At 62.8% G+C, this 220,904-nt stretch carries 227 protein-coding genes, 2 tRNA genes and 6 pseudogenes (1 of these 235 cut by a window edge); 113 read left to right on the plus strand and 122 right to left on the minus strand.

The features are described from left to right. From dnaK to N8A98_RS09355, 7 genes and pseudogenes are all read left to right on the plus strand, one after another. A protein-coding gene (gene dnaK, locus N8A98_RS09325) for a molecular chaperone DnaK (RefSeq protein ID WP_262170868.1) crosses the window boundary here: on the plus strand, window positions 1-1,242 show its 3' portion. Its footprint begins 672 nt before the window's first position; only the last 1,242 of its 1,914 coding nucleotides appear in the window; the start codon falls outside the window, past its left edge; it ends in the stop codon at window positions 1,240-1,242. 350 nt (window positions 1,243-1,592) lie between these two features. Then, window positions 1,593-2,660 (plus strand): alpha/beta hydrolase, encoded by a 1,068-nt coding sequence (locus tag N8A98_RS09330; RefSeq protein ID WP_262170869.1) that lies wholly within the window; start codon window positions 1,593-1,595, stop codon window positions 2,658-2,660. A 192-nt stretch (window positions 2,661-2,852) separates the two neighbouring features. After that, window positions 2,853-3,991, plus strand: a pseudogene (gene dnaJ, locus N8A98_RS09335) (molecular chaperone DnaJ). 479 nt (window positions 3,992-4,470) lie between these two features. Then, window positions 4,471-5,016 (plus strand): NADPH-dependent FMN reductase, encoded by a 546-nt coding sequence (locus N8A98_RS09340; protein ID WP_262170871.1) that lies wholly within the window; start codon window positions 4,471-4,473, stop codon window positions 5,014-5,016. A gap of 4 nt (window positions 5,017-5,020) precedes the next feature. Beyond that, window positions 5,021-5,629, plus strand: coding sequence for a histidine phosphatase family protein (locus N8A98_RS09345; protein WP_262170872.1), 609 nt, complete (start codon window positions 5,021-5,023; stop codon window positions 5,627-5,629). Window positions 5,630-5,692: 63 nt separating this feature from the next. After that, window positions 5,693-6,391 (plus strand): orotidine-5'-phosphate decarboxylase, encoded by a 699-nt coding sequence (pyrF, locus tag N8A98_RS09350; RefSeq protein WP_262170874.1) that lies wholly within the window; start codon window positions 5,693-5,695, stop codon window positions 6,389-6,391. Beyond that, window positions 6,388-7,158: a TIM barrel protein gene (locus tag N8A98_RS09355; RefSeq protein WP_262170875.1), complete on the plus strand. Its 771-nt coding sequence runs from the start codon at window positions 6,388-6,390 to the stop codon at window positions 7,156-7,158. Before pyrF ends, N8A98_RS09355 begins: the two co-directional genes overlap by 4 nt. On the opposite strand, the gene N8A98_RS09360 is transcribed toward N8A98_RS09355, so the two are convergent. Together N8A98_RS09360 and N8A98_RS09365 are read right to left on the minus strand one after the other, a co-directional pair. Then, a complete protein-coding gene (locus tag N8A98_RS09360) occupies window positions 7,159-8,163 on the minus strand; it encodes an adenosine kinase (protein WP_113120558.1) in 1,005 nt (334 codons plus the stop codon). A gap of 212 nt (window positions 8,164-8,375) precedes the next feature. Beyond that, a complete protein-coding gene (locus tag N8A98_RS09365; protein ID WP_262170877.1) occupies window positions 8,376-8,936 on the minus strand; it encodes a TetR/AcrR family transcriptional regulator in 561 nt (186 codons plus the stop codon). Between the two features lie 60 nt (window positions 8,937-8,996). Here N8A98_RS09365 and N8A98_RS09370 point away from each other — a divergent pair, with 60 nt between their 5' ends. After that, complete coding sequence (locus N8A98_RS09370) at window positions 8,997-9,452, plus strand: DUF2214 family protein (protein WP_262170879.1); 456 nt, start codon at window positions 8,997-8,999, stop codon at window positions 9,450-9,452. Here the strand turns inward: N8A98_RS09370 and nth are convergent. Beyond that, window positions 9,449-10,123 (minus strand): endonuclease III, encoded by a 675-nt coding sequence (nth, locus tag N8A98_RS09375; RefSeq protein WP_262170881.1) that lies wholly within the window; start codon window positions 10,121-10,123, stop codon window positions 9,449-9,451. The genes N8A98_RS09370 and nth overlap by 4 nt on opposite strands. Before the next feature lie 46 nt (window positions 10,124-10,169). On the opposite strand from nth, the gene N8A98_RS09380 reads away from it, so the two are divergent. Then, on the plus strand, window positions 10,170-10,652 hold the full coding sequence (locus N8A98_RS09380) for a DUF2244 domain-containing protein (protein ID WP_262170882.1): 483 nt from the start codon (window positions 10,170-10,172) through the stop codon (window positions 10,650-10,652). Window positions 10,653-10,730: 78 nt separating this feature from the next. Continuing rightward, a complete protein-coding gene (locus tag N8A98_RS09385; protein WP_262170884.1) occupies window positions 10,731-11,600 on the plus strand; it encodes a methylated-DNA--[protein]-cysteine S-methyltransferase in 870 nt (289 codons plus the stop codon). A gap of 147 nt (window positions 11,601-11,747) precedes the next feature. Here N8A98_RS09385 and N8A98_RS09390 read toward each other — a convergent pair whose 3' ends face one another. Both N8A98_RS09390 and dapB read right to left on the minus strand, forming a co-directional pair. Next, a complete protein-coding gene (locus N8A98_RS09390) occupies window positions 11,748-12,362 on the minus strand; it encodes a 2,3-bisphosphoglycerate-dependent phosphoglycerate mutase (RefSeq protein ID WP_113120564.1) in 615 nt (204 codons plus the stop codon). Window positions 12,363-12,379: 17 nt separating this feature from the next. Further along, a complete protein-coding gene (gene dapB / locus N8A98_RS09395) occupies window positions 12,380-13,183 on the minus strand; it encodes a 4-hydroxy-tetrahydrodipicolinate reductase (protein WP_262171939.1) in 804 nt (267 codons plus the stop codon). A 128-nt stretch (window positions 13,184-13,311) separates the two neighbouring features. On the opposite strand from dapB, the gene N8A98_RS09400 reads away from it, so the two are divergent. Next, the gene (locus N8A98_RS09400; RefSeq protein ID WP_113120565.1) at window positions 13,312-13,662 is read left to right on the plus strand and encodes a VOC family protein; all 351 of its coding nucleotides are present in this window, start codon (window positions 13,312-13,314) and stop codon (window positions 13,660-13,662) included. Window positions 13,663-13,865: 203 nt separating this feature from the next. On the opposite strand, the gene coaA is transcribed toward N8A98_RS09400, so the two are convergent. The 8 genes from coaA to hisB form a co-directional block, all read right to left on the minus strand. After that, on the minus strand, window positions 13,866-14,813 hold the full coding sequence (coaA, locus tag N8A98_RS09405; protein ID WP_262170887.1) for a type I pantothenate kinase: 948 nt from the start codon (window positions 14,811-14,813) through the stop codon (window positions 13,866-13,868). After that, window positions 14,814-15,137 (minus strand): phosphoribosyl-ATP diphosphatase, encoded by a 324-nt coding sequence (locus tag N8A98_RS09410; protein WP_262170889.1) that lies wholly within the window; start codon window positions 15,135-15,137, stop codon window positions 14,814-14,816. Between the two features lie 21 nt (window positions 15,138-15,158). Beyond that, window positions 15,159-15,956: an imidazole glycerol phosphate synthase subunit HisF gene (gene hisF, locus N8A98_RS09415; protein WP_262170890.1), complete on the minus strand. Its 798-nt coding sequence runs from the start codon at window positions 15,954-15,956 to the stop codon at window positions 15,159-15,161. Next, complete coding sequence (locus N8A98_RS09420) at window positions 15,953-16,279, minus strand: hypothetical protein (protein ID WP_262170892.1); 327 nt, start codon at window positions 16,277-16,279, stop codon at window positions 15,953-15,955. The genes hisF and N8A98_RS09420 overlap by 4 nt, the downstream gene beginning before the upstream one ends. Next, entirely contained in the window at window positions 16,276-17,031 is a 756-nt protein-coding gene (gene hisA, locus N8A98_RS09425; RefSeq protein ID WP_262170893.1) for a 1-(5-phosphoribosyl)-5-[(5-phosphoribosylamino)methylideneamino]imidazole-4-carboxamide isomerase, read from the minus strand. Before hisA ends, N8A98_RS09420 begins: the two co-directional genes overlap by 4 nt. Beyond that, the gene (gene hisH / locus N8A98_RS09430; protein WP_262170895.1) at window positions 17,028-17,681 is read right to left on the minus strand and encodes an imidazole glycerol phosphate synthase subunit HisH; all 654 of its coding nucleotides are present in this window, start codon (window positions 17,679-17,681) and stop codon (window positions 17,028-17,030) included. Before hisH ends, hisA begins: the two co-directional genes overlap by 4 nt. Continuing rightward, window positions 17,678-18,034 (minus strand): DUF2628 domain-containing protein, encoded by a 357-nt coding sequence (locus tag N8A98_RS09435; protein WP_262170897.1) that lies wholly within the window; start codon window positions 18,032-18,034, stop codon window positions 17,678-17,680. Before N8A98_RS09435 ends, hisH begins: the two co-directional genes overlap by 4 nt. A gap of 136 nt (window positions 18,035-18,170) precedes the next feature. Next, window positions 18,171-18,758, minus strand: coding sequence for an imidazoleglycerol-phosphate dehydratase HisB (gene hisB / locus N8A98_RS09440; RefSeq protein WP_262170898.1), 588 nt, complete (start codon window positions 18,756-18,758; stop codon window positions 18,171-18,173). Window positions 18,759-19,456: 698 nt separating this feature from the next. Between hisB and hslV the strand changes: the two genes are divergently transcribed. The 3 genes from hslV to hslU are packed head-to-tail and all read left to right on the plus strand — an operon-like array spanning window position 19,457 to window position 21,839. After that, window positions 19,457-20,017, plus strand: coding sequence for an ATP-dependent protease subunit HslV (gene hslV / locus N8A98_RS09445; protein ID WP_113123320.1), 561 nt, complete (start codon window positions 19,457-19,459; stop codon window positions 20,015-20,017). Continuing rightward, the gene (locus N8A98_RS09450) at window positions 20,014-20,532 is read left to right on the plus strand and encodes a GNAT family N-acetyltransferase (protein ID WP_262170900.1); all 519 of its coding nucleotides are present in this window, start codon (window positions 20,014-20,016) and stop codon (window positions 20,530-20,532) included. Before hslV ends, N8A98_RS09450 begins: the two co-directional genes overlap by 4 nt. Beyond that, a complete protein-coding gene (gene hslU, locus N8A98_RS09455) occupies window positions 20,529-21,839 on the plus strand; it encodes an ATP-dependent protease ATPase subunit HslU (protein ID WP_262170901.1) in 1,311 nt (436 codons plus the stop codon). Before N8A98_RS09450 ends, hslU begins: the two co-directional genes overlap by 4 nt. Window positions 21,840-21,859: 20 nt before the next feature. Here hslU and N8A98_RS09460 read toward each other — a convergent pair whose 3' ends face one another. From N8A98_RS09460 to N8A98_RS09470, 3 genes are read right to left on the minus strand one after another with little or no spacing between them, the layout of a single operon-like run. Continuing rightward, the gene (locus N8A98_RS09460) at window positions 21,860-22,225 is read right to left on the minus strand and encodes a helix-turn-helix domain-containing protein (RefSeq protein WP_262170903.1); all 366 of its coding nucleotides are present in this window, start codon (window positions 22,223-22,225) and stop codon (window positions 21,860-21,862) included. Continuing rightward, window positions 22,222-22,806, minus strand: a complete 585-nt coding sequence (locus N8A98_RS09465; RefSeq protein ID WP_262170904.1) for a Smr/MutS family protein — start codon at window positions 22,804-22,806, stop codon at window positions 22,222-22,224. The genes N8A98_RS09460 and N8A98_RS09465 overlap by 4 nt, the downstream gene beginning before the upstream one ends. Before the next feature lie 28 nt (window positions 22,807-22,834). Further along, on the minus strand, window positions 22,835-23,551 hold the full coding sequence (locus tag N8A98_RS09470; protein WP_113123325.1) for a Tim44/TimA family putative adaptor protein: 717 nt from the start codon (window positions 23,549-23,551) through the stop codon (window positions 22,835-22,837). Window positions 23,552-23,719: 168 nt separating this feature from the next. On the opposite strand from N8A98_RS09470, the gene N8A98_RS09475 reads away from it, so the two are divergent. Together N8A98_RS09475 and secB are read left to right on the plus strand one after the other, a co-directional pair. Then, entirely contained in the window at window positions 23,720-24,175 is a 456-nt protein-coding gene (locus N8A98_RS09475; RefSeq protein ID WP_262170906.1) for an FxsA family protein, read from the plus strand. Window positions 24,176-24,258: 83 nt separating this feature from the next. Continuing rightward, the gene (gene secB / locus N8A98_RS09480; RefSeq protein WP_262170908.1) at window positions 24,259-24,780 is read left to right on the plus strand and encodes a protein-export chaperone SecB; all 522 of its coding nucleotides are present in this window, start codon (window positions 24,259-24,261) and stop codon (window positions 24,778-24,780) included. 57 nt (window positions 24,781-24,837) lie between these two features. Here the strand turns inward: secB and dnaQ are convergent, their stop codons facing one another. Genes dnaQ through N8A98_RS09500 form a run of 4 tightly spaced genes read right to left on the minus strand, consistent with a single transcriptional unit; the run spans window position 24,838 to window position 27,579 of the window. Further along, window positions 24,838-25,551, minus strand: coding sequence for a DNA polymerase III subunit epsilon (gene dnaQ / locus N8A98_RS09485; protein ID WP_262170909.1), 714 nt, complete (start codon window positions 25,549-25,551; stop codon window positions 24,838-24,840). After that, window positions 25,548-26,144, minus strand: coding sequence for a dephospho-CoA kinase (coaE, locus tag N8A98_RS09490; protein ID WP_262170911.1), 597 nt, complete (start codon window positions 26,142-26,144; stop codon window positions 25,548-25,550). The genes dnaQ and coaE overlap by 4 nt, the downstream gene beginning before the upstream one ends. A gap of 2 nt (window positions 26,145-26,146) precedes the next feature. Next, a complete protein-coding gene (locus N8A98_RS09495) occupies window positions 26,147-26,974 on the minus strand; it encodes a shikimate dehydrogenase (RefSeq protein WP_262170913.1) in 828 nt (275 codons plus the stop codon). Continuing rightward, entirely contained in the window at window positions 26,971-27,579 is a 609-nt protein-coding gene (locus N8A98_RS09500) for a Maf family protein (protein WP_262170915.1), read from the minus strand. The genes N8A98_RS09495 and N8A98_RS09500 overlap by 4 nt, the downstream gene beginning before the upstream one ends. A 440-nt stretch (window positions 27,580-28,019) precedes the next feature. Between N8A98_RS09500 and hemE the strand changes: the two genes are divergently transcribed. The 8 genes from hemE (at window position 28,020) to N8A98_RS09540 (ending at window position 36,614) form a co-directional block, all read left to right on the plus strand. Continuing rightward, on the plus strand, window positions 28,020-29,054 hold the full coding sequence (hemE, locus tag N8A98_RS09505; protein WP_262170917.1) for a uroporphyrinogen decarboxylase: 1,035 nt from the start codon (window positions 28,020-28,022) through the stop codon (window positions 29,052-29,054). A gap of 38 nt (window positions 29,055-29,092) precedes the next feature. Beyond that, on the plus strand, window positions 29,093-29,515 hold the full coding sequence (gene hemJ / locus N8A98_RS09510; protein WP_262170919.1) for a protoporphyrinogen oxidase HemJ: 423 nt from the start codon (window positions 29,093-29,095) through the stop codon (window positions 29,513-29,515). A 186-nt stretch (window positions 29,516-29,701) separates the two neighbouring features. Next, a complete protein-coding gene (rho, locus tag N8A98_RS09515; RefSeq protein ID WP_035099144.1) occupies window positions 29,702-30,967 on the plus strand; it encodes a transcription termination factor Rho in 1,266 nt (421 codons plus the stop codon). A 51-nt stretch (window positions 30,968-31,018) separates the two neighbouring features. After that, entirely contained in the window at window positions 31,019-32,314 is a 1,296-nt protein-coding gene (mnmE, locus tag N8A98_RS09520) for a tRNA uridine-5-carboxymethylaminomethyl(34) synthesis GTPase MnmE (protein WP_262170921.1), read from the plus strand. Between the two features lie 82 nt (window positions 32,315-32,396). After that, window positions 32,397-34,259 (plus strand): tRNA uridine-5-carboxymethylaminomethyl(34) synthesis enzyme MnmG, encoded by a 1,863-nt coding sequence (mnmG, locus tag N8A98_RS09525; protein ID WP_262170923.1) that lies wholly within the window; start codon window positions 32,397-32,399, stop codon window positions 34,257-34,259. Next, the gene (rsmG, locus tag N8A98_RS09530) at window positions 34,259-34,906 is read left to right on the plus strand and encodes a 16S rRNA (guanine(527)-N(7))-methyltransferase RsmG (RefSeq protein WP_262170925.1); all 648 of its coding nucleotides are present in this window, start codon (window positions 34,259-34,261) and stop codon (window positions 34,904-34,906) included. The genes mnmG and rsmG overlap by 1 nt, the downstream gene beginning before the upstream one ends. A gap of 22 nt (window positions 34,907-34,928) precedes the next feature. Then, on the plus strand, window positions 34,929-35,729 hold the full coding sequence (locus N8A98_RS09535) for a ParA family protein (protein WP_262170927.1): 801 nt from the start codon (window positions 34,929-34,931) through the stop codon (window positions 35,727-35,729). Between the two features lie 9 nt (window positions 35,730-35,738). After that, window positions 35,739-36,614 (plus strand): ParB/RepB/Spo0J family partition protein, encoded by an 876-nt coding sequence (locus tag N8A98_RS09540; protein WP_262170929.1) that lies wholly within the window; start codon window positions 35,739-35,741, stop codon window positions 36,612-36,614. Between the two features lie 48 nt (window positions 36,615-36,662). On the opposite strand, the gene holA is transcribed toward N8A98_RS09540, so the two are convergent. The 3 genes from holA to leuS are packed head-to-tail and all read right to left on the minus strand — an operon-like array spanning window position 36,663 to window position 40,787. Further along, window positions 36,663-37,685, minus strand: coding sequence for a DNA polymerase III subunit delta (holA, locus tag N8A98_RS09545; RefSeq protein WP_262170931.1), 1,023 nt, complete (start codon window positions 37,683-37,685; stop codon window positions 36,663-36,665). Further along, window positions 37,685-38,191, minus strand: a complete 507-nt coding sequence (locus tag N8A98_RS09550) for a hypothetical protein (RefSeq protein ID WP_262170933.1) — start codon at window positions 38,189-38,191, stop codon at window positions 37,685-37,687. Before N8A98_RS09550 ends, holA begins: the two co-directional genes overlap by 1 nt. Then, window positions 38,178-40,787, minus strand: a complete 2,610-nt coding sequence (leuS, locus tag N8A98_RS09555; RefSeq protein ID WP_262170935.1) for a leucine--tRNA ligase — start codon at window positions 40,785-40,787, stop codon at window positions 38,178-38,180. The genes N8A98_RS09550 and leuS overlap by 14 nt, the downstream gene beginning before the upstream one ends. A 131-nt stretch (window positions 40,788-40,918) precedes the next feature. Between leuS and N8A98_RS09560 the strand changes: the two genes are divergently transcribed. The 3 genes from N8A98_RS09560 (at window position 40,919) to N8A98_RS09570 (ending at window position 43,008) form a co-directional block, all read left to right on the plus strand. Then, window positions 40,919-41,611: a YggS family pyridoxal phosphate-dependent enzyme gene (locus tag N8A98_RS09560; protein ID WP_262170937.1), complete on the plus strand. Its 693-nt coding sequence runs from the start codon at window positions 40,919-40,921 to the stop codon at window positions 41,609-41,611. 159 nt (window positions 41,612-41,770) lie between these two features. Continuing rightward, the gene (locus tag N8A98_RS09565; protein WP_262170938.1) at window positions 41,771-42,454 is read left to right on the plus strand and encodes a response regulator transcription factor; all 684 of its coding nucleotides are present in this window, start codon (window positions 41,771-41,773) and stop codon (window positions 42,452-42,454) included. 95 nt (window positions 42,455-42,549) lie between these two features. Then, complete coding sequence (locus N8A98_RS09570) at window positions 42,550-43,008, plus strand: Crp/Fnr family transcriptional regulator (RefSeq protein WP_162740429.1); 459 nt, start codon at window positions 42,550-42,552, stop codon at window positions 43,006-43,008. A gap of 42 nt (window positions 43,009-43,050) precedes the next feature. On the opposite strand, the gene N8A98_RS09575 is transcribed toward N8A98_RS09570, so the two are convergent. The 4 genes from N8A98_RS09575 to rimM form a co-directional block, all read right to left on the minus strand. Next, window positions 43,051-43,863, minus strand: coding sequence for an exodeoxyribonuclease III (locus N8A98_RS09575; protein ID WP_262170940.1), 813 nt, complete (start codon window positions 43,861-43,863; stop codon window positions 43,051-43,053). Window positions 43,864-44,027: 164 nt separating this feature from the next. Continuing rightward, window positions 44,028-44,579 (minus strand): 50S ribosomal protein L19, encoded by a 552-nt coding sequence (rplS, locus tag N8A98_RS09580; protein ID WP_262170941.1) that lies wholly within the window; start codon window positions 44,577-44,579, stop codon window positions 44,028-44,030. 197 nt (window positions 44,580-44,776) lie between these two features. Continuing rightward, the gene (gene trmD, locus N8A98_RS09585) at window positions 44,777-45,469 is read right to left on the minus strand and encodes a tRNA (guanosine(37)-N1)-methyltransferase TrmD (RefSeq protein ID WP_262170942.1); all 693 of its coding nucleotides are present in this window, start codon (window positions 45,467-45,469) and stop codon (window positions 44,777-44,779) included. After that, window positions 45,466-46,002 carry a ribosome maturation factor RimM gene (rimM, locus tag N8A98_RS09590; protein ID WP_262170943.1) on the minus strand — a complete coding sequence of 179 codons (537 nt, stop codon included), beginning with the start codon at window positions 46,000-46,002 and terminating at the stop codon, window positions 45,466-45,468. The genes trmD and rimM overlap by 4 nt, the downstream gene beginning before the upstream one ends. A gap of 122 nt (window positions 46,003-46,124) precedes the next feature. Here rimM and N8A98_RS09595 point away from each other — a divergent pair, with 122 nt between their 5' ends. Continuing rightward, a complete protein-coding gene (locus N8A98_RS09595; protein WP_113123349.1) occupies window positions 46,125-46,505 on the plus strand; it encodes a hypothetical protein in 381 nt (126 codons plus the stop codon). Here the strand turns inward: N8A98_RS09595 and N8A98_RS09600 are convergent. The 7 genes from N8A98_RS09600 to htpX all read right to left on the minus strand — a co-directional run bounded on the left by N8A98_RS09600 (window position 46,502) and on the right by htpX (window position 55,816). Next, window positions 46,502-46,930 (minus strand): metallopeptidase family protein, encoded by a 429-nt coding sequence (locus N8A98_RS09600; RefSeq protein ID WP_262170945.1) that lies wholly within the window; start codon window positions 46,928-46,930, stop codon window positions 46,502-46,504. The genes N8A98_RS09595 and N8A98_RS09600 overlap by 4 nt on opposite strands. Further along, window positions 46,921-48,327 carry a 3-isopropylmalate dehydratase large subunit gene (gene leuC / locus N8A98_RS09605; protein ID WP_262170947.1) on the minus strand — a complete coding sequence of 469 codons (1,407 nt, stop codon included), beginning with the start codon at window positions 48,325-48,327 and terminating at the stop codon, window positions 46,921-46,923. The genes N8A98_RS09600 and leuC overlap by 10 nt, the downstream gene beginning before the upstream one ends. A gap of 93 nt (window positions 48,328-48,420) precedes the next feature. After that, a complete protein-coding gene (locus tag N8A98_RS09610) occupies window positions 48,421-49,659 on the minus strand; it encodes a carboxylate--amine ligase (RefSeq protein WP_262170949.1) in 1,239 nt (412 codons plus the stop codon). 476 nt (window positions 49,660-50,135) lie between these two features. Then, window positions 50,136-51,722 carry a bifunctional phosphoribosylaminoimidazolecarboxamide formyltransferase/IMP cyclohydrolase gene (gene purH / locus N8A98_RS09615; protein WP_262170951.1) on the minus strand — a complete coding sequence of 529 codons (1,587 nt, stop codon included), beginning with the start codon at window positions 51,720-51,722 and terminating at the stop codon, window positions 50,136-50,138. Window positions 51,723-51,796: 74 nt separating this feature from the next. Then, window positions 51,797-53,389, minus strand: a complete 1,593-nt coding sequence (locus tag N8A98_RS09620; RefSeq protein WP_262170953.1) for a heparinase II/III family protein — start codon at window positions 53,387-53,389, stop codon at window positions 51,797-51,799. Between the two features lie 120 nt (window positions 53,390-53,509). Further along, window positions 53,510-54,811: an RsmB/NOP family class I SAM-dependent RNA methyltransferase gene (locus tag N8A98_RS09625; RefSeq protein WP_262170955.1), complete on the minus strand. Its 1,302-nt coding sequence runs from the start codon at window positions 54,809-54,811 to the stop codon at window positions 53,510-53,512. 9 nt (window positions 54,812-54,820) lie between these two features. Beyond that, window positions 54,821-55,816 carry a zinc metalloprotease HtpX gene (gene htpX / locus N8A98_RS09630; protein WP_262170957.1) on the minus strand — a complete coding sequence of 332 codons (996 nt, stop codon included), beginning with the start codon at window positions 55,814-55,816 and terminating at the stop codon, window positions 54,821-54,823. Between the two features lie 95 nt (window positions 55,817-55,911). Between htpX and N8A98_RS09635 the strand changes: the two genes are divergently transcribed. Next, entirely contained in the window at window positions 55,912-56,121 is a 210-nt protein-coding gene (locus N8A98_RS09635) for a DUF1674 domain-containing protein (protein WP_262170959.1), read from the plus strand. 14 nt (window positions 56,122-56,135) lie between these two features. Here N8A98_RS09635 and N8A98_RS09640 read toward each other — a convergent pair whose 3' ends face one another. The 6 genes from N8A98_RS09640 to ccmA are packed head-to-tail and all read right to left on the minus strand — an operon-like array spanning window position 56,136 to window position 59,541. After that, window positions 56,136-56,726: an ankyrin repeat domain-containing protein gene (locus N8A98_RS09640; RefSeq protein WP_262170960.1), complete on the minus strand. Its 591-nt coding sequence runs from the start codon at window positions 56,724-56,726 to the stop codon at window positions 56,136-56,138. A gap of 55 nt (window positions 56,727-56,781) precedes the next feature. Next, entirely contained in the window at window positions 56,782-57,315 is a 534-nt protein-coding gene (locus tag N8A98_RS09645; RefSeq protein WP_262170961.1) for a DsbE family thiol:disulfide interchange protein, read from the minus strand. Further along, complete coding sequence (gene ccmD, locus N8A98_RS09650) at window positions 57,315-57,485, minus strand: heme exporter protein CcmD (protein ID WP_315974543.1); 171 nt, start codon at window positions 57,483-57,485, stop codon at window positions 57,315-57,317. The genes N8A98_RS09645 and ccmD overlap by 1 nt, the downstream gene beginning before the upstream one ends. Further along, on the minus strand, window positions 57,482-58,243 hold the full coding sequence (locus tag N8A98_RS09655; protein WP_262170963.1) for a heme ABC transporter permease: 762 nt from the start codon (window positions 58,241-58,243) through the stop codon (window positions 57,482-57,484). The genes ccmD and N8A98_RS09655 overlap by 4 nt, the downstream gene beginning before the upstream one ends. Before the next feature lie 12 nt (window positions 58,244-58,255). After that, window positions 58,256-58,909 (minus strand): heme exporter protein CcmB, encoded by a 654-nt coding sequence (gene ccmB, locus N8A98_RS09660; protein WP_262170965.1) that lies wholly within the window; start codon window positions 58,907-58,909, stop codon window positions 58,256-58,258. Beyond that, the gene (gene ccmA / locus N8A98_RS09665) at window positions 58,906-59,541 is read right to left on the minus strand and encodes a heme ABC exporter ATP-binding protein CcmA (protein WP_262170967.1); all 636 of its coding nucleotides are present in this window, start codon (window positions 59,539-59,541) and stop codon (window positions 58,906-58,908) included. The genes ccmB and ccmA overlap by 4 nt, the downstream gene beginning before the upstream one ends. Window positions 59,542-59,714: 173 nt before the next feature. Here ccmA and acnA point away from each other — a divergent pair, with 173 nt between their 5' ends. The 4 genes from acnA (at window position 59,715) to N8A98_RS09685 (ending at window position 64,515) form a co-directional block, all read left to right on the plus strand. Continuing rightward, window positions 59,715-62,468 carry an aconitate hydratase AcnA gene (acnA, locus tag N8A98_RS09670; RefSeq protein WP_262170969.1) on the plus strand — a complete coding sequence of 918 codons (2,754 nt, stop codon included), beginning with the start codon at window positions 59,715-59,717 and terminating at the stop codon, window positions 62,466-62,468. 151 nt (window positions 62,469-62,619) lie between these two features. Next, complete coding sequence (locus tag N8A98_RS09675) at window positions 62,620-63,354, plus strand: DUF1223 domain-containing protein (RefSeq protein ID WP_262170971.1); 735 nt, start codon at window positions 62,620-62,622, stop codon at window positions 63,352-63,354. A 304-nt stretch (window positions 63,355-63,658) separates the two neighbouring features. Then, on the plus strand, window positions 63,659-64,048 hold the full coding sequence (locus N8A98_RS09680; protein WP_390888819.1) for a DUF2794 domain-containing protein: 390 nt from the start codon (window positions 63,659-63,661) through the stop codon (window positions 64,046-64,048). Next, on the plus strand, window positions 64,045-64,515 hold the full coding sequence (locus tag N8A98_RS09685; protein WP_262170973.1) for a GNAT family N-acetyltransferase: 471 nt from the start codon (window positions 64,045-64,047) through the stop codon (window positions 64,513-64,515). Before N8A98_RS09680 ends, N8A98_RS09685 begins: the two co-directional genes overlap by 4 nt. 21 nt (window positions 64,516-64,536) lie before the next feature. On the opposite strand, the gene N8A98_RS09690 is transcribed toward N8A98_RS09685, so the two are convergent. The 4 genes from N8A98_RS09690 to N8A98_RS09705 form a co-directional block, all read right to left on the minus strand. Then, a complete protein-coding gene (locus N8A98_RS09690; protein WP_262170975.1) occupies window positions 64,537-65,142 on the minus strand; it encodes a nucleotidyltransferase domain-containing protein in 606 nt (201 codons plus the stop codon). A gap of 111 nt (window positions 65,143-65,253) precedes the next feature. After that, entirely contained in the window at window positions 65,254-65,742 is a 489-nt protein-coding gene (locus N8A98_RS09695; protein WP_262170977.1) for a P-loop nucleotide/nucleoside kinase family protein, read from the minus strand. 3 nt (window positions 65,743-65,745) lie between these two features. Beyond that, window positions 65,746-66,243: a GNAT family N-acetyltransferase gene (locus N8A98_RS09700; RefSeq protein WP_262170979.1), complete on the minus strand. Its 498-nt coding sequence runs from the start codon at window positions 66,241-66,243 to the stop codon at window positions 65,746-65,748. Between the two features lie 103 nt (window positions 66,244-66,346). Next, window positions 66,347-67,117: a Bax inhibitor-1/YccA family protein gene (locus N8A98_RS09705; RefSeq protein WP_113123370.1), complete on the minus strand. Its 771-nt coding sequence runs from the start codon at window positions 67,115-67,117 to the stop codon at window positions 66,347-66,349. A gap of 204 nt (window positions 67,118-67,321) precedes the next feature. Between N8A98_RS09705 and thpR the strand changes: the two genes are divergently transcribed. The 5 genes from thpR to N8A98_RS09730 all read left to right on the plus strand — a co-directional run bounded on the left by thpR (window position 67,322) and on the right by N8A98_RS09730 (window position 71,057). After that, window positions 67,322-67,861, plus strand: coding sequence for an RNA 2',3'-cyclic phosphodiesterase (thpR, locus tag N8A98_RS09710; protein ID WP_113123371.1), 540 nt, complete (start codon window positions 67,322-67,324; stop codon window positions 67,859-67,861). A 210-nt stretch (window positions 67,862-68,071) separates the two neighbouring features. Further along, entirely contained in the window at window positions 68,072-68,593 is a 522-nt protein-coding gene (locus N8A98_RS09715; RefSeq protein WP_113123372.1) for an invasion associated locus B family protein, read from the plus strand. A 98-nt stretch (window positions 68,594-68,691) separates the two neighbouring features. Further along, the gene (locus N8A98_RS09720) at window positions 68,692-69,192 is read left to right on the plus strand and encodes an invasion associated locus B family protein (protein WP_262170984.1); all 501 of its coding nucleotides are present in this window, start codon (window positions 68,692-68,694) and stop codon (window positions 69,190-69,192) included. Between the two features lie 233 nt (window positions 69,193-69,425). Next, the gene (gene rlmN / locus N8A98_RS09725) at window positions 69,426-70,634 is read left to right on the plus strand and encodes a dual-specificity RNA methyltransferase RlmN (RefSeq protein WP_113123374.1); all 1,209 of its coding nucleotides are present in this window, start codon (window positions 69,426-69,428) and stop codon (window positions 70,632-70,634) included. Window positions 70,635-70,637: 3 nt separating this feature from the next. Further along, window positions 70,638-71,057, plus strand: a complete 420-nt coding sequence (locus N8A98_RS09730) for a GNAT family N-acetyltransferase (RefSeq protein WP_262170985.1) — start codon at window positions 70,638-70,640, stop codon at window positions 71,055-71,057. 189 nt (window positions 71,058-71,246) lie between these two features. Here N8A98_RS09730 and N8A98_RS09735 read toward each other — a convergent pair whose 3' ends face one another. From N8A98_RS09735 to N8A98_RS09745, 3 genes are all read right to left on the minus strand, one after another. Continuing rightward, complete coding sequence (locus tag N8A98_RS09735) at window positions 71,247-72,095, minus strand: 23S rRNA (adenine(2030)-N(6))-methyltransferase RlmJ (RefSeq protein ID WP_262170986.1); 849 nt, start codon at window positions 72,093-72,095, stop codon at window positions 71,247-71,249. Between the two features lie 58 nt (window positions 72,096-72,153). Next, on the minus strand, window positions 72,154-72,801 hold the full coding sequence (locus tag N8A98_RS09740) for a LysE family translocator (protein ID WP_262170987.1): 648 nt from the start codon (window positions 72,799-72,801) through the stop codon (window positions 72,154-72,156). 69 nt (window positions 72,802-72,870) lie between these two features. Next, window positions 72,871-73,338: an Lrp/AsnC family transcriptional regulator gene (locus N8A98_RS09745; RefSeq protein ID WP_113123378.1), complete on the minus strand. Its 468-nt coding sequence runs from the start codon at window positions 73,336-73,338 to the stop codon at window positions 72,871-72,873. A gap of 126 nt (window positions 73,339-73,464) precedes the next feature. Here N8A98_RS09745 and N8A98_RS09750 point away from each other — a divergent pair, with 126 nt between their 5' ends. The 11 genes from N8A98_RS09750 (at window position 73,465) to N8A98_RS09800 (ending at window position 86,034) form a co-directional block, all read left to right on the plus strand. Next, window positions 73,465-74,688, plus strand: a complete 1,224-nt coding sequence (locus N8A98_RS09750) for an argininosuccinate synthase (protein ID WP_262170989.1) — start codon at window positions 73,465-73,467, stop codon at window positions 74,686-74,688. Window positions 74,689-74,806: 118 nt separating this feature from the next. Continuing rightward, the gene (locus tag N8A98_RS09755; RefSeq protein WP_262170991.1) at window positions 74,807-76,948 is read left to right on the plus strand and encodes a putative bifunctional diguanylate cyclase/phosphodiesterase; all 2,142 of its coding nucleotides are present in this window, start codon (window positions 74,807-74,809) and stop codon (window positions 76,946-76,948) included. Window positions 76,949-77,061: 113 nt separating this feature from the next. Then, a complete protein-coding gene (locus tag N8A98_RS09760) occupies window positions 77,062-77,652 on the plus strand; it encodes an RNA polymerase sigma factor (protein ID WP_262170992.1) in 591 nt (196 codons plus the stop codon). Between the two features lie 115 nt (window positions 77,653-77,767). Further along, window positions 77,768-78,076 carry a VOC family protein gene (locus tag N8A98_RS09765; protein ID WP_262170994.1) on the plus strand — a complete coding sequence of 103 codons (309 nt, stop codon included), beginning with the start codon at window positions 77,768-77,770 and terminating at the stop codon, window positions 78,074-78,076. A 214-nt stretch (window positions 78,077-78,290) separates the two neighbouring features. Then, window positions 78,291-80,105, plus strand: a complete 1,815-nt coding sequence (gene typA, locus N8A98_RS09770) for a translational GTPase TypA (RefSeq protein ID WP_262170995.1) — start codon at window positions 78,291-78,293, stop codon at window positions 80,103-80,105. Between the two features lie 118 nt (window positions 80,106-80,223). Continuing rightward, a complete protein-coding gene (locus N8A98_RS09775; RefSeq protein ID WP_262170997.1) occupies window positions 80,224-80,841 on the plus strand; it encodes a DedA family protein in 618 nt (205 codons plus the stop codon). A gap of 299 nt (window positions 80,842-81,140) precedes the next feature. After that, entirely contained in the window at window positions 81,141-81,431 is a 291-nt protein-coding gene (locus N8A98_RS09780) for a YggT family protein (RefSeq protein ID WP_113124100.1), read from the plus strand. 5 nt (window positions 81,432-81,436) lie between these two features. Further along, a complete protein-coding gene (locus N8A98_RS09785; RefSeq protein ID WP_262170999.1) occupies window positions 81,437-81,754 on the plus strand; it encodes a DUF167 family protein in 318 nt (105 codons plus the stop codon). A gap of 170 nt (window positions 81,755-81,924) precedes the next feature. Beyond that, complete coding sequence (locus tag N8A98_RS09790; protein ID WP_262171001.1) at window positions 81,925-84,066, plus strand: sodium-translocating pyrophosphatase; 2,142 nt, start codon at window positions 81,925-81,927, stop codon at window positions 84,064-84,066. A 268-nt stretch (window positions 84,067-84,334) separates the two neighbouring features. Beyond that, window positions 84,335-84,622 carry a GIY-YIG nuclease family protein gene (locus N8A98_RS09795; protein WP_262171002.1) on the plus strand — a complete coding sequence of 96 codons (288 nt, stop codon included), beginning with the start codon at window positions 84,335-84,337 and terminating at the stop codon, window positions 84,620-84,622. Between the two features lie 863 nt (window positions 84,623-85,485). After that, the gene (locus N8A98_RS09800) at window positions 85,486-86,034 is read left to right on the plus strand and encodes a dihydrofolate reductase family protein (RefSeq protein ID WP_262171004.1); all 549 of its coding nucleotides are present in this window, start codon (window positions 85,486-85,488) and stop codon (window positions 86,032-86,034) included. Here the strand turns inward: N8A98_RS09800 and N8A98_RS09805 are convergent. The 4 genes from N8A98_RS09805 to ppa form a co-directional block, all read right to left on the minus strand. Further along, window positions 86,016-86,246, minus strand: coding sequence for a hypothetical protein (locus tag N8A98_RS09805; RefSeq protein WP_262171006.1), 231 nt, complete (start codon window positions 86,244-86,246; stop codon window positions 86,016-86,018). The two genes, N8A98_RS09800 and N8A98_RS09805, sit on opposite strands and share 19 nt — an antisense overlap. A 72-nt stretch (window positions 86,247-86,318) precedes the next feature. Then, window positions 86,319-86,924, minus strand: a complete 606-nt coding sequence (locus N8A98_RS09810; RefSeq protein WP_262171007.1) for a chloramphenicol phosphotransferase CPT family protein — start codon at window positions 86,922-86,924, stop codon at window positions 86,319-86,321. Then, complete coding sequence (locus tag N8A98_RS09815) at window positions 86,921-88,285, minus strand: serine hydrolase (protein WP_262171009.1); 1,365 nt, start codon at window positions 88,283-88,285, stop codon at window positions 86,921-86,923. Before N8A98_RS09815 ends, N8A98_RS09810 begins: the two co-directional genes overlap by 4 nt. Window positions 88,286-88,375: 90 nt before the next feature. Beyond that, window positions 88,376-88,909: an inorganic diphosphatase gene (gene ppa / locus N8A98_RS09820; protein ID WP_113123443.1), complete on the minus strand. Its 534-nt coding sequence runs from the start codon at window positions 88,907-88,909 to the stop codon at window positions 88,376-88,378. A 142-nt stretch (window positions 88,910-89,051) separates the two neighbouring features. On the opposite strand from ppa, the gene N8A98_RS09825 reads away from it, so the two are divergent. Continuing rightward, a complete protein-coding gene (locus tag N8A98_RS09825; protein WP_262171011.1) occupies window positions 89,052-89,597 on the plus strand; it encodes a hypothetical protein in 546 nt (181 codons plus the stop codon). A gap of 1 nt (window position 89,598) precedes the next feature. On the opposite strand, the gene N8A98_RS09830 is transcribed toward N8A98_RS09825, so the two are convergent. Next, window positions 89,599-90,039: a tellurite resistance TerB family protein gene (locus N8A98_RS09830; RefSeq protein WP_262171013.1), complete on the minus strand. Its 441-nt coding sequence runs from the start codon at window positions 90,037-90,039 to the stop codon at window positions 89,599-89,601. A 231-nt stretch (window positions 90,040-90,270) separates the two neighbouring features. On the opposite strand from N8A98_RS09830, the gene N8A98_RS09835 reads away from it, so the two are divergent. The 3 genes from N8A98_RS09835 to N8A98_RS09845 are packed head-to-tail and all read left to right on the plus strand — an operon-like array spanning window position 90,271 to window position 96,060. Beyond that, the gene (locus N8A98_RS09835; RefSeq protein WP_262171015.1) at window positions 90,271-91,080 is read left to right on the plus strand and encodes an ImuA family protein; all 810 of its coding nucleotides are present in this window, start codon (window positions 90,271-90,273) and stop codon (window positions 91,078-91,080) included. Beyond that, window positions 90,965-92,620 carry a Y-family DNA polymerase gene (locus N8A98_RS09840; protein WP_262171016.1) on the plus strand — a complete coding sequence of 552 codons (1,656 nt, stop codon included), beginning with the start codon at window positions 90,965-90,967 and terminating at the stop codon, window positions 92,618-92,620. The genes N8A98_RS09835 and N8A98_RS09840 overlap by 116 nt, the downstream gene beginning before the upstream one ends. Next, on the plus strand, window positions 92,617-96,060 hold the full coding sequence (locus N8A98_RS09845) for an error-prone DNA polymerase (protein ID WP_262171018.1): 3,444 nt from the start codon (window positions 92,617-92,619) through the stop codon (window positions 96,058-96,060). The genes N8A98_RS09840 and N8A98_RS09845 overlap by 4 nt, the downstream gene beginning before the upstream one ends. 109 nt (window positions 96,061-96,169) lie before the next feature. Here N8A98_RS09845 and N8A98_RS09850 read toward each other — a convergent pair whose 3' ends face one another. Beyond that, entirely contained in the window at window positions 96,170-96,460 is a 291-nt protein-coding gene (locus N8A98_RS09850; protein ID WP_262171019.1) for a 4a-hydroxytetrahydrobiopterin dehydratase, read from the minus strand. Window positions 96,461-96,686: 226 nt separating this feature from the next. Here N8A98_RS09850 and N8A98_RS09855 point away from each other — a divergent pair, with 226 nt between their 5' ends. After that, window positions 96,687-98,966, plus strand: coding sequence for a putative bifunctional diguanylate cyclase/phosphodiesterase (locus N8A98_RS09855; protein WP_262171020.1), 2,280 nt, complete (start codon window positions 96,687-96,689; stop codon window positions 98,964-98,966). 13 nt (window positions 98,967-98,979) lie between these two features. Here N8A98_RS09855 and N8A98_RS09860 read toward each other — a convergent pair whose 3' ends face one another. The 6 genes from N8A98_RS09860 to hemC form a co-directional block, all read right to left on the minus strand. Beyond that, window positions 98,980-99,234: a hypothetical protein gene (locus N8A98_RS09860; protein ID WP_113123436.1), complete on the minus strand. Its 255-nt coding sequence runs from the start codon at window positions 99,232-99,234 to the stop codon at window positions 98,980-98,982. A gap of 82 nt (window positions 99,235-99,316) precedes the next feature. Then, window positions 99,317-99,392: transfer RNA gene (locus N8A98_RS09865), tRNA-Thr, on the minus strand. 29 nt (window positions 99,393-99,421) lie between these two features. Next, on the minus strand, window positions 99,422-100,798 hold the full coding sequence (locus tag N8A98_RS09870) for a heme biosynthesis protein HemY (protein ID WP_262171023.1): 1,377 nt from the start codon (window positions 100,796-100,798) through the stop codon (window positions 99,422-99,424). Next, complete coding sequence (locus tag N8A98_RS09875) at window positions 100,795-102,054, minus strand: COG4223 family protein (protein WP_262171024.1); 1,260 nt, start codon at window positions 102,052-102,054, stop codon at window positions 100,795-100,797. The genes N8A98_RS09870 and N8A98_RS09875 overlap by 4 nt, the downstream gene beginning before the upstream one ends. A gap of 28 nt (window positions 102,055-102,082) precedes the next feature. Beyond that, entirely contained in the window at window positions 102,083-102,838 is a 756-nt protein-coding gene (locus N8A98_RS09880) for a uroporphyrinogen-III synthase (RefSeq protein ID WP_262171026.1), read from the minus strand. Continuing rightward, window positions 102,811-103,752 (minus strand): hydroxymethylbilane synthase, encoded by a 942-nt coding sequence (gene hemC / locus N8A98_RS09885; RefSeq protein ID WP_262171027.1) that lies wholly within the window; start codon window positions 103,750-103,752, stop codon window positions 102,811-102,813. The genes N8A98_RS09880 and hemC overlap by 28 nt, the downstream gene beginning before the upstream one ends. A gap of 121 nt (window positions 103,753-103,873) precedes the next feature. On the opposite strand from hemC, the gene tsaD reads away from it, so the two are divergent. From tsaD to N8A98_RS09905, 4 genes are read left to right on the plus strand one after another with little or no spacing between them, the layout of a single operon-like run. Beyond that, window positions 103,874-104,929 carry a tRNA (adenosine(37)-N6)-threonylcarbamoyltransferase complex transferase subunit TsaD gene (gene tsaD / locus N8A98_RS09890; protein ID WP_262171943.1) on the plus strand — a complete coding sequence of 352 codons (1,056 nt, stop codon included), beginning with the start codon at window positions 103,874-103,876 and terminating at the stop codon, window positions 104,927-104,929. Next, window positions 104,919-105,905, plus strand: coding sequence for an NAD(P)H-dependent glycerol-3-phosphate dehydrogenase (locus N8A98_RS09895; protein WP_262171029.1), 987 nt, complete (start codon window positions 104,919-104,921; stop codon window positions 105,903-105,905). The genes tsaD and N8A98_RS09895 overlap by 11 nt, the downstream gene beginning before the upstream one ends. Window positions 105,906-105,908: 3 nt before the next feature. After that, window positions 105,909-106,202, plus strand: coding sequence for a YciI family protein (locus N8A98_RS09900; RefSeq protein WP_262171030.1), 294 nt, complete (start codon window positions 105,909-105,911; stop codon window positions 106,200-106,202). Between the two features lie 4 nt (window positions 106,203-106,206). After that, window positions 106,207-106,641: an EVE domain-containing protein gene (locus tag N8A98_RS09905; protein ID WP_262171032.1), complete on the plus strand. Its 435-nt coding sequence runs from the start codon at window positions 106,207-106,209 to the stop codon at window positions 106,639-106,641. A 111-nt stretch (window positions 106,642-106,752) separates the two neighbouring features. Here N8A98_RS09905 and N8A98_RS09910 read toward each other — a convergent pair whose 3' ends face one another. The 4 genes from N8A98_RS09910 to dapF form a co-directional block, all read right to left on the minus strand. Beyond that, window positions 106,753-107,403 carry a septation protein A gene (locus tag N8A98_RS09910; RefSeq protein WP_262171034.1) on the minus strand — a complete coding sequence of 217 codons (651 nt, stop codon included), beginning with the start codon at window positions 107,401-107,403 and terminating at the stop codon, window positions 106,753-106,755. Between the two features lie 106 nt (window positions 107,404-107,509). Then, on the minus strand, window positions 107,510-108,754 hold the full coding sequence (gene ftsY, locus N8A98_RS09915; protein WP_262171035.1) for a signal recognition particle-docking protein FtsY: 1,245 nt from the start codon (window positions 108,752-108,754) through the stop codon (window positions 107,510-107,512). Window positions 108,755-108,788: 34 nt separating this feature from the next. Beyond that, window positions 108,789-110,054 (minus strand): tRNA (N(6)-L-threonylcarbamoyladenosine(37)-C(2))-methylthiotransferase MtaB, encoded by a 1,266-nt coding sequence (gene mtaB / locus N8A98_RS09920; RefSeq protein WP_262171037.1) that lies wholly within the window; start codon window positions 110,052-110,054, stop codon window positions 108,789-108,791. After that, complete coding sequence (gene dapF, locus N8A98_RS09925; protein ID WP_262171039.1) at window positions 110,054-110,944, minus strand: diaminopimelate epimerase; 891 nt, start codon at window positions 110,942-110,944, stop codon at window positions 110,054-110,056. Before dapF ends, mtaB begins: the two co-directional genes overlap by 1 nt. Before the next feature lie 96 nt (window positions 110,945-111,040). Between dapF and N8A98_RS09930 the strand changes: the two genes are divergently transcribed. From N8A98_RS09930 to N8A98_RS09945, 4 genes are all read left to right on the plus strand, one after another. Continuing rightward, on the plus strand, window positions 111,041-111,586 hold the full coding sequence (locus tag N8A98_RS09930) for a class I SAM-dependent methyltransferase (protein ID WP_262171040.1): 546 nt from the start codon (window positions 111,041-111,043) through the stop codon (window positions 111,584-111,586). Window positions 111,587-111,858: 272 nt separating this feature from the next. After that, window positions 111,859-113,445 (plus strand): signal recognition particle protein, encoded by a 1,587-nt coding sequence (gene ffh / locus N8A98_RS09935; RefSeq protein ID WP_262171042.1) that lies wholly within the window; start codon window positions 111,859-111,861, stop codon window positions 113,443-113,445. Between the two features lie 32 nt (window positions 113,446-113,477). Continuing rightward, entirely contained in the window at window positions 113,478-113,879 is a 402-nt protein-coding gene (rpsP, locus tag N8A98_RS09940; RefSeq protein ID WP_035099051.1) for a 30S ribosomal protein S16, read from the plus strand. Between the two features lie 114 nt (window positions 113,880-113,993). Next, window positions 113,994-114,371 (plus strand): VOC family protein, encoded by a 378-nt coding sequence (locus N8A98_RS09945; protein ID WP_262171045.1) that lies wholly within the window; start codon window positions 113,994-113,996, stop codon window positions 114,369-114,371. A gap of 3 nt (window positions 114,372-114,374) precedes the next feature. On the opposite strand, the gene leuB is transcribed toward N8A98_RS09945, so the two are convergent. Continuing rightward, window positions 114,375-115,475: a 3-isopropylmalate dehydrogenase gene (gene leuB, locus N8A98_RS09950; RefSeq protein ID WP_262171046.1), complete on the minus strand. Its 1,101-nt coding sequence runs from the start codon at window positions 115,473-115,475 to the stop codon at window positions 114,375-114,377. A gap of 154 nt (window positions 115,476-115,629) precedes the next feature. Continuing rightward, window positions 115,630-116,895, minus strand: coding sequence for a Glu/Leu/Phe/Val family dehydrogenase (locus N8A98_RS09955; RefSeq protein WP_262171048.1), 1,266 nt, complete (start codon window positions 116,893-116,895; stop codon window positions 115,630-115,632). A 152-nt stretch (window positions 116,896-117,047) separates the two neighbouring features. Between N8A98_RS09955 and N8A98_RS09960 the strand changes: the two genes are divergently transcribed. Continuing rightward, the gene (locus N8A98_RS09960) at window positions 117,048-117,467 is read left to right on the plus strand and encodes a GreA/GreB family elongation factor (RefSeq protein WP_262171050.1); all 420 of its coding nucleotides are present in this window, start codon (window positions 117,048-117,050) and stop codon (window positions 117,465-117,467) included. Here the strand turns inward: N8A98_RS09960 and N8A98_RS09965 are convergent, their stop codons facing one another. From N8A98_RS09965 to argC, 4 genes are all read right to left on the minus strand, one after another. Continuing rightward, window positions 117,468-118,154 (minus strand): CPBP family intramembrane glutamic endopeptidase, encoded by a 687-nt coding sequence (locus tag N8A98_RS09965; protein ID WP_262171051.1) that lies wholly within the window; start codon window positions 118,152-118,154, stop codon window positions 117,468-117,470. It lies immediately after the preceding gene. 15 nt (window positions 118,155-118,169) lie between these two features. Beyond that, entirely contained in the window at window positions 118,170-118,556 is a 387-nt protein-coding gene (locus N8A98_RS09970; protein WP_113123419.1) for a RidA family protein, read from the minus strand. Window positions 118,557-118,615: 59 nt separating this feature from the next. Then, window positions 118,616-119,221 (minus strand): 3-isopropylmalate dehydratase small subunit, encoded by a 606-nt coding sequence (gene leuD / locus N8A98_RS09975; protein ID WP_262171052.1) that lies wholly within the window; start codon window positions 119,219-119,221, stop codon window positions 118,616-118,618. A gap of 138 nt (window positions 119,222-119,359) precedes the next feature. Then, window positions 119,360-120,313, minus strand: coding sequence for an N-acetyl-gamma-glutamyl-phosphate reductase (gene argC, locus N8A98_RS09980; RefSeq protein ID WP_262171054.1), 954 nt, complete (start codon window positions 120,311-120,313; stop codon window positions 119,360-119,362). A 130-nt stretch (window positions 120,314-120,443) separates the two neighbouring features. Here argC and deoD point away from each other — a divergent pair, with 130 nt between their 5' ends. The 5 genes from deoD to N8A98_RS10005 all read left to right on the plus strand — a co-directional run bounded on the left by deoD (window position 120,444) and on the right by N8A98_RS10005 (window position 124,411). Then, window positions 120,444-121,154: a purine-nucleoside phosphorylase gene (deoD, locus tag N8A98_RS09985; RefSeq protein ID WP_262171056.1), complete on the plus strand. Its 711-nt coding sequence runs from the start codon at window positions 120,444-120,446 to the stop codon at window positions 121,152-121,154. Between the two features lie 2 nt (window positions 121,155-121,156). Beyond that, window positions 121,157-121,780 (plus strand): hypothetical protein, encoded by a 624-nt coding sequence (locus N8A98_RS09990; RefSeq protein ID WP_262171057.1) that lies wholly within the window; start codon window positions 121,157-121,159, stop codon window positions 121,778-121,780. 112 nt (window positions 121,781-121,892) lie between these two features. Next, on the plus strand, window positions 121,893-123,245 hold the full coding sequence (locus N8A98_RS09995; protein ID WP_262171059.1) for a hypothetical protein: 1,353 nt from the start codon (window positions 121,893-121,895) through the stop codon (window positions 123,243-123,245). Continuing rightward, window positions 123,242-124,048 (plus strand): COG3904 family protein, encoded by an 807-nt coding sequence (locus tag N8A98_RS10000; RefSeq protein WP_262171060.1) that lies wholly within the window; start codon window positions 123,242-123,244, stop codon window positions 124,046-124,048. Before N8A98_RS09995 ends, N8A98_RS10000 begins: the two co-directional genes overlap by 4 nt. A 78-nt stretch (window positions 124,049-124,126) precedes the next feature. Further along, window positions 124,127-124,411: a hypothetical protein gene (locus tag N8A98_RS10005; RefSeq protein ID WP_113124152.1), complete on the plus strand. Its 285-nt coding sequence runs from the start codon at window positions 124,127-124,129 to the stop codon at window positions 124,409-124,411. Window positions 124,412-124,423: 12 nt separating this feature from the next. Here the strand turns inward: N8A98_RS10005 and N8A98_RS10010 are convergent, their stop codons facing one another. Together N8A98_RS10010 and N8A98_RS10015 are read right to left on the minus strand one after the other, a co-directional pair. After that, window positions 124,424-125,626 (minus strand): GGDEF domain-containing protein, encoded by a 1,203-nt coding sequence (locus tag N8A98_RS10010; protein WP_262171062.1) that lies wholly within the window; start codon window positions 125,624-125,626, stop codon window positions 124,424-124,426. A 138-nt stretch (window positions 125,627-125,764) separates the two neighbouring features. Continuing rightward, on the minus strand, window positions 125,765-126,772 hold the full coding sequence (locus N8A98_RS10015) for an LLM class flavin-dependent oxidoreductase (RefSeq protein WP_262171063.1): 1,008 nt from the start codon (window positions 126,770-126,772) through the stop codon (window positions 125,765-125,767). A 174-nt stretch (window positions 126,773-126,946) separates the two neighbouring features. Between N8A98_RS10015 and N8A98_RS10020 the strand changes: the two genes are divergently transcribed. The 4 genes from N8A98_RS10020 to N8A98_RS10035 all read left to right on the plus strand — a co-directional run bounded on the left by N8A98_RS10020 (window position 126,947) and on the right by N8A98_RS10035 (window position 129,489). Beyond that, window positions 126,947-127,501, plus strand: coding sequence for a fasciclin domain-containing protein (locus N8A98_RS10020; RefSeq protein WP_113120018.1), 555 nt, complete (start codon window positions 126,947-126,949; stop codon window positions 127,499-127,501). 173 nt (window positions 127,502-127,674) lie between these two features. Continuing rightward, the gene (locus tag N8A98_RS10025) at window positions 127,675-128,268 is read left to right on the plus strand and encodes an acyloxyacyl hydrolase (protein ID WP_262171066.1); all 594 of its coding nucleotides are present in this window, start codon (window positions 127,675-127,677) and stop codon (window positions 128,266-128,268) included. A gap of 287 nt (window positions 128,269-128,555) precedes the next feature. Continuing rightward, a complete protein-coding gene (locus N8A98_RS10030) occupies window positions 128,556-129,113 on the plus strand; it encodes an acyloxyacyl hydrolase (protein ID WP_262171067.1) in 558 nt (185 codons plus the stop codon). Further along, the gene (locus tag N8A98_RS10035; RefSeq protein ID WP_390888820.1) at window positions 129,082-129,489 is read left to right on the plus strand and encodes a glyoxalase superfamily protein; all 408 of its coding nucleotides are present in this window, start codon (window positions 129,082-129,084) and stop codon (window positions 129,487-129,489) included. The genes N8A98_RS10030 and N8A98_RS10035 overlap by 32 nt, the downstream gene beginning before the upstream one ends. Before the next feature lie 151 nt (window positions 129,490-129,640). Here N8A98_RS10035 and N8A98_RS10040 read toward each other — a convergent pair whose 3' ends face one another. After that, the gene (locus N8A98_RS10040; protein ID WP_262171070.1) at window positions 129,641-130,828 is read right to left on the minus strand and encodes a BaiN/RdsA family NAD(P)/FAD-dependent oxidoreductase; all 1,188 of its coding nucleotides are present in this window, start codon (window positions 130,826-130,828) and stop codon (window positions 129,641-129,643) included. Between the two features lie 375 nt (window positions 130,829-131,203). Here N8A98_RS10040 and N8A98_RS10045 point away from each other — a divergent pair, with 375 nt between their 5' ends. From N8A98_RS10045 to N8A98_RS10055, 3 genes are all read left to right on the plus strand, one after another. Then, window positions 131,204-132,244, plus strand: a complete 1,041-nt coding sequence (locus N8A98_RS10045) for an aspartate-semialdehyde dehydrogenase (RefSeq protein WP_262171072.1) — start codon at window positions 131,204-131,206, stop codon at window positions 132,242-132,244. A gap of 158 nt (window positions 132,245-132,402) precedes the next feature. Then, window positions 132,403-133,287, plus strand: a complete 885-nt coding sequence (locus tag N8A98_RS10050) for an EamA family transporter (RefSeq protein ID WP_262171073.1) — start codon at window positions 132,403-132,405, stop codon at window positions 133,285-133,287. Then, window positions 133,287-134,168 (plus strand): EamA family transporter, encoded by an 882-nt coding sequence (locus N8A98_RS10055; RefSeq protein WP_262171075.1) that lies wholly within the window; start codon window positions 133,287-133,289, stop codon window positions 134,166-134,168. Before N8A98_RS10050 ends, N8A98_RS10055 begins: the two co-directional genes overlap by 1 nt. Before the next feature lie 37 nt (window positions 134,169-134,205). Here N8A98_RS10055 and N8A98_RS10060 read toward each other — a convergent pair whose 3' ends face one another. From N8A98_RS10060 to N8A98_RS10070, 3 genes are all read right to left on the minus strand, one after another. After that, window positions 134,206-134,517: an EF-hand domain-containing protein gene (locus N8A98_RS10060; protein WP_262171077.1), complete on the minus strand. Its 312-nt coding sequence runs from the start codon at window positions 134,515-134,517 to the stop codon at window positions 134,206-134,208. Window positions 134,518-134,608: 91 nt separating this feature from the next. After that, window positions 134,609-134,869 (minus strand): EF-hand domain-containing protein, encoded by a 261-nt coding sequence (locus N8A98_RS10065; protein WP_113120010.1) that lies wholly within the window; start codon window positions 134,867-134,869, stop codon window positions 134,609-134,611. A gap of 387 nt (window positions 134,870-135,256) precedes the next feature. Then, entirely contained in the window at window positions 135,257-135,895 is a 639-nt protein-coding gene (locus N8A98_RS10070) for a carbonic anhydrase (RefSeq protein WP_262171078.1), read from the minus strand. On the opposite strand from N8A98_RS10070, the gene N8A98_RS10075 reads away from it, so the two are divergent. Continuing rightward, window positions 135,894-136,175 carry a DUF1737 domain-containing protein gene (locus N8A98_RS10075; protein WP_390888821.1) on the plus strand — a complete coding sequence of 94 codons (282 nt, stop codon included), beginning with the start codon at window positions 135,894-135,896 and terminating at the stop codon, window positions 136,173-136,175. The two genes, N8A98_RS10070 and N8A98_RS10075, sit on opposite strands and share 2 nt — an antisense overlap. A 186-nt stretch (window positions 136,176-136,361) precedes the next feature. On the opposite strand, the gene N8A98_RS10080 is transcribed toward N8A98_RS10075, so the two are convergent. Together N8A98_RS10080 and N8A98_RS10085 are read right to left on the minus strand one after the other, a co-directional pair. After that, window positions 136,362-136,946: an NUDIX domain-containing protein gene (locus N8A98_RS10080; protein WP_262171080.1), complete on the minus strand. Its 585-nt coding sequence runs from the start codon at window positions 136,944-136,946 to the stop codon at window positions 136,362-136,364. Window positions 136,947-137,213: 267 nt separating this feature from the next. Further along, window positions 137,214-137,639 carry a winged helix-turn-helix transcriptional regulator gene (locus N8A98_RS10085; protein WP_262171081.1) on the minus strand — a complete coding sequence of 142 codons (426 nt, stop codon included), beginning with the start codon at window positions 137,637-137,639 and terminating at the stop codon, window positions 137,214-137,216. 69 nt (window positions 137,640-137,708) lie between these two features. Here N8A98_RS10085 and N8A98_RS10090 point away from each other — a divergent pair, with 69 nt between their 5' ends. Next, window positions 137,709-138,374 (plus strand): alpha/beta fold hydrolase, encoded by a 666-nt coding sequence (locus N8A98_RS10090; protein ID WP_262171083.1) that lies wholly within the window; start codon window positions 137,709-137,711, stop codon window positions 138,372-138,374. A 60-nt stretch (window positions 138,375-138,434) separates the two neighbouring features. On the opposite strand, the gene N8A98_RS10095 is transcribed toward N8A98_RS10090, so the two are convergent. Beyond that, window positions 138,435-139,127: a DUF899 domain-containing protein gene (locus N8A98_RS10095; RefSeq protein WP_262171084.1), complete on the minus strand. Its 693-nt coding sequence runs from the start codon at window positions 139,125-139,127 to the stop codon at window positions 138,435-138,437. 2 nt (window positions 139,128-139,129) lie between these two features. After that, complete coding sequence (locus tag N8A98_RS10100) at window positions 139,130-139,402, minus strand: hypothetical protein (RefSeq protein ID WP_262171086.1); 273 nt, start codon at window positions 139,400-139,402, stop codon at window positions 139,130-139,132. Window positions 139,403-139,746: 344 nt separating this feature from the next. On the opposite strand from N8A98_RS10100, the gene sdhC reads away from it, so the two are divergent. The 5 genes from sdhC to N8A98_RS10125 are packed head-to-tail and all read left to right on the plus strand — an operon-like array spanning window position 139,747 to window position 143,475. After that, window positions 139,747-140,133, plus strand: coding sequence for a succinate dehydrogenase, cytochrome b556 subunit (gene sdhC / locus N8A98_RS10105; protein ID WP_262171088.1), 387 nt, complete (start codon window positions 139,747-139,749; stop codon window positions 140,131-140,133). Next, entirely contained in the window at window positions 140,133-140,525 is a 393-nt protein-coding gene (gene sdhD, locus N8A98_RS10110) for a succinate dehydrogenase, hydrophobic membrane anchor protein (RefSeq protein WP_262171090.1), read from the plus strand. The genes sdhC and sdhD overlap by 1 nt, the downstream gene beginning before the upstream one ends. Window positions 140,526-140,531: 6 nt before the next feature. Further along, window positions 140,532-142,346, plus strand: a complete 1,815-nt coding sequence (gene sdhA, locus N8A98_RS10115; protein ID WP_262171091.1) for a succinate dehydrogenase flavoprotein subunit — start codon at window positions 140,532-140,534, stop codon at window positions 142,344-142,346. Next, on the plus strand, window positions 142,346-142,636 hold the full coding sequence (locus N8A98_RS10120; RefSeq protein WP_262171092.1) for a hypothetical protein: 291 nt from the start codon (window positions 142,346-142,348) through the stop codon (window positions 142,634-142,636). Before sdhA ends, N8A98_RS10120 begins: the two co-directional genes overlap by 1 nt. Before the next feature lie 53 nt (window positions 142,637-142,689). Further along, on the plus strand, window positions 142,690-143,475 hold the full coding sequence (locus N8A98_RS10125; RefSeq protein WP_262171094.1) for a succinate dehydrogenase iron-sulfur subunit: 786 nt from the start codon (window positions 142,690-142,692) through the stop codon (window positions 143,473-143,475). A gap of 426 nt (window positions 143,476-143,901) precedes the next feature. On the opposite strand, the gene N8A98_RS10130 is transcribed toward N8A98_RS10125, so the two are convergent. From N8A98_RS10130 to N8A98_RS10145, 4 genes are all read right to left on the minus strand, one after another. Further along, complete coding sequence (locus tag N8A98_RS10130; protein WP_262171096.1) at window positions 143,902-145,299, minus strand: hypothetical protein; 1,398 nt, start codon at window positions 145,297-145,299, stop codon at window positions 143,902-143,904. Window positions 145,300-145,374: 75 nt separating this feature from the next. Next, the gene (locus N8A98_RS10135; RefSeq protein ID WP_113119998.1) at window positions 145,375-146,319 is read right to left on the minus strand and encodes a DMT family transporter; all 945 of its coding nucleotides are present in this window, start codon (window positions 146,317-146,319) and stop codon (window positions 145,375-145,377) included. A gap of 253 nt (window positions 146,320-146,572) precedes the next feature. After that, the gene (locus N8A98_RS10140) at window positions 146,573-147,502 is read right to left on the minus strand and encodes a tyrosine recombinase XerC (protein WP_315974544.1); all 930 of its coding nucleotides are present in this window, start codon (window positions 147,500-147,502) and stop codon (window positions 146,573-146,575) included. Window positions 147,503-147,614: 112 nt separating this feature from the next. Then, the gene (locus N8A98_RS10145; protein WP_262171098.1) at window positions 147,615-147,806 is read right to left on the minus strand and encodes a hypothetical protein; all 192 of its coding nucleotides are present in this window, start codon (window positions 147,804-147,806) and stop codon (window positions 147,615-147,617) included. A gap of 103 nt (window positions 147,807-147,909) precedes the next feature. Between N8A98_RS10145 and N8A98_RS10150 the strand changes: the two are divergent. The 9 genes and pseudogenes from N8A98_RS10150 to N8A98_RS10190 all read left to right on the plus strand — a co-directional run bounded on the left by N8A98_RS10150 (window position 147,910) and on the right by N8A98_RS10190 (window position 158,391). Further along, window positions 147,910-150,100: pseudogene (locus N8A98_RS10150) on the plus strand (primosomal protein N'). A 58-nt stretch (window positions 150,101-150,158) separates the two neighbouring features. After that, window positions 150,159-150,425 (plus strand): BrnT family toxin, encoded by a 267-nt coding sequence (locus N8A98_RS10155; protein ID WP_262171100.1) that lies wholly within the window; start codon window positions 150,159-150,161, stop codon window positions 150,423-150,425. Further along, window positions 150,415-150,720 carry a BrnA antitoxin family protein gene (locus N8A98_RS10160; protein ID WP_262171101.1) on the plus strand — a complete coding sequence of 102 codons (306 nt, stop codon included), beginning with the start codon at window positions 150,415-150,417 and terminating at the stop codon, window positions 150,718-150,720. The genes N8A98_RS10155 and N8A98_RS10160 overlap by 11 nt, the downstream gene beginning before the upstream one ends. A gap of 244 nt (window positions 150,721-150,964) precedes the next feature. Beyond that, on the plus strand, window positions 150,965-151,525 hold the full coding sequence (locus N8A98_RS10165; protein WP_262171103.1) for a F0F1 ATP synthase subunit delta: 561 nt from the start codon (window positions 150,965-150,967) through the stop codon (window positions 151,523-151,525). Next, window positions 151,526-153,061 carry a F0F1 ATP synthase subunit alpha gene (atpA, locus tag N8A98_RS10170; protein WP_035097095.1) on the plus strand — a complete coding sequence of 512 codons (1,536 nt, stop codon included), beginning with the start codon at window positions 151,526-151,528 and terminating at the stop codon, window positions 153,059-153,061. Between the two features lie 65 nt (window positions 153,062-153,126). Continuing rightward, complete coding sequence (locus N8A98_RS10175) at window positions 153,127-154,014, plus strand: F0F1 ATP synthase subunit gamma (RefSeq protein ID WP_113119991.1); 888 nt, start codon at window positions 153,127-153,129, stop codon at window positions 154,012-154,014. Window positions 154,015-154,038: 24 nt separating this feature from the next. Further along, window positions 154,039-155,478 (plus strand): F0F1 ATP synthase subunit beta, encoded by a 1,440-nt coding sequence (gene atpD / locus N8A98_RS10180; protein WP_113119990.1) that lies wholly within the window; start codon window positions 154,039-154,041, stop codon window positions 155,476-155,478. 84 nt (window positions 155,479-155,562) lie between these two features. Beyond that, a complete protein-coding gene (locus tag N8A98_RS10185) occupies window positions 155,563-155,988 on the plus strand; it encodes a F0F1 ATP synthase subunit epsilon (protein WP_262171107.1) in 426 nt (141 codons plus the stop codon). A 249-nt stretch (window positions 155,989-156,237) separates the two neighbouring features. Then, window positions 156,238-158,391, plus strand: coding sequence for a methyl-accepting chemotaxis protein (locus tag N8A98_RS10190; RefSeq protein WP_262171109.1), 2,154 nt, complete (start codon window positions 156,238-156,240; stop codon window positions 158,389-158,391). On the opposite strand, the gene N8A98_RS10195 is transcribed toward N8A98_RS10190, so the two are convergent. From N8A98_RS10195 to N8A98_RS10295, 21 genes and pseudogenes are all read right to left on the minus strand, one after another. Next, on the minus strand, window positions 158,388-159,074 hold the full coding sequence (locus N8A98_RS10195; protein WP_262171110.1) for an aspartate/glutamate racemase family protein: 687 nt from the start codon (window positions 159,072-159,074) through the stop codon (window positions 158,388-158,390). The two genes, N8A98_RS10190 and N8A98_RS10195, sit on opposite strands and share 4 nt — an antisense overlap. Window positions 159,075-159,083: 9 nt before the next feature. After that, entirely contained in the window at window positions 159,084-159,620 is a 537-nt protein-coding gene (locus N8A98_RS10200; RefSeq protein WP_262171111.1) for an RNA pyrophosphohydrolase, read from the minus strand. Window positions 159,621-159,626: 6 nt separating this feature from the next. Then, window positions 159,627-160,748, minus strand: a complete 1,122-nt coding sequence (locus N8A98_RS10205) for a divergent polysaccharide deacetylase family protein (protein WP_262171113.1) — start codon at window positions 160,746-160,748, stop codon at window positions 159,627-159,629. Window positions 160,749-160,832: 84 nt separating this feature from the next. After that, on the minus strand, window positions 160,833-162,281 hold the full coding sequence (locus tag N8A98_RS10210) for a S41 family peptidase (RefSeq protein WP_113119984.1): 1,449 nt from the start codon (window positions 162,279-162,281) through the stop codon (window positions 160,833-160,835). Window positions 162,282-162,288: 7 nt separating this feature from the next. After that, window positions 162,289-163,683: a murein hydrolase activator EnvC family protein gene (locus N8A98_RS10215; RefSeq protein WP_262171115.1), complete on the minus strand. Its 1,395-nt coding sequence runs from the start codon at window positions 163,681-163,683 to the stop codon at window positions 162,289-162,291. Window positions 163,684-163,794: 111 nt separating this feature from the next. Continuing rightward, entirely contained in the window at window positions 163,795-164,178 is a 384-nt protein-coding gene (locus N8A98_RS10220) for a type II toxin-antitoxin system VapC family toxin (protein WP_262171116.1), read from the minus strand. After that, a complete protein-coding gene (locus N8A98_RS10225; RefSeq protein ID WP_262171117.1) occupies window positions 164,175-164,435 on the minus strand; it encodes a type II toxin-antitoxin system Phd/YefM family antitoxin in 261 nt (86 codons plus the stop codon). The genes N8A98_RS10220 and N8A98_RS10225 overlap by 4 nt, the downstream gene beginning before the upstream one ends. A gap of 42 nt (window positions 164,436-164,477) precedes the next feature. Continuing rightward, window positions 164,478-164,959, minus strand: a pseudogene (gene rlmH, locus N8A98_RS10230) (23S rRNA (pseudouridine(1915)-N(3))-methyltransferase RlmH). Window positions 164,960-164,968: 9 nt separating this feature from the next. Further along, on the minus strand, window positions 164,969-165,361 hold the full coding sequence (gene rsfS, locus N8A98_RS10235; RefSeq protein ID WP_262171118.1) for a ribosome silencing factor: 393 nt from the start codon (window positions 165,359-165,361) through the stop codon (window positions 164,969-164,971). Window positions 165,362-165,539: 178 nt separating this feature from the next. Continuing rightward, on the minus strand, window positions 165,540-166,181 hold the full coding sequence (locus tag N8A98_RS10240; protein ID WP_262171120.1) for a nicotinate-nucleotide adenylyltransferase: 642 nt from the start codon (window positions 166,179-166,181) through the stop codon (window positions 165,540-165,542). Window positions 166,182-166,187: 6 nt separating this feature from the next. After that, window positions 166,188-167,429 carry a glutamate-5-semialdehyde dehydrogenase gene (locus tag N8A98_RS10245; RefSeq protein ID WP_262171946.1) on the minus strand — a complete coding sequence of 414 codons (1,242 nt, stop codon included), beginning with the start codon at window positions 167,427-167,429 and terminating at the stop codon, window positions 166,188-166,190. A gap of 25 nt (window positions 167,430-167,454) precedes the next feature. Next, window positions 167,455-168,597: a glutamate 5-kinase gene (gene proB / locus N8A98_RS10250; protein ID WP_262171123.1), complete on the minus strand. Its 1,143-nt coding sequence runs from the start codon at window positions 168,595-168,597 to the stop codon at window positions 167,455-167,457. A gap of 147 nt (window positions 168,598-168,744) precedes the next feature. After that, the gene (gene obgE, locus N8A98_RS10255; RefSeq protein WP_113119977.1) at window positions 168,745-169,788 is read right to left on the minus strand and encodes a GTPase ObgE; all 1,044 of its coding nucleotides are present in this window, start codon (window positions 169,786-169,788) and stop codon (window positions 168,745-168,747) included. Beyond that, on the minus strand, window positions 169,785-170,321 hold the full coding sequence (locus N8A98_RS10260) for a GNAT family N-acetyltransferase (protein WP_113119976.1): 537 nt from the start codon (window positions 170,319-170,321) through the stop codon (window positions 169,785-169,787). The genes obgE and N8A98_RS10260 overlap by 4 nt, the downstream gene beginning before the upstream one ends. Continuing rightward, entirely contained in the window at window positions 170,318-170,845 is a 528-nt protein-coding gene (locus tag N8A98_RS10265; protein WP_262171126.1) for a GNAT family N-acetyltransferase, read from the minus strand. The genes N8A98_RS10260 and N8A98_RS10265 overlap by 4 nt, the downstream gene beginning before the upstream one ends. After that, a complete protein-coding gene (locus N8A98_RS10270; protein ID WP_262171128.1) occupies window positions 170,842-171,375 on the minus strand; it encodes a GNAT family N-acetyltransferase in 534 nt (177 codons plus the stop codon). The genes N8A98_RS10265 and N8A98_RS10270 overlap by 4 nt, the downstream gene beginning before the upstream one ends. After that, window positions 171,372-171,887, minus strand: a complete 516-nt coding sequence (locus N8A98_RS10275) for a GNAT family N-acetyltransferase (RefSeq protein ID WP_113119973.1) — start codon at window positions 171,885-171,887, stop codon at window positions 171,372-171,374. The genes N8A98_RS10270 and N8A98_RS10275 overlap by 4 nt, the downstream gene beginning before the upstream one ends. A gap of 213 nt (window positions 171,888-172,100) precedes the next feature. After that, window positions 172,101-172,367, minus strand: coding sequence for a 50S ribosomal protein L27 (gene rpmA, locus N8A98_RS10280; protein ID WP_113119972.1), 267 nt, complete (start codon window positions 172,365-172,367; stop codon window positions 172,101-172,103). A 12-nt stretch (window positions 172,368-172,379) separates the two neighbouring features. Further along, window positions 172,380-173,120 (minus strand): 50S ribosomal protein L21, encoded by a 741-nt coding sequence (locus N8A98_RS10285; RefSeq protein WP_262171131.1) that lies wholly within the window; start codon window positions 173,118-173,120, stop codon window positions 172,380-172,382. Window positions 173,121-173,333: 213 nt separating this feature from the next. Beyond that, entirely contained in the window at window positions 173,334-174,104 is a 771-nt protein-coding gene (locus N8A98_RS10290; RefSeq protein ID WP_262171133.1) for an MBL fold metallo-hydrolase, read from the minus strand. Between the two features lie 77 nt (window positions 174,105-174,181). Beyond that, the gene (locus N8A98_RS10295; protein WP_262171947.1) at window positions 174,182-174,634 is read right to left on the minus strand and encodes a gamma-glutamylcyclotransferase family protein; all 453 of its coding nucleotides are present in this window, start codon (window positions 174,632-174,634) and stop codon (window positions 174,182-174,184) included. Between the two features lie 117 nt (window positions 174,635-174,751). On the opposite strand from N8A98_RS10295, the gene N8A98_RS10300 reads away from it, so the two are divergent. From N8A98_RS10300 to N8A98_RS10310, 3 genes are all read left to right on the plus strand, one after another. After that, window positions 174,752-174,841: transfer RNA gene (locus N8A98_RS10300), tRNA-Ser, on the plus strand. Window positions 174,842-175,074: 233 nt separating this feature from the next. After that, window positions 175,075-175,719 carry an outer membrane protein gene (locus N8A98_RS10305; RefSeq protein WP_262171135.1) on the plus strand — a complete coding sequence of 215 codons (645 nt, stop codon included), beginning with the start codon at window positions 175,075-175,077 and terminating at the stop codon, window positions 175,717-175,719. A gap of 162 nt (window positions 175,720-175,881) precedes the next feature. After that, window positions 175,882-177,939: a DUF4139 domain-containing protein gene (locus N8A98_RS10310; RefSeq protein ID WP_262171137.1), complete on the plus strand. Its 2,058-nt coding sequence runs from the start codon at window positions 175,882-175,884 to the stop codon at window positions 177,937-177,939. A 140-nt stretch (window positions 177,940-178,079) separates the two neighbouring features. Here the strand turns inward: N8A98_RS10310 and N8A98_RS10315 are convergent, their stop codons facing one another. Then, on the minus strand, window positions 178,080-179,219 hold the full coding sequence (locus N8A98_RS10315) for a lipid II:glycine glycyltransferase FemX (protein WP_262171139.1): 1,140 nt from the start codon (window positions 179,217-179,219) through the stop codon (window positions 178,080-178,082). 265 nt (window positions 179,220-179,484) lie between these two features. On the opposite strand from N8A98_RS10315, the gene N8A98_RS10320 reads away from it, so the two are divergent. Beyond that, the gene (locus N8A98_RS10320; protein ID WP_262171141.1) at window positions 179,485-180,852 is read left to right on the plus strand and encodes a lipopolysaccharide biosynthesis protein; all 1,368 of its coding nucleotides are present in this window, start codon (window positions 179,485-179,487) and stop codon (window positions 180,850-180,852) included. 14 nt (window positions 180,853-180,866) lie between these two features. Here the strand turns inward: N8A98_RS10320 and N8A98_RS10325 are convergent, their stop codons facing one another. The 8 genes and pseudogenes from N8A98_RS10325 to N8A98_RS10365 form a co-directional block, all read right to left on the minus strand. Further along, window positions 180,867-181,745 (minus strand): DMT family transporter, encoded by an 879-nt coding sequence (locus N8A98_RS10325; protein ID WP_262171143.1) that lies wholly within the window; start codon window positions 181,743-181,745, stop codon window positions 180,867-180,869. Window positions 181,746-181,763: 18 nt separating this feature from the next. Further along, a complete protein-coding gene (locus N8A98_RS10330) occupies window positions 181,764-182,774 on the minus strand; it encodes an ABC transporter ATP-binding protein (RefSeq protein ID WP_262171145.1) in 1,011 nt (336 codons plus the stop codon). Further along, a pseudogene (locus N8A98_RS10335) lies at window positions 182,771-183,795 on the minus strand (ABC transporter ATP-binding protein). The gene N8A98_RS10330 and the pseudogene N8A98_RS10335 overlap by 4 nt, the downstream one beginning before the upstream one ends. A 1-nt stretch (window position 183,796) precedes the next feature. After that, the gene (locus N8A98_RS10345; protein WP_262171150.1) at window positions 183,797-184,702 is read right to left on the minus strand and encodes an ABC transporter permease; all 906 of its coding nucleotides are present in this window, start codon (window positions 184,700-184,702) and stop codon (window positions 183,797-183,799) included. Between the two features lie 4 nt (window positions 184,703-184,706). Next, on the minus strand, window positions 184,707-185,723 hold the full coding sequence (locus N8A98_RS10350; protein ID WP_262171152.1) for an ABC transporter permease: 1,017 nt from the start codon (window positions 185,721-185,723) through the stop codon (window positions 184,707-184,709). A gap of 12 nt (window positions 185,724-185,735) precedes the next feature. Further along, window positions 185,736-187,346 (minus strand): ABC transporter substrate-binding protein, encoded by a 1,611-nt coding sequence (locus N8A98_RS10355; RefSeq protein ID WP_262171154.1) that lies wholly within the window; start codon window positions 187,344-187,346, stop codon window positions 185,736-185,738. 29 nt (window positions 187,347-187,375) lie between these two features. Then, window positions 187,376-188,656 carry an aminotransferase class III-fold pyridoxal phosphate-dependent enzyme gene (locus N8A98_RS10360; RefSeq protein WP_262171156.1) on the minus strand — a complete coding sequence of 427 codons (1,281 nt, stop codon included), beginning with the start codon at window positions 188,654-188,656 and terminating at the stop codon, window positions 187,376-187,378. 268 nt (window positions 188,657-188,924) lie between these two features. Next, the gene (locus N8A98_RS10365) at window positions 188,925-189,620 is read right to left on the minus strand and encodes a TetR/AcrR family transcriptional regulator (protein ID WP_262171158.1); all 696 of its coding nucleotides are present in this window, start codon (window positions 189,618-189,620) and stop codon (window positions 188,925-188,927) included. Between the two features lie 261 nt (window positions 189,621-189,881). On the opposite strand from N8A98_RS10365, the gene N8A98_RS10370 reads away from it, so the two are divergent. After that, window positions 189,882-191,207: an erythromycin esterase family protein gene (locus N8A98_RS10370; protein ID WP_262171160.1), complete on the plus strand. Its 1,326-nt coding sequence runs from the start codon at window positions 189,882-189,884 to the stop codon at window positions 191,205-191,207. A 43-nt stretch (window positions 191,208-191,250) separates the two neighbouring features. Continuing rightward, window positions 191,251-191,922, plus strand: coding sequence for a phosphoribosyltransferase (locus N8A98_RS10375; protein ID WP_262171162.1), 672 nt, complete (start codon window positions 191,251-191,253; stop codon window positions 191,920-191,922). A gap of 32 nt (window positions 191,923-191,954) precedes the next feature. On the opposite strand, the gene N8A98_RS10380 is transcribed toward N8A98_RS10375, so the two are convergent. After that, on the minus strand, window positions 191,955-192,896 hold the full coding sequence (locus N8A98_RS10380) for a GlxA family transcriptional regulator (protein ID WP_262171164.1): 942 nt from the start codon (window positions 192,894-192,896) through the stop codon (window positions 191,955-191,957). A gap of 89 nt (window positions 192,897-192,985) precedes the next feature. On the opposite strand from N8A98_RS10380, the gene N8A98_RS10385 reads away from it, so the two are divergent. Beyond that, window positions 192,986-194,137, plus strand: coding sequence for a DJ-1/PfpI family protein (locus tag N8A98_RS10385; protein WP_262171166.1), 1,152 nt, complete (start codon window positions 192,986-192,988; stop codon window positions 194,135-194,137). Between the two features lie 68 nt (window positions 194,138-194,205). On the opposite strand, the gene N8A98_RS10390 is transcribed toward N8A98_RS10385, so the two are convergent. Then, window positions 194,206-194,718 carry a cupin domain-containing protein gene (locus tag N8A98_RS10390; protein WP_262171168.1) on the minus strand — a complete coding sequence of 171 codons (513 nt, stop codon included), beginning with the start codon at window positions 194,716-194,718 and terminating at the stop codon, window positions 194,206-194,208. A gap of 165 nt (window positions 194,719-194,883) precedes the next feature. Here N8A98_RS10390 and N8A98_RS10395 point away from each other — a divergent pair, with 165 nt between their 5' ends. The 7 genes from N8A98_RS10395 (at window position 194,884) to N8A98_RS10425 (ending at window position 204,830) form a co-directional block, all read left to right on the plus strand. Beyond that, complete coding sequence (locus tag N8A98_RS10395; RefSeq protein WP_262171170.1) at window positions 194,884-196,548, plus strand: ABC transporter ATP-binding protein; 1,665 nt, start codon at window positions 194,884-194,886, stop codon at window positions 196,546-196,548. An 85-nt stretch (window positions 196,549-196,633) separates the two neighbouring features. After that, window positions 196,634-197,614 carry an SDR family oxidoreductase gene (locus N8A98_RS10400; RefSeq protein WP_262171949.1) on the plus strand — a complete coding sequence of 327 codons (981 nt, stop codon included), beginning with the start codon at window positions 196,634-196,636 and terminating at the stop codon, window positions 197,612-197,614. A 205-nt stretch (window positions 197,615-197,819) separates the two neighbouring features. Beyond that, window positions 197,820-198,389: a TetR/AcrR family transcriptional regulator gene (locus N8A98_RS10405; protein ID WP_262171172.1), complete on the plus strand. Its 570-nt coding sequence runs from the start codon at window positions 197,820-197,822 to the stop codon at window positions 198,387-198,389. A gap of 101 nt (window positions 198,390-198,490) precedes the next feature. Further along, window positions 198,491-199,687, plus strand: a complete 1,197-nt coding sequence (locus N8A98_RS10410) for an efflux RND transporter periplasmic adaptor subunit (protein ID WP_262171174.1) — start codon at window positions 198,491-198,493, stop codon at window positions 199,685-199,687. Between the two features lie 11 nt (window positions 199,688-199,698). After that, window positions 199,699-202,845, plus strand: coding sequence for a multidrug efflux RND transporter permease subunit (locus N8A98_RS10415; RefSeq protein ID WP_262171176.1), 3,147 nt, complete (start codon window positions 199,699-199,701; stop codon window positions 202,843-202,845). A gap of 78 nt (window positions 202,846-202,923) precedes the next feature. Next, complete coding sequence (locus N8A98_RS10420) at window positions 202,924-203,493, plus strand: PadR family transcriptional regulator (RefSeq protein WP_262171178.1); 570 nt, start codon at window positions 202,924-202,926, stop codon at window positions 203,491-203,493. Window positions 203,494-203,603: 110 nt separating this feature from the next. After that, a complete protein-coding gene (locus tag N8A98_RS10425) occupies window positions 203,604-204,830 on the plus strand; it encodes an MFS transporter (protein ID WP_262171180.1) in 1,227 nt (408 codons plus the stop codon). Window positions 204,831-204,840: 10 nt separating this feature from the next. Here the strand turns inward: N8A98_RS10425 and N8A98_RS10430 are convergent, their stop codons facing one another. Further along, window positions 204,841-205,668, minus strand: a complete 828-nt coding sequence (locus N8A98_RS10430) for a metallophosphoesterase family protein (protein ID WP_262171182.1) — start codon at window positions 205,666-205,668, stop codon at window positions 204,841-204,843. Then, window positions 205,665-206,612 carry a diacylglycerol/lipid kinase family protein gene (locus tag N8A98_RS10435; RefSeq protein WP_262171183.1) on the minus strand — a complete coding sequence of 316 codons (948 nt, stop codon included), beginning with the start codon at window positions 206,610-206,612 and terminating at the stop codon, window positions 205,665-205,667. The genes N8A98_RS10430 and N8A98_RS10435 overlap by 4 nt, the downstream gene beginning before the upstream one ends. A gap of 138 nt (window positions 206,613-206,750) precedes the next feature. Between N8A98_RS10435 and N8A98_RS10440 the strand changes: the two genes are divergently transcribed. Further along, window positions 206,751-207,488, plus strand: a complete 738-nt coding sequence (locus tag N8A98_RS10440) for a phosphatase PAP2 family protein (RefSeq protein WP_262171184.1) — start codon at window positions 206,751-206,753, stop codon at window positions 207,486-207,488. On the opposite strand, the gene N8A98_RS10445 is transcribed toward N8A98_RS10440, so the two are convergent. Beyond that, complete coding sequence (locus tag N8A98_RS10445; RefSeq protein WP_262171186.1) at window positions 207,479-208,732, minus strand: D-amino acid dehydrogenase; 1,254 nt, start codon at window positions 208,730-208,732, stop codon at window positions 207,479-207,481. The two genes, N8A98_RS10440 and N8A98_RS10445, sit on opposite strands and share 10 nt — an antisense overlap. A 187-nt stretch (window positions 208,733-208,919) precedes the next feature. Between N8A98_RS10445 and N8A98_RS10450 the strand changes: the two are divergent. Then, window positions 208,920-211,194 (plus strand): annotated as a pseudogene (locus tag N8A98_RS10450) (NADP-dependent malic enzyme). 155 nt (window positions 211,195-211,349) lie between these two features. Here the strand turns inward: N8A98_RS10450 and N8A98_RS10455 are convergent. Beyond that, window positions 211,350-211,748 (minus strand): VOC family protein, encoded by a 399-nt coding sequence (locus tag N8A98_RS10455; protein ID WP_262171187.1) that lies wholly within the window; start codon window positions 211,746-211,748, stop codon window positions 211,350-211,352. A gap of 81 nt (window positions 211,749-211,829) precedes the next feature. Then, window positions 211,830-212,204: a YciI family protein gene (locus tag N8A98_RS10460; RefSeq protein ID WP_262171188.1), complete on the minus strand. Its 375-nt coding sequence runs from the start codon at window positions 212,202-212,204 to the stop codon at window positions 211,830-211,832. A 152-nt stretch (window positions 212,205-212,356) separates the two neighbouring features. On the opposite strand from N8A98_RS10460, the gene N8A98_RS10465 reads away from it, so the two are divergent. From N8A98_RS10465 to N8A98_RS10480, 4 genes are read left to right on the plus strand one after another with little or no spacing between them, the layout of a single operon-like run. After that, window positions 212,357-213,418, plus strand: coding sequence for an aldo/keto reductase (locus tag N8A98_RS10465; RefSeq protein WP_262171189.1), 1,062 nt, complete (start codon window positions 212,357-212,359; stop codon window positions 213,416-213,418). After that, on the plus strand, window positions 213,411-214,094 hold the full coding sequence (locus N8A98_RS10470) for a fumarylacetoacetate hydrolase family protein (protein WP_262171191.1): 684 nt from the start codon (window positions 213,411-213,413) through the stop codon (window positions 214,092-214,094). Before N8A98_RS10465 ends, N8A98_RS10470 begins: the two co-directional genes overlap by 8 nt. Then, window positions 214,094-215,182 (plus strand): ATP-dependent DNA helicase, encoded by a 1,089-nt coding sequence (locus tag N8A98_RS10475; protein WP_262171192.1) that lies wholly within the window; start codon window positions 214,094-214,096, stop codon window positions 215,180-215,182. The genes N8A98_RS10470 and N8A98_RS10475 overlap by 1 nt, the downstream gene beginning before the upstream one ends. Continuing rightward, window positions 215,179-216,069, plus strand: coding sequence for a transglutaminase family protein (locus tag N8A98_RS10480; protein ID WP_262171194.1), 891 nt, complete (start codon window positions 215,179-215,181; stop codon window positions 216,067-216,069). The genes N8A98_RS10475 and N8A98_RS10480 overlap by 4 nt, the downstream gene beginning before the upstream one ends. Before the next feature lie 189 nt (window positions 216,070-216,258). Here the strand turns inward: N8A98_RS10480 and N8A98_RS10485 are convergent, their stop codons facing one another. Further along, window positions 216,259-217,092 carry a transglutaminase-like domain-containing protein gene (locus N8A98_RS10485; RefSeq protein ID WP_262171196.1) on the minus strand — a complete coding sequence of 278 codons (834 nt, stop codon included), beginning with the start codon at window positions 217,090-217,092 and terminating at the stop codon, window positions 216,259-216,261. A gap of 67 nt (window positions 217,093-217,159) precedes the next feature. Then, the gene (locus tag N8A98_RS10490; RefSeq protein ID WP_113119946.1) at window positions 217,160-217,492 is read right to left on the minus strand and encodes a nuclear transport factor 2-like protein; all 333 of its coding nucleotides are present in this window, start codon (window positions 217,490-217,492) and stop codon (window positions 217,160-217,162) included. Between the two features lie 197 nt (window positions 217,493-217,689). Here N8A98_RS10490 and N8A98_RS10495 point away from each other — a divergent pair. Together N8A98_RS10495 and N8A98_RS10500 are read left to right on the plus strand one after the other, a co-directional pair. After that, window positions 217,690-219,474, plus strand: a pseudogene (locus N8A98_RS10495) (cation:proton antiporter domain-containing protein); the annotation flags it as partial. 761 nt (window positions 219,475-220,235) lie between these two features. Continuing rightward, a complete protein-coding gene (locus N8A98_RS10500) occupies window positions 220,236-220,664 on the plus strand; it encodes an RrF2 family transcriptional regulator (protein WP_035097167.1) in 429 nt (142 codons plus the stop codon). The last annotated feature ends 240 nt before the right edge of the window (window positions 220,665-220,904 follow it).

Consider the following 220,904-nt stretch of genomic DNA (forward strand, 5'->3'; position numbering starts at 1 on the left):
GAAGACTTCGACATGCGTCTGGTCGATTACTTTGCCGACGAGTTCAAGAAAGAGCAGGGCATCGACCTGCGCAATGACAAGCTCGCTCTGCAGCGCCTCAAGGAAGCTGCCGAAAAGGCCAAGATCGAACTCTCCAGCTCGACCCAGACCGAAATCAACCTGCCCTTCATCACGGCAGACGCTTCGGGCCCCAAGCATTTGACGCTCAAACTGAGCCGTTCCAAGTTCGAATCGCTGGTCGATGACCTGATCCAGAAGACCGTCGAGCCCTGCAAGCAGGCGCTCAAGGATGCCGGCCTCACCGCGGCCCAGATCGACGAAGTCGTGCTGGTCGGTGGCATGAGCCGCATGCCCAAGGTGCAGGAAGTCGTCAAGCAACTGTTCGGCAAGGAACCCCATAAGGGCGTCAATCCGGACGAAGTCGTAGCGCTCGGCGCCGCCATTCAGGCCGGCGTGCTGCAGGGCGACGTCAAGGACGTGCTGCTGCTCGACGTGACGCCATTGTCGCTCGGTATCGAAACGCTGGGTGGCGTGTTCACCCGCCTGATCGATCGCAACACGACCATCCCGACCAAAAAGAGCCAGACCTTCTCGACCGCCGAGGACAGCCAGAGCGCCGTGACCATCCGCGTGTTCCAGGGCGAACGCGAAATGGCCGCCAACAACAAGCTGTTGGGCAATTTCGACCTGACCGGCATTCCGCCCGCACCGCGCGGCGTGCCGCAGATCGAAGTGACCTTCGACATCGATGCCAACGGCATCGTGCAGGTTTCGGCCAAGGACAAGGGCACCGGCAAGGAGCAGCAGATCCGCATCCAGGCTTCGGGTGGCCTCAGCGACGCCGACATCGAAAAGATGGTCAAGGAAGCCGAGCAGAATGCCGAGGCCGACAAGGCCAAGCGCGAAGCTGTGGAAGCCAAGAACCAGGGCGAAAGCCTGATCCACTCGACCGAAAAGTCGCTCAAGGAATATGGCGACAAGGTCTCGGCTGAGGACAAGACCGCCATCGAAACCGCGATCACCGACCTCAAGGGCGTGATCGACGGCGAAGACGGCGAAGCGATCAAGGAAAAGACCGCGGCTTTGGCCGAAGCCTCGATGAAGCTGGGCGAAGCCATGTACAAGGCCAGCCAGGCGGAAGCCGAAGCCAAGGCCAATGGCACTGCCGATGAGGACGAAGACGATGTCGTCGACGCCGACTTCGAAGAGGTCAAGGACGACGACGATAAGAAGTCGGCTTAAGTCTTAAGCCAAAGTTATGAAAGGGTCCGGCACAAGCCGGGCCTTTTTTGTTTTTGAGCCGGACGTTCTCACCTTCTCCCCTTGAGGGAGAAGGTGCCCGAAGGGCGGATGAGGGGTCTCTTTCTGCGCTTCTGGCATGAGATGACGCAGAACCCCTCACCCTGTCATTTCTGCTGAACGCAGAAATGCCGTCCCTCTCCCTCAAGGGGAGAGGTAGGGTTGTGACCACATTGCACCAATGCCAGCCATTCCGTTTCACGTGAATCACCCGCCGCAAAAACAGCACGATTGGGCCTAAATCCCGGCCGAATGGGGGGATCAAACAGAGGCACCAAGAACGAGGTGGCTCGATGAGCGATTCCAGCGCGACTATTCCTGAGCCGGCCCACCAGGCCGATACGATCGGGCGCATTGCCGAATTGATCGGTGGCGATCCGATGAGCCGGCTCGATACCGATATGAAGCATGTGCTCGACGCCCTGGCCGAACTCGGCGCGCGGCCGCTGGAGCAGGCGACGCCCGCCTCGGCCCGGCGCCAGCCCAAAGCCGCCGACGCCATTGCCGGTATTCTGGCGCTGCAGACCCGTGAGGCCGCTGACGATGGCGTGAGTGCCGAGGATATTGCCGTCGAGACCGGCGAGGACACGAGCCTGCCTGCGCGCCTCTATCGCCCCTTAGGCCTGCTCAGCCGACTCAATCCGATGATCCTCTATTTCCACGGCGGCGGCTTTGTCACCGGCGACCTCGATACCCATGACGCCTCGGCCCGTGCCCTGGCGCGGCGCACCGGCGCCATCGTGGTCTCGGTCGCCTATCGTCTCGCCCCCGAGCACAAATTTCCCGCCGCCCATGACGATGCCTGGGCCTCCTGGCGCTGGCTGATTGCCAAGGCGCGCGAGCTGGGCGGTGACCCGCGCCGGCTGGCGATTGCCGGGGAAGATGCCGGAGCAAACCTCGCCGCCAATGTGGCATTGCGCGCCCGCAAGGAACGCATCACCCAGCCACTGCATCAATTGCTGATCCACCCCATTGCAGGGAGTGACCTGACCACCCCCTCCTATGGCGCGACCCTAAGGGTCCGCCCGATCGGGCTGGCCGCCATGCGCTGGCGCTTCCGGCACCTGTTCGAGGATGCCGAGCAGATCAAGGACACGCGGATTGATCTGGTCGCCCGCGACGACTGGCGCGGCGTGGCCCCGGCCACCATCGTGCTGGCCGAGATCGATCCACTGCGTTCGGAAGGCGAGGCCTTGGCCGAAGCGCTGGAAGCCGCGCATGTGCCGGTCAATTGCTGGGTTTATGACGGGGTAACGCAGGGCTTTTTCGGGCTGGGCGTCCTGGTCACCAAGGCGCTGTTCGCCCAGGGCGACGCCGCCGATGCGCTGAGCAAGGCCTTCATGTCCGACCGGCGCGGGTGATCGCCGCAAAATCTGCCGAATCAGCAATGTTGAACCGACCGCCGTCGCTTGCTAAGAGCGGCGGCGATGGTTTTGCCCGTTAAGCGACCCCAGCCCCTTGCGGGGAGCGGGGTCGATTGCCATCTAGGGCGAGACGTGGGGCTGGTTTGATCAGGGGCGTATGCGCCCCCAAAATGCATTCGGAGTTGTTTCTTGGCCAAACGGGATTTCTATGAGGTGCTTGGCGTGGCCAAGGGCGCCGACGATGCAGCGCTGAAAAGTGCCTATCGCAAGCTCGCCATGCAACACCACCCCGATCGCAATCCCGGCAATGCCGACGCCGAGGCCAAGTTCAAGGAAATCAACGAAGCCTACGACACGCTCAAGGACGGCCAGAAGCGCGCCGCCTATGACCGGTTCGGCCATGCCGCCTTCGAAAACGGCGGCGGGCGTGGTCCCGGTCCCGGTTTCGGCAGCGACTTCAATTCCTCCATGTCCGATATTTTCGAGGACATCTTTGGCGACTTCATGGGCGGCGGCCGCCGCGGCGGGGGCGGGGTGGCGCCGCCAAGCTGCGGGGCGCCGACCTGCGCTACAATCTTGAAATCAGCCTCGAAGAAAGCTTTGCCGGCCGCACCGTCGAAATCGACGTGCCCACTTTGGTGGGCTGCACCACCTGCGACGGCTCGGGCGCCAAGCCGGGCACTGGCACTCACACCTGTCGCCAGTGCAATGGCCATGGCAAGGTGCGCGCGGCCCAGGGCTTTTTCACCATTGAACGCACCTGCCCGGTCTGCCAGGGCCGCGGCCAGATGATGGACCAGCCCTGCACCGATTGCGGGGGCCAGGGCCGCCGCCAGGAAAACCGCAAACTTTCGGTCGATATCCCCAAAGGCATCGAGGACGGCACCCGCATTCGCCTCGCCAATGAGGGCGAGGCTGGCCTGCGCGGTGGCCCGCCGGGCGATCTCTACATTTTCATCTCGATCCGCCCGCATGAGCTGTTCCAGCGCGACGGGGCCGATCTTTATGCCCGCGTCCCCATCGCCATGACCACAGCCGCCCTGGGTGGGGAATTTGAAGTGCCCACGCTCGACGCCACCCGCGCCAAGGTCAAGGTCGCCGCCGGCACCCAGCCGGGCCAGCGCGTCCGCCTCAAGGGCAAGGGCATGCCGGTGCTGCGCAGCAAGGATGTCGGCGATCTCTATGTGCAGCTCGATATCGAAACGCCCCAAGCCCTGAGCCGCAAGCAGCGCGAACTGCTCGAAGAATTCGCCCGGCTCGAGACCGAAGAAAACAGCCCGACCTCAGGCGGCTTCTTCGACAAGCTCAAGAAGATGTTTGAGGCTTAGGGGAACACGCGGCGCTACCCACAAACTCGGTGTCACCCCGGCGCAGGCCGGGGCCCATCTCGAGATCGTGGAACACGCCGCCAGACCGCCTGTTGAGGCTTGCCGGGGCTAACACACACACCTTGCGGCCGATATGGCACCTCAAGATGGGCCCCGGCCTGCGCCGGGGTGACATCGTGGTGGGGGCAGCCTCACACCTCACCCCTGCACACAGCTAGAGCACGAAGATCGGGAGCCACGGTCTTCCCTTCTCCCCTTGAGGGAGAAGGTGCCCGAAGGGCGGATGAGGGGTTTCTTTCTGCACTTCTGGCATAGGCGAACGCAGCACCCCTCACCCTGTCATTTCTGCTGAACGCAGAAATGCCGTCCCTCTCCCTCAAGGGGAGAGGGGAAGAGTGATCACGGCTCAAGTCCGGCCCCTTGCCGAATATGGGGCACGCAGGCACAGTCACTGCACCGCAGCAGGAACTCCCCCGACCATGCCGACCGCCCTTACCCTTTCCGGCTCCATCCGCACCGGATCGTATAATCGCCTGTTGCAGGCTCATATCGGCCGCAAGCTCGAAGCCGCCGGCGTCACTGTCACCGCGCTCGATCTCGCCGATTTCGACATGCCGATCTTCAATGAGGATCTGGAACCCGACAATGTGCCCGAAGCCGCGGTGCGCCTGGCCGAGCTGTGGCGCAGCCATGACATCATCTTCATCGCCAGCCCCGAATATAATGGCGGCGCCTCCCCGCTGATCATCAACACGCTGGCCTGGGTCAGCCGGCAGCGGCCCAGCCCGTTTCAGCACGCCATATTTGGCATTGGCGGGGTCAGCTCGGGCAAATATGGCACCATCTGGGGCCTCAGCCATTTGCGCGAATCGCTGACCAAGGTGGGCGCATTGGTGGTGCCGACGCTGTTGGGCATCGGGCCGGCCAGCGAAGCCTTTGACGAGACCGGTGCGCCTATCGAGCCCGCCATCATCCGCAAGGTCGACAGCATGGTCAAAGAGCTGACCCACTTCTCACGGGGCTGAAACCATGCTGGCGCTCTATGTGACCCATCCCCAAGTCAGGATGGACCCCAATGTGCCGGTGCCGCTCTGGGGGCTGTCCGAGGAGGGCGGGCGCCGTGCTGAGGCCTTTGCCGCCCGTGGTGTGATCCCGTCCGGCGCGCCGATCTTTTCCAGCAGTGAGCGCAAGGCGGTGGAACTGGCCGAGATCATCGCCGCTGTCACCGGCAGCGTCATCGTCTGTGAACACGCCATGGGCGAGAATGATCGCAGCGCCACCGGCTTCCTGCCGCCCGAGCTGTTCGAGGCCACCGCCGACCGCTTCTTTGGTGCGCCAGACACCAGCGTGGATGGCTGGGAGCGGGCGATCGATGCCCAGGCCCGTATCGTAGACGCGGTCGAGACCGCATTGGCCGGCGTGTCCGGCGATGGGCCGGTGGTGCTTTGCGGCCATGGCGCGGTGGGCACATTGCTCAAATGCCATGTTGCTGGCCGCACCATCAGCCGCGCCGAAGACCAGGGCCGGACGGGCGGCCCGGGTGGGGGCAATGGCTTCGTGTTCGACTTTGCCGCAAGCCAATTGCACAGCGAATGGACCCGCATCGAGGACATTGCTGCCGGCTGGCATCAGCGCTGAGGCTTGCGGCGCAGCCGGATTTGCGTTAACGCCACAGCAATAGCGACATCGGAGGGAAACACCATGACTGGCCAGTTAATCGTGGGCCTCGACGTTTCGTCACGCGCGCGCGCCGAGGAAATCGTCTCCCTGCTGGGCGATAGCGTGGATTTCTACAAGATCGGCTATCAGTGTTTTTACGGCGCCGATGGCTATGCGCTGGGCCGCGACCTGCTCAAGGCCGGCAAGAAAGTGTTCTTCGATCTCAAGCTGCTCGACATCGACAACACGGTCGAAAAGGGCGTCGCCGCCATTGCCGAAACCGGCGCGACCATGCTCACCGTGCACGCCTACCCCAAGACCATGCAGGCCGCCGCCAAGGCCGCCAAGGGCTCGGATCTCTGCGTGCTCGGCGTCACCGTGCTGACCTCGATGGACGATGCCGATGTCAAAGATGCCGGCTATGCCCGCGATGCGGCGGGGTTGGTGGCCCTGCGGGCGCAGCAGGCGCGCGATGCGGGCATTGGCGGGGTGGTGACCTCCCCGCACGAGGCAGAAATGGTGCGCACAATTCTGGGGCACAAGATGTTCATCGTCACCCCGGGCATTCGTCCGGCCGGTACGGCCCTGGGCGATCAGAAGCGCGTCATGGCTCCCGGCGAGGCGCTGGCCCTGGGGGCGACGCATCTGGTAGTCGGCCGTCCGATCATCACGGCGCCCGATCCCAAGGCTGCAGCCTTGGGCATTCTCAACGAAATGAACAGCGGCACGCGGCTGGCATGAAGGGCTATTCGGCCTGCATCGACATGCTCTTCGTGCCGGAAACGGCCGATGTGGCGCAGCGCATTCACCTCGCCAAGGCGGCCGGGATGGATGCGGTGGAATTCTGGCTCTGGTCCAACAAGGACCTCAACGCCATTGAAGACGCGCTGGGCCAGACCGGGCTGGCATTGGCGGGGATCGTTGCCGAACCCTTTGCCGAACTGACCCGTACCAGCGACCACAACCGCTTCCTCGACGGGCTGGCGCAAAGCCTTGCCGTCGCCCAGCGCTTGGGCACCAAGGTGATGATCGCCCAGGCCGGCCCGCTCCTAGATGGAGTATCCCGCGAGAGCCAGCATGATGCGCTGGTGGAAGCCATGGCGCGCTCCGCCGATGTGCTCAAGGGCTCGGGCGTGCAGTTGGCGCTGGAGCCGCTCAATACGCTGGTCGACCACGCCGGCTACTTTTTGCATTCGACGGCTGAAGGTCTCGACATCGTGGAAGCCGTCAATCGCCCCGAAATCGCACTGCTCTACGATCTCTACCATTCCATGGTGATGGGCGAAGTCCCCCAGGACGTGCTGGCGGGCCGGGTCGAGCGCATCGCCCATATCCACGTCGCCGACCACCCCGGCCGCAACCAGCCCGGCACCGGCGGCTTGCCGCTGGCCCCGACCCTCGATTGGCTCGCCGCCAATGGCTATGCCGGCTATATCGGCCTGGAATTCAAGCCGACCGGCGAGACGGCCGTGGCGCTGGATGAGACGCGGGCAGAACTGGGGCGGTAACTACCCCGCCAGCCCGTGCGCCTCGGCCAGCCCGGTCAAGTCCACCAGCGGCCGGGCGCCGATATGGCTGATTACTTCCGATGCCGCGAGGCACCCGGTCTTGAGGGCTGATTCCATGGTCTGCCCGCGCGCCATGCCCAGCAGGAACCCCGAGGCAAACAAATCGCCCGCGCCGGTGGCATCGACCACCTTGTCGACCGGGAAAGCCGGCACCGAGGTGATCTCACCATTATAGATCGCCATGGCCCCATCGGCGCCCATGGTGATGGCGGCAAGCTCGGCATCCTTGGCGATTTCGCGCACGGCTTCGCCCAGATCGTCGGTCTGGTACAGCGATTTGAGCTCATGCACATTGGCAAAGACATAGTCGATGGTCTTGGAACGGATCAGGTCCAGGAATTCGGCGCGGTAACGATCGACGCAGAACGGGTCGCTCAGCGTAAAGGCCGCGGCGCGTTCATTCTTGTGCGCGTAATGGGCCGCCAGCACGAAGGCCTTCTTGGCTTCGACCGGATCCCACAAGAAGCCTTCCATATAAGTGATGGCGGCGGCGCCGATCTCGTCGGGGCGGATATCGGCCTCGGTCAATTGGTGGCAAGCGCCGAGATAAGTGTTCATAGTGCGCTCGCCATCTTCGCTGAGGAAGATCATCGAGCGAGCCGTCAGCGCGCCATTCTTGAGCCGGCTGGTGCTGTAATGCACGCCGATGGCGTCCAGATCGCTTTCAAACACATCGCCCAACGGATCATCGGCCACCTTGCCGACAAAGGCGGCGCGGCCACCCAAGGAGGCGACGCCGGCCGCGGTATTGGCGGCGCTGCCGCCCGAAATCTGCTGCCGGGTGAGCGGCATCTTGCCGTAAAGGTCCTCGGCCCGATCGGTATCGATCAGGTGCATGATGCCCTCGCTCATGCCTTCGCGTTCGATAAACCCGGCCTCGACCGGCGCGATGATGTCGACAATCGCATTGCCGATGGTGAGGACGTCAAAACGGGAATGGGACATGAAGGGGGTCCGCCGGTGAGGAAATTTTCCGACGCCCGGTTTAGACGGGCAGCGGCGCCGGGGCAAGTCTTAGGACCAATCGCCATTCATCTCAGGCTGAGCCGAAAATGGTGGTTTTCGAGAACCGGAGCGGAGCGTACATAAGTACGTGAGCACCGGAAGCGCAGAAAACTGCCATTTGCAGGCCAGCATCAGATGAATGCCGGTTGGTCCTAGAGGTGCTCCACGATCTCGGCGATTAGCGCTTCGGTATCTTCGCCAGCCCGTATCGCGATCTGGCCATCGAGCAGCAGCACCGCCAGGCCGTGCACCCTTGCCCAGGCGGCTAGTGCGGCAATACGGCCGGTTTTGGCGTCGCCGCCGCTGATATGGCGCAGCGTGTCGAAGGCCGCGTCGGCGGCCATGCGCAGGCCGGGGCGGCCATCCTTTTTGAGCTGGGGCGAGAACATCAGCCGGAAGAGATTGGCGTTGTCGAGCGCGAACAGCACATAGGTCTTGCCCATCGCCGCCATCAGATCGGGCGGATTGGTCGGGGGTATGGCCTCCATCGCCGCGGTGAAACGCTGGAAGCCGGTGACCGCCAAAGCCTCGAGCAAAGCCGCCCGGCTGTCGAAATGCCGATAAGGCGCCGCCGCCGAGACGCCCACGGCGCGGGCCAGGTCGCGCAGCCCTAGCCCCGCCTCGCCATCGCGCTCGAGAATAATCAGCGCCGCTTCGAGCAGAGCCTGGCGCAGATTGCCGTGATGATAGGGCGCATTTGATGATGTTGACATTGATCACATGAAGGAGCAGATATGTGAGCATTGATAACATAGAGCGTTGAGGGCTCGCAAATGGATATCGGACTGATCCTGGCCATCGCGCACCATCTGGCGGTGTTCACCCTCGTCGGCATCATCGCCGCCGAATTTGCCCTGCTGCGACCAGGCATTGCCGGCACCCGCCTCAGCCAGCTGGCCAAGATTGACGGCGCCTATGGCGGCGTGGCCACGCTGGTGATCATTGTCGGCTTCACCCGCGTCTTCTTCGGCGGCGTGGAGGCAAGCTATTACCTGACCAATTTCGCCTTCTGGGCCAAGATGGCGGCCTTTGTCGTCGTGGGTCTGCTCTCGATCCAGCCGACCCTGTCGCTGCTGCGCTGGCGCAAGCGCCTGGCCAGCGAACCGGATTTCACGCCACCTGCCGGCGAAATCGCCGCAAGTCGCAAGTTCCTGCATGGCGAAGTGGCCATCCTGGTGCTGATCCCGATTTTCGCGGCGGCCATGGCGCGGGGCTATGGCGTGGCCTAGTTGCCCCGCGGCAGCGGCGTCTTCGGCTCGAACCGGCACCATTCGGCGATAGCGCAGCGCCAGCATTCGGGCTTGCGCGCCTTGCAGACATAGCGCCCGTGCAGGATCAGCCAATGGTGCGCATGCAACAGATATTGCGGCGGGATCACTTGGAGCAGCGCCTGTTCCACCGCCAGTGGCGTCGCGCCCGGCGCCAGTCCCGTGCGGTTGCCGACGCGGAACAGGTGGGTATCCACCGCAATGGTGGGCTGCTTGAACCAGATATTGAGCACCACATTGGCCGTCTTGCGGCCGACCCCGGGCAGGGCCTCCAGCGCCTCGCGGTCTTCCGGCACTTCGCCATTGTGCCGCTCCAGCAGCAATTGGCTCAGCGCAAAGACATTCTTGGCCTTGGTGCGAAACAGGCCGATGGTCTTGATCTCAGCTTCGATTTGCTCCTGGCCCAAAGCCACCATGGCCGCCGGGGAGGGCGCCAGTTCGAACAGGCGCTTGGTCGCCTTGTTCACCCCGGCGTCGGTGGCCTGAGCCGACAGCACCACGGCCACCAAAAGGGTAAAAGCGTTGATATAATCGAGCTCGCCCTTGGGCTCTGGCTCGATCTCGTGGAACCGGGCGAAGATGGCTTCGACATCGGCTTTGGGCAGGCTCTTCACTTTTTTCGCCACAGCCATTCTCTCGACACTGATTCTGCGCCTATAGTCTTTCCCAGAGACAGCCATGCCGATGCAAGCCACAACCACTTCGCCGCTGTTTGCCGCCGAGCTGACCCCCCATCGTACGCTGGGACGGGGGGGAATGCAGCTTGTCGTCGCCCTGGTGATTCTGCTGATCCTGTCGCCGCTGCTGCTGGCCCTCTCGGCCGGTGTCGGACCGCTGCTCGGCTTTATCGTGCTCGACATGATCGCCATTGGCGCGACCCTGCTGCTCTCCTCGCGCCAGGGCAAGAAGCGCGAGATCGTCCGGCTATGGTCCGATCAGCTCGAAGTGGTGAGCGTCGATGCCAAGGGCGATCGGGTGCTGCGCCGGTTCAATCCCAATGCCGTGCGGCTGGTGCTCGATCGCGACGTCAATGAAAAGACCCTGGCGCTGCGCCTGCGCGCCAATCGGGACGAAATGGAAATCGGCGCCTTTCTCAACAGTGATGACAAGGCCAGTTTTGCCAAGGCGTTCGGCACGGCCCTGCGCAAGGCGCGGGCGTGAGGCGTCAAAATCGGGTCGCTTTGGCTGATCCAAATGCCTAGATCAAGCCATGACAAAAAACCGATCATGGGTGTCCCGATGAACCAGATCATGCCCCTTACGCCCGATAGTGATTACGAAACCATCCAGGCCGCCATCCGCTATCTCAGCGAGAATGGTCCGGACGTCGCCGACCTGCCCCGCTTTGCCCGCACACTGGGGCTGACCGAGCGGCAGCTGACCGACCTGTTCCGCCGCTGGTGCGGCCTCTCGCCCAAAAGCTTTGCGCAGGCCGTGGCGCTCGATCATGCCAAGAGCCTGCTGCGCGCCAGGGAAAGCGTGCTCGACACCACTTATGAAGTGGGTCTCAGCTCGACCTCGCGGCTGCATGATCTGTTCGTCGCCTATGAAGCCATGCCGCCGGGGATTTTCCGCGCCGGTGGAGCCGGGCTGGACATGGTCTGGGGCGTCGGCCCGTCGCCCTTTGGCCTCGCCGTAGTGACCGCCACCGAATATGGCATGTCGGGCCTGGGCTTTGCCGATGCGAATACTACAGTGGAACAGGCTTTCGAAGACCTGGCCAATCGCTGGCCCAATGCTCGCTTTACCCGCAATGACCCCAAGGTCGCCCCGATGATCGCCCAGGCCTTCGATCCGGCCCGCTGGTCGGCCGACCGCCCGGTCCGGGTGGTGCTGATCGGCACCGATTTCGAGGTCAAGGTCTGGGAGACGCTGCTCAAGATTCCAGTGGGCCAGGCCACGACCTATTCGGCGGTGGCCAACCATATCGGCCGCCCCACCGCATCGCGCGCCGTGGGCGCGGCAGTGGGCAAGAACCCGATCAGCTTTGTCGTGCCCTGCCATCGCGTGGTGGGCACGTCAGGCGCGCTGACTGGTTACCACTGGGGCGTGCCACGCAAGCGGGCGATCCTCGGCTGGGAAGCCGGCGTGATTTCCGCCGCGCATTAGTTTCACGTGAATCCACGGGATCGGAGTACCCCCTCCTAGCCTCCCCCTGATAGGGGGAGGGACCGGCCGGTGGTTGGGACTCTATCGTGTTGCAAGAGTGGAGAGATCCCTCCCCCTATCAGGGGGAGGTTAGGTGGGGGTATCCCCCTAAATCTCGATCCGCGCTTCGAGCTGACCTTCGGTCCCGATATTATAAACCGTCGGCTGCCCCGTCGCGATTTCGCGCTTCAGGATCTGTTCGGGCGTCAGCCCCTCTATCGCCATCACCAGCGCCCGCAGCGAATTGCCGTGAGCAGCGATCAGGATGGTCTTGCCGGCCTTCAGCAGCGGCAGGATTTCAGCCTCGTAATAGGGCAGGGTGCGGGCAGCCGTATCCTTGAGGCTCTCACCACCCGGCGGGGGCACGTCGAACGAGCGGCGCCAGATCAGCACCTGTTCCTCGCCCCATTTCTCGCGCGCATCATCCTTGTTGAGCCCCGACAGGTCGCCATAATCGCGCTCGTTCAGCGCAATATTACGGGTGATGGTGACGTTGAGAATGTCCATCTCTTCCAGCATCAGGTCCAGCGTGTGCTGAGCGCGGCGCAGGGCGGAGGTGTAATAGAGATCGGGCACGATGCCCTTGGCCTTGAGCGCCTTGCCGGTGGCGCGGGCTTCACCAATACCTTTTTCGGTTAGGTCCGGATTGCGCCAGCCGGTAAACAGGTTCTTGAGGTTCCACTCGCTTTCGCCGTGGCGCACGAGGATCAGGGTGCCGGTCATGTCAGAATTGTCCTTGTTCAGTCGGTAAGGCCGAGCACGTCGACCATGGAATAAAGGCCCGGCTTCTGCCCATAGGCCCAGAGCACGGCGCGGGCGGCGCCATTGGCATAGATGGTGCGGTCTTCGGCCTTGTGGTTCAGCTCGATCCGCTCGGAGGGGCCGGCCAGGATCACCATATGATCGCCGATCACGGTGCCACCGCGCAAAGCCGTGAAGCCAATGGTGCCGGGCTCACGCGCGCCGGTATGGCCATCGCGGCCGCTGACCTTCTTGTCCTTGAGCGACACATTGCGGCCCAGGGCTGCCGCCTCGCCCAGCATGAGTGCAGTGCCCGAAGGCGCATCGACCTTTTTGGCGTGGTGCATTTCAAAGATTTCGACATCGTAATCGGCCAGGGCCGCCGCCGCCTGGCGCACCAGATTGGCCAGCACCACCATGCCCATGGAGAAATTGCCGGACTTGACGATGCGCGCACCGGCGGCACCAGCGGCAGCAATCGCCGCATCATCGGCTTCCGAACAGCCGGTCGTGCCGATGATATGAACGAGGCCGCGTGCCGCCGCCTTTTGCGCCAGGGCAACGCTGGCGCCGGGCGCCGTGAAATCGATGATCGCATCGGCGCCATCGAGAACGGCGTCGATATCGTCGGTGATGGCGACACCCAGCGCGTCGCCACCCACGAACGAGCCGGCATCCTTGCCGATGACAGCAGAGCCCGGGCGGCCGATGGCAGCATGCAGCAGCAGATCGGGGTGATTGGCGATGGCTTTGATATTGGCCACGCCCATGCGCCCGCCAGCACCCGCCACGATCACCTTCAGCTGCGTCATCGTCCATCTCCAAACAGTCACGTCGGCTATAGCAGCGGCGGATGCAAACGCCAACACCGCTACCGGAACACAATGAGCGTGTTAGTGTTGGCAAAACGCAGACCAAATCAGGACGCGACATGACCATCACCAACGCCCTGGCCGGCATTGCCGTGGAAGACATTGGCGAGGCGATCGACTTTTACGAGCGCCTGTTCGGCCGCATGCCGGACGCCAGACCGATCAATGATGTGGCCGAATGGAAGACGCCCGGCGGCGGCTGGATCCAGGTGTTCACCGACGCCGACCGCGCCGGCGCCTCGGCCCTGACCCTGGTGGTCGACGACATTGCCGAGGAATTGGGCCGGCTGAGCTTGCACGGCATCGTGCCGGTCGCCAAGGCCATCGGCGACTTCTTCAAGACCGCCAAGTTCCGCGATCCCGATGGCAACCAGATCGTGCTGAGCCAACCCCAGCACGGGACCTATTGAGAGCTTTTTTTCCCCTCGCCCCTTGAGGGAGAGGGACAGATCATTCTTCGTTCAGAAGAATGATCAGGGTGAGGGGTGCTGCGTTCGCCCATGCCAGAAATGCAGCAGTAAGAGACCCCTCATCCCAACCGAAATTCGCCTTCGCGAATTCGGTGTCCCTCCGGGCACCTTCTCCCTCAAGGGGAGAAGGGGGAAGGTGGGACCTAAACCCGGCGCAACTGCACATCCTCGATCAGATGATCCCGGCCCTTCTTGAGCACGAGATCAGCTCGCCCGCGGGTCGGCAGCACGTTCTCAAGCAGGTTGGGCAGATTGATCGTCCGCCAGATCATGCGGCCAAACGTTTCCGCCTCGGCCTCGCTCATTTCCGCGATGCGGCGGAAATAGGAGGTCGGGTCCTTGAAAGCGGTCTCGCGCAGGCGGAAGAAGCGCTCGAGATACCAGCCTTCCAGATCATCGGTATCGGCGTCGATATAGACCGAGAAATCCAGATAATCGGAGGCAAAGACGATGGGCTTGCCATTCCTGGGGAGCTCGCCGGGCTGCAAAATGTTCAGCCCCTCGACGATCAGGATATCGGGCCGGTCGACCACGACTTCCCCGCCCGGCACCACGTCATAGACCAGGTGGGAATAGACCGGCACTTTGACATTACCCTTGCCTGATTTGATGTCAGACAGGAAGGCCACGAACCGCCCGCGATCATAGCTTTCGGGAAAGCCTTTGCGCTCCATGATGCCGCGCTCGGTCAGCACAGCATTGGGATACAAAAACCCGTCCGTGGTAACCAGATCGACCTTGGGGCTCGAGGGCCAGCGCTGCAGCAGCGCTTGCAGGATACGCGCCGTCGTGGATTTGCCCACCGCCACCGAACCGGCCACGCCGATGATGAAGGGCACTTTCTGGTCGGGGGTTTCGAGGAACCGCGCCGATACATTATGCAGGCCCTGAATGGCCTCGACATAGAATGACAGCAGGCGCGTCAGCGGCAGATAGACTTCCTCGGCCTCTTCCAGCGAGATCGGATCGGACAGCGTGCGCAGCCGGGCGACATCCTCGCGGGTCAGCGTCATCGGCTCGTCGGCCCGCAAGGCGGACCACTCCGTCTTGGTGAAGTGATGGTAAGGGGCGGGCGCCTTGCGCTTGCTCATTCAGTTGGAATCCTTGCGGCCGGCCTTTTCGGCGAGGCCCGATTGGGCGGTGCGGGCATCGAGTTCGGCCATGACATCGTCCAGCGCCACGCCCGAAGCGCGGAGCAGCACCAGCAGGTGGTAGAGCAAATCGGCGGCTTCCTTGGTCAATTCGGGCTTGTCGCGCGAGACGGCGGCGATCACCGCTTCGGTGGCCTCCTCGCCCAGCTTTTGCGCGCATTTCTCGATGCCGCGGGCAATCAGCTTGGCCGTATAGCTTTCATCGGGCGAAGCCGCAGCGCGCAAAGCCAGGCGCTGGTCGAGAGTTTCAAGAGTCATGGGCATGAATGCCTCCAATGCCGTCAATCAGGCCGCGCGGTCCATCCGCACATCCACGCCATGCTCGCGCAGATAGTGCTTGGCCTGGGGAATGGTGAAGGTGCCGAAGTGGAAGATCGACGCGGCCAGCACGGCGCTGGCATGGCCTTGCTTCACCCCATCGACCAGGTCCTGCAGGCTGCCGACCCCGCCCGAAGCGATGACCGGCACTTCCACCGCATCGGCAATGGCCCGGGTCAGCGCCAGGTCGAAACCGGACTTGGTGCCGTCGCGGTCCATCGAGGTCACCAACAGTTCGCCCGCGCCGCGTTCGACCATGCGCATAGCAAATTCCACCGCGTCGAGGCCCGATGCCTTGCGCCCGCCATGGGTGAAAATTTCCCATTCACTGCGATTGTCGCCACCGACGCGCTGGTCAAGCCGCTGCTTGGCGTCGACCGACACCACGATGCACTGGTTGCCGAACTTGTCGGCCGCCCGTTCGATGAAATCGGGATCGTTCACCGCCGCCGAATTGATCGCAACCTTGTCGGCCCCGGCCAGCAGAAGCTTGCGGATATCCTCGATCGAGCGCACCCCGCCCCCCACCGTTACCGGCATAAAGCAATGTTCGGCCGTGCGCGCCACCACGTCGAAAATCGTGTCGCGGCCCTCGTGGCTGGCGGTGATGTCGAGAAAGGTCAGCTCGTCGGCGCCCGCCGCATCATAGGCAATGGCGGCCGCCACCGGGTCACCGGCATCGATCAGGTCGACAAATTGCACGCCCTTGACCACGCGGCCGCCCATCACGTCGAGGCAGGGGATCAGGCGGGTCTTGAGACTCATGATTTAGATTCCTTGGCGGCGCGGCCCCAGGCGAGGCGGTGGATGATCAATAGCACGAGCCAGACGATAAAGGCGCCGCCGCCCAGAGGCAGGCTTGCGATCATCAGCCAGCCCATCAGCGCCATGCCATAGAGCGTGGTGCCCCAGTCCGAGCCCCAGACGATGCAGGGATGGACATCGCCTTCATCGAGCCGGCAGCCATGCGCGTCGGCAATGGCAGCAGCCAGCAGCACCGACAGCAGCGGCAGGATGGTCAGGAACAGGATCACCGCCCAGACGATCCAATAGGCGGCCCAGGGAAAGCGCCGGGCAGCCTCCCTCATGCGGCGCTTCCTTGATTGGCGGGCGACGCCTGCCGCAACAAAGCCAATGCTTCACGTGAATCAATCCGCCCGTCATAGAGCGCGCGGCCGGAAATGGCGCCTTCGAGCACCGCGTAGTCCGGCTGGGTCATCCGCTCGATATCGGCCATCGAAGCCAGGCCCCCCGAGGCGATCACCGGAATTGAGGTGGCGCGGGCCAGCTCGAGCGTGGACTCCCAATTGATCCCGGCCAGCACGCCATCGCGGTCGATATCGGTATAGATGATGGCCGCGACCCCGGCGCCTTCAAAGCGCTTGGCCAGCTCGACCACGCTGAGTTCGGACGTCTCCGCCCAACCCTCGACCGCCACCATGCCCCCCCGCGCATCGATGCCGACAGCGACCTGACCGGGCCACTTAGTGGCTGCTTCTTTCACCAAAGCCGGATCGCGCACCGCGACCGTGCCCAGGATGACGCGAGCCAGGCCCTTGTCGAGCCAGCTTTCGATATGGCCGAGATTGCGGATGCCGCCGCCCAGCTGGACGGGGAACTTTACCGTTTTGAGGATGGCTTCGACGGCCGCGCCATTGACGCTCTCGCCGGCAAAGGCGCCGTTGAGATCGACGACATGCAGATACTCGAACCCCTGGTCCTCAAAGCTCTTGGCCTGCGCCGCCGGATCGTCATTGAACACGGTGGCCTGGTTCATGTCGCCCAGCTTGAGGCGCACGCATTGGCCGTCCTTGAGGTCGATGGCTGGAAACAGGATCATGGCGCCCACCGCAAAAAGTTCTCGATCAGTTTGAGGCCCAGTGCCTGGCTTTTTTCCGGGTGGAACTGGGTGCCGAAAATATTGTCGCGCGCCACGCAGGCGGTGACCGGGCCACCATAACCCGCGGTGGCGACCAGCGTCTCCGCCCGGTCCGTCACCAGGTGATAGGAGTGCACGAAATAGGCGTGCAGCCCATCGGGCCCGGTGGGAATGCCCGCGAGCAATGCATGGGGGCGCAGCACCGAAATGGTGTTCCAGCCCATATGCGGAATCTTGAGGCTGGGATCGGATGGCGTGAGCTTTTCGACCGCGCCGGCAATCCAGCCGAGGCCGGGCGTGATCACCTTCTCGCGGCCTTCACTGGCCAGCAATTGCATGCCGACGCAGACGCCCAGGAACGGCACGCCACCGGCAATGACCCGCTCCTGCAAAACCTCGACCATGCCCGGCACGGCATCGAGCCCCGCCTTGCATTCGGCAAAGGCGCCGACGCCGGGCAGCATGATGCGATCGGCCTGCCGCACGCGGTCCGGATCGGACGTGACTTCCACAATCGGGCGGTCGTCCAGCTCCGCTGCCATGCGCTCGAACGCCTTGGCGGCCGAGTGCAGATTGCCCGCGCCGTAATCGATAATGGTGACGAGACTCATGAACGGCTCTCCAGCGCGCCCAGCCGCGCCAGGTCAGCATCGCCCGCCACCCGGTCGCCGCGATGGCGCCAGCCGCGCGAGGCGAGGTTATGCCGGCGCAGGCCGGGCGCGGCAAAACCGATGGCCGCGGCGAAAACAATATAGAGCCAGATGGTCGCGTCGGCACCCAACCAGGGCGCCGCAAAGCTCAGCGCCACCAGCGTCACGACAAAGCCGATCAGCTCGAGCCAAAGCCCATGCACCAGCGCAAACACCGGCGGCAAGAGAGCCGCAAACCAGGAGAATTTCTCCGGGATAGCGGCCGGGGCAGCGGACAGACCGGGCTTGGGATCGAAAATGGCGAAGAGGGTCACTGAACGCTCCAAAAACTCGATGTCATCCCGGACTTGATCCGGGATCCATCTTGAGATCTCAGGATGGGCCCCGGCCTGCGCCGGGGTGACACCGTGGTTTTTGCTGACTTAGTGCAAAAGGCCGGAAAACAAAAGCCTACAGCACACCCTTGGTGCTCGGCACGCGATCGGCAGCGCGCGGATCGATCTCGACGGCATCGCGCAGGGCGCGGGCCACCGCCTTGAACATCGACTCGGCCAGATGGTGGTTATTGTCGGTGTAGAAGTTTTCGATATGCAGCGTGATGCCGGCATTCATGGCAAAGGCCTGGAAAAATTCCCGAAACAGTTCGGTATCCATCTCGCCCACCTTGTCCCGGCTGAATTCGGCGCGGAACACGAGGAACGGGCGGCCGGACACATCGAGCGCCGCGCGGGTCAGCGTGCCGTCCATGGGCAGGTCGCAGGAGGCGTAGCGGCGAATGCCCTTCTTGTCGCCCAGCGCCTGGGCGATCGCCTGGCCGATAGCGATGCCCACATCTTCCGCCGTGTGGTGGAAATCGATGTGCAGATCGCCCGTGCAGGACACATCCATGTCGATCAGCGAGTGGCGGGAAAGCTGGTCGAGCATGTGATCGAAAAAGCCGATGCCGGTCGCCATCTTGTGCGCGCCGGTGCCATCGAGATTGATCGAGACGGATATCTCGGTCTCGTTGGTCTTGCGGGCAATTGTTGCGGTGCGCATTGGCGTGTCTCCGAAGGTCGGGGCTCTCTAGCAGATAAGCGCAGAGGCATAAAGATTGCGTTGCGGGCGGCCGGGGGCGGTGATTGCACCATCCCTCCTCCCCACCGCTCTCCCTCGGGCTCGACCCGAGGGCCACTCGCCGCTTGTGCCGGACCAGGTAGGCCCTCGGGTCAAGCCCGAGGGAGACGCGGTGATATTGGGAGTGGTGGTGACATGCACCAATTCGCCCCCACCACGGTGTCATTCCCGCGAAAGCGGGAACCTCCGTTTCGGGGATGTTGAAGAAGCAAAACAGGGTCCGCGCTTTCGCGGGGATGACACCACGGTTGGGGACAGCAAAGAGCTCACTTATCCCCCTTATCCCCGCCCCCAAAACCCGTGCCATCATACCCCCATCCCGCCAGTCACCGGTCCCCACGCAGGGCCGGGCGGGGTGGCCGTGGGAGAGGGGCGCTTCTCCAGTGGGGTTGGAAACTCGGCAGCCGGACCTGCAAGAATGGTACCGCCTGAACCGGACCCTGCACAAAAGCGGATCGTGACGGGCGGCCTTTGGCTCCCCTAGACTACACTGGCATGAGTCAAAGGCCGCCCGTTACCGTGTCTCCGCAGGCGCCCCGCGCCGTGCGGCGCTTTTGCACGCATTGCATTCGCGTTCATGTCACCTAAATATCACTCAACAGTTCTGGAGTACCTTCCCAATGAGTGACAGTAATTTCCCCGGGTGGCACGGGACGACGATCGTTTCCGTGCGCAAGGGCAACAAGGTCGTGGTGGCTGGCGATGGCCAGGTTTCCATGGGCCAGACGGTGATGAAGCACACCGCCAAGAAAGTCCGGCGCCTGGCCGGCGGCAAGGTGATCGGCGGCTTTGCCGGCTCCACCGCCGATGCCTTCACGCTGTTTGAGCGGCTGGAAGCCAAGCTCGAGCAATATCCCGACCAATTGATGCGCGCCGCGGTCGAATTGGCCAAGGATTGGCGCACCGATCGCTATCTGCGCAAGCTCGAAGCCATGATGATCGTGGCCGACAAGACCGATACCTTGGTGCTGACCGGCACGGGCGACGTGCTCACCCCCGATCACGGCGTCATCGCCATTGGCTCGGGCGGCAATTACGCCCATTCGGCGGCTCTGGCCCTGCATCAGGCGACCGAACTCGATGCCGAAGACATTGCCCGCCGCGCCATGAAGATCGCCGAAGAAATCTGCGTCTACACCAATGGCAATGTGACGCTGGAAACCATCGAGCTCAACGCGTGAGCTATTCCATCCGCCAGCTGACCGGTGACGATGTCGAGGCCTATCGCGAATTGCGGCTGGAAAGCCTGCAACAGCATCCCGAGGCCTTTGCCGCCACCTATGAAAGTGCGGCGGCGCGGCCGGCCAGCCAATGGGTCGAGACGCTGATCCAGCTGACCTTGTTTGGTGCCTTTGCCGAAGGCGGCCGGCCGGTGGGGCTGGTGGCCTTCGATCAGAGCGGTGGCGACAAGGACCGCCATCGTGGCTGGCTGCTGCAAATGTATGTGCGCCCGGAGATGCGCGGCACCGGCTGTGCGCAGGCATTGGTCGAAACCCTGCTCGATCATGCCCGGGGCAAGGTGTTGCAGGTGCATCTGGGCGTTTGGGCCGAAAACCGGCCCGCTATCCGTCTCTATGAAAAGACGGGATTTGTGACCTACGGCAACGATCCGCGGGCCTTTTATGTCAACGGTCGATTTATCGATGACCATTTGATGGTGCGCTTCCTGGATAAGGCACCTGGAGACCAACAATGAGTGAAACCAATTTTTCCCCGCGCGAGATCGTCAGCGAACTCGACCGCAATATCGTCGGTCAGAAGGATGCCAAGCGCGCCGTGGCCGTGGCCCTGCGCAATCGCTGGCGCCGCCAGCAGCTGCCGCCCGAATTGCGGCGCGAGGTCAGCCCCAAGAATATCCTGATGATCGGGCCGACCGGCGTCGGCAAGACCGAGATTTCCCGCCGCCTAGCGCGCCTTGCCCAAGCCCCCTTCATCAAGGTTGAAGCCACCAAGTTCACCGAAGTGGGCTATGTCGGGCGCGATGTGGAACAGATCATCCGCGATCTGGTGGAAGCCGGCATTGCCGTATTGCGCGACAAGCGCCGCGCCGATGTGCAGGCCCAGGCCCATCACAATGCCGAAGAACGCGTGCTCGATGCGCTGGTGGGTGGTTCGGCCGCGCCGTCAACCCGCGATAGCTTCCGCAAAAAGCTGCGTGACAATGAGCTCGATGACAAGGAAATCGAGATCGAGATGACGCCCGCGGCCAATACCGGCGGGTTTGAAATCCCCGGCATGCCCAATGGCGGCATCGGCATGATCAACCTTTCCGACATGTTCAAGCAGGCCATGGGCGGGCGCGGCGTCAAGCGCAAGATCAAAGTCAAGGACGCCTATGAGCCGCTGATCGCCGAAGAGGCCGACAAGCTCCTCGATCAGGAACAGCTCAAGGCCGAGGCCATCGAGCTGGTGGAAAACCATGGCATCGTCTTCATCGACGAGATCGACAAGGTCGCCGCCCGCGAGGGTGGCGTCTCCGGCGGTCCGTCGCGCGAAGGCGTGCAGCGCGATCTGCTGCCGCTGATCGAAGGCACGACCGTATCGACCAAATATGGCCCGGTCAGCACCGACCACATCCTGTTCATCGCTTCAGGCGCCTTCCATGTGAGTAAGCCCAGCGACCTCTTGCCCGAATTGCAGGGACGCCTGCCGATCCGGGTCGAGCTCAAGGCGTTGACGCGGGAGGATTTCATCCAGATCCTCTCCAGCACCGATGCGAGCCTGATCAAGCAATATGTGGCGCTGATGGGCACGGAAGGGGTGACGCTCGACTTCACCCAGGACGCCATCGAGGCGATTGCCGATGCGGCCGTCAAGGTCAACAACTCGGTCGAAAATATCGGCGCCCGGCGCCTCCAGACCGTGATGGAACGGCTGGTCGAGGACATCTCCTTCGACGCGCCGGACAAGCAGGGCCAGACCATCAAGATCGACGCCGCGTTCGTCGCGGACAAGGTCGGCGTGCTGGCAGCAGATACGGATCTGAGCAAGTTCGTGCTGTAGGCGATTAAGGGGAAGAAGGCCTACTTCTTCCCCGACCGCCGCATGACCTCATTGGTCAAAAACCGCAAATCCTCGGGATCGAGCTTGCCGATATCCTTGGCCAGCCGATTGGTCAGCTCGGTCGCCTCGGGCACCAGACCGCCGGTGTCGATGGTGATCTTGGGGTCGCTCAGCTCAGCCAGGCGCTGCAGCTCCTCGGCCTCGTCCCAGATCACGTTGAAAAACGTGATCATGCGATGCAGCAGGAAGCCGGTGGGCTTGCCGCGCCTTCCATGCTCAAGCGCCGACAGATAGGCACTCGACACATTGAGCGCCGCAGCCATCTCCTTGAGCGAGATGCCGCGTTCTTCGCGCAGCGCCCGGATTTTTGCACCCAGCGGGGTCATGAGCGGCGCAGGCGCACATACCACGCCCCCTCTCCACCATGACCACGCGCCGCAATGCTCCAGCCGGAGACCAGCGGCGCCAGGCTCGGTTCATTGAGCCAGAGCGGCAACATGGTGCGCAACACACCGCGCTCGCTCATCGCCGCGATATAGTCATTATCGGTTTTGAGGCCCTTTCCGGTGATCACCAGAATAGTACGGTCACCTCGGGCAAAGCGGGCCTGGATGAAGCGGTACAAAGCGCCGCGCGCCTCGTTCTGGGTCATGCCATGCAGGTCGATCGTGCCATCGATCTCGATCCGGCCGCGCACCACTTTCTTGCGCACCGAGGGCTCCACTGCCTTATCGGGCAGCGGACTATTGGCCATGGGCGCCTGATAGGGCGGCAGGAACGCCTTGCGCGGTGGTTTGCGCGCCGGCGGTGGCTTGGGCAGTTCAGGCTGGGGCTCGCCAACCGGCAGGGGCAGCGGGCCGGTGGCCATTTTCAGCAGGCCCTTGCGGCGCAGCGGATCGACTGTAGCGGCAACAGCCGTCCACAGGTGAAAATCGTGCGGCAGGCGTTTGGAATCACGCTTGGACATGCAAGGTCACGCCTGCCGGACACTGAGATCAATCGAGCTGGCTGGTGGAAGTGACTTTCCAATTGGGATCGCGCGATTTGGGATTACGCGCAAAGGTCCATTCGTCGGCCACGGTCTGCACCTGATCGGCATTGCCCTCGATCAGATTGGCATCCTTGTCGCGGGTAGCCGACACCACTTCGGCATGGAACCGTACCGTGATCAGGATATTCTTCTTGTCGTATTCGGCTTCCGAGATTTCCACCTTGGGCAGGCCGACAAAGGTGAAATCGACGGTCTGGCCGGCCGCTTCACGATCGGCAATGACGCGCTGGAAGCCGTCGAACACGTCCTTTTCGAGCAGGTTCTTGAGTGTGGTGCGATCGCCCGAGGCAAAGGCGGTGACGATCATCTCATAGGCCTGCTTGGCGCCATCGAGGAAGGATTTGGGCGAGAAAGTCGGGTCGGCCTCGACCACCTGGCGCAGTCCGGTGGCGAGATCCGCATCGCCATGGGAGAGCTGTTCGATCTCCGCCTCGGTCTTGCGAGCGCGGCGCTCGTCGTCCAGATCCGGGGCCGCGGCCGTGGGCCGGGGACGCATCGGCACGACGGTATCATCAGTCGCCGGGGCGTCGGCAGGTTTGCGCCGCTCGACCGGCGGGCGTTCATTTCCCGTGCGGGTGCCCAGCACGGAGCGCAATCTGAACAGGACGAACACCGCGACAGCGATGACGATGAGGGTCGGAAGATCTAGAAATTCGGCCATCAATGGGTACCTTGCGCAAGACGCATCGGAAAATCGACACGGGTGACGCTCGCTGAGCGCGGAGATTGGCCTATATATAGGCAAAGCCTCACCTCAAAACCAGTTCACGTTGGGGCGAGTTGCAATTTGCCGCGGCGTGACGCGGATTTACCGGAAGGATGTCCGCCTTTGGCTCGTTTTTTCGCCCTGGGTCTGCTGTTGCTGCCGATTGTGGAAATCGCCCTGTTCATCAAGGTGGGGCAGACCATCGGCCTGTTCCCCACTCTGGCGCTGGTGATAGCGGCGGCCGTGTTCGGCGCTATGCTGCTGCGTCAGCAGGGCTTGAGCGTGGTCAACCAATTGCGCGGCAATATCAGTGCCGGCCAATTGCCGGCCCGCACCATTGCCGACACGATGATGATCGGGCTGGCCGGGCTGATGCTGATCCTGCCGGGCTTTCTCACCGATATCCTGGCTTTGGCGCTCTTGCTGCCGCCGGTGCGTGGCTGGATTTATGGCGCCCTGGCCAGTCGCGTCACCGTGGTCGAGACGGCCAGTTATCGGAGCCAACGCGATCCCGGGGATGGCCGCATTCATGGGCCGGGCACCATTGATCTGGATGAAGACGACTATCGCCCGAAATGACGCCAGGGCGGGCGCTGCGCTTGTGGCACAAGGCCAAAGATGCTAGCCACCCCGGCAACGATATTGCCGCAAAGGACTAGAGAATGGCTGACGAGAACCAGGGCGCCGCAGCACCCCAGGCCAGCAATTTGCCCTCCATGAACTTGGTGGGTCAGTATATTCGCGACCTCTCCTTCGAAAATCCCGGTGCGCCCGGCTCGATCATGGCCGGTGGCGGCAATCCGGCCTTCAACGTCTCGATCTCGGTCGGCGTCAAAAAGCAGGCCGATGACATTTATGCGGTCGAGCTGACGCTGAACGCCAAGGCCAATCGCGAAACCACCATTCTGTTCAATGTCGAGCTGGTCTACGGCGGCGTGTTCCGCCTCAAGAATGTGCCCGAAGCCCAGCTCAGCCAGCTTTTGATGATCGAATGCCCGCGCCTGATCTTCCCGTTTGCCCGTCAGGTCCTCGCCAGCGTCACCCAGCAGGGCGGTTTCCCGCCGCTGATGATGGAACCGGTCGATTTCGCCGCCATCTATCGCCAGAACCTGGCCCAGCTCGCCGCCAAGCAGGGCGCAGCTCCGCTGACCGCCGCCAATGCCGAGACCGACAAGCCAAATTGATTTTGGCCGTTTTAGTTCTGTGATGAAGCAAACCCCGGATCCATGGTCCGGGTTTTTCTATTCGGCGGCGGCCACTTCGCTGTCGTATTGCGCCCAGAGCGAATCGGGGCCCAGCTTGGCCACCATGGCGGCATGCGCGGCACGCTCGGCCTCGCTAATCTTGCGCACCAGCGGCACCGGCCGCGGCGCCACATCGGCGCGGGCGGCAATGGCGTCGGCGCCCGAGACACGGTTTTCCGCGATCAGCGCCAGGCTGACCTGCTTGCCGCCGATCAGCTCGAGATAGACCTCAGCCAGGATCTCGCTATCGAGCAGGGCGCCATGCAGCGTGCGGCGGGAATTGTCGATGCCGTAGAGCTTGCACAAGGCATCCAGGCTCACCCGCGAGCCGGGATGCTTGGCCCGCGCCACCATGACCGTATCGATCACTTCATTGGCCAGGATCGGCCGGCCGGCCTTTTTCAGCTCGGCATTGAGAAAGCCGATATCGAAGGCCGCATTGTGGATGATCAGCTTGGCATCGCCGATGAAATCGAGAAAGTCGCCGGCCACCGCCGAAAAGAGCGGCTTATCGGACAGGAATTCTTCCGACAGGCCATGCACTCGGAAGGCCTCTTCGGGCATGGAGCGCTGCGGATTGATATAGACGTGATAGTGCCGGCCCGAGGGGATGTGGTTGATCAGCTCGACGCAGCCGATTTCCACCAGCCGATCGCCATCGGCGGGCGACAGGCCCGTGGTTTCGGTATCGAGCACGATCTCGCGGTTCATTTTTCTGGCCCTTTGGCGCGGATAGCGGCGACCAGCGCGGCGACCTCTTTTTGGGTCTGGGCGACGGAGCTGCCGGTATCGAAGAGATAGGTGGCGCGTCTCTTCTTTTCGGCCTGGGGAGTCTGGCGGGCAAGGATGGTGTTGAGCTTTTCCACGGACATCCCCGACCGCGCCAGCGCCCGCTCGCGCTGGATGGCCTCATCGACAAAGGTCACGGCGATGGCGTCAAAGCCATAATCATGGCCGCTTTCGAACAGAAGCGGGACTTCCACCACCGCCAGCGCATGGCCCTGGGTCTCGGCCGTGTCGAGAAATTGCGCGATGCGGGCACGGACCAAAGGGTGCACCACGGCTTCGAGCCGCTTGAAGCCGGCGGGGTCTTCACCCAGTTTCTTAGAGAGCAGAGCACGGTCGATGCGGCCGTCATGGGTGACGCCGGGAAAGAGAGCCTCGACCGCCGCTACGGCCTCGCCCTCATAGAGTTCGGCCACGGCGGTATCGGCGGAAAAAACCGGCACGCCCAGGTCGGCAAAAGCCTTGAGCACCGTCGATTTTCCGGTGGCAATCGATCCGGTAATGCCGATGCGCCACATGCTCAATGCTCCAGCGTGGCTTGGATCCTGGTGCGCAAATCTTTGGTCACAAGAGGTCGAATGCCGAACCAGGCCTCGAATCCCGGCACAGCCTGATGCAGCAGCATGCCCAGCCCATCGACGATCCGCAAGCCACGCGCCCTGGCATCGGCCAGGAGCGGCGTCACGAGGGGCGCATAGACGATATCGGTCACCAAGGCGTCCGATGGGAGCAGATCAAGATTAAAGCCATCAAAGCGGCTGCCATGCATGCCAATGGAAGTGGTGTTGACCACAAGCCCCGCCGACGGCGCAGCGGCATCGAAGTCAGCCAATTCGCCAGCACGGACATCGCCGCCAATTTCCGCCGCCAAGTGATCAGCATTAGACCTTGTGCGATTGAGCAAAATCACAGGAACGCCACGGCTTTTAAGCGCCACCAGAATAGCCCGTGCCGCCCCGCCGGCACCCAGCACGATGGCGGGCTTTTTGCCCGAGGACCAATCGGGTGCCCCCACGTCGAGATTGCCCAGAAAACCGAGATAGTCGGTATTGGTGCCATGCACCTTGCCGTCACGCGCCACCAAAGTGTTAACGGCACCAATGGTCCTGGCCAGCGGATCGACACTGTCACAGAGGGCAAACACCGCTTCCTTGTGTGGAATGGTAACATTGCCGCCGGCAAATTCACCCGCCCGAAGCCGCTCGAAAAAGCCGGGCAGTTCGGCCGGCGCGACGTCGATGGCCTCATAGCTGCCGTCGATGCCGTGTTCGGCGATCCAGGTGCCATGAATCAAGGGCGAGCGCGAATGGGCGATGGGATGCCCGATAACAAAGGCTTTGATGGTCACGCTGACGGCTTTCCGGCCAGAAGTTCGGGCGCAATGGCGCGCAAAGCCGCCAGGAGCGGCAAAAGCGGCAGGCCCAGAATGGTGAAATAATCGCCGGTCACGGTTTCGAACAGCCGGATGGACGGGCCTTCGAGCCGATAGCCGCCCACCGAATTGAGCGCCGCGGGACCTTCGCGGTCCAGAATATCCTCGCGCTCCTCGGCGGAGAAATCGCGCATGGTGAGTTCTGCTGTCTGTAGATCAGACCACAAAACCTGACCATCGCGCACCAACGTCACCCCGGCATGGAGGCGATGGGTCTTGGCCTTGAGGTGATCGAGCTGGGCAGCGGCGGCGGCACGATCGGCCGGCTTGTGCAAAAGCTCGGTGCCCAGCGCCAGGGTCTGATCGGCCCCGATCACAAAAGCGCCCGCGTTAGCATTTGAGACCGCTTCGGCCTTCTTTTGCGCCAGCAGCAAAGCCACGTCGCGGGCATCGGCGCCATTGGCCAAAGCCGCGGTTTCAATGGCCCGTTCGTCAATGGCGGCGGGTTGGGTCGAAAACCGCAAACCGGCTTGTTGCAGCAGGGTTTTTCGCGTCTGGCTTTGGGAGGCTAGGATCAGCATGGGCCCATGTTTTCCACACTGTCATCCACAGCTCAAGCCCTCGCTGTGATAATGACTCATGGTTTTGGCTCGGGGCCAAACTTGTTCGACTTGGTAAATTAAACATTAACAGTTGGACTCGGGAGGAGGGTCCACGAGGGCTATGGATAGCTCTGGGGAAAACCCGGCTGGGGCACTGTCGTTCTATCAAGCGGATTCGCACAGGCGGAATCGAATCGTTGACTCGGGACTCAGGTTCTTAACGCCGCGTTAACCATTTACCTTTCGTTAAGGTTTGTGGCCGGCCGATTTTGATTCACACCCTGTTAACCTCTGCGCTGCGCCCTTGTGTCACCGCGATGGGCGATTGTGGACGGCGATGAATTCATCCAAAACACCGCCATGATAATACAAATACTAAGAACAAGATTCTCTTTAGGGGTTTTGGAAGGGGTGATCGAATGAGCACTGTGGCCCACAAACCTTTGCTGGCAACAGTGATGGGCGAACGCCAGGAGCGACCCCCGATCTGGATCATGCGACAGGCTGGTCGCTATTTGCCGGAATATCGCGAGCTGCGCGCCAAGACCAATGGGTTTCTGGAACTCTGCTACACGCCGGAGCTGGCCGCTGAAGTCACGCTGCAGCCGCTGCGCCGTTTCCCGCTCGATGCAGCAATCCTATTCTCCGACATTCTGGTCATTCCCGACGCCCTGGGCCAATCGGTGCGTTTTGAGGCTGGGGAAGGGCCTGTCCTTGAACCGGTGACAGCCGAGACAATCGGGCAATTGCAGCCCGAGCGGGCTTTGGAGCATTTGGCCCCGGTGTTTGAAACCTTGCGTCGGGTTCGCGCTGGCCTTGCTCCGGACAAGACCCTGATCGGCTTTTGCGGTTCGCCTTGGACGGTTGCGACTTACATGATTGGCGGCCGCGGCTCGCCCGATCAGGCCGCCGCGCGATTGTTTGCCCTGCGGCACCCTGAGGCCTTTGCGGCTCTGATGGATGTGTTGGTGCAAACCAGTATCGACTATCTCGTCGCTCAATTTGCTGCGGGCGCCGATGTGGTGCAGCTGTTTGAAAGCTGGGCGCTGAACCTGGACGATGAGGCCTTTGTCAGCCAGGTCATCGATCCCAATCGCCGTATTGTCGAAGGCGTTCGCGCCCGGGTGCCCAATGCGCCGATCATCGGCTTTCCGCGTGGAGCAGCCGGCAATATCGCGGCCTATGTCGCGGCGACGGGCGTTAATGCCGTCGGGCTCGATTATGCCACCCCGCTGGCGTTTGCCGCCAAGCACGTCCCGGCCGGGTTTCCCGTGCAGGGCAATCTTGATCCGCTGCGGCTGGTGGCCGGCGGTGCGCAGATGGAAGATCGGGCCCACCAGATCATTGCCGCCTTTGCCGATCGGCCGCATATTTTCAATCTGGGCCATGGCATCGTTCCGGAGACGCCGATTGCCCATGTCGAGCGCCTGGTCGAGCTGGTCAGAAACGGCTAGCGGACCAAAGAAACTGAACTGTTGAGGAGTTCACCCAAATGGAATGGATCAAGGCGGGCCATGTGATCGCCGTCATCGCCTGGATGGCCGGCATGCTCTATCTGCCGCGGCTCTTCGTTTATCATTCGGTGGCCGAGATCGGCTCGGACAAATCCGAGACCTTCAAGATCATGGAACGCCGGCTGCTGCGCGGCATCATCACGCCGGCTATGATTGCCACCTGGATTTTTGGCCTTTGGATGGTGGCTTTGGGTGCCGTCGACTGGAGTGCCGGCTGGCCCTATCTCAAGGCCGTCGCCGTTTTGGCGCTCACCGCTTGCCATGGGATTCTGGCCCGGCACACGCGCGAATTTGCTGGGGACAAGAATACCAGGCCGCAAAAGTACTTCCGCATCATCAACGAAGTGCCCACGGTTTTGATGATCATCATCGTCATCGCGGTGATCGCGCGGCCGTTCTAAAATCCTGTTTCACGTGAATCCGGTTCGGGCGTTCGTGTTCGATCTTGAAATCGCGCCGGGATCACGCTACATGATGGCCAACGCACCCGAGACTTAAAGCTGACTTCCCAAGTCGCTGCGCGGTGCCCACCCTCCCAAAATAGCCTCAACGCTCTTTTCGATTTCCCTCAAGGGTCCATCCGCTACATGCAGAATATGAAGCTCAGCGAGCTCAAGGCCAAATCTCCGGCCGAATTGCTGGTGTTCGCCGAAGAACACGAGGTCGAGAATGCCTCGACCATGCGCAAACAGGAATTGATGTTTGCCATTCTCAAGGAGCTGGCGGCTCGGGATATCGACATCACCGGGGAAGGCGTGGTTGAAGTGCTGCCGGACGGTTTTGGCTTCCTGCGCTCTCCCGACGCCAATTACCTCCCCGGTCCCGACGATATCTATGTCAGCCCCAGCCAGATCCGCCGCTTCGGCTTGCGGACCGGCGACACGGTCGAGGGCGAAATCCGCTCTCCCAAGGAAGGCGAGCGCTATTTCGCGCTGCTCAAGGTTTCGACCATCAATTTCGAAGATCCCGAGGCGGTTCGCCACAAGGTCAACTTCGACAACCTCACCCCACTCTATCCGGAAGAACGGCTCCGCATGGAGCTGCCTGATCCGACTTTAAAGGATCGTTCGGCGCGGATTCTCGATCTGGTTGCGCCGCTTGGCAAAGGCCAGCGTGCCTTGATTGTTGCTCCTCCACGTACCGGTAAGACGGTATTGTTGCAGAATATTGCACAATCTATCGCGACCAATCATCCCGAATGCTATCTCATCGTGCTGCTCATCGACGAGCGCCCCGAAGAAGTGACCGACATGCAGCGCTCAGTGCGCGGCGAAGTCATCTCCTCCACCTTTGACGAGCCGGCCAGCCGCCACGTTCAAGTCGCTGAAATGGTGATCGAAAAGGCCAAGCGCCTGGTCGAACACAAGCGCGACGTGGTCATCCTGCTCGATTCCATCACTCGCCTTGGCCGCGCCTACAACACTGTCGTGCCAAGCTCGGGCAAGGTGCTGACCGGTGGTGTGGACGCAAATGCCCTGCAGCGTCCCAAGCGCTTCTTCGGCGCCGCTCGCAATATCGAAGATGGCGGCTCGCTGACCATTATTTCGACGGCGCTGATCGATACCGGTTCGCGCATGGACGAAGTGATCTTTGAAGAATTCAAGGGCACGGGTAACTCCGAAATTATTTTGGACCGCAAGGTCGCCGACAAGCGCGTCTTCCCGGCGCTGGACATCACCAAGTCCGGCACCCGCAAGGAAGAGCTGTTGGTCGAGCCCGATATCCTCAAGAAGATGTATGTGTTGCGCCGTATCCTGACCCCGATGGGCACGATCGACGCCATGGAATTCCTGATGGACAAGATTCGCCAGACCAAGACGAATTCCGACTTCTTCGATTCGATGAATACATAAAGCAGATGGGCGCGTTGCGAGCTTTCGCCGCGCCTATTGCCGCCTGATCCGATGCGGTCAGGCGATACAATCGTGGCGTTGTCCTCAGGGGCACCGCCCTCGGGCGTCGCAGTGATCCGGCTCTCCGGTCCCGCCGTCCCTCAAATCCTTGCCCAGGTGGCCGGCAGCGTCCCCGAACCGCGTCGCATGGTGCTTCGACCGATTGGTCTGGGCTCCGTGCTTGATCGCGGTCTCGTCGCCTTCTTTCCCGCTCCCCATAGCTTTACCGGCGAAGACTGCGCTGAATTGCAGGTGCATGGCTCGCCCGCCGGCGTGCGCGCCATCCTCAAATTGCTGACCGGGCAGGGGGCTCGCCTGGCTGAGGCTGGCGAATTCACCCGCCGCGCCTTCGAGAATGGCAAGCTGGACCTGGTTGAAATCGAAGGCCTGGGCGATCTGCTGGAGGCCGAAACGGAAAACCAGCGGCGCCAGGCCCTGGCTCGTTTCGAAGGTGGCCTGTCGCGCCAAATCGATGATTGGCGCAATCAGCTGCTTGATCTGCGGGCCGAAATTGAAGCGCGGCTTGATTTTTCCGATGAAGGTGATGTTGCCGATGGTCTGCCGGTACAATTCGGCGACGACATCGCGGCGCTGAAATCCAGCATTGGCACGGCTTTGGCCTCGATCGAACATGGCCGGATCGTCCGCGAGGGCATTCGGGTGGCGCTGGCCGGTGTCCCCAATGCCGGAAAATCCAGCCTGCTCAATGCCTTGGCGCGTTCCGATATCGCTATTGTCACCGACGAGGCCGGCACCACCCGCGATGTACGCGAAGTACCGCTCGACATTGCCGGCCAGCTCTTTGTGCTGCTGGACCTTGCCGGCCTTCGCGAGACTGACAGCAAGGCCGAGGCCGAAGGCGTGCGCCGAGCCCGTCACGCCATCGAGTTGGCCGACATCGTGCTGTGGCTGACCGCGCCAGATACCGCTGATATGACACCACCGACCGTCTCCGTTCCCATGCTGCACGTCGCGACCAAGTCCGATCTTGGCGGCGCGGACATTGCGGCGGATATTGCTGTTTCCGCGCAAACTGGCGCCGGTCTTGATCAACTTTTTGCTCATCTTCGCACTATCGGAGAAGCGCTGGGGACGGGTGAACCCGCTCTGCTGAGCCGTGAGCGCGATCGGCTGGCACTACAGGACGCGAGCACGGCGCTTGATGCTGCTGCGACCAGGCTGGACGACATGGAACTGGCCGCCGAGAATCTGCGGCAGGCATCATTCGCGCTGGAACGCTTGGTGGGTCGGCTTGATGCCGAGCGCGTGCTGGACCGGCTGTTTATGAGCTTTTGCATCGGCAAGTGATTCACGTGAAACACGGCCCTGCCGCGCCGTGAATTGATTCACGTGAAACATTGGCCTATGAGGGCGCGCCGGAGATTTTATCATGCGCGACTATGCAGTCATCGTTGTTGGAGGTGGTCATGCGGGCTGCGAAGCCGCCGCGGCCTCGGCACGTCTGGGTGTTCCCACGGCTCTCGTGACCCACAAATTCGCGACGATCGGCGAAATGAGTTGCAATCCGGCTATCGGCGGCCTCGGCAAGGGCCACCTGGTGCGCGAGATCGATGCGCTGGATGGACTGATGGGCCGCGTCACAGACCAGGCCGGCATTCAGTTCCGAGTGCTCAACCGTCGCAAGGGCCCAGCCGTACGCGGCCCCCGTGCGCAGGCCGACCGCAAGCTCTATCGCGAGGCTATGCAGGCGGCGATCACTGCTCAGCCCAATCTCGATGTCATCGAGGGCGAGGTCGACGATATCGTCGTCACGGACGGCGTGGTCAGCGGCGTCGTTCTGCTGGACGGCCGCCAGATTTCGACCAAGGCCGTAGTACTGACTACCGGCACCTTCTTGCGCGGCTTGATCCATCGCGGCGAAGAAACCGTGCCTGCTGGACGCGTTGGCGAAAAGCCCGTGCTGGGCCTCTCCACCCGGCTCGAAGCGCTTGGCCTCAATCTTGGCCGCCTCAAGACCGGCACCCCGGCGCGTCTCGATGGCAGCTCCATTGATTTCTCTGCCCTTGAAGAGCAACCTGGCGATAATCCGCCCGAGGCGTTTTCTGCACTGACCACGGCAATTACCACTCCACAGGTCAGCTGCCACATCACGCGCACCACGGCCGACACGCACAAAATCATCTCGGACAATCTGCACCGCTCAGCCATGTATTCCGGCCGTATCCAGAGCCGTGGGCCACGCTATTGCCCATCCATCGAGGACAAGGTAGTACGTTTCGCCGATCGCGACAGCCACCAGATTTTCCTTGAGCCTGAAGGGCTCGATGACAGCACGATCTATCCCAATGGCCTGTCCACCTCGCTCCCGGCCGATGTGCAGGAAGCGTTTTTGAAGTCAATGCCGGGCCTTGAAAATGTGCGCATCGTCCGTCCCGGCTATGCCATCGAATATGATTATGTCGACCCGCGCGAGTTGCGCCTGACGCTTGAGGTCAAAAAGCAACCCGGCCTCTATCTGGCCGGTCAGATCAATGGCACGACCGGCTATGAAGAGGCCGGCGCGCAGGGCCTGCTGGCTGGCGCCAATGCCGCCCTGGCCGCTCGTGGCGCTGAAGCGCTGACCCTGTCGCGCACTGAAAGCTATCTTGGCGTCATGGTCGACGATCTGGTGACGCGCGGTGTATCCGAGCCCTATCGCATGTTCACCTCACGCGCCGAATTCCGGCTCTATCTGCGCGCCGACAATGCCGATCAGCGCCTGACCCAGACGGGGATTGCGGCCGGATTGATCGGCGAACAACGTGAATCTATGTTCCGCCGCAAGGCAGACGGTTTGCAGAGCGGCCGTAAGTTGCTCGAAACATTGAGCGTGTCGCCCAGTGCCGCCCGCAAGGCCGGTATTGCCGTCAATGAAGACGGCAAGGCGCGCTCGGCCTTTGATCTGCTGTCCTATCCAGACGTGACACCGGATGATGTTACGCGACTTTGGCCAGAGATTGCCCAGATCGATGCGACTACCCTCGAACAGTTGGTGGTCGATGCGCAATATGCCGTCTATCTCGAGCGCCAGCGCGCCGACATTGCTGCGGTGCGCCGCGATGAGCAGCGGGGCATTCCAGACTGGCTGGACTATGCCGCGATCCCCGGTCTCTCCATCGAACTGCGGCAGAAGCTGCAGCAGCATCAGCCCCAGACCATTGCCCAGGCACAGGCACTGGATGGAATGACACCGGCGGCCATTACGCTGTTGCTGTCGGTGATTCGTCGCGGCGAGCTGCGTAAGGCGAGTTGATGTCTGAAACTGCTGCCTCTCTTAAATACGCACCGCACTTTGTGCGGCCCACTGATGCGGTTATTGCCGATCTGGAATCCTATGCTCAGCTGTTGCGTAAGTGGCAGGCGGTACAGAATCTTGTTTCACGTGAAACACTGAACCAGGTGTGGACTCGGCATTTTGCCGACAGCCTGCAGATTCTTCCGCTGTTGCGGGATGGTGATCACAATTTTATGGACCTGGGCAGCGGTGGCGGTTTTCCGGCGCTGCCGTTGGCCATAGCTCTCAAGGGCGGGCCGCAGCGATTCGTGCTGGTGGAGCCCAATGGTAGAAAGGCCAGCTTTCTCCGCACTGTAGCGCGGGAACTGGACCTGGCGGTGACGGTTTTCGCGCAACGCAGTGACCAGATTGATTCACGTGAAACACCAGCGCCTGATGTCATAACCTCCCGCGCACTGGCGGCAATGCCACTGCTCTGCGACTGGATGGAGCCGTTTTTCACCAGCAAAACCCGGGCCTTACTGCATAAGGGGAGGGAATATGTTGAAGAATTGGCGGATTCGGGTGCGCATTGGCACCACGACGTGTTAATGGTTCCTAGCGACACCGATCCGGGCGGCGTGATCCTCGAGATCACGAATCTGCGACGGAAATCAGTGCGTTAGCGGAACGACACTGGAGGCTGATTTGACGCCCCGAATTCTGACTCTGGCCAATCAGAAAGGCGGCGTGGGTAAAACCACGACGGCGATCAACCTGGCGACTGCCCTGGCGGCCATTGGCGAGCGGGTGCTGATCGTCGATCTCGATCCGCAAGGCAACGCCTCGACGGGTCTCGGGATCTCCCGCAATGACCGCGAAGTGTCCTCCTATGACCTGCTGGTGGGCGAGGCGACCGTCGCGCAATCGGCAATTATGACCAGTGTGCCCAATGTTGCCATCGTCCCCTCGACCATGGACCTGTTGGGCGTCGAACTGACCATTGCCGGACAGGCTGATCGTGCTTTCAAATTGCGCAATGCTTTCAAGCAATTGGGCGATCTGACGATCAATGATCGGCCGGTCAGCTATATCCTGATCGACTGCCCGCCTTCGCTGAACCTGCTGACCATCAATTCGCTGGTGGCGGCCGATGCCGTGCTGGTGCCGCTGCAATGCGAGTTTTTTGCGCTGGAAGGCCTCAGCCAACTGCTGCAGACCATTGAGCAGATCCGTTCGACGCTGAACCCGCGCCTGTCGATCCAGGGCGTGGTGATGACCATGTTCGACAAGCGCAACAACCTCTCCGAGCAGGTTTTGCAGGATGTGCGCAGCGAAATGGGCGATCTGGTCTATGACACGGTGATCCCGCGCAATGTGCGGCTGTCGGAAGCGCCGTCCTACGGCAAACCGGCTTTGCTCTATGATTTGAAATGTGCCGGCAGCCAGGCCTATCTGCGGCTGGCGACCGAAGTGATCCGCCGTGAGCGGCAGCTCAACGCGGCATAGGAGCCCGATATGAACGACAAACCGACACGACTGGGCCGCGGGCTGGCCGCGCTGATCGGCGATATGGCGACCATTGAGGGCGCCCGCGTCACTGAGAGCGGTGGCGTCAAGCGCCTGCCGGTCGAGATGATCATCGCCAATCGTTCCAATCCACGCCGCTCGTTCGACGCGGATCAGCTTGAAGAGCTGACCAATTCGATTCGCGAAAAGGGCGTGATGCAGCCCTTGCTGGTGCGGCCGAGCGAAGATCCCAATATTTTCGAGCTGATTGCGGGCGAACGTCGCTGGCGCGCGTCGCAAAAGGCGGGCCTGCATGACGTGCCGGTCATTGTGCGCGATGTCGATGACAAGGAAGCGCTCGAGCTCGCCATTATCGAAAATGTGCAGCGCGCCGACCTCAATCCGCTCGAAGAGGCCATGGGTTATGGCCAGCTGATCGAGCAATTCGACTATACCCAGCAGGACCTGGCGCAGGTAATCGGCAAGAGCCGCTCGCATGTCGCCAATACGCTGCGCCTGCTCAAGCTACCCGAGGATGTGCGCGGCATGGTCGCCAGCGGTACGTTGACGGCCGGGCATGCGCGGACCTTGATTACGGCCGATGATCCGGCCCAACTGGCGCGCCAGATCGTTTCTGGTGGTCTTTCGGTGCGCGAAGCGGAAGCCTTGAGCCAGCAGCGTGATGTTGCGGGCAAGCGCAAGGCCACGGAGCCAAGCGCCAGCCGGGATGCGGATACTGTCGCGCTGGAACGCCGACTGTCGGACGCGTTGGGCCTATCGGTATCGCTGGCGCATAGCGAACGCGGCGGAAAGCTGGAGATCCGCTACAAGACGCTCGAGCAGCTCGATGGCATTTGTGCGCGGCTGACCGGTTACCCGAACTGATCGTGTAACCGCAACGTTTCACGTGAAACGTGCATGCTGATTCCTGGGTTAATGCGATGCGGCCATCATGCAGATGGCGAGCAGAGCCCGGCGCAGGCTGGTTTCGGCTAGAGCCGGCCGGCGGCGGCTGTCGGCGGTGGTCTGCAGGATGCGGTCGCTGGCGACCGCGAGGGCGCTATCCGTCCAGAGCCGCAATTGCTGTTCCAGCGCCGCAGCGCGCGAAAAATGTGGCTTGGGGCGCAGCCCGTCCAGCACGGCGCGCGGGGTCTTGCCGGCATCGACTTCCACTCGCCAGCGCCGCAGATTGGCGAAGTGGATCGTGGTCATGGCCAGCAGGCGCTGTGGGTCGACGGCCGACGACAGGGCGCGGTTGAGCGCCAGTTCCAGCTTTTCAGCATGTCCGCCGCCGGTGGCATCGAGAATGGCGTCGATCACCAAGGCGCCATTGTCGGCGCAGAGCAGCAACACATCCTCGCGCGTCAGAACCTTGCTGCTGGCGGCGTAGAGCGAGAGTTTTTCCAGTTCGCGGCGGGTAATTTCGCGGTCATTGCCCAAGATTTCACGTAGCGTGGCAATGACATCGGCATCGACGCGAATGCCTTGCTGGTTGAACGTCTCGCGAATCAGCGCGGTCAGGGTCTCGTCATTGTCGGGATAGCAGGGCAGGGCGCGGCCCAGCTTTGCGGCTTCCACCAGTGCCCGCAAGGCATCCTTGGGAGCAAGATTGCCGGCCTCGAGCACGATGGCGGCGCCGCCGGGATCGTCGCGTAACTCGGTCAGCGTCATCACCAGGGACTTGGTGGCGCCGCGCACCCGCACGATACGCTTGCCACCAAACAGCGAGATGGTTTTGGCCTCGACAGCCAGGATGGATGGATCGGCATCCACTTCGCTGCCATCGAGCACGACCAGACTGGCGCTTTCGGGATCGTCTCCTGTGAGGGAGCGGATCAGCTTTTGCGCGGTTTCGCGCACCAGCCCGGTATCCGGTCCATAGGCGAGGAAAATGCCTTCGGTCAGGTCGGGGCGTGCGAGAAAGCGGGCAACCTCATGCGCCTTGAGCGCGCTCATCAGCGGCTCAGGGCTGCCAGCAGGCCGAGGCGCAGCGATTCGGCGGCGGCTTTGGCGGCGCGTTCGGCGGCTTCGCGGGCAGCCTCGCGATCGGCCAGCACCTGATCGCTGCGGGTATAGCCGGCCGTGGCGAACCGCGTCAGTTTGATGGGCGGTTTGCTGCTGCCATCGCGATAGGTGATGGTGAGCGTTGCCGTTGCGGTGACTTCCACCGGCTTTTCCGGATTGTCCGTGCGCGAGAGCATGGTATCGGCGGCGGAGGTGCTGACCGATGCCTGCGCCAGCGGAGCATCAGGCGCCTCGGAGTGCCCGAAGCGCAGCGAAAGCTCCTGGTAGACGACCTGTTCCAACCGGCTATTGGGCTTGGCAAAAGCCAGGTTCAATAGCGGTTGGCTGGCCAGCGTGCCGCTCGAATAGACCGGCGCAAAGCTGCATGCGCCCAGCGCCGCTGATATAGCCAGGATACCGGCAAGAGCAATGGGGCGCAGGGCTTTAGACAACGACATTGACGATCCTGTCCGGCACAACGACGATTTTCTTGGGTGCCTTGCCATCCAGCATGCGGACAATCTCGTCCAGTGACAAGACGCGTTTTTCGACCTCGGCCGCGGGCAGGCCCTTGGGCACCACGATCTCGCCGCGGCGCTTGCCATTGAGCTGAATGGGCAAGGTCACTTCGTCGTCCACCAGCAAGGCCGGATCGACATTGGGCCAATGGGCGTCGGCAACCAGGCCCGGTTTGCCCAGCGCTTCCCAGCAGGTTTCGGCCAAATGCGGCATCATGGGCGCGATCAGCTGGATCAGGCGTTCTACGCCCTCTTCCAGCGCTGCCAGGCGGGCGGCGGGGGCCACGGCGACCAGACCGGCCGAGCGGACCAGGGCATTGGTCAACTCATAAATCTGGGCGACGGCGCGGTTGAAGCGCAGGCCCTCGATATCACCACCGACATTGTGCACGGCGCGATGCACCGCTTTGCGCAGGGCCAGCGCTTCTTCATCATCAGATGCGCGAACAATGCCGGAAGACTGTTTGGCAATCTCGACCGTTTCACTGACCAGGCGCCAAATGCGCTGCTGGAAGCGGCTGGCGCCTTCAACGCCCGCCTCGGTCCATTGCACATCGCGCTCCGGCGGGGAGTCCGAGAGCATGAACCAGCGGGCAGTGTCGGCACCATAGGTGGCCACGATCTCGTCGGGATCGACCACATTCTTCTTGGATTTGCTCATCTTTTCGACCGAGCCGATGGTGATCGGCTCGCCCGAAACCAGATGCTTGGCCGTGCGGGTTTCACCCAGCGCTTCCAGTACGATCTCGGCCGGCGCCACCCACTCACCCTTGGGGGATTTGTAGGTCTCGTGGGTCACCATGCCCTGGGTGAAGAGGCCCTTGAAGGGCTCGTCCAGATCGACATGGCCGGTCGCCTTCATGGCGCGGGTGAAGAAGCGCGAATAGAGCAGGTGCAAAATCGCGTGCTCCACGCCACCGATATATTGGTCCACCGGCAGCCAGCGATTGGCAATCTCGGGGACAGTCGGGGTTTCGGCATGGGGGGCAGTGAAGCGAGCGAAATACCAGGAACTATCCACAAAGGTGTCCATGGTGTCGGTTTCGCGCCGCGCCGCGCCGCCGCATTGCGGGCAATGCACATGCTTCCAGGTCGGGTGATGGTCCAGGGCATTGCCGGGCTTGTCGAAGCTGACGTCTTCGGGCAGCACGACCGGCAGGTCCTTTTTCGGCACGGGTATGGTGCCGCAGACCTCGCAATGGATGATCGGAATTGGCGCGCCCCAATAGCGCTGGCGCGACAAGCCCCAGTCGCGCAGGCGATATTGCGTTTGCGCCTTGCCCCAGCCCTTGGCTTCAAACAGCGCCAGGGTCTGGTCCATGGCCTCCTGGCACGTCAGTTCGGCGCCGCTTTCCCCAAACCAGTGCACATAGCGCACTTTCTGGGTCTTGAGCGGGGAGAAAGCCACGTCGCCGACGGCTTCGTCGCTGTCGAGCGGCTTGAACACATCGATGACCGGCAGGCCATATTTGCGGGCGAAATCGAGGTCGCGCTGATCATGGGCCGGGCAGCCAATAATGGCGCCCGTGCCATAATCCATCAGCACGAAATTAGCGATATAGAGCGGCAGTTCCCAGCTCGGATCGGCCGGATGGGTTACCTTGATCCCGGTATCAAAACCCAGCTTTTCGGCGGTTTCCAGTGCTGCGGTCGAGGTGCCCGATTGCTGGCAGAGCTTGTTGAACGCGGCGATCTCTGGATTGTCTTCCGCCAGCGCCTTGGCCAGCGGGTGGTCGGCGGCGATGGCGGCAAAGGTGGGGCCAGCCATGGTGTCGGGGCGGGTGGTGTAGACCGGCAGGGTGGCAAAGCCATGCGGCGCACCCTTGACCCCAAAGTCAAAGGCCAGGCCCTGGCTCTTGCCGATCCAGTTGCGCTGCATGGTGCGCACTTTTTCGGGCCATTCGGTCAGTCCGTCCAGCCCGGTCAGCAGTTCCTCGGCATAGTCGGAAATCTTGAAGAACCATTGTGTCAGCTCGCGCTGTTCCACCACGGCGCCCGAGCGCCAGCCGCGCCCGTCGATGACCTGTTCATTGGCCAGCACGGTCATATCGACCGGGTCCCAATTGACCTTGGAATTCTTGCGCGTGATCAGGCCTGCCGCCAGCATGTCGATGAACATCGATTGCTGATGCTGGTAATATTCCGGCTCGCAAGTGGCGATTTCGCGCGTCCAGTCGATGGACAGGCCCATGGATTTGAGCTGCGCCTTCATCGAGGCAATGTTTTGCCGGGTCCAGGTGCCCGGATTCATCTTGCGCTCGATAGCGGCGTTTTCTGCCGGCAGGCCGAAGGCGTCCCAGCCCATGGGATGCAGCACATTGCGGCCCTTGGCGCGCCAATAGCGGGCCACCACATCGCCCATGGCGTAATTGCGCACATGGCCCATATGGATGCGGCCAGAGGGGTAGGGGAACATCTCGAGGACGTAATAGGGCTCGCGCGTATCGTCGTTATTGGTCACGAAGCTCTTGGCATCGTCCCAGACCTGCTGCCAGCGGGGCTCTGCTTCGCGCGGATTGTAGCGTTCGACGCTCACGATTTCGTCCTCGAATATGCTGGAATCGCAAGCGGCGAAAAACTGGCACGCAGCTTGCGTTGTAAGGGGATTTTGGCTACCGGACCATCAACAGAAAACCCCCTCAAGGTCAACAGGAACAGGGCAAAAGCATGGACGACAGCGATATCCTTGCCGCCCGCAGCCTGGGCGAGATCCACGAGCGCATGGCTGCGGCGCAAAAGCGCTTCGGCCCGCCCGCCAATCATGTCGAGCTGGTGGCCGTGTCCAAGACCTTTGCGGCCGAGGCTGTCTTGCCGTTTCTCAAGGCCGGGCAGCGCGTGTTTGGGGAAAATCGCGTGCAGGAGGCCAAGGACAAATGGCCGGCCTTGCGCGAGGCCTATCCCGAGGTGCAATTGCACCTGATCGGGCCGCTGCAGACCAACAAGGCGCGCGAAGCCGTGGCTTTGTTTGACGTCATCGAAACCCTCGATCGCGACAAGCTGGCCATTGTGCTGGCCGAGGAGATGGCGCGCGCCGGCAAGCGCCTGCCGTGCTTCGTGCAGGTGAATATCGGTGGGGAAGAGCAAAAGAGCGGCATTGCGCCGGCCGAGACGGCGGCATTCGTCGCCCGCTGCCGCGCCGAGCATGGGATCGATATTGTCGGGCTGATGTGCATTCCACCCGATGGCGTGCCGCCCGGTGCCTATTTCGCGCATCTGGCTGGATTGGCAGAGATCTGTGGTGTGGCGGGGCTCTCCATGGGCATGAGCGGGGATTTCGAGCTTGGCATTGCCATGGGGGCTACCCATATCCGAGTAGGGTCGGCGCTGTTTGGCTACCGGCCCAAGGCAGACCCGCGCTGAAACGTGGACGAGCAAGTGTAAATCGCGGAGATCGCTGCAACTTTTAACGCTCTCGCATCGTTCCTGACTGTCGTAACGCCGATGTGATTGGTTGGACAAAAACCGGTCGCAATAGTGTGACCCTTGATCGGGCAAAGCGCCAAAAACCCGGAGAAAACAATGAACAAGCGACGCATTCTGCTGGTGGACGACGATACCGATCTGCGGCAGACCCTGGTCGAGCAGCTCGAAACGCATAACGAGTTCGACATTCTCCAGGCCGGCACCGCCAATGACGCGCTCAAGGCCACCCGCGAAAACAATATCGATCTGATGATCCTCGATGTCGGCCTGCCCGACATGGATGGGCGCGACGCCGTCAAGGTGTTGCGCACCGAAGGCTATAAAAGCCCGATCCTGATGCTGACCGGTCACGATAGTGATGCCGATCAGATCCAAGGCCTTGAATCGGGGGCCAATGACTATCTGACCAAGCCCTTCCGCTTTCCGGTGTTGCTGGCGCGAATCAATGCGGCGCTGCGCCAGCATGATCAAAGCGAGGACGTGGTGTTCACCATCGGACCCTATAGCTTCCAGCCTTCGGCCAAGCTGCTCGAAGCCAATGATGGCGGCAAGGTGCGGCTGACCGACAAGGAAACCTCGATCCTCAAGTTCCTCTATCGCCAGGGCCCCAAGACCATCACGCGGGATGTGCTGCTCAAGGAAGTCTGGGGCTATAATAACCGGGTCACCACGCATACGCTGGAAACTCATATCTACCGGCTGCGCCAGAAGATCGAGCGCGACCCCTCCAATGCGCGCTTGCTGGTCACCGAAGAGGGTGGCTATCGCCTGGTTCCGTAACGCGGAAATCGGGTACAAATCGGCACAAAATGCCTTATAGGATGAAGACTGTCCGCGCCTTGGGTGCGGACGGTATGCATCTGGACTTGGGGCTTATGATCAGGGACGACGCGGCCGAGGCGCTGGCCAGGGCCGAATTTTTCGATATCTGCGACGACGAGCAAAGGCGCATGCTGGCCTTTGCCGGCGACACGCGTCGTTTCGAGGCCGATGCCGTGCTGTACAAGGCCGGCGACGTGCCTCTGGGCGCGTTCGTGCTGATTTCGGGAACGCTGCGCGCCAAGCCCGAAGGCCCGGCAGCGGGCAAGCCCTATGCCATGTCCGAGCCGGGCAGCGTGGTATCCGCCATGGCGCTGATCCTGGCCAAGCCGCGGCCGATCACCATCACCGCCGTCACCGAATGCCAGACCCTGTTCGTGCCCCGGCAGGCTTTCCTCAAGCTCGTGCAGCAATCGCCCGATCTGGCGCAACGCGCCGTCGAACGCGTGCAGCGCGACCTGGGCAATTACCTGGGCGCGCTCGAACCCGTCCGCGCCCGCATGAAGGGCGAATAGGCTTTTTGCGCGGCTGTTTCACGTGAATCCGGTTGTTGAGGCCTAAACCCCGGCAAACCGTACGATGACCGGTACGTGGTCGCTCGGCTTGTCGGCCCAGCCGCGATACGGCTTGGCGATCTCGGCGGCGATGCAATGTTCGGCAATGTCGGCGGTGGCCCAGATATGGTCGAGGCGGCGGCCCTTGTTGGCGTTTTCCCAATCGGCACTGCGATAGCTCCACCAGGAATAGAGTTTCTGGTCGAACGGCACATGCTTGCGCACCAGATCGGTCCAGCCATGGCCACCATTGAGAATGGCGTTGAGGGCCTCGGTCTCGATCGGGGTGTGGCTCACCACCTTGAGCAGCTGCTTGTGGCTCCAAACGTCGTTTTCATGCGGAGCGATGTTGAAATCGCCGGCAATAAGATGGCCGCGCTGGAATTCCGGCTCGGAGAACCAGCTGGTCAATTCGCTGAGGAAACCCAGCTTGTGCTTGAATTTGGGATTGATTTCGGGGTCCGGTTCGTCGCCGCCGGCGGGGATGTAGAAATTATGCACGGTCAGCGGACCGCGGCCCAGATCGAGCACCGCCGAAACGTGACGTGATTCGGGGATTTCGCAGAACACGCGGCTCGAAATGTCGGTCAGCGGGAATTTCGAAACGATGGCGACGCCGTGATAGCCCTTCTGGCCGTGTACCGCCTGGTGCGGATAGCCCGCCTCGGTAAAGGCATTGGTCGGGAACTGGTCATTGGTGCATTTGATTTCCTGCAGCATCAGCACGTCGGGCTGATATTGCTGGATGAAATCGAGCACCATGGGCAGGCGCAGGCGAACCGAATTGATGTTCCAGGTGACGACGGCGACGGTCATTGATTGGCCCCTTGAGCAGAGGGCATTCTTATCGCGGAGGGGGCCGCCAAGGACAAGCCGGAAATGGCAATGGTGTGATCCCTACTGACACAGGGCGTCAGCAGGCCAACAAAAACCCGGCCTTGCGACCGGGTTTTTCAAATTCAGCGCAATGGCCAAAAAGCTTATTCGCTCTTGGCTTCGCCTTCAGCGGCTGCGGCCTGCTCGGCAGCGGCGGCCGCTGCAGCGGCTTCCGCGTCCTTGGCGGCCTGCTCAGCGGCAAAAGCCTCTGCAGCGGCAACCTTTTCGGCTTCACGAGCCTCGCGCGCGGCCTGGGCGGCGGTGCGTTCGCTGGCCTCGATCTTCTTGGTGCGCGAATTGGTCGATTCGAAAATACGAGCCGATTTACCGCGACGATCGCGCAGATAGTACAGCTTGGCGCGACGCACCTTACCGCGCTTGAGCACTTCGACCGAAGCTATATTGGGCGAATAGAGCGGGAACACGCGTTCCACGCCTTCGCCATAGGAAATCTTGCGCACGGTGAAGCTGGAGGTGATGCCACCGCCGGTGACGGCGATCACGACGCCTTCATAGGCCTGCAGGCGTTCCTTGTTGCCTTCCTTGATCTTCACCCACACCTTGATGGTGTCGCCATGGGTGAATTCGGGAAGCTCGCGCTTGGCGGAGAGGGCGGCAACCTGCTCGGCCTCGATCTGTTCGATGATATTGGACATGTCTTGATCCGTTCTGATCTTTTCAATGGAGCGATTGCTCGGAACCTTTTGGGAAAATTCCGATCGCCCGGTCTTGGTTGGTAACGGAGGTTTTTCGTCTTTTTATTCGCACGTCATCGGGTCCGATCAGCCCAATGTCGCAGTCGTGGCGCGGCTATAGGGCAAAAACGCCCCAGAGTCTAGGGTTTCGGACAGTTTTATGACTTGTCTGGACCCAGCAGGTCGGGCCGCCGCTGCCGGGTGAGGGCCAGGCTTTGCTCGGCCCGCCACTTGGCAATTTTACCGTGATCACCCGAGGTCAGCACCGCCGGGATATCGACACCCTCGAATTGCTGCGGCCGGGTGTATTGCGGATATTCGAGCTGCCCGTTCTCAAAGCTCTCCTCGGCATGGCTCTCCGCCTTGCCCAAGACGCCCGGGATGAGCCGCACCACGGCTTCCAGCAGCACCATAGCGGCAACTTCGCCCCCGGCCAGCACATAGTCGCCAATCGAGATTTCCTCGAGCCCACGGGCGTCGATGACGCGCTGGTCGATGCCTTCGAAGCGCCCGCAGATGATCACGGCACCTGGGCCGAGCGCCAATTGCCGGGCCTTTTGCTGAGTGAGCGGCGTGCCGCGTGGCGACATCAGAATGCGGGGGCGGGGGTCGCCGGCAGGGGAGACCGCATCGATGGCGCTGGCGAGGATATCGGGCTTGAGCACCATGCCCGCGCCGCCGCCGGAGGGGGTGTCGTCCACGGTGCGGTGCTTGTCAGTGGCAAAATCACGCAATTGGGTGGCGTTGAGCGACCATAGCCCGTCCGCCAGTCCACGGCCAAGCACAGAGGCGCCCAGCGGGCCGGGGAACAGCTCGGGAAACAGCGTGATGATATCAGCGGAAAAACTCAATCGGGTTCTTCCTCGCCCTCTTCGGCATCGAGCGGCACGACAATGGTCAGGTAGCCCTCAGCGAGGTGGATATGGGGCACCACGGCCTTGATGAAGGGGTACAAATAGGTATCGCCCGATTGGGGATCGCGAATTTCAATGAGGTCCCCGGCGCCGAAATTGGGCAGTGCCGAAACCTTGCCCAGCACCACGCCATTATCGAGCCGCGCTTCAAGCCCCAGCAGGTCGGCATGATAGAAGTCGTCCTCATCCTCAGGCTCGGGCAAGCGGGCGCGATCGACGAAGAGCGAAACGCCGTTCAGCGCTTCGGCCGCGGTGCGATCGGCAATGCCCTTGATGTTGGCGATGATCACATTCTTCTGCACGCGCAATTTGGTGATGGTGATGATCAGGCCCGGCCGGTCGGTCTCCAGCGGCCCGTAATCGCCAATGGCGGCGGGGTCCTGGGTGAAGGGGGTGATGCGCACTTGCCCCTTGATGCCATGAGCGGCGCCGATCTGGCCCATCAGGATGGTCTTATTGGTGTCGGTCATTGCGGTTCCCGGCTTTGCTGTGCCGTTCCTAGCAGGCGGCGACACGAATGGGAATTCTTCGAGACGGCGGAACCGTGTGGCAGCGCTGGTGATTGTGGAGGCAGCAACACAGGAGCGCTGTAATGGCCAGGACTTTGACTTCCCATGGTGAGATCCGGCAATGGGCCGAAGCGCGTGGCGGCAATCCCATGCTGATGGAAACGCCCGACGGCACCGGCAGCCGGACGCTGCTGCAACTGACCTTTGGCCAGCACGCCATCAATACCGATGGCAATGAGGGGCCGGACCGGATCGGTGGCTTTCAGCTGGTGAGCTGGGATGACTGGTTCGCCGCGCTAGACGCGGCCAAGCTGGCGCTGCGGGTGTCGGACGATCTGGCCGGGGGGAATGAGGCGGAGTTCGAATTCGTGCCGCGTGAGGGCGGCGACAACACTTCTGAAGCCGGAAAGAAGCCTGCTGCAATCAGCATCCAGTCGCCCAATAAGGACGACCGAGCGTCCTAGTCGCTCTCCGCGGCCGCCTCGATGGCTTCCATATCCTCATCAGAAAAGCCGAAATGGTGCCCCAGTTCGTGGATCAGCACATGGGTGACGACTTCGCCCAGCGTATTGTCGTCGTTTTCGGCCCAGTAATCGAGAATGGCGCGGCGGTAGAGGAAGACCGTGTTGGGCAATTGCCCCGTCTGGGGCATGGCGCCGTCCTCGGTCATCCCGATGCCGGTGAACAGCCCCATCAATTCGAAGGGGCTCTCCATGCCAAAGCCTTCGAGCACATCATCCTCGGCAAATTCGGCCACCGCGCAGGTGACGTCGGCTGCCAGCGAGGCAAAGGGCTCCGGCAGCGCCTTGAGGGCCGCCGTCGCCAGGGCTTCGATATCGTCGAGGGTGGGCGCGAACCGCGCCCCCCAATCGGTCGCGCTTACTGCCACTCGCGGATGTCGACGAAGTGGCCGGCAATTGCCGCCGCTGCGGCCATGGCCGGAGACACCAGATGCGTGCGACCCTTGAAGCCCTGGCGGCCTTCAAAATTGCGGTTGGAGGTCGACGCACAGCGTTCCTGCGGCTTGAGCTTGTCCGGGTTCATGGCCAGGCACATCGAGCAACCGGGCTCGCGCCATTCAAAGCCGGCATCGAGGAAGATCTTGTGCAGGCCCTCGGCCTCGGCCTGATCCTTCACCAGGCCCGAGCCCGGAACGACCATGGCGTCGACACCGGCGGCAACCTTGCGGTCGCCGATGACGGCTGCGGCAGCCCGCAGGTCTTCGATACGGCCATTGGTGCAGGAGCCGATAAACACGCGCTCGATGGTGATGTCGGTGATCGGCGTACCGGGCTTGAGGCCCATATAGTCGAGCGCCCGCCACTTGGAAGCGCGCTTGTTCTCGTCCTCGATGTCATCGGGGTTTGGCACCGCGCCGGTCACCGAGATCACGTCTTCGGGCGAGGAGCCCCAGGACACGATCGGCGGCAGCTTGGCGGCGTCGAGAATGACGACCTTGTCGTAGACCGCGCCTTCGTCGGTATAGAGGGTCTTCCAATAGTCGAGCGCCATGTCCCAGGCCTTGCCGGTCGGCGCGCGATTGCGGCCCTTCACATAGTTGAAGGTGGTCTCGTCAGGCGCGATCAGGCCGGCGCGGGCGCCGCCTTCAATGGTCATGTTGCAGACCGTCATGCGGCCTTCCATGGACAGCGAGCGGATGGCTTCGCCGGCAAATTCGATGACATGGCCATTGCCACCGGCCGTGCCGATCTCGCCGATGATGGCGAGGATAATGTCCTTGGCGGTGACGTGGGGCGGCAATTGCCCATCCACGCGCACCAGCATGTTCTTGGCCTTTTGCTGGATCAGCGTTTGCGTGGCCAGCACGTGCTCGACTTCGGAGGTGCCGATACCATGCGCCAGGGCGCCAAAGGCACCATGGGTCGAGGTATGGCTATCGCCGCACACAATGGTCATGCCGGGCAGGGTGAAGCCCTGCTCCGGGCCCACGATGTGCACGATGCCCTGCCGCTTGTCGAAGGGGTCGAAATATTCGATGCCGAAATCCTTGGTATTCTCGGCCAGGGCAGCGATCTGGATCGCGCTTTCCGGGTCCGGATTGGGCAAGGAACGGTCGGTGGTGGGAACGTTGTGATCGACCACGGCCAGGGTGCGCTCGGGGTGGCGCACCTTGCGGTTGTTCATGCGCAGCCCTTCAAAGGCCTGGGGGCTCGTGACTTCATGCACGAGGTGGCGGTCGATATAGAGCAGCGAGGTCCCGTCCTCGTTATTCTGCACCAGATGGTCGTCCCAGATCTTGTCGTAAAGCGTGCGCGCCTTGGTCATTGTTCAGGTTCCGGCAGGAATGCGAAGTTTGGAGCCGTTCTAAGCCGGGACGGGGCAGGGGTCAAGCATAACCGTACCCTCGGGTACGGCTGGCTATTCCGAAATCGTGCTTGCTGCAGTGCTGGCGGCCGGCGTCAGGGCGCCAGCCGGTTTGATCCGGCGTTGCAACAAGCGCCAGGCGGTCAGCGGCAACTCGATCAGGCCGGGCTTGGGATCGCGCCAGGCAAAGGTGGCGAGGGTGCGCGTGCGGCCGATCGAGCGCAGGTAATCACCTAGGCGCAACTTGCCCTGGGCCAGCAATTGCAGGCCGACAATGCCATCGCGCAGCATGAACATCCAGCCGACACCCGGGCGTGCCACGGGCGGGTCGACGGTCTCGCCGGCGCTGAGCGCAATCAGCAGGGCGCCAAAATCCATGCCCGCCGCCTGGGCCAGGCCGAACCAGGACCACGGCCGCGGATTGACGTCGAGCAGCTTGAGCTCGCCAGTGCGGGGATCGCGTTTGAACTCGATTTCACACAGGCCGTGATGGCCGATGGAGGCGAGGAATGCTTCGCCTTTGGCGATGACATCGGCCTGCTCGACGGTTTCGACAAAGGTCGAGGTATAGCTGAACTCCACCGGAAACTGCCGGGTTCGCTGCGCGGCAAAGCTGGCGCGCGGCGTGCCGTTCCACCACAGGCCAGCATAGGAAAACTGGGTCTCGCCACCGCCAGGAATATATTCCTGCACAACGATGTGGTCCTTGCCCTGCTGCAATTGCGCAGCCTGGGTGAACAGGTCGATGAACTCGGCCGCATTGTCGGCCCGCCAGGCCTTGGCCTGGGTAAAGCGATTGACCGCGATGCGCATGGTGGGCTTGAGCACCACCGGGAACTCGATGCTGGCGGCGGTTGCAGCCAGATCGTCGCCCACCACATAAATGCGCGGCACGGCAATGCCCAATTCAGCGGCGCGTTGATAGGTCAGCGCCTTGTTGCAGGCCCATTGCAGCTGCGCCCAATCGGGTAATGTGACCACCAGCAGGCTCGAGAGCCGCTCACGCTGCTGGGCGGCGAACTTGACATCCTCGTCAGCGGCCGGGATGAGCAGGTAGTTTTCAAGGCTGTGCTTGTGCACCAGCGCTTCAAGCGCCTCGATAGCGCCTGGATTTTCGGCGCCCGGCCATTCGGCCCAGTGATGCACGGCATTGGAAAACCGGGGCAGCGGGGTGAAATTGGTGACAAACCAGACGTCGAGCCCTTGCCCGGCAAGGCTGCGTGCCAGCGCGATGGCGCCGTGCGACCCGCCCAGGATAATGGCGCCCTTGGAACGGGGGGATGGGATCGACATGCTCATGGTTCGTTTTTCACCAGATGTGTCTCGTCGGCGGCGCCGTCCTGTCCCCCCGAACGGGACCGAGCCGCAAAATATCAAAGATCGTGGGGTCGAGCCCCGTTTTGAACGCGTACCGCCAGCACAATAGACTGTAAGTCAGCACACGGCTAAGTGAACTTACTATGGCCACGCCAATAACACCAAAACTAGGCAGGGCGGCAATTTGGGCCAGGATACTCGCCAGAGTGGTTAATCTGGAAAGGGCCGCACCGCGCCTTTCCTGGCCGGCTCCTATGCCGCTCGCTAGCGACGCCAGCGAGCGGGTCAAACCCGTTCGCAGCAGCGACCCCAAAACGTCCCTTTGCCTCAGCATGCGTGCCCCTAACACATTGGCCGTTGGCAGAAACGGGTGCGGCCAATGTGACAGGTCTATCTCAAGAAGCTCTTACCGGTCCCGTTACAATTCGGTAACGCAGCAATAGGCAGGCCGATCAGTGCCGGAAATGGCGCATCCCGGTCATCACCATGGCGATCCCGGCCGCGTCGGCGGCGGCGATCACTTCGTCGTCGCGCATCGAGCCACCGGGCTGGATCACGGCCGTAGCGCCGGCGGCGACCAGCGCCTCAAGCCCATCGGCAAACGGGAAGAAGGCATCCGAGGCGACGACGGAGCCTTGCGACAAGGCCCCTTCAATGCCGGCTGCCTTGGCGGCGTCGATCGATTTGCGATGGCCGGTCAGTGCTGAATCGACCCGGCTCATCTGCCCGGCGCCGATGCCGACCGTGGCGCCGTTCTTGACATAGACGATGGCATTGGACTTGACGTGCTTGGCGACTTTGGCGGCCAGGCGCAGATCGGCCATTTCCGCTGCGCTCGGGGCCTTCTTGGTCACCACCTTGATATCGCAATCATCGACATTGCGATTGTCGCGCGACTGGACCAGCAGGCCCCCCGCGACGGATTTGACGAGGAGCCCATCGGCCTTGGGATCGGCCAGGCCGCCGGTCAGCAGCAGGCGCAGGTTCTTCTTGGCGGCGATGATGGCCTGAGCTTCGGGCGTTGCCGAGGGGGCGACGATCACTTCGGTGAAGACCTTGACGATCTCTTCGGCGGTCGCCGCGTCGATCTCGCGATTGGTGGCGACAATGCCGCCAAAGGCGCTGACCGGGTCGGTGCGCAGGGCGTTTTTATAGGCAGTCACCAGATCGCCAGCCACGGCAACGCCGCAGGGATTGGCATGCTTGATGATCGCGACGGCCGCGCCCTGGGCGGGGTCGAATTCGCTGACCAGCTCGAAAGCGGCATCGGTATCGTTGATATTGTTGTAGCTGAGCGTCTTGCCCTGCACCTGGGTGGCGGTGGCGACGCCCGGGCGGCTGTCGCCATTGGCGTAAAAGCCGGCCCATTGATGCGGGTTTTCGCCATAGCGCATGACTTCGCGCAGCGTGCCGGCAAAGCTACGATAGGGAATTTCGGGATAGTCGATCGCCTTGGCGAACCAGCTCGAAATGGCGCTGTCATAGGCGGCGGTGCGGGCATAGGCCTTGGCGGCCAGCTTCTGGCGCAGCTCGAAGGGCACGCCGCCCGTGGCCTTGATGGCCTCGAGAATGGCCGGATAGTCAGTGGGATCGACCACCACCGTCACATAGGCATGGTTCTTGGCGGCAGAGCGCACCATGGCCGGGCCGCCGATATCGATATTTTCGATGATCTCGTCATAGGAGGCGCCCGAAGCGACGGTCTTTTCGAAGGGGTAGAGATTGACCGCAACCAGGTCGATGGCGCCGATGTCATGCTCGGCCATGGAGGCGGCATGATCCGCCTTGCCGCGCACCGCCAGCAGCCCGCCATGCACTTTAGGATGCAGCGTCTTGACGCGGCCATCCATCATTTCGGGAAAGCCGGTCAGGTCGGAAATCTCGCGGACCTTAAGGCCCGCATCGCTGATGAGCTTATGCGTGCCCCCGGTCGAGACCAGCTCCACGCCCGCTTCGCTCAGGCCCCGTGCAAAATCGGCCATGCCGGATTTGTCGAATACCGAAAGCAGTGCGCGCCCGACCTTGACCGTCTTGCTCATCAAAAATGTCCCGCAGAGAGAATGGAAATTCTGCGCGCTCGCTAGCACGAAGCGGCGGCAATGGGAACCATGCACTATTGTTCGAGCGTAAAGATCCAAGCGATCTCGCGGTCGGCGGCGGCTTCGGTCTCCAGCACCAGCTGGCGTGTCTTGTGAAACCCGAGATAGGAGGATTGGCGCACGCTTTCCTCCTCATGGAAATCGGCGCCCTCCCACAAAAAGCTCCAGACCGCGCCATTGGGCAGCACCAGCCGCACCAGGCCCTCGCCGGACACCCGCCGCACCATGACCTTGGGCGCGAGATGGAAGCGCACCGAGAGCAGGCCCGATGGCGTGCCATTGGCGATCATGCGGTCCTGCCCCACCAGCGTGGTGCCTTCGGCGAGCAAGGTCAGCCTGCGTTCGAGGTCAACGCCGTAGCGCTTGGCATAGCCGGTGGTGCCAAGCGTCAGCAGGTGATCGGCCGTGTCGAGCGCGATGATCGGCGGCGTCCGCTCGGCGTCCTCGGCATCGATGGACGGGGCCGAATGGGCGACGGTCTGGCGGAACAGCGCCTGGCTTTCCGGTAGATCCGCCGGGGCGGGGCCGCAGGAGCCCAGGATCAGTTCATTGCCATGGGAGAATTCAAAGGCCAATGCGCCGGCATGGGCCTCGGCATCAAACCCTTTGGGCGGCACGCGGCCGGAATCGGCGATCACCACCGCTTCGCCATTGCGCAGAATGCCATAACCGCCCAGCAGCAGGGAGCGCCGCTTGCGCAGCGGCGACAGCGCCTGCACGGCGATCAGCACATCATGGGGTAATTGTCCGGCGCCATTGAAATAGACGGGCTCGCCGCTCGACAGCGTCAGTGCATCGAGGCTTTCATGCATGCGATCGATCTGGGCGCCCAGCTCGTTGCTTTCCTCGGTCTTGTAGCTGCCGGCGGCGCGACGGACGCTGGCCAATTCCACCAGCAGCTGCAATTGCAGCTTGGGATTGCGTGACAAATGCAATCCATCGGCATCGAGCTGGCTAGCCAATATCGTATTGAGCTTGGCAATGCGGGCCGGCACGTCGGTCTTGTCGTCCTGGTCGCAGATTTCGGCGCCGAGCAGGGCAATGGCAGCGTAGAGCGCTTCAATGGGGTCGCTGGTCAGCGGTGCGCGCACTTTCAGGCTCTGGATCTGGGTGCCCAGCACGCGCTGAATGGTCTTGGCCTGTTCGGGATTGGCCCCGTCGAGCAACAGCGGCAAATGCCGCAGCCAATTGAGTATGCGTTGGGCACAGAGCGCGGGCGCCCAGGTGTCGCGTTCGAACTGGGCTTCGCGGCTGATCCAGTCGAGCACCAGCATGCGGGCAAATTTGCGCTCGCCGGGGTCACGCACATCGCGGAAATGGCGCAGCCAGGAAAAACCATGCAGGTTGAGCCACCAATCCTGGTGCTCGGCCTCAAGCCCGAAGGGCGAGGCGCCCCCGGTTTCCACCAGCTTGGAGGCCAGCAGATAGCGGCCGCTCATCATGTCGCGCACGGCTTCGCGATCGGAGGGACGGAATTCGGGCAATTCGCCGGCAAAAGCGTCGTCGGCCAGGCCCCGCCAGGTCCAGCGCAGAACCGGCAGGGTCACGACGGTGTCGGCCAAGCCCAGAAACAGCCGGCGCAGCGCGAATCGAATCTGTCCGGACATCAAACTGCGCCCGCGCGCCGCGCGCCCGGGATCAGTCTCTTGCTAGTCAAAAACCTCAACGACCCAAATCCTTTGCGGTGCAACGTCCCCCGATCGTTGCCATTCGCCCCCGTGCCGATTCTAGCGCCGGCGGCGGAAGCGCGCCACGAAGAATCCGTCCATGCCCCCAGCCAATCCATTCGGGCTCATGCCCGGATGGGTGCGCACCAGCCCTTTGGGCGTTACCGCCTGCTCGAGACCAGGCAGATCGGCAGCCGAAACCGGGAAGAGTTCGAGTCCCGGCAGCGAATCAAGCGCCCAATCGACCTGCTCTTCGCCCTCGGCCGGCTCAAGCGAGCAAACGCAATAGAGCAGAGTTCCGTCAGTATCGAGACAGCGAAAGGCATTGGTCAGCAAAGCCCGCTGCAGCCGTACGCGGCCGGCAACGTCACCCACCGAACGATGCCAGATCACTTCGGGATGGCGGCGGAACGTGCCGGTGGCCGAACAGGGCGCGTCGAGCAACACGCCCGAATAGAGCGAAGCGGGCGCGAACGTGCCGGCATCCCCGACAATGGTTTCGGCGGTGTAGTCGAGCCGGGCCAGATTGCCCCGCAGGCGTTCCATGCGGGTGGCGTCGCTATCGAGCGCGGTCACGGCATAGCCGGCCTTGATCAATTGGGCGGTCTTGCCGCCCGGTGCAGCACAGAGATCGAGCACGCGCGCCCCCGGTTGCAGCGCCAGGAGGCGCGCGGGGATGGCGGAAGCCGCATCCTGCACCCACCATTGGCCCTCGGCATAGCCGGGCAGGGCCTCGACGGGGCGGTCGCGCTGTTCGATGCGAACGGTATCGGCCAGGGCGACCTGCGCACCCAGTGTGTCGATCAGGTCGGGATCATTGCTCTTGAGCGTCAGATCGAGCGGGGCGCCGGCGAGCAGGGCATCGGAAAAGCCGTCAATGGCCGCTTCGCCATAGGCGCCCAGCCAGGTATCGCCAAAGGTATCGGGGATCAGCAGATCGTCGCTCAGCATGCCGAATTTGGCCGAATTGGCCTGGGCGCTGCGCAACACGGCGTTCATCAGGCCCGACAGATGCCGCGCCTTGGGATCGCGCTTGGTGGCTTCCACAGCCAGGAACAGCGCGCTATGTGCCCCCAGATCGGGCAAAAACACCAATTGGGCCAGCGACAGGCGCAGGATGGCTTCGAAAGTGCCTGACTTGGCGGGCATGCCCTTGTCGAGCACGGCATGGAGAATGAAATTGAGTTGGCCCTGGCGGCGCAGGGCCGTGGTGATCAGCCGGTTGGCCAGCGCGCGATCGCGCCCGTCGGCCAGGTCAGCCGCATTGAGGGGAACAAAATTGTCGCCCGCCAGAACGGCTTTGAGCCGCTGGGCGGCAACGAGACGGAGCTTGAGCCCCGCCGGTTCGGATTTTGGTGCCACGCTTACGAATTATCCCCAGGGACCGCTTTGTCCACCACCCTCGCCGGACCTTCCGGTGGGGGGCACGCGCCAGCCGCTCGTGCTGTTGCCACTCGTGCCGCGAGACGGTGATGCCGATGGCGAACGGGGCTGAGGCGCTGCGCCCTTATCGTTCACCTGCATCTCCGCTGCAAGCTTCTGCAAGGCCACGATGCGATTGGCGGTGTCGGGGTGCGTGGAAAAGAGATTGTCCATGCGCTGCCCCGACAGGGGATTGATGATGTACATATGCGCCATAGCCGGGTTGCGCTCAGCCGCGACATTGACGGTTCGATGGGCGGCACCGGCAATCTTGTTCAGCGCCGAGGCCAGCGCCAGCGGGTCCGCCGAAATCTCGGCGCCGTGCTTATCGGCCTCATATTCGCGGGTGCGGCTCACCGCCATCTGCACCACCATGGCGGCCAGCGGGGCGAGGAACACCATCAGCAATGCGCCAATGCCGCCCAGCGGATTGTCGCGATTATTGCCGCCGCCAAAGAACAGGCCGAACTGCGCCAAGGCGGAGATCGCGCCGGCAAAGGTCGCCGTAATGGTCATGGTCAGCGTGTCGCGATTGCGGATATGGGCCAGCTCATGCGCCACGACGCCGGCCACTTCGCGGGTTTCGAGCGTGCGCAGTAGGCCGGTCGAGACCGCCACCGCTGCATTTTGCGGATTGCGGCCGGTGGCAAAGGCATTGGGCTGGTCGGACTGGATGACATAGACCGCCGGAGTGGGAATGCCGGCTCGCCGCGAGAGCGTATCGACCATGTCGTAAAGCTCGGGCACCTGGCTGCGCTCGACCGGGACGGCGTTCTGCATGCGCAGCACCATCTTGTCGGAATTCCAGTAGCTGAACAGGTTGGTCCCCGCCGCGAACAGCAAGGCGATCATCATGCCTCCCGTGCCGCCGATGAAATAGCCCACCACCATGAACAGCGCCGTGAGCGCCGCGATCAGGACGGAGGTGCGAAACATGTTGAACATCGGAGCCTCTTGGGGTTCGTCTTTCCTGCAACTATGTTGTGACGGCGACGGTTTCATGCAAGGCGCATGACCATACCACAATTGGGAAGCCTGCAATGAGTGATGCAGAACAGAGTTCGGATGAGGGCGAAGCGCGGCCGCCGCTGACCCCCGCGGCCCAGCGCGCGCTGGCGGAAGCCGAGCAACGCCGCCGCGCCATCGACGGCAAAACCGCCTTTGCCCCGCGGGAAAAAGGCGGCCGCGGCGGGCTCGAACCCGGCCGCTACGGCGATTGGGAAATCAAAGGTCTGACCAGCGATTTCTAGCCGGAAAGCGGGGTCTAGCGGCCGCCGGCCCGCTGCAGCAGCTGCACCATGTCGGTAAAGCCGCGATTGCGGGCATGGGTGAGCGGGCTGACCTTGTCGCCATCGGCCAGGTTTGGATCGGCCCCGGCGTCGAGCAGCAATTTGACGATGGCGACGTGACGCGGCCCGCCATCTCCAAGGATGATGGCCTCCAGCAGCGCAGTCCAGCCCAGCCGGTTGACGTGATCGACAGCGACGCCCGCCGCGATCAGCGTCGCTACGGTTTCCACATGGCCGCGCTCTGCGGCCGGAATCAAGGCCGTGCCGCCATAGCGGTTGGTGCTGGTCAGATCGGCGCCGTGGGTCAGCGTCAGCTTGAGGATTTCGAGGTGCCCTCGTGCCCCGGCATAGAGATAGGGGCTGTCGGCAATGGCGTCCTTGGCATTGACGTCGGCCCCGGCCTCGATCAGCAACCTTGCCGCCTCGATATTGTTGGCATGGGTCGCGACCAGCAGGGCCGTTGCCCCCTCGGCATCGCGCGCTTCCAGATCGGCTCCAGCGGCGATCTGCGCCGTTATAGCGGCAATGTCACCTTGGCGGGCGGCGGTAATGAGATCGTCGGCCATGGCGGCTCCTCCCATCATCAGGACCAGTAATATGCTGCGCCAGAGGAGCGCCATGCTAGAGCCGGGCCTTTTCGATGGCGGGCATCAGGTGATCGGTTACCGCCTGCGGCGTCAGCGGACCGACATGCTTGAAGGTGATGATGCCATCGGCATTGACCACGAAGGTTTCGGGCACGCCATAGACACCCCAATCGATCGAGACACGCCGGTCACGATCTGCGCCGACTGCGTCATAAGGGTTGCCCAGTTCGGCGAGGAAGGCGCGGGCGTTTTCGGGCGCATCGGATTGGTTGATGCCGAAGAGGCGGACCTTGGCGACATCCTTGAGTGCCTCGAGCAGCGGATGCTCGGCCCGGCAGGGCAGGCACCAGCTGGCAAAGACATTGACCACGGTGACTTCGCCCTTGAGCGCAGCAGTATCAAAGCCCGGAACGCCCAGTTCGGGCACTGCTTCCATGGCAAAGGCCGGCGCGGGCTTGTCGATCAGGACACTGCGGACCAGCGAAGGGTCGCGGTCCATGGATGAGGCAAAGATCGCAACCAGCGCGACCAGCAGCAGCAGCGGCAGGGCAAACAGCACATAGCGCATCAGGCCGGACCCGCCGAGCGGCGGCGAATACCGCGGGCTTCGAGATCTGCCAGTTTTTTGGCGACACGCCGTGCATCGAGGCGGGTCCAGACAATCAGTGCGGCGACGGCCAAGGTCACTCCGGCATAGGCGGCGACGATGAAAACGGCGTGCGGCCCGAGATCGATCACGATTTGGCTCCCTGCGCGGCCTGCCGCTCCAGCGCCATGACCCGGCGGCGGCTGACCTCGGTATGCATGGCTTTGAGGTGCAGCACGAGGAACAGGAATGTAAACGCGAAAAACATCACAAAAAGCGGCGTCAGGATTGAGCCCGGCATGCGCGGGCCGTCGGCGCGGAAGACGCTGGCGGGCTGGTGCAGCGTGCTCCACCAATCGACCGAGAATTTGATAATGGGAATGTTAACAGCGCCCACAAGGGTAAAGACGGCAATGACGCGAGCGGCGCGCAGCTGATCGTCAAAGGCGCGCCATAGGGCAATAATGCCCAGATAGATGAACAGCAGCACCAGGGTCGAAGTCATGCGCCCGTCCCATTCCCAGAACGTGCCCCAGGTGGGCCGGCCCCAGAGTGAGCCGGTAAACAGCGCCAGAGCGGTAAAGGTCGCGCCTAGAGGCGCTGCCGCTTTCATCGACACATCGGCCATGGGGTGGCGCCAGACCAGCGAACCCAGTGCCGAAACCGCCATCACCGCATAGACGAACTGGCTGAGCCAGGCGGTGGGTACGTGCACATACATGATGCGTACCGTATCGCCCATTTGATAATCCTGCGGCGAATTATAGAGGGCAAACCATAGCCCCACCACGAACAGCAGGACGGTGAGGATGGTGAGCGGCCAGAGCAGGGGACGGGTCCAGGCGACGAATTGCCCGGGATGGGCGATGCGGCTCCACCAGCTCTGTTTGGGTGTGGTTTGGATAGTCATGACATCAGCGCTCTAATCCTCGGCCGAGCTTATCGCAAGGGCGGCGGCAAAGGGAGCCAGCGCCACGGCCATGAGGCTCAATGCCGCAAGAAACAGCAGCGCGGCACTCGATTGGGTGGCGCTGATCGCCCCGGTGCCGAAGATCAATACGGGCACGGAGAGGGGTGCGATGAGAATGGGGGCGATCAGCCCGCCGCGCCTTATCGCCACGGTCACCGCCGCGCCAATGGCGCCGAAAGCGGCCAGTGCCGGGGTGCCCAGCAGCAGCGAGAGCACCATGCGCCAGAAGGCGGAAAGATCCATGGCCAGCAGCACGGCAAGGATCGGACTGGCGAGTATCAGCGGCAGCGCCGTCAGCAACCAATGGGCGATCACTTTTGCGGCAATGGTGGCCGAGAGCGGCAGCTCGGCATGGCGCAGCAGGATCAGCGTGCCGTCTTCATGATCGGGGCGGAACAGCCGGTCGAGCCCCAGCAGCATGGCGAGGAAGGCCGCGATCCAGATAATGCCCGGCGCAATGGTGGCCAACAGTGCTTTATCGGGGCCAACGGCAAAGGGCACGATGGCCCCGGTGATGATGAAGAACAGCACCAGCGTCAGCACATCGCCGCCACCGCGCAAAGCCAGCGCCAGTTCACGGCCGATAATGGCGGAAAATGCCCTCATGCGGCCTTGCCCAAAGCCAGGGTTTCCATGCGGGCGGCATCGGGCAGGGTGATCGGGTCATGCGTGGCGGCAATGGCAATGCCGCCGGCATCCAGATGTCCGTCGATCAGGTCGGTCACCAATTGATGGCCCTCGGCGTCTAGTGCCGCCGTCGGCTCATCGAGCAGCCAGACCGGCCGCTGCGTCACGAGCAACCGCGCCAATGCCAGGCGCCGGCTTTGCCCCGCAGAGAGATAACCCGCATCAAGCATGGCCAGATCACCCAGTCCGACGCGATCAAGAGCGGTTTCCACGCTATCGCCTGTCGCGCCATTGACCGCGGCCCAGAAGCCCAGATTTTCCGCTACGCTGAGGCGCGGCTTGGTGGCATTGCGATGGCCGCTATAATGCAGCAGCGGCCCAGCCTCTGGGTCCGCTCCTTCCAGGGCAAAAAATCCGGCGAGTGGCGCGACGATCCCGGCCAGTGTCAGCAGCAGCGTGGTCTTGCCGGTGCCATTGGGCCCGCGCAATAAAAGACAGGTGCCGCCATGGACCGCAAAGCTCATGTCATCGGCCAGCGGCAAGCCGCCGCGACCACAGGCAAGCCCCTGCGCGCGCAGCACTAAAGATGGATAGGCTTGCCTTTGCGTCATGACCCCATCTCGTATTGAACCAAAGGCAAGACTGGCAAGGGCAATCTTTAGTGTCTATAAGCCGTCACAGATTGGAGTCATTCCAGAAAAGGCGGCGCTATCCGGCGGATTTCGGGAGCTTTTCCGACTGCGCTTGTCGCGTCAGCAGCAATTCCAGCAAAGGGCGGAGCACCGTGACCTCAGTAAACAGCTTCAAGTCCAAATCGACCCTTACGGTCGGCGGCAAGACCTATACCTATTATTCCATCGCCGAAGCCGAAAAGCACGGCCTCAAGGGCGTGTCGAGCCTGCCCCATTCGATGAAAGTGGTGCTGGAAAACCTGCTGCGTTTCGAAGACAACCGCACGGTCACCAAGGCCGATATCGAGGCCGTCGCTACGTGGCTGACGACCCGCACCTCCGAGCATGAAATCTCCTACCGTCCGGCCCGCGTGCTGATGCAGGATTTCACCGGCGTTCCCGCCGTGGTGGATCTTGCCGCCATGCGCGACGCCACCGCCAAGCTCGGTGCCAATCCGCAGAAGATCAATCCGCTGGTTCCCGTCGATCTGGTCATCGATCACTCGGTGATGGTGGATAGCTTCGGCACGGCGCTGTCCTTCGGGCAAAATGTCGAGCTCGAATATGAGCGCAATGGCGAGCGCTACGAATTCCTGCGCTGGGGCCAGTCGGCCTTCGATAATTTCCGCGTCGTGCCCCCCGGCACCGGCATCTGCCATCAGGTCAATCTCGAATATCTGGCCCAGACCGTGTGGACCAAGGACGAGAATGGCGAAACCGTCGCCTATCCCGACACCCTGGTGGGCACCGATTCGCACACGACCATGGTCAATGGCATGGCCGTGCTGGGCTGGGGCGTGGGCGGCATCGAGGCCGAGGCTGCCATGCTGGGTCAGCCGATCACCATGCTGATCCCCGAAGTCGTGGGCTTCAAGCTCACCGGCAAGATCAATGAAGGCATCACCGCCACCGATCTGGTGCTGACCGTCACCGAAATGCTGCGCAAGAAGGGCGTGGTCGGCAAGTTCGTGGAATTCTACGGCCCGGGCCTCGATTACCTCAGCCTCGAAGACCAGGCGACCATTGCCAATATGGCCCCCGAATATGGCGCGACCTGCGGCTATTTCCCGGTCGATACGGATACGCTGAAATACCTGACCACCTCGGGCCGCGATCCGCAGCGCGTTGCCTTGGTCGAAGCCTATTCCAAGGCCCAGGGCATGTTCCGCGAAACCAATTCGCCCGATCCGGTCTTCACCTCGACGCTCGACCTCGACCTCTCGACCGTTGTTCCCTCGCTCTCCGGTCCCAAACGTCCGCAGGACCGTGTGGCCCTCAAGGATGCTGCTACCTCCTTCGCCAAGGCTTTGCCCGAGCTGGCCGGTGGCCGTGCCGAACGCACCCGCCTGCCGGCCGACAAGCAGGAATCGCGCTTTGTCGATGAAGGCGCCACCGGCGTCGACGACATTCCCGAGGAAGCCGCTTTCCCCGTCAAAGGCGCGGAATATGGTATCAATGACGGCCATGTGGTGATCGCCGCGATCACCTCCTGCACCAATACGTCCAATCCTTCGGTGCTGGTGGCCGCGGGCCTCGTTGCCCGCAAGGCGCGGGCGCTGGGGCTCAATTCCAAGCCCTGGGTCAAGACCTCGCTGGCCCCCGGCTCGCAGGTGGTTACCGACTACCTGACCGCCGCGGGCCTCCAAGAAGATCTGGACGCGCTGGGCTTTAACCTTGTCGGCTATGGCTGCACCACCTGTATCGGCAATTCCGGCCCGCTGCCGCAGGCCATTTCCGATTGCATCAACGAGAACAAGCTGGTGGCCTGCTCGGTGCTGTCGGGCAATCGTAACTTTGAAGGCCGCGTCAATCCGGATGTGCGCGCCAATTACCTGGCCTCCCCGCCGCTGGTGGTGGCCTATGCGCTGGCCGGCTCGCTCAATGTCGATGTCACCACCGAGCCGCTCGGCATTGGCAGCAATGGCCAGCCGGTCTACTTGAGGGATATCTGGCCTTCCAACCACGAGATCGCCGAGATCGTGCGCAAGCACGTGACCGCCGAAATGTTCCGCGCCCGCTATTCGGACGTGTTCAAGGGCGACACCAATTGGCAGGGCATCGCCGTCGATGGCGGCGAGACCTATAAGTGGAATTCGTCTTCCACCTATGTGCAGAACCCGCCCTATTTCGAAGGCATGTCGATGGAGCCCAAGCCCATCACCAATGTCGAAAAGGCCAAGGTGCTCGCACTGTTCCTTGATTCGATCACCACCGACCACATTTCCCCGGCCGGCTCGTTCAAGGCCTCGACCCCCGCTGGCAAATATCTCGAAGAACGCCAGGTCGCCCCGCGCGATTTCAATTCCTATGGTGCCCGTCGCGGCAATCATGAAGTGATGATGCGCGGCACCTTCGCCAATATCCGCATCAAGAACCAGATGCTCGATGGCGTCGAGGGTGGCTATACCAAGGGCCCCGATGGCTCTCAGATGGCGATCTACGACGCCGCCATGGCCTATCAGGCCGCCGGCACGCCGCTGGTGATCTTTGCCGGCAAGGAATATGGCACGGGCTCGTCGCGTGACTGGGCTGCCAAGGGCACCAACCTGCTCGGCGTGCGCGCTGTCATCGCCCAGAGCTTCGAGCGTATCCATCGCTCCAACCTGGTCGGCATGGGCGTCATCCCGCTGCAGTTCAAGGACGGCGAGAGCTGGCAGAGCCTGGGGCTGGATGGTTCGGAAACCGTCGATATCGAAGGCGTCACCGAGATCGCGCCGCGCGCTCAGGTGACCGTCAAGATCACCCGCGCCGATGGCAGCGTGCTCAATGTGCAGACCCTCTGCCGCATCGATACGGCCAATGAGCTCGATTACTACAAGAATGGCGGCATCCTGCATTACGTGCTGCGCAGCCTCGTCGCCGCGTAAACACGGCTCACCTGCCGAATTGGAAATGGCGGTGCCTCGGGGCCGCCATTTTCTTTGCACCGTGGCATGAAGGAAACGCTGGCGGCGTTTTTCCTGCTCTCACCCTCTTTTGACTGGCGGGGCTTGTCAGGGCCAGCTTACAAGTTTGCCCATGATATCCCGTTCCCTATTTGCACCGGTCTCCGGCATTGCCGCCTTCCTCCTCCTGGCCCTTCCGGCCGGTGCGGAAAAAGTGCATGACCGCCCCAAGGCCGTGGTCGAATTGTTTACCAGCCAAGGCTGCGCGCAATGCCCGCCGGCCGATGCGCTGCTGACCAGCCTCGCCGAAGAGGGCGATGTCATCGCGCTCGCCTATCATGTCGATTATTGGGATTATGTCGGCTGGGAAGACACGTTCGGCAAAGCCGATTATTCCGATCGCCAGCGCGCCTATGCCAAAAGCTGGGGCTCCTCGCGCATCTATACCCCGCAAATGGTAGTCAATGGCGACAAGGGCGTGGTCGGTTCGCGCCGCAACGAAGTGCATGGAGCGCTCGATCGGGCGACGCTCCCCCTGTCCGTGGACATCACCAGACAGGACGACATGCTCAAGATCGCCGTGCCGCCCAATGCCGATTTCGGCAATGCGGTGGTGTGGCTGGTGACCTATCTCGATCGGGCGGATGTCGCCATCGACAAGGGCGAGAATGCCGGCAAGACCATGGTCTATACCCAGGTGGTGACCGGCCGGCAGGCGCTGGGCATGTGGGAAAGCGCGACGGGGGCGGATCTCAAACTACCGCTGCCCGAAATGCTGGCGGAAAATACCGGCATGGCCGTCATCGTGCAGCAGGAAAAGGATGGGCTGCCCGGCCCGATCCTGGGCGCCGCAGCCTTCGAACGCTAAGCCGGCGTCCAGACAAAAAGAACTCCCGTTCCTGGGGGCAAGAACGGGAGCGATAGACTGACTTGGTCAACTAAAAGGTTGGTTGGCAGCCGAACGTCATGGTTTGGGGGCTCGTTCGGTCCGGCTGCCAACCACTGGAGGCAATGCTGAGAACCTGACCGCCCAATCTGGCGCTGTGAGGGAAAAACTGTGTTCGAAATTGGGTATTTTGTCTCCCCGCCATAGGATTGGACATGCACCCTTGCGCGCAAAGGCAAATGCCGCAATCATGACACTGCGTTGACAAGCGGAGAGAGCGTTACCGGTGCAAGGCCGTACGCCGCATGACAAGACGGTTAGCCTGGCTCTGGTCCATTCCGGAGAGGCGCCTTCCAGTGTGCCTCAGGCCAAGGCCATGCCCATCGTGGCGTTCGATCGCCGCGAGCTGATGCTGATCCTGTCGGTCTATGGTCGCAAGGTGGCCTCAGGCGAGTGGCGCGACTATGCCATGGACTTTTTGCGCGAGCGCGCCGTCTTCTCCATTTACGCCCGCGTCTCCGAACGCCCGCTGTTCATCGTCGAAAAATCGCCCAAGCTGCGCAATCGCCAGGGGCAATATTCGGTCACCAACCAGCAGGGCCGCATCCTCAAGCGCGGCCATGACCTCAGCCAGGTGCTGCGCGTGCTCGATCCGCAATTGGCGGTGGTGGGGTGACACTGCGCATTCGCCGCGCCATTGCGGCCGATGTGCCCGCCATGAGCCAGGTGCTGACCGCCTCGATCACCGAACTCTGCGCCGCCGACCACGGCAAGAATGCCGGCGCCATTGCCGCCTGGACGCGCAATAAGAGCCAAGCGGGCGTCGCCGGCATGCTGGCCAATCCCGATCTCGAACTCTACGTGGCCGAGCGCGACGGCGCGATCGTGGCCGTCGGCGCGGTAACGAAGGACGGCACAGTGGCGCTCAACTATGTCGCTCCCCAAGCGCGTTTTGCCGGCATCAGCACAGCCCTGCTCGCCCGATTGGAACAGGCGCTCGTCGCGCTGGGCCATCGCGAAGGCCGGCTCGAAAGCACCAGCACAGCCCGCGCCTTCTATGAAAGCCGTGGCTGGCAAGCGGATGGCCCGCAAGCCAGCGGCCGAGTGGTCAACGGCTATCCCATGTGGAAAGTGTTGGTGTAGCTGGCGCCGCAGATCGCGGCTCTACAGCCGCCCAATCCATTCGTGCCCCGGATGCGCCCGCTCCAGCATCGCCTTCAGCCATGCCCGTTCCGCGATTTCCAGCTTCGGCACCGCGTTGGCAAAATCCGCCACGTCCTTATCCCGGGCCAGCTTTGCCTTGAATAGCAGGATAGCTGCAGGCTTGAGATAGGGCAGGCCATCCGGCGTCACCGCGACCATCTCGGCCCGCGGTCGGGTGACGCCCGGGTCCCGTTTATAGACCCACATATCCGGCGTGCCCGGCTCGATCATCATATCGACCCGCCAGCGCTGCGCCGCCGGGTCCTGGCACCAGATCTGGAAAATATCCGCGGGCGGCTCCTGCCCATCGGGCAGATAGTCAACCATGCCGCTGCCGGTCGCATAGAATTCGAGGTCCGACAGGGCTTGTCGGAACAGGCTCACATCGCCGCGCAGCACGGTGAATTCGATATCCTCATGCTCGCGCGTCTCATGACCATGCCAGAGGTCCAGCGCCCAGCCGCCGACAATGCACCAGGGCCGCGACACGCCCGCAAGCCGCTGCGCCAGTTCGCGTGGGTGGAAGGGGCTCCAGGCATCATGGGCCAGAGTTTTTTGCGGCGTCATCGATGCGTCCTGATTGTGAAAGACCTCCTGGTGAGCTTGTCGAACCACGAGGTCGGGCGAGTGGAGGCTTCTATGTCACGCCCTCGCCCTTCGACAAGCTCAGGATGAGGTCTAGTGCTGCCGGCGGCCGGCCGCCGCGATCACAGCCAGTTCATCCGCTGTCGGTGGCTCGAAGCGCGCCAGCCAGCCCAGCAGGTCGCTCTCAGGGATGATAAAGGCATGCTCGGGCGCTTCGGCATTGCGCCGCGCCAGGCGAGCCAATAGCTCGTCACGCGGCACATCCATGAAATGGATTTTGGTCATGGCCCCCAACGCCGCCGCGCGGGCCGCAAAGTCCTCGCGCTCGACGCGGGCCCAGAAGCCGAAATCGAGGATCACGTCGATCCCCTTCTGCAGCGCCACACTGGCAACCCGCCACATCAGCACTTCGACCGCATCATGGCGCCGGTCGTGGTCGGGGTCGGCCACGTCGTCGCCGAACAGCTGGATGTGCCATTCGTCCGGCGTCAGCCGCAATGCACCCGTTTCGGCCTCCAGCTGCCTGGCCCTGGTGCTCTTGCCCGCACAGGGCAGGCCGACCATGAGGTGCAGGATGGTCATCGGCTAGAGCGCCAGTTGCAGATGCACGATGTCGTGCCAGCGATCGAATTTGTAGCCGACGGCTTCGTAGCGCCCGACCCGGATAAAGCCGAACTTTTCGTGGATGGCGATGGAATTGGCGGTGTCGGCCGTGATCACCGCCAGCATCTGCTTGAAGCCAAAGGCCCTCGACTGCGCCAGAAGCTCGGTCAGCAGCAACTTGCCCAGCCCTTTGCCGGTCGCCGTGGGGTCGAGATAGATCGAATCCTCGCAGGTGAAGCGATAGGCGGCGCGGGGGCGATAGAAGCTGGCATAGGCATAGCCGAGCACCTTGCCATCCTGTTCGGCCACCATCAGGGGGTGGCCCAGCGCGACCAGATGGGCGAATTTTTCCGCCATGGCCGCTTCGCCCGGTGCCTCGGTGTCAAAGGTGATCGCCGTGGTTTCCACATAGTGCCGGTAGATGGCGGTAATGGCGGGAATATCGGCCCAGGCGAAGGGACGCAGGATGGGGGTGGACACGGCTCATAACCCGGCAAAAGAAAAGGACCGCATCCCTTTTAGGATGCGGTCCGATCTGTCGTCCAACCAAATTCCTTGATCGTCCAATCAAGGAAGCTGGTGCTTACTCGCGATTGCCGAACAGGCGGAGCAGCATCAGGAACAGGTTGATGAAGTCGAGATAGAGGCTCAGCGCGCCCATGATAGCGCCCTTGGCCAGCACATCGGCGCCGTGCGACTCCGAATAGCCTTCCTTGATCTTCTGCGTGTCATAGGCGGTCAGGCCCACAAAGATCAGCACGCCGACCGCCGAGATGGCGAATTCGAGCATGGAGGACTGCATGAAGATATTGACCAGCGAAGCGATGATCAGGCCGATCAGGCCCATGAACAGGAAGCTGCCCATCTGGGTCAGGTCGCGCTTGGTGGTATAGCCGTAAAGGCTCATGGCACCAAAGGTCGCGGCGGTGATGAAGAACACCTTGGCGATCGAAGCGTCGGTATAGACCAGGAAGATCGAGCTGAGCGACACGCCCATAATGGCGGCAAAGGCCCAGAACACGGCCTGTGCGGCCGGCACCGAGAGCTTGTTGATGCCAAAGCTCAGCACCATCACAAAGGCGAGCGGCGCGAGCATCACGACCCATTGCAGCGGGCTTGCATAGAGCAGGGCGCCCCACTGGGTGACATACTGGCCATTGGCCAGCTGGCCCACGGCGGCGTCCGGATTGGTGGTGATGGCGGCGGAAGCAGCGAACCAGGCAGCAAGCCCGGTCACAACCAGCCCGATACCCATGTAATTGTAGACGCGCAGCATGTAGCTGCGCAGGCCCTCGTCGATGGCCAAGGCCGAGCCGGCCCGCGCACCGAGGGTCTGACGGTCATATTCAGCCATAGTCGGTTTCCTTTCCCAATTGGTAGAGCGGTCCGTTGCACCGCCGGTGGGCGCATTGTTTCGCCACTTGACGCACAATATGGATGGGAGACCAGTCGTTTACAAGACCGAACGGGGCCCCGCGACGTTTGGACTGGCCCCATGACGCGCTTGTGTTAGGGTCAAACCACGAATCGCGTGACTGATCCACTAGAGGAGGAGCCCATGCCCAGGCTCTTTACCGGCCTCGAAATCCCGGCCGATGTGGGATTTGCCCTCTCGCTCAAGCGGGGCGGGTTGACCGGGGCGCGCTGGATCGACCCCGAAAATTACCACATCACGCTGCGCTTTATCGGCGATGTCGATCACCAGACCGCCAATGAGGTGGTCGATAGTCTCGATCGGCTCTCCAATTCGCTGCGCTTTTCCATCCGCCTGACGCATTTGGGGATTTTCGGCGGCGACAAGCCGCGCGCGCTCTATGCCGGGGTGGAGATGAACGAGGCGCTGACCCGCCTGCAGGCGGCGCAGGAGCGGGTATTGCAGCGGGCCGGCCTGCCGCCGGAAGGGCGCAAATTCGTGCCGCATGTGTCGCTGGCGCGCCTGCGCAATTCCAGCGCCGAAGATGTCGCCCGCTTCATGGCCGAGGCCGGGCGGTTCGAGCCGTTGAGCTTTCCGGTGGGCCGGTTCGTGCTTTATTCGAGCAAGGATTCGGTGGGGGGCGGCCCCTATGTGGTGGAGCAAAGTTATCCTTTGGCCGCTTAAGGTAACGCAAGTGTTAGCACATTGTTAACCGCGACGGCGCAAACCGGGGGCCATGATGGGCTATACGCCAAAATGCCGCCGCGATTGGCTCGCATTTGAGACAAATCGGTTGGATGCGGCGGCGTTTGACACCTTGGTAACCATGTTGGGGCAAGTTGAAGCGGGCAAGCTCCTCCCAACCCGGATCTGATGATGAGGAAGAAATTGGCAATGACGACGAAAACCGGTGGCCTGACGCTTGGGCTCGCGGTCGCCGCAATCATGGCTCTGGCCCCTGCCGCCCAAGCGCAGCAGGCGACCGAACTGGGGACTTTCAACGCCTGGACCGCCTGGCAGGCGACCGATGCTTCCGGCGTGATCTGCTATGTGTCGGCGACGCCGCAGAAAAGCGAGCCGGCCGGCGCCAATCGCGACCCGATCCATTTCATGATCATCCATCGCAAGGGCATGGGCACCAAGAACGAGGTGCAGACGATCATCGGCTATCCCTATAATTCCACCAATGCCGGCGCGAGCGCGGCCATCGATGGCAAGACCTATCCCATGGTCACCGAAGGCTCGGCCGCCTGGCTCGCCTCGACCGGGGATGAAGCCGGGTTCGTGGCGGCCTTCAAGGCGGGCAGTAACCTCGTCATCAAGGGCACCAGCCAGCGCGGCACCAATACGACCGACACCTATTCGCTGTCCGGCGCCACCGCGGCCGTCAACGCCATCGACGCGGCTTGCAAGTAACTTCGCTGCACGTAATTTGCCTTGCCCGGTTCGGGCGAAACGCCATAATTCGGGGCGGGTCCAAAAGGGCTCGCCCCATTGCATATCCAGAGGCCAAGATGACCAAACTCGCTGCCGCACTTGCTCTTGCCGCCATTGTGATGCTGCCCCATGCAGCCATGGCGCAATCAGTGCGGCTCTTGGGCGAGCACCGGGCCTGGTCGAGCTATGCCGCCAATGACAGCGCGGGCGCAGTATGCTTTGCCATGACCAAGCCGACCAGCGTGCAGCCCGAGCCCGATGGCTATACCCAAAGCTATCTCTATATCACCAACCGGCCGGGCGAGAGTGTCGCCAATGAATTCAACCTGGTTGCCGGCTTCTCCTTCCAGCCCGACAGCATGGCCACGGTGACCGTCAGCGGGCAGAGCTTTAATCTCTTCACCCAGAACGATGCGGCATGGCTCGACGATGCCGCCCAGTCGGGGGCGCTCGCCAGCGCCATCCGCGCCGGGTCGAGCCTGACCGTGGAAGGCACCAGCGCTGCCGGCATCAAAGTGGTGCAGACCTTTTCGCTGTCCGGCGCGACCGCTGCATCGCAATCGGCGAGCAGCTGCTAGCAACGGCGCCGGGTGAGCGCCGCTGCCAAGAAGACCTCATGGTGAGCTTGTCGAACCACGAGGTCGAGCGAGTGGAGGCCGGTGTGCCACGCCCTCGTCCTTCGACAAGCTCAGGATGAGGTCTACTGGGGTCCCTGCGCCGCAAGCAAAGCACCTCCCCGCCCCGTGACTTTGCCTAAAGCTGTCCTATATGCTATTGGCCCGCGCTTCCGTCACGTCTGGACCCCTTTGCCATGAGCATTGCGCTTAATCTCGATCACTCGTCTGCTATCCGCCCCGCTGCGGCGAGCCGGCCGTCGCTGATCGGCCTGAGCAAGCTGCAATTGGCCGAGGCGCTGACCACGGCCGGCATCGCCGCCGACAAGGAAGCCCGCATGCGCGCGAGCCAGTTGTGGAACTGGCTCTATGTCAATGGCGTCACCGATTTCGAGCGCATGACCAATGTGGCCAAGCCGGTGCGGCAGAAGCTGGCCGATACCTTTATTCTCGATCGCCCCGAGATCGCCTCCGAGCAGGTCTCGTCCGACGGCACCCGCAAATGGCTGTTCCGCTTCCGCGATCCGGCCAATCCGAACTATCCCCCGGTCGAAATCGAAACCGTCTATATCCCCGAGGAAGATCGCGGGACGCTCTGCGTCTCCTCGCAAGTGGGCTGTACGCTGACCTGCACCTTTTGCCATACCGGCACGCAGAAGCTGGTGCGCAATCTGACGGCGGGCGAAATCCTGGGCCAGATTCTGATGGCCCGCGAACGCCTGGGTGATTTTCCCGGTGGTGTGCGCCCGGATGATGGGGGCCTGGTCCCTGGCGGGGAAAGCCGCGCCATCACCAATATCGTGATGATGGGCATGGGCGAGCCGCTCTACAATTTCGACAATGTGAAGCAGGCGCTGCTGATCGCTTCGGCCGGTGACGGCATGAGCCTTTCCAAGCGCCGCATCACTTTGTCCACGTCCGGCGTCGTGCCGTTCATCGAGCCGACCGGCCGCGAGATCGATGTCATGCTGGCCATTTCCCTGCATGCCGTGAATGACGATCTGCGCGACGTGCTGGTGCCGATCAACAAGAAATGGAAGATCGCCGAGCTGCTCGACGCCTGCCGCAATTATCCGGGCCTCAGCAACGCCCGCCGCATCACCTTCGAATATGTGATGCTGGACGGCATCAATGACAGCGATGCCGATGCGCGCGAACTGGTGCGGCTGCTGGCCGGGATTCCCGCCAAGATCAACCTCATCCCGTTCAATCCCTGGCCGGGCACCAATTACGGCTGCTCCCCCTCGAGCCGCATCGAGCGCTTTGCCGATATCGTCAACAAAGCCGGCTATGCCAGCCCCGTCCGCACCCCGCGCGGCCGCGACATCTTCGCCGCCTGCGGCCAGCTCAAGAGCGAAAGCGAACGCCTGAGCAAGAAAGACCGCGACGCGCTGGCTGGTGTCTAACCCATGAGCGTCGTCTGTCGCCGGATAACGGCCCCAGACGCGTCCCTCCTCACCAACATCGCCGCCGATGTGTTCGATGAACCCGTGCAGTCAGACCGGTTGGCGACCTATCTCGCCGCGCCGGGGCATCTGATGGTGCTGGCTTTTGATGGCGATCTGGTCGTCGGGCAATGCACGGGCGTGGTCCATTACCACCCGGACAAGGTCACCGAGTTTTATGTCGATGAAGTGGGAACGAGCAGCGCCTATCTGCGGCAGGGCATTGCGACGGCCATGTTGACCGAACTGTTCGCCTGGGCGCGGGAGCTGGGGTGCAAGGAAGCCTGGCTGGGCACCGAACTCGACAATGAGGCAGCCAATGGCCTCTATCGCCGCTTTGATGGGGATGAGGACACGATCAAATATTACGAGTTCAAGCTCTGAATGTCGCCGTTCTGACGCCGCCAATCCGCTCAATGCATCCAATTCCACGGTGTCATCCCCGCGAAAGCGGGGACCTCCGTTTGCGGTGGCCAAAGGGAAACAGAGGTTCCCGCTTTCGCGGGAATGACATCGTGGGTGGTGAATGACACCGGGGCTTTGATGGTATCGGAGCATGGGTGAGGGGGCTTCTTACTCCCCCGCCACCCAGTCAATCTTGAACCCACCACGACCTTCCTCGGCCAACAATGCCGACAGAGGCGGCAGCAGCGTCTTCATTTCCTCCTCCAGCGCATAGGGCGGATTGACCACGATCATGCCAGTACCAAACAGCCGCGCGGGCGTGGAGGGCGCGCGGATGGTGAGTTCGATGCGCAGGATTTTGGGAATGCCCGTGGCCTTGAGGTCGGCCACGAAACTTTCGACTTCGCTCGGCTCCTTGATCGGATACCAGAAGGCAAAGATCCCGCCGGGCCAGCGGCGATGGCCTTTGCCCAGCCCAGCCACCATGCGGGTGAATTCGCCCTTTTCTTCGAAGGGCGGGTCGATCAGGACCAGGCCGCGCTTTTCCTTGGGCGGCAGATGGGTGCCCAGGGCGGCCCAGCCGTCGAGATGGGTGACGCGGGTCTGGAAATCGCCGGCAAAGTTTTCGTGCAGCGCCGCGGCATCGGCCGGGTGCAGTTCGAGCGCAAAGAGCCGGTCCTGGTCGCGCAGCAAGGAGCGGGTGATGAGGGGCGAGCCGGGATAGAAGCGCAATTGCCCGTCGGGATTCTGCGCTTTGACTACGTCGAGATAGGGTTTTGCCAGCTCCGCCGCTGCGGGGGGCAGGCCGGTTTGCACCAGGCGCGCAATGCCCTCGAGCCATTCCCCGGTGCGTTCGGCCTGATCACCCTCCAGATCATAGAGGCCGACGCCGGCATGGGTATCGAGCACGCGGAAGGCGGCGGGCTTGCGCTTGAGATAGTCCAGAATGCGGACCAGGATCAGGTGTTTGACCACATCGGCAAAATTGCCGGCATGAAAGGCGTGGCGGTAATTCATGAGAGCGTGACCAGGAAAAGTTGCAGACTTTTCCGCTTCGGGAGCGCGACCAGCATAACTAGTGGCGGGCTTGTGCGGTAAGGATAGTCACGGCGAAGGTGGTGAAGATCGCCGCAAAGCTCCAGTTGAGGGCGCGTTCTACCCATTTGCTGTGGCGGAAGGCGGCGGCCAGCCAATCGGCGGCGAACACGGTCGCGACGCCCAGCGGGATCGAGAGCAGCACGAATTCGGCACCGAGAAAGAACAGTTTTCCGGTGGCCGAGGGATCATGCGCATCGACGAACTGGGGCAGGAAGGTCACGAAGAACAGCACGACCTTGGGATTGAGCAGGTTAATGCCAATGCCGGTGGCAAAGCTCTGGCCCACACTGGGCGGCCGCTTGGCGGCCTCGGCAATGCGCAGGCCCCCGCCATGCACCACGGCCTGATAGGCCAGCCACAGCAAATAGAGTGCGCCGACGATCTTGAGCCCGAGGAACAGGGGCGGCGCGGCAATGATCAGCACGGAAATGCCCAGGGCGACCAGCGTGGTATGCACCATGATCCCCGCCATGGCGCCGGCCATGCAGGCCAGGCCATGCGCGCGGCCATAATTGATCGCCCGGCTGAGCTGCAGCGCCATATCCGGCCCCGGCGTGATGGCCAGAACCACGGTCGCCAGCGCAAAGGCCAGGATGACGGGAAGATCGGGAACGAAGCCGGGCATGAGATTTTCCGCGTGTTGAATATTCTAGCCATAGCCCGCCAGGCGTGGCGAAGCGAGCCTTCCAATGCATCACGCCAGCGGCAGTTCATAACTCCGCTTGATGGTTTCCATGGGCACGTCGGTCTTGACGCTTTGCACGCTGGGGATGCGCATCAGATAGTCGGACTGAAAGCGCCAATAGGCGTGCAGGTCCGCCGTGACGATGCGCATGATGGCGTCGCATTCCCCGGTGGTCAGGTAGCACTCCACCACTTCGGGATAGCTCCGCACCGTTTCGGCGAATTGGTGCGTGGTCTGGGCGTCCTGGGTCTTGAACCAGATGCGGGCGAAGACAGTCAGGCCCAGACCGATGGCAGGACCATTGAGCAGGGCGGTATATTGGTCGATGACGCCCCGGTCTTCCAGCAGTTTGACGCGGCGCAGGCAGGGCGAGGGCGACAGGCCCACTTCATTGGCCAGCTCGACATTGGACATGCGGGCATTGCGCTGCAATGCTCTCAGGATACGGCGATCGATGGCGTCGAGCGTTTCTGGCATGTCGTGCGTCGTTTCAATTATATCGTGGCATAATATGCCGCAAACTGCGCCAAACTTGCGATGATCGCAAGGATATTGCGCGGGGGCTGGTCTATTGTGTCGCTATCATACCGGGAGCGGAATTTCATGGCAAAAGACATCAAGAAGGTCGTGCTGGCCTATTCGGGCGGGCTCGATACCTCGATCATCCTCAAATGGCTGCAGGAGACCTATCAATGCGAGGTGGTGACCTTCACCGCCGATCTGGGCCAGGGCGAAGAGCTCGAGCCGGCGCGCAAGAAAGCCGAACTGATGGGGATCAAGGAAATCCACATCGAGGATCTGCGCGAGGAATTCGTGCGGGATTTCGTGTTCCCGATGTTCCGCGCCAATACAGTCTATGAGGGCCAATATTTGCTCGGCACTTCCATTGCCCGGCCGCTGATTGCCAAGCGCCTGGTGCAGATCGCCCAGGAGAGCGGCGCCGACGCCATTTCCCATGGCGCCACCGGCAAGGGCAATGATCAGGTGCGGTTCGAACTGACCGCCAATGCGCTCGACCCCTCGATCAAGGTCATCGCGCCCTGGCGCGAATGGGATTTGCAGAGCCGCACCGCGCTGCTCAATTATGCCGAAAAGAACCAGATTCCGATCGCCAAGGACAAGCGCGGCGAGGCCCCGTTCTCGGTCGATGCCAATCTGCTGCATACCTCCTCCGAAGGCATGGTGCTGGAAGACCCCGCCGTGCCGGCGCCCGATTATGTCGCCCAGCGCACCGTCAATCCGGAAGACGCCCCCAACGAAGCCGAGATCATCACCATCGGCTATGAAAAGGGCGATCCGGTCTCGATCAATGGCGAAAAGCTCTCGCCGGCGAGCCTCCTCACCAAGCTCAATGAACTGGGCGGCAAGCATGGCGTGGGCCGGCTTGATCTCGTGGAAAACCGTTTCGTCGGCATGAAATCGCGCGGGCTCTACGAAACCCCCGGCGGCACGATCATGCTGGTGGCCCATCGCGGCATCGAATCCATCACGCTCGATCGCGGGGAAGCCCATCTCAAGGATGAGTTGATGCCCAAATATGCCGAGCTGATCTATAATGGCTTCTGGTATGCGCCCGAGCGCGAAATGCTGCAGGCGCTGATCGACAAGAGCCAGGAATTCGTCACCGGCGAAGTCACCGTCAAGCTCTACAAGGGATCGGCCAGCGTCATCGCCCGCACCTCGCCCTATTCGCTCTATTCGATGGATCTGGTGACCTTCGAGGAAGGCTCGGGCACCTATGATCATCACGATGCCGAAGGCTTCATCAAGCTCAACGGTCTGCGCCTCAAGACCTATGCAGCGCGCAATAAAAAAGCCGGCAAGTAGCTGATTCTCCTGCCGGGACTGCACGGTCCCGGCAGGGCCTTAATGGCTCGTTAATGGGAAATCTCTAGCTTTCCCGCCAGCATGGATGCAGGTGCATCGGGCGGGGAGATATCGGCTGGTGCGAGCAGAAGACGCCGGCAGCTTGAGCGAGATGGCCGAGGCCCTGTTGCTCGATGCGGCCCTTGAAAACATTCCCTATGGTTTCTGCGTCTGGTCGCCGCAATTCCGGCTGGTGATGTGGAACAAGAACTGGCGCGATCTCTACGGCTTCCGCTTCGATCAGGTGCATCGGGGGATGAGCCTGGAAGAGGTGGTGGAACTGTCGGCCCAATTGGGCAATCACCGCGAACAGGGTGCTCAGGGCTTTTACGAGGCCTATACCGGCGAACTCTTGGCCAATCGCGGCGGCGCCCGCTACAAAAGCCAGGAAATGGTGCATGGCGGGCGGGTGATCGAAACCGCCCATGTCTATTCCGAAGCGCTGGGCTGGGTGGTGACCCATGAGGATGTCACCGACGAGATCGCCCGCACCGAAATCGTCGCCAAGCGCAAGCTGGAGCTCGAGCGGCAGAACATTCGGCTCGACGCGGCGGTCAACAATATTTCCCAGGGCCTCTGCATGTTCGACCCCAAGGGTCGTCTGGTCATCTGCAACCAGCCCTATATCAAGATCTACAACCTGCCCGAGCGCCTGCATAAGCCGGGCACCCAGCTCGAGGATATTCTGGGCCATTTGTTCGACGTCGGCATGAGCTCGTCGGGTACGCGCGAGGAATATATCGTGTGGCGGCGCGAGGTGATCGCCCGGCGCGAATATGGCAAGACCGTGCATGAGCTCAATGGCCGGGTCATCTTGATGCAGCACCATCCGATGAAGGATGGCGGCTGGGTGTCGACCCATGAGGACATTACCGAGCAGCGCCAGACCGAGGCGCGCATTCGCCATCTGGCCCGGCACGATGCTCTGACCGACCTGCCTAATCGCATCGAATTCCTCGAACAGATGGCCAAAACCGAGGCGGGCCTCAGCCGGGGCGAAATGGCCGCCGTGCTGTATCTCGATCTCGATCACTTCAAGGCGGTCAATGACACTTTGGGCCATGCGGTGGGCGACGAGGTGATCAAGCAGGCTTCGGCACGGCTTTGGGGCACGACGCGGGAAACCGATCTGTTGGCCCGGCTGGGTGGTGACGAATTCGCCATCCTGATGCGGCCGGTCGAAAGTGCGAGCGACGCGGCGCGGGTGGCCGACCGCATCATCAAGGCGATTTCGGCGCCGATGAACATTGCCGGCCAGCAGATCGAGATCGGCGTCAGCATCGGCATTGCGCTGGGGCCGGGCGATGGCATCAAGACCGATACCCTGGTCAAGAATGCCGATCTGGCGCTCTACAAGGCCAAGAGCGAAGGCCGCTCGACTTATCACTTCTTTGAAGCCGGCATGGATGCCGAGCTGCAGCAGCGCCGCACCATCGAGGCCGGCTTGCGGCTGGCTCTGCAGCGCCAGGAATTGCGCCTGGTCTATCAGCCTTTGCTCGGCCTCAAGGAAAACCGGGTCACCTGTGTCGAGGCGCTGCTGCGCTGGGACCATGACGATCGCACGGTCTCGCCGGTGGAATTCATCCCCATTGCCGAGGAAACCGGGCTGATCGTGCCGATCGGCGAATGGGTGCTGCGCGAAGCCTGTAAAACCGCCGCTACCTGGCCCGGCGAGATCCGCGTGGCGGTTAATCTGTCGCCCGTGCAGTTCAAGAGCCGCGATCTGGTGGGCCTGGTCAAATCCGCGCTCAGCGATGCGCGCCTGCCCGCGACCCGGCTCGAGCTCGAAATCACCGAAAGCCTGCTGCTGGCCGAAAGCGACAGCGTGCTCAAGGCGCTGCACGAACTGCGCGCCATGGGTGTGCGCATTTCGATGGATGATTTCGGCACCGGCTATTCCTCGCTGTCCTATCTGCGCTCCTTCCCCTTCGACAAAATCAAGATCGATCGCTCCTTCATGGCCGATCTCACCAGCCGCCAGGATAGCCAGGCCATTATCCGCGCGGTGATCGGCCTGGGCCAATCGCTGGGCATGTCGACCACCGCCGAGGGCGTCGAAACCGAAGAACAACTCGCCATGGTGCGCGCGCAGGGCTGCTCGGAAGTGCAGGGCTTTCTGTTTTCGCCACCCCTGCCACCGACCGCCCTCTCCAGCCTGTTGCAGCGCGAAGCGGCGCAGGCAGAAGCCGAAGTGCGGGCTGAGCGGAAAAAGGCGTCTTAGGGCCTCCCTTCGGCTATTGCACCAGAACCCGCCTTACCCACGGTGTGGCACCGCGTTTGTGGTGAGATCAGGCGTACCAATCGGCCTTGCCACCCCCACGCCAAGGAGACGCCATGCGGCCAAGCCATTATGCCCAATTGCTGGCCATTGCTCGCCGCGCCACGCTTCGGGCCGATGAAGCGGACGATCTGGTGCAGGATGCGCTGCTTGAAGCCGTGCGCAGCGGCCGCGCGATTGCGGGCCCGCAGGATGTCCGCTGGCTGGCCGGCATTATCCGCAACCGCGCCAGGCTCGCCGCAAGGGGCGCCAGCCGGCGAAGGCTGCGCGAGAGCCACTGGCACGCCCTGCGGGTCCAGCCCGCGCCGCCTGGCGAGCAACCCGACTTCACCACCACGCTTGCCACCTTGCCGCCGGCACTCAAGGCCGTCGCAGCCCTGACCCTGTCGGGCCACAATCGCCGTGAGATCGCCTATCTGCTGAATCTCAGCGATGCCGCCCTGCGTCAGCGCATCACCGCGCTCAAGCGCCAGCTAAGCGCGCGCGGCGTCGCCATGCCCGACGGGATGCCGGGGCTTAATCTTGATCTGGCCTATGGCCGCATTCGCGATGCTTTGCTGCCGGGCCTGTTGCAACAGGGCGGCATTTTCGCCAGCCACGATCCCGATGGGCATCTTTTTATCGTGCGGCGCTCACAAAACAGCTGAGCGCGGCAACAAGGCATATCAGCCACAGGAGGACGCCATGGCATTCAAGCCGAAATCGGCCAGCATCGTATTTTAAGTTTCCGACATTGCCCGCACCGAGAGCTTCTACAATGACGTGTTCGGGCTCGAGCTCAAGCGCGAGGAAGGGGCGGCCGAGCCGTTCTGGCTGTCCGGCCGGCTCGAAAACGGGCTCGAGCTGGTCTTCTTCCAGATGGATGGCAAGCGCGGCGATACGCCGGCGCTGGTGTTTGACGTCACCGAAGGCGGCATTGACGACGTGATTGCCGATCTCGTCGCCAAGGGGGTCACCATCGTCACCCCCGTCTCGGAGGCGCCGGGCGGCTGGAGCGCCGACTTTCTGGACCCCGATGGCTTTGGCCTGGGGCTCTGGCAATCGGAGGCGCTGCCGCGCTCGTTGAAGTAGTCCTGCGGGGCGGTCCTCGCCGCCCCTGCAACCCACCTTTGCGTGTCGGGCGCTTGTCGGGCGGGCTCAAGTGCTGTAATAGCCGCGACAAATGCGCCAGCCTGCCCGAAAAATTGCGGCTGGCGTTCATGTTTCCGCATGATTTCAGCCAAGGCGCGCCCCGAACCACTTCCGGGGCCAATTTTTGGGATCATGCCAAAGAGGCCGATCCCTTATGAGCTTGCGCAATATCGCCATCATCGCCCACGTTGACCACGGCAAGACCACGCTGATCGACGTTCTGCTCAAGCAGTCCGGCTCGTTCCGCGAGAACGAACGCGTCGAAGAACGCGCCATGGACAGCAATGATATCGAGCGTGAGCGCGGTATCACCATCCTGGCCAAGGTCACCAGCCTGCTCTGGAAAGACACCCGCATCAATATCGTGGATACCCCCGGCCACGCCGACTTTGGCGGCGAAGTCGAGCGCATCCTCTCCATGGTCGATGGCGTGGTGATCCTGGTCGACGCGGCCGAAGGCCCGATGCCCCAGACCAAATTCGTGCTCGGCAAGGCGCTGGCGCAGGGCCTGCGCCCGATCGTGGCGATCAACAAGATCGACAAGTCCGACGAGCGGCACCTGGAAGTTCTCGAAGAAATCTTTGACCTCTTCATCGCGCTCGACGCCTCGCCCGAGCAGCTCGATTTCCCCGTGCTCTACGGTTCGGCCAAGCAGGGCTGGATGGCGCTGGAGCCCGAAGGTCCCAAGGAAGATCTGGGCCCGCTGCTCGATAAGGTCATCGAACACGTGCCGGAGCCGACCGTCGAAGAAGGCGCGTTCCGCATGCTGGTCACCACCATCGAGCGCAATCCCTTCCTGGGCCGTATCCTGACCGGTCGCATCACTTCGGGCAGCGTCCGTTCCAACGATCCGATCCACACGCTCAACCGTGAAGGCAAGGAAGTCGAAAAGGGCCGCGTCTCCAAGGTGCTGGCGTTCCGCGGCCTTGAGCGCACCCCGGTCGATGTCGGCGAAGCCGGCGATATCGTCGCTATTGCGGGTCTCGTCACCTCGACCGTGGCCGATACGCTGTGCGCCACTTCGGTGACCAAGCCCATCGCCTCCAAGCCGATCGATCCCCCGACCCTGTCGGTGACCTTCCGCATCAATGACGGCCCGCTGGCCGGCCGCGAAGGTGATAAGGTGCAGTCCCGCGTCATCCGCGAACGCCTGATGCGCGAAGCCGAAGGCAATGTCGCCATCAAGGTGACGCCCGGCGACGACAATGACTCCTACGACGTGGCCGGCCGCGGCGAATTGCAGCTGGCCGTGCTGATCGAAAACATGCGCCGCGAAGGGTTCGAGCTGACCATCGGCCGCCCCAAGGTGCTGATGCAGGATATCGATGGCGTCCGCCACGAACCGATCGAAGAAGTCATCATCGACGTCGATGATGAGCATACCGGCACCGTGGTGCAGAAGCTCACCGAGCGTAAGGGCGAACTGACCGATATGCGTCCGTCCGGCGTTGGCCGCACCCGCATTCAGCTGCTGGTCCCGACCCGTTCGCTGATCGGCTACCAGCCCGAATTGCTGAGCGATACCCGTGGCACGGCGATCTTCAACCGCCTGTTCCACTCCTTCGTGCCGTTCAAGGGCGATCTGCCGACCCGCCGCACGGGCGTCTTGATCTCCAACGGCACCGGCCAGTCCGTCGCCTTCGCCTTGTGGAACCTCGAAGATCGCGGCCCGATCATGATCGACGCCGGCGTCGACATCTATGAAGGCATGATCATCGGCGAGCATTCCCGCGAGAATGACCTTGAGGTCAATGCGCTCAAGGGCAAGCAGCTCACCAATATCCGCACCACGTCCAAGGACGAAGCGGTGCGCCTGACCACGCCCAAGAAGCTCACCCTCGAACAATCGCTCGGCTATATCGCCGAAGACGAATATGTCGAGGTCACGCCCAAGTCGATCCGCCTGCGCAAGATCTGGCTCGATCCCAATGATCGCAAGCGCAATATGCGCGCCCAGAAATCGGCGTAAGCCGGGGTTAGGGTTTCGCCACTAGGTTTCCATCACGTCATTGCCCGGCTTGTCCGGGCAATCCATTTCTAGGGCCACCGCATCGGGTGGCGACGTTGGCGCGGCAAGGAGCATCCCCATGACCGATTGGATCATCCAGACCATTTCCCAGTGGGGCTATGCCGGCATTTTCGCCGTGATGCTGGCCGAATCCATCTTCCCGCCCATCCCGTCCGAATTGATCATCCCCTTTGCCGGCTTTGCCGCCGCCAATGGCGATCTCAACTTTTTCGGCGTGTTGATCGCGGCGACTGTCGGCGCGGTGGTCGGCATGCTGCCCTGGTATTATGCCGGCCGGCTATTCGGGCTCGAGCGCGTGCGGCGCCTGGCCGACCGCTTCGGGCGGGTCATGACGCTCAACGCCGAAGAGATCGACGTCGCTGTCGACTGGTTCCATCGCTTCGGCCCCATCATCGTGCTGTTCGGCCGGCTGATGCCGCTGATCCGCACGCTGATTTCTATTCCCGCGGGCCTCGCCCGCATGCCATTGCCGGTGTTCCTGCTCGCCTCAACCAGCGGCGCGCTGATCTGGAACATTATCCTCACCTCCGCCGGCTACCTGCTGCATGAGCATTACGAACTGGTCGAGGTGATCCTTGATCCGCTCAGCTACATCGTGCTGGCCCTGGTGGTGGTGATCTACCTGGTGCGGCTGGTAATGTGGAAGCCGAGCAAGCCGCGTAGGCCGGCGGAATAGGCTTTCGCAAAACGCAACGCGCCTTGCATTCTGCAAGGCAGGCCCGCTCGCAAAATGCGAATATTCACAATAGTTTAATCTCTGCCGCCTGGTTTGCCTGCCTCCCCGACTTGGCACGCTTGTTGCTATTATAGGGATGTCCGGAAGTTCCCATGTAATGCGTACCGGATGTCAGTCATGTGGGCCCCGCACCGTGCGACCGGTGCGGGGCTCTCATGTCTTTGGGAGCCGAGGCAATCACGCTCTTGTGGCAAGGCCGCATAGCCATTAGATAATTTGCCGACAAAAGGGAGACCGCTATGAAGGCCGTACTCGACGTGATCATGGTCATCCTCCAGCTCTACTGGTGGGTGTTGCTGGTCATGATCATCATGAGCTGGTTGATATCGTTCAACGTGATCAACACGCGCAATCAGTTCGTCGCTGCAGTTTGGCGCGTGGTCAACCAATTGACCGAACCTCTGCTCAACCCGATCCGGCGCTTTATGCCGAATTTTTCAGGGCTCGATATTTCTCCGATCATCCTGTTCCTGATCATATTCTTCATCCAGCAGCTTATCCTGCGCTACGGTTACGCCGCCGTGCCATAGGGTCTATGGATTACCCGGTCTGCTATCGGCTCAGCCCCGTGGGGCTGAGCCTTTTTATTCGCGTCACTCCCAATGCGGGCCGCGACGCCATCGAGGGCGTGGAACAACGCGACGACGGCAGCGCCGTGCTGCGCGTGCGCGTCAAGGCGCTGCCCGACAAGGGCAAGGCCAATGCAGCCGTAGTGGCGTTGCTCGCCAAGGCCTTGGGCGTGCCGAAGTCGGCCGTGACCGTGGTGAGCGGCGAAACGGCGCGGCTGAAGACGCTGGCCGTGGTGGGTGATAGTGCCGCCTTGATCAGGGCGCTCGAGAATATTCCGTCCTAGCCGCCCACCCCCGCTGCGGCAAATCATCGCAATATCCATTGCTTAACGCACAAATCCATCACATCATCGGACGCAGAAGGGTCACAGCGGAGGATGGGCTCGGCGCCGATTGGAGGATCGGCCCTGGTCCATGCTGGGTCCCTGGAGGAACACCGAGAGGGACTTAAGGAATGACTTTGGCTTTATGGCTGATCGTCGTCTGCGGCGGGCTCAGCATTGTTTATGGCGTGATCACCACCCAGGGGCTGCTGGCGGCCGATGCCGGTTCGGCCCGCATGCAGGAAATCTCGGCGGCCGTGCGCGAAGGCGCCTCGGCCTATCTCAAGCGGCAATATACCACGATCGGCATAGTGGGCGTGGTCATCCTGATCGCCGCCTTTTTCCTGCTCGGCATTCACGCCGCAATCGGCTTCCTGATCGGCGCGGTGCTGTCGGGTGCAGCCGGCTTTATCGGCATGAATGTGTCGGTGCGCGCCAATGTGCGTGTCGCCCAGGCCGCCACCACCTCGCTCGCCCGCGGGCTTGATCTGGCCTTCAAATCCGGCGCGGTCACCGGCATGCTGGTGGCGGGCCTGGGCCTGCTCGGGATCACGCTCTATTTCATCATTCTCACCGGCATGGGCTATGCGCCCACCAGCCGCACCGTCATCGATGCCCTGGTGGCGCTCAGCTTCGGCGCCTCGCTGATTTCCATTTTCGCGCGTCTGGGCGGCGGCATTTTCACCAAGGGCGCCGATGTGGGCGGCGACATGGTGGGCAAGGTCGAAGCCGGCATTCCCGAAGACGATCCGCGCAACCCCGCCACCATTGCCGACAATGTGGGCGACAATGTCGGGGACTGCGCCGGCATGGCGGCCGATCTGTTTGAAACCTATGTGGTCACCATCGTCGCCACCATGGTGCTGGCCGCCATCATCCTGCCCGAACAATGGAAGCTGGCCGGCATGGTGCTGCCCTTGGCCATTGGCGGGGCCTGTGTCGTCACCTCGATCATCGGCACCTATTTCGTCAAGCTGGGCGCCTCCAACAACATTATGGGCGCGCTCTACAAGGGCGTCATCGCCACCGGCGTGCTCTCGCTGATCGCGCTGCTCCCCGTGCTGTGGCTGATCTTTGGCGATCTCAACGTCGCCATCGAAGCTAGTGACAAGACCTTCACCCCGATGAGCCTGTTCTGGTGCGGCGCGGCGGGCCTGGTGATTACCGGGCTGATCATCGTCATCACCGAATATTACACCGGCACCAATCGGCGCCCGGTCAATTCCATTGCCGAGGCCTCGGTCACCGGCCATGGCACCAATGTCATCCAGGGCCTGGCCGTATCGCTGGAGTCCACGGCTCTACCGGCTCTGGTCATCATTGCCGGCATTATCGTCACCTATAATCTGGCCGGCCTGTTCGGCATCGCCTTTGCCGTGGCCACCATGCTGGCGCTGGCCGGCATTATCGTGGCGCTCGACGCCTTCGGCCCCGTCACCGACAATGCCGGCGGCATTGCCGAAATGGCCGGGCTCGACAAGGCCGTTCGCCACAATACCGACGCGCTTGACGCGGTGGGCAATACCACCAAGGCCGTCACCAAGGGCTATGCCATCGGTTCGGCGGGCCTGGGCGCTCTCGTGCTCTTCGCCGCCTATACGCAGGATCTGATCTATTTCGCCAATCTCCCCGATGCTCCCGCCATCTTCCAGGGCATGGGCACGCTCAGCTTCTCGCTGGCCGATCCCTATGTCGTGGTGGGCCTGCTGTTCGGTGGGCTCTTGCCCTTCCTCTTCGGTGGCATGAGCATGACCGCCGTCGGCCGCGCCGCCCAATCGGTCGTGGTCGAAGTGCGCCGCCAGTTCAAGGAACGCCCGGGCATCATGGCCGGCACCGAAAAGCCTGATTATGGCCGCGCCGTCGATATGCTGACCAAGGCCGCGATCAAGGAAATGATCGTGCCCTCGCTGCTGCCGGTGCTCAGCCCCATCGTCGTCTTCTTCCTGATCAACTGGATCGCCGGCCCCGCCGCCGGCTTCTCGGCCCTGGGCGCTATGCTGATGGGCGTCATCGTCACCGGCCTCTTCGTCGCCATCTCCATGACCGCCGGCGGCGGCGCCTGGGACAATGCCAAGAAGAGCTTCGAAGACGGCTTCACCGACAGCCACGGCGTCGTCCACCACAAGGGCGGCGACGCCCACAAAGCCTCCGTCACCGGCGACACCGTCGGCGACCCCTACAAGGACACCGCCGGCCCGGCCGTGAACCCGATGATCAAGATCACCAACATCGTGGCGTTGTTGTTGTTGGCGGTGCTGGCCCATCTGGGGTAACCAGAGGTTTCAAAACGTCGCCACCGGGCTAGCCCGGTGGCAGGTGTTTTGTAGCGCAATGATTGCCGACATGGTCACGAGGGGGCGAACCGGAGGGGATCGGCGGCCGCTGCTGACTTTACGCTTTCGATTTCAACTACGCCCGTTCAATACACAAAATGTGGTGCGATGGGCTTTGCAGCAGGTCGAATAGGCCCCGAAGTTGGAAGAACCCACCGGCCGTCATCCTCGGGCTTGACCCGAGGACACTATACTTCAAGATGCCGACATGGGCTTCTACATCTACATCCTTGCCGACATGCGGCGCGGGCGCACTTATATTGGCGTCACCAATAACCTTGTGCGTCGTGTCTACGAACATCGGGAAAGTTTAGCCGAAGGGTACACCAAGGCCAACAGCATCAAACGGCTAGTCTATTTCGAAGAGTTTGGCGAGATTAGTATGGCGATCCAGCGTGAGACCTCATTGAAGCGCTGGTATAGAAGCTGGAAGATCGAGCTGATTGAGAAGAGCAATCCGGACTGGCGTGATCTCTGGGACGAGATCGTCAAGTGAAGAGCCCTCGGGTCAGGCCCGAGGGTGACACGGGGTGGGGTCGGGCTATCAGCTCTCTGTCTCGGCCCGTTCAACTTACCCTCAAATCAACGGCAAGAAACCGAAAGTGCGGCGGCGCCGGCCCGCTGCATTTTTAGCCCGGACCGCGGCGGAATGACACCGCCATCGGTTGAGCCCCCCGGGATTCATCCCCAATCCCTCCTCCCCACAATTCTCCCTCGGGCTCGACCCGAGGCCACTCGTCGCTTGTGCCAGATTGGGAAAAGGCCCGCGGGTCAGGCCCGAGGGAGAGACGCGGTGATGTTGGGAGCAATGGTGGCTTGCACTAACTCGGCCCCCACCCACGGTGTCATTCCCGCGAAAGCGGGAACCTCCGTTTCGGGGTGCTGAAGAAAGCAAACAGAGGTCCCCGCTTTCGCGGGGATGACATTGTGGTTGGCGACAGCGAAGAGCTCACCTATCCCTCTTATCCCCACCCCCAAATCCTCCCGCATACTCCCTCCATCTTCCGGGATACGGGCGGCGCTGCAGCGACGAGCGTCCGGGAGCCAGCCGGGGGAGGGGAGGTCGCGCTCCGCTTCGGGTCGAGCGGACGAGGCAATCGGGCGGGCGCTACGGCAAACGCTGGGGTCTGCGATCGCGCCGTCCGAAAAAGTCCCGGCACCCCGAGACGGTTTCCGTCTCATTTTTAATCCTCACGAGGCGAAGGCCGTCTCGGGGTCCGTCCGTCCATTCGATAACCGCACCAGGCGGCGCTTCCGCACGCCCGAAATTTCGCGCGCCCCGTCGAAACCGCCGCATGCCGTTCGTCGTGATAGCGAAGGGTGGCCAGCTTGGCCGCCGGCACAGGGAAAGAAAACATCATGCGTAAACTGACAGCCGGGCTGTTTCATTCGGTCGATGGAATCGTGGAAGCTCCCAATCTCTGGCAATTCGATGCGTTCGACGCTGAACTGGGCCAATTGCTCGGCAGCGTCATGGGCAAGGTCGATACAGTACTAATGGGCCGGGTGGGGTACGAGGAATGGGCCGGCTTTTGGCCCCAATCCACTCAGGATGGCGATTTTGGCAATTTCATCAATGGCGTGCCCAAGCATGTCGCCTCGCGCACGCTCAAGGGGCCGCTCGACTGGAGCAATGCCAGCCTGATCGAGGGCGAGCTGTTCGATTTCGTCCGCGCGCTCAAGGCGCAGGAGGGCGGCGAGATCAGCGCCATGGCCGGCATTTCGCTGGTGCGGCAGCTGCTGTTTGCCGGCCTGCTCGATGAATTGACGCTGATCACCCATCCGGTGATTGCCGGCACGGGCCGGCATCTGTTCGAGCCGGGCGATCCGACGACGCGGCTTACCCTGGCGGACAGCACCATCACGTCCAAGGGCAATATCGTGCAGACCTATCGCCTGCGCGCCTGATCTCCGGCCGGGTCAGCCAGCATTCTGCGCTGGCCCGCACGCCGGTTCCACCACAGCAAGGCCACGCCCGCCACGGCCATCAACAGGCCCACGACCAGCCATTGATTGCGGCCCGACATGGCGCTTCCGGTCAGTACATTGGCGCCTTGCAGCACCCAGACCGCGCCGATCACCAGCAAGACAATGCCGACGGCATTTCGCAACATGCTCATTGTATCGGCCCTCCTTCCGCAGGCGAGGGTGCGCCTGTGACGAGGCCGCGGCAAATCACGTTGTCGGGCGGCTCACGTCCCCGCCAGCACCTCGAAGGCGCTCGGCCGCTTCGGCGTCGCCAGCGCTTCGGCAATCACTGCCACGCAATCGTCGGGCGACATTGCCCCGCTATCGACGCTCACGTCATAAATCCCCGGCACATGCACGGCTTCCTGCCAGCGCAGCACCGGGGCGGGCACGCTATCGCCGCCCACATAAAGCCCGCTCTGCGGATCGGCATTGCGCCGCGCCATGATCACCTCGATGGGGCAATGCACCCCCACAAACAGCACCGGCAATCCCGCCAGCAGCCGCGCACATTGCGGCAGGATGCCCAGGGGCCGCGAGTAATCATCATGATGCCCAAGATCGGCAACCACATCAAAACCCTGCAGCGCATGAGCGGCGATGGCGCCATAGAGCGCCAGATAAAGCGGGGTCACATTAGGCTCGAGATCGGGCCGCTCGCCACCGGGCCGCAGTCCGATGCCGGGCAACAGGTCGGGCGGCAAGGTCTTGTTCTGCGCATCGACGCCCAGATTGATCCAGCGCCCGCGCAGGTGCTGCTGCATGGCCGCCGCGATCGAGGATTTGCCCGCCCGCGGCGTGCCATTGAGAATAACGATCCGGCCGCTCACAGCTTGCGCCCCGCAATGTCCTGCCCGTTCTGATGCAGCACCAGCCCGCTCACCTTCCCGTCGGCATCGCGCTCAAAACTGATCTGGGCATCGACATCACCGGAGAAGAAAGTCGTCTCCGATTCCGGGAACACTTCCAGTCGCCCTTGCCCCGAAGCCTGCACGAACAGCCGGCCATTTTCCGTCGTCACGCTGAGGTTGAATTCGGGGCCCAGCTGATATTCCCCGACATAATCGGGCAGCACGGCCGGATCGATCTCGACCTGCTGGCGCGGCGTGGGCTGCGGCGCCAGCGGCAGGCTGGGATCGAGCAGGTGAAAGCCGATATCCTCAATGCCGGTCTGGCTCACCTGATTGGCCAGCACCACGACGCCCTTGCCACTTGCCCGGTCATAGCCGGCAAAGCCGTTGAAGCCCCCGGTAATGCCATTGTGCCAGACAATCTCGCCGCCGGGATGCTTGAGGATCATCCAGCCCAGCCCGATGCTCATATTGGGCGAACCGGCCGGACGGGTTCTGGTCAGCATCAGCTCGAATGCCGGCTTGAGCGCCGTGTCGGTCTGCCCGCTCGCTGCGGCAATAAATTTGGCCATGTCGGCCGCCGTCGAGCGATAGGCGCCGGCCGGGGCAAACACATCGAAATCCCAATGCGGCACAGCCTCGCCCATCCGGTTGTGGCCGCTGGCAAAGCGCGCCGCATCCGTCGGCATGAGCGTGGTGTCAGCCATGCCCAGCGGGGTCAAAATCCGCTCCTCGACCAGTTCGGCATAGGGCTTTTCCGCCACATGGCTGATCGCCTGGCCCAGCAGGGCGATGCCGACATTGGAATACTCATATTGCGTACCCGGCGCCCGCGGCAGATCGTAGGCGGAAAGGAACGCTGCCAGATTGTCGGCTGTGTAGGCCACATAGGGATTGGCCGGATCGGCCAGCGCCAGTTCGGGCGGAATCGGTGGCAGGCCCGAACTCTGCGTCGCCAGATCGAACAGACTTATCGCCTTGCCCTGATAATCGGGCAGTGCCGTGCCCGCCGGCAGATAATCGGCCACCGGCTTGTCGAGGTCCATCTTTCCGTCCAGCACCAATTGGGCCAGCAGCAGATTGGTGAAGATCTTGGTGATCGAGCCGATCTCGAAAATGGTGTTTTCATCAACCGGCGCGCCATCGGCGGCGAGCATACCATGCGCGACAAAGCTGGTTTCCGTGCCATCGACCAGGCCCACGGCAATACCGACACCCTGTTTGTCGCTGTCGATGCGCTGGCTCAGAATCTGCGCAATATCGGGAGAAGACTGCTCCTGCGCGGCGGCCATGCTGGTGCCCAGGCCAATCGCCAAAAGCGTTGCACATACAGTTTTCATCGAGCCCTCCGCTGGTTACGGCCCGACATGCCGCATGGATTGGGCGAGGATATGACGGGGGCAACGAGGCCCCCGTCTCAGTGCCAAAGCCTATTTCTGCGTCTTGGCCAGTTCGATCGAATCCAGGATCACCTTGCGCGCATCGGCCAGATTGCCGATCCGGTCGATCTTGGCCCATTTGCCGGGCTCGAGATCCTTGTAATGGGTGAAGAAGTGCTTGACCCGCTCGAGCTGGATTTCGGGGAAATCCTCGATATCGAGGATATTGTCATACATGCGGGTGAGCTTGGAAACCGGCACGGCGATGATCTTTTCGTCCTGGCCGCCATCGTCTTCCATGAACAGCACGCCGACCGGGCGGGAGCGCACCACGGCGCCGGGCACCAGGGGACGCGAATTCATCACGATGACGTCGAGCGGGTCGCCATCGCCACACAAAGTATGGGGCACGAAGCCGTAATTGCCGGGATAGCGCATGGGCGTATAGAGGAAACGATCGACGAAGAGGGCGCCCGAAGCCTTATCGATCTCATACTTGATCGGCTCGCCGCCCAGGGGGACTTCGATGATGACATTGAGGTCGTCGGGCGGGTTCTTGCCGATTGGGATCGCGTCGATATTCATGTGCGTTCAAGGTCCGTTCATCGAGGGGGACGAAATTGGGGCTTTTGTTGCCTAGAACGGGCCGCAAAAGCAAGCCAGTTTGGCTGCATCCTGTTTGTTCCCGTTGCTCGCGGCAAAAACTTGACCCCGGAAGGAAAATGCCATGAAGCCGATTTTGCTGGGCGCCTGCCTGCCATTGCTCCTCGCGGCGCCTGCTCATGCCGCCTTCAACAGCGCCTATACCGATCTGGATCTCAACCAATGCCTGGTGCTCGATTCCGACGATTTCGGCACCCAATGGTCCTGCCCCGGCTACAAGGGCTATCCCATGCTGGTCAGCGAGGGCGATCTGCGCTTTTCCATTCGCTATGGCTTCAATATCGACAAGGAACCGCGCGGCCAAACCCTCGGGCCGTTCAACGAACTGGGGCCAAAGCTGGAATGGCGCCTGTCCAATGCCTCCGGCCGCTGGCTGCCGATTGCTACGATCGTGCGCTATCACACGGCCGATCCCGAAAGCGGGGAAAACAAGGGCCAGGTGCTGGTGGTGACCCAGCTTGCCGAGGGCAATAGCTGCCACATCGCCTATATCGATGCCCTGGCCAATGACAATGCCAATGAGCTGGCACGCGAGGCCGCCGACACATCCGGCACATTCGATTGCGCCAAGGACGAAATCGAGACGATCGGGGAATTCAAGGCCTGGTAGGCTAGGCCTGTTCGGCCTTGCCGATCTGGTTGCGCAATATGGTGCGGTCGCGGCTCGAGACGCCGATCAATTCGGCGACGCGCCAGACCATGTTGTCTTCCAGTTCGTGATTCTTGCTGTCGGCAAACACCACCATCCACATCATGCGGATGATCTCGATGCGGTCTTCGGCTTCGAGCGAAGACAGGGCCGAGGTGAATTTATAGAAATCGACGGCCTCGGCATCGCGCAAGGCGGCCTGTTCCATCAACTGGTCCACCGCGGCTTCATCCAGGCTATAATAATCCATCAGCGCGCCCTTGATCGCCCGGCGTTCCGCTTCATTGGCCTGCCCATCGACCGAGGCCAGATGCACCAGCAAAGCCGCGACGGCCAGCTTGGGATCGTGATCGGAAAGCGCGTTTTCCGGCTTGTTGAACAGGCGGGTAATGGCCTCGAACATGGCATGGCCTCCTCTGGGGGCGCGGCGATAAAACGGGTGCGCGCCGGAAGGCAGGCCCCAAACAGATAGCAGGCCTTGGGATTCTCTCAATGGCCGGGGCGTCCGGGTCACGCGGTCTTGACCGGCATTGATGCAGTCCCGCCACAGCCCATTCCAACAAAAAGGACTCGACTCTGCCGCCAAACGGAGTCTAATTGTTCCTGTTTTGTTCACAACAGAAAGGTCGGCTCCATGAGCTTGCCTGATCGACAACAGCGCCTTGCCGCGCTGCGCGACACTATTGCCGATATCGAGCGCAAACCGGTGCTGGCCGATCGGCGCACCATGCTGGCCGCCGAGCCGGGCGAAGGGTTTCCGCGCCTGGCGGGTGGATTGCTGCAGGAGATTTTCACCGATGAGCGGCGCAATAGCGGCGCCGCGCTCGGCTTTGCCCTGGCCCAGGCCAAAAGCCTGCTCAGCGAAAAACGCCTCGCCGTCATCTATCTGCAATTGAGCAAACATGCCCAGGAAATGGGCCTGCCCTATGGGCCGGGCCTCGCCAATTTCGGCTTTGATCCCGCTTCCCTGATCCTGGTGCGCCCCACCACTATGGTGGAACTGCTCTGGGCCGCCGAGGAGGCCCTGGCCTGCAAGGCCGTCGCCGCCGTCATCGCCGATATCGCCGACCACCCCAAAATCCTCGACTTCACCGCCAGCCGCCGCCTGAGTATGCGGGCGGCCAGTGCGGGCACCTCGTTTCTGCTTCTGCGCTACGGCACAGGAAGAGAGGCCAGCGCGGCGCATCTGCGCTGGCTTCTCACCCCCATGCTCAGCGCCCGCAAACGCTTCGATCATCTTGCCCCCGGCCCGCTGCGCTGGCGGGTGCAATTGGAGAAGGGGGTGCTGCTCACCCAGCAAACCGAATGGCTTCTAGGCTGGACGCAAAATGGATTCACAACGCTTAACGCTGCAAATGGGGCTGCAAACCGGCATGCTGCCGACGCGCCGCTTCCTCGTGCTGTTCCTGCCCACCTGGCCCACGGATTATCTGAAACGGCGTGACAGCAAGCTCGCCGGCCCAATGGCGCTGTATGAGCGCATCAAGGGCGGCCTGCGGCTTGCCGTCATTGATGCCGCAGCCGGCCGGGCGGGGCTGAGCGTGGGGCAAAACCTGGCCGATGCCCGCGCCATGGTGCCGGGCCTCACGGTTCTTGAACTCGACCGACCCCTGCTTGAAGCCGCCTTCGCCGATTTTGCCGATTGGCATTCCAATGCCAGCCCGCTGGTCGCGGTGATGAGCGATGTCACTTCCTATGGCGATCTGGTGCTCGACATTACCGGGGTCGCCCATCTGTTTGGCGGCGAGCGGGCCATGCTGCGCATGCTGCTGACCCGGCTGCGCGAACTTGGCTATGCCGTCTCCGGCGCCATTGCGCCCACCATCGGGGCGGCCTGGGCCGTCAGCCATTTTGCCCGCAGCCAGGTGGTGGAACCCCCCGATCTCGATTCTGTGCTCGATACCCTGCCTGCCGCCGCCCTGCGGCTCGACGCGGCCCAGATTGCCGGGCTCACCCAGATGGGGCTCAAGAGTATCGGCCAATTGCGGACCCGCGAGCGCAAGCCGCTACAGGCCAGGTTCGGGGCAAGCCTGTTGCTGCGGCTCGATCAGGCTTGTGGGCAGATCGAAGAGCGCATGACGCCGCGCCTGCCCCCGGCCGAGCGCTATGCCGAACGCCGTTTCGCCGACCCGATCGGGTTGATGGACGATGTGCTGATGACCGCCCATGACCTGGCCATCCAATTGGCCATTCGCCTTGAAACCGAAGGGCTGGGCGGGCAGGCCTTTCATCTTTTCCTCTATCGCGTCGATCATCAGGTGATGACCCTCTCGGTCAATTCGGCCCGGCTCAGCCGCGACCCCGAACACATTACCAAGCTCTTCACCAACCGTTCGGAACGGCTGGAAGGCGCCTATGATGCCGGCTTTGGCATCGACATGATCCGGCTGGCGGTAAGCTCGGTGGGCGAGCTCGATGCGGCGCAATTGGGGGTCTTTACCCAGCGCGATGTGACCGAGGATCTCGACCAGCTGCATGACCGGATGAGCAGCCGGCTGGGACCCATGGCGGTGCTGCGCACGCAATTTCAGGCCAGTCACATTCCCGAACGCGCCGCGCGCCTTGTACCGGCCATTGCCCATGGCAAAAGTGAAACTGACCCCCGGCCCGATATCGTCCGGCCGCTGCGCCTGCTGCCGGCGCCCGAAGCCATTCTCATCAATGCCGAAGTGCCCGATGGCCTGCCCGCCTCCATGATCTGGCGGCGGGTCAGCTACAAGCTGATCAAGGCCTCCGGCCCCGAACGGCTGGGCGCCGAATGGTGGCGCAGCGGCCAGCGGTTGCAATTGGTGCCGCAGGACGTGCCCAAAAAGGGTGAGCAGAAGCCCTATATTCCCGACCTCGCGCTGTTTGCTCCTGATGCGGTGACGCGCGATTATTATGTCGCCGAGGATGCCGACGGCCACCGCTTCTGGATTTACCGGCAAGGGCTCGATCCGACCCAGAGCAAAATTGGCTGGTATCTGCATGGGATTTTCTCATGAGCCAGATCGTCCAACTGCCGCAAACCGAGCGGCCCCGTCCCCGCGCCCGACCGAAGCCTGCCGCCTTTGCCGAACTGGTCTCGACCAGCAATTTCTCCTTCCTCCATAGCGGCTCCCACCCCGAAGAACTGGTGAACGCCGCCATCCATCTGGGGCATACCGGGTTTGGCCTGACCGATCGCAACAGCTTTGCCGGGGTGGTGCGTGGCTATGTCGTGGCCCGCGATCTCAAGGACACCCATCCCGAGTTCCGCTATCTGGTCGGCGTGCGGCTCTGCTTTGCCGATGGCACGCCCGATATCATCGCCTATCCCAGCAATCGGCTCGCCTATGGCCGGCTCTGCAAGCTGCTGACCGTGGCCAATCAACGCGGCGAAAAGGGCAAGCCAATACTCTATTTCGCCGATCTGTTCGGCTCCGGCGGCCCCGGCTCGGCCATTGAACAGGGGCCGACGGAAAATTACGCGCAGGGCCAGCTTTTCATCCTCATCCCCGATGAGAATGATTGGGGGCGTACCGAACAGGTGCTGGAACAGCTGACCACGCTGGCGCGTGGCCGCATCTGGGTTGCCGGTTCGGTGCGTTTCGATGGTCATGACCGGGCACGGCTTAACCGCATCAACGAGCTCGGCAAGCGCCATGGCGCGCCCATGCTGGCCAGCAATGACGTGCGCTACCACCAGCCAGACCGGCGCATGGTGCAGGATGTGGTGACCTGCATCCGCGAACATCTGACCCTCGAAACCGCCGGCTGGCACCTGGCCGCCAATGCCGAGCGGCATCTCAAGCCGGCCCAGGAAATGGCCCGCCTCTTTGCTGAACATTCCAATGCCATCACTGAAACGCAGCGCTTCATCGCCCACATCGATTTTTCGCTCGATCAGCTCAAATACAATTACCCCGAAGAAACCATTGGCGATGGCGAAACCGCGCAACAGACATTGGAGCGGCTGACCTGGGCGGGAGCGGAGAAGCGCTATCCCAACGGACTGTCGGACAAGCTCAAACGCTCGATCTGGACCGAACTTTGCCTCATCGCCTATAAGGGCTATGCCGCCTATTTCCTGACCGTGCATGACATCGTCATGTATGCCCGCTACCAGCGCAAGATCATGTGCCAAGGGCGCGGATCGGCGGCCAATTCCACGGTTTGTTTCTGCCTCGAGATCACCGCGGTCAATCCGGAAGATGCCAATCTGGTGTTTGGCCGCTTCATCTCCACCGAGCGCGACGAGCCGCCCGATATCGATGTCGATTTCGAGCACGAGCGGCGCGAGGAGGTGATGCAATATGTCTACCAAAAATATGGCGGCAAGCGCACCGGCCTGACGGCCAATGTCATCTCCTATCGCTCCAAAAGCGCCATTCGCGAAACGGCCAAAGTGTTTGGCGTCTCCGACGACACGATCAACGCCTTTAACCAGCTCCATTGGGGCTGGGGCTCCAGTCTCGATCTGGCCGGGGTCACGGCCATCGGGCTCAATCCGGACGATCCGGTGCTGGCGCAGATGTTCGAAGTGGTCAAAGTGCTGCGCGGCTTTCCGCGCCATCTGAGCCAGCATGTCGGCGGTTTCGTCATCACGAGGGATTCGCTGGAAAGCCTGGTTCCCATCGGCAAATCGGCCATGGAAAGCCGCAATATCATCGAATGGAACAAGGACGATATCGACGCTTTGGCCATTCTCAAGGTCGATGTGCTGGCTTTGGGCATGCTCTCCTGCCTGCGGCGCGGCTTCGAGCTGATGAAGGTGCATTACCAGCAGGACATCGAGCTCACCCAATTGCTGGCCGAGGAAAAAGGCCGGGGCCCGTTTTCCAAGGATCGTGTCTACGCCATGACGCACCGCGCCGATACGATTGGGGTGTTCCAGATCGAAAGCCGGGCGCAGATGTCGATGCTGCCCCGGCTCAGGCCGGTTGAATTCTACGATCTCGTCATCGAGGTCGCCATTGTCCGGCCTGGCCCGATCCAGGGCGGCATGGTGCATCCCTATCTCAAGCGCCGCGATGGCACCGAGCCGTGGTCACCCAAGCCGGGCGACCAGCTGGATGAAGTGCTGGAGCGCACGAAAGGCATACCCCTGTTTCAGGAACAGGCCATGCAGATGGCCATTGTCGGGGCCGGTTTCTCGGCAGGAGAGGCCGACCAGCTGCGACGCGCTATGGCGGCTTGGCGGCGAACCGGCAAGATCGAGATTTTCGAGAAGCGCTTCCTCGACGGTATGACCGGCAATCGCTATCCCCTCGAATTTGCCCAGCGCTGCTTCGCCCAGATCAAGGGCTTTGCGGAATACGGTTTCCCTGAGAGCCATGCGGCCTCGTTCGCGCTGCTGGTCTATGCCTCCTGCTGGCTCAAATGCCATTATCCCGATGTCTTCGCGACTGCCCTGCTCAATAGCCAACCCATGGGATTTTACGCACCCAGCCAGATCATCCGCGATGCCATCGAACATGGGGTGGAGGTCCGCCCGGTCGATGTGAACCTGTCCGATCTCGAATGCGTGCTGGAAGATGGCAGCCACCCTGCCAAGGACCATCTATGGCCACAGCATGCCGATATGCGGGACGACATCCACTCGACCAAAGCCATTCGGCTGGGCCTTACCCATGCGATTGGCCTAGCGGAGGCCGATATCAACCTCATCGTTGCCCGCCGGGGCGCTGGCTATGATTCCGTCCGCGATCTATGGCTGCGCACCCAGATTCCCATCGCCGCCCTCGAAAAACTCGCGCGGGCCGATGCCTTTGCTTCGCTTGGTTTGCCGCGGCGGGAGGCGCTTTGGGCGGTCAAGGGGCTGATCGGCACGCATGGCGCCGATACGCTGCCGCTGTTCGAAGCGGCGGGGCGGGTTGAGACGGCGCGGGATATCGAGGCCGACCTGCCCAAAATGCTGCCGGGCGAGGAGGTCATCCATGATTATTCGACGCTGTCATTTTCCCTCAAGGGGCATCCGCTGCAATTCATCCGGCCAATTCTGGATGCCCGCCGCACCACGCGGTCCGACCAGCTCAAGGACATCAAACCCGGTAGCCGGATCGAGGTGGCGGGGCTGGTGCTGGTGCGCCAGCGGCCGGGCACGGCGAGCGGAGTGATCTTTGCCACGCTCGAGGACGAGACCGGCATTGCCAATGTGGTGATCTGGCCAAAGGTGTTCGAAGCCAACCGCAAGACCATTCTGGGCGCCCGCATGCTGGCGGTGCGCGGCCAATTGCAGCGCGAAGGGCTGGTCATCCACATCATTGCCGAGCAATTGACCGATATGACCAGCCATTTGCTCGATCTCTCGCACGGCCAGGATATCGGCACCCGCATGCTGGCGCATGGTGACGAGGCTCGATCCGGCTCCCCACCGGGGCGCGACCGGCAAGCCCTGCTCGAGATCGAAAAAGCCCGGCGCGAGGCTTATGCCGCGCTACCGGGCGGACGGAATTTCCATTAGCGGAAGGGGAATCGAACCAATTTCGGGAGCCACAATCTGCCTCAATCCCCACAAGGGGGGAACCGGATCGGGGCTCTCCCGCTATCATAAACCTGAATGTCTAACGACCCTAAGCCATGATCTTGTCGATGGTCTGGGCCAAAGCGATATCCTTCTCCGTCAGCCCGCCGGCGTCGTGGGTCGAAAGCGTGATGGTGACGCTATTATAGCTATTGGACCAATCGGGGTGGTGGCCGGCCTTCTCGGCGGCAAGGGCCGCGCGGGTCATGAAGGCGAAGGCCTCGGAAAAATCCTTGAACTTGAAGGCGTGGCTGATCGCCCCGGCGGCATCGTCATAGACCCAGCCATTGAGCGTTTTGAGGCCATCCTCGCGCGCCTTGCCCACCAGCTTTTCGACCATGTCCCTACTCCTCTTTCCCGTTATTGCCATCAGTTTAAAAGGCCAAAGCGACACTTCCAAGGCGATGGCCTGGCCACATTCGTTAAAGCCTTGTTCACCTTTCTCAACGGAAAGTAAGCGGCGCCAGATCCCCATAAGGCGCCGGCAAGGCGATCTTAATGCCTCAGGCGCCTCATATCGGCCCGACATATGGGGATAGCAGGTGCTTACCTCGGCCCGAAAATCGATGCCGGCGCTCGATTACGTGTCCATCATCCGCTCCGTCTATGGCGACAGGCGGGCGATGCTTTTGGGCACCTTTACGGCTGCCCTCGCCGCCGCCCTCACCGCCCACAGCGCCAGCTCGCCCGCCCTGGCCCTGGTCACCCTCGCCTTCGTCAGCATCGGGCTGTTCCGCTATGCCGATATGCGGGCCTTCTGGCGGGCTTCCATTGACAGCGACGATGCGGCCGCGGCCGAATATTGGGAAAACCGGGCTGTGCTCAGCGGCGGGCTATTGGCGCTGGTCTATGGCATCTGGTGCTTTGTTTCGATGGCCGTGGTGCGGGATCCGTTTGCCGCCATGGCCAGCGCCGCGCTCTCGATTGCGGCAATGGTGGGCATTTGCGCGCGCAATTTCGGGCTCGACCGGCTGGTGACCATTCAATTGGTGCTGGTCACCGTGCCGCTGGCGGCCGGCTATGCGCTGCATGGCGGCGGCTATTATATCGTGCTGGCTGGGCTGCTGGGCGTGATGCTGTCGAGCTTTCGCAAGCTGGCGGGCGACATTCGCGCCATCCTGCTCAGCGCCGTGCATGGGCGGATCGAAGCGTCCCGGCTGGCAGCCGAACTCGACATGGCCATGAGCACGCTCGAACACGGGCTGTGCATGCTGGACGAGGCTGGCGTGGTCTGCGTGGTCAATGAGCGGGCCGTCCGGCTGTTTGCCCGGCTTGGCGCGCCCAAGCTGATGGGTAATTCCTTCGCCGCCACGCTGACTGACATGGGTGCAAATGGCCATTTGCCCCGCATGGCGGTGGATCGTCTGCTCGACCTGATCACCAGGCGGCAATCGGGCAAGGTGCTGCTCAGCCTGCCCGCGGGGCTCTATTATGAGGTTACGGTCAGCGCCCGGCTGGAGCGCTGCGTGCTGCTGCTCGAAGATATCAGCTCCCGCGTCAGTTCCGAGGAGCGCATCCATTTCATGGCGCGCCATGATGCGCTGACCGGGCTGCCCAACCGCACCTATTTCGGCGAATTGGCCGCCGAACATATCGCGAGCCGCCGCTCGAGCCTGGATGGCGGGGTGGGGGCGTTGATGATCATCGATGTCGATGACTTCAAGCATGTCAACGACACGTTCGGCCATATTGTGGGCGATCACCTGCTGCGGCAGGTCGCGCAAAGGCTGCGCGCTACCGTGCCGGTGGACGCCATCCTGGCGCGGCTGGGGGGTGATGAATTCGTCGTCTATCGCGGCGCTATTGCCGATACGGCGCAGGCCAATAGCGACGCCCAGGCATTGCTCGAAGCCTTTGCGACCCCATTCGAGCTCGATGGCATGGTGCTGCAGGCCAATGTCAGCATTGGCCTGGTCACCAGCGGCAATGCCGATGATGGGCTCGACGATCTGATGACCAAGGCCGATCTGGCGCTCTATTCGGCCAAGGGCGATGGCAAGGCCAGGAGCCAGATTTTCCACGCGCAGATGGATATCGACTATCATTACCGCCAGCGGCTCAAGGCCGATCTGCGCGAGGCGGTGCAGCATGGCGGATTGACCCTGACCTTCCAGCCGCTGGTCGATATCGCCACCCGCAAGGTGGTGGCCTGCGAAGCGCTGGCGCGCTGGGATCACCCCGAACTGGGCCTTGTCGCGCCCTCAACCTTTATTCCACTGGCCGAAGAAATGGGGCTGATTTCCCAGATTACCGAATGGGTGATCGGCACGGCGATCGCGCAGTGCAGTGCCTGGCCGGGGGCGGTGAGCGTCGCGGTCAATATTTCGGCGCGCGATTTCCGCGGCGTCGACCTGATGGCCGTGATCGAAGAGGCGCTGGCGCGCTGCGGGCTGGCGCCGTCACGGCTTGAGATCGAGGTTACCGAAACGGCGGTGATCGAAGAGCATGACATCGCCAAGCGCCTGCTGACCGCGCTGGCGGCCAAGGGCGTGGCGATTGCGCTTGATGATTTCGGCACCGGCTATTCGTCGCTGAGCTATCTGCATGCGCTGCCTTTCACCAAGCTCAAGATCGACCGCTCCTTCGTGGCCGATATCGCGAGCGATGAAAAATCGCTGCAGCTGCTGGCCAATGTGGCGCGGTTGGGACGCGATCTCGACCTGATCGTCGTGGCCGAGGGCGTCGAGACCGAAGCCCAGCTCGATATGGTGCTCGAACACACAAAGGTGCAGCAGGTGCAGGGCTATTTCTTCAGCCGTCCGCTACCGGCGCGCGACATTGCCGAGTTGATCGGACGGCTCAATGCACCGCGGCGCTTAGTTCAGGCCAATCGCCGGCACGGCTAGGCTGGCGAAAATATCAGTCCATGTCCGGCACATCGCCATGCTGAAACAGCACGACGGGATCGCCGAATTCGCCATTGACCAGATCGGCCGAGCGCGACCAGGCAATCACCCCGGCATGCTTGCCGGCAAGATCGCGGCCGGTGCGCATAGCGGTGGATTCGTCGCGCATTTCGCGCGCTTCAAAGGCGGGAAACAGCTCGCCATCTTCACCCTTGTCGAAGGCCAGCAGCACGATGAGCTTGGTCGGCAGGGGGGTCTTTTCGGTCATCTGCGCTGTCCTTTGGGTCGGCATGTCGCAATGGCCTCTGCAAGAGAGGACAGCGCCCGGCCCGTGATGAAAGAGAGAATTATGGTGCCGCTTAGGTGACTCGAACACCTGACCCCATCATTACGAATGATGTGCTCTACCAACTGAGCTAAAGCGGCCCGTCCGCCGCAGCGGAACGCTGGGTCTTTTACGTTGGGTTTTCTGCCGGTGCAAGAGGCAAGGCGGGGTCGGCACCAGGCAATTGCAAACCGGCTGGCGCGGCCGGTTGCACGGCCCGCCCGGTCAGTGCCACGGGCACCTTCCATTCAAAGGCATCGAGCCGTCCGGTGACCGGCGAGATGGGCTCCCATTCATCGCTCACGAGGCCATCGGCCGTCCAGGCCGGATCACGCGGCGCCCGCACCGCCCGGGCCAGCCATTCGCGGGACTTGCCTTGGTCGCCCGATTGGCCTTCCTCGATTTCGGCCATGAGGCTGGCGACACCCTGGGTGGCATCGGCCCCGACAAAGGGTTCCAGCGCCTTGCGCGCCAGCGGCCAGTCATAGGCATCGATCGCCGCACGAGCCAATGCCATGCCGGCGGCACGATGCGGCGGCGGCGTCTCGATGATTTCGCCCAGCCGCTTGAGCCGGTCGATCGCCGAGGCGCCGGGCTGGGCATGAGCATAGAGTGCGGCGATATCGGGGTGGCCGGTGGAGCGCCAGATGCGCCGCAACAGGCTCATCGCCTTGCGCGTCTCGCCGCGATTGATGTGGATGCGCGCGGCGATCAGGGCCGCCGGCACGAAATCGGGCAGCAGCTTGAGCGCGGTCAGTGCATGGTCGAGCGCCGAAAGCGGCGCACTGGTCTCGGCTTCGCGGGCGCGGGCAGTTTCGATCACGGCCTGGCGGCGGCGCTTGGCGGCGCGCGCCTCGCGGCTACTGACGGCTTCAGCATTGACCATGGCGACGGCCTCGGCCCATTGGCCGCGCCTGGTCAGGTCGTCGAACACCGCTTCAGCCGCCCAGCCGCTGGCCGGCGCCAATGTCAGCGCCTTGCGCGCAAAGGTCAGCGCGGCCTCGGGGCGATGCTGCGCGCGGGCCTGGTCGTAAAGACCGGTCAGTGCGGCCACGGCGGTTTTCTCGCTGGCGATCAGGGCGCGATAATGCTCGCGGGCCGCCGACATATCGCCCAAAGCAAGATCGGCGCGGGCCTCGAGCAGGCGCGCTGCCGCATTGGCCGGCAGGCGGGATTGTGCCTCGCGCGCCAGCGCACGGGCACGGGCCGGGTCGCCGGCCTGCAGCGCAACAATGGCGTCGGACAGGGCTTCGACACCCTGTTCCCGGCGCTTTTCGCGATTGCGGCGGGCCATGGCGCGCGGCGCCGTCAACACGCGGCGGATCAGCGACCAGACGAAAATGATGACCAGCGCCACGATGAGGAACATGACAATGGCCGCGCCCAGCCGGGGCTGCATGCGATAATTGGCTACTTCCAGCGTCAAGGTGCCCGGCAGGGCGATCATCCAGGCGGCCAGCGCCGCGACGACCAGGCTGCCGATGATCCAGGAGGCGAGCCGGATCATGGGCGAACCTCGCCGGCCAGCGCCTGGGCGCGCAATTGTTCAAGGAAACCGGCCGCTTCCGCCTGCGTTGCCACCAGAGCCGGAACATCGCCCGCCGCGCTCAACATGGGCGCGGGCAGACTATCGAACAGGATCTTTGCACCGGCAAAATCCCGTCGTGCAATCGCCCCTTCGAGCCGCGAGGCAATGGCATCGGGCGAATCGCCCTCCATCTCGCCGGTCGGTCGCAGGGCAATGGCCGAGCGGAACCAGTCCACCGCGCCATCCTGCCAGCCGGCAGCCGGATCGGCAGGCCGTCCCGCCAGGATTGCCGGCAGCACATCGGCAAAGCGCTGCGCGATGACGTCAGGGCGTGGCAGGCCGCTCGCTGCCGCATTGGCAATGCTGGTCGGGATCGCTGCATCCGGCACGGCAGCGCGCAGGGCGGCCAATTCGGTTTCATAAGGCCGGCCGGTCGAAAAGGCTGATTCGAAGCCCGATAGAATCAGTGGCAATTGCAGCACCGCGCCGATATCGGCGGGTTGTCCCGCCAGGGTGGCCGTGGTCTGGCTCACCGTGGTGTCGAGATTGCGCAGATTGGCCTCGGCGCTGCCCAGCCGGGCACCCAGTTCATCAAGCCGCGTCGTCAGGCCCGCCAATTCGGTGCGTAGCCCCTCCACAGCTGCCGTATCGCCGGGCGCAGCAGGGGCATTTGCCAAAGTGTCGATGCGCTGGGTCAGGGCTGAAATCTCGGTCTGGATCGGGGCGAGATCGACCGGTTCGGCGCTGGAGCTTGCCGGTCCATTGCTTTCGAGCCCGGCCACACGCCGCGTCAGCGTCGCCAATTCCGATTGGGTCGTATTGGTCACCGTTTCGAGTTCGGGAATAGCGCTGGCAAATTGGGCCAGCCGCGGATCGGCAGCAGGCGCCGGGGCAGGCGTGGTTGGCCACAGGCCGAACCAGGCCAGACCATAGGCGGCAGCAAGACCGAGGACGCCGCCAGCGATGGCGGGCAACACGGGTGAGCTGGCACGAGGCGGCGGCGGAGCACTGGCGCTCGGTTTGGGCGTCTCGCGAACACTCTCGGCAGCCGGCTTGTCGGCAGCCTCGCGCGGCGGCTCGGGCTTTTTGGCACCAGCCCCGGTCTCGCGCGCCTGCAAATCGAGCACAGGCGGCCGGACCGGGCCGGATTTCGCCGGTTCGGGCTTGGCTACAGCCGGATTGTCGGCTGCTTTGCCTTGGGTCGCTTTGGGGTCGTTGCCCTTTGGGTCGGCCATGCGCGGACTCCTTGGTTCTTGGTGCCGATCATGGCCCAGTTTGCTCGCGGGCAAAAGCCAGTGCGAGCGTCATCATGCCATCTTCATCGGGCCGGTCGGCCAGGCTAATGCGATTGAAGTGATTTTCCAGCAAGGGCTCGGCCACCGCTTCCGACATGGCGAGCATGGCAATGGCGCTGCGCCGGCCCCGGTCGAGCCGGCCAGCCAGCCGGGCAAAAATCTCGGCAGTGCGGCGCGAATAGACCAGCACGGCGCCAATGGAACCATCGACAAGGCCAGTCAAAGCCTCTTCCGGCAGGCTATCCAGCGCCACCATTTCATAAAGCCGCGCCGTGGCCACCATCACTCCAAACGGCGCCAGCGCCTTGCCCAGATCGCCGCTCTGATGCTTGCCCGCCGGATAGAAGACCGGCCCGCTCAACCGCGCCCGGGCAATCAGATTGACCAGATCGGCAAAGGCGCCTTCGGCACTGGTCACCTCGGCAAAGCCATGTTCGCGCGCTTCAAACGCCGTCCGGTCGCCTACGGCGAAAACCGGCAAATGCCGATATTGTTCGACCAGCCCCCGATCGGCCAGCGAACGCACGCCATTGGCGCTGGTCAGCACCATGGCGGCAAAGCCCTCCGGTGGCGGCACGCTGCTGTCGAGCGTCTGGCGCACCATGACCGGGGCCGCAACAGCCTCAATCCCCAAAGCTGAAAGTTTGAGCACGCTCGATTGCGCATCCGGTTCCGGGCGGGTGACCAGCATTGCCGTCATGTAGCAGCCCATTGCGCCAGCCATTCGGTGCCGGCCTGGGCGATCAGATCGTCACCGACCTGTTTGCCCAGCGCCAAAGGATCGGTCCCGGTCGCAGCGCTGTCAAAAGCAGTTTTGCCATCAAGGCTCAATATCTGCCCCTTCAGCGTCAAAGTGCCGCCCTCAAGCCGGCTCAGCGCGCCTACCGGCGTGCGGCAGGAGCCGTCCAGCACGGCCAGCATGGCCCGTTCGGCAGAGATCGCCGTATGGGTCGGGGCATGATCGAGCACGGCGACGAGATCAGCTATCCGCGTGTCGTCCGGACGCACGGCAATGCCGATAGCCCCCTGGGCTGGTGCCGGCATGAAGATTTCGGGATCGAGTAAAGCCGTCGCCCGATGCCCCTCGCCCAGTCGATTGAGCCCGGCCACCGCCAGCATGGTCGCGTCGGCCACGCCATCGAGCAGCTTTTGCAGCCGCGTGCCGACATTGCCACGGAACGGCACGATTTCGAGATCAGGCCGCTGGCGCAAAACCTGCGCGGCCCGGCGGATGGAGGAGGTGCCGAATTTCGCATTTTTGGGCAGATGATCGAGACTCTGCACCCTCACCGACATAAAGGCGTCCCGCACATCCTCGCGCTCAAGGAAAGCCGCCAGCGCAATGCCCTCGGGCAGGCTTGTGGCCACATCCTTGGAGGAATGCACCCCGATATCGACCACGCCAGCCAGCATGGCCTCGTCGATTTCCTTGGTGAACAGGCCCTTGCCGCCGATTTCGATCAGGCTGGCATTGCTCGCCTGGCTGCGGTCACCGCCGGTAGAAATCACCTGAATGGCGATGTCATCCTCGGGTACGCCATGCGCCTCTGACAACAACTTCCGCACCAGCCGCGCCTGTGCCAGTGCCAGCGGGCTACCGCGTGTTCCGATCCGGGCGAAGGGGGCTGACGATTGCAATCTCTTGGCGTCCTATAGTAGGCAAAGGCTCGACTTTACGTCGCATCGTTCTGGCGGAAATTTTCCGCGCGATGCTTCAGGGAGTAACCACTTCGTCGTGACCCGGCAAGCGCAAGCCACCATTCTAGGCATAGAGACCAGCTGCGACGAAACTGCGGCCTCCATAGTCGTGCGCGATTCCGCGGGCAAGGCGGTGATTCGTTCCAATGTGGTGCGCAGCCAGCTCGATGAACATGCCGCTTTCGGTGGCGTCGTGCCCGAGCTCGCCGCCCGCGCCCATGTCACCTATCTCGACCATATCATCGCCCAGGCCTGCCGCGAGGCCGGACTTGCACTGGGTGATGTCGACGCCATCGCCGCCACTGCCGGGCCCGGCCTGATCGGCGGCGTGCTGGTGGGCCTCACCACCGCCAAGGCGCTGGCCGCCGCGCTCGGCAAACCCTTGATCGCGGTCAATCATCTCGAAGCGCATGCGCTCACAGCGCGGCTGACCGATGGCGTGCAATTCCCCTATCTGATGCTGCTGGTTTCGGGCGGGCATAGCCAATTCGTGCTGGTGCGCGGCGTCGGGAACTATGAGCGCTGGGGCACCACGATCGACGACGCTTTGGGCGAAGCTTTCGACAAGGTCGCCAAGCTCCTCACTCTGGGCCATCCCGGCGGCCCCGCCGTGGAAGCCATTGCCAAATCGGGCGATCCCAAGCGGTTCAAATTTCCCCGCCCGCTACTGCGCGAAGCAAGGCTCGATTTTTCCTTCTCCGGCCTCAAGACCGCTGTGCGGCTGCAAGCCGAAGCACTGGCGCCGCTATCGGACCAGGACGTGGCCGATATCGCAGCCTGCTTTCAGGCGGCCGTTGCCGAGGTTGTCTCCGTCCGCGCCGGGCAAGCATTGGCGCGCTTCAAGGCCGAATTGCCGGAGCATACGCCGCAGCTTGTCGTCGCCGGCGGCGTCGCGGCCAATCGCACCATTGCGGCAGCGCTCGACAAAGCCTGCACCGCGGCCGGTGCCACGCTGATCGTGCCGCCGATTGCCCTCTGCACCGATAATGGCGCCATGGTGGCCTGGGCCGGCGCCGAGCGCTTTGCCTTGGGCGCCACCGATCACCTCGATTTCACCGCCCGCCCCCGTTGGCCGCTCGATCTGCCAGACATGAAGGTCGTGCCCGATGCTGCTTGAAACCGTCAGCGTCATCGGTGGCGGCGCCTGGGGCACCGCTTTGGCCCAGGCCGCGGCCATGGCCGGGCGCAGCGTCTCGCTGGTGGCGCGGGACGCAGCGCAGGTCAACGAGATCAACACCAGCCACACCAATGCCCGCTATCTCGGCTCGCAAGAGCTGCATCACAACATCACCGCTTCGACCGAGGCCGGTCCCGCCGACATCATCATTCTCGCCGTGCCAGCCCAAGCCAGCCGCGCCGCACTGGGCGCCATTCCGCCCGATCTGCTGGTAGGCAAGCCGGTGATCCTGTCGGCCAAGGGGCTCGAGACCGGCACGCTCGACCGCCAGAGCGAAATTCTGTTCGACATGGCGCCTGAGGCCATTCCCTTCGTACTCTCCGGCCCCAGCTTTGCCGCCGATGTCGCCGCCGGTCGCCCAACGGCGGTGACGCTAGCCGGCGATGACGCAACGCAAACCTCAGCGCTGGCCTTGGCCCTGGCCGGCCCCAGCTTCCGCCCCTATGCCGCCGATGACCGTATCGGCGTCGAAGTCGCCGGGGCGCTGAAAAATGTCTATGCCCTGGCCTGTGGCGCGGTGGAAGGCGCCGATCTCGGCGCTTCGGCCCGCTCGGCCCTGATTGCCCGCGCCTATGCCGAAATGGCCCGCATGGTCACCGCCATGGGCGGCTCGGCCACCACGCTGACCGGCCTTGCCGGGCTCGGCGATCTGACGCTGACCTGCACGTCGGTGCAGTCGCGCAATTATCAGTTCGGCATGGCGCTGGGGCGCGGCCAAACGGTGGAAGAGATCATTGCCGGAGGCGCCAAGCTGGCCGAGGGCGTCGCGACGACCCCGGTCGCCGATGCGCTGGCCAAAAGCCTTGGGGTCGATGCGCCGCTGGTGCATGCCGTCGAGGCTGTACTCAGCGGCAATGCCGATATTGCCACAGTGGTGGCGGGGCTGATGTCCCGCCCGCTCAAACGCGAGGATTAGTCGATGCTTTTTGCCATGATCGCCAAGGACAAGCCGGGTAGCGGCGAGCAGCGCACCGCCGTGCGCCCGGTGCATCTGGACCACCTCAACAGCCTGGGTGAAAAGCTGGTGCTGGCCGGCGCGCTGCTGAACGAGGCCGGGGCGCCCGAAGGCTCGCTCATGGTCATCGAGGCCGAAACCATCGAAGCTGCGACCGCCAGCTTCATGGCCGATCCCTTTATCGATGCCGGTATTTTTGCCAGCTACGAGATCAAGCCCTGGCGCCTGGCGATCAACAACATGACCAAAAAGGACTGACACCATGGCCTATTGGTTGATGAAGTCCGAGCCCGATGTCTTCTCCTTTGACGACATGGTGGCCAAGACCAAGCGCGGCGAGCCCGAGCAATGGCACGGCGTGCGCAATTACACGGCGCGCAACAATATGCGCGCCATGGCGCTGGGCGACCTGGCCTTTTTCTATCATTCCAATATCGGCAAGGAGATCGTGGGCATCATCAAGGTGATCGCGCTCGCCCATCCCGACAGCACCGCCGACCTCAATGACAAGGGTCAGGTGGTGTGGGAATGCGTCGATGTGGAAGCGGTCAAACCCCTGCCCAAGCCGGTCACCCTGGCCACCATCAAGGCGACGCCGGAGCTGGAAAACCTCGAACTGGTCAAGCTCTCGCGCCTCTCGGTCTCCAAGGTCAGCGACGCCGAATGGGACTTTATCTGCAAGATGGGCGGGCTCTGACGAAGAAACCTCATGGTGAGCTTGTCGAACCACGAGGTCGCTTGCGCTGAGCGTGCCACGACCTCGTCCTTCGACGGGCTCAGGATGAGGTCTACTGAAACGCTGTAGCGCCTAGCTTTCCACCACAATCGGCGGGACATGCTTGGGCTCGGGCGTGGCGGCATATTTGCTGAGCAGCGATACCTGGCTGATCGAGAAAATCACGGTCAGCGGCATGGTGGCCCACACCTTGAAGGCGACCCAGAGATCCGTCGCCGCCTTGGGGTCATTGGGGAAATAGGCATTGCCGCCGCGCCAGACTGCTTCGTTCAGAATGGCCAGCACAAAGAAGAAAATGCCCCAATTGAGCGTCAGCTTGCTCCAGCCTTCGGGCCGCAGCTTATAGACGTCGCCAAACACATATTTCAGCAGCGAATGGCCGAACAGCAAGCCGCCCAGCAGCACCGCGCCGAACAGCGAATTGGTGATGGTCGGCTTGATCTTGATGAAGGTATCGTCCTGCAGCCACAGCGTCAGCCCGCCGAACACCAGCACGACTGCGCCGGTCACCAGCGGCATGATGGCGATCTTCTTGAGGATCGCCCAGGTCAGCACCAGCGACACCACCATGGCGCCCATGAACCAGGCGGTGGCGACAAAGATATCGGCCCGCGCATTGGCGATGAAGAAGACGATCAGCGGACCGAGTTCGAGCCCCATCTTGATGAGCTGGGGACGCAGCTCGTCCCAATTGACCTCAGCTTCGGCGGTTTTTTCGGTCATGCGATTTTCGGTTCTTCAAGTTCGGCACTGCCGCAATGTGGGCGCAGGCGCGTAATGATGCAAGCCGGCGCTTAACCTGCCAGCGTGGTAAGATTGCGGCCAAGCCTCACTCGCGGCCGGCTATGGCGCGAGCAAAGTCGGCGGCGGCGAAGGGTTCGAGATCATCCACGCCTTCGCCCACGCCGATGAAATGCACCGGCAGGCCGAACTCCTTGGCAATGGCGACGAGGATGCCGCCGCGGGCCGTGCCGTCCAGTTTGGTCATCACCAGCCCGGTGACACCGGCCCGCTGGCCAAAGACTTCGGCCTGCCGCATGGCGTTCTGGCCGGTGGTGGCGTCCAGCGTCAAAAGCGTGGCGTGGGGCGCGGACGGGTCGACCTTCTTGATCACGCGGATGACTTTTTCGAGCTCGTTCATCAGCTCGTCGCGGTTCTGCAATCGGCCGGCCGTGTCGATGATCAAAATATCGCGACTTTCGGCCTGCGCCTGGGTCATGGCATCGAACGCGAGGCCTGAAGCATCCGAACCGGCCGGCCGGGCGATCACCGGCGCGCCGGTGCGCTGACCCCAGATCTGCAATTGCTCGATGGCGGCGGCGCGGAACGTATCGCCGGCCGCCAGCATGACGGACTTGCCTTCGGCGGCAAATTTCTGCGCCAGCTTGCCGATCGTCGTGGTCTTGCCCGAACCATTGACGCCGATCATCAGAATGACGAAGGGTTTTTGGCCGGGATCGATCACCAGCGGACGCGCCACGGGGCCCAGCACCTTTTCCACCTCGGCAGCCAGCACGGCGCGCACATCTTCGCCGGTGATATCCTTGTCGAAGCGGTCGCGGCGCAGCGTTTCGGTGATGGCGGTGGCCGTCTCGATGCCCAGATCGGCCTGGATCAGCACATCTTCCAGCTCATCCAGCGTTGCCGCATCCAGCTTGCGTTTGGTGAACACCGAAGTGATCGAGCCGCTGAGCTGATCGGAGGAGCGCTTCAGGCCCGAAGCCAGCCGGGCAAACCAGCCCTGCACTGGTGCCTGGGGCACGACAGGTGGCGCCACGATATCGCGCTCGGCGCTGGCCGTCTCCTCGACATCTTCAAGATAGTCAGGCGTCGTCTCGGGCGGGCCGGGGGGCGGGATTTCCTCGGGTTGCGGCGCCGGCACAGGTTCGGGTTCCGGCGCGGGGACCGGCGGCACCGGTTCGGCTGGCGTGGGAACGGGATCGATCGACGGCGGGACTTCCCGAGGCGGCTCGACCGGAACCTCCTGCGGCGGTGGCACGGGTTGCGGCGCGGCCGGCTGGCTGATTTCGCCACCGAACAATCGCTTGAAAAATCCCGGCTTCTTGTCGGTCATGCATTCGCCTTTAAGGTCATTCGTCGCGGCGAGATTACGCCGCTTCGCGCAGGGCTTCGCCCACTAGGCCATCGGCGGCCGTGGCAGTGATGCGAACGGCCAGCAGCTCGCCCGGTTGCGCTCCCGGCACGGCGACCGGCACGAATTGCTCGGTGCGGCCCAGCCCGTCGCGCTCGATCAGCACATTCTCAATTTTGCCGACGCGGCTGGCGCACAGCTTCTGGAACTGCGCCTCGCCCTCCGCCCGCAGCACCGCAGCGCGATCACGCGCCACCCGCTTATTGACCTGCGGCATGCGCGCGGCCGGAGTGCCTTCGCGCGGCGAATAGGGGAAGACATGCAGATAGGTCAGGTCCGCCTCGGTCACGATGCGGCGGGTATTTTCGAACATCTCGTCGGTTTCAGTCGGGAAGCCGGCAATGATATCGGCGCCAAACACCATTTCGGGCCGCAAGGAACGCAGCTTGCCGACAATGGCCAGCGCATCATCGCGGGAATGGCGGCGTTTCATGCGCTTCAAAATCATGTCATCGCCCGATTGCAGGCTGAGATGCAGATGCGGCATCAGCCTGATATCGCCGGCAATTGCGTCATACAGCGCCTCATCCGCCTCGATGGAATCGATCGAGGAAATGCGCAGGCGCGGCAGGTCCGGCACATGGCGCAGGATGGCTTGGGTCAGCTTGCCCAAAGTGGGCGTGCCCGGCAGATCGGGGCCATAGGAGGTGATATCCACCCCGGTCAGCACCACTTCGCCATAGCCATTGGCGACGAGTTTTTTGACCTGATCGACCACCATGCCCATGGGCACCGAGCGCGACGGCCCACGGCCAAACGGAATAATGCAGAACGTACAGCGGTGATCGCAGCCATTCTGCACCTGCACGAAGGCCCGCGCACGGCCATCCATGCCCTCGATCAGGTGGCCGGCGGTTTCCCGCACACTCATAATGTCGTTGACCTGCACCTTGTCGTTCAGCGGGGTGCCGAACACCATGGGCTGGTAGCTTTCGGCTTTCATCTTGTCATTATTGCCGATCACCAGATCGACCTCCGCCATATCGCCAAAGCTGCGCGCCTCGGTCTGGGCGGCGCAGCCGGTGACGATGATGCGGGCCGCCGGATTGTCGCGACGGGCCTTGCGCACGGCCTGCTTGGCCTGACGCACGGCCTCGGCAGTCACCGCGCAGGTATTGATGATGATGGCGTTGTCGAGCCCCGCCTTTTCGGCCTCGGCCTTCATCACCTCGGCTTCATAGGCGTTGAGCCGGCAGCCGAATGTCAGCGTCTCGACGGCCATCAGGCCGCTTCCTCGGCGCGGGTCCAGCCGCCCGTGGCGGGGTCGAGCATGCCGACCCATTCGCGCTCGGCCGGGCCGGTCAGCACGACATGGTCATCGGCGCGCCATTCCACTACCAGATCGCCGCCCGGCAGGGTGACGGTTGCCTTGCGGGCGGTGCGGCGGGTGCGGGCGCCATTAACCACGGCGGCACAGGCGGCAGTGCCGCAGGCTTGCGTGAGGCCGGCGCCGCGTTCCCAGGTGCGCAGGATGATGCGGTCTGGCGTCAGCACTTGCGCGATCGAGATATTGGCCCGCTCGGGGAAGATCGGATGGTTTTCCAGCATCGGCCCGAACCGGTCCAAGGCATAGTTCCACACATCGTCATGCACCCAGAATGTGGCATGCGGATTGCCCATGGAGGCGACCGATGGCGAATGCAGCACCGGCGCATCGATCGGCCCGATCTGCAGCTCGATCTGACGGGTATCGGCGAATTCTTCAGCCAGGGGAATGTCGTACCAGGCGAGCTTTGGCGTGCCCATATCGACGGTGATCATGCCGTCTTCATGCTCTTCCCCGAACAGCAGCCCCGCCACCGTTTCGAACATAAAGGTCTTTTGACCGCTTTCCGAAGCCAAAAACTGCACGACGCAGCGCATGCCATTGCCGCAGGCCTGGGCCAGGCTGCCATCGGAATTGATGATCTCGATATAATGGGCGGTGCCGGCTGTCTTCGGATCATGGATCGCCATGATCTGATCGAACTTGGTGCCAGCGGTAGCATTGATGGCGATAGCGGCAGCAGGCGTCACCCGATCGGCGCGACCGCGCATATCGGCCACGATGATCTGGTTGCCCAGCCCGTTCATCTTGAGAAACGGCACGCCGTTCACTTTTGCCTCGCCCATGGGAAGTTCATATCGGCTCTATATGGCGGAAGTGCCGCAAAATTGCCAGTGCTCGTGTCGGCTTGACCCAGAGCCTGGTGCGCCGCAAACTGGGCCATGCCCATTGCATCCCGCCATAGTGCGGCGGTCGCCGCCCTTGATCCGCACGGGTCGCAGGCCGTGCTTGAAGTCGGCTGCGGTCATGGCGTCGCGGTGCGGCTATTGCTGGAGCAGCCTATGGTGAGCCGGGTCGTTGCGCTCGATCGGTCGCCCAAGATGGTCGCAGCCGTGGCTGCAAGCGTGCCGGGTGCGGTGGCAGAGGGACGGCTGAGCGTGCGGGCCGAGGCGCTGGAAGCGGCCGATTTCGCTGGCGAGCGGTTTGACGCGATCATTGCGATCAATCTCGATTTCAATCTCCGGCTGGGGGATAGCTGGCCCGGGCTGCTCAAGGGTCTGTTAAAGCCCGCTGGCCTTGTGGTGCTGGCTTTCGAGCCGCCGCCGGGCAGCGGCAAAGGGGCGGGATTTGCCAGCCTGTCGCGGCAACGCCTGGAGGCGGCAGGTTTTGCGGTGAGCGTCGAGCAGGCGGCGGGAAATGTTACGCTCGTGCTGGCCCGGCTGGCCGAGAAGGCTGCTTTCCTTGACTCGGCGCCGGCTTTCCCCTAAAGCCAGCCCATTCATCAGGCTTTGCTCCTGACCAGCCGACCGGGACCCCTTGGGGTATAAACCGATCCCGGAGGCCACCATCCGCCAGCGCGTTGCGCCCGCGGGTGAGTTTGGCGTTTGGACTGATGGATACCATATGGCTCATTGGACGAGCGAAGCGAGGACCCCGGCGATCATTCGCCGCCCCCGCGGAGGGCCAGCGAAGCCGTCAGCGCGGATTTAGCGCGTCGGTGGCGTAGCGGTGCGGCCCGTGAGCGAAAAGGGAATAAAATATGTTCGAGAGCCTTTCCGACCGGCTTGGCAAAATCTTTGATGGGCTTCGTGGCCGCGGCGCGCTGAATGAGGCCGATGTCGATGTGGCGCTGCGCGAAATTCGCCGCGCGCTGATCGAGGCCGACGTGTCGCTCGAAGTGGTCCGGGCCTTTGTCGAGCAGGTCAAGGACCGCGCAGTGGGCGTGGAAGTCACCCGTTCGGTGACGCCGGGCCAGCAAGTGGTCAAGATCGTCCATGACGAGCTGGTCGCCGTATTGGGCGAGACCGCCGTCGCGATCGACCTCAATGCCCCCGCGCCCGTCACCTTGCTGATGGTGGGTCTGCAGGGCTCGGGCAAGACCACGACGACGGCAAAAATTGCCAAGCGCCTCAAGGATCGTCAGAAAAAGAAAGTGCTGCTGGCGTCGCTCGATACGCGCCGCCCGGCGGCTATGGAGCAGCTGCGCGTGCTGGGCGAACAGGTGGGCGTGGATACGCTCCCTATCGTCACCGGCGAAACTCCGGTCCAGATTGCCCGCCGCGCCGAGCGCGAAGGCCGGCTGGGCGGCTATGACGTGCTTATTCTCGATACGGCGGGTCGCACCCATATCGATGAAGAACTGATGGCCGAAACGGCCGAGATCAAGGTGATCGCCAAGCCGCATGAAATCCTGCTGGTCGTCGATGCCCTGACGGGGCAGGACGCGATCAATGTGGCGCGTTCGTTCGATAGCCGGCTCGATGTGACCGGTATCGTGATGACCCGTGTCGACGGCGATGGCCGTGGCGGCGCGGCGCTCTCGATGCGGGCGGCCACCGGCAAGCCGATCAAGCTGATCGGTATCGGCGAAAAAATGGATGCGCTCGAGGATTTCCATCCTTCCCGCATTGCCGACCGCATTCTGGGCATGGGCGACATCGTTTCGCTGGTCGAAAAGGCCGCCGAGCATGTGTCGGCCGAAGACGCCCAGAAAATGGCCAAGAAGCTCAAAAAGGGCTCCTTTGACCTCGACGATCTGCGCGGCCAGCTGATCCAGATGAAAAAGATGGGCGGCATGGGTGGCCTCATGGGCCTGATGCCGGGCGCCGGCCAGATCAAGAAGGCCATGGCCAATTCCAATATCGACGAGAAGGTGTTCGATCGCCAGATCGCCATCATCAATTCGATGACCAAGAAGGAACGGGCCGAGCCCGACCTGCTCAATGCTTCCCGCCGCAAGCGTATTGCCGCCGGCGCCGGTGTCGAGGTCAGCGAAATCAACAAGCTGGCCAAGCAACACCGCCAGATGGCCGATATGATGAAAAAGGTCAGTAAGGGCGGCATGGGCGCGCTTGGTGGCATGTTCGGCGGCAAGATGGGTGGCATGCTTGGCGGCATGCCGGACATTTCCAAAATGGACCCGGCCCAGCTCGAACAAATGGCCCGTCAGGCCGGTATCGATCCCAAGCAATTACAGGGCCTGCCTTCGGCCCAGCCGCAGATCGCCCAGAAACTCCCCAGCGATGTCGGCGCGCTGCTCAAATCCGGCTCCGGCCTTCCGGGCTTGCCCGGTCTCGGCGGGCCTCCCCGTTTCCCCGGCCTTCCCGGCCTGGGCAAGAAGAAATAACTCGATTTAGCTAACCTCAAGGAAAACCAGAAATGTCCCTCAAGATCCGTCTCGCCCGTGGTGGCACCAAGAAGCGTCCTTTCTATCACATCGTGATTGCCGATGCTCGTTCGCCCCGCGATGGCCGCTTCATCGAAAAGATCGGCACGTTCAATCCGCTGCTGGCCAAGGACAATGAAGGCCGCGTCGTGCTCAATGCCGAACGCGCCACCCATTGGGTCGGCGTTGGCGCCCAGCCGACCGACCGCGTGCTGCGTTTCCTCGATGCTGCTGGCGTTGCCAAGCGCGATGCCCGCAACAACCCGAACAAGGCCAAGCCCGGCGAGAAGGCCGTTGCCCGCGCCGACGAGAAGGCCGCCAAGGCCGCTGCTATCGAAGAAGCTAAGAACGCCCCCAAGGAAGCTCCGGCCGCTGAAGAAGCTGCCGCCGAGTAATTTGGCCGATTTGAATAAAAAGGCCCCGGTGCATCGCGCCGGGGCCTTTTTCATGCTGCCAAGCTCTGTCAGCATGTCACTCTAGATAAGCCCGCCTGACTATGGAGGCTTGTCGTGAAATTTGCATCGATCCGTGTCGTGACCGCCGACGTCCAGGCGCTCAAGGGTTTTTACGCCGCTCTGACAGGAGTGGAGCCCACCGATCTGGCGCCGGGATTTTCGGAAATCCGGCTGGAAGGCTGCACCCTCGCCATCTCGAGCGAAGACATCATCAACAAGGTCAATGGCGGGGCAATCGTGCCCCGGTCCAACCGGTCCTTGATGCTGGAATTGGAGGTCGATGACGTGCAGGCTATCCAGACCAGGGTGACTGATAGCGCCCTGGCCGAGATCGTTCAGCCGCCGACCGTTATGCCCTGGGGCAATACCTCCATGCTGCTGCGCGATCCGGATGGCGCCATCGTCAACATCTTCTCTCGTCCGAAGCGATAAAGCCTAAGCCTTGAGCTTCGCCAGAACCGCTGCGCCCATTTCTTCGGTGCCGACTGTCTTGCGGTTGTCCTGCGCGATATCGCCAGTCCGCAATCCGTCGCTGAGCACCGCCGAGATGGCGTTCTCGATCCTGGTGGCCAGTTCGATCATGCCGAAGCTGTAGCGCAGGGCCATGGCGACCGAGGCGATCATGGCGATGGGGTTGGCAATGCCCTTGCCGGCAATGTCGGGGGCCGAGCCGTGTACGGGCTCGTAGAAGGCCTTGCGCTTGCCGGTGAGTGGATCGGGCGCACCCAGCGAAGCCGAAGGCAGCATGCCGAGCGAGCCGGTGAGCATGGCGGCAACGTCGGACAGAATGTCGCCAAACAGGTTGTCGGTGACCATGACGTCGAATTGCTTGGGGTTGCGCACCAGCTGCATGGCGGCATTATCGGCCAGGATATGGTGCAGCTCGATGTCGGAATAGTCCTTGGCGACGCCCTTGACCACTTCGTCCCACAGCACGCCGGACTTCATAACATTCTTCTTGTCGGCCGAGTGGACCTTGCCCGAACGGGTGCGGGCCAGATCGAACGCAACGCGGGCGATGCGGTCGATTTCGTAGGTCTCGTAGACCTGGGTATCCACGGCGCGCTTCTGCCCGTCGCCGAGATCGGTAATGGTCTTGGGCTCGCCGAAATAGACGCCGCCGGTCAATTCGCGCACGATCAGGATATCAAGGCCCTCGACCAGTTCGCGCTTGAGCGAGGAGGCATCGGCGAGCGCCGGGTAGCAGATGGCCGGGCGCAGATTGGCGAACACAGCCATTTCCTTGCGCAGGCGCAGGAGCGCGGCTTCCGGGCGGTGCTCATAGGGGACATTGTCCCATTTCGGCCCGCCCACGGCACCAAAGATCACCGCGTCGGCGGCCAGCGCCTTTTGCGTATCTTCGTCGGTGATGGCCACCTGATGCTGGTCATAGGCCGCGCCGCCGGCAAGACCCGTGTCGGTCGAGAAATCGGTGAGCTGCTCTTGGTTGGTCCAGGCGATCAGCTTTTCGACCTCGACCATGATTTCGGTGCCGATGCCGTCGCCCGGCAACAGAAATAGGGAATGGGTGGCCAAAATATGCTCCTCGCCGTACTGGTGGTTACGCTTGGGCTGACATAGAGGTATTTTGCAGTTCTGTGCAAGAGCGCGCGGGATGAGATCGGTTCGCTGGCAAAGGAAAAGCCGGCCCTTGCGAGGCCGGCTTGCTGCCGATCGGCGATTGGATGGTTTAGCCGGCGAAGAAGGGCTGGGTGCCGTGCGCCTCGATGGCGGTCGATAGCCGGCCCAGGGCGTGGATATAGGCGGCGGCGCGGACCGAGACGGAACGGTCCTTGGCAATATCCCAAACGGCGCGGCCTTCGCGCTCCATCATCTTTTTGAGCCGGGCGTGGATTTCCTCGAGGTCCCAATAGAAGCCCTGGCGGTTCTGTACCCATTCGAAATAGGAGACGGTGACGCCCCCGGCATTGGCCAGGATATCGGGCAGCACGATCACGCCGCGTTCGCTGAGAATCTTGTCGGCCTCGGCGGTCACCGGGCCATTGGCCAGTTCGAGTACGACCCGGGCCTTGACGGTGGCGGCATTGGCCTGGGTGATCATTTCCTCGAGCGCGGCGGGTACCAGCAGATCGGCCTCGACACCGATCAATTCGTCCGCCGCGATTATGGTCGCTCCCAGTTCGGCGGCTAGCTCGGTCACCCGCCGTCCCGCCGTCTTGCCGGCAATGAGACGGGCCACGTCCAGCCCGCCGGGGCGGTAGATGGCGCCGGTCGAATCCGAGACGGCGACGACGCGATGACCATCGGCGGCAGCCAGCTGGGCATAGAACTGCCCGGCATTGCCGAAGCCCTGGATGGCAACGGTGTGGGAGCCCGCAAGGCCCAGTTCCTCTGCCAGGTGGCGCACCAGATAGAAGCCGCCGCGGGCGGTGGCGTCATTGCGACCGAGCGAACCGCCCAAAGCGATGGGTTTGCCGGTGATGACGGCGGGCGTGACGCTGCCGGTGATCTGGTTATATTCGTCGGCCATCCAGCCCATGATCATGGCATTGGTATAGACGTCGGGCGCCGGGATATCGCGATCGGGGCCCACCGTGGTGGCAAAGGCCTGCATATAGGCGCGGGAGAGGCGCTCCAGCTCGGTCTTGGAAAGGGTGTGCGGATCGACCCGCACGGCGCCCTTGCCCCCGCCATAGGGCAGGTTCATCACCGCGCATTTGAAGGTCATCCAGAAGGCGAGGGTCTCGACTTCCTCGATCGTGGATTCGGGGTGGAAGCGAATGCCGCCCTTGGTGGGGCCGCGGGTGTCGTCATAGCGGCATCGCCAGGCCAGGAACGACTTGCGCGAGCCATCATCCATGCGGATCAGCAGGCGCGTCTTGGTGGTTTCGCGCGGATATTTGAGTTTTTCGATGACATCCTGATCGATCTGAAGGTGGCTCGCGGCCTCTTCGAGGCGGACAAGGGCGCGATCAAGCAGGCTGCCGTCAGTCATTGGAAATACCCTTTTGGATCAAAAATTGTGCATACTGCTGCACAATGCGGCAAAATACCTGCCACACTCCGGCAGGTAGGGCAATAAAGCTGACCGAAATTGCGTAGTTTTTATTCGCAATGCCTATTGACGGGGCATTGGCGCGGCATAGAGTGACAATAGACGATTTTCCCTCCGAGCCCGCTGCCGTGCTGCCCTCCGCGCCCCTGCCTGATATTCTGATCAATTCCGACGACTACAATCGCGTGCTGCTGCTGGCCGAACGGGTCAGTGCGCACATGCCCTATGTGTCGGCCTATCTGGAGCGCGAGCTGAGCCGGGCGGAATTGTGCCAGCCCTGGGATCCGGCCGGGGTCTCCATGGGCCAGCGGGTGCGCTTCGCGCTGGATGACGAACCCTTCCAGCGGCTGGGGCGGCTGACCTATCCGCGCAATGTGGTGCCACGCAAGGGCGATGTGCCCATTCTTGGCGCGGTGGGCGCCGCGCTGATCGGCATGCATCGCAATTCCAGCATCGAATGGCTCGATGACGGCCGCCTGCGGACGCTGACCGTGCTCGATTACGGCTGGTAATCAGACGAAGCCGCTGCGGTCGAACAGTACCCAGAAGGTGGCGATATTGGTGAGGGCATGGGCCAGGCCCACCCAGAATACCGAGCCCGTTCGCCAGGCGACCCAGTTCCACAACAGGCCCAGCACGGCCGCGCCGGCGACGAGGCCCACCCCGCCGCCGTCGAAGATCACGCCATGGCTGAGGGTGAGCGGAATATGCCAGGCGGTAAACAGCAGCCAGCCCAGCCAGAAGCCGAGCCTGGGCCGGTCGGCAAAGCGGGTCATGAAGCCGCCGCGCCAGGCGGTTTCCTCAAGCGGGCCATTGATGATGGCGACCAAAGCCGCCAGCATGAGGCCGGGCGTCGTGAGCAGCGAGGTATTGGGCGCCAAGGCCAGGGCGGCGATGGCCACGACCTGGATGAGCAGGAGCCCTGGCACGAACCAGTCGCGCCGCGAGAGCTTTTCCGAGAACAGGCGCGGGCTGCGCGCGCCCGACAGGGCATGGATGGCGATGACCGGCGCGCAGAAGCCGATCCAGTACAGGGCAAACACCACGAGATAACCCGTAGTGCCCAGCGCGCTGGTGAGAATAGGCACCAGCGCCAATAGCACGGCGATCAGCCCCAGCGCGTGCAACACAAGGGCAAGTTGAGGGCCGGTCAACATGGTGCGAGGTATGGCGCCCTGGGGGTTGGATACGCTCGCCATGTCTGTGCCTGATCCCTAGCTGTTGGCTGCCCCGATGCGGGCGGTGACTTCGATCTCGATCTTCATGCCCGCTTCGATCATCTGCACGATCAGCATGGAGGCGGCCGGGCGGATATCCTTGAACACCGGGCCAACGGCCTTGACCACGGCATCCACATCATTGCGATCGCCCACATAATAGACGACGCGCACCGTATCCGCCAGCGAGGAGCCGGCTTCTTTCAATGCCTTGTCGATGGTGGCCAGGGCATTAGCCGCCTGCTGGCCGACATCGTCAGGCATGGTCATGGTGGCATAGTCATAGCCCGTCGTGCCCGAGACATAGACAGTGTCTTCGTGCCGCACAGCGCGGGAATAGCCAAAGGTAGCCTCGAACGGGGAGCCGGTGGAAACGCGCTGCATTTTTGCCCTTTGGGTTCGGCGGATGGGAGAGGCCTTTGCCTCTCCGTTTGATCGGGTGACTAGAGCCAGGGGCGATCGGACGCCATCTTGGTTTCGAATGTGGTGATCGAGGGGTCGGACTTGAGCGTGCCGGCGATATCGTCCAGCCCTTCGAGCAGAATCTGCTTGCGGGAGGGGTCGATATCGAAACGCAGCGTGCCGCCATCGGGACCCTTGATGGTCTGGGCTTCCAGATCAATGGTCAGGGTGGCGTTGGAGCCGCGCTCGGCATCATCGAGCAGCAGCTTGAGCTGGTCGGGCGTGACCACCAGCGGCAGGATGCCGTTCTTGAAGCAGTTATTGTAGAAAATATCGGCAAAGCTGGTCGAAATGACGCAGCGGATGCCGTAGTCGAGCAGTGCCCAAGGGGCGTGTTCGCGGCTGGAGCCGCAGCCGAAATTGTCGCCGGCCACGATGATGCTGGCGCCGCGATACGCCGGCTTGTTGAGCACGAAATCGGGGTTTTCCGTGCCGTCCTCATTATAGCGCATTTCCGAGAACAGGGCGGTGCCCAGCCCGGTGCGCTTGATGGTTTTGAGGTACTGCTTGGGGATGATCATATCGGTATCGATATTGATGATCGGCAGCGGCGCCGCGACCCCGGTCAGAGTGATGAACTTGTCCATGACGGAAAACCTCGCTTTGGGGCGGTTCATCGCGCAAAAGCGGGCATTTGGTCAAGTCGGGATTGGGGGAAAGCGTTCGGTTCGCCCTGCGGGAGCCGTTTCCCTCCCCCAGAAGGGGAGGGTGCCGACTGATAGTGCCTAAGCCGCGAGGCTTTCCCTGGCGCTGAGGCCCAGCATCAGGTTGAGGTTCTGCACGGCCGCGCCTGAGGCGCCCTTGCCCAGATTGTCATAGACGGCGACGAGCACGGCCTGGGCGCGGGCATCATTGGCAAAGACATGCAGGGTCATCGTATTGGTGTCGTTATGCGCCTGCGGATCGAGCGCCGGGGTCTTGCCCAGCGCCGGATCATAGGGCGCAACGCTGACGAAGCTGTCCTTGATCCCGGCGAAATGGTCGGCAATGGCGGCGTGGATGTCCTGGCCGCTCGGCACTTTGTCGAGCTGGCCCAGCTGCAGCGGCACGAAAGTCGTCATGCCCTGGGCAAAGTCGCCGACATTGGGCACAAACAGCGGCGCGCTGGAAAGACCGGTATATTTGGTCATTTCGGGCACGTGCTTGTGGTTGAAGGTCAGCCCATAGGGCATGAACTGGCTCGCCGCTTCCCCCTCGGCTTCATATTCGGCAATCATCTGCTTGCCACCGCCGGTATAGCCGGAAATGCCGTTATAGCTCACAGCAAAATCGGCCGGCAGCAGGCCCGCGGCAAGCAGCGGCCGCATATTGGCGATCAGCCCCTGCGGCCAGCAGCCGGGATTGGCGACAAAGCGCGCATTGGCGATTTTTTCCGACTGACCCCGATCCATTTCGGCAAAGCCATAGGCCCAATCGGGATTGACGCGATAGGCGGTCGAGGCGTCGATCACCCTGGTGGTGTCATTCTCGATCAGGCTGACGCTTTCCTTGGCCGCATCGTCGGGCAGGCACAGGATGGCGACATCGGCTGCATTGAGCAGGCGCTTGCGTTCGTCCAGATCCTTGCGCTTGTCGGCGGCAATGGAGATCACTTCCAGATCGCGCCGGCCGGCCAGGCGCTCGCGGATCTGCAGACCCGTGGTTCCAGCTTCCCCGTCGATGAAAATCTTGGCGGCCATGGCAGTGCTCCATATTCTTGGCCCAGCGTAAATGGACCTGACGCGTGACGGGGTCAAGACGCTATAGACCCGGCTCTTGCCGTTGCTGGCGCCGGGTGGCAATGCTTGGACTAAGACCAAGGGAGCCCAAATGACCCCACATAATCATGCCAAGCCCGGCGACTATGCCGAAGCGGTGCTGCTGCCGGGTGATCCGCTGCGCGCCAAATGGATTGCCGAGACGTTTTTCGAGGCGCCCAGATTGGTCAATTCGGTGCGCAATTGCCTGGGCTATACCGGCACTTGGAAGGGCAAGCCGGTTTCGGTACAGGCCACCGGCATGGGCCAGCCATCGCTGTCGATCTATGTGCATGAGCTGATCAATGTCTATGGCGCCAAGACCCTGCTGCGGGTGGGCACCTGCGGCGGGCTCAATGCGAAGGTCAAGGTGCGCGACCTGATCCTGGCGCAGGCAGCGAGTACCGACAGCGCCATCGTCAAGGACCGGTTCGGGGCGTTCAATTTCGCCCCCATCGCCGATTTCGGGCTGCTGCGCGCGGCGGCGGAAAAGGCCGAGGCGGCGGGCATGCGCTTTCATGCCGGCAATATGCTGAGCTCGGATATCTTCTACCACGCCGACGGCTTTGCCGGGTATGGCGCGCTGCCGGCGCATGGGGTAATCGGCGTCGAGATGGAGGCGGCAGCGCTCTATACGCTGGCGGCGCGGTTTGGCGTCAAGGCACTCACCATCTGCACCATGACCGATTGCCTGATCACCAAGGAAGAGATCAATGCCGAGGAGCGGCAGACCTCGCTCAAGGATATGGTGACGCTGGCGCTCGACGTGGCGATCGAGGCCTGACGATGAGCATGGCGGATCGGCTGGCGGGAGCACTGGAGCGGCGCGACGAGGCGCCCAATGTCGAACTGGCCGAAGAGCTTGTCGCCCGCGAGGACAGAGCCGGCATTGCCGAAGTGGTGGCTTTGGTGCGCTCGGGCACCAGCCGGCAGCGCAATGACGGCATGAAAGTGCTCTACGAGATCGGCGCGCGGCGGCCTGACCTGGTCGGCGGTTATTGCCCGGTCTTTCTCGAGGCGCTGGCCAGTTCGAACAATAAACAGGTCTGGGGCGCCATGGCAGCGCTGGACAGCGTGGCCGAACAGCGGGCCGATACGCTGGTGGCCGAATTGCCGCGCATCATGGCGGCGGCCGACAAGGGCTCGGTGATCGCCAAGGACCGCTGCACCTCGATCCTGGTCAAGCTGGCGCGGGCGGGCTACGCGCAAAAGGCCGTGCCGCTGCTGGTCGAGCGGCTCAAGAATGCCGCGCCCAACCAGTTTCCCGCCTATGCTGAGGAAACGGCAAGCGTGATGACGCCGGAACAGAAGCCGGGCTTTCTGGCGGTGCTGACCGAGCGCATCAAGAGCATTGCGCAGAAATCCAAGCGGGACCGGGTGGAGCAGGTGCTGCGGAAATTGAACGGGTAGCGCAGGCATCGCGCCATCACGCGCTCGCCATTAACCCTCGCAAAATCCGCCACCGTTCCGCCGGGATCGCTGTGTTAACCTCCGCTTAAGACCGTGAGGGGCCCGACCGCCAATGCAGCTCAAGCCGAATGCCTATCGCCTCAACGAGACCGTCAAGGGCGTCGAGACGATGACCCGTTTTGCGCTGGCGGTGCTGGCGCTGGCCTCGGGCGTCTATACCTATCTGGGGGTGCGCGGCATCCTCGACGGCTCGGCGAGCTTCGTGTTCTTTGCCGCCATCATCTATTCGGTCGCCGTATCGGTGGCCATCTATGCGTTCTGGAGCTTCATGCTGCGCTTCGTGCCGCTGGTGACCAATGGGGTGCAGCGGATCGGGCTGTTCATCACCATGGCGGTGGGCTGCGCCATGATCATCGCCATGTCGAGCTGGCTCAATGCGGCGGCGCTTGCCGGGTCGGCCGCCACCGAGCAGCATATGGCCGTGACGCTGCAGGGCTATGCCGAAGACCTCGATCAGGCCCATTCCAATGCGCTGGCCGCTCAATCGCTGCTGCCCGACGTGCAGCGGGCGGCCGAACGCTTTTCGGGCCTCGCTGCCGATGAGCGGGAATCGGGCGCCCTGACCGGCACGACCGGCTCGGGCAGCGTCGTGCAATTGCTGACCCAGATGGGCACGCAGATGAACCAGCTGGCGGCGACCATTACCGGCTCGCGCGACCAGGTGGCCACCCAGTTCGAACAGGGCTCGGCGCGGCTGGCCACCATGCGCGAACTGGTCTCGACCCCCGGCGCCATCGAGCCGCGCGCCGATAGTTTTCAGACCGAGGCGGTGCAGCTCTCGGCCATTATCGCTTCCCTGCAGCAGACCGGGGTGGCCGCATCGGTCAAGCGCGCTTCGGCCGATCTGTCCGCCGGGTTCATTGCGCCGGTGGCTAATGGGCAATCGGCCGACCTTGCCAATCGGCAGGATCAGGTCATGGAGACGGTGCGCGTCTCCGTCGCGGCACAATCGGCGGCGCTGACCGCCGCGGCCGACGAGATTTTGGCGACGCCGGCGGTGGAACAGCGCCGCTTCGTGCCGCTCTCCAGTGCCGAGGCGGTGATCCGCTATTGGCAGGATTTCATTCCATCCTGGGCCGGCGCGATTTCCATCGATCTTTTGCCCGTCGTGCTGGTGCTGGTGCTGATGATCGTCAACGACGCCATGCGGCGGGAATCCGAAAGCCTGGAAGAGGCGGAAAATATCACCGCCGCCGAAATGCTGCGGGCCATGAATCTATATCGGCGCATGGAAGCGGCCGGGATCGTGCCCGAGCCGGTGCGGAGCGAGCCCCCGGCCGTGGAGCCCGAGGCTATGCCGGAGCCGGTCGAGGAACCAGCGGCGGCGCAGGCGGTCGATGACACTACGGTCACCCCGATCGATGCAGCGCAGCGCAAGCGCACCGATGGGCCGCGCCCGGCATGAAGACAGAGGCCAACGCCCGCCTGGACACTGACGAAGGCCCCTTCTATCGGGGAGCGATCCGCTGGCTGGCCGGGCTCGAGGACGGAGCGATCCTGCGGGTGGCATTCTTTGGCCTGCTGATCGGCACAGCTTCGGTACTCTATGTAGATTTTCGCGAGCTGACGGCGGGCGAAAGCGCGGGCCTGGCCCTGCCCGGCCATCCCATCCTGCCGCCCTCCAATCCGGCCCTGCCGCAGGGGCCGATGCCCAATGTCACCACGGCCCCCGAAGTGCTCGACCAGCCCTTGGAGATCGCGCTAGGTACGGGCGGGCAATTGCGCCTGACCGGTACCATCGATCCGGGCGCCGCCGCGCGCTTTGCCGCCGAGATTGCGGCGCGCGGCGAGTATGTGCAGACTGTGCTTCTCGATTCGCCCGGAGGGTCGGTCGTGGATGCGCTGGCGATAGGCGATCTGATCCATGAGAAGGGGCTGGCGACCGAAGTCGCGGCCGGATCGCTCTGTGCCTCATCCTGCCCCATTGTCTTCGCCTCGGGTGCCGAGCGGATTGCCGGCCCGGACGCCGCCATTGGCGTGCACCAGATTTATGCCTCGGCCATGAGCGGCGATCCGCTGCGTGCGGCTGGCGTGGCCATGGCCGACGCGCAGAGCATAACGGCCGATATCATCGCGCATCTGACCAAATCCGGCGTCGATCCGGCCATGTGGCTGCATGCCTTGCAGACGCCGCCGGACCAGCTGTACTATTTTTCTGCCGAGGAGCTGACGGCACTCAAGATCGTCACAAACCTTGCGCAGAATTAACCTGCCATAACGGAACCGGTGGAGGACCGGAACCGTTGCGGAACAAGGGCTTAAATTAGCGGACGGGAGGCCGCGACCATGACCCATATTCACACTCTGACGCGCCATCGGGATATCCAGAACTGGGTGAGCGACCGGCATGGCATTCCGGCCATTGCGCGGGTGCGCAACCGGTTCGGGGAGGAAAGCGCCCAACTCAAGCTCAGCTTCGAGCGGCCCCAGCGCAAGAACCGCGCCAGCCAGGATGACGGTATGAGCCCCTGCTCATGGACGGCATGGCTGGCCGAACTCGACCGCCAGCAATTGGCGCTCAAGGTCGATCTGGCAGCCGATGATTTCGAGCTGGTAGATCGCCGCCAGTAAAGTGCCCTCGGCTTAGCTGCCGGCTTGCCCGCTCAGGCGGGGGTCGGCAGTGTCGACCGGCTCGCTGCTCACCGCATGCACCCGATCGCGGCCGGCCTTCTTGGCGGCGTAAAGCGCTGCGTCGGCACGGTGGACCAGATCGTGCAGGCCATCGCCCGCCTGCATCTGGGTAACGCCAAAACTGGCGCTGAGCGGACGATTGGCGCCCAGCTCGCTCCCCGATAGCGCGGCAAAGGCCTGGCGTACGCCTTCGGCATAAAGCCGGCCGGAGGCCAGATTGGCGCCGGGCAAAAGAATGGCGAATTCTTCCCCACCATGCCGCCCCAGCACCATGCGGGCATCGGCGCTATTGGCCAGAAGCCCGGCAAAGGCCGCGATCACCCGGTCGCCGGCATCGTGGCCGAAGGTGTCGTTGACGTCCTTGAAATGGTCGAGGTCCGCCAGCACCAGCGCCGAAGGAATGCGGGCGCGGGTGGCATTTTGCAGCGCCCGTTCGGCCCGCTCCTCAAAGCCGCGTCGATTGAGCAGGCCGGACAGCTTGTCGGTTTCCGAGCGCAGGGTGATTTCGGCCATCACCTCGCGCACATTGACCAGCAGCATCAGCACGCCATTGGACACCAGCAGGAATGCGGTCAGCATCTGCGACCAGGCGCCATAAAGGCTGTGCAGGTAATTTTGCAGGCTGGCATCGCCCAGGCCCATGGCCAGGTACGGCTTGGCGACGAATTGCAACCCGCTGACCAGCAGGAACACGATCAGCAACACATCGAGCGCCCCGCGGCGCGGCGCCCGGAACACCACGATTGCCGCCAGGATGTGGGCGAAGAAATAGGGCAGTTGGTAGATCATAGCCCGGCCGAGCGTGGCGGTGGCCGGCTCGTTGATCAGGATGATATTGGCGAGCAGGGAACCGCCACCCAATAGCCCAAGCCAAATCCAGGGCACGGCGACTGCATAATGGCGGGCGAGCCCGACAACGCAGACGAGAAAAGCCGACAGCGCTACCGCAAAGACGGTAATGCCGAGCAGGCGCGGATCATCCTGCCCGGGCAGGATATATTCGAGGATGGAATTGAGGATGCCCAGGGCATAGGCCAGCGCCAGCCAGCGCGCGCCGACGGCGCTGCTATAGCGCCACGCCACAGCACCAAAAGCCGCGGCGAACAATCCCGCGACGAAGATATTGATGGCGAGGACGAAACCGGCGGCACCCATGTTCGCAACTCTGGTCTAGCCGGACACGGCCCCGGCGTCCCCAATCGGCAGATATGCCGAAATGGGCCAATGAACGCTCCCCGTCCATTGATCCCACTGATTATCGGCCAATTCTATCGTGGTGGGCAGAACGAGAGGTTAACGCGGCACCAGCCCAAAGGCCTCGGCGATCAGCTTATAGGAGCGGCGGCGCAGCTCATAGCTATGCACCGTCGTGGTGATGATCACCTCATCGGCCCCCGAGCTCTCGGCCTTTTCCGCGATCGTATCCCGCACCGTCTCGGGCGAGCCGACGATCCAGAGCGTCGATTGATGATCGATCACGCTTTGCTGCTGGCTGGTCAGCACGCGGGCATGGGCGTCTTCCGGGCTCATCAGGCGGCGCTGTTCGCCGGTGGTGAAGAGCGCCCATTGCACGGCCTGGGAATAGGAGAGGTATTGCGCCTCTTCATCGGTTGGCGCGCAGACCACCGAAACGCCCAGAATGGTGCGCGGCTCGGGCATGGCTTCGCTGGGCTTGAAGCCGTAGCGATAGGCCTCGAAGGCGGGCGCTGCCGGGGTGTGGCTGAAATGGGCGGCAAAGGCATAGCCCATGCCCAATTGACCGGCTGCCTGGGCGCTGGCGCCGGAGGAACCCAGCAACCAGAGCGGGGGCAGGCGAATGCCGCCGGGCGCCACCGGCACCCGCGAAAAGGGATGATCGGAGGGGAAATTGTCTTCGTCAAACGCCATCATCTCGGCGAGATAGGCGGAAAATTCCTCGCCGCCGCCGCTGCGCAAGGCGCGCATGGCATAGCCATCGCCGCCCGGTGCACGCCCCAGGCCCAGATCGACGCGGCCGGGATGCAACGCTTCGAGCGTGCGGAAGGCCTCGGCAATGCGCAAAGGCGCATGGTTGAGCAGCATGACGCCGCCGGAGCCGACACGGATATTCTTGGTATGGGCGGCAGCGCTCGAAATCAGGATTTCGGGGGAGGACGAGGCGATCGAGGCCATGCCGTGATGCTCGGCATACCAGAGCCTTGTGTAGCCAAGCGCGTCGCCCAGCTGCGCCAGCTTAATGGTTTCGGCCAGGGCGTCAGGCGTCGAAGTGCCTTCGGCAATGGGGGCGAGATCGAGGATCGAGAGGGCAAGGGGCTTGGGCATGGGGGGCAATCGGTCTTTCAAAGGCGCAATGGAGGGCTTCTATCGTCTGATTACGATGAAAGATAGGCTCTGCAGCGCCCTGGTTCCACCCCGCCTTGGTGGATCGGCGAAACTTTTTGCGCCGAGCGCCCGTAGCTCTCCCCTGACCGACAAGCGTCAACAAGGGATTTCATCATGAACAGCAAACTGCTCAAGGCCGTTTTCGTGGCCGCCGCTCTGCTCAGCTCCACCGCCGCATTCGCGCAAAGCAATCCACGCGTCGGCGGCGCGCCGATGTTCGCCACCAAGAACATCGTCGAGAATGCCGTGAACTCCAAGGACCACACCACGCTGGTCGCCGCCGTCAAGGCTGCGGGCCTGGTCGATGTGCTGTCCAGCGCCGGCCCATTCACCGTGTTCGCTCCGGTCAACGCGGCCTTTGCGGCGCTACCGGCGGGGACAGTCGATACCCTGCTCAAGCCTGAGAACAAGGCCATGCTGGTCAAGATCCTGACCGCCCATGTCATTGCCGGCAAATATTCGCTGGCGGACCTGCGGGCCAAGGCCGAAGCCAGCCCCGGCGGCTTCCTGCTCAAGACGGTTTCGGGCGACAATCTGCAATTCACCAAGCTTGGCGACGTGCTCTATGTGGTGGATGAAAACGGCGATGCCGCCAAGATTTCCATTGCCGACGTCAACCAGTCCAATGGCGTGATCCACGTGGTCAACAAGGTGCTGCTGCCCAAGTAAGCAGGCGCTTCGTAGCGTGATTTTTCGGGGGCCGCCACGCCGGGCGGCCCCCGTTTTTATGCCTATCAGGCGTTGCCGGCCAGTCACATGAGCGGCCAAATCGCTCCGAAGGCATTGACTCTATTGGGGCTTGCAAGCTCAATGCAGGCCGTTTTCCAAGTGAATGGTCGGTCATGTCGGTACTGCGTACGCTGCTTTTTTCTGCCCTGGGTCTCGTCGGCGCCGTGGCGCCCGTGGCCGCGCAGGATCTGATGGACCCTCATCCGCTGGCCGGCGTGGTCGACGAATTGCGCATCGGCGTGCATGCCCATTCGGTCGATAGCACCATGCTGCCCTTCAGCGTGCAGAACTGGGATCTCGGCCATATCGAGGATGTCAGCTTTGACGTGCTGTTCACCTCGCCGGACCTGGATGCCTTCCGCTGGGTCGGCGCGCCCCGCCCCGAAGTCGGCGCCACGCTCAATCTGGGCGACGGCGATTCGATCGCCCATCTGGGCCTGACCTGGCAATTGCCGGTGTTCGAAACCCCGTTCTATCTCGAAGGCACGTTCGGCGCCGCCGTCAATGACGGCTACCTGACCGGCGCGCCCGAAGGCCGCAAGAATTTCGGCTGCCGGGTCAATTTCTACGAGCGGTTCGGCGTCGGCGCCAACCTCAGCGAGAACATGACCGCCACCCTGACCTATGAGCACACCTCCAACAATGGCTGGTGTGATGCCAATGACGGGCTGTCGAACTTCGGCCTGCGCGTCGGCTGGAAGTTCTGAGATCATCTTGGGTCTGGTGTTTGCGGAAGCAGACCCCTCACCCGTCTCGGCCTTACGGACGATCCACCCTCTCCCTCAAGGGGAGAGGGTTGGCACCGAGCTTAGCCGAGCACTGGGCCTCCTTCTCCCCTTGAGGGAGAAGGTGCCCGAAGGGCGGATGAGGGGTCTCTTTCTTTGCTGCTCCCACCCCAGCCAGCGTTAACACCCAGTTAAAGACAATTTGAATCAAACATTGCGCATGCCGGCGCCACGCCGTCCAATCGCCGCAGGCGAATTGGAGTTGAGTGATGGCGATAATCTGGCGGGCAATGATGGCTTTGGGCCTGGTGCTGCTCACCATAGGCAGCGCGCAGGCCCAGTTCGATATCCTGCCCGAAATCCGCGGCGGCATTTTTTCCCGCGGCGTGGGCGATGCCGATAGTTCCGGCCTGTTCGATACCGAGCGCATCGAAGACGCCAATGTGGAATTGCTGTTTGCCGTACCGGCACTGAGCCCGGCTTTGGTGCCGGCCGAAATCCGCCCGCATCTGGGCGCCACCTTCAACATGGATGGCAAGGAAAGCATGCTCTATGGCGGGCTGAGCCTCACCTTCCGGCTGCCCCTATTGCCGGTTTTTGCTGAGGCGAGCCTGGGCGGAGCGCTGCAGAGCGGCTCCATGCTGGCCGAGGGAGTGCCGCAACGCTTTGGCTGCGCGGCTTTGTTGCGCGCCTCGGGCAGCGTGGGTGTCGATGTGCTGCCGGGCGCCTCGCTCATGCTGACGGCCGAGCATTATACCGATGGCGGGATGTGCGGGGACAGCGAGGCTCTGACCAATGTGGGCGTTCGAGCCGGGATACGGTTTTGAGGATGCTACCTTGCAGCACATAAGCACTGTGCCGATCCTGCGCAGTTTCGACGAGGCCAAGGCGCGCGAATTCTATCTCGATTGGCTGGGGTTCAGCGTGGATTGGGAGCATCGCTTCGAGCCCAATCTGCCGCTTTACATGCAGGTCTCACGTGATGGGGTTGTGCTGCATCTTTCCGAGCATCATGGCGATGCAACGCCGGGCAGTCACGTGCGGGTCGAGGTCAGCGGGCTGGCCGCGTTTCATGCCGAGCTGACGGGCAAGCGGTACAAGAATAATCGCCCGGGGCTGGAGTCGCCGCCTTGGGGTGGGCTGGAGATGACGGTGACCGATCCGTGCGGCAACAGGATTACGTTTGCGCAGGGGGAGTGCTAGGGCAGGGCTTTTCACCGAGAACTCCCCCACACGGTGTCATTCCCGCGAAAGCGGGAACCTCCGTTTTCTTTGCTGGCATCGCCAAACAGAGGTTCCCGCTTTCGCGGGAATGACATTGTGGGTGGGGCGATATTGCGAGTGTAGTTTTGCCCTAAGCCGCCTGCCCGGCAGCCCAGCCGGAGGCCCAGGCCCATTGGAAATTATAGCCGCCGAGCCAGCCGGTGACATCGACCACTTCGCCGACGAAGTAGAGGCCGGGCACGGAGCGGGCCGCCATGGTCTTGGCGTCGAGGTCGCGCGTGTCGACGCCGCCTAGCGTCACTTCGGCGGTGCGATAGCCTTCCGAACCGACGGGCTTGAGCGTCCAGTTCTTGAGCTTGGCTTCGATCACGGCCAGCTTCTTGTCCGAGAAATCGCCGAACATGCCGGGCATGTCGAGCTCATCGCCCAGCAATTGCGCGAGCTTTTTGGGCAGCAGATTGCCGATCACCGTCTGTACCTGAACCTTGGGCATTTCCTTGCGGGCGGCGCGCAGCACTTCGCCGGCATCGCGACCGGGCAGCAGGTCGACTTCAATGGCGTCGCCTTCGCGCCAATAGGAGGAAATCTGCAGGATGGCCGGGCCCGACAGGCCCCGATGGGTGAAGAGCAGAGCTTCCTCGAACGCGGTCTTGCCGTGCTTGACCATGGCGTCGGTGGCAATGCCGGCAAGCGGCGTGAGCTTTTCCAGCGCCCCGGTTTCAAAGGTCAGCGGCACGAGGCCCGGGCGCGTCTCGGTGAGACGCAGGCCGAACTGGGTGGCCAGTTGATAGCCAAAGCCGGTAGCACCCATTTTGGGAATGGATTTGCCGCCGGTGGCGACGATCAGGCTTTCGGCTGTGGCTGAGGTATTGGTGAACAGCACTTCAAAACCGGTTTCGGTCTTGCTCACCCGCTCGATTGCCGTCTTGAGCCAGAGCGTCACCCCAGCCAGCCGCATTTCGCCCAGCAGCATGGTGTTGATCTGGGTGGCGGGGCCATCGCAGAACAATTGGCCCAAGGTCTTTTCGTGAAAGGCGATGCCGTAGCGCTGCACCAGGGCGATGAACATGTCGGGCGTGTAGCGCGACAGCGCCGACAGCGCGAAGCGTGGATTGTCGCTCAGGAAGCGATCGCGGCCGCGCTCGATCGTGGCATTGATATTGGTGAAATTGCAGCGCCCGCCGCCCGAAATGCGGATCTTGTCGCCAGCATGGGCGGCGTGATCCACCAGCAGCACCTTGCGGCCGCGCTTGCCCGCTTCGATGGCGGCCATCATACCAGCGGCCCCGGCGCCGAGGACGATCACGTCGTAATGCATTGTTTTGGCCCTTTGGGTTTGGGGCAGTTACAGCCATGGGACATGTGGTGGCAAGCGTTGAGGGCAGGGCCACCATTCTTAAAGGGCCAAAAAAGTGGCCCAAAAACCGAAAGATTGACTCTTTCCTATTTGAGAGTATGACAAGTCCTGCTTGCAACCAAAGCAGTCACAAGATGCGCAGCGCTTTCGCTATGGCCGATTTGCCTACGACCCCGGTGTTCACCGGCGGCGTCGCTGCCCTCATGACCAAAACCACCAAAACCGTCTGAAGCTTTTCCCCGGGTCGTCTCCCGACGGGGAGAGGCTCAAAGCACTGGCCGCGATGCAAGTCATCGCGCGGGGGCGGAAACTGGCAAGGGACTGGAGTTCCAAAAAATGGGTTATCGCGTCGCTGTCGTCGGTGCCACTGGTAATGTGGGCCGGGAAGTTCTCAATATTCTGGCCGAACGCAAGTTCCCCGCCGACGAGGTTATCGCGCTGGCGTCCTCGCGCTCGATCGGGCGGGAAATTTCCTATGGCGACAAGATTTTGAAGGCCAAGAATCTCGAGGACTTCGATTTCACCGGCGTCGATTTCGCCATCATGTCGGCCGGCGGCACCATTTCCAAGGAATGGGCGCAGCGCATCGCCGCCAAGGGCGCCATCGTGATCGATAATTCGAGCTATTGGCGCTATCATTCCGATGTGCCGCTGGTGGTGCCGGAAGTGAACGCCCATGTGCTGGACGCCTTCATGGCCAATCCCAACCGCACCAATATCATCGCTAATCCGAACTGCTCGACGGCCCAGCTGGTCGTGGCGCTCAAGCCCCTGCATGACTTCGCCAAGATCAAGCGCATCGTCGTCTCGACCTATCAGTCGGTGTCCGGCGCGGGCAAGGATGGGGTGGATGAGCTGTGGAACCAGACCAAGGGCATTTTCGTCAACGATAGCGCCACGCCCGGCAAGTTCCCCAAGCAGATCGCCTTCAACGTCATCCCGCATATCGATGTGTTCATGGAAGACGGCTACACCAAGGAAGAGTGGAAGGTGCTGGCCGAAACCAAGAAGATCCTCGATCCCAAGATCAAGGTGACCTGCACCGCCGTGCGCGTGCCGGTGTTTGTCGGGCATTCCGAAGCGGTCAATATCGAATTCGAGAACCCGATTTCGGCTGACGAAGCCCGCGATATCCTGCGCGAAGCGCCGGGCATTTCGGTGCTCGACAAGCGCGAGCCGGGTGGCTACGCGACTCCGGTGGAAGTGGTGGGCGAATATGACACCTATGTCTCCCGCATCCGCGAAGACAACACGATCGAGAATGGCCTCAATATCTGGATCGTGAGCGACAATCTGCGCAAGGGCGCAGCGCTGAATACAATCCAGATCGCCGAAACGCTGATCGAGCGTGGCCTCTTGGCCAAGAAGGCGGCTTAGCGCTATTGCCCTGATTACACTCGGTGTCATCCCGGCGCAGGCCGGGACCCATCCTGAGATATCTTGTCAAACGGGCATTTCAGGATGGGCCCCGGCCTGCGCCGGGGTGACATCGTGGATGTAATTGCCTCTGGGCAAATTCTATAGGTCCAACAAAAATGTCCCCGCGTGACCTCATCCTAGCCCTTGGCGTCGTCATTGTGTGGGGCCTCAATTTCGTCGCCATCAAATGGGGCGTGGACGAAGTCCCGCCCTTTATGATGACAGCCCTGCGTTATCTCGGCTGCGCGCTCCCGGCCGTGTTTTTCATCCGCCGGCCCCAGGTCAGCTGGCGCATGCTGATCCTCTACGGCTTTACCGTGGGCGTGCTGCAATTCAGCTTCCTCTTCACCGCCATGCGGCTGGGCATGCCGGCAGGGCTGGCGAGTCTGGTCATGCAGATGCAGGTGTTTTTCACCATGGCTTTGGCCGTCTTGTTCCTGGGCGAGCGGCCGGGCCTGTTCCAGCTTGGCGGGGCGTTGATCGCCCTCCTGGGACTCGCCACCATCGGGGCCGAGCATCTGGGCGGCGCGGTGCTTATGCCGCTGGTCATGACGCTGGTGGCGGCCATGTTCTGGGCCATGTCCAATATCGTCACCAAGCGCGCCGGCAAGGTCGACATGCTGGGCTTCGTAGTCTGGGGCAGCCTGGTGCCGCCTATCCCCATGTTGGCACTGTCGCTGATCTTCGAAGGGCCGGGCGCCTATGCTTCGCTCCTCGCCATGACACCCCGCGGTATCGGTTCGGTCCTCTTCATCGCCTATGGCTCGACGCTGTTCGGCTATGGGCTATGGGCAGTGTTGCTGGGGCGTTATCCGGCCAGCGTGGTCGCGCCATTCTCGCTGCTGGTGCCGGTGGTGGGCTTTGCGGCCGCCATGATCATTCTGGGTGAAGCGGTCACCGTGCCGGAGATTCTGGGCAGCCTTTTGATCTTTGTCGGGCTGGTGCTCAATGTGCTGGGGCCAAAAGCCCTGGCGCGGTGGCGGTCGGCGGGCGGCGTATAATGCCGATCCGCCATGTCGGGCTGGCGCTGCTGGTCGTGGTCATCTGGGGCTTTAATTTCGTCGTCATCAAGCTCAGCGTCGATGCACTGCCACCCTTGCTGGCGGCGGCGTTGCGCTTCCTGTTCGCGGCCTTTCCGCTGGTGTTCTTCGTCAAGCCGCCCAAGGCGCCGTGGCCCATTGTGGTGGGGTTCGGGCTCAGCTTCGGCTTTGCGCTGTATGCCTTTTTGAACCTGTCCATTGCCTGGGGCATGTCGGCGGGGCTGAGTTCGCTGGTGCTGCAGGTGCAGGCGTTTTTCACCATGGGCCTCGCCTTTTTGCTATTGGGCGAGCGGCCGAGCCGGTTCCAGATCATGGGGGCGGCGGTGGCCTTTGGCGGCATTGCGGTGATCGCCACCGAACGGCTGGGCGCCACTTCGCTCTTGCCGCTGGGCATGACGCTGCTGGCGGCTCTGGCCTGGGGCCTGGCCAATGTGCTGACCAAGAAGGCGGGCAAGATCAATGCCTTGTCCTTCACCGTCTGGGGTGCGCTGGCCGCGCCGCTGCCGCTCTTGGCGCTGTCATTGCTGGTCGAGGGGCCACAAACCGTGCTCACCGCCTTGCGCGGGTTCAGCTGGCAGGATGCGGGGCTGATCGCCTTTCTCGCCTATCCGGCGACGCTGTTGGGCGGGGCGATCTGGAGTTGGCTCTTGGGCCGGCACAAGGCGTCGGTCGTGGCGCCCTTTACCCTCCTGGTGCCGATCACCGGCATGCTGTCGGGCTATCTGGTGCTGGGCGAGGTGATCACCCCGATCGAGATTGGCGGGGCCGGGCTGGTCATTCTGGGCCTTGTCATCACGCTGCTGCGTGGCCGGCCGAGTGAGCCGGCTGTGCGGCTCGACTGACAAAAAGGCCGCCCCGGAGGGCGGCCGATATGCGGTTTTACTGCACCAAAGAATCGGGCGTGTCCACCGGGTCGGCGGGCGCAGCAGGCGCTGCGGGCGCACCCGGATCAGCGGGCACGGCGGCAGGCTGCAGCCCGGCCAGTTCGCTGGCGGAAATGCCGCCGCTGGCATCGATATCGGCGCCGGTGAATTCGGCTTCGGTCAGGTCGGGCCAAACCACCTGCAATTCGCTCAGCGACAGCTCGCCGCTGCCATCGGTGTCGACATCGGTGAAATTGGTGGGGGTCTGCGCCAGGGCGGCGCCGGCCGATAGGCTCAGAATGGCAAAGCCAAGAACAATCTTGCGCATCAATTCTCTCCTAGATGGGTGCCCGTTCTGGCGGGCGGGGGCAAGAGCCAGGGGAAACCAGGCGATGGCCGTATGGTTCCCCCGGGCTAATTTACATTGCGGGCGCTGGAACCGGGGCCGGCGTCGTCGCCGCGGCGAATTCCTCGGCGCTCAGCTCGCCATTGCCATCAGTATCGGCGGCGGCAAATTGCTCGGCGGTGACGCCGGGCATGGCCACCTGCAGCTCGGTCAGCGAGATGCCGCCACTGGCGTCGGTATCCAGGGTCGCGAAATCGGGGGCAACTGCGTCTTGCGCGAAAGCGGCGCCGGACAGGCCCAGAACGACAGCGACGGACAGGATGAGCTTCTTCATGGGGGTTTGAACTCCATGTTGGGGAGACAGCGGCAACGGGTTAGCCCGTGGCCGACGGATCGCACTCCGCGCGGTCCGTGCAACAAAGAGTGATGGGGTAATGTGTCCTGTGCTGGCCGTAAAACCGGCAGCGAGCGGGAGATAATCGGGCAAATTAGAGGCAGTGATTTTACAAAATAACTGCCAGGTATTGCGCCAGATATTGGGCCGACGCCGCGATGAATTGCAAGTTTACTTGCCGGGATAGTCTTGCTCGGCGGGATGAATTTTCACCCACGCCGCATCAGCTTTGAATGCCGGCAAGTCTGCACGATCACACAAGCGTGACAGTGCCGGAACGGAAACTTGATCGCCTCGCTCCCACCAAGTCGAGTGGGCCGAAAAAACTCAAAAATCGGGGCGGATAAAATCGCCGCTCGAGTTCATGATCCAAAGCTCGCCCGTCGAAATATCGAACCAGGCGCCATGTACGGCGATTTTCCCCTCGGCCTCGAGCGCGGCCACATAGGGAAAGGTGCGCAGGTTGCGGATCGAGTTGCGGATCGAAATCCGCTCCAGCGCGGTCTGCCGTTCGGCCGGGGTCATCAGCTCGTTCTGCACGATCTGGTCGGGCAGGCCGCCCAGCATGCTCATCCACTTGCCGATGAAGTCGCCGGAATCGAGCGGCTTGCTGTCGGGGTTGAGCGCCGCCTTGATGCCGCCGCAGCGGCCATGGCCCATTACCACGACATTGGCGATGTTGAGCGCCTTGACAGCAAATTCGATAGCCGCCGAGGTGCCGTGCTGGCCGCCATCGGGCTGATAGGTGGGCACCAGATTGGCCACGTTGCGCAGCACGAACAATTCGCCCGGTCCGGCATCGAAGATCATTTCGGGCGCCGCGCGGCTATCGCAGCAGGCAATGATCATGGTTGTGGGGTTCTGCCCCTCGGCGGCCAGATCGCGGATCCGGTCCTTTTCGCGGGCATAGCGGCCGGCCATGAAATTGGCGTGGCCCTTGAGCAGGTGGTCTGGAAAGCTGTGCATGGCATATCGCTTAGCTCTGTGGCAGAAGAAGATCAACCTGGGGCGCATGGGGCGCCCGCATACCGGGGTTGCAATGCTGATCTACCGCTTTTTATCTGGGGAAGACGATTCCTCGTTTTGCCACAAGGTCACCAAGGCCCTGAGCGAGGGCTGGGAACTGCATGGCTCGCCCACCTATGCCTATGACGCCGTCGCCAAAAAGATGAAGGCCGGCCAGGCCGTCACCCGCGTGGCGAGGGACCAACCCTATGATCCGGACAAGAAGCTTGTCGATTATTGAGGGCTGGATTTAGCGCGGCAAACTGAGAGCCCCGATCCAATCCCCTCCCCCTTGAGGGGAGGGCTAGGGTGGGGGTGCTGCAACCTCAAAATGCACCATGCGCGGGGGAATCTCAGCACCCCCACCCTCAATCCCTCCCCTCAAGGGGGAGGGAGGGGATCGCGGCTTTCCAAGTCATGTCCAACCTCAACTGCCGTCCCGCATCTGTTGCAGCGCCAGCGCCTGCAGCAGCATGATGGTCTTGGCGTCGATGATCTCGCCGGTTCCGATCATCGCCAGAGCCTCGGCAAAGCCGATTTCGAACACTTCGATATCCTCGCCTTCATGTTCCAGCCCGCCCCCGGCATGGAGGGGAGCGCCGGGCGTGTAGCGCGCCAGGAAGCAGGCGCATTTTTCCGTCAATGAGCCTGGGCTCATATAGGCGTTGAACATGAATTGCAGGTCGGCCGGCTCATAGCCGGTTTCCTCGACGGCCTCCCGATGAGCAGCGACAGCGGCACTTTCCCCATCCAGCATGCCGGCGGGCACTTCGATCATCCAGGCGGTATCGCCATTCAGATGCGGCGGCAGGCGGAACTGGCGGGTGAGGATGATCGTGTCGGCTTCGGGCGCATGCAGCAGCACGGCGGCGGCGCTGCCATGGTCATAGACTTCGCGGCGCACCGTCTGGCTTCCGCCGTCACGGCGCGGATGATTGACCTGATAATCGTCGAACCGGCCCCAATTATGGGCCAGCTTGGTGACGCTCTCGATAATGATCTTGTCGCTCAATCGGATGCCCTCTCGATGCTGGCAGAGCTATGCCGCAAATGGCGCGCCAGGGCCAGTCCCGGATCGATGTTCAGGTTCCGATAGGCGAGAGCCCCGATGCAGTTCCCTCCCCCTTGTGGGGAGGGCTAGGGTGGGGGTACTGCGCCCACCAGTTGCTCGATATTGGTGGAGACCTCAGCACCCCCACCCTCAATCCCTCCCCACAAGGGGGAGGGAGGCAGATCGGCGCTCCCGAGCTGATCTCCAACGCCGCACCATCGATAACTTCTAACTCTCACCCAGATGCACCCGGCGCAGCTCCGCCATCTGCGCGTCAATGGCACCGGGTCCGCCCTTGTCGCGCGCCTCGCCGGTAGCGGCGAGCACTGGGTCAACCGGCATATAGCTGCGGCTCCAGCGGCTGATCTGGGCGATGATCGGCAGCAGGTCGATGCCCTTTGCGGTTAGCGAATAGATCGCCTTGAGCTTGTGGCTGGGGTCGCCCGCGCGGGTCACGATGCCGGCCTCCACCAGCATGGCCAGGCGGTCGGACAGGATATTGCTGGATATGGCTTCGTCCGAGGCCAGGAATTCGCGGAAATGGCGTTTGCCGGCAAACATCATGTCGCGAATGATCAGCAGGGTCCATTTGTCGCCGAACACTTCGAGGCCCAGATTGATCGGGCAGCCGGAACGGAAAGAAGTTTGCATCATGGCTTGACTCTAGGTGCTATGGTTGTAAAAAGCAAGTGCTTGCATTTTGCAATCATACGGGAGGAAGCGATGACGACATTCGTGCTGGTACATGGAGCATGGGCGGGTGCTTGGGGTTGGGACAAGGTAGCCGAGCGGCTGCGCGGGGCCGGCCATCGCGTGCATGTGCCGACGCTGAGCGGGCTGGGGGAACGCTCCCATCTGGCGGCCTATCCAATCACGCTGACCGACCATGTGAACGACGTCGTCAACGAGATGATCTGGCACGATCTGACCGAGGTGGTGCTGGTGGGGCATTCCTATGGCGGCATCGTCATCACCGGGGTGGCGGAGCGAGCTGCCGATCGCATTGCCTCAATCGTCTATCTCGACGCCTTCATCCCTGCCGACGGCCAATCCTTCGAGGACTTCTTTGGCGAGAAATTCACCGGCCCGCTGACCCCCGTGCCCGATGGCGGTGAAGATGACTATGCGACCAAGGCCGAAGGGGCCCGGGTTGTTGCCCTCAGCACACCGCAGCCGACCGGCACCTTTACCGAACGGCTCAAGGTCACTGGCGCCTATCTGAACATTGCCCGCAAAACCTATATCCTGGCCACCGGCTGGGACGGCTTCGGCGGTATCGCCGCGCCGCTGCGGAACGATCCGGCCTGGAGCGTGCACGAACTGCCCTGCGGCCACGACGTGCCGTTGCTGCTGCCGGTCGAACTGGCGGAATTGCTGGAACAGGCGTGATGGGGATCATGAAAATTGCCGGGGCTTTATCGGCTCCGGCAATGACAATGCTGCCTGAGACTATTGATAACGATCGTGGCGGCGCAGCCAGTCCATGCCCTCGGTTTCATTGCGGCCCTTGGGCATGAGATCGAGCATGGCATAGGTGCCCATCATTACCTCCACACCGCGGCCGAAGGTGGAATAGGTGCGAAACACCTGCCCGTCCTCGTCCTTGTAAAAGGCCGTGACACCCGGCCATTCCTCGCCGGTTTCCTGCCATTGCCCGAAATTGTAGTCGATATGGCCGCTGGCAACTTCCTCCGGCGTGAAGCTCACCCGGAAATCGTAATTGAACGTGCTGCCAAATGAGGACACCCAGGTGAACTGCCAGCCCATACGCTGGCGATAGCGCTCGATATCGGCCAGTGGGGCGCGCGAGACGGCGACCATGGTGACGTCGTGATTGGCCAGATGCAGGTTCATGCCATCGGTATGGTCGGCCATGAAGGAGCAGCTCGGGCAGCCTTGCGTCCAGCCCGGCGCAAACATGAAATGCTGCAGCAGCAATTGCGAGCGCCCCTCGAATAGCTCGGCCAGGCTGCGCGGACCAGCCAATGTGTCGAACACATAGTCCTGGTTTATGCGCTCCCAGGGCAGAGCCAGCCGCTCCCGCGCGAGCCTGTCGCGTAAATGGGTCAGCTCCTTCTCGGCCTTGAGAAAGTCCTTGCGGGCGGCGAGCCAGGCATCGTGTGAAACAACCATGTGGTGCATCGTCAATCTCCTTGGGTTTGGGAAAGGTCTATGTCGCGGCGCTGGGCAAAGAGCAGCTTGAGCCAGGGCGACAGGTGAAAGACGCCCATCAGCAGATACATCAGGGCCATGTCATGGATCGGCAGCATGGCGGCGCCCGAGCAGATCGCCATGCCCGACGCATCAAGGGCGGAGATACCAGCCATGATCCCGAAGACCGGGGCGGCCGCATAGGCGAGCAGGGCAATTGCCTCGGCCGCCGGCGAACCCATCGTGCGTGTTGCTGTCTGTGTCATCCTGCGCTCCTCCGTCGCCTTCGCCAGTCCGGCGGTGGTGATGAGCAGAGGCTAAGTCGGGCACAGCATCCGGCGTGAGTTACAATCGTGGCGGGATTTTTTCGCCCGCGCTTGGCCGCCCAAGGCCTGATAGTTGCCCCGAACAGCTTTTCTGGCCCAACAGCGCACCCCCCAATTCCGTCGCCCTCCGAACACTTCGGGCGATATACGAACAAAGTGCGCAATGCGCCAAAAGTTGACCTTTGGGGGGCTTTGAATTGTCATGCGGGGAGGCTAGAAGTCTTGAACCATTCCAAACTACAGCGGTCCCTCCCGCGCGTTCAGGACGGCTTCAGGAAGACTCCATGACGGTTCGCTCCCGCCCCACTTCTCCGCATCTGCAAATCTATCGCTGGACCATCACCATGGCCATGTCGATCGCGCATCGCGCGACGGGCATTGCCAATTATGTGGGCTCGGCCCTGCTGGTGCTGTGGCTGGCCGCCGCCGCCATCGGGCCCGAACCGCTCAATGTGGTCAATGCCGTCTATGGCAGCTGGTTCGGCCAATTGGTGCTGTTTGGCTATTCCTGGTCGCTGTTCCACCACATGCTGGGCGGCCTGCGCCACTTCGTCTGGGATTTCATCGAGATGATGGAGCCGGGCCAGCGCGAAGCCATCGCCTGGGCCAATCTGGTGGCCTCCATCGTGCTGACGCTGCTGGTCTGGACCGTTTTTGTGTGGGTGCATTGATGCGTGAACAAGTGATCACCAGGGACATCATCGCCGATCCCAAGACCAAATATGGCGACGCCAAAGCCTCGACCCGCCATTTCATCACCCAGCGGGTGACCGGCGCGATCAATGTGCTGTTCATCGGCTTGCTGGTGTTCATCGTGGTGCGCCTGGCCGGGCAGGATCGGGCCGACATGGTAGCCGTGATCGGCAATGGCTTTGTCGGCATTCCCTTTGCCGTGCTGCTGGCCGTGGTCACCGTGCATATGCGCAATGGCATGCGCGATACGCTGGAAGATTATCTGGCGGGTGCCACCTATCGGCTGGCCATGCTGCTCAATACGCTGTTCTGCCTCGCCGTGGGTCTGATCGGCGTGATTTCCATTCTCAAGCTCGTCTTCTGGGGTTAGTGCCTGATGGCTTCCACTTATGAACTCATCGACCACGAATTCGACGTGGTCGTGGTGGGCGCCGGCGGCGCAGGTCTCCGCGCGACCCTGGGCATGGCCGAGCAGGGCTTCAACACCGCCTGCATCACCAAGGTCTTCCCCACGCGCAGCCATACCGTGGCGGCGCAGGGCGGCATTGCGGCCTCGCTGCAGAATATGGGCCCCGATAGCTGGCAATGGCACATGTACGACACCGTCAAGGGGTCGGACTGGCTGGGCGACAATGACGCCATGGAATATCTGGCGCGCGAAGCCCCGGCCGCCATTTATGAGCTTGAGCATTACGGCGTGCCGTTCAGTCGCACCGAACAGGGCAAGATCTATCAGCGCCCGTTTGGCGGCCATATGACGGAATTCGGCGATGGCCCGCCGGTGCAGCGCACCTGCGCCGCTGCCGACCGTACCGGCCACGCGATCCTGCACACGCTTTACGGGCAGAGCCTGCGCAACAATGCGCAATTCTATATCGAATATTTCGCGCTCGATCTGATCATGGGCAAGAATGGGGAATGCCAGGGCGTGATCGCCTGGAAGCTCGATGATGGCACGCTGCATCGCTTCCGCGCCAAGCTGGTCGTGCTGGCCACCGGCGGCTATGGCCGCTCCTATTTCTCGGCCACCTCGGCCCATACCTGCACCGGCGACGGCAATGGCATGGTGGCGCGGGCCGGCCTGCCGCTGCAGGATATGGAATTCGTGCAATTCCACCCCACCGGCATCTATGGCGCGGGCGTGCTGATCACCGAAGGCGCGCGCGGCGAGGGCGGGTATCTCACCAATTCGGAAGGCGAGCGCTTCATGGAGCGCTATGCCCCCAATGCGAAAGACCTGGCCTCACGCGACGTCGTGAGCCGCTGCATGACGCTCGAAATCCGCGAGGGCCGCGGCGTGGGTCCGAACAAGGACCATATTTATCTCCACCTCGATCATCTCGATCCCAAGGTGCTGCATGAGCGGCTGCCGGGCATCACCGAGAGTGCAAAGATCTTTGCCGGTGTTGATCTGACCCGCGAGCCGATCCCGGTTCTGCCCACCGTGCACTATAATATGGGCGGCATTCCCGCGAACTATCATGGCGAAGTGCTCGACCCCACGCCGGAAAACCCCAATCGCATCGTGCCCGGCCTGATGGCCGTGGGCGAAGCCGCCTGCGCCTCGGTGCACGGCGCCAACCGGCTGGGTTCCAATTCCCTCACCGATCTTGTGGTGTTCGGCCGCGCCGCCGCCATTCGCGCCGGCAAGGTGATCGATAAGGCGAGCCCCGTGCCCGCCCTCAACGCGGCCGAAGACGCCAAAATCCTCGCCCGCTTCGATCGCCTGCGCCACGCCAATGGCAGCCAATCGACCGCCAAGCTGCGTGACGAAATGCAGCGCACCATGCAGGCCGATGCGGCGGTGTTCCGCACCGATGAATCCCTCAAGAACGGCGTTGCGGCGATGAGCGAAATCTATGCGCGCCTGCCCGATGTCAGGGTTACCGACCGCTCGCTGATCTGGAATTCGGACCTGGTGGAAACGCTGGAGCTGGAAAACCTGATGACCTGCGCCATCGCCACGGTGGTCTCCGCCGAAGCCCGCCACGAAAGCCGCGGCGCCCACGCGCATGAGGATTTCCCCAATCGCGACGACGTGGAATGGCGCAAGCACACGCTGGCCAAGGTCAATGTCGATACCGGCGCGGTCGAGCTCAGCTATCGCCCCGTGATCCTCGATCCGCTGACCCCCGAAAGCGAAGGCGGCATCGACCTCAAGAAGATCGCGCCCAAGGCACGCGTTTATTGATGCGCGCGCCGGGTCTGGTTATCGCGATGGTTCTGGCTGCGGCGGCGCCGGCTTTTGCTGCGGCGCCTACAGCCGAGCAGAAGGCGGAGTTCTATCGGGTCTGCATGGGTATCGCGAGCAACGAGACCCTGTGCTCCTGCAAGGCCGATGCGGCCATGACGCTGATCGATGAGCGCTTCATGGGCGTGGTGATCAAATCCATGCAGGGCGGCTCGACCGCACAGGCCGATGCCGTGCCCTACAACACTTATGTCGCCAAATCGAACCAGATCTGTAAGCCGAATTATTGAACTGACTATCGCGCCGGGTTGAGCGGCGTCGTGTTGAGAAGGAAGAGCGACCCATGGTCGAATTGATGCTCCCCAAGGCCGACCGGCCTCAGAAGGGCAAGACCTGGCCCAAGCCCGAGGGCGCCAAGCGCCTGCGCGAATATCACATCTATCGCTACGACCCCGACCAGAATGCCAATCCGCGCATCGATACCTATTTCGTCAATCTGGACGATTGCGGCCCGATGATCCTGGATGGCTTGCTCTGGATCAAGAACAAGGTCGATCCCACGCTGACGCTGCGCCGAAGCTGCCGCGAAGGCATTTGCGGCTCGTGCTCAATGAACATTAACGGGCTCAATACCCTGGCCTGCACCAAGGGCATGGATGATTCCAAGGGCCCCATCAAGATCTACCCGCTGCCGCATATGCCGGTGGTCAAGGATCTGGTGCCGGATCTCAGCAATTTCTATGCCCAGCACCGCGCCATCGAGCCCTGGCTCAAGACCACGTCGCCCACTCCGACCAAGGAATGGACACAGTCCGTACCCGAGCGCGCCAAGCTCGACGGGCTTTACGAATGTATCCTGTGCGCCTGCTGCTCGACCTCCTGCCCGTCCTATTGGTGGAATGGCGAAAAATATCTGGGGCCGGCCGCCTTGCTGCAGGCCTATCGCTGGCTGATCGACAGCCGCGACGAGAGCACGCAGGAACGGCTCGACGACCTCGAAGACCCGTTCAAGCTCTATCGCTGCCACACCATCATGAACTGCGCCAAGGTCTGCCCCAAGGGCCTCAACCCGGCCAAGGCCATTGCCGAGATCAAGAAGATGATGGTGGAACGCAAGGTCGCCGCGTAATTTTGGTTTTTTAGTCTTTGAAGAAGCCCGCGGGTCAGGCCCGCGGGCTTTTTGTTTGGTGGGTCCTTAGACTCCAGTGTTTGCGCCAAAGCCTATTGTGACGAGGGGAGCGTTCATCTTCAACACACGTCACCCACGGTGTCATTCCGGCGCAGGCCGGAATCCATGCTGAAGGTCATCCCGGCCCTGGATGCAAATGAGACGCCGCGGACCCGAATCCCGGCCCGTGCCGGGATGGCGCCCTGGATGGAAGCGGCTTTGTCTGAATCATCCCAACCCACCGCATCTCCCGGGGGAGAACGGTGATGGGGCGCGTTCTTCCAAGACCCACAAAGGGCTTTGGGAATGAAGCGAAGCCCCGATGCAGAACACCAAAACAAAAACGGCGGAGCTTTGCCCCGCCGCCTGAGATCAAATCTAAAAAACCTAGATGCCGTCGTCTTCCCTCAGCACGATCAAGCCAGCCTCAAACGCCGTCTTGCAGTCGTCGGCGTCGTGCTCGAGGTCGCTGTCGAGCAGGGTGATGGCAGCGCCGGGGCCTTCAAAGCGCGGATCGTCGCACTGATCGTCATTGGCGTAGCTCGACGTGTTGTCGCCAAACTCGATTTCCGAGCTGTCATAGGGTGCGCCAGCAGCGTAGCTGGGCTGGTAGACTTGGCGGATCTGCACCTTGCCGGCCGCTTCCAGCGCCTTGCAATCGGTGGCGTCGGCCATCTGGTCTTCGTAGAGCTGCTTCTTGTTGGTGCCTTCGCCGACAAAGCGCGGATCGTCGCATTCCCCGTCATTGGCCCATTTGGAGGTGTCGCTGCCATAGTCGAACTCGGTGGAAGCCGGGCTCGCGCTGGTGGCGGCGGTGCCATCGGGATCGAAGCTCACCGTCCCCGCGGCATAGGCGGCCTTGCAGTCGGTAGCGTCGTGGCCGATGTCGTCGTCCAGCATTTCCGAAGCCGCGCCGGTGCCCGAGAAGCGGGGGTCATCGCATTCCTCGTCCTTGGCCCATTCGCTGGTGTCGTCGCCAAAGTCGATCTCGGAAATATCGACCTTGGTGGCGCTGCTGCCGGCAGTATCGCCATTGAAGGTCACGGTGCCAGCGTCATAGGCAGTCTTGCAATCGGTGGCATCCTTGCGGATATCGGCATCGAGCAGTTCGACGGCGCTGCCGGTGCCGGAAAAGCGGGGATCATCGCATTCCCCGTCATTGGCCCATTCGCTGGAATCATCGCCGAAATCGATCTCGGCAGCTGTGGCAGGCGTGTCGGTACCGGTGGCTGGCGTGTCGGTGGTGGTGGCATTGGCGTTGGAATTATCGTCAGCCAGGCTCACCGTGCCGGCTTCATAGGCCGCCTTGCAATCGGTAGCATCCTTGCGGATATCGGCGTCGAGCAATTCCTCGGCGCTGCCTTCGCCCTTGAAGCGGGGGTCGTCGCATTCGCCGTCATTGGCCCATTCGCTGCTGTCGTCGCCAAAGTCGATGGCATCAATCGGGCTGGCAATGGTTATATCGGCCGGGGTACTGCCCGCTTCGACCAGCGTCACGGTGCCGGCGGCAAAGGCGGCGCGGCAATCGGTGGCGTCCTTGCGGATATCGGCATCGACCAGTTCGGCGGCGCTGCCGGTGCCGGAGAATCGCGGATCATCGCATTCCCCGTCATTGGCCCATTCGCTCGAATCATCGCCGAAATCGATGTCGCCAGCCGCATTCGTCGTGAGGGTGCTGGGGCCGGTCTTGTTGTCGAGCTTCTGGGCAAAGGCTGGTGCGGCAAGCCCTGCAGCCAGAATCAGCCCCAATGTGGTCGCGCCCAGCAACCGCTTGTAAGTTTGCATCGGTGTCCCTTTCCGAAGGTATGGCCGCCAGTGGTGGCTGCACAATATAGCGGCTTTGCGGCAGCCGACAGCGTTTTAGTCCCGCCGATTGCGCGCGCGGCGTTCAGCTCTTGTGAACAATACCGAGCCGAGCAACACCAGAGCCGTGCCCAGGGCATGGAAAATGGTGAAGGGTTCGGACAGCACGATGACGGCGATGATGATGGTGACGATCGGCCCGAAAGCGCCGGTCGAGGAGGTGGCGCGCGCCCCGATGCGGGCCATGCCGGCATTCATCAGGAATGAAGGCAGCACGGTGCCCAGCACGCCCAGAGCCAGGCCATAGGTCCAGATTTGCGGCGACAGCGTCAGATAGCTCTGTGGCCCGGCGATGATCAGGTTTTGCCCGATGGCGCAAAGCGCGGCGGTGGACATGGCGATGCAGGTGAAGAGGCCCGAGCCCAGCTTGAGCATCTGCCGTTTGGCCAGGTGCTGGTAGAGCGCAAAGGTAATGGCCGAGCCCAGCACCAGGAGCGTGCCGGTCACCAGCCCATCCGGGTTCAGCGCGAGATTCCAGCCGAAGATCACCAGCAGCCCGGCATAAGAGACCAGCATGGCCGGCACCACGCCCCAGACCATGCGGTCGCCGAAGAACCAGACGCCGAACAGCAGTACGAAAAAGGGATAGGTGAACAGCACCAGCCGCTCATATTGGGCGGTCAGGTAATTCAGCCCTAAAAAGTCGAGATAGCTCGAGACATAATAGCCCAGAATGCCCACGGCCATGCTGGTCAGCACCACGGGCCAGCTGAGCGAAGCCCGCAAGTTCTCCTCGCGCCGCAGCAGACCCACCATAATGACCAGGTATACCGGCAGCGCCACGATCATGCGCAGGCTGAGCAGCATTTCGGTCGTGGTGCCCTGGGCATAGGCGAGCTTGATGAAAATGCCCTTGGTGGCAAACAGCACGGCGCCGGCCACGGCAAAGGCATAGCCCAAGGGGTCATTGGCGGATGGGGCAGATGAAGAGGCAACGGACATGGGAGGCGGTTCCAAAAAGACCCGCCTCAAGCAATACCGGAGCCTGAAAGGCGGGCCGGTGCGACGAAGGGCTGGATGTCAGCGCTCGTTCCGGACCCCAGGGGAGCCAGAAAGCCAAAGACCAAGCAGAATAATGGTGGCGGACGAGTGCATGAGCCGTTTGGTAGCGCTGCCTGTTACGGCTGGCAAGGCGGGTTTTCCGATAACCGTTCGGCACCAAATGCTATGCCGATGCCAACAGTCCGTGCACCAATTACCCCCTGGGGTGCGCCTTGCGATAGCTCTCGAGCAGGCGGTCCGTGTCGACCGCGGTATAGATCTGGGTGGAGGACAGACTGGCATGGCCCAGCAGTTCCTGAATGGCCCGCAAATCGCCGCCTCGACCCAATAAGTGTGTGGCAAAAGAATGCCTTAGCGCATGCGGCGTCGCCGAAGGCGGCAGGCCCAGGGCACTGCGGAGCTTGGCCACGCGCAGTTGGATCAGCCGCGGCGACAGCACGCCGCCCTTGACCCCCCGGAACAACGGCTCCTCCGGCCAGGATTTGAACGGACAAAGCTCAAGATAGAGCTCAATCGACTTCCGCACCGCCTCGATCAGCGGCACCATGCGAATCTTTCCCCCCTTGCCGGTGACCCGCAAAGTCTGCGATTCGAGGTCGGACCGGGTCAGCGCCAGGGCCTCGGCAATACGCAGCCCTGCGCCATAGCACAGCGAGAGCACCGCCATGTCCCGCGCCGCGACCCAGGGGCGCTCTTCCATCTCCTCGGTGGTGGTAATGGTGCGCCGCGCCTCGATCACAGTCAGCGCCTTGGGCAGGGATTTGGGCTGTTTGGGGGTACGAATGACATTGAGTGCTTCGGTGGCCAGCACGCCTTCGCGTTCGAGAAAACGGAAGAAGGATTTGAGCGCCGACAGCACCCGGGCCAGGGACCGCGAGCCCAGGCTTTCATTGCGCCGTTGCGCCATGAAGGCGCGGATATCGGCGCCACGCAAGTCCTTGAGAGTGCTCAGGGTTACCGGGCCGCCGGCATGGCCGGCGAGGAATTGCAGGAATTGGTCGAGGTCGCGGCTATAGGCCTCAAGCGTGTTTTCGGCGAGGCGGCGAACCGACCCCAGCTCGCGCTGCCAGGCGGCGATCTGGGCGCGCATGAACTCGTCGGTGGCAAAGGCAGAATCGACCATGCCGGGAGTTTAGCGCGTGGCGGTTAGAAAATTGTAGCCAAGGAAAAGGGGCGGATGAGGGGGCCTTTTGGGAGGCCTGCATGGGACGGCTCCCCTCATCCGAGGGCTGTCATCACCGGCAACGCGGTGTGAAATCGGGACGCTGGCTGGGCGGGATGCCGAGGTCATTGTAGAGATGGCCCGGCAATTCCTGCACCCGCTTCTGGCGCTGCAATGCCGATAGCAGCAGCTGATAAAGGCTGGCGCGCTTGGCGATGGTGACGATGTCCTCCGATAGGGGCACCCGATCGATCATCTGGGTCATGATATCCTCCTGTGCTTGGGAAGACAGAATGCGCCCGCCCCCTGACAGGGCCTGTCAGCAGTCCAAAGCTGGCAGCAGAATCACTTGCACCGGGATCGCTGGGATGCGAACAGAACAAGCACAAATGGAGATACGTCCAGACATCGTCGCCGTCATGGTGGGGGTGGCCGTCGAGGGCCCCTATAGCTATCGCGTGCCCGCTCATATGAGCGTCACGCGCGGCTCGATCGTGGCCGTGCCGCTGGGGCCGCGGCTGACGCTGGGCGTGGTCTGGGGGCCGCCCAAGGATATGGTGGCGCATAATCGGCTCCGCGATATCGCCATGGTCTATGACGTACCTCCGCTCAGCGAGGAATTGCTCAAGCTGGTCGAATGGGTGGCGCGCTATACATTGGCCGCGCCCGGCCAGGTGCTGCGCGCCGTGCTGCGATCCACCGAAGCGCTGGATGCGCCCAAGCCAATTGTCGCCTTCCGCCGCACCGGGCTTGAGCCGGAAAAACTGACGCCGGCGCGGTTGCGCGTGCTCGATGCCTTGATGGACGATATGGCCTGGCCCAAGGCCGCGCTGGTTGGCGCGACGGGTGTTTCGCCCTCGGTGATCGAGGGGCTGGAGCGGGCCGGCGCCATTGAACGCCTGGAAATGGCGGCGCCGCCCATCGTTTTACCACCCGACCCCGATGGCGCGGCGATTACGCTCAACCTCGAGCAGCAGGCGGCGCTGGAGCAGATCGTGGCGCTCGATGCCAATGCCTTTGGCGTGGCTTTGCTCGATGGCGTGACGGGCGGCGGCAAGACGGAAGTGTTCTTCGAGGCGGTAGCCGACACGCTACGGGCCGGGCGGCAGGCACTGATTCTGCTGCCCGAAATTGCGCTCACTCATACCTTCCTCGATCGCTTCACCAAGCGCTTCGGCACGCGGCCGGCTGAGTGGCATTCGGACATGACGCCGGTGCAGCGGGCCAAGGTGTGGCGCGGCGTGCTCGATGGCAGTGTACGGGCGGTGGTGGGCGCGCGTTCGGCGCTGTTCCTGCCGTTTCGCGAGCTAGGCATGCTGGTGCTCGATGAGGAGCATGATGGGGCCTATAAGCAATCGGACGGGGTCAATTACCATGCCCGCGACATGGCCATTGTGCGGGCGCATCTGGCCAACGCACGGGTGGTGCTGAGCTCGGCCACGCCATCGGTCGAGACGCGCAACAATGCCAATGTTGGCCGCTATGCCCATGTGCTGCTGACCTCGCGCTTTGCCGAGGCTTCCATGCCCAATATCACGGCGATCGACATGCGGATCGACGGGCCGGAAAAAGGGGCAGTGGATCGCGCCTATGCTGGCGCGCGAAGTGTTTGCGGCGCTCGACCGGGGCGAGCAGGCATTGTTGTTCCTTAACCGCCGCGGCTATGCCCCGCTGACCCTGTGCCGCGCCTGCGGGCATCAATATCAATGTCCCGATTGCTCGGCCTGGATGGTGGAGCACCGTTTCCGCGGCGTGTTGATGTGCCACCATTGCGGACATGAAACGCGCACGCCCAAGACCTGTAGCGCCTGCGGCGAAGAAGATACGCTGATTGCCGTGGGGCCGGGGATCGAGCGGGTGGCCGAGGAGGCGGCGGCCCGGTTCCCCGATGCGCGGCGGGTGATTCTCTCCTCGGACATGGGCTCCAATGCGCAATTGCGCGAGCGCTTCAGCGAGATCGAGCGGGGAGAATATGATCTGATCATCGGCACCCAGTTGGTCTCCAAGGGCCATCATTTTGAGAAGCTCTCGGTGGTCGGCGTGCTCGATGCCGATCTGGGGCTGGCGCATGGCGATCCGCGCGCGGCGGAGCGGACCTATCAGATTTTGACCCAGGTGGCCGGGCGGGCCGGGCGTGCCTCCAAGACGGGCAAGGCGTTCCTGCAAACCTATCACCCCGATCATCCGGTGATGCGGGCCATGGTGACGGGCGACCGCGAGGCGTTTTATGCCCATGAACTGATGGCGCGCGAGGCTGGTGGCCTGCCGCCATTCGGGCGCCTGGCGGCGCTGATCGTCTCGGCCAATGAGCATGATACGGCGATGGGCTTCGCCAAGCGGCTCCTATCGGCTGCCCCAATGGCCGAAGGGGTAAAACTCTTCGGCCCGGCCGACGCCCCGGTTGCCATCATCCGCGGCCGCCACCGCGTGCGGCTATTGGCCCAGTCCGGCAAGGATTTCGATCTCTCCGGCTATGTCCGCTTCTGGCTCAGCTCAGCTGAAAAGGTCACCGGCAATCTGCGGGTCCAGGTGGATATCGACCCGATGAGCTTTATGTAATTTTTGTATATACGAAAATTGACGAAACGCGTTCAGACGACTACATTGAGGGGGCTCGATGGATTTCGAATGGGACGATACCAAGAACGCGACGAACAAGGTCAAGCATGGGGTGGGCTTCGAGATCGCCAGAGCGTTTGTGTGGGACGAAGCGATAATCGAGACCGACAGCCGCAGAGATTATGGTGAGGAGCGGTTCATCGCTCGCTGCCCTGCCTCGGATGGTTTGCGGTACCATATTGCTTTCACCATGCGCGGCGACACAGTGCGCCTCATCACGATGAGGCGGTTCAGCAGAAAGGACTATCTACGCTATGGTCGATGATCCGAAGTCCAATAACAGATTGCCAGACGACGACAGCTTCTATGGTGTTCCTGATGAGGATACCCCCGAGCTGACCGAAGAGGCTATGCGGCGGTCCGTCCCCGCAAAACAGTTCTTTGCTGAGCGCGGTCTGCCCATGCCTGGCCGCCCGAAATCCGAAGCCCCCAAGGTTTCGGTCAGCCTGCGGCTGGACCCTGATGTGGTGGATGGCTTCAAGGCCGGTGGGCCGGGCTGGCAGACGCGGATGAATGCGGTTTTGGCACAGAGTCTGAAGGATCAGAAGAAGTCGGCTTAGGTTTTAGGGACACGGTCGCGGTAGTCTTGCCGTGGAATGTTGTACCCTGCGACATTTTCGCCGCCTTTGAATCGCGCCGCCAAGCCTTGCGTGGCGCTTGGGCCTTGTGCTAGAGCCAGCGCGACCTTAAAGGGGTCTCCGGACGGCTCCTTTTCCAGATAAGAACAAGCGTCAACGACCGCCCGGTTTCTCGACATGAAATGGGGCGGATCGTCAGGCAGGCAACCAAGAGGGTGATGCGGCATTGGCAGCGCAGAATTCAGTGCTTACCCAGATCGCGCGGCCATATGCGTCGGCGTTGTTCGATCTCGCCCAGAGCGAGAACCAATTGGCATCCGTTGAGACATCCCTGTCCGACGTTTCCCGCCTGATCGGGGAAAGCCAGGATTTTTCCCGTTTCCTGCGCTCGCCGGTGATAACCGCCGATACCAAGGCGCATGCGCTTGACGCATTGCTGGCCAAGGCCAAGACCAGCGACCTGATCGCCAATTTCCTGCGCCTTGTGGCCAAGAATGGCCGGCTGTTCGCGCTCGATGCCATCATTGCTGGCTTCCGCGAGCTGGCGGCCGCGGCGCGTGGCGAAGTGTCTGCCGATGTGACCTCGGCTGCGCCGCTCACCGCCGAACAGGTGAAATCGCTGGCCGCAACGCTCAAGGCCAGGATCGGCAAGACCGTTACGCTCAACCAGTTCGTCGATACCTCGCTGATCGGGGGCCTTCAGGTGAAGGTCGGATCGCAGATGATCGACTCTTCGCTCAAGACGAAATTGACCGCGATGAAGATCGCCATGAAAGAGGTCGGATAAATGGACATCAAAGCCGCGGAAATCTCTGCGATCCTCAAGGACCAGATCAAGAATTTCGGCCAGGAAGCCCAGGTTTCCGAAGTCGGTCAGGTGCTCTCCGTCGGTGACGGTATTGCCCGCGTGTATGGTCTGGACAATGTGCAGGCCGGTGAGCTCGTCGAGTTCCCGGGCGGCGTCAAGGGCATGGCACTCAATCTCGAAACCGACAATGTCGGCGTCGTGATCTTCGGCAATGACCGCGCCATCAAGGAAGGCGATGTCGTCAAGCGGACCGGCTCGATCGTTGATACCCCCGTCGGCATGGGCCTGCTTGGCCGCGTCGTCGATGGCCTGGGCAATCCGATCGATGGCAAGGGCCCGATCGAATATACCGAACGCCGCCGCGTTGACGTCAAGGCTCCCGGCATTCTGCCGCGCAAGTCGGTGCATGAGCCGATGTCGACCGGCCTCAAGGCCATCGACGCGCTGATCCCGATCGGCCGTGGCCAGCGCGAGCTGATCATTGGCGACCGTCAGACCGGCAAGTCGGCCATCATTCTGGACACGTTCCTGAACCAGAAGCCGGCGCACGATGCCAATGCTTCGAACACCGACAAGCTTTATTGCATCTATGTCGCTGTCGGGCAGAAGCGGTCCACCGTTGCCCAGTTCGTCAAGCAGCTCGAGGAATCGGGCGCGCTGCCCTATTCGATCGTGATTGCCGCGACGGCGTCCGATCCGGCGCCGCTGCAGTACATTGCTCCGTTTACCGGCTGCGCCATCGGCGAGTTCTTCCGCGACAATGGCATGCATGCCGTGATCGCCTATGACGATCTGACCAAGCAGGCTGTTGCCTACCGTCAGATGTCGCTGCTGCTGCGCCGTCCGCCGGGCCGCGAAGCTTACCCGGGCGACGTGTTCTATCTGCACTCGCGCCTGCTCGAACGCGCCGCCAAGATGAACGAAGCCCATGGCTCGGGTTCGTTGACCGCGCTGCCCGTGATCGAGACCCAGGCCAATGACGTGTCGGCCTATATCCCGACCAATGTGATCTCGATCACCGATGGCCAGATTTTCCTTGAAACCAATTTGTTCTTCCAGGGTATCCGCCCTGCCGTGAACGTGGGTCTGTCGGTGAGCCGCGTGGGCTCGTCCGCTCAGGTCAAGGCGATGAAGCAGGTTGCCGGCTCGCTCAAGGGTGAGCTGTCGCAGTATCGCGAAATGGCCGCCTTTGCCCAGTTCGGTTCGGACCTCGACGCCTCGACGCAGCGCCTGCTGAACCGTGGTGCGCGCCTGACCGAGCTGCTCAAGCAGCCCCAGTTCTCCCCGCTCAAGACGGAAGAACAGGTTGCGGTGATCTTTGCTGGCGCCAATGGGTATCTCGACAGCATTCCGGTCAACAAGGTTGCCGATTTCGAGAAGACCGTGCTGAGCGCCCTGCGCGGCAAGCATGCCGCCATTCTCACCACGATCGCGACCGAGAAGGCGCTGAGCGACGACACCCGTGCCAAGCTCAAGTCGGCTCTCGACGAGATCAAGAAGACCTACGCGGCTTAATAACGTTGTCTGGCGCGTGACCGGTTCGCCGGTCGCGCTTCAAGGCCCAAGGAGACGATAGGCAGATGCCGTCGCTAAAGGACCTCAAGAACCGGATCGATTCGGTCAAATCGACGCAAAAGATCACCAAGGCCATGCAGATGGTCGCGGCGGCTAAGCTGCGCCGTGCCCAGGATGCCGCGGAGGCCGCGCGTCCCTATGCCGAGCGCATGGGCAAGGTGCTGGCGAGCCTGGCATCGGTCTATGAAGGTCAGTCAGGCGCTCCAGTGCTACTGGCCGGCACGGGCAAGGACCAGGTCCATTTGCTGGTGGTGGCGACCGGCGAGCGCGGGCTGGCGGGTGGCTTCAATTCGTCCATCGCCCGTCTGGCGCGCGACCACGCCGCCAAGCTGCTCAGCCAAGGCAAAACGGTCAAGATCCTGACCGTTGGCCGCAAGGGCAATGATATTCTCAAGCGGCAATATCCCAATCTCATCATCGAGACGGTCAGCTTCCGCGAGATCAAGACGATCGGCTTCGCTCAGGCGGCGCTGATCTCGGAAAAGGTGCAGGCCCTGTTCGCGGCCGGCGAGTTCGACGTGGCGACGCTGTTCTTTGCCAAGTTTAACTCGGTGATCAGCCAGGTGCCGACGGCGCTGCAGATCATCCCGGCAAAAATCGAAAAGGCCGAGGGGGAAGGTGCAAGTGCTGCCTCCACCGTGCCCTATGAATACGAGCCGAGCGAAGAAGCCATCGTTGAAGACCTGCTACCGCGCAATATCAGCGTGCAGATCTTCCGCGCTTTGCTCGAAAATGGCGCCTCGTTCTATGGCGCGCAGATGTCCGCCATGGACAATGCGACGCGGAACGCTGGCGAAATGATCGGCAAGCTGCAGCTGAGCTATAACCGCCAGCGCCAGGCCCAGATCACCAAAGAACTCATCGAAATCATTTCGGGCGCGGAAGCGCTCTAAGCACCCTAGCGAAGGACGAAGCAAATGGCAGAGAAAAAGGCCGGCCGCGTATCGCAGATCATCGGCGCCGTCGTGGACGTCACGTTCGACGGTCATTTGCCCGCGATTCTGAACGCACTCGAAACCACCAACAACGGCCAGCGTCTGGTTCTGGAAGTGGCGCAGCACCTGGGCGAAAACGCCGTGCGCACCATTGCCATGGATACGACCGAAGGTCTGGTGCGTGGCGCTGAAGTGATCGACACCGGCACCGCCATCTCGGTTCCGGTTGGCGAAGCCACCCTGGGCCGCATCATGAACGTCATCGGCGAGCCGATCGACGAAGCCGGTCCGATCTCGGGCGAAGCCAGGCGCGAAATCCACCAGGAGGCTCCCTCCTTTGCCGAGCAGAACCCTGAGTCTCAGGTTTTGGTCACCGGCATCAAGGTCGTGGACCTGATCGCTCCCTATGCACGCGGCGGCAAGATCGGCCTGATGGGCGGCGCCGGCGTGGGCAAGACCGTGCTGATCCAGGAACTGATCAACAACGTCGCCAAGGCGCATGGTGGTTATTCGGTGTTTGCCGGTGTTGGCGAGCGCACGCGTGAAGGCAATGACCTTTACTACGAAATGATCGAATCGGGCGTGAACAAGGACCCGCATGAAAACGGTGGTTCGGCCGCCGGTTCCAAGTGCGCCCTCGTGTTCGGCCAGATGAACGAGCCCCCCGGGGCGCGTGCCCGCGTGGCGCTGACGGGCCTCACCATTGCCGAGCAGTTCCGTGACCAGGGCCAGGACGTGCTGTTCTTCGTGGACAATATTTTCCGCTTTACCCAGGCTGGCGCCGAAATGTCGGCTCTGCTGGGCCGCATTCCGTCCGCCGTGGGTTATCAGCCGACGCTGGCCACCGATATGGGCCAGATGCAGGAACGCATCACCACCACGAACAAGGGTTCGATCACTTCGGTGCAGGCCGTGTACGTGCCCGCCGACGATTTGACCGATCCGGCACCGGCAACCTCGTTCGCCCACTTCGACGCGACCACCGTTCTCAACCGCGCCATCTCGGAAAAGGGTATCTACCCGGCCGTGGATCCGCTGGCGTCGAACTCGCGTATCCTCGACCCCAACGTGGTCGGCGAAGAGCATTACTTCATCGCCCGCCGGGTGCAGGAAGTGCTGCAGAAGTACAAGGCGCTGCAGGACATCATCGCCATCCTGGGCATGGACGAGCTCAGCGAAGAAGACAAGCTGACCGTGGCCCGCGCCCGCAAGATCGAGCGCTTCATGAGCCAGCCCTTCGACGTGGCCGAAGCCTTTACCGGTTCGCCGGGCGTGTTCGTGCAGCTCGAAGACACCATCAAGGGCTTCAAGGGCCTGGTCGATGGTGAATATGATCACCTGCCGGAAGCTGCCTTCTACATGGTTGGCACCATCGAAGATGCCGTCAAGAAGGCGCAGAAGCTGGCCGCACAGGCTGCTTGATTTTTGCCACTTGGGCTTCGTCGTTCGCGGCGGGCCCGCTGCCCAGGCCCAGTGATGGGTTCGCTCCGCTAAGGGACCAAAAAAATGGCTGAAGGCCTCAAGATCGAGATCGTGTCGCCCGAGCGGCTGGTGCTGTCGGAAGTCGTGACCTCGGTCACCGTTCCGGGCACGGAAGGCTATTTCACCGTGATGAGCGATCATGCCCCGTTCATGACCACGCTGCGTCTCGGCTTCATCACCGTGACCGAGACCAATGGCACGTCCAAGGTGTATTTCGTGCGCGGCGGTTTTGCCGACGTGTCCACCGAAGGCCTGACGATCCTGGCCGAAGAGGCCTCTCCGTTCCATGAATTCGACAAGGGCGACCTGCAGGCCGAAATTCGGGCTGCCGAGGAAGAACTCGCCCGCGCCCAGACGCCGGCTGACAAGTCCTATGCGCAGGTCCTGGTCAATGGCCTGCTGAACCTGGCCATCGAAGCCGGCCAGATCAACGGTACGCATATTCATTAAGCCGCGTCTGCCGGGCCTCCGGCGGTTACTGCGATAGAGTGCTCGCGCAATTCTCGGCAGCCGTCTCCCCCTGGAGGCGGCTGTTTTGTTTTGCCGGTCAAGTTTAGCTGCTCTTGCTCAAAATATAGGCAAGTCTTTGATAGCATTGAGAATTATGCATATTTAAACGTGCGATTAATAAACTGCCGCCACTCTGCTGTCGAAGCGGCATTCCGGCCGGGCTGGAACGCTGATATTTGGGGGTATTTCATGGGCGCTGCTCTGGGTCATCTGCGACTGACATTTGCCATTGCCGCCATGGCGATCGGCTCGATTGCCATCGCCGTGCTGGCAGTTCTGGTGGGATTGTTCATCAGCCTCTCCAATTCGGCCAGCGAGGATGCGGCCAAGGAAGTCGCCAGCGCCGCCCGGATCAGCGCGGAGATCTTGCAGGTCAATCTGCCGAGCCTCGAAGTGGTGGCGGATGAGACGGGCAATGTGACGGGTCTCGTGATGCGATCCATGCCGCGGTTCCGCACCAATGACGTCATCGACACTATCGCCCGCGTGACGGGACAAGATGTGTCGATCTATGTGTACAACACGGAAGTCAGCCCTGATTTCGTGACCGGCACGACAAGCCTTGTGCAGGGCAGTGGCGAGCGGCTGGATACACCCATCGTCGCCGGAACGCCGCTGTTTGCCTCGCTGCTGGCCAACCAGGCCGTCCACAGCGAAGTCATCATCGAAGGCACAGGCTATTTCCTGCTGCATCAGCCGATCACCATGGCCGATGGCACGGTGATCGGGGCGCTGATGGTGGCGGTCGATCGCGCGCCGATCGAGGCGGTGGTGGGGCGTTCGCTGACTATGCTAGTGGCGGTTGGTGGGGCCGTGCTGCTGGTGATTGGGGTGCTGGCGCTGCTGCTGTCGCGACTGTTGACCCGGCCCATTCCGCGGCTGTCGGCGGTGATGAATGCCATTGCCGCCGGCGCGCTCGATGCCGAAGTGCCTTATACCGAGCGACGCAATGAAATCGGCGCCATGGCCAAGGCGGTGGAGGTGTTCCGCCGCAATGGGCAGCGGGTTGCCGAACTGGGCGCCGAAACGGGCCGGCATCTGGCGGAAGCGGCCGACCACACCGGCCAGCTCAACGCGATTTCCATGTCGCAAATGGTGGCGGAATTTTCGCTTGAGGGTGAGATTCTGGCGGCCAACCAGAATTTTCTCGATCTGGTGGGGTATCAGCGCGACGAGGTGCTAGGGCAGCCCAATGCGCTGTTCCTGTTTGGCGTTGATCCTGCGTCGATGGCTTATCGGCAATTCTGGCTCGATCTTGCCGCCGGACAGTTCAAGGCGGGCGAATATCGTCGCCGTACCCGCGATGGCCACGAAGTTTGGATTCAAAGCACGTTCAGCCCCATCGTTGGGGTCGATGGCGTGCCCTACAAGATCGTGCAGTTCGCTACCGATGTGACCGCGCGCAAGCAGGCTGTCGCGGCTGTGGGGGCGGGGCTGGCGCAATTGGCGGAGGGCGACCTGACGGCCAGCATCGATGTGCCGTTCGAGCCGCAATTCGAAGATCTGCGTCATGCGCTCAATGGCACGGTGTCGCGCTTTGCCGAGGTGGTGGGGCAATTGCAGCAGACTTCGCGGGCCTTGCGGTTGGCGACGGGGGAAATCCTGTCGGGCGCCAATGACCTGTCCGAACGCACGACGCGGCAGGCCGCAACCATCGAGCAGACCGCGGCGGCCATGGAGGCCCTGGCGGGCACGGTGGCGGGCAATGCCAGCATGGCACGCGATGCGGCGGGCAAGGCTCGCGCTGTGGCGCTGACGGCGGCCGAAAGCGGCACGGTGATGAGCAATGCCAATGCGGCCATGGAGCGGATCACTCAATCCTCGGCCAAGATTTCCAACATTATCGGCATGATCGATGACATTGCCTTCCAAACCAATCTGCTGGCGCTGAACGCCTCGGTCGAGGCTGCACGGGCTGGTGAGGCCGGGCGTGGCTTTGCCGTGGTGGCGGTCGAAGTGCGGCGGCTGGCGCAGTCGGCGGCCGGGGCCTCGGCCGAGGTCAAAGCATTGGTCGAGCAATCGGCCAATGAGGTTCGCGGCGGCTCGGGGCTGGTCTCGGACGCGGCGAGCCGGTTGCAGATGATGCTGGATGCGGTGCGGGCCAACAGCGAATTGGTCGAGGCCATCGCGCAGGCCAGTGGTGAACAGGCGTCGTCCATCGATGAGGTGTCGACGGCTGTCCGCACGCTTGACGAAATGACGCAGCACAATGCGGCGCTGGTCGAGGAGATCAACGCGGCGATCGAGCAGACCGAGGCACAGGCGCAGAGTCTGGATGGCCTGGTGGATGTGTTCGTGCTGAGCAAGCCGGCGGCCGAACAGGGCAGCCGGCGCGCGGCCTAGGCCAGAGCCGCGCCGACGAGTGCCTTGGCGTGCAGGTCCGTGGTGTCGAATGTCGGTAGCGGGCTGACGGAATCATCGACCAGCATGCCGATTTCGGTGCAGCCCAGGATCACGGCTTCAGCGCCACGGGCGGCGAGGCGTTCGATGGCGGTGATATAGATGCGACGGGATTCCTCGCGCACGATGCCCCGGCACAGCTCTTCGTAGATGATGCCGTTGAGGTTGGTGCGGTCGACTTCGGGGATCAGCGACGTGATGCCGCGGTCAGTCAGGCGATCGCGGTAAAAACCCATTTCCATGGTGAAGCGGGTGCCCAGCAGGCCCACCGTCGTGAAGCCATCGGCCAGGAGGGCATCGCTGGTGGGGTCGGCGATGTGGATGAAGGGCACGGACAGATCCGCTGTGATCGCTGAAGCCACCACATGCATGGTGTTGGTCGCCAGCCCGATGATTTCGGCACCGGCGCGTTCCAGCCCCTTGGCGATTTCGGACAATTGGCGGCCCGCGCCGTCCCAGTCGCCGGCCGATTGCATTTCGGCAATGGGGGCGAAATCCACCGAATGCACGATCAGCGGCGCGGAATGGAGACCACCGAGCCGGGTGGCGGTCTCCTGGTTGAGCACACGATAATAGTGGGAGGTGGATTCCCAGCTCATGCCGCCGATCAGGCCGATGGTTTTCATGGCGCCAGTCTATGCGTGGGTGAAGCGCTGGGGAATATCGGCAAAGGCTTCGACGACCTTGTCATAGGCGTCCTTCTTGAAGGGCACGATCAGGCTTGGCGTGCGGGTCAGTTTTTCCCAGCGCCAGGCGTCGAACTCGGCCGGGTATTTGCCACCGCCGGGCGTTTCGACATCGATTTCGCTATCCTGGCCGGTAAAGGCGAAAGCAAACCAGCGCTGGCGCTGGCCGCGATACTTGCCCTTGAGGGCAATGCCCAGCGCATCGTCGGGCAGATCGTAATAAATCCATTCGGGCGCCTCGGCGAGCAGGCTTACGGCAGTGATATTGGTTTCCTCGTGTAGCTCGCGCAGGGCGGCGCGCAGCGGGTCCTCGCCCTTGTCGATGCCGCCCTGCGGCATTTGCCAGGGGGCGCCGCGTTCGGCAGAATCCTCGGGATCGTCCTCAGGCTTGCGGCGGCCGATGAAGACATTGCCCTCATGATTGAAAACAGCGACGCCGACGCAGTCGCGATAGGGCATGGCTTGGCGGTCTAGGGCCTTGGTCATCACATTTTACTCTGCTTGTTTCATCAGGGCGCTGGCGGGCACCAGCACGAGCCCCTTGCTTTCCAGGGCGGCCGCCCATTCGGCGACCGCCGCTACCGATATGGGCAGGGCGCTGACAATACCAATTGCGTGACCGTTCTCCACCGCCTTGGCCTCAAGGCTGGTAAGCGCTGCGAGAATGGATTGCTGGGAGGGATTGGCGTCGATCATCGCATCGACGCGCGAAAACGGCACCTTGTTGCCCGCCGCCAGCTGCGGGGCGACCGAACGATTGGATGAGCCATCATCGATATAGCCCAGTCCGCGGGCGCCAAGCTCTTCCATGATGGGCGAGAAATCGGCCGCAGAGGCGGTGAAGCGGGCGCCCATATTGTTGATCACTCCGGCATAGCCGCCAAAGCGGGCCATGAGCCAGAACAGTTTGTCGAGATTGGCGCGCGGGGTCTCCCCGGTCAGCAGCGTCTGCGGGCCGGGATCGTTTTGCGGGTAATCGAAGGGCTCGAGCGGAATTTCGAGCAGGATTTCGTGGCCGCTGCTGCGGGCGGCTGCCACACTATTGTTCAGCGTCTTGCCATAGGGAGCGAAAGCCAGGGTGACATCGGGCGGCAGGCGTTCGATGGCGTCGAGCGAGCCTTGCTCGTTAATGCCCAGCCCGCTGACGATGATGGCCACCTCGGGCAGGCCCGTGGGCGCCGTGTTGGGCCGCGAATAGGTGGCAAAGGGCGTGCGGCCGTCGCTGGCAATACGCGGAATGGGACCGTTGGCGGTTTCTTCGCTGAGATCGGGCAGGACGCCGAAAGCGTCAGGCTGGCTTGCACTGGCGGGCACATCGACACCGGTCGTGGGGATGGTGCTGCCGGCGGGATATTGCTGGGGATCGGCGGTGATGGTGGCCGGGCCGGTGGCTACCGCATTGGCCACTTGATTGGAATTGCGGGTCGAGGTGATGGCGACTTCCTGGCTGGGGCGGCCGCCATTGGGATCATTGGCGAGGGTCAGGCGCAGCACGAAGCCGATGCCGATCAGCGCGATAATGGCTAACAGCACCCGCGCCACAGGAAAGCCGCGACCAGTTTCCCCAGGCTTACGCTTGCGGCCGGTCAGCGGCGTGCTGAGATCATTGGCCATCGAAAAAGTCCCGCTTGAAAAGCCATGGGGCGGGACGGCGAATCAGCCGTCCCGCCCCACAATGTCATAGCATGGAAGCCAGGCTCATTCCGCCTTGGGCGGATAGGCCGCGTTGGTTTCCTCGCCATCGATCAGGCGAATGGCATATTGCAGTTGGGCGTCGTCCGCCTTCTCGGCCGGCACATAGACCGACGAGCCGACAGTGGTTTCTTCCTGGCCCTCGACCGTGATGTGCCCGGCCAGCCCGGCTTCACCGATGATCTCGTCACGGCCCTGCAATTCGGCCGGGACGGTCTGCTTGATCTCGATATCGGGGGTGATGCCCAGCGCCTGAATGGAGCGGTTGTTCGGCGTGTAATAGCGCGCGGTGGTCAGGCGCATGGCGCCGTCGGGGCCGAGCGAAATGATCGACTGGACCGAGCCCTTGCCGAAGGAGCGCGTGCCCACCACGGTGGCGCGCTTATGGTCCTGCAGGGCGCCCGCGACGATTTCGGAGGCCGAAGCGGAGCCGCCATTGATCAGCACGACCAGCGGCACATCGGCCAGCTGCGCATCGAGCGCATCGGGCTGAGCGTCATAGCGGGCACTTTCCTCGGGCACACGGCCACGGGTCAGCACGACCGCGCCCTGCTTGAGGAAGGCATCGGCGACGTAGACCGACTGATCGACCAGACCACCCGGATTGTTGCGCAGATCAAGGATGATGCCCTTGGGCGGCACGTCCTTGCGTTCGGCATAGATGTCCTTGATGGCCTGCTGGATGCCGACAAAGGCCTGTTCGGAGAAGCGCGACAGCCGCAGCACGGCAACATCGCCCTCGCCTTCGGCTGCCCCGCCTTCCATGGACCAGCGCACGGCGCGCATGGCGATGGTGGCGCGGGTCAGCTCGAATTCCAGCGGATCGGGCACGCCTTCGCGGGCAATGGTGATCTTGACCGAGGTGCCCAGCGGGCCGCGCATCTTGGCGACGGCGTCGTCGAGCACCATGCCCTGGACCGAGACGCCGTCAATGGCAACGATCAGGTCATTGGCGAGGATACCGGCCTTGGCGGCGGGGGTATCGTCGATCGGGGAGACGACCTTGACGATGCCGTCTTCCATGGTGACTTCGATGCCCAGGCCGCCGAATTCGCCCGAGGTGTCCTCGCGCATTTCGTCGTAATCGGCGGGCGGCAGATAGCCCGAATGGGGATCGAGCGAGGTCAGCATGCCCTGGATGGCGGCGCGGATCAGCTCCTGCTCATCGGGGGCATCGACATACTCGGCGCGGATGCGGTCGAAGATTTCTCCGAACAGATTGAGATCGGCATAGACCTCAAGCGGATCGCGCGGCTTTTCGGCCTTTTCCTCGGGCGTGGGTTCGGGCTGTTCGCCACCCGGGGCCGGATCGGCCGGTGCCTGGTCGGGAGCCTGCTCGGCGGGAACCGGAGCTTCCTCGGCGGGGGCCGGGGCGGTTTCCTGCGCGAACAGGGTCGATGCAGGCAGCAGCAGCGCCAAAGTCAAGGCAGCGGCGCGGATGGTCGGAAAGCGCATGAGGGTTCTATCCACTCTGTGTCGGGGTCGCCCACCATCCGGTCGGATCGAGGGGCTCGTTGTTTTGTCGCAGTTCAATATAAAGGGTCGGCTGGGAGTTGCCAGCATTGGTGGTTACGGTACGCCCAATTGTGCGTGATCCCATTGTGCCAAGGGGTTCCCCCATCAGCACGAACTGGCCGATATCGACGCTGACCGCATCGAGCCCCGCCAGGAGCGTCGTATAGTTCTGCCCGGTATTGAGAATGATGATTTGGCCGTAATTGAGGTAGGGGCCTTTATATAGCACCCAGCCATCGGCCGGAGCCACCACCTGCGCCTCGGCACGAGTGACTACCGAGATGCCGTGCGAAATGCCGCCAAAGCCGTCGCCAGCGCCGTAATCGACCACATTGACGCCATTCGCCGGCATGGTGAGATAGCCCTTGGCATTGGCAAAGGGCATAGCGGGCTCGGTGCGGGCACTATTGGCCAAGGCCACCCGGATCTGCTCGGGCGTCATGGTGACGGCGTTGGGATCGGTAGGCGCAGATGGCGTCTGCACCGCATTGGCGCGGGCGGAGAGGCTATCGATCAGGTCCTTGAGCGTGGTGGCGCGGGCGGCGAGGGCCACGGCTTCGGCTTCCTGGGCGGCCAATTCGCTCGAGCGGACATCGATGCCCTGCTTGCGGGCAGCGATCAGCGTGGCGATGCGGAGCTGTTCTTCCTCAAGCACGGAGAAATTGGCCTTGAGGGTGGCTTCCTCGGCCAGGGCAGATGCTTTGATGTCGTTGAGTTGCTTGAGATCAGCGGTGACGGCGTCGGCCTTGGCGCGCAATTGCGGCACGATGGCCGAGATCAGGATGGCGCTACGGGCTGAACCCAGAGCATCGTCAGGGTCGACGATCAGCGCGGGGGGCGGATTGAGCGAAATGCGTTCGAGGGCGGCCAGCACATTGGCGATCTCGGCATTGGAGCCGTCGAGCCGGCCGCGCACTTCGAGCTCAGAGACGATGAGGCTCGAGAGCCGTTCCTCGATATCGGCGACCTCAATCTCAGCGAGCTTGACGCGCTGGGCGGCGGCGATGAGGGCGGCGTTCTGTTTGGTGCGGTCGCCTTCCATCTCGGCAATTTCGGCCTTGAGCGCATCGACGCGTTCCTGGCTAAGCGCGATCGAGGCTTCTACGGCCTTGAGATCGGTTTGCGCGGCGGCGGGGTCTGGATCGGCAGCGGGCGCAAGCGGAGGGCCAGCCGGGTTTGCTGGCTCAGCCGTTGCCGAGGGGACAGCAGGGGCTTCGGCCGGGGCGGGAGGCGGTGTCTGGGTCTGGGCGAGCAGGGGCCGCGAGGGCATCGCCGCCAGCACGAGTGCTGCCAGCGCCCATGCCGGTTTGTTGCCCATCCTCTTGCCTGGCAGCTTTGCCATGACATCTCCAGCAGCGGCGCCAGGCGCCCGAATCAATCGGGGCACCATAGCAAAGCCCCGGAAAACCAGAGGTTAACTCTGCTTAACCATGTCGTGATTTTGCGCGGGAAGTCAGATCGCGCTGGTGATGTCGGTCTGGCTGAAATCATTGCCGACAAACAGGAGTGGGCAATTGCGTTGCTTGGCCAGGGCATAGGCAAAGCAATCGCCGAAATTGAGCCCGGCAGGGTGGATGCCCTTGCCCCAGGTCCCGTAGATTTTGCCCATTTGCCGGGCTGTTGCGGCATCAACGGAGACGATTTCGAAATCCATCTGGTCGAAAAGGGCCTCCATTTTCGGCAGGATGCCGCGACCGGTTGCGACGATCAGAGCTTCCGACATGGTGGAAGCGGAGATGGCCAGGATGGTCGCATTTTCGAGTGCGGCCATGCAGGCGGGGGCGGTGGGCTCGTTGTTGATGATGGCCATCAAGGCTGAAGTATCGACGACGATCACTTGGGCAGACCATGCTCGTCATAGAGGAAGTCCTGGCTATGGGCGGCATCCGTGCCGTCGCCATCGCTAGTCTTTCCAATGCCGAGAAAGGGTTGCAGCACAGCGCGGCGCTGCTCCGGTGTCAGCCTCGCCGGAGCAATGGGCACCAGGCGCGCAACGGGGTGACCATGCCGGGTAAGCACGACTTCGCTGCCGGCTTCCGCCTGGCGGACGAGGTCGGTCAATTGGCTCTTGGCGTCGGTAACGGAAATTTCCATGTCACACCTCCATCGCTAAAATAGACCATCCAATGGTCCATTTCAATCGCCGCGGTGGTAGGGGTGGCCGGAGAGGATGGTGGTGGTGCGATAGAGCTGTTCGGCCAGCATGATGCGGACCAGTTGGTGCGGCCAGGTGAGGGGGAAAAGCTCAGGACGAGATCGGCTGCTGCGACGAAGGCCGGATCGAGCCCATCGGCGCCGCCGATGATGAAACTGGCGGCGGAGCGGCCATCATCGCGCCAGCGGCCGATTTGGTTGGCGAAGGCTTCCGAGCCAATGGCTTTGCCGCGTTCGTCGAGCGCCACCACAATGCCGTCGGGCAGGGCGGCGCGCAGGGCCTTGGCCTCGTCGGCCTTGCGGCTGGCCGACGAGCCGGCGCGGGATTCGGTCAGCTCGATAACATCGAAACCGGTCAAGGCCAGCGGCTTGCCGCCGCCGATGGCGCGATCAAGATAGCGCGCCACCATTTCCCGTTCGGGCCCGGCCTTCATTCGGCCGACAGCCGCGATTGTTACCCGCATGCCAGACGCTTAGTGGGCGTCGGCAGCGAAGTCGGCCTGCCACATCTTTTCGATGTTGTAGAACTCGCGCACTTCGGGGCGGAAGATGTGGACGATGACATCGCCGGCATCGACCAGAACCCAATCGCAATGGGGCAGGCCCTCAATGCGCGGTTTGCCATGGCCCGCATCGCGCAGGGCGTTGACCAACTGGTCGGCCACGGCGCCGACATGGCGCTGCGAACGGCCGGAGGCAACCACCATGTGGTCGGCCAGCGAGGATTTGCCGGTAATGTCGACGGCAACGATTTCCTCGGCCTTGGCATCGTCAAGGCATTCAAGGATGACATCGATCATCGGGCGTTCCGGGGCGGAATGGGGGGCCTCGGCGTGAGCAGAGGTGTTCTCGGGCAGCGCGGCCATCAGCAATGGCCTTCCGCCCATGCTCGTGCATGGGTCATGCGTGGGGTCAGCATCCTTGGTTGTTGATCGGAATGTGCAGGCGTCTTTGCAAACGGCAAGCAATCAGTTCCTTGATTGGTGAGTTTAATCACACTTTGCCAATATGCGCTTTTAGCGCGGTTTTCGCAAGGTAGGCCGCTCACTTTGCAGTTTCACGACGGCGCCGTGCTCGTATTGCCGAAGAAGACAGGGGTGATTGGCGGCCGTGGAGATAGACCCAGGCCGGGGACGGCAGGTTGGCGAGGCGGCTGGCGTCCTCTTCGTCGACCCGGTAGCGGCTCAGGGCGATGCCGGCTCGGGAGGCAGGGGCGAGGCGGGAGGAGCCGGGGCGGACATAGACGGCCAGGGGGACCATGGCGGCGATGTCGCGCCAGCGTTCCCAGCGGTGGAAGTCGACCAGGTTGTCGGCGCCCATGATCCAGACGAAGCGGCGGTCGGGCATGGCCTTGGTGAGGAAGCGGATGGTCTGCCAGGAATAGGTGAAGCCATAGGCCGCTTCAAAGCCGGTGACGCGGACGCGGGGGTCGGTGAGGAGCGCCCGCGCGGCGGTAACGCGACCGGCCAGAGGCGCGAGTTCGGCGTGGTTTTTCAGCGGGTTACCCGGCGTCACCATGACCCAAACGGCGTCGAGTTGCAGGCGGCGCAGGGTCTCTTCGATGACCAGTTGATGGCCCTCGTGAATGGGGTTGAAGCTGCCACCGAACAGGCCGATGCGCATGCCCGCCGCAGAGGGAGGCAGTTCGGTAATGCCGGAAATACGGAGCGGAGCGCGGAGGGTCAAAAGGGGCTAAGGCCTCGTCTGACCGTTGCCGCGGACGCGATATTTGAAGCTGGTGAGCTGTTCGACGCCGACTGGGCCGCGGGCGTGCATTTTGCCGGTGGCGATGCCGATTTCGCCGCCGAAACCGAATTCGCCGCCATCGGCGAATTGGGTCGAGGCGTTGTGCAGAAGGATGGCGCTGTCGATCTCGTTGAAGAATTTCTCAACGGCTGCAAGGTCTTCGGCGATGATGGCTTCGGTGTGGTGGCTCGAATAGTTTTCGATGTGGGCGATCGCCTCATCGACGCTATCGACCACCTTTACCGAGATAATGGCGTCCTCATATTCGGTGCGCCAATCCGCTTCAGTGGCCGTTTTGGTTAACGGACTGTTAGCATTGACGATAGCATCGCCGCGTATTTCGCAGCCTTTTGCCATCAGGGCGTCAAGGATGGGATTGAGATGGGTAGCGACCACGTCGCGATGCACGAGCAGGGTCTCGGCGGCGCCGCAAACGCCGGTGCGACGCATCTTGGCATTGAGGGTGACGCTCACCGCTTTTTCGAGATCGGCCGACTTGTCGATGTAGACATGCACGATGCCTTCGAGATGGGCGAAGACCGGCACGCGGGCTTCGTCCTGTACGCGGGCAACCAGGGTCTTGCCGCCACGGGGCACGATGACGTCGATATTGCCATCCAGCCCCTTGAGCATTTCGCCCACGGCGGCGCGGTCGGTGGTGGGGACGAGCTGGATGCATTCGACGGGGAGACCCGCCAGATGCAGGCCATCGAGCATGCAATCGACGATAGCGCGGCTGGAATGGAAGCTGTCGCTGCCGCCGCGCAGGATGACAGCATTGCCCGATTTGATGCAGAGCGCGCCGGCATCGGCGGTGACATTGGGGCGCGATTCAAAGATCACACCAATGACGCCGAGCGGGGTGCGGACGCGCTCGATATGCAGGCCATTGGGCCGGTCCCATTCGGCAATGGTAGCGCCGACGGGATCGGGCAGTTCGGCAATGGTTTTGACCGCGTCGATAATGCCGTCAATGCGGGCGTCGTTGAGTTCGAGCCGGTCGAGAAAGGCCTTGGAAATGCCCTTGGTGCGGGCGGCATCCATGTCCTTGGCATTAGCGGCAAGGATTGCCTTGCGATGGGCATTGATGGCGCCGGCGGCGGTCAGCAGCGCGGTGCGTTTCTGCTCGGGCGTGGCCAATGCGAGCTGGCGGGCGGTCATGCGGGCATTGCGGCCCAGCTCGGCCATGATCTCGTTCAGCGATTTGCCGGCTTCAAGCGCGCTCACTGCTCGTCTCCTCTTGGCTGCCTACCAGCACGAGATTGTCGCGATGCACAAGGGCGGCGCGATTGCCGGCGCCCAGAATTTCGACCACGGCATCGCTGCGTTTGCCCATGACAAGGCGGGCTTCGTCACTGTCGAGACCGGCAAGGCCCCGGGCGATTTCCGTGCCGTCGGGATTGGTCACGGCGATGGTGTCGCCGCGCTCGAAATCGCCGGAAACCTTGGTGACGCCGATGGGCAGCAGGGATTTGCCGGTCAGCAGGGCTTTGGCCGCGCCAGCATCGACCTGGAGCGTGCCTGCGACGGCCAGCGTGCCCATGATCCAGCGCTTGCGGGCCTGCGCCCGGCTGCGGGCGGGATGGAACAGGGTATGGCGGGCGCCTTCGGTCAGGGCCTTGAGCGGATGGGCTTCGGTGCCCTTGGCGATGATCATGGCCGTGCCGGCATGGGTCGCGATCTTGCCAGCCTCGACCTTGGTGGTCATGCCGCCGCGCGAGAGATGGCTTGCCGCGCCCCCGGCCATGGCTTCGATACTGGGGGTGATGGCGGGGACTTCGGACAGGTGAATGGCCGAAGGGTCCTTGGCGGGCGGGGCGGTATAGAGCCCATCGATATCGGAGAGCAGGATGAGGCAATCGGCCTCGATCATGGTGGCGACGCGGGCCGAGAGACGATCATTGTCGCCATAGCGGATCTCGGCGGTGGCGACGCTGTCATTCTCATTGATGATCGGCACGGCGCCCAGACCCAAAAGGGTGGCAATCGTGGTGCGGGCATTGAGATAGTAGCGCCGCTCCTCGGTGATATTGGGGGTGATCAGGATCTGCCCGGTGACGATGCCGTGGCGGCCCAGCGCCTCGGCCCAGGCTTGGCTGAGGGCAATCTGGCCGGCGCTGGCGGCGGCCTGGCTTTGTTCGAGCGTCAGGGTCAGTGCGTCGAGGCCCAAGCGGCCCCGGCCCAGCGCAATGGCGCCGGAGGAGACGATGACGACTTCGCTTCCCTGGGCCTTGAGGGCCGCAATATCGGCGGCCAGATCGGCGAGCCAGGCGGCACGAAGCCTGCCCTGCTTGTCGACAAGCAGGGCCGAGCCGATCTTGATGGTCAGGCGCTTATAGGGCGCTAGGGCGTTCATTTCGCAACAAACTCGATCTGCTTACGTCTCCCGTTGGGGGAGAGGGAGCCTCTTCTAGATGCGACGTGGAGGGAAGGCCCCCTTACCCGGCGCTGCGCGCCGACCTCTCCCCAAAGGGAGAGGTGAAGAGGGCCTGCCCAATGAGCATTACGGAACCCAATTGGGTTCGATCTTGCGGCGGGCGGCTTCGACCTTGGCGGCTTTTTCGGCGTCGAGAACCCCGACAATATCGTAGAGGACCTGATCGACACCCTTGCCGGTGACGCCCGAGACCAGCAGCACATCGGCCTTGCTGGCCTTTTTCAGAACCTTCACCTTTTCCTTGAGCTCGTCAGGATCGATGGCATCGATCTTGTTGAGCACAACCAGTTCGGGCTTTTCGCCCAGGCGCTCGTCATAGGCGGTCAGCTCGCCGCGAATGGTCTTGTAGGCGCCCTTGATATCGTCCTGGGTGCCATCGATGAGATGGATCAGCACACCGCAGCGCTCGACATGGCCCAGGAACCGGTCGCCAATGCCGGCGCCTTCGCTGGCGCCCTCGATCAGGCCGGGCAGGTCGGCCAACACGAAATCGCGCTCGCCGATCGAAACCACGCCCAGATTGGGATGGAGTGTGGTGAAGGGATAGCCGGCAATCTTGGGCTTGGCGGCCGAAACGGCGGCGAGGAATGTCGATTTGCCGGCATTGGGCAGGCCGACCAGACCCGCGTCAGCGATCAGCTTGAGGCGCAGCCAGATCCATTTTTCGACGCCCACCTGGCCTGGATTGGCATGGCGGGGGGCCTGATTGGAGCTGGTCTTGAAATGGGCATTGCCGAAGCCGCCATTGCCGCCCGAAAGCAGCACGATGCGCTGGCCGACTTCGGTCAGATCGGCAATCAGAGTCTCATTGTCGTCTTCAAAGACCTGGGTGCCGACGGGAACGCGCAGAATGGTATGTTCGCCATCGGCGCCGGTGCGGTTCTTGCCCATGCCATGGGTGCCGGTGCTGGCCTTGAAATGCTGCTGATAGCGATAGTCGATCAGGGTATTGAGCCCATCGACGCATTCGACCACGACGTCGCCGCCGCGTCCGCCATTGCCGCCATTGGGGCCGCCGAATTCGACAAACTTTTCGCGCAGGAACGACACGGAGCCGGCCCCGCCATCGCCGGAGCGCACAAAGATCTTGGCCTGATCGAGGAATTTCATGGTGTACGGGCCTTCCAGACGCTCTGCGTCAATTCTGTGTCGATATGCTCTACCTCGGCGCCGCGCGCAAGGCAGAGCAGGCTTGAGCGGCCGGTTTCGGTAAATCCAAGCTTGTGCTGGACTGCCAAAGAGGCCGCATTGAAATAGAAAACGCCCGAATAAATCACGGGTGCATTGGTGGTGGCGAAAAACCAGTCGAGACTGGCTGTTGCCGCTTCGGTCATGATGCCGCGGTTCCAGAAGGGCCGGCCCAGCCAATAGCCAAATATAGGTCCCTTGGGGCCGCGATGAAACCCGACATGGCCGGCAAAACCTTCGCCAGGCAATTCGATGGTGAAATTGGTTTCCCCGACCGGCAGATTGGGCGTGCGGGTGCGCAGCCAGGCCCTGGCATCGGACAGGCGATAGGGAAAGGGCACGCGCGCCAGATTGCCTGCCACGTCGAAATCGTTGAGATAGCGCGCAATATCTTCGGCGTCGCCCATTTCGGGTTGGCGCAGCACGAAGCGCGATGAATAAAGCCGCGGAATCATGGCGCCCTCCAGGCCATGATCAGCAGGGGCTTGCCGCGATGGCGCTCGACCACGCTATGGGTGTGCTCGACGATGGTGAAGCCGGCTTTTTGCAGCACGCGGATCGAGGCGGCATTGCTCTCCAACACTCGTGCATTGATCTCGGCAATGCCTGACGCGCTCGCGGCCTGCACAAGACCGGTCGCTGCCTCAGGGGCATAGCCCTTGCCCCAATAGGGTTGGCCCAGCCAATAACCCAGCTCCGGCGCTTTACCTTGGGCGAATTTGAGGCTGACCACGCCCATCAGGCGGTCATCACCATTGGCAATGGCATAGGCGCGCGGCGTATCGGCATCCCCGATCGTGGCGAGGAAAGCGCGGCCGTCATCCTCGGAATAGGGAAAGGGCATGACGGCGGTCGGCTCGACGACCTGCCAATTATTGGCCAGCGCCACCAGATCGGCGAGATCGGTGATGGCCGGGGCGCGCAAAGTCAGCCGCTCGGTGCGGATGAGGTCGGGCAGGGCGCTGCGCATTGCGGTCATGACGCAAACTCCAACTCAACCAGGGCCATGCGCTCGCCCTTGAGCGTGCCGTCGGAGTCGAGACCTTCCCCGGTTTGGACAAAGCCGGCTTTCGCCAGGACCCTGCGTGAGCCGGCATTGTCGAGCAGAGCGCGTGAGCGCAAGGCGGGCACCAGACCCGTCGCCTTGGCCGCGGCCACAACGGCAAGGGCGGCTTCGGTGGCATAGCCTTGCCCCCAGAATGGTTCACCCAGCCAATAGCCAAGCTCGGGCAATCTGTCGGGCAGCAGATGCAGGCCAATCGTGCCGATATAGGCGCCCTCGCGCAGGATGGACCAGGCGAATTCTTCGGGGCCGCGGGCAATGGTCTCGACGAAAAAGCGGCCATGGCTTTCGTCATAGGGATGGGGCAGGCGCGATAGAACCTGATAGATGCGCTCGTTGTTGGCCAGCACGGCCATTTCGGGCACATGGGCCAGGACGGGCGTAGTCAGCAACAGACGATCGGTTGCGATCGTTGCGGGCAAAGCCTGCTTAAACTTGTCCATCATCGCTTCCCCCCAGTCCAGGCCTGCCGTGTCAGCTGTGTTACCACGTGATCCACATCGCGCTGCAGGGTCTGGGAAAATCGTGGTTCGGTGCCGGTGGGCACAAAGCCCAGCTTTTTCTGCACGCTGAGTGAGGCAGCATTGTTGTGATGGGCGCTGGAGGTGACGGCCTGCGCGTCGGTGCCGGCAAAGTGCCAGTCGAGCAGGGCTCGCGCGGCTTCGGTGCCATAGCCGCGATTCCAATGCGGGCGGGCAATCCAGAAGCCGAGTTCGCCGACCAGCGAGACGCAGCCGATCAGGCCCTTGCCGGGCAATTCGATGATCAGCGTGGAGCGCTCGGGGGTGGCCGGTTCGGTCCGGCGCAGCCAATCGATCGCCATGCCCAAAGTATAGGGATAGGGCACGGGGGTGAGGAAGCGGGCCACGTCATATTCGCCCACGCCCAGGGCATAGCAGGGCGCATCGGCAAGACTTGGCTCGCGCAGGATCAACCGTTCGGTTGCAATGGGCGTCATCTCGCACCGTCCCGACACAAGAGGCCAATGCCACGGGCAGCTTTGCGGGCTCGTACGGCGACGGAAACGGCTTGGGTGCGGGTGGCGTGCATTTTGGTGCTCTCTGATGGAAACGAAAAGGGGAACCGGCGCACCGGTTCCCCTTGAAACTTCGCTCGTCAGGAACACGAGCCGGGGAACTGGTCACCGGCTGGGTTCACAAGACCTGCCGGATTATTCGGCGGCCTCTGCCGGCTCGACGGAGACGAAAACTTGCGATTTCGCACGGGTGCGGAACGCAACCTTGCCGTCGACCAGTGCATAGATGGTGTGGTCCTTGCCCAGGCCAACGCCGGTGCCGGGATGCCACTTGGTGCCGCGCTGACGGATCAGGATGTTGCCAGCGATCACGTCTTCGCCGCCAAACTTCTTGACGCCAAGACGACGGCCAGCGGTATCACGACCGTTGCGGGATGAACCGCCTGCTTTTTTGTGTGCCATGGTGAGGTATCCTTACTTCGTCTTGTCTTCGGCCTTGTCGGCCACGGCTTCCTGGTCGATCTTGGCGCGCGGGGGCTTGCCGGCAACCAGATCCTTGGCCTGGGCAACCCATTCGTCGCGCTCGATGCGGCCGTGGAATTCCAGCTCTTCGTCGAACTTGGCGACGTCGGCCTTCTTCCAGGCAGCGATCTGGGTGAGGCTGGTGATGCCAGCGGCATTCAGCTTCTTTTCCAGCGCGGGGCCCACGCCACCAATCAGCTTGATGTCGTCGGTGAAATCGGCGGCAGGCTTGGCTGCCTTCTTGGCGGCCGGTGCCTTGGCTTCGGCTTCAGCCTTGGGAGCCGCGGCCTTGGGGGCTGCAATCTTGGCGGCGGCCTTGACCGGCTTTTCGGCAGCGACGCTATCGGTCTTGGCAGCGACACCGGCAGCCTTGATGGTCGGCTTGGCGCCGCCGGTCAGGATTTCGGTGATGCGCACGGTCGAGAGCAGCTGGCGGTGGCCATTGCGGCGGCGGTAATTGTGGCGACGGTTCTTCTTGAAGATGATGACCGTCTTCTGCTTGCGGGTTTCAAGCAGTTCGGCAGCGACAAGCGCGCCTTCGATCAGGGGAGCACCGACTTGCCCATCAATCATCAGGACCTGGTCGAAGGTCACGATGGTGCCGGCTTCGGCGTCGAGCTTTTCAATCTTGAGAACGTCGTTGGCGGCAACCTTGTACTGCTTGCCACCGGTTTTGATCACGGCAAAAGTCATTATTCAACCAGGAGCGTCAAACGCCTGGTCCCTTTCTGTCGCGCTTTGCGGCGCCGCAGGGAAAGCCTTGTCCTGCGGACTTCAAACTGGGCCGGCAGTAAAACCGGCAGGCAGCCTCAAGCAGCGTTTTTCAATAAAGAGAGGCGCGCCAGACGAGCCGGCACGCATTCCGGGGGCGCTTATCGGGGCAAAAGCCCCAAGAGTCAAGGCTTGTCAGGCAGTTTTGGCGTACCAGTCGCGGCGGCGGACCTCCACGCCCTCGGCGGTGACGCCGGCCTCGAAGGCGTCGAGGTCGCTGTCATTGTAGTGATAGGGATAGACGATGGAAGGCTTGAAGGCGTTTACCGCCTCGGCGGCCTGGTCCACCGTCATCGTATAGGGCAGGTTCATGGGCAGGAATGCCACGGCAATGCCGGACAGCGCCAGCATTTCGGGGGTGGGCTCGGTATCGCCGGCGACGTAGACGAGCTTGTCGCCGAAGGTCAGCAGGTAGCCATTGCCGACGCCCACGGGGTGATAATTCATCCGCTCGGCCGTGGTGTTATGGGCGGGGATGGCCTTGAGCGGCAGGCCGGCGAAAGTGGTTTCCGCGCCATTGGCGATGGGGGTGGCATTGGCCTTGAGCGCCTCGGGGAGTTTGTCGAAGACGTCCTGATTGGTGAGCAGCGGCACGTCTTTGGCGATGGCTTCGAGCGTGGGCACGTCGAAATGATCGCCATGGCCGTGGGTGATCAATATGGCGGTGGGGGCGGGCAGGCCTTCATAGCGGGCGGCGCCGCCGACGGGGTCGACATAGATCGCCTGGTCGCCATGGACCAGCACCAGGCTGGCGTGGTCCACCGGGTGGATGACCAGATCGCCCGCGCTGGTCTGGATGGTGTCGCCGTTCATGCCTGCTCCATTGTCTTGCGCGAAAGCCGTAGTCACGCCCCAGGGCATGAGCGGCAAGATTGCCATGCCGGCAACCAGATCACGACGCTTCATCTCGAACTCCATCCTGCTGTTGCTGTTGAGGCAACGTAAAGCGCGGGCATCGGGTTCGCTAGCCACACAATTGTGAGCTAGCTGGCTTTGCCCGGCAGCAAAGCGCTGAGGCGCCTGCGTAAACTTTGCGCCGTACTGGTCTCGCCGGCAATCACCTGGGGTTTATGGGCGGTGGACCAATGGTGCAGCGACCAGGCGGGTGCGGTGGCGGGAATGGGGATTGCGGGCAGATAGGCCTGGGCCTGGACGGCGTTTTCGTCCAGCACAATGGTGATGCTCGTGCGGCGATATTCCTCGCCCTCGAAGGCGTCGAGTACGGCCAGGTCGAGGGAATCGAGGCCGCCAATCAGCAGGCCGGGAGCGGTTGTGCCGGGGCAGGGGACCAGGGCCGGATAGACCCGGCCGGGATAGGCGACGGCCTTGAAATCGGGGGCGCTGGCGGGGCGTAGAGCGGCGATATCAACCGGGCGGCCGAGCACGGCAGCCAGTACATCGGCGTCCTGCAGGGTTCCATAGACAAACAACGCCATAGTGGGCACGGCCAACCTCATGCACAACCGCGACAAGACTGTTGCGGGCGCCGCTTTGCTATGCCATAAGCCCGCCCGTGTCGACCGGGCGCCCCTTGGGGCCGCTGACGATCTCGCGGAGAGATGGCAGAGTGGTTGAATGCACCGCACTCGAAATGCGGCATGGGGGCAACTCCATCGGGGGTTCGAATCCCTCTCTCTCCGCCATTTCTTCCCACACAGACTGAGCCTACATTCACCCGGAGACGCCCGAGATGGGCTGGGCCAAATCGTGCGGGCCATTGTCCGAACGAGCTATTTTTCTGGAGTAGCACCAGTCGTCAGGCGCAGGCGTGGCGCAAATGTCACTATTTGAGGTGGGGGTACAGAGGGACACTTTAAAAATGTGGAGCTCTCAGGGCTTTAGGATTATGCGTCTTGCATTACCTGTTGGGGGAATCATGAAAAATATTGCCATTATTGCTTTTGTTGGCGCGCTTTCGACGTCGACTGCCTTCGCTGCCGACCTCGGTGTTGTGCAGCAGCCCGCTCCGGCCGCTTACACCTCCGGCGCATTCGACTGGTCCGGCTTCTATGCCGGTGCGAACCTCGGCTATGGTTGGGCTGAGCTTGAGCAAGGCGGTTTCACGCTCGACGACCTTAATGGCGCTCTGGGCGGCGTTCAGATCGGGTACAACTACGACTTCGGCGGTTTCGTGCTCGGCCTCGAAGGCGACGTTCAGATTTCGGACGTTAAGTATTCTGAAGAACTTGGCGGGGCGACCAGTGAAATCGGGATCGACTATTTCGGTACGGTCCGCGCTCGCGCCGGCTTGGCTGTTGATCGGTTCATGCCCTACGTCACAGGCGGTGTCGCTTGGGCGCGGGGTTCGGTCTCCGGTTCCGCTCCGGGCTTTTCGGTTGAAGTCACGGACAACTTCGTTGGCTGGACTGTCGGTGGCGGCGTTGAATACGCGGTAACCGACAACATTACCGTCAAAGGCGAATATCTCTATGTCGACTTCGGCGCTGCCGACTTTGATACGGGCGTTGATATTAACCTGACCTCGCACGTCGTTCGCGCCGGTGTGAACTTCAAGTTCTAGGCCGCACGCCTACGTTGCAGCCAAGCGGGCCCCGGCATTTGTGCTGGGGCCTTTTTGTCACTGACCTCGCCCGCGTTTATTTTCCGAGCGCCCCAAGGATTGCAGCGCGGTTGTCGTCTCATGGTGGAGATTTCCAGCAACGACAGCAAAAGGGATGGGGCTATGAGCAATTCCAGATCACCAGGAGCAGCAGATTGGCGTGCGGCCACGGCACGGCGCCGCTTGGGGGTCCCGCTGCACTGGCCGGTTCTGGCCGGGCTAGGCGTTGTAATTGGCGCGCCAGTCGGTGTTACCTTCGCAGCGGAAGGGGACGGCTATCGCATCGAGGCGGTGACGCTGTCCTCAGGCGGCCTGGCCGAAATCCGGCGCAGCATTTCCCTCGAGGAGGCCGCGGCGCTCGGCTTTGACGTGCCGCTCGATCAGATCGATGACATTCTCAAGAGCCTGCTGGTTTATGATCCGGCGGGAGGCGTCGCCGCGATTACCCTGGATGGCCCCTCGCAGGTGGAAGAAACCTTCCGCGGGTTGCCGTTCACGCCCGACGACCTGAGGGCATTGCCGCGCCTGCTCGACACGCTGCAGGGCGTGCCAGTGCGCGTTTCTTCCTCCGGCCGCACGGTGGAAGGCATGGTGCTCGGCGTCGATATTGCGGCTCCTCTCGAAAGCGAAGGGGAAGAGCCTGCGCCGCTGCTGTCCATCCTGACCGAGCAGGGCCAATTGGTCACGATCCGCTTGCGCGCCGATGCCCAGCTCGACATTCTCGACCCGGCCGTGCGCGAGAGCCTGCGCCAGGCGGTCCTCGTCAGCGGCCAGGGGCGAGTCGCGGGCATGCGGAGCATCAAGATCGGGCTTGAGGGCAGCGGCCCCCGCGAGGTGCGGCTGGACTATGTGGTTCCTGCCCCCGTTTGGAAAACCGCCTATCGGCTGATCCTCGATGCGGAAGGCACCGCACGGCTGCAGGCCTGGGCAATTATCGAGAATGCGTCCGGCGATGACTGGTCCGATGTCGAGCTGACCTTGTCATCGGGCGCACCGGTGACTTTGGCCCAGCGGCTCTATCAGCGTTATTGGCACCAACGGCCCGAGGTGCCGGTTTTTGCCCAAACTATCGCGGCGCCCGCTCCGGACCGCTATCGCGAGACCGACGCCGAACAGGCCTTCTACTCAGGCGCAGAGATGGTGACGGCCGATGCCATGCGCCTGGGCAGTGCGTCGCTACCGGCCTCCGCGCCCATATCCCCCTCCGCGCCCGTGGCGGTGGCTGAGGCGGTCGACGGCGCAAATGCAGCGACCTATCTGCTGCCCATGCCGATCGACCTGGCGTCAGGCGAGACCATGTCGGTGCCGTTCATTGATGCGCAGCTTACGGCCGAACGGATTTCGCTGTTCCAGCCCGAGCGGGGCGAGGTGCACCCCATCGCCACCTTGCGGCTAGAGAATACTACCGGCAGCAGTCTGCCGCCGGGTCTCGTCACCGTCTATGCGCCGCAGGAAGAAGGCTATGCCGGGGATGCGCAATTGGCCAATGTGCCGGCCGGCGAGAGCCGCATGATCAGCTTTGCCGCCGATCGCAAGGTGGAGGTAACCACCGAATATGGAGACAGCCAGACCATCTATCGCGCGACCTTGGCCGATGGTGTGCTGCGCGTGACCGGCATCACCCGCACTGATACGAGCTACGCCATCACCGGTGCCCAGGATGCGCCGCGCACGGTAGTGATCGAGCATCCGCGCCAGGCGGGATGGACCCTATCATCCGACGCCTTGGAATCAACGACGCCCACCAGCTATCGCTTGCAGGCGAAGCTGGCGGCCGGCGGCACGGCCAAAGTGGTTGCCAGCGTCGAGCGCACCGATCTGGAAAGCATCGCGCTTGTCGATTCCGATGCCGATACCTTGCTCTATTGGCTGGGCCAACTGGATGATCCGGCCACCAAAGCGATCCTGAGCGAGCTGGCCAAGAGCCGGCAGGACATTGCCCGTGCCGAAAATACCCTGGCTAGCCTTGAGCAGGATCTCGGCGAGGCCAGCGATGGCCAGGCGCGCATCCGCGAAAACCTCGCCGCCGTTCCGGCCGAGAGTGCCCTGGCCGGGCGGTATCTCGACATGCTTGAGGCCGAGGAAGATCGTATTGCCGACATCGAGACGCGTCGCGGCGATGCCGAACAGGCCCTTGAGGCGCTTACCCAAGCCTTCAGCGAAAAGATCAGTGCGCTTTAAGGCAAGACCAAATAGCGGGCACGGACACGTCTTCTCCGTGCTCGCCTTTTTCTAAATAAGCCAGCATTGCGGCCCCCTATTGATTGGGCCGGAATCGAGCTTGTCGCAGGCTGGAGGGCGTTAAGTCTCGCATCATCGGATCACGATGGTTGTTTGCGCCTCGTGTCTTTCCAGTCCTCCAGGCCTCGCTTCAAGCGGCCGACAATGTCGCGCGCCCAGAAGGCGGTATTGCCAATGATCCGTGGCATCGAATGTGCGGCATAGTTGGCCGTAGGCGGAAACGGCCGGATGGCGCCGGTGCTGCCGATCAGCCCGCTTTTGAAGATGTGCAGGCCCTCGGCGCCGTCGGTGCCGCCCAGATTGTACCAGCGCGCATTGGTGTTCTCGCGCAGCCAGCCGATGATGTTGAATTGCAGGAAATGTCCGGCGCTGAGCGGCAAGGCCTTTTCGTTGGTGGCGCCGTAGAGATAGACGGCGGTATCGCCCGCCTTGAAGACGATGGCGCCGGCAACGGCCTCGCCCTCATGTCGCACCAGGAACAGTTCCGGCCGCAGGGTCTCGACCTCGTGGCCGAGCAGGGCGGGCAGGGTGTCGTAGGCGGAATGATCGGTATATTGCTTGCGTGCCAGCATGGCCTGGAACAGGGCGTCGAATTCGGGCTTCTGCGCGAGGCCGCCGCGCTCAAAGACCAGTCCCGAGCGTTCGGCCTTGTTGAGCCGGTTGCGCCATTTCTGCTGCACGCTCTTGCGCTGTTCCGCGTCGCTCAGGCGCACGTCGACCAGATATCGATCCGGAGACCGCAAGGACGGTCCTGGCGAAAAGCCTTTCTCAACCAGAAGGGTGAATTCAGAATTGTCCGGTTCAGGCGACACGCGCGGCAGCACGGACAAGGTCATCCGGCGCCGGCCGGCATACTCGGCCATCAGCGCGTCGATGATAGCCTCGTAGAGCTTGGGTGCAGCGGGATCGCTGGCGTTCTTCAGCGCGGGCCCCCATTTGGTGACCGCCACTGCGCCAAGACCAAGCGGCAGGGGCTGGATCATCACCAGGCAGCCGCCCACAACTTCACCGGCGGATGAAAACACAATCGGCTCGTGACGAGCAGAGGGCCAGCGAGCATGGGCAAAGGCGTAAAGCTGTTCCTGGCAGGCGCCGTCGAAATCGGCCAGGATCCGGTCCCAAGCGGGCCCGTCAACGATTTCCCAGCTCAGCTGATTTCCACCTGGAACATTGTGCTTAGCGGCTAGCGGCTGCGCCCGTTCGGAGACCTGAATGGTCATGCGTCATGTCCTTGAGAGGCGACCAGCAGCTGCACGATCGGCCGTGAATGTTCAGTTCCATGGTGCCGATTGTGGGAGATACCGATTAAGATCGCGTAAGATTATGCGGTGAAATCCGTATAGCCGGACGGTTTGGCAAGCTTGCAGCCGTGGTTCAAGGCGAGAGGAATTGTAATCCATGTGAAGAAATGCGGGCAGGCCGGTAAGACCTTCTTGATCCGGCTGTGTCACACCACGGGCCTATATTCGTCGTTTCGGGACCGAAATGCGCAAGATTCCAGCTGATTTGTCAGCGCTTCTCAAGACGGGGCTCACCCGATCGCTCACTTCGCTGCTGATCAAGGTGGCGACGGCCGGGCTGACCTATCTGGCCTTTGTCGTGCTGTCGCGCACCATGACGGCGGTGGAATATGGCTATTTTGCCTTTGGACTGGCGCTGGCCACGGTGTTGGCGATCGGCGCCGGCATGGGCCAACAGATTGCCATTCTGCGCTTCTGGTCCGAGGATTCCGTCAAGGGCCTGCCGGAAAAGGCGGCGGCCACGCTGCGGGCAGGGGGCGCGTTGACGATTGGGGCGGGCCTTGTCATCGCCGCACTGTTGATCATCTTTGCCTTCGGCATCGGCGCGGTGGTGCCCTCGTCCGGCCCCGTGCTGCATCTTTACGCGACTGCGGCGCTGGTGGTGCCGCTGGCACTGGCGGAATATAATTCTTCGGCACTGCGTGCGCAGGGCTCGGTCATGGCGGCTTTGGTGCCGCGCGATATCATCTGGCGCGTGGCGCTGCCTGCGGTGGTGCTGCTGCTGGCGGGTCTAGGCATCGGCCTGCCGGGCTGGCTGGCGCTGCTGATTGCCGCGCTGCTGCTGGCTCTGGCGCTGGCCCTGCAATATGGCTGGGCTGCCACCCGCCATTATCTGCTGGTCCCTGGGGTCTCTGGCCTCGGCGCTTATTGGCGCGATCGCGGCACAATCAGCCGCTGGTTCCTGCTCGGTGCGGTGGTCGATACCATAGCGCTCAATGCCGACACGATCCTGGTCGGGCTGCTGGTCGATGCGCAAAGCGCCGGGCTCTATTTCAACGCCTTCCGCACTGCCGGGTTGATGACGCTGTTTGCCTTCGCCGTGACGCTGGTGATCGCGCCCATGCTGGCCCAGCATTATCATGCCGGTGACATGCGCAAGGCCCAGGCCATCACCGCCGCCTGCGTCTGGGTCGGGTTTGCGTTCTCGCTCATTGCCTTCATTGCCTTCCTGTTTTTCGGCAGCCAGATCATGTCGCTATTCGGGGCTGGCTATGAGGATGCCTATCCGATCCTGATATTGCTGGGGGTAGGTCTGCTGGTGGACGCGGCGGCGGGGCCGACCCGCACGGTCATGATGATGACGGGGCATGAACGCACCTATGTGGCCGCATTCGGCACGATAACCGCGCTGGGACTGGTGGCGCAGGCGCTGATCCTGCCGGTCTATGGGCTCGTTGGCGCTGCGCTGGTCAACATGGTCGCCCGCATCGTCTCCCAGGCGGTGATGGGTTGGTGGTGCATAACCCGGGCGGGTATCGACCCCACGATCTTTGGGGTTCTGAAGATCGGCGCTCACAAACAAATGGCGGATCCGAAATCAGCTGAGGCGTGATCCGGCTAAACGGTTCAGGTTGCCTCTTGCGGTTGTGGCGCAGTGGGCTGGCCGAAGAGAATGATGAATAGCCCGGTCAGTGCCACCAAGCCGCCAACCAGCATGCTCGCAGTGAACGTCTCGCCAAGCGGTCCCACGCCCATGGCGATGCTCATCAGCGGCATCATCAGGCCAAGTGGCGCAACCAAACTGGCGGGATAGCGCTGTAACACGCGGAAATAGGCGGTGTGCGCGACGATGGTGACAATGACCACTGAAAAGGCGAGCCCGGCCCAGAATGGCCAGCCGGCATCTACGCCGCCTTGCCATTGGGCGTGTTCGGCCAGCAGTGAAAACACCAGCAGCGGTGGAAACGAAGCCAGCGCGACCCAGGCTTGCATGCGCAGCGGACGGATCGGCCCATAGCGTTTGAGCAGGATGGAGCCGAGCGCCAGCGAGGCGGCCGAGGCAAAGGCGTAGAGCAGGCCAATGGTGATCGACTGACCTTCGGGCTCCCACATGACGAGGATGACTCCGAAAAGGGCCAGGGCAATGCCCGCCGCTCGGCGCCAGCCGATCTTCTCGCCAAGAATGGGCATGGACAGGATGGCGGTCAGTGGGATCGAGAGTTGCAGCACGATGGAGACGCTGGCGGTCGAGGCCGCATTCAAGGCCACGAACATGAGGCCAAAATGCAGCGCGCCCAGCAAAGCCCCGATGATCAGCACCGGCATGGTCGGCCTGGGCAGGGGATGTGGCAATGGCGCCAGGATCAGCGCCACCAGCGCGAAGCGGACCGCCGCATAGAAAACTGGAGCAATGCCGAACATGGTGAAGAGCGCCCGGCTGACCACGAGGTTGGCAGCCCAGATGAAACAGACGCCGGCAAAAATCAGGAAGTCGCGCAGGCGCATGGATAAAGACCCGGGAGGTTAGTCGGCCGACACGGTTTCGACGGTGGGGAAATGGCAGGCGACGCGCTGGCCGCCCGGCACTTCGCGCAAAGCCGGCACCTTGCTGGCACACAATGGCTGCGCCTTCCAGCACCGGGTGCGGAAATGGCAGCCGCTGGGCGGATTGAGCGGGCTGGGCAGATCGCCTGACAACACGATCCGGCTGCGCTTGCGCTCGGCAATCGGATCGGGCAGCGGGACGGCCGAGAGCAGCGCCAATGTGTAGGGATGCTGCGGCGCGTGGAACAATTGGCGCGCCGGCGCGATCTCGACGATGCGCCCGAGATACATCACCCCGATCAGGTGGGAGATGTGGCGCACCACGCCCAAATCGTGGGCGATGAACAGATAGGCGATGCCCAATCGCTGCTGCAGCGACTTGAGCAGATTGAGCACGCCGGCCTGGATGGAGACGTCGAGGGCGGAAACCGGTTCGTCGAGGACGATGACCTTGGGTTCCAGAGCGATGGCACGCGCGATACCCACGCGCTGCCGCTGGCCGCCGGACAGTTCATGGGGCCAGCGATCGGCCACATCCTGCGGCAATTGCACCAGTTCGATGAGTTCGCTGACCCGCTCCGCGACAAGGCGGCTTGGCAAGCGCGCGAGGCGAAGCGACTCGGCGAGAATATCGCGGATGCGCATGCGCGGATGCAGCGAAGCCAGGGGATCCTGGAAGACGATCTGGATGTCGCGGCGCAGCTGGCGCATCTCGCCGGGGGAGGCAGCGAGCAGGTCCCGTCCCGCCAGCCTGACCTGACCCTCGGTGGGATCCATGAGGCGCATGATGCAGCGGCCTAGGGTAGATTTTCCGCAACCGGATTCGCCCACCAGGCCAAAGGTCTCGCCCCGGTTTATGGCAAAGGATACGCCGGACACGGCCCGCACATGGTCCGCGGGTGTGTGGAGCAGCCCGCCGCGCACCGGAAAATCCTTGGCCAGGCCGTCGACCTGCAAAATCGGGCCATCGAATGGCGCGAGGGCATTCATGGTGTCATCTCCAAAACCGGAGCCAGCATCTGAGGCAGTCGATCGGCGAAATGGCAGGCGCTGAGCGTGGCCTGCGTCGGGCGCAGCTTGGGATCGTCACTGGCACAGATGGCTTGGGCATTGACGCAGCGCGGATGAAAGGCGCAGCCGCCGGGCCGGGCCCAAATCGAGGGTGGCGTGCCTTCGATCGGGGTCAGGTTATCGCCATCGTCTTCGATATTGGGCATGGCCCGCAACAGACCGCGCGTATAGGGATGGCGAGTGCGGTAGAAGATGTCTTCCACCTGGCCGCGCTCCACGATCCGGCCGCCATACATCACAGCGATTTCGTCGGCCGAGCCGGCGACGACGCCGAGGTCGTGCGTGATCAGCACGAGACCGATACCGAGCTCTTCGCGCAGGCGTTGCAGCAGATCCAAGATTTGCGCTTGTACCGTGACATCGAGCGCCGTGGTCGGCTCATCGGCAATCAGCAGTTGGGGGCTGTTGGCAATGGCCATTGCGATCATGGCGCGCTGGCGCATGCCACCTGAAAATTCATGCGGGTACTGACTGACGCGCCGCCGCGGCTGGGGAATGGCGACCGAATCCAGCAAGTGCTCGGCACGTTCCAGACCTTGTTTGCGGCTGACCGAGGCATCATGCAGCCGGATGGCCTCGGCGATTTGTTCGCCAATGGTCAGGACCGGATTGAAGGCAGTCAGCGGATCCTGAAAGATCACCCCGATCTGCTTGCCGCGAATGCGGCGGATATCGCCCGGTGCCATGCAACCAGTTCGCGACCGCCAAACTTGGCGCTGCCGGTGACCAGCGATCCGGCGGGCAGCAATTGCAGCAATGCCATCATCGAGACCGACTTGCCCGAACCCGATTCCCCGACAATCCCCAGCACCTTGCCGGGCTGCAGGGTCAGATCGATACCCCGCACGGCTTCGGCATAGCCGTTGCTGCCGCGGAAGCTGGCGCGCAGGCCCTTGATCTCTAGCAGTGGCGGCGAGATAAATTTGGGATCTTGCAGCATCTCAACGCTCCCGCGTGTCGAGGAGATCACGCAGGCCATCGCCGAGAAAACTGCAGGCCAGCACAACCGACAGGATGGCCACACCGGGTCCTAGCGCGATCCACCAATTGTAGAACTTGGAGGCCCCCTCCGAAATCATGCTGCCCCATTCCGGGCTGGGCGGGGTGGCGCCGAGGCCGATGAAGCTCAGCGACGCGGCAAGCAGCACCACTTGGCCGAAATCCATGGTGGCGTTGACCAGTGTCGGCGTCCAGCACAGCGGCATGATGTGCTTGGTGAGAACGCGGAAAGACCCCGCGCCGCCGGCGATGGCCGCCTCGACATGCTCGCGTTCGCGCACCTCAAGCACTTGGGCGCGCATGAGGCGGGCATAGATGGGCCACCAGACGATGACCATGGCAATGGCGGCATTGGTCAGACCTGGTCCCAGTGCGGCCGAGATGGTCATGGCGAGCAAGATGGGCGGGAAGGACACGGTGACATCCACGGCCCGCATGACGAAGGCGTCGATCCAGCCGCCCACATAGCCGGCAATGGCGCCGAGCATCGACCCGATGGCGACCGCGGCCGCCACCACGCCGATGGCGATCGGGATGGAGAAGCTGGCGCCGTGCAGGGTGCGCGACAGCACATCGCGCGCCAGGGCATCGGTGCCGAGCCAGTGCTCCAAGCTGGGTCCCTGCAGGCGCTTGCCGGCCATGGCGAGCGGATCGGAGAGCCCCCAAAGCTGCACCGTCGCGGCGCAGATGCACCAGAACAGGATCACCCCCGCGCCGAGGATTGCCGTGGCGGGCAGCTTACCGAAGAGTTGGCTGGCGACCGACCAACGTGAAGGGCGATTGTGCCGGGTGACAATGGCGGCGACCGGACGAACGGAAACGGGCGCTGGTTCGGCGAGGTCTGCCATGATCCTATCCTTCCAGCTTTACGCGCGGATTGGCGAAGGCGTAGGCGATGTCGGTGAGCAGGTTGGCGACGAGGAACGCCATCGCACCCACCAGCGTCACGCCAATGATGGCCGGATAGTCGAGCGAGCGGGCCGCTGACACCGCATAGGAGCCGATGCCGGGCCAGGAGAAGATGGTTTCGGTCAGCACCGCCCCGGTGATGAGATAGGCGAAGGTGAAGCCCAGAATGGTGAGCGCGGGGATCAGCGCATTGCGCAAGGCATGGTGCATCAGCACCACATTCTCCGGCGCGCCCTTGGCGCGGGCGGTGCGAATATAGTCCATGTTCATCGCTTCGAGCAGGCTGGAGCGGATGAGGCGCGTGATGATGCCGGTGACTGACCAGCCGAGAACGAAGGCAGGCAGCATCAGATGGGCCAGGGCCTCACCGAAAAGCGGCAAATTGCCGGCCAGAAGACTGTCGATGGTAAAGAAGCCGGTGACGCCGGGTGGCGCATCGGTGCGGGCATCGAGCCGGCCGGGGCCGGTGACCCAGCCCAACTTGACCGAGAAGATGAAGAGCAGGATCAGGCCAGACCAGAAGACGGGCACGGACGAGCCGATCAGCGCGAAGATGCGGGCGGCGCTGTCGGTGGCGGTGTTTTTGAAGCGCGCCGCCAGCAGGCCCAAGCCGATGCCGGAGGTGCAGCCGAAGATCATGGCGGCGACCACCAACTCGATCGTTGCCGGCAAGCGCTCGGCGATGTCGGTGCTGACTGGGCGGCGCGTGCCGAAGGACGTTCCGAGATCGCCCTGAACCAGATGGCCCATATAGATGAGGTAGCGTTCGGGCAGCGATCGGTCGAGGCCCCATTGGGCCTTGACCGTAGCGACCAAGGTCTCGTTGGACATCATCCGTTCGGGGATGAGGGCTGAGAGCGGGTCGCCCTTGGTGACCTGCGACAACAGGAAGACGACACTGGCTATCCCCAGGAGCAGCAGCGGCATGGCCATGACACGGCGCAGCAGATAGCCCAACATCGATCTGTTCCCCTATTTGCGTGTGATCTCGCCGAGCGGCAGGTTGCAGCAGGCGCTATAGCGGACCCCGGCCAAATCGCTGCTATAGGCCAGCACCAGGTTGGGGCTGACCAACGGGATGATGATCTTCTCCTTGATCATCTCGAGGCCGATCTGGTTGTAGAGCGCATTGCTGGCATCGCCCGTTGCGGCGAGGGCCTTGGCGTAGAGATCGGTTTCGGTGGCGTTGATCACCGCTTCCGGAGTCGTGCCGCCAGCGCGGGCAGCCCATGGCGTACCCTCGATCATGGCAAAATAAGCCACATATTGGCCGCTGCCGTAGTAATCGGGTGCGTAGTAGACAGCGGTGACAGGAATGCCATCCCCGGTCAGTTGATCACGCCAGACCGGGTAGGTCTGGGGCTGCAGGTTGATAGTGACGCCCACGGCAGCGAAATCCTGCTGCACTTTTTGCATCATCATGTTGAGATCGACGCCATAGACGTTGTCATTGGGGTAGACGGCATCGAGTGTGAGCCCGTCCGGAAAACCGGCTTCGGCCAGCAGGGCCTTGGCCTTGTCGATATCCTGGCTGAGTTCCGGCAGGCCGGCGGTTCCGGGAAAGCCATTCGGAATGGGTGAGGCCTGCTTGAAGCCATTGCCGCCGACGGTGAATTCGAGCATGCCATCATAATCGATGGCCAGCGCCAGCGCCTCTCGCACCGCCGGGGTCAGCACACCCTGAGCCGAGGCGGCGCCGGGGCTGAAGGCCACATAAACGAAGTTGAACGAGGGCACGACTTCAGTGATGACATCGGGCGACGAGATCGAGGTGGCGGTGTCGGGATCGATCTGCATGGCGATATCGACGGCGCCCGATTCCAGAGCCTGGGCCTGGCTGACGGCATCCTGCACCTGGGTGATGACCACCGCGGAAAAGGGCGATTTGGTGCCGTAATAGGCATCGTTACGGGCAAAGCGCAGTTCACTCTCGGGCTTGTAGCCGGCAAGCGTGAAGGGGCCGCTGCCGGCCGAGTTTTCGAAGAACCAGGTTTCGGCCGTGTCGGCAGTCGCAGCCGTTTCATCCGCAATGGCGCCGGCTTCGATGGCGACGTCGGAATTGATGATGCCCGCATAGCTCGCCGAGATTTTGTTGATGAACTCGGAGTCGGGCGCGGCCACCGTGATCCTGACGGTCTTGGGATCGACCTCCTCGATGGCAGTCATGCCGTCCATCAGAAAAGCTGGCGAGCCCTTGAGGTTGAGCAGGCGCTGCAGGCTCCACGCCACGTCCTTGGCCTCGACCGGCGAGCCGTCAGCGAATACGGCCTCGGGCTTGAGGTGGAAGGTGAATTGGGTGGTTTCCGGATTGATATCCCAACTGGTGGCCAGGGCTGGCACCAGCGTCTGGTTGTCGGGCGCCAGGGTGACCAGCGTTTCATAGGTGGCACTGAGATAGATCTGACAGGTGTCGCAGAACGCCCGGGCCGGATCGAGCGAGTTGACGTCCATGGACCGCGCGATGACCAGGGTGTCGCTATCCTGAGCGAAGGTGGCTGGGGCGCCTGACATAAGGGCAAAGGTACCGGTGACGGCAAGCAGGTAGCGGCGGGACATACGGGCAGGAAGACGCATTTGGGGCATTGCGGGCAGTCCTTGCGTTCGGTGGGAGGTCAGCTGGCCAGCAGGCGCTTGAGCACGCCGAGCTTGGCCTGGGGTTCGAGCGTCGTCCGGTTGGCCTGCAGGTCGGCGAAGGCCGCGCCGGTGGCCTCAAGGGTTTTGGCCACGTCGGCCTCGGTCATCGCCGCGTTGATGAACATGTTGTGGTAAGGGCTGAGATAGGCGCCGTGCTTCATGGCGAGCTGGCACCAGCGGTAGCCGAAGCGCCAATCGGGATCGTCGTCGAAGAGGATTTGCGGCATCTGCACGGGGCCGGTCTGGCGGATGGAGAAGCCATATTGGCTGGCCTGGGCATCGAGCGAGGTGCGCAGCAGCGTGCCGATCGTGACCAATTGCTTGAGATAGTCGGTTTCGCGCACCAGCTTCATGGTGGCGAGCGCCGCGGCCATCGGCACCGCCGAGAACCAGAATGAGCCGGTAACGAACATGGACTCGACGGCCTTGCGCGCTTTGTTGGCGCCCAGCACGGCCGAAATGGGCTGGCCGTTGCCGATCACCTTGCCGAAACAGGCGATATCGGGATCGACATCGACGGTTTCCCAGGTGCAGCCGCGCGTCAGGCGGAACCCGGCGCGCACGTCATCGACGATCAGCAGCGCATCAAGCTCGTCGCACAGCTTGCGCACGCCGCGGGCGTAATCCGCATCGACATGGGACTGATCGGAAAAGGTCTCGTGCTTGAACGGGGTGGCGAAGACACCGGCAACATCGTCGCCGGCAAACTTGGCGGCTTTGGTGAGGCTGTCCAGATCATTGTAGTCGAAATAGATGATGTGGGCCCGGTCTTCCGGTACGATGCCCGACATGCCCGGCGTATTCCAAGGGGCGGAGCCATGGTAGGAGCCGCGCGCCACAAGGATCTTCTTCTTGCCGCGATAGGCCCGCGCGGCAACCATGGCGATGGAGGTGGCGTCGCCGCCATTCTTGCAGAACATGGCCCAATCGGCGTGGCGCACCATGGAGACCATGGTCTCGGCCAGCTCGACCATGCCGGGACCAGGACCCGTCATGGTGTCGCCCCGCGCCAGTTGTTCGACGATGGCGGATTGGACTTCCGGGCGGGCATAGCCCATCAGGTTGGGGCCATAGGCGCACATATAGTCGATATACTCGTTGCCATCGATGTCCCAAAGCCGGGTCCCCTCGGCCTTGGCGAAGAATTGCGGAAAATCGTCGGGCATCATGGCGACCGACTCGTGGCCGTACATACCGTTGGGAATGACCTGATGGGCCCGTTCCTGCAATTGCTTGTCGCGTGTGTTGCTCCAGACCATGGCTGTCCTCCCTGCATTGGCAGCGCGCAACGGCGCCTCTATGACAGGCAGGTTAGGGACAGAAAATTCGGTCTTCAAGCAGCTATTGATGCGAAACTAGTCATCTGCAAGAAATGCGCATCTGTTATGCAAATTTTGTCCAGGTGTCACATAAATTCCCGGAATTCGCGTGTTTCGCCGCTATTGGCTCGCAAAAACTCGACCTCTTACGGCCGAGCTGCAACACCCGCAGTTAGAAGGGAAGGCGATAAAGTGATAGAATATTCGATTATCTTGTCACGATGGCATGTGGCGGTCGCGGCGCGAGCTGTTCCGGCAGGAAGCAGCGGAGATAGGCGATGGCCGCGCGGGAGCTTTCAGCCACGTAGACGTCCTCGATGGTGCCGTGCTCGGCATAGGAAATGGCCCAGATGCCGTCCATGATGCCGATCGAAACGGCGAGCCAGAATTCAAGATTGAGTAGACCGCTGCAATCAAAGCGCTGGCGCAGGTCCTCGGCGCGGCTCACCGCCAGAGCGGCGTTACCGCGCAGATCGAGATGACGCACTTCAACGCTGACGCCGGCACCCATGAACAGGCGCAACGCGGCGGGATGGCGATTGAGGTAGCGCGCACCATTGCGCTGGCGCATCCGGATCAGGTCCTGCCATTCGCTCGGCTCGGGATCGAGCGGCTGGCGCGCTAGATTGGCGAGATCGCGGTGGTAACGGCCGGCCAGTGCCACCAAAGCGGCGTTTCGATTGGGGAAGAAATGGTAGACCGAGGGCAGGGGCACTCCGGCCTGCTCGGCAATGGTGGCCAGGCTGATATCGTCATTGTGCGAATAGGCCAAAAGATGCTCGGTGGCGTCGAGTAGCACTTCCACACGCTTGACCCCACGGGCCCGCAGCGGCCGGCGCGGCACCGAGCGACGCTCGATTTCCTCCGGGCTGACCGACTTCCGCCGAACGAGTCCTCTATCCATCTGCAGACCCCTGTTATGGCCAGGACAATATAGCATCATCAAGGGTTGCCAAGGACAGGTGTCGGCCCGGTACTTGGGCAGGCGTTTGCTGACATGCAGGCGGGCGTCTCGTGGCGCGCATGCGCCTTTGGGTGAACCATGACGCATCCCCGGCGTTCAGGTTCTGAGGGCGCCTGTTGTGGGAGGCGGAGATGAGCGCCACTGGAATCGAAGCTTTCGAGATGTCGTTGCGGGTGTGCGGCGCGCGTGGGGAGAGCTGATATGGATAGTCTTGAACTCAGGCCGGAAGCGGCTTTCGAGATAGGGCACGCGATCAAGGCTGCGTGCCAGCCATTGCCCGACCCAGACGAATCCGTTGCCTTCGGCGCATTTTTCGAACAATTCGCCGATGCGCGGGTGGTGCTGCTGGGCGAGGCCTCGCATGGCACCTCCGAATTCTATCGGGCACGGGCCGCCATCACCCGCAATCTGATCACCCATCATGGTTTCAACATCGTCGCGGTGGAGGCCGACTGGCCCGACGCCAGCCGCATCGACCGCTATGTCCGCCACCGCGGCGCGGGGCGCTATGATGAGGACTCGTTCGCGAGATTCCCCACCTGGATGTGGCGCAACCGGGAGGTCGGGGAGTTCATTACCTGGCTCCGCGCGCACAACGAGGCGCTGCCGATGGAGCGGCGGGCCGAGTTTCGCGGGCTCGATGTCTATTCGCTGCGCAGCTCGATCGCGGCCGTTCTGCATTATCTTGACCGGGTCGATCCGGAGGGGGCCGCCATGGCGCGGCGGCGCTATGGATGCCTCACGCCCTGGCAAAGCGAACCGGCCTGGTACGGCCGGGCCGTCGTAAGCGGAGAGCGTGACCCTTGCGAGGATGACGTCGTGGCCCAGCTGGAGGAGCTGTTGTCGCGCCAGTTCGACTATGCCGCCAAGGACGGCGAAGACTTTGCCGATGCGGCGCAAAATGCCCGCATCGTACGCGCGGCCGAGCAATATTACCGCATCATGTATCGCGGCTCGAACGATTCCTGGAACCTGCGCGACCGCCACATGTTCGAGACCCTGCAGCACCTGCTGGAGCGGCGTGGTCCCGACGCAAAACTGATCGTATGGGCGCATAATTCCCATATCGGCGATGCGGCCGCGACTGCCATGGGCTGGCGCGGCCAGTTCAATATCGGGGAACTCTGCCGCACTGCGTTCGGCGACAGCGCCGTGCTGATCGGGTTCGGCACCGACCGGGGCAGTGTGGCAGCGGCCGATGACTGGGACGCGCCGATGCAGATCAAGACCGTGCTGCCCTCCCGTCCCGATTCCTACGAGCGGGTGTTCCGCCATACCGGAATTGCCCGCTCGTTGATCGACCTGCGTGAACCCGGCGAAGTCCGCGAGGCGCTATCGCAGCCGCGGCTGGAGCGCGCCATCGGGGTGATCTACCGGCCCGAGACCGAGTTGCAGAGCCATTATTTCGAGGCGGTGCTGCCCGAGCAATTCGATGCCTATGTCTGGTTCGAGGATACCAGAGCCATTGCCCCATTGCCGAGCAGCCGGCCGCATGGTGTGCCCGAGACCTATCCGTTTGGAGTCTAGCCATGCGCGCGGCCGGCCGGCAGCGTCAAGGGGAGTTAAGCCCATGTTTGCGACATCAGCCCTGTTCACCGACCGCCGGGAGGCCGGACGGCGCTTGGCCAAGGCGGTTGCTGCCCTGGGGCTCAGCGATCCGATTGTCCTGGCGCTGCCGCGTGGCGGGGTGCCGGTGGCCCTGGAAGTTGCACTAGCCTTGCGGGCGCCGCTCGATCTGCTGCTGGTGCGCAAGCTTGGCGCTCCGGGACATGAAGAATACGGCATTGGGGCGCTGGTCGACGGCGCAGATCCGCAGATCGTGCTCAATGACGAAGCGATGGCGATCATCAAGCCGCCGCCGGACTATGTGGAGGCCGAGACACAGCGCCAGCTGATCGAGCTCGAACGCCGCCGCAAGGCCTATCTTGGTTCCCGCCAGGCGCTGCCGGTAAAAGGGGAAACCGTGGTCATCGTGGATGATGGCATCGCCACCGGCAGCACGATCACCGTCGCATTGCGCGCCTTGCGCAAGGCCGGCGCCGCCGGGGTGGTGCTCGCCGTTCCCGTGGCGCCGCTCGATACGATCGATCGCCTGCGCGAGGAGGCCGACGGGGTGGTGTGTCTCGCGACCCCAGAGCCTTTCGGCTCGGTCGGCCAGCACTATGTCAGCTTCGGGCAGACCAGTGACCAGGAGGTGGTCGATCTGCTTGCGGCAGCTGCTGCCGGCCGGCACGCCGGGTGAGATCGGAAGGCAGGCCCATGATGCCCGCTGTTCTAAACCCGGTCGCGGAGTGACCGGCGCAGCAATTGGGGCGATTGCCCCAGGACGCGCAGGAAGGCGCGCCGCATCCGGCCGGCATCCTTGAGGCCGATCTGGCGGGCGATTTCTTCCAGGCTGCTACTCCCGGCCTCGACGGCGTCGCGTGCAGCGGCAACCCGAAGCTGCTCGATGGCCTTGGCCGGTGTGGTGCCCATTTCGCGCAGAAAGGCGCGCGAGAAATTGCGCGGGCTCATTGCGGCGTGTTCGGCAAGCTGCTCGACCGTCAGCGCCTCGCCCAGATTTGCCCTGGCCCAGTCGAGCAGAGCCGCGAAGCGTCCGGATCGTCCGCCCAGCTCCAGCAGGCCCGAAAATTGCGATTGTCCGCCGGGGCGGCGGTTGTGCACCACGAGTTGCTGGGCGGTGCGGCGGGCGATCGAGGGGCCGTGATCGTCTTCGATCAGGGCGAGTGCGAGGTCGATGCCGGCGGAAATTCCGGCCGAGGTCCACATGTCGCCGTCGCGCGTGAAGATACGGTCGGGCTCCAGACGCACACGCGGGTAGTGGCGCCGGAAACGCTCGGTACTTTCCCAATGGGTGGTGGCCAAGCGCCCGTCAAGCCGGCCGGCCTCGGCCAGCAGGAAGGCCCCCGAGCACACGCTGGCGAGCCGGCGGGGGTGGATGGTTTTCAGCCAGTCCACCACGGCGTGGAAGGCGGCCATGTCCCAGACCAGCTGGCCACCCGAGACGATGATGGTGTCGAGTCCGTCCGTGCCGAGCGGCCCCGCCGCCAATTCGAGACCGCTGGAGCTGGTGACCATGCCGGCGGAGGGTGCCAGGATTTCAAGGGCATAACCATCCGGCACATAGCGGGACGCGATCTCGAATGCTGCCGTCGGGCCGACGACGTCGAGGAATTGAAAGCCTGGATGAATGACGAAACCAATGCTGCGCGGCATGGCCGTTTTTGCCCGATATATGTCATTTCGGACATAGTCGGTCGCAGGCTAGGCTGTCGTCAAGATGCGGTTCAGCGCAGGAGAGTGGCGTGCGGAAACGTGGGGTCGCGGGATGGGCATTGCTCGGTATTGCCATACTGGGGGCGGGCGGCTTTGGCATCTGGCTGGCATCCCTGCCGTCAGGGGGCGGGGCCGCGGCGCCGCCGGTGCCGGAGGCCGAGGCGGCCGCCATGCTCGAGACGCTGCGGCCCGCCAGTGCTGAGCGGCCGCTGATTGCCGTGATCGGGCTCAATGACGCGACCGAGACGACTGATTACCTCATACCGACCGGAATTCTGCGGCGGGCCAACATTGCCGATGTGCTGATGCTGGCAACGGGTCCGGGTCCGGTGCAGCTCTATCCCGCGCTCAAGGTCGAGCCTGATGCGAGCATTGCCGCATTCGACGCGGCGCATCCCGATGGCGCGGATTACGTGATCGTGCCGGCAATGAGCCGGGATGACGACCCGGCAGTCATGGCCTGGCTGCAGCAGCAATCGGCCAAAGGGGCCATCATCATCGGCGTCTGTGCAGGGGCCAAAGTGGTCGGCGCGGCTGGCTTGCTCGATGGCAAGCGCGCCACGACGCATTGGTATTATCTGCGCCAATTGCTGCAGCGCAACCCGACGATCGACTATGTCGCCGACCGGCGCTTCGTGGCCGACGGCAATGTCGTGACGACCACCGGTATCACCGCATCCATGCCCATGATGCTGACGCTGATCGAGGCCATTGCCGGCCCGCAAAAGGCCAGTGCGGCGGCACGTGACCTCGGGCTTGAGCATTGGGACGCGCGGCATGCCAGCAGCGCATTCCGGTTCACAAGGCCGTTCGCCACCACCGTGCTTGCCAATACGCTCGCCTTCTGGAATCGCGACGAGTTCGGCATTGCCCTGGAGCCGGGAATGGACGAGGTCTCGCTGGCACTGGTGGCCGATGCCTGGTCGCGGACCTACCGGTCCCACGCGACCACCTTCGCCGCTTCCATGGCGCCGGTCGTGACGGCCAATGGCTTGTCCATCCTGCCCGACCGGGACATGCAGGATTGGCCGGCGGCGGACAAAGTCTCGATATCTTCGGGCCAGAGCCCCGCCGCGGCGCTGGATCAAGGCCTTGCGGCGATCGCCGACCGATATGGCGAGGGCACAAAAAATGTGGTCGCCATGCAGCTCGAATATCCCCAATCCGACGCGATGCCGTGAGCAAGGCGATCGCGTCCCCGGAACGCTGCGGGTCAAAACCGCCGTTCCGGCCGCTGGATCGGTTTAGTTCAGTCCGCCGGACTATCCGGGTCGTCGATATTTTCTCCCTCCCAATAGCCGAGCGGGGTCAGCCGGCCGCCTTGCTTGAAGGTGCCATCGTAACGGTGGAATCCGGAGAGACCGACATCCACGCGGACGCGGCCGCTGTCGGGATATTCGATCACTTCGGCATTGGTATTGTTGGACAGGGCCAGATAGCGCAGCGGCTCGCTGCCGGTATTGATAAGCTGATGGGCCGCCCCGGCCGCCGGAGCCCCCAGGCAATCGCCCTGCCGCACCGGAATGCGGTCATCGCCGAAGCGGTATATCCCCTGGCCTGAAAGGATGAAGAACAGCTCATCGGACGTGTGGTGGCGATGGAACGGCATCGACGTCTTGCCGGGCGGAACGACGAGATAATTGACGCCCAGGGCCTTAAGGCCGAGCGCGGTGCCGATTTCGGCGTATTGGTTGGCGAAGCGCGTGCCCACAATGTCCGGTTTGAGCGGCAGCGTATCAAGATTGACGACAACTTCAGCCATAAGCGGGACTCCCTTTCCGATCGAGCATGGCAGCTTCTAGGGAGCATCGGCCAAGCGGCCGGCGTCCGCAATGGGGCGGTTGCCGGGTCGATCCGCCGGTCGTTATTTCCTCCCCGCTGGCCGAATCGCTTAGGCTTGCAGTCCTGGCGAGGGGAGAAAGCGACCTTGAAATTCGACTTGCCCCTGATTTCCCCGCCGCTGCGGACGATCCTTTCGAACTATCTCAAGACAGCCCGGCTGGTGCTGTTGGCCGTGCTCGTCACCACCCTGCTGGGTACGCTTACCTCTATCAGCGCGCCTTACCTGTTTTCCCGCCTGATCGATCAACTCACGTCGGCGTCAATGGCCGGCGGCCTGCTTTGGGCCTTCATGGCCTATGCCGTGCTGATGGGGGCCGCCTACACGTTCCAGCGCATGTCGAGCTTTCTGACCTTCATGACGTCGGAGAGCCTCAACTTTGTCACCTCGACCGCGTTCTTTGCCCGGCTGCTCGAGAAAACCTCAGACTTTTTTCTCGAGCACAACCCCGCCGAGATCGAGAGCGCCCAGCAGAAGGGCGCCAGTGCGCTCAATATCGTGGTGCAGTTTGCCCTCGCCGCCGTGCTTCCCAGCATCGCCCAGCTCATCCTTGCCCTGGGCCTGTTGGGCACCGTGCTGGATCTGGATATCGCGCTGATCGTTTTCGGCTATGGCGTGGTCTATGTGGCGCTCGTTACCCGCGCCGCCTCGGTAACGCGGCCCCACCTGGACGAAGCCATCGAGCAATCCCAGGCCAGTTCGCGCTTCGTCGGTAACGCAATTTCCTCGATGGACACCCTGCGCCAGTTCCAGTCCGACCGCTGGATGATCGGCCAATTCAACGATCGGGAGCGCACGGTTCTGGACGCCTTCGGCCGCTATGCGATGATCCAGGTGCGCTATGCTTTCGTCTTCGGTCTGGCGCTCACCGCCCAGTTTGCCATCACCCTTTGGCTGCTGGTGCCGCGCGTTGCGGCGGGCGAGCTGACGGTCGGGGATCTCGTGCTGTTCAATACGCTGCTGCTCCAGCTCAACATTCCCTTCCAGATGATGGGCCAGGCGATCCAGCAATTTGCCCAATCCTATTCCAACTTTGTGCCCTTTGCCCGCATGTGGCAGGCCGAGAGCCATGACGATCCGGACAGCACGCGCAGCTTTGCGGTGACCGAAGGCGTTATCGCGTTCACCGACGTGTCCTATCTCTACGGCAATGGCCGCGGGGTTTGCGGGGTGAATTTCACGGCCCGGCGCGGGACCATTACCTATATCATCGGCGATACCGGCTCGGGCAAATCCACGCTCTTCAAGCTGCTGCTGAAAGCCATGCGTCCCGCCACCGGCAGCATCACCATCGATGGGGTGGATCTGGGTTCCATCGCGGGCGCCGACTGGTTTGCCCATGTCGCGGCGGTGCCGCAGGACATCGTGTTGTTGAACGATACCCTCGCGACCAACATCGTGCTCGGCCGCCCGTTCGACCAGGCCCGGCTGCGGCGGGCCGCCGAACGCGCCGCCATTCTGGGCTTCATCGAAGGTCTTGAATCCGGCTTTCAAACAATGGTCGGCGAACGGGGCCTCAAGCTCTCGGGCGGGGAACGCCAGCGCATCGCCATTGCCCGTGCGCTCTATGCCGATCCGGCCATCGTGCTGCTGGACGAAGCAAGCTCGGCGCTCGATGCGGAAACCGAAAAAGACATCATGGACCAATTGCGCCGCCTCCGTGACGAGGTCACCATTATCGCCATCACCCACCGGCTCAGCGTCATCGCCGCCGACGACAATGTGGTCAGGATCGGCAGTACGCCGACATAACGCCGTTGAGGGAGACGGGCGGGGCGTTTCGCGTTACCATTATTGATAATGATGGCTGATGATTTTTGAAACCGAGGTCTTTTCAATGGCGATGAGCGTGCTTTTTATTGGTGGTACGGGGCAGATTTCCTATCCCTGCGTCGAGCGGGCGGTGGCAGCGGGGCATGAGGTCAGCGTCTATAATCGGGGCAAAAGGGGCGGGGCGCTGCCGGCGGGGGTGACCTCGATCATCGGCGAGCTTGGCGGGCCGGACTATGCCGAATTGGCCAAGGCCAGGTATGACGTGGTGTGCCAGTTCATCGCGTTCACGCCTGATCAGGTGGCGCGGGATATCGAGGTGTTTTCCGGCCATTGCGGGCAATATGTCTTCATCTCGTCGGCCTCGGTCTACGAAAAGCCGGCGCGCCATTATGTGATCACCGAGCAGACCCCGGCGATCAATCCCTACTGGCCCTATAGCCAGGCCAAGATTGCCTGCGAAGACCTGCTCAAGGGGACGCAAGAGCTGGACTGGACCATTGTCCGCCCTAGCCACACCGTGCGCACCGGCCTGCCCATCATGATGGGCGACGCCGACATCATGGCGCGGCGCATGCTGGATGGGGAGCCCACGATCGTGGCGGGGGATGGTCATACACCCTGGACGCTGACCCGGTCGGTGGATTTTGCGGTGCCGTTTGTGGGGCTGTTCGGCAAGCCGGCGGCCTTGAACGAGATTTTCCACATCACCAATGATCGCGCCCATATCTGGGACGATATCCAGAAGGCCATTGGCCGGCTGCTCGGCGTCGAGGCCAGAATTGTGCATGTGCCGACCGATACGCTGATCCGGTATAACCCCGACTGGGTGGGGCCGCTGGTGGGGGACAAGGCCTGGACGGCGATCTTTGACAATTCCAAGGTCAAGAGCGTGGCGGGGGATTTCAGCTGCGCGCAAAGCCTTGATGAGATCCTGGCCGAGCCGATCATGCATCTCAAGCAACGCCTGGCCGCCAATCGTCCGCCCAAGGGCGAGTTCGATGCGCTGGTCGACCGGATTTGCCAGGCGCAATTGGCGCTGGGCTAGGCGGATTGCAGCGCGGCACCTGGCCTTTGGGCGGTGCCGCGCCACCGAATCTGGCGGCCACCGGCGCTGGGAACGCGGGCTGTAAGCATCGCGCGGGATTATTGAAGGCCCGTCGCTGCATGCCTGCTGCACCGTCAGCGCATTTGACAAATGGTGCTTGCCCCAATTAATTTCCGACTAGTCGGTCAATAACCCCAGCAGTATCATGGCGCGCCCCAGGACAATCGATCTCGACCGAGTTCTCGATGCCGGGGAACGGGTGGTCATCCGCGATGGCGCGTCAAACCTGACCCTTGATGCGGTGGCCGCCGAGGCCGGCATCAGCAAGGGCAGCGTGCTCTATGACTGCAAGAGCAAGCATGCGCTGATCCAGGCGATCATCGAGCGCAAGATCGCGACCGAAGACAAGAAAACCGAAGCCGCCGTCGCCCAGCTGAGCGGCCAGAAGAATGCCGAGATTCGCGGGCGCATTGCGGTTGCCGCAGGTTGGCTGGGGGAAGAGGCCGAGCCGGTCGCCCTGCAATTGTGTTCGGCGCTGGCCCAGGATGAAGATCTGCAATGCCTGGTACGGGCGAGCGTGAACCAGGCTCTGACTAAAGTGGCCGATACCTCGGAAAATCCGCGTGCGGCCCTCGTCGCCCTGCTGGCGCTGGAGGGGCTGCGGTCCATGCATCTGATGGGTTTTCACAAGTGGTCCCCGGCCGAGTTTACCGGGCTGCTCGCCGAAATCGAACGTATCGCAATGACGCAGGGTGATAGCCCCGCACCAGCCTAATTCTCTTTCTCAATCTCGCGTAGTTCCGGCTGTCCCACCGCCATCAGGCGCGCCTGGGTAGGCCTCCCTTTGTCCGTTCTGCCAAAATTTGGATATTCATCATGAAGGCGATTAGCTCCCTGGCCAAGGCTGCAAGCGTGCTCGCGCTGCTGACTTTTATTGCAGCCTGCACCGAGTCCAACAGCGCGCCCCAGGCCGCCCCCGGCGCGCCACCTCCGATGCCGGTCAGCTTCGTCGAGGCTAAACCCGAGCAATTGGCGATCACCAATCAATTGCCGGGCCGGATCGCCCCGACCCGCATTGCCGAGGTTCGCCCGCGCGTTTCGGGCATCATCATCGAACGGGTGTTCGAGCAGGGCAGCACGGTTGAGGAAGGCGATGTGCTCTATCGCATCGATCCTGCACCGTTCCAGCTGCAGGTCGACAGCGCCCAGGCCAGCCGCGACCGCGCTTTGGCGCAGCAGACGCAGGCCCGCCAGCAGGCCGCCCGCGCCATCGCTTCGCGCGAACGCAATATCGGCACCGAGCAGAATGCCGACACGGCCGAAGCGGCCCTGGCGTCAGCCAATGCCGATGTGGCGCTGGCGGAAGTGGCGCTGGCCCAGGCCAAGCTCAATCTTGAATATGCCGAGGTCAAGGCGCCGATTTCGGGCCGTATCGGGGGCGCATTGGTCACCGAAGGGGCGCTGGTCAATGCCGGCAGCGGGGAGAACCTGGCCATCATCCAGCAGCTCGACCCGGTCTATGCCGATTTCACCCAGCCCTCCAACGAGATGCTGCGGCTGCGCAAAGCGCTCGAAGACGGCACCCTGGCCAGTCTGGCGCCGGGCGAGGCCAGCGTCAAACTGCTGATGGACGATGACAGCACCTATGCCCATGCCGGGCGCCTGCTGTTCTCGGGCGCGGCAGTCGATGCCAGTACTGGTCAGGTGACCCTGCGCGCCGAAATCCCCAATCCCGATGATAATCTGCTGCCCGGCATGTATGTGCGGGTGTTGCTGGACCAGGGCGTGCAAAGCGGCGCTTTTGCCGTGCCGCAGCAGGCAGTGCAGCGGGATGCCGGCGGGCAGTCCCAGCTCTATATCGTGGGCGCGGACAATGTCGTGGAATTGCGCACGGTCACTGTCGGGCGCTCGATCGGCTCCCGCTCGGTGATCGAGCAGGGCCTGATTGCCGGCGACCGGGTGGTTGTCGAGGGCGTGCAGAAAATCCGGCCGGGCTCTCCGGTCGCGCCAGAACCATGGACGCCACCCGAAGCGGTGGCCGCGGCTGAGGCTGCTAAAACTCCCGCAAGCTAAGGTCGTTTTTTATGGCACAATTCTTTATCGGCCGGCCCATCTTTGCATGGGTCGTGGCCATCTTCATCATGCTGGCGGGCATTATCGCCCTGCCGATGCTGCCCATCGCGCAATATCCCAATGTGGCCCCGCCACAGGTCACCATCAACGCCGTCTATCCGGGTGCCTCGCCCGAGGACATGTATCAAAGCGTGACCCGGCCGATCGAAGAGGAAATGAACGGCGTCGAAGGCGCCATGTATTTCGAATCCACCTCGGATTCCTCGGGTTCGGTGACCGTTACCGTCACGTTCGAGCCGGGCACGGAATCGAGCCAGGCGGCGACGGATGTGCAGAATGCCGTCCGCCGGGTTGAATCGCGCCTGCCGCAGATCGTGACGCAGCAGGGTATCCAGGTGCAGGAAGCCGGCAGCGGCTTTCTGATGCTGGTGGGCCTGCTCTCCACCGACGGTTCGCTCGACGCCGTGGGCCTGGGCGATTATCTCAGCCGCAACGTGCTGGGCGAAATCCGCCGGGTCGAAGGTGTCGGCCGGGCGCAATTGTTCGCCTCCCAGCGCGCCATGCGCGTCTGGGTCGACCCCGACAAGATGAGCAGCCTCAACCTTACTACCCAGGAAGTGACCGCCGCGATCCAGTCCCAGAATGCCCAGGTTACGGCCGGGCGGATCGGGGCACAGCCCAATCCGATCACCCAGCAGGTGTCGGCCACGGTGCTGGTCAGCGGGCAATTGCGCTCGCCCGAAGAGTTCGGCGCGGTGGTGCTGCGGGCCAATCCGGATGGATCCTCGGTTCGCCTGCGCGATGTGGCGCGGATCGAAGTGGGGGCGGAGAGCTACAATTTCTCTACCCGCATCAATGGGCAGCCCGCCGCGGCGCTGGCCGTGCAGCTGTCCCCGTCGGGCAATGCGCTATCGACCTCCGAGGGCGTTCGCCATCGCATGGAGGAACTGGCCGAGTTCTTCCCGCCGGGCGTGGAATATACCATTCCCTACGATACCTCGCCCTTCGTCGAAGTCTCCATCGAGAAGGTGCTGCACACGCTTGTCGAGGCCATTGGCCTCGTCTTTATCGTGATGTTCATTTTCCTGCAGAACTTCCGCTACACGCTGATCCCGACGCTGGTGGTGCCGGTGGCGCTGCTGGGAACGCTGGCCATCATGCTGGCGACAGGATTTTCCATCAACGTTCTGACCATGTTCGCCATGGTGCTGGCGATCGGCATTCTGGTGGATGACGCTATCGTCGTGGTGGAGAATGTCGAGCGCATCATGGCCGAGGAGGGGCTGTCGCCCAAGGACGCCACGCGCAAGGCGATGAAGCAGATTACCGGCGCCATTATCGGCATTACGCTGGTGCTGTCGGCGGTGTTCGTGCCCATGGCCTTCTTCCCCGGCGCCGTCGGGGTGATCTATCAACAGTTCAGCATCACCATGGTGGCCTCGATCCTGATCTCTGGATTCCTGGCCCTGTCGCTGACGCCGGCGCTATGCGCCACCTTCCTCAAGCCCATCAAGCCGGGCCATCACGAGCGGAAGGGTCCGTTCGGCTGGTTCAACCGCGGACTGAAAAACACGACCAATGGCTATTCCAGGGGCGTTGGCTGGCTGATCAACCGCACCGGCCGCTTCATGGTGGTCTATCTCGCGTTGCTGGTCGGGCTGGGCTGGGGTTTCCTGCAATTGCCGTCGGACTTCCTGCCCAATGAGGACCAGGGTTTCGTCATCGTCGACATGCAGGCGCCACCCGAGGCCAGCAGCAATCGGGCCCGCGAAGTGGCCAACCAGGTGGAGCAAATCTTCGGCCAGGAAGCGGCCGTCGAAAACACCGCCGTGGTCAATGGCTTCAGCTTTTCGGGCGCCGGCGACAATGCGGGCCTGGCCTTCATCACCTTCAAGGACTGGAGCGAACGCGACGCCAATAATTCGGCGCAGGCGATTGCCAACCGCGCCAATGGCGCCCTGTTCGGGCTCAAGGACGCGATCTCCTTCGCGCTCTCGCCGCCTGCTATCCAGGGCTTGGGGACCTCGAGCGGCTTTACCTTCCGCTTGCAGGATCGTGCGGGGCTGGGCCAGGCAGCGCTGCTCGCGGGCAGCGATCAATTGATGGCGGCGGCATCGCAAAGCCCGATCCTGGCAGGTCTGCGCGTCGAAGGCATGCCGGCGGCAGCGCAGGTGAACCTGGTGATCGACCGCGAAAAGGCTAATACGCTGGGCGTAACCTTTGCGGCGATCAATGCGACGATCTCGTCCAATCTGGGCTCGTCCTACGCCAATGACTTCCCCAATGCGGGGCGGATGCAGCGGGTGACCGTGCAGGCGGACCAGGACCAGCGCATGCAGGTCGATGACCTGCTCAAGCTGGATGTGCCCAATAGTTCGGGCGGCATGGTGCCCCTGTCGTCCTTTGCGACGGCGGAATGGCAGCGCGGCTCGTCCCAGGTGGTGGGCTATAACGGCTATCCGGCGGTCCGCATCGGCGGGGCGGCAGCACCGGGCTATTCATCAGGCGACGCCATTGCCGAGATGGAACGGCTGGTGGGCGAATTGCCCAATGGCTTCGGCTATGAATGGACCGGGCAGTCGCTGGAGGAAATCCAGTCGGGTTCGCAAGCGCCCTTGCTGGTTGGCCTCATCGTCATCTTCGTCTTCCTGCTCTTGGCAGCGCTCTATGAAAGCTGGTCGATCCCGCTTTCGGTGATGCTCGTGGTGCCGCTGGGGGTGTTGGGGTCGGTGATTGCGGTGTCGCTGCGCGACATGCCCAATGACGTCTACTTCAAGGTCGGGTTGATCACGATTATCGGGCTATCGGCGAAAAACGCCATCCTGATCATCGAGTTCGCCAAGGATCTGCGAGCCCAGGGCATGCCGCTGCTGCAGGCGACGATCGAAGCCTCCAAGCTCCGGTTCCGGCCGATCCTGATGACGTCGCTGGCCTTTACCCTGGGCGTGGTGCCGCTGGCCATTGCCACGGGCGCCAGCGCCGCCAGCCAGAACGCCATCGGCACTGCCGTGATGGGCGGGATGATCTCGGCAACCGTGCTCAGCGTGTTGTTCGTGCCGGTCTTCTTCGTCTTCGTGATGCGGATTTTCGGCGATCGCAAAAAGCAGGAAAAGTCCACGACGGACGATTCCACTGCGGTCGCCGCACCGGCGGAGTGACCCTCGGCCAGCAAGGGGCAGGGGCGGCGCAAACCGTCCCTGCCTTCACCCTATTCCGGAATGGGAAAGGCGAGTGCTTTGACTGTTGAACAATTGTGCCTGTCGATCCTCTATGAGGGTGAAGCGACCGGCTATGACATCCGCCGGCATTTCAGCGAAGGCGAGGCGGCGTGGTTTGCCGATGCCAGTATCGGGGCGATCTATCCGGCTCTGGCCAAGCTCGAAGCCAAGGGCCTGGTGGGCTTTGAGATCGAGGAGCAAGTCGGCAGACCCAGCCGCAAGGTCTATCGGATTACCGAAGCGGGAAGGCAGGCCTTCATGGCGGGGTTGCGGGAGCCGCTGGCCAAGGACAAGTTCCAGAGCTCGTTCCTGCATTTCCTGCGTTTTGCCCATCTGGCGCCACGCGAAGTGGTGGTGGCCAATATCGAGGCGCGCCAGCAGCATCTCGATGAGGAAGTGGGGCGGCTCGAGGCCATGCTGTCGCAAAGCTCGAGCAGTTCACAGGGCCGCTGGATGCTCGAATATGCCCTGGCGATGACGCAGGCGATGCGTGAGGGGCTGAACACGGCCATCCGCAAGATTTGTGCCGACCCGAGCTGTGGCAAGGACCGCTCTGCTGAGGCAAGGTCGCCTTCCGCCCGGGGGTGAGCCGCCGCGGGCCTTGCCCAAACCAGCCGCCAAAGTATTTCTCTCTTTTCCAGCCGAACCGCTGTTTGCCCGCTCGTCGATAGGGCAGGTGTTGGGAGAGGAGCGGGAAAGTGAACGAGCGATATGGTTGGGTTGTGGTGGCAGCGGGCGCTGTCATCACCTGCGTGGCGATGGGGGCGATGTTCGCCCTGCCGGTCTATCTGCAGCCGATTGCCGAGGAGACGGGCTGGACGCGGGCCGGCATTTCGGGCGCCATGACTTTGGGGTTCATCGTCATGGGCGTTGCCGGGTTCGGCTGGGGCGCGCTGAGCGATCGGATCGGGGCGAGGCCGGTTGTCTTCATGGCCGCGCTATTGTTGGGCGCCGGGCTGGTGCTGGCCAGCCGCGCCACTGATCTATTGATGTTCCAGTTTGCCTATGGCGGATTGGTCGGGGCATCCGGGGGCGCCTTCTTTGCGCCGATCATGGCGGCGACGGTCGGCTGGTTCGATAAGCATCGGAGCCTCGCCGTCTCGCTGGTTTCGGTGGGCGGCGGAGTGGCGCCGATGGTCATCACGCCCTTTGCCAGCGTGTTGATCGCCAATTATGGCTGGCGCAGCGCTATGCTGGCGATTGCCATTGGCGCGGTGATCATCGTGCTGCCGGCAAGCCTGCTTATTCGCCGGGCGCCGGCGCTGGTCGAAGCGCCGGTTCCGGCCGGTGATGGCGTTGCCATCGAACGCCGGCCGTCTGCTGCCGCCAGCGCGTTGCGGACGCCGCAATTTGTCGTTCTGGCCGCGACATTCTTTTTGTGCTGCGCCGCCCATTCCGGGCCGATCTTCCACACGGTGAGCTATGCCATGATCTGCGGGGCATCGTCGCTGGCGGCGGCGAGCATTTATAGCGTGGAGGGGGTGGCGGGGCTGTTCGGCCGGCTGATCTTTGGCGTGCTGGCCGATCGGCTCGGAGTGCGCCGGGTGCTGGTGGCCGGGCTCGTGCTGCAGGCATTGGGCATCTACACCTATATTTATGTGACGCAGCTGGAGCATTTTTACATGCTCGCCGTGGTGCTGGGCATGGCCTATGGCGGGGTGATGCCGCTTTATGCGGTGCTGGCGCGCGATTATTTCGGTCCGCATGTCATGGGCACGGTGCTGGGCGCGGCGACGATGACGTCGAGCATCGGCATGGCGTTTGGACCGGTGGGTGGCGGCTGGCTCTACGATAATTTCGGCAGCTATCACTGGCTTTATGTCGCCTCGGCCGCCGTGGGTATTGCCGCGGCAGCCATGGCGCTGGCGTTTCCGCCACCCAAGCGGGACGAGGGGGACCAGCAAGGCGAGGTGCAGCCTGCGTGAGGGCCGCGGTTCAGACCGGCTCGGATTCCTTTTCGCGGGTCACCCATTGCTGGCCTCGCCATTCGCGCACGGTGATGGCGATGCGTTCGGGCGTGATGGTGATGATGTTGTAGGCGTTCGGCTCGCCGCGCAGGCGGGTCGAGATGGTCGAGGAGGCCTGGGCGACGAGGATGGGCGCCACGGCCGATTTCCGCAGACCGGTGGGCGCGCCCTGGTTGGTGGTGCCCTGGGCGTGGTGCTTGCGTACATAGGACAGGTGAAAATGCCCCGAGAGGACGAGGCGCACGCCAAGGCGGGCGAAGGTTTCCAGCGCTTCGTCGGCCCGCTTCACCCGCTTGGTCTTTTGCAGCATGGGCTCGGTGGGAAAGAGCAGGGGATGGTGGGCGACGATGACCCGAATGGCGTCGGGCGAAGCCTGGGCGAAACGGGTTTCGAGATCCTCGAGCTGGCCGCGCGAAATGCTGCCATGGCCCCAATTCCATTCCAGCCGCGCCCGGCGTGAGGTGCGCATGCCCAAGAGGGCCACCCCGCCCATTTCGAGGAAGGGTTCAAGGTCGCGGGCGATGTAGCGGCGGTAAAAGCCATAGGGGTTGAGGAAGCGGCGCAGGATATTGACCGCAGGCACATCGTGATTGCCCGGCACGGCGAAGATCGGCGCCTTGAGCGTATCGAGAAAGGCGCGCGCGGCGATGAATTCGTCCTTGCTGCCGATCTGGGTGAAATCGCCGCTGATGACGATGAGATCGGGCGCAAGGCCGGTAATGTCGGCGGCAAGGCCCGCGGCCGCTTCCGCGTCGTGATGGCCGAAATGCAGGTCGGACAGGTGGACGAGTTTCATGCGCGCATGGCCTCGTCTGCGGGGGCTTGGGTATCGGGCAGGGGTGGCAGGGCCAGCACGGTCAGGGCCTTGGGGTGAATGGTGAAATGCAGCGGCGTGGTCAGGGTCTCCACCTCGCCATCGAACATGACCTTGAGCAAGCCCTTGTGGCTGGTAATGGTCACGGCGCCAACGCTTTGCACGTCCAGCGCCTGATCCTGATGCCAGCGGCCCAGCAGCATGCCGCTGGCCAGGCGGAAGAAATCGACAAAGGTCAGGCGCTTGAGCACGTAAAGGGTGAGGGTGCCGCCATCGAGCCGCTCCCGGGCAAGGATGCGGCCAAAGCCTTCATCATAGGAATTGCTGGCCACGGCCACGGCCTGGACGCGTTCCACCCGGGGCTTGCCTTTGTCGTCGGCATCGATGGCGATGGCGATGCGGCGGGTGCGCTGGAGCCGGCGGAAGACATAGCGCATGAAGCCGAGTTTGGGGGAGACGCCGGGCATGGTGCGGATATATTCGCGGCCGGCGGCAAGGCCCGGAATGGTGCCGATGACCACTTTGTGCAGGAAGAAGCGGCCATTGACCTCGCCCACATCGATCTGCTGCTCGACGCCTTCGGCAAGGGCCGCCACGGCGGCTGGTGTATCAAGGGGAATGCGCAAATCCTTGGCGAGGGCATTGACCGTGCCCAAGGGCAGAATGGCCAGCGACTTGCCGGTGCCCAGGATGGGGCCGCACAGCGCGGTGATGGTGCCGTCGCCGCCGGCGGCCACGATGGTGTCGGCAGGACCGGCCAGGGCCTCTTCGATGCGCTCCTGCATGGGGCGGTCGGCATCGGCATCGATCGTTGCGGTCAGCCCGTTGCTGGCGAACATCTCGGCAAGCGCGGTCTCGGTGATGCCGGTGGCAAGGGCCGTGCCGGCATTGGCATTGAAGATGACGTGAAAGGTTCGCGTGGGCATGCGGCTCACAAAGCTGGGATGATTGGCCTCTAGGTAACGGGCGCGCATGCCTATTGGTTCAGCCTTGCGCTAAAGTTGAGGAACGTAGCAAGCTGCCCGGCGTTGCCTTGCCGGCCCTAGCGGAGACGATTTCACTCTATGCTGCAAAACTTTATCCGTTCCCGCCCCTATCGGGCCCTGCGCGATTTCGTCAAAGCCGAGGCGCTGCTGCTGAGCGGCATAGCGCTGGTCAGCGGGCTGATCCTGGGATTTTTGCGGCTGGCCGATGAAATGCTGGAGGGGGAGACGGAGGCGTTTGACCGCGCCATTCTGATGCTGTTCCGCGACAAGGCCAATATCGACCAGGTCATCGGGCCGCCCTGGGTGCAGGAAATGGTGCGCGACGTGACGGCGCTGGGAAGCTTTGCGATTCTGGGCCTGTTGGTAACTGGGGTCGTCGTCTATCTCGTGCTGGCGCGGATGCGGGGCATGGCCCTGCTGGTGCTGGTTTCGGTATTGGGCGGGACCGTGCTCAGTACGGTGCTCAAGATGGGCTATGACCGGCCGCGGCCGGACCTGGTCACCTCTTCGCACCAGTTCACCGCCAGTTTTCCCAGCGGCCATGCCATGCTGTCGGCAGTGACATTTCTGACGCTGGGGGCGATTCTGGCGCAGGTGGCGCCGACGCGGGCCCTGCGCATCTTTGCCATCAGCGGGGCGATCTTCCTGACGCTGATCGTGGGCATCAGCCGGCTCTATATGGGGGTGCATTTCCCCAGCGACGTGCTGGCAGGCTGGTGCCTGGGCGCCGCCTGGGCGCTGGGCTGCAGCCTGGTTGCCTTCTGGCTGCAGCGGCGGGGTGCGGTGGAGCCGCCGGCCGGGAAAACTCAGGCATAGCGCTCGGGGCCGAGATCCTTCATGTCGATTTCGGGCTTTTTGCCGGCGATGAGATCGGCAATGGCGCGGCCCGAACCGCAGGCCATGGTCCAGCCCAACGTGCCGTGACCGGCATTGATGAAGAGATTGGCCTGCCTGGCACGCCCCAGAACCGGGGTGCCATCGGGCGTCATCGGCCGCATGCCGGTCCAGAAGCTGGCTGAAGCCGTGTCGCTGGCGCCGGGGAACAGATCGTTGACGCAATGGGCCAGCGTGTCGCGGCGCTTGGGATCGAGCCGGTTGTTGTAGCCGGAGAGCTCGGCCATGCCGCCGACGCGGATGCGATCGCCCAGGCGGGTGATGGCGATCTTGTAGCTTTCGTCGAGCACGGTGGAGACCGGGGCCTTGGCCGCGTCGCTGATCGGGGCGGTGATGGAATAGCCTTTGACCGGATAGATGGGCAGCTTGAGGCCGATGGTTTTGGCAAGGAGCGGGGTGAAGCTGCCCATGGCCAGCACATAGTGATCGGCGGTCAATGTGCCGGCGCTGGTCTTGACCGCGGTGATGCGGTCGCCCTGCTGTTCGATGGCTTCGATACTGGTGTTGAAGCGGAACTCGACGCCCAAAGCCTTGGCCATGTCGGCCAGTTTGTTGGTGAAGATGAAGCAATCGCCGGTTTCGTCATGCGGCAGGCGGAGGCCGCCGGCTATCGGGGCGGGGGAATTGGCAAGGCCCGGCTCGGCGGCGATGCAGCCGGCGCGGTCGAGCACCTGATAGGGCACGCCATATTGCTCGAGCACCTCGATATCCTTGTGGGCGGCGTCAACCTGCTTTTGTTCGCGGAACAGCTGCAAGGTGCCCCGCATGCGCTCGTCATAGGCGATGCCGGTATCCGCCCGCAGCGCGACCATCAGGTCGCGGCTATATTCGGCGATGCGCACCATGCGCGCCTTGTTGATGGCGTAGGCCTTGGGTGTGCAATTGGCCAGAATGCGCAGCATCCATTCGATCATGGCCGGATCGAGCGAGGCGCGCAGGATCAGCGGGGGATGGGTCATCATCAGCCATTTGATGGCCTTTTGCGGAATGCCGGGCCCCGCCCAGGGCGAGGCATAGCCGGGCGAGATTTCCCCCGCATTGGCAAAGCTGGTTTCAAGCGCCGGGCCCGGCTGGCGGTCGATGACGGTGACCTCGTGACCATCGCGGGCCAGATAATAGGCGGTGGTGGTGCCGATGACGCCGGAGCCGAGGACGAGGATTTTCATATTCGGGATTTCTTCGCGATGGGATTGCTCACGACACTAGCGGGCAGGCCGGGGAAGTCGATGAAAATTCTTGCCGGCGCCATGGGTGGGGTATTCCTTAGTCTAAGGTCGGGTTTGCTGCGGGGGTGGAGCTGTTCCATACCCGTGCGCCAGTTCAGACAGACGCTCCGGGGAGGAACCAACCGCGATGTCCAACGATACCAATAGCTTGCGCGAAGCCGCACTGCATTTCCATGAGTTTCCGCGTCCGGGCAAACTCGAAATCGTGGCGACCAAGCCCTTGGCCAATACGCGCGATTTGTCGCTGGCCTATTCGCCGGGTGTGGCCATCCCCTGCGAGGAAATCGCGGCTGATCCGCAGGCGGCCTATAAGTATACGGCCAAGGGGGAATCTGGTTGCCGTCATCTCCAATGGCACGGCGGTGCTGGGGCTGGGCAATATCGGGGCGCTGGCGAGCAAGCCGGTGATGGAAGGCAAGGCGGTGCTGTTCAAGAAGTTCGCCGGCATCGATTCCATCGATATCGAGGTCAACGAGCAGGAGCCCAAGCGGTTCATCGAAATCGTGGCGCCGCTGGAGCCCAGCTTTGGCGGGATTAATCTGGAAGATATCAAGGCGCCAGAATGCTTCGAGATCGAGGAAGCGCTGCGCGAGCGGATGAATATTCCGGTGTTTCATGACGACCAGCATGGCACGGCGATCATTGTGGCCGCAGCGGTGATCAACGCGATGCGGCTGGTGGGCAAGGACATTGCCAAGGTCAAGATCGTCACGTCCGGTGCGGGGGCCGCGGCCATTGCCTGCATGAATATGCTGGTGGCGGTGGGGGCGAAACGCGAAAATATCTGGATCGCGGATTCCAAGGGGCTGGTCACCAAAAAGCGTGGCAATGCGGTCGATCGGTGGCGCGGGGCATTTGCGCGGGACAGTGACAAGACCGAGCTGAGCGAAGTCATGGCCGGGGCCGATATTTATGTCGGGCTGTCCAAGGCGGGGGCGCTCAAGCCTGAGATGATGAAGGACATGGCGGCCAATCCGCTGATCCTGGCGCTGAGCAATCCCATCCCCGAAATCATGCCAGAACTGGCGCGGGCGGCGCGGCCCGATGCGATGATCTGCACCGGTCGAAGCGACTATCCCAACCAGGTCAATAATGTGCTGTGCTTCCCCTTCCTGTTCCGGGGGGCGCTGGATTGCGGCGCGACCGTGATCAATGAGGAGATGAAGGCGGCGGCGGCGCATGCCATTGCCAAATTGGCGCATGAGCCGGGGCTGGAAGCGTCGGCGCATGGCGTGCCGGCAATCTTTGGGCCGGAATACCTCATTCCCAATCCGTTCGATCAGCGGCTGATCCTGCGCATTGCGCCGGCGGTAGCCAAGGCGGCGATGGAGTCTGGGGTGGCGCAGCGGCCGATCGCGGATTTTGCTGCTTATCGCGATAGCCTCAATCGCTTCGTGTTCCGCTCCGGCATGGTGATGAAGCCCATGCTGGAGCGGGCGCAGGGCGAGGGCAAGCGCATTGCTTTTGCCGATGGCGAGGATGAGCGCGTGCTGCGGGCGACGCAGGTGATGTTGGAGGACGGCATTGGCCGCTCCATCCTGATCGGCCGGCCTTCGGTGATCGAGCAGCGCATCGAGCGCTTCGGGCTGACGTTGAAGGCGGGGCGCGATTTCGATGTGATCAATCCCGAGGATGATCCGCGCTATCGCGATTATGTGGCGCTGTTCCACGACATTACCGGGCGCAAGGGCGTGACGCCGGACACGGCAAAAACCATTGTGCGCACCAATACGACGGTGATCGGGGCGCTGGCAGTGCGGCGGGGCGAGGCGGATGCCTTGATCTGCGGCTTGCAGGGAAGGTTCATCAAGCATGCGCGCGATATTCAATCGGTGATTGGGCTGGCGCCATACAGCTCGCAGCTTTCGGCGCTTTCCATGCTGATCATGAGCCGGGGCGTGTTTTTCCTGGCCGATACCTATGTGAATATCGATCCCAGCGCCGAGGAGATCGTGGCGATCACGCTGCAGGCGCGCGACCATCTCAAGCGCTTCAATATCGAGGCGCGGGCGGCGTTGCTGAGCTATTCCAATTTCGGTTCGCGCGATGGGGCGACGTCGGAAAAGATGCGGGTGGTGTTCGAGCGGCTGCAAGAGGTGGCGCCTGATCTCGTCGTCGATGGCGAAATGCAGGGCGATCTGGCGATCAATGCCGAATTGCGCGAGCGCTATGTGCCCAATTCGGTGCTGAAGGGGGAGGCGAACCTGTTGATCTTCCCGAACCTTGAATCGGCAAACCTCTCCATGACGCTGCTCAAGGAGCTCAACAATGCGCTACCGGTGGGGCCGATCCTGATGGGAACCAGGCAGCCGGCGCATATCCTGGCGCCGTCGGTGACCAGCCGTGGCGTGGTCAATATGGCGGCGATTGCCGCGACCGAGGCGCTGGGGGTGAATGCTTAGAGGGAGCCGCGATGCCGTCCCCTCCCCCTTGAGGGGAGGGCTAGGGTGGGGGTTTCGTGATCTGCACAACCTCTATGCCGACGGATGGTCCGACACCTCCACCCTCAATCCCTCCCCTCAAGGGGGAGGGAGGCGGATCGTGGCTTTCTGGCGTCCTACGCCTTGGACTGGCCGACGGCCCAGGTGACGCCATAGGGGTCCTTGAGCTGGCCATAGGTGTCGCCCCAGAATTGCTCTTGCAGCGGCATGATGACATTGGCCCCGGCGGCTACGGCGCGGTCGAACCAGTGCTGGGCGTCCTCGACCTGCAGATGCAGATTGAAGCCCTGGGGCGCGACGATGGGGAAACCGTGTTCGGGGAAGAAATCGGACAGGAACAGCGGCGCGCCGTTGATTTCGATATGGGCATGCATGATGCGGGCATCGTCGCTGCTGGCCGGATTGCGGCTATGCTCGATGGCGCCGAAGGCTTTTTGATAGAAGGCGATGGCGTCGGCGACGCCATCGACATTGATATAGGGGATCAGGCCGCTGGTGGCTGGTGTGTCGGTCATGCTGGGCTCCTCGCAAATGGGTTGATGCAAGCACGACGAGCGGGCGGTGGCCAATCAGACCGGTCTGTCAGAAATATCGGATCAGCCGCCGATCTGGCTGGGTTTGAAGACGGCGAGTGGGCGGATTTCATAGGCGCCCATGCCGGGATTGGCCTGCGCCAGGTCCTTGGCGAAAGCGATAGCCTCGTCGAGCGTGTCGCAATCGGCAACGAAGAAGCCGAGGAACTGTTCCTTGGTTTCGGCAAAAGGACCATCGATGACGAGCGGCTCGCCCGAAGTCTTGCGCAGGGTGGTGGCGGCGCTGGTGGGCTTGAGCCGGGCAACCGGCCCAAGCTTGCCCCGGGCTTTCATGGCGTCTTCGACCTGGGCCAGGCGGACCATGCAGGCATCGTCCTCCTCCTTGCTCCAGGTGGCGATGGCGTTTTCGTCATTGTAACACAACACGGCATAGAGCATCGATCTGGCCCTCCTCGACAGCACGGTGTGCGACTATGCCCAAAATCGAGGCATGCTCCAGTTCTTTTTGCTGGCCTTCAAGCAGCGCGGGCGCATTGACCCGACTCTGATTGCACTCTAGCCCTTACGGACGTTTCCGCAGGAGGGTGATCATGGATTATCGCTATCTCGGCCGCTCAGGTCTCAAGGTCTCGACGCTCACCATGGGCACGATGACCTTTGGCGGCTCGGAAAAGGTGGGGCGTACGCCACAGGCTGAGGCGACGCGGCAGATCGATCTGTGCCTTGATCACGGCATCAACCTGCTCGACACCGCCAATGTCTATAATGCCGGGGTCTCCGAGGAGATGATCGGGGTGGCGCTCAGCGAAAACGGCCGCCGCCAAAAGGCTTTGATCGCCACCAAGGTGCGCTTCCGCATGGGCGATGGGCCCAATGATGTGGGGCTGAGCCGGCACCATATCGTGGCGCAGGCCGAGGCGAGCCTGAAACGGCTCAAGACCGATGTGATCGATCTTTACCAGGTGCATGAATGGGACGGGATGACGCCCATCGAAGAGACGATGGAAGCGCTCGATACGCTCGTGAAACAGGGTAAGGTGCGCTATATAGGCTGCTCGAATTATTCGGGCTGGCACATCACGAAGGCGCTGGCGGCGGCCGACAAAAATCACGGCCAGCGCTTCATCTCCCAGCAAATCCACTACACGCTGCATTCGCGCGAAGCTGAATATGAACTGGTGCCGATCAGCCAGGACCAAGGGCTGGGCATTCTGATCTGGTCGCCACTGGCTGGGGGCCTGCTGAGTGGCAAATATCGTCGGGATGGCGGGCCGGAGAGTGGCCGCCATGTCGGGGGCTCGCGTGAGCCGCCGGTGCCCGATTGGGACAAGCTTTATGATATTGTCGATGTGATCGTGGCCATTGCCGAGGAGCGCGGCGTGTCCGGCGCGCAGGTGGCTTTGGCCTGGGCGCTGGGGCGGCCGGGGGTGACCTCGGTGATCATTGGCGGGCGCAGCGAAGCCCAGTTCAAGGATAATCTGGCGGCCGCTGATTTGAAGCTCAGTGCCGAAGAACGGCAGAAACTCGATGCGGTCAGCCGGCCGCCGCTGCTCTATCCCTATTGGCACCAGACGTTTACGGCCAATGACCGGCTTGGTCCGGCCGACCAGGACCTGCTCTCAACCTATGTGGAAGATTTCAAACGTGGCTGATTTCCTGTTTGAGCCTTATGCGCCCGTGACCATTCCCATCGCCCGGGGCGGGCTGTTTGCCGTGCGGCGCATCTATTGCGTGGGCCGCAATTACGTCGAGCACATCCGCGAAATGGGCAATGACGAGCGCGAGCCGCCGTTCTTTTTCGCCAAGCCCGCTGATGCCGTCGTGGTGGGTGGGGCGGCGATTCCCTATCCGCCGCAGACCGACGATTTTCACCACGAGATCGAGCTGGTCGTGGCCATCGGCAAGGAAGGCGCGGACATTCCGGTGGAGCAGGCGCTGGCCCATGTCTATGGTTATGCTGCCGGGCTCGACATGACGCGGCGCGATATCCAGGCCATTGCCAAAAAGAGCGGTCGGCCGTGGGAAATGGCCAAGGCGTTCGATCATTCGGCGCCCATCGGCACGATCGAGCCGGCCAGCGAAATCGGGCATCCCGACAAGGGCGCCATCACGCTGTCGGTCAATGGTGTGGTGCGCCAGGAGGGCGATCTTGCCGAGCAGATCTGGAATGTCAGCGAAGCCATTGCCTATCTCAGCGGCTTTGTGACACTGAAGCCCGGCGACCTGATCATGACCGGCACGCCTTCGGGCGTTGGCGCGGTGGTCAAGGGCGATGTGCTGGAAGGCGCCATCGAGGGCGTGGGCCATGTACGGACCAGCATCGTCTGATGCCGGTCTGGTCGCCCCAGCAGGATGCGGCGCTGGTCGCGGTGTCCAATTGGCTCAAGGACCGCGACGGCCCGCAGGTGTTCCGCCTGTTCGGCTGGGCCGGCACGGGCAAATCGACGCTGGCCGTGCATCTGGCGCAGGACGTCAAGAGCGTCAAATATGCAGCCTTTACCGGCAAGGCGGCTCTGGTCATGCGCAAGCGCGGCTGCAAGGGCGCCCAGACCATTCATAGCCTGATCTATACGCTGGTCAGCGAGAAGGAAGGCGAGCCGCGTTTCGTGCTGGACGACGAATCCCCCGCGGCCGATGCCGATCTGATCGTCATCGACGAAGTTTCCATGGTGGATGAGCAATTGGGGCGGGACCTGCTCTCGTTTGGCACCAAGGTTTTGGTGCTGGGCGATCCGTTCCAACTGCCGCCGGTGCAGGGCGCGGGTTTTTTCACCGCCGACGAGCCCGATATCATGCTGACCGAAATCCATCGCCAGGCGGCGGATAATCCGATCATTGCGCTCTCCATGCAGGTGCGCGAGGGCGGCTATATCGAGCGCGGGCGCTATGGGGAATCTCTAGTGGTCGCCCGTGAGGATGTCGATCGCGATGCGGTGCTGGAGGCCGATCAGGTGCTGGTGGGGCGCAACAAGACGCGCCTGCAATATAATGATCGGTTGCGCGAGCTGCGCGGCCTGCCGTTTCACGAGCCGGTAGTGGGCGACCGCATGGTGTGCCTGCGCAACAACGCGCGCAAGCGCCTGCTCAATGGGCAGATCTGGATCGTCACCGATGTCAGCCGCAAGGCCAATGGCAAATATTCGCTGCTGCTGGGGGCCGATGAAGGCAAGGGCGAAGCCAAGGTTTTGACCCACAAGGCGTTTTTCTCGGGGGAGGAAGACGCCATGAGCTGGCCCGAGCGGCGGCAATATGACGAGTTCACCTTTGGCTATTGCCTGACCGTGCACAAGGCGCAGGGCAGCCAATGGGACAATGTCTATCTGTTCGACGAGAGCTTCGTGTTCCGCGAAGAGCGGGCGCGCTGGCTCTATACCGGGATTACCCGCGCCGCCGAAAAGATCACGGTCGTCTCGTGACGCTGCTCACGGTGCGGCACGAGACGGTCTATCGCTATGTCCGGCCGGTGCGGTTCGGCGAGCATCGCATGCTGGTGCGGCCGCGCGACAGCATGGAACAGACGCTGGATTCGTTCAGCCTCAAGATATTCCCGGAGCCCTCGGCGATCCGCTGGATTCATGACGTGTTCGGCAATGGCATCGCGATTGCCGAGTTTGCCGAGCCCGCCGAGCAATTGCGGATCGTGGCCGGCATGGTGCTCGATCATACGCCCGAGCTGACGCCCAATTTCGAGATCGAGGTGCGGGCCAAGACCTATCCGTTCGATTATGGCGCTGTGGACAGCATCGATCTGGCGCCCAATATGCGGCGGCAATATCCCGATGAGGGGGAGGTCGATGCCTGGGCGCGGCGCTTTGTCAGCGGACAGGGCAAGACCGATACCGGGCATCTGCTGATGACCATGACCTATTCGATCAAGGAGAGTTTCAAATATCTCCGCCGGCCCGATCCGGGCACGCAGCGCCCGGCTGTGACACTATCGAAACGCCAGGGCACGTGCCGGGATTTTGCGTTGCTGATGATCGAGGCGGCGCGCTCGCTGGGCTTTGCGGCGCGGTTTGTAACGGGGTATCTCTATTCCCCGGCGCGCGATGGCGATCATCGTGGCGGTGGGGCGACGCATGCCTGGTGCCAGATTTATCTGCCGGGCGCGGGATGGGTGGAGTTCGACCCGACCAATGGCATTATCGGCACGCGCGACCTGATCCGGGTCGGGGTGGCGCGGGAGCCGCAGCAGGCGATTCCGATTGCCGGCACGTTTATCGGCCGCAAGGATGATTATCTGGGCATGGATGTCGAGGTCATTGTCGAGCGGGTGACATCGCCGCAGGATTCTATGGGTTAGAGATAGCCCTTCAGATTGGGAGTCCCGATCCGGTTCCCTCCCCCTTGTGGGGAGGGTTAGGGTGGGGGGTCTGAAGCTACCAAAAGCTCTATGCCGATGGAAAACTCAGCACCCCCACCCTCAATCCCTCCCCACAAGGGGGAGGGAGGCTGATTCGGGCTCTCGATATTGGGTGCCTAGTGCCTAGAACTAGCTGCGCGCGACGCTGACTGCGTCCGTAGTCCATTCCTCCGCCGTGTTGCCATCGGCATTGCTCCAGACTTCGATGGGGAGCGGATTGACGGCGCCGTAAATGGTGGCGAAGGCGGTGTCGGCGGCGTCGCGGCCGCAGCCGATGCGGACCATGCCGTCGAGCGCGGCCATGCGGGTGGCGTCGAACAGATACCAGCGATCGCCCAGATAGGCTTCGAATACGGCGTGGAAATCCTGCGGGTGCAATTGCCAGGCGTAACAGGAGACGAAACGCGCCGGAATGCCCAGGGCGCGGCAGAAGGTGATGCCCAGATGGGCGAAGTCGCGGCAGACGCCAGCCCGCAGGGCAAAGGTATCGGCGGCGGTGGTCGTGGTATCGCTGGTGCCGCTGAGATAATCGACCTCGGCATTGATCCAGTTGCAAATCTCGGTGACCCGGCCAAAGCCGGGCGCAATGCCGCCGAACTGGCGATTGGCAAAGCGGGCCAATTGGTCAGAGGGGCAATAGCGGGATGGATTGAGATAGGGCAGGGTATCAAGCGGCAGGCGGGCGACGGGCACTTCCTCGATCATGCCCGGCGGGTTGTGCAGGGCATCGAGCTCGATCTCGGCGGTGTAGCGCAGGCGCAGCTGGCCCGGCTGGGCGGTGAGGCGCAGATAGCGATTGCCAGTTTCGGTGGCGGTCTTTTCATCGGCCGGCAGGTTGGGCGTGATAGTCAGCGTTTCGCCCAGGATGCGCTGGCGGCCGCCAGCAATGGCCTCGATGTTGAAAATCAGGGTCGCCGGCTCGATGATCTCGTAGCCGATGTCGCATCCGACGGAAAATTTCATGGCTCACCCCGTTGCGGGCGATCTACCGCCTTGTTGCGACAACCCGATGATAGCAGCCTGGTTCCGTTCAACCGGCGCTGATCTTGAGTTCGCGGATCTGATCGTCCCCTAGCACGAAGGTGAAGACGCTGTCGCCGGTGAAGAAGGAGCTGGCCCAGTGGGTATTGAGCGAGATGCGGTTGGGCGCGCGCTCGATCACCTCGCCATAGCTCAGCGTGCCCTTGGCGCCGATCAGTTCCTTGGCGCTCCAATTCAGGATGGCCTGGTGGCCGGAAAAGCGCCGACCCCAATCCTCCACCGTGCCATCGGCAGGGAAGAGGGCAATGAAGGCGTCGGTGTCGCCCGCATTAATGGCGGCGTGGAAGGCTTGCAGCACAGGCGGTAGCGCAGTGTCCGGCATGGTCCCTCGCGTGGCGCCAATGCGCCATAACAAAGCCAAACTTAGCCCACTGCATTGGCCAGTGTGAAGTCTTTCGTCCAAGTTCGTCCAATTGCTGATGAATTTTGGGCCCATGGCCCGCTTGCACATGCTGCGTGGATACCCCATCTTCGCGATAGAGATTTCGCGATAGCTCACAAGACCTGCGGAGGCGCTGAATGCATCACGATACCCCCCTGATCACCACGATCGTTGCGGGTCTCGTACTTGCATTCATTTTCGGCATGATTGCCAACCGCTTCCGACTGCCGCCGCTGGTGGGGTATCTGTTTGCCGGCGTGCTGGTGGGCCCCAATACACCCGGTTTCGTGGCTGATCAGGCGCTGGGGGCGGAGCTGGCCGAACTGGGGGTGATCCTCCTGATGTTCGGGGTGGGTCTGCACTTTTCGCTCAAGGATTTGATGAGCGTGCGGGCGCTGGCCATTCCCGGGGCGCTGGCGCAGATCGCGCTGGCGACACTATTGGGCCTGGGGTTGGCGACGCTGTTGGGCTGGGGCATTGGCGCGGGGCTGTTGTTCGGGCTGGCGCTATCGGTGGCCTCCACCGTGGTGTTGCTCAAGGCTTTGCAGGATCGGCGGCTGATCGAGACCGAGCGCGGCCGCATCGCGGTTGGCTGGTTGATCGTGGAAGACCTCGCCATGGTGCTGGCGCTGGTGCTGATCCCGGCTATTGCGAGCCTGAACGGCGCCGATAGTGGCGTGCATGATCCCTTCGTGTCCTTTGTCGAGCGCATTATCGGTGGCTCGGTCGGCATCTGGGGCGTGCTGGGGCTGACCGTCATCAAGGTCGCCGCTTTCGTGGGCTTCATGCTGATCGTGGGCCGCAGGCTCATTCCCTGGGCGCTGCATGCCACGGCCCATACCGGCAGCCGCGAATTGTTCCGGCTGGCCGTGCTGGCGATTGCGCTGGGCGTGGCTTTGGGCTCGGCCGTGTTGTTCGGCGTGTCGCTGGCGCTGGGGGCGTTTTTTGCCGGCATGATCCTTTCCGAAAGCGAACTCAGCCACCGGGCGGCGCAGGAAACCCTGCCGCTGCGCGACGCTTTTGCCGTGCTGTTTTTCGTGTCGGTCGGCATGCTGTTCGACCCCTCGATCATCATCACCAATCCGCTGCCGGTGCTGGCGACGGTATTCATCATCATCATCGGCAAGTCGCTGGCGGCGTTCGGCATCGTGTTGCTGTTCCGCCGGCCGATGGCCACGGCGCTGACCATTTCGGCCTCGCTGGCGCAGATCGGCGAATTCTCGTTCATCCTGGCCAGCATGGGCGTGTCGCTGGCCATTTTGCCGCCGGAAGGGCAGGATTTGATCCTGGCCGGGGCACTGATTTCCATTGTGCTCAATCCGCTGGTGTTCTGGGCGGTCGATCTGGTGCGGCCGCGGCTGGAAGCGCGGGTGTTGCAGCGCAAGGCCGAGCAGATGGAACGCGATGGCGTGCGCATCGAACCGACCGATCGCGTGGATGCGGCCGAGGGGCCGATCACCAGCGATGCGCCGGGTGAAGCTGCCGTCGATCGTGGCGCGCCGGGCGCTGATGACGATGTGCCTGATGCCTCCAACCAGATCGATCATACGGTGCTGGTGGGCTATGGGCAGGTTGGGCGCGTGGTGGCCGAGGGGCTCAAGGCTGCTGGATCGCCCGTAGTGGTGATCGAGGATTCCGACCATGACGTGGCGGCGGCGCGGGCGGCGGGGCTGGAAGTGGTGTTCGGCAACGCGGCGAGTTCCGCCGTGCTGAAGCTGGCCAATCTTGAAGCCGCCAAGACGCTGTTGATTGCCATTTCCAATGGCTTTGAGGCCGGCACGGTCTGCGAATCCGGGCGCAAGCTCAATCCGGGTATTCGCATCATCACGCGGGCCTATTCCGAAGAGGAAGACGTGCATCTGCGCGGGCTGGGCGCCGATATCGTCATTCGTGGCGAGCGCGAAATTGGCATTGGCATGTTGGCCTGGCTGCGCGGCGAGCGGAGCGAGGATGTTCCGACAAGCGTTGTGCCCGAGCCGGAACCGGTGGAGCCCAAATTGCCGCCGGTCGAGAACCTGTTGGCCAAGGCTGTAGCGACGCCTGCTGCTGTCATTGTGGCGACCGAGGCGGTGCCGGTCGAGGTGGTGGATGCGCCTGTTGTAGCGGAGGCGCCGGAGCCGGAAGCGGTTGACGAGGCCGAGGCCATTCCTGCTGCCGATGTCATCATTTTGCCGCCGCCTGAGCGGGAGCAGGATAGCGACGAGGCTGATATTCCGGCGGCGGATCTGGAAAGCGTAGCGAGCACGCCAGCCGTTGGCGAGGCGCCGGCGGCGATCGATGAGATTGTGCTGCCGGTGAGTGTGGTGGCGCCTGAGGTGGAAGCTTCGGAGGCCGATGCGGATGTGACTACCGAGGTGGAAGAGGCAGAGGCCGAAGTAGCCGACGAGCAGGCCGAGGTGGAGGAGGCTGTCGCTGATCTCGATGGGTCGGATGGGGCTGTTGCCGACGCAGAGGCAAGTGATCCAGAGGAACAGGATGCCGAGGATGCTGACGCCGAGGCTGACGAGGCCGAAGCTGTTGAGGTTGCCGACGAGGCCGATGCAGCCGACGAGCCGGAAAAGACTGGAATCGTGCCGCCCGTGACGCCGGAACCCAAGGGCTAGGTGTTTGCTTTGGGCATGATTGCGCGCATAGGTCAGGATTGGCAGAGTGCGGTGATCACGCGCCGGGGGCAGTTGGGACGATGATTTCGCAGAAAGCCAAATATGCCTTGCGGGCCTTGGTGTCGCTGGCCCGGGCGGGGCGGGGCGAAACCATGATGATTGGCGAAATCTCCAAGGCCCAGGCGATCCCCAAGAAGTTTCTGGAGCAGATTCTTTTGGAGCTCAAGCGGGCGGGCTATGTGGCCAGCCGGCGCGGGCGGACCGGGGGCTATGAGCTGCTGCGGGCGCCCGAGGAGATCCGGTTTGGCGAGGTGTTGCGGCTGATCGATGGGCCGATTGCGCCGCTGCCGTGCCTGTCCAAGATCGCCTATCGCAAATGCGAGGATTGCCGGGACGAGGCAAGTTGCGAAATCCGCCATGTGTTTGAGCGGGTGACGTTGGCGACGCGCGCCGTGCTGGATGAGACGACGCTGGCGGATTCGCTGCGGCTGGAGGATTTGCCGGTTTGAATGAGGGGCTCATTGCCCGGCGTGTTCCCTCAACTGCCCCACCCACGATGCTCCCTCGGGCTTGACCCGAGGGTCTCTCGTGGCTTGTGCCGGGCCGATAATGGCCCTCGGGTCAAGCCCGAGGGAGACGGTGGTTGTTGGGCGATGGTGGTTTACGGCTAATTCGTTATCCCGCATCCCTGATGCCATTCGAGCGTAGCTCTCATGGCCTCCTCGCTCAAATCGCTCACGAGGGGGAGG

Source organism: Devosia neptuniae (assembly GCF_025452235.1).
Classification (GTDB): Bacteria; Pseudomonadota; Alphaproteobacteria; order Rhizobiales; family Devosiaceae; genus Devosia.

Excerpts from the sequence above, each read along its gene's own strand:
- N8A98_RS09330 (WP_262170869.1), top strand. The coding sequence starts at position 1,593 with ATGAGCGATTCCAGCGCGACTATTCCTGAGCCGGCCCACCAGGCCGAT.
- N8A98_RS09340 (WP_262170871.1), top strand. The coding sequence starts at position 4,471 with ATGCCGACCGCCCTTACCCTTTCCGGCTCCATCCGCACCGGATCGTAT.
- N8A98_RS09345 (WP_262170872.1), top strand. The coding sequence starts at position 5,021 with ATGCTGGCGCTCTATGTGACCCATCCCCAAGTCAGGATGGACCCCAAT.
- pyrF (WP_262170874.1), top strand. The coding sequence starts at position 5,693 with ATGACTGGCCAGTTAATCGTGGGCCTCGACGTTTCGTCACGCGCGCGC.
- N8A98_RS09355 (WP_262170875.1), top strand. The coding sequence starts at position 6,388 with ATGAAGGGCTATTCGGCCTGCATCGACATGCTCTTCGTGCCGGAAACG.
- N8A98_RS09360 (WP_113120558.1), bottom strand. The coding sequence starts at position 8,163 with ATGTCCCATTCCCGTTTTGACGTCCTCACCATCGGCAATGCGATTGTC.
- N8A98_RS09365 (WP_262170877.1), bottom strand. The coding sequence starts at position 8,936 with ATGTCAACATCATCAAATGCGCCCTATCATCACGGCAATCTGCGCCAG.
- N8A98_RS09370 (WP_262170879.1), top strand. The coding sequence starts at position 8,997 with ATGGATATCGGACTGATCCTGGCCATCGCGCACCATCTGGCGGTGTTC.
- nth (WP_262170881.1), bottom strand. The coding sequence starts at position 10,123 with ATGGCTGTGGCGAAAAAAGTGAAGAGCCTGCCCAAAGCCGATGTCGAA.
- N8A98_RS09380 (WP_262170882.1), top strand. The coding sequence starts at position 10,170 with ATGCCGATGCAAGCCACAACCACTTCGCCGCTGTTTGCCGCCGAGCTG.
- N8A98_RS09385 (WP_262170884.1), top strand. The coding sequence starts at position 10,731 with ATGAACCAGATCATGCCCCTTACGCCCGATAGTGATTACGAAACCATC.
- N8A98_RS09390 (WP_113120564.1), bottom strand. The coding sequence starts at position 12,362 with ATGACCGGCACCCTGATCCTCGTGCGCCACGGCGAAAGCGAGTGGAAC.
- N8A98_RS09400 (WP_113120565.1), top strand. The coding sequence starts at position 13,312 with ATGACCATCACCAACGCCCTGGCCGGCATTGCCGTGGAAGACATTGGC.
- coaA (WP_262170887.1), bottom strand. The coding sequence starts at position 14,813 with ATGAGCAAGCGCAAGGCGCCCGCCCCTTACCATCACTTCACCAAGACG.
- N8A98_RS09410 (WP_262170889.1), bottom strand. The coding sequence starts at position 15,137 with ATGCCCATGACTCTTGAAACTCTCGACCAGCGCCTGGCTTTGCGCGCT.
- hisF (WP_262170890.1), bottom strand. The coding sequence starts at position 15,956 with ATGAGTCTCAAGACCCGCCTGATCCCCTGCCTCGACGTGATGGGCGGC.
- N8A98_RS09420 (WP_262170892.1), bottom strand. The coding sequence starts at position 16,279 with ATGAGGGAGGCTGCCCGGCGCTTTCCCTGGGCCGCCTATTGGATCGTC.
- hisA (WP_262170893.1), bottom strand. The coding sequence starts at position 17,031 with ATGATCCTGTTTCCAGCCATCGACCTCAAGGACGGCCAATGCGTGCGC.
- hisH (WP_262170895.1), bottom strand. The coding sequence starts at position 17,681 with ATGAGTCTCGTCACCATTATCGATTACGGCGCGGGCAATCTGCACTCG.
- hisB (WP_262170898.1), bottom strand. The coding sequence starts at position 18,758 with ATGCGCACCGCAACAATTGCCCGCAAGACCAACGAGACCGAGATATCC.
- hslV (WP_113123320.1), top strand. The coding sequence starts at position 19,457 with ATGAGTGACAGTAATTTCCCCGGGTGGCACGGGACGACGATCGTTTCC.
- hslU (WP_262170901.1), top strand. The coding sequence starts at position 20,529 with ATGAGTGAAACCAATTTTTCCCCGCGCGAGATCGTCAGCGAACTCGAC.
- N8A98_RS09460 (WP_262170903.1), bottom strand. The coding sequence starts at position 22,225 with ATGACCCCGCTGGGTGCAAAAATCCGGGCGCTGCGCGAAGAACGCGGC.
- N8A98_RS09465 (WP_262170904.1), bottom strand. The coding sequence starts at position 22,806 with ATGTCCAAGCGTGATTCCAAACGCCTGCCGCACGATTTTCACCTGTGG.
- N8A98_RS09470 (WP_113123325.1), bottom strand. The coding sequence starts at position 23,551 with ATGGCCGAATTTCTAGATCTTCCGACCCTCATCGTCATCGCTGTCGCG.
- secB (WP_262170908.1), top strand. The coding sequence starts at position 24,259 with ATGGCTGACGAGAACCAGGGCGCCGCAGCACCCCAGGCCAGCAATTTG.
- dnaQ (WP_262170909.1), bottom strand. The coding sequence starts at position 25,551 with ATGAACCGCGAGATCGTGCTCGATACCGAAACCACGGGCCTGTCGCCC.
- coaE (WP_262170911.1), bottom strand. The coding sequence starts at position 26,144 with ATGTGGCGCATCGGCATTACCGGATCGATTGCCACCGGAAAATCGACG.
- N8A98_RS09500 (WP_262170915.1), bottom strand. The coding sequence starts at position 27,579 with ATGCTGATCCTAGCCTCCCAAAGCCAGACGCGAAAAACCCTGCTGCAA.
- hemE (WP_262170917.1), top strand. The coding sequence starts at position 28,020 with ATGAGCACTGTGGCCCACAAACCTTTGCTGGCAACAGTGATGGGCGAA.
- hemJ (WP_262170919.1), top strand. The coding sequence starts at position 29,093 with ATGGAATGGATCAAGGCGGGCCATGTGATCGCCGTCATCGCCTGGATG.
- rho (WP_035099144.1), top strand. The coding sequence starts at position 29,702 with ATGCAGAATATGAAGCTCAGCGAGCTCAAGGCCAAATCTCCGGCCGAA.
- mnmE (WP_262170921.1), top strand. The coding sequence starts at position 31,019 with ATGCGGTCAGGCGATACAATCGTGGCGTTGTCCTCAGGGGCACCGCCC.
- mnmG (WP_262170923.1), top strand. The coding sequence starts at position 32,397 with ATGCGCGACTATGCAGTCATCGTTGTTGGAGGTGGTCATGCGGGCTGC.
- rsmG (WP_262170925.1), top strand. The coding sequence starts at position 34,259 with ATGTCTGAAACTGCTGCCTCTCTTAAATACGCACCGCACTTTGTGCGG.
- N8A98_RS09540 (WP_262170929.1), top strand. The coding sequence starts at position 35,739 with ATGAACGACAAACCGACACGACTGGGCCGCGGGCTGGCCGCGCTGATC.
- holA (WP_262170931.1), bottom strand. The coding sequence starts at position 37,685 with ATGAGCGCGCTCAAGGCGCATGAGGTTGCCCGCTTTCTCGCACGCCCC.
- N8A98_RS09550 (WP_262170933.1), bottom strand. The coding sequence starts at position 38,191 with ATGTCGTTGTCTAAAGCCCTGCGCCCCATTGCTCTTGCCGGTATCCTG.
- N8A98_RS09560 (WP_262170937.1), top strand. The coding sequence starts at position 40,919 with ATGGACGACAGCGATATCCTTGCCGCCCGCAGCCTGGGCGAGATCCAC.
- N8A98_RS09565 (WP_262170938.1), top strand. The coding sequence starts at position 41,771 with ATGAACAAGCGACGCATTCTGCTGGTGGACGACGATACCGATCTGCGG.
- N8A98_RS09570 (WP_162740429.1), top strand. The coding sequence starts at position 42,550 with ATGATCAGGGACGACGCGGCCGAGGCGCTGGCCAGGGCCGAATTTTTC.
- N8A98_RS09575 (WP_262170940.1), bottom strand. The coding sequence starts at position 43,863 with ATGACCGTCGCCGTCGTCACCTGGAACATCAATTCGGTTCGCCTGCGC.
- rplS (WP_262170941.1), bottom strand. The coding sequence starts at position 44,579 with ATGTCCAATATCATCGAACAGATCGAGGCCGAGCAGGTTGCCGCCCTC.
- rimM (WP_262170943.1), bottom strand. The coding sequence starts at position 46,002 with ATGACCGACACCAATAAGACCATCCTGATGGGCCAGATCGGCGCCGCT.
- N8A98_RS09595 (WP_113123349.1), top strand. The coding sequence starts at position 46,125 with ATGGCCAGGACTTTGACTTCCCATGGTGAGATCCGGCAATGGGCCGAA.
- leuC (WP_262170947.1), bottom strand. The coding sequence starts at position 48,327 with ATGACCAAGGCGCGCACGCTTTACGACAAGATCTGGGACGACCATCTG.
- N8A98_RS09610 (WP_262170949.1), bottom strand. The coding sequence starts at position 49,659 with ATGTCGATCCCATCCCCCCGTTCCAAGGGCGCCATTATCCTGGGCGGG.
- purH (WP_262170951.1), bottom strand. The coding sequence starts at position 51,722 with ATGAGCAAGACGGTCAAGGTCGGGCGCGCACTGCTTTCGGTATTCGAC.
- N8A98_RS09620 (WP_262170953.1), bottom strand. The coding sequence starts at position 53,389 with ATGTCCGGACAGATTCGATTCGCGCTGCGCCGGCTGTTTCTGGGCTTG.
- htpX (WP_262170957.1), bottom strand. The coding sequence starts at position 55,816 with ATGTTCAACATGTTTCGCACCTCCGTCCTGATCGCGGCGCTCACGGCG.
- N8A98_RS09635 (WP_262170959.1), top strand. The coding sequence starts at position 55,912 with ATGAGTGATGCAGAACAGAGTTCGGATGAGGGCGAAGCGCGGCCGCCG.
- N8A98_RS09640 (WP_262170960.1), bottom strand. The coding sequence starts at position 56,726 with ATGGCCGACGATCTCATTACCGCCGCCCGCCAAGGTGACATTGCCGCT.
- N8A98_RS09645 (WP_262170961.1), bottom strand. The coding sequence starts at position 57,315 with ATGCGCTATGTGCTGTTTGCCCTGCCGCTGCTGCTGCTGGTCGCGCTG.
- N8A98_RS09655 (WP_262170963.1), bottom strand. The coding sequence starts at position 58,243 with ATGACTATCCAAACCACACCCAAACAGAGCTGGTGGAGCCGCATCGCC.
- ccmB (WP_262170965.1), bottom strand. The coding sequence starts at position 58,909 with ATGAGGGCATTTTCCGCCATTATCGGCCGTGAACTGGCGCTGGCTTTG.
- ccmA (WP_262170967.1), bottom strand. The coding sequence starts at position 59,541 with ATGACGCAAAGGCAAGCCTATCCATCTTTAGTGCTGCGCGCGCAGGGG.
- N8A98_RS09675 (WP_262170971.1), top strand. The coding sequence starts at position 62,620 with ATGATATCCCGTTCCCTATTTGCACCGGTCTCCGGCATTGCCGCCTTC.
- N8A98_RS09690 (WP_262170975.1), bottom strand. The coding sequence starts at position 65,142 with ATGACGCCGCAAAAAACTCTGGCCCATGATGCCTGGAGCCCCTTCCAC.
- N8A98_RS09695 (WP_262170977.1), bottom strand. The coding sequence starts at position 65,742 with ATGACCATCCTGCACCTCATGGTCGGCCTGCCCTGTGCGGGCAAGAGC.
- N8A98_RS09705 (WP_113123370.1), bottom strand. The coding sequence starts at position 67,117 with ATGGCTGAATATGACCGTCAGACCCTCGGTGCGCGGGCCGGCTCGGCC.
- thpR (WP_113123371.1), top strand. The coding sequence starts at position 67,322 with ATGCCCAGGCTCTTTACCGGCCTCGAAATCCCGGCCGATGTGGGATTT.
- N8A98_RS09715 (WP_113123372.1), top strand. The coding sequence starts at position 68,072 with ATGACGACGAAAACCGGTGGCCTGACGCTTGGGCTCGCGGTCGCCGCA.
- N8A98_RS09720 (WP_262170984.1), top strand. The coding sequence starts at position 68,692 with ATGACCAAACTCGCTGCCGCACTTGCTCTTGCCGCCATTGTGATGCTG.
- rlmN (WP_113123374.1), top strand. The coding sequence starts at position 69,426 with ATGAGCATTGCGCTTAATCTCGATCACTCGTCTGCTATCCGCCCCGCT.
- N8A98_RS09730 (WP_262170985.1), top strand. The coding sequence starts at position 70,638 with ATGAGCGTCGTCTGTCGCCGGATAACGGCCCCAGACGCGTCCCTCCTC.
- N8A98_RS09735 (WP_262170986.1), bottom strand. The coding sequence starts at position 72,095 with ATGAATTACCGCCACGCCTTTCATGCCGGCAATTTTGCCGATGTGGTC.
- N8A98_RS09740 (WP_262170987.1), bottom strand. The coding sequence starts at position 72,801 with ATGCCCGGCTTCGTTCCCGATCTTCCCGTCATCCTGGCCTTTGCGCTG.
- N8A98_RS09745 (WP_113123378.1), bottom strand. The coding sequence starts at position 73,338 with ATGCCAGAAACGCTCGACGCCATCGATCGCCGTATCCTGAGAGCATTG.
- N8A98_RS09750 (WP_262170989.1), top strand. The coding sequence starts at position 73,465 with ATGGCAAAAGACATCAAGAAGGTCGTGCTGGCCTATTCGGGCGGGCTC.
- N8A98_RS09760 (WP_262170992.1), top strand. The coding sequence starts at position 77,062 with ATGCGGCCAAGCCATTATGCCCAATTGCTGGCCATTGCTCGCCGCGCC.
- typA (WP_262170995.1), top strand. The coding sequence starts at position 78,291 with ATGAGCTTGCGCAATATCGCCATCATCGCCCACGTTGACCACGGCAAG.
- N8A98_RS09775 (WP_262170997.1), top strand. The coding sequence starts at position 80,224 with ATGACCGATTGGATCATCCAGACCATTTCCCAGTGGGGCTATGCCGGC.
- N8A98_RS09780 (WP_113124100.1), top strand. The coding sequence starts at position 81,141 with ATGAAGGCCGTACTCGACGTGATCATGGTCATCCTCCAGCTCTACTGG.
- N8A98_RS09785 (WP_262170999.1), top strand. The coding sequence starts at position 81,437 with ATGGATTACCCGGTCTGCTATCGGCTCAGCCCCGTGGGGCTGAGCCTT.
- N8A98_RS09790 (WP_262171001.1), top strand. The coding sequence starts at position 81,925 with ATGACTTTGGCTTTATGGCTGATCGTCGTCTGCGGCGGGCTCAGCATT.
- N8A98_RS09795 (WP_262171002.1), top strand. The coding sequence starts at position 84,335 with ATGGGCTTCTACATCTACATCCTTGCCGACATGCGGCGCGGGCGCACT.
- N8A98_RS09800 (WP_262171004.1), top strand. The coding sequence starts at position 85,486 with ATGCGTAAACTGACAGCCGGGCTGTTTCATTCGGTCGATGGAATCGTG.
- N8A98_RS09805 (WP_262171006.1), bottom strand. The coding sequence starts at position 86,246 with ATGAGCATGTTGCGAAATGCCGTCGGCATTGTCTTGCTGGTGATCGGC.
- N8A98_RS09815 (WP_262171009.1), bottom strand. The coding sequence starts at position 88,285 with ATGAAAACTGTATGTGCAACGCTTTTGGCGATTGGCCTGGGCACCAGC.
- ppa (WP_113123443.1), bottom strand. The coding sequence starts at position 88,909 with ATGAATATCGACGCGATCCCAATCGGCAAGAACCCGCCCGACGACCTC.
- N8A98_RS09825 (WP_262171011.1), top strand. The coding sequence starts at position 89,052 with ATGAAGCCGATTTTGCTGGGCGCCTGCCTGCCATTGCTCCTCGCGGCG.
- N8A98_RS09830 (WP_262171013.1), bottom strand. The coding sequence starts at position 90,039 with ATGTTCGAGGCCATTACCCGCCTGTTCAACAAGCCGGAAAACGCGCTT.
- N8A98_RS09835 (WP_262171015.1), top strand. The coding sequence starts at position 90,271 with ATGAGCTTGCCTGATCGACAACAGCGCCTTGCCGCGCTGCGCGACACT.
- N8A98_RS09840 (WP_262171016.1), top strand. The coding sequence starts at position 90,965 with ATGGATTCACAACGCTTAACGCTGCAAATGGGGCTGCAAACCGGCATG.
- N8A98_RS09845 (WP_262171018.1), top strand. The coding sequence starts at position 92,617 with ATGAGCCAGATCGTCCAACTGCCGCAAACCGAGCGGCCCCGTCCCCGC.
- N8A98_RS09850 (WP_262171019.1), bottom strand. The coding sequence starts at position 96,460 with ATGGTCGAAAAGCTGGTGGGCAAGGCGCGCGAGGATGGCCTCAAAACG.
- N8A98_RS09855 (WP_262171020.1), top strand. The coding sequence starts at position 96,687 with ATGCCGGCGCTCGATTACGTGTCCATCATCCGCTCCGTCTATGGCGAC.
- N8A98_RS09860 (WP_113123436.1), bottom strand. The coding sequence starts at position 99,234 with ATGACCGAAAAGACCCCCCTGCCGACCAAGCTCATCGTGCTGCTGGCC.
- N8A98_RS09870 (WP_262171023.1), bottom strand. The coding sequence starts at position 100,798 with ATGATCCGGCTCGCCTCCTGGATCATCGGCAGCCTGGTCGTCGCGGCG.
- N8A98_RS09875 (WP_262171024.1), bottom strand. The coding sequence starts at position 102,054 with ATGGCCGACCCAAAGGGCAACGACCCCAAAGCGACCCAAGGCAAAGCA.
- N8A98_RS09880 (WP_262171026.1), bottom strand. The coding sequence starts at position 102,838 with ATGGCTGGCGCAATGGGCTGCTACATGACGGCAATGCTGGTCACCCGC.
- N8A98_RS09895 (WP_262171029.1), top strand. The coding sequence starts at position 104,919 with ATGCTGCTTGAAACCGTCAGCGTCATCGGTGGCGGCGCCTGGGGCACC.
- N8A98_RS09900 (WP_262171030.1), top strand. The coding sequence starts at position 105,909 with ATGCTTTTTGCCATGATCGCCAAGGACAAGCCGGGTAGCGGCGAGCAG.
- N8A98_RS09905 (WP_262171032.1), top strand. The coding sequence starts at position 106,207 with ATGGCCTATTGGTTGATGAAGTCCGAGCCCGATGTCTTCTCCTTTGAC.
- N8A98_RS09910 (WP_262171034.1), bottom strand. The coding sequence starts at position 107,403 with ATGACCGAAAAAACCGCCGAAGCTGAGGTCAATTGGGACGAGCTGCGT.
- ftsY (WP_262171035.1), bottom strand. The coding sequence starts at position 108,754 with ATGACCGACAAGAAGCCGGGATTTTTCAAGCGATTGTTCGGTGGCGAA.
- mtaB (WP_262171037.1), bottom strand. The coding sequence starts at position 110,054 with ATGGCCGTCGAGACGCTGACATTCGGCTGCCGGCTCAACGCCTATGAA.
- dapF (WP_262171039.1), bottom strand. The coding sequence starts at position 110,944 with ATGGGCGAGGCAAAAGTGAACGGCGTGCCGTTTCTCAAGATGAACGGG.
- N8A98_RS09930 (WP_262171040.1), top strand. The coding sequence starts at position 111,041 with ATGCCCATTGCATCCCGCCATAGTGCGGCGGTCGCCGCCCTTGATCCG.
- ffh (WP_262171042.1), top strand. The coding sequence starts at position 111,859 with ATGTTCGAGAGCCTTTCCGACCGGCTTGGCAAAATCTTTGATGGGCTT.
- rpsP (WP_035099051.1), top strand. The coding sequence starts at position 113,478 with ATGTCCCTCAAGATCCGTCTCGCCCGTGGTGGCACCAAGAAGCGTCCT.
- N8A98_RS09955 (WP_262171048.1), bottom strand. The coding sequence starts at position 116,895 with ATGACTGACGGCAGCCTGCTTGATCGCGCCCTTGTCCGCCTCGAAGAG.
- N8A98_RS09965 (WP_262171051.1), bottom strand. The coding sequence starts at position 118,154 with ATGGCGAGCGTATCCAACCCCCAGGGCGCCATACCTCGCACCATGTTG.
- N8A98_RS09970 (WP_113123419.1), bottom strand. The coding sequence starts at position 118,556 with ATGCAGCGCGTTTCCACCGGCTCCCCGTTCGAGGCTACCTTTGGCTAT.
- leuD (WP_262171052.1), bottom strand. The coding sequence starts at position 119,221 with ATGGACAAGTTCATCACTCTGACCGGGGTCGCGGCGCCGCTGCCGATC.
- argC (WP_262171054.1), bottom strand. The coding sequence starts at position 120,313 with ATGGCCGCCAAGATTTTCATCGACGGGGAAGCTGGAACCACGGGTCTG.
- deoD (WP_262171056.1), top strand. The coding sequence starts at position 120,444 with ATGACCCCACATAATCATGCCAAGCCCGGCGACTATGCCGAAGCGGTG.
- N8A98_RS09990 (WP_262171057.1), top strand. The coding sequence starts at position 121,157 with ATGAGCATGGCGGATCGGCTGGCGGGAGCACTGGAGCGGCGCGACGAG.
- N8A98_RS09995 (WP_262171059.1), top strand. The coding sequence starts at position 121,893 with ATGCAGCTCAAGCCGAATGCCTATCGCCTCAACGAGACCGTCAAGGGC.
- N8A98_RS10000 (WP_262171060.1), top strand. The coding sequence starts at position 123,242 with ATGAAGACAGAGGCCAACGCCCGCCTGGACACTGACGAAGGCCCCTTC.
- N8A98_RS10005 (WP_113124152.1), top strand. The coding sequence starts at position 124,127 with ATGACCCATATTCACACTCTGACGCGCCATCGGGATATCCAGAACTGG.
- N8A98_RS10010 (WP_262171062.1), bottom strand. The coding sequence starts at position 125,626 with ATGGGTGCCGCCGGTTTCGTCCTCGCCATCAATATCTTCGTCGCGGGA.
- N8A98_RS10015 (WP_262171063.1), bottom strand. The coding sequence starts at position 126,772 with ATGCCCAAGCCCCTTGCCCTCTCGATCCTCGATCTCGCCCCCATTGCC.
- N8A98_RS10020 (WP_113120018.1), top strand. The coding sequence starts at position 126,947 with ATGAACAGCAAACTGCTCAAGGCCGTTTTCGTGGCCGCCGCTCTGCTC.
- N8A98_RS10025 (WP_262171066.1), top strand. The coding sequence starts at position 127,675 with ATGTCGGTACTGCGTACGCTGCTTTTTTCTGCCCTGGGTCTCGTCGGC.
- N8A98_RS10030 (WP_262171067.1), top strand. The coding sequence starts at position 128,556 with ATGGCGATAATCTGGCGGGCAATGATGGCTTTGGGCCTGGTGCTGCTC.
- N8A98_RS10035 (WP_390888820.1), top strand. The coding sequence starts at position 129,082 with ATGTGGGCGTTCGAGCCGGGATACGGTTTTGAGGATGCTACCTTGCAG.
- N8A98_RS10040 (WP_262171070.1), bottom strand. The coding sequence starts at position 130,828 with ATGCATTACGACGTGATCGTCCTCGGCGCCGGGGCCGCTGGTATGATG.
- N8A98_RS10045 (WP_262171072.1), top strand. The coding sequence starts at position 131,204 with ATGGGTTATCGCGTCGCTGTCGTCGGTGCCACTGGTAATGTGGGCCGG.
- N8A98_RS10050 (WP_262171073.1), top strand. The coding sequence starts at position 132,403 with ATGTCCCCGCGTGACCTCATCCTAGCCCTTGGCGTCGTCATTGTGTGG.
- N8A98_RS10055 (WP_262171075.1), top strand. The coding sequence starts at position 133,287 with ATGCCGATCCGCCATGTCGGGCTGGCGCTGCTGGTCGTGGTCATCTGG.
- N8A98_RS10060 (WP_262171077.1), bottom strand. The coding sequence starts at position 134,517 with ATGCGCAAGATTGTTCTTGGCTTTGCCATTCTGAGCCTATCGGCCGGC.
- N8A98_RS10065 (WP_113120010.1), bottom strand. The coding sequence starts at position 134,869 with ATGAAGAAGCTCATCCTGTCCGTCGCTGTCGTTCTGGGCCTGTCCGGC.
- N8A98_RS10075 (WP_390888821.1), top strand. The coding sequence starts at position 135,894 with ATGGCATATCGCTTAGCTCTGTGGCAGAAGAAGATCAACCTGGGGCGC.
- N8A98_RS10070 (WP_262171078.1), bottom strand. The coding sequence starts at position 135,895 with ATGCACAGCTTTCCAGACCACCTGCTCAAGGGCCACGCCAATTTCATG.
- N8A98_RS10085 (WP_262171081.1), bottom strand. The coding sequence starts at position 137,639 with ATGATGCAAACTTCTTTCCGTTCCGGCTGCCCGATCAATCTGGGCCTC.
- N8A98_RS10090 (WP_262171083.1), top strand. The coding sequence starts at position 137,709 with ATGACGACATTCGTGCTGGTACATGGAGCATGGGCGGGTGCTTGGGGT.
- N8A98_RS10095 (WP_262171084.1), bottom strand. The coding sequence starts at position 139,127 with ATGCACCACATGGTTGTTTCACACGATGCCTGGCTCGCCGCCCGCAAG.
- N8A98_RS10100 (WP_262171086.1), bottom strand. The coding sequence starts at position 139,402 with ATGACACAGACAGCAACACGCACGATGGGTTCGCCGGCGGCCGAGGCA.
- sdhC (WP_262171088.1), top strand. The coding sequence starts at position 139,747 with ATGACGGTTCGCTCCCGCCCCACTTCTCCGCATCTGCAAATCTATCGC.
- sdhD (WP_262171090.1), top strand. The coding sequence starts at position 140,133 with ATGCGTGAACAAGTGATCACCAGGGACATCATCGCCGATCCCAAGACC.
- sdhA (WP_262171091.1), top strand. The coding sequence starts at position 140,532 with ATGGCTTCCACTTATGAACTCATCGACCACGAATTCGACGTGGTCGTG.
- N8A98_RS10120 (WP_262171092.1), top strand. The coding sequence starts at position 142,346 with ATGCGCGCGCCGGGTCTGGTTATCGCGATGGTTCTGGCTGCGGCGGCG.
- N8A98_RS10125 (WP_262171094.1), top strand. The coding sequence starts at position 142,690 with ATGGTCGAATTGATGCTCCCCAAGGCCGACCGGCCTCAGAAGGGCAAG.
- N8A98_RS10130 (WP_262171096.1), bottom strand. The coding sequence starts at position 145,299 with ATGCAAACTTACAAGCGGTTGCTGGGCGCGACCACATTGGGGCTGATT.
- N8A98_RS10135 (WP_113119998.1), bottom strand. The coding sequence starts at position 146,319 with ATGTCCGTTGCCTCTTCATCTGCCCCATCCGCCAATGACCCCTTGGGC.
- N8A98_RS10140 (WP_315974544.1), bottom strand. The coding sequence starts at position 147,502 with ATGGTCGATTCTGCCTTTGCCACCGACGAGTTCATGCGCGCCCAGATC.
- N8A98_RS10145 (WP_262171098.1), bottom strand. The coding sequence starts at position 147,806 with ATGACCCAGATGATCGATCGGGTGCCCCTATCGGAGGACATCGTCACC.
- N8A98_RS10155 (WP_262171100.1), top strand. The coding sequence starts at position 150,159 with ATGGATTTCGAATGGGACGATACCAAGAACGCGACGAACAAGGTCAAG.
- N8A98_RS10160 (WP_262171101.1), top strand. The coding sequence starts at position 150,415 with ATGGTCGATGATCCGAAGTCCAATAACAGATTGCCAGACGACGACAGC.
- atpA (WP_035097095.1), top strand. The coding sequence starts at position 151,526 with ATGGACATCAAAGCCGCGGAAATCTCTGCGATCCTCAAGGACCAGATC.
- N8A98_RS10175 (WP_113119991.1), top strand. The coding sequence starts at position 153,127 with ATGCCGTCGCTAAAGGACCTCAAGAACCGGATCGATTCGGTCAAATCG.
- atpD (WP_113119990.1), top strand. The coding sequence starts at position 154,039 with ATGGCAGAGAAAAAGGCCGGCCGCGTATCGCAGATCATCGGCGCCGTC.
- N8A98_RS10185 (WP_262171107.1), top strand. The coding sequence starts at position 155,563 with ATGGCTGAAGGCCTCAAGATCGAGATCGTGTCGCCCGAGCGGCTGGTG.
- N8A98_RS10190 (WP_262171109.1), top strand. The coding sequence starts at position 156,238 with ATGGGCGCTGCTCTGGGTCATCTGCGACTGACATTTGCCATTGCCGCC.
- N8A98_RS10195 (WP_262171110.1), bottom strand. The coding sequence starts at position 159,074 with ATGAAAACCATCGGCCTGATCGGCGGCATGAGCTGGGAATCCACCTCC.
- N8A98_RS10200 (WP_262171111.1), bottom strand. The coding sequence starts at position 159,620 with ATGACCAAGGCCCTAGACCGCCAAGCCATGCCCTATCGCGACTGCGTC.
- N8A98_RS10205 (WP_262171113.1), bottom strand. The coding sequence starts at position 160,748 with ATGGCCAATGATCTCAGCACGCCGCTGACCGGCCGCAAGCGTAAGCCT.
- N8A98_RS10210 (WP_113119984.1), bottom strand. The coding sequence starts at position 162,281 with ATGCGCTTTCCGACCATCCGCGCCGCTGCCTTGACTTTGGCGCTGCTG.
- N8A98_RS10215 (WP_262171115.1), bottom strand. The coding sequence starts at position 163,683 with ATGGCAAAGCTGCCAGGCAAGAGGATGGGCAACAAACCGGCATGGGCG.
- N8A98_RS10225 (WP_262171117.1), bottom strand. The coding sequence starts at position 164,435 with ATGGAAATTTCCGTTACCGACGCCAAGAGCCAATTGACCGACCTCGTC.
- rsfS (WP_262171118.1), bottom strand. The coding sequence starts at position 165,361 with ATGGCCGCGCTGCCCGAGAACACCTCTGCTCACGCCGAGGCCCCCCAT.
- N8A98_RS10245 (WP_262171946.1), bottom strand. The coding sequence starts at position 167,429 with ATGGCCGAGCTGGGCCGCAATGCCCGCATGACCGCCCGCCAGCTCGCA.
- proB (WP_262171123.1), bottom strand. The coding sequence starts at position 168,597 with ATGAACGCCCTAGCGCCCTATAAGCGCCTGACCATCAAGATCGGCTCG.
- obgE (WP_113119977.1), bottom strand. The coding sequence starts at position 169,788 with ATGAAATTCCTCGATCAGGCCAAGATCTTTGTGCGCTCCGGCGATGGC.
- N8A98_RS10260 (WP_113119976.1), bottom strand. The coding sequence starts at position 170,321 with ATGATTCCGCGGCTTTATTCATCGCGCTTCGTGCTGCGCCAACCCGAA.
- N8A98_RS10265 (WP_262171126.1), bottom strand. The coding sequence starts at position 170,845 with ATGACCGCAATGCGCAGCGCCCTGCCCGACCTCATCCGCACCGAGCGG.
- N8A98_RS10270 (WP_262171128.1), bottom strand. The coding sequence starts at position 171,375 with ATGATGGACAAGTTTAAGCAGGCTTTGCCCGCAACGATCGCAACCGAT.
- N8A98_RS10275 (WP_113119973.1), bottom strand. The coding sequence starts at position 171,887 with ATGACGCCCATTGCAACCGAACGGTTGATCCTGCGCGAGCCAAGTCTT.
- rpmA (WP_113119972.1), bottom strand. The coding sequence starts at position 172,367 with ATGGCACACAAAAAAGCAGGCGGTTCATCCCGCAACGGTCGTGATACC.
- N8A98_RS10285 (WP_262171131.1), bottom strand. The coding sequence starts at position 173,120 with ATGACTTTTGCCGTGATCAAAACCGGTGGCAAGCAGTACAAGGTTGCC.
- N8A98_RS10290 (WP_262171133.1), bottom strand. The coding sequence starts at position 174,104 with ATGAAGCGTCGTGATCTGGTTGCCGGCATGGCAATCTTGCCGCTCATG.
- N8A98_RS10295 (WP_262171947.1), bottom strand. The coding sequence starts at position 174,634 with ATGGCGTTGTTTGTCTATGGAACCCTGCAGGACGCCGATGTACTGGCT.
- N8A98_RS10305 (WP_262171135.1), top strand. The coding sequence starts at position 175,075 with ATGAAAAATATTGCCATTATTGCTTTTGTTGGCGCGCTTTCGACGTCG.
- N8A98_RS10310 (WP_262171137.1), top strand. The coding sequence starts at position 175,882 with ATGAGCAATTCCAGATCACCAGGAGCAGCAGATTGGCGTGCGGCCACG.
- N8A98_RS10315 (WP_262171139.1), bottom strand. The coding sequence starts at position 179,219 with ATGACCATTCAGGTCTCCGAACGGGCGCAGCCGCTAGCCGCTAAGCAC.
- N8A98_RS10320 (WP_262171141.1), top strand. The coding sequence starts at position 179,485 with ATGCGCAAGATTCCAGCTGATTTGTCAGCGCTTCTCAAGACGGGGCTC.
- N8A98_RS10325 (WP_262171143.1), bottom strand. The coding sequence starts at position 181,745 with ATGCGCCTGCGCGACTTCCTGATTTTTGCCGGCGTCTGTTTCATCTGG.
- N8A98_RS10330 (WP_262171145.1), bottom strand. The coding sequence starts at position 182,774 with ATGAATGCCCTCGCGCCATTCGATGGCCCGATTTTGCAGGTCGACGGC.
- N8A98_RS10345 (WP_262171150.1), bottom strand. The coding sequence starts at position 184,702 with ATGGCAGACCTCGCCGAACCAGCGCCCGTTTCCGTTCGTCCGGTCGCC.
- N8A98_RS10350 (WP_262171152.1), bottom strand. The coding sequence starts at position 185,723 with ATGTTGGGCTATCTGCTGCGCCGTGTCATGGCCATGCCGCTGCTGCTC.
- N8A98_RS10355 (WP_262171154.1), bottom strand. The coding sequence starts at position 187,346 with ATGCCCCAAATGCGTCTTCCTGCCCGTATGTCCCGCCGCTACCTGCTT.
- N8A98_RS10360 (WP_262171156.1), bottom strand. The coding sequence starts at position 188,656 with ATGGTCTGGAGCAACACACGCGACAAGCAATTGCAGGAACGGGCCCAT.
- N8A98_RS10365 (WP_262171158.1), bottom strand. The coding sequence starts at position 189,620 with ATGGATAGAGGACTCGTTCGGCGGAAGTCGGTCAGCCCGGAGGAAATC.
- N8A98_RS10370 (WP_262171160.1), top strand. The coding sequence starts at position 189,882 with ATGGATAGTCTTGAACTCAGGCCGGAAGCGGCTTTCGAGATAGGGCAC.
- N8A98_RS10375 (WP_262171162.1), top strand. The coding sequence starts at position 191,251 with ATGTTTGCGACATCAGCCCTGTTCACCGACCGCCGGGAGGCCGGACGG.
- N8A98_RS10380 (WP_262171164.1), bottom strand. The coding sequence starts at position 192,896 with ATGCCGCGCAGCATTGGTTTCGTCATTCATCCAGGCTTTCAATTCCTC.
- N8A98_RS10390 (WP_262171168.1), bottom strand. The coding sequence starts at position 194,718 with ATGGCTGAAGTTGTCGTCAATCTTGATACGCTGCCGCTCAAACCGGAC.
- N8A98_RS10400 (WP_262171949.1), top strand. The coding sequence starts at position 196,634 with ATGGCGATGAGCGTGCTTTTTATTGGTGGTACGGGGCAGATTTCCTAT.
- N8A98_RS10405 (WP_262171172.1), top strand. The coding sequence starts at position 197,820 with ATGGCGCGCCCCAGGACAATCGATCTCGACCGAGTTCTCGATGCCGGG.
- N8A98_RS10410 (WP_262171174.1), top strand. The coding sequence starts at position 198,491 with ATGAAGGCGATTAGCTCCCTGGCCAAGGCTGCAAGCGTGCTCGCGCTG.
- N8A98_RS10415 (WP_262171176.1), top strand. The coding sequence starts at position 199,699 with ATGGCACAATTCTTTATCGGCCGGCCCATCTTTGCATGGGTCGTGGCC.
- N8A98_RS10430 (WP_262171182.1), bottom strand. The coding sequence starts at position 205,668 with ATGAAACTCGTCCACCTGTCCGACCTGCATTTCGGCCATCACGACGCG.
- N8A98_RS10435 (WP_262171183.1), bottom strand. The coding sequence starts at position 206,612 with ATGCCCACGCGAACCTTTCACGTCATCTTCAATGCCAATGCCGGCACG.
- N8A98_RS10440 (WP_262171184.1), top strand. The coding sequence starts at position 206,751 with ATGCTGCAAAACTTTATCCGTTCCCGCCCCTATCGGGCCCTGCGCGAT.
- N8A98_RS10445 (WP_262171186.1), bottom strand. The coding sequence starts at position 208,732 with ATGAAAATCCTCGTCCTCGGCTCCGGCGTCATCGGCACCACCACCGCC.
- N8A98_RS10455 (WP_262171187.1), bottom strand. The coding sequence starts at position 211,748 with ATGACCGACACACCAGCCACCAGCGGCCTGATCCCCTATATCAATGTC.
- N8A98_RS10460 (WP_262171188.1), bottom strand. The coding sequence starts at position 212,204 with ATGCTCTATGCCGTGTTGTGTTACAATGACGAAAACGCCATCGCCACC.
- N8A98_RS10465 (WP_262171189.1), top strand. The coding sequence starts at position 212,357 with ATGGATTATCGCTATCTCGGCCGCTCAGGTCTCAAGGTCTCGACGCTC.
- N8A98_RS10475 (WP_262171192.1), top strand. The coding sequence starts at position 214,094 with ATGCCGGTCTGGTCGCCCCAGCAGGATGCGGCGCTGGTCGCGGTGTCC.
- N8A98_RS10485 (WP_262171196.1), bottom strand. The coding sequence starts at position 217,092 with ATGAAATTTTCCGTCGGATGCGACATCGGCTACGAGATCATCGAGCCG.
- N8A98_RS10490 (WP_113119946.1), bottom strand. The coding sequence starts at position 217,492 with ATGCCGGACACTGCGCTACCGCCTGTGCTGCAAGCCTTCCACGCCGCC.
- N8A98_RS10500 (WP_035097167.1), top strand. The coding sequence starts at position 220,236 with ATGATTTCGCAGAAAGCCAAATATGCCTTGCGGGCCTTGGTGTCGCTG.